Annotated in this window: 239 protein-coding genes, 2 tRNA genes and 45 pseudogenes (1 of these 286 only partly in view); 143 read left to right on the forward strand and 143 right to left on the reverse strand. The window is 45.3% G+C overall.

Annotated elements, in window-relative coordinates:
• The 4 genes and pseudogenes from JCM16161_RS01330 to JCM16161_RS01335 form a co-directional block, all read left to right on the forward strand.
• Window positions 1-258: pseudogene (locus tag JCM16161_RS01330) on the forward strand (acyl-CoA/acyl-ACP dehydrogenase); it begins 957 nt to the left of the window's first position.
• Window positions 259-312: 54 nt separating this feature from the next.
• Window positions 313-465, forward strand: a complete 153-nt coding sequence (locus JCM16161_RS13755) for a hypothetical protein (RefSeq protein ID WP_243668425.1) — start codon at window positions 313-315, stop codon at window positions 463-465.
• A 78-nt stretch (window positions 466-543) separates the two neighbouring features.
• A complete protein-coding gene (locus tag JCM16161_RS13760) occupies window positions 544-729 on the forward strand; it encodes a hypothetical protein (RefSeq protein ID WP_243668428.1) in 186 nt (61 codons plus the stop codon).
• 28 nt (window positions 730-757) lie between these two features.
• Complete coding sequence (locus JCM16161_RS01335; RefSeq protein ID WP_243668429.1) at window positions 758-970, forward strand: hypothetical protein; 213 nt, start codon at window positions 758-760, stop codon at window positions 968-970.
• On the opposite strand, the gene JCM16161_RS13765 is transcribed toward JCM16161_RS01335, so the two are convergent.
• Window positions 959-1,114, reverse strand: coding sequence for a hypothetical protein (locus tag JCM16161_RS13765; RefSeq protein WP_243668431.1), 156 nt, complete (start codon window positions 1,112-1,114; stop codon window positions 959-961). The two genes, JCM16161_RS01335 and JCM16161_RS13765, sit on opposite strands and share 12 nt — an antisense overlap.
• A 76-nt stretch (window positions 1,115-1,190) precedes the next feature.
• Between JCM16161_RS13765 and JCM16161_RS13770 the strand changes: the two genes are divergently transcribed.
• Both JCM16161_RS13770 and JCM16161_RS13775 read left to right on the forward strand, forming a co-directional pair.
• A complete protein-coding gene (locus tag JCM16161_RS13770) occupies window positions 1,191-2,063 on the forward strand; it encodes a M28 family peptidase (RefSeq protein ID WP_243668433.1) in 873 nt (290 codons plus the stop codon).
• Window positions 2,006-2,701, forward strand: coding sequence for a hypothetical protein (locus JCM16161_RS13775; RefSeq protein ID WP_243668435.1), 696 nt, complete (start codon window positions 2,006-2,008; stop codon window positions 2,699-2,701). The genes JCM16161_RS13770 and JCM16161_RS13775 overlap by 58 nt, the downstream gene beginning before the upstream one ends.
• Here the strand turns inward: JCM16161_RS13775 and JCM16161_RS01345 are convergent.
• Window positions 2,690-3,159, reverse strand: a pseudogene (locus JCM16161_RS01345) (pantetheine-phosphate adenylyltransferase). The gene JCM16161_RS13775 and the pseudogene JCM16161_RS01345 overlap by 12 nt on opposite strands.
• Before the next feature lie 174 nt (window positions 3,160-3,333).
• Here JCM16161_RS01345 and JCM16161_RS01350 point away from each other — a divergent pair.
• Both JCM16161_RS01350 and JCM16161_RS01355 read left to right on the forward strand, forming a co-directional pair.
• Complete coding sequence (locus tag JCM16161_RS01350; protein WP_054854756.1) at window positions 3,334-4,323, forward strand: phosphate uptake regulator PhoU; 990 nt, start codon at window positions 3,334-3,336, stop codon at window positions 4,321-4,323.
• Window positions 4,324-4,365: 42 nt separating this feature from the next.
• Window positions 4,366-5,022, forward strand: a complete 657-nt coding sequence (locus tag JCM16161_RS01355; RefSeq protein WP_054854757.1) for an METTL5 family protein — start codon at window positions 4,366-4,368, stop codon at window positions 5,020-5,022.
• 20 nt (window positions 5,023-5,042) lie between these two features.
• Here JCM16161_RS01355 and JCM16161_RS01360 read toward each other — a convergent pair whose 3' ends face one another.
• Both JCM16161_RS01360 and JCM16161_RS01365 read right to left on the reverse strand, forming a co-directional pair.
• Entirely contained in the window at window positions 5,043-5,777 is a 735-nt protein-coding gene (locus JCM16161_RS01360) for a hypothetical protein (RefSeq protein ID WP_054854758.1), read from the reverse strand.
• Window positions 5,778-5,833: 56 nt separating this feature from the next.
• Window positions 5,834-6,217 carry a hypothetical protein gene (locus JCM16161_RS01365; protein WP_054854759.1) on the reverse strand — a complete coding sequence of 128 codons (384 nt, stop codon included), beginning with the start codon at window positions 6,215-6,217 and terminating at the stop codon, window positions 5,834-5,836.
• 142 nt (window positions 6,218-6,359) lie between these two features.
• Between JCM16161_RS01365 and JCM16161_RS01370 the strand changes: the two genes are divergently transcribed.
• The 3 genes from JCM16161_RS01370 to JCM16161_RS13785 all read left to right on the forward strand — a co-directional run bounded on the left by JCM16161_RS01370 (window position 6,360) and on the right by JCM16161_RS13785 (window position 7,452).
• Window positions 6,360-6,468, forward strand: a tRNA-Leu gene (locus JCM16161_RS01370).
• A 163-nt stretch (window positions 6,469-6,631) separates the two neighbouring features.
• Window positions 6,632-6,871 (forward strand): hypothetical protein, encoded by a 240-nt coding sequence (locus JCM16161_RS13780; protein ID WP_243668437.1) that lies wholly within the window; start codon window positions 6,632-6,634, stop codon window positions 6,869-6,871.
• Between the two features lie 65 nt (window positions 6,872-6,936).
• Window positions 6,937-7,452 (forward strand): hypothetical protein, encoded by a 516-nt coding sequence (locus JCM16161_RS13785; RefSeq protein WP_243668439.1) that lies wholly within the window; start codon window positions 6,937-6,939, stop codon window positions 7,450-7,452.
• A 24-nt stretch (window positions 7,453-7,476) separates the two neighbouring features.
• On the opposite strand, the gene JCM16161_RS13790 is transcribed toward JCM16161_RS13785, so the two are convergent.
• From JCM16161_RS13790 to argF, 6 genes are all read right to left on the reverse strand, one after another.
• Window positions 7,477-7,620 (reverse strand): hypothetical protein, encoded by a 144-nt coding sequence (locus tag JCM16161_RS13790; protein WP_243668442.1) that lies wholly within the window; start codon window positions 7,618-7,620, stop codon window positions 7,477-7,479.
• A complete protein-coding gene (locus tag JCM16161_RS01380; protein WP_054854760.1) occupies window positions 7,611-7,817 on the reverse strand; it encodes a hypothetical protein in 207 nt (68 codons plus the stop codon). Before JCM16161_RS01380 ends, JCM16161_RS13790 begins: the two co-directional genes overlap by 10 nt.
• Window positions 7,805-8,092, reverse strand: a complete 288-nt coding sequence (locus JCM16161_RS01385) for a hypothetical protein (RefSeq protein ID WP_054854761.1) — start codon at window positions 8,090-8,092, stop codon at window positions 7,805-7,807. The genes JCM16161_RS01380 and JCM16161_RS01385 overlap by 13 nt, the downstream gene beginning before the upstream one ends.
• 4 nt (window positions 8,093-8,096) lie before the next feature.
• Window positions 8,097-9,383, reverse strand: coding sequence for a hypothetical protein (locus tag JCM16161_RS01390; protein ID WP_243668444.1), 1,287 nt, complete (start codon window positions 9,381-9,383; stop codon window positions 8,097-8,099).
• Between the two features lie 8 nt (window positions 9,384-9,391).
• On the reverse strand, window positions 9,392-10,021 hold the full coding sequence (locus JCM16161_RS13795) for a hypothetical protein (protein ID WP_243668446.1): 630 nt from the start codon (window positions 10,019-10,021) through the stop codon (window positions 9,392-9,394).
• A 79-nt stretch (window positions 10,022-10,100) separates the two neighbouring features.
• Window positions 10,101-10,997: an ornithine carbamoyltransferase gene (argF, locus tag JCM16161_RS01395; RefSeq protein WP_054854762.1), complete on the reverse strand. Its 897-nt coding sequence runs from the start codon at window positions 10,995-10,997 to the stop codon at window positions 10,101-10,103.
• A 123-nt stretch (window positions 10,998-11,120) separates the two neighbouring features.
• Here argF and JCM16161_RS01400 point away from each other — a divergent pair.
• From JCM16161_RS01400 to JCM16161_RS01405, 3 genes and pseudogenes are all read left to right on the forward strand, one after another.
• Window positions 11,121-12,229 (forward strand): annotated as a pseudogene (locus tag JCM16161_RS01400) (DNA topoisomerase IV subunit A).
• 56 nt (window positions 12,230-12,285) lie between these two features.
• Window positions 12,286-12,459 carry a hypothetical protein gene (locus JCM16161_RS13800; protein ID WP_243668448.1) on the forward strand — a complete coding sequence of 58 codons (174 nt, stop codon included), beginning with the start codon at window positions 12,286-12,288 and terminating at the stop codon, window positions 12,457-12,459.
• Window positions 12,460-12,490: 31 nt separating this feature from the next.
• Window positions 12,491-13,255, forward strand: a complete 765-nt coding sequence (locus JCM16161_RS01405; protein WP_243668450.1) for a radical SAM protein — start codon at window positions 12,491-12,493, stop codon at window positions 13,253-13,255.
• Here the strand turns inward: JCM16161_RS01405 and JCM16161_RS01410 are convergent.
• The 3 genes and pseudogenes from JCM16161_RS01410 to JCM16161_RS01420 form a co-directional block, all read right to left on the reverse strand.
• On the reverse strand, window positions 13,245-13,577 hold the full coding sequence (locus JCM16161_RS01410; protein WP_054854763.1) for a hypothetical protein: 333 nt from the start codon (window positions 13,575-13,577) through the stop codon (window positions 13,245-13,247). The genes JCM16161_RS01405 and JCM16161_RS01410 overlap by 11 nt on opposite strands.
• On the reverse strand, window positions 13,577-14,092 hold the full coding sequence (locus JCM16161_RS01415) for a hypothetical protein (RefSeq protein ID WP_054854764.1): 516 nt from the start codon (window positions 14,090-14,092) through the stop codon (window positions 13,577-13,579). The genes JCM16161_RS01410 and JCM16161_RS01415 overlap by 1 nt, the downstream gene beginning before the upstream one ends.
• Before the next feature lie 36 nt (window positions 14,093-14,128).
• Window positions 14,129-14,995: pseudogene (locus JCM16161_RS01420) on the reverse strand (NAD+ synthase).
• Window positions 14,996-15,082: 87 nt separating this feature from the next.
• Here JCM16161_RS01420 and JCM16161_RS01425 point away from each other — a divergent pair.
• The gene (locus JCM16161_RS01425) at window positions 15,083-15,982 is read left to right on the forward strand and encodes a carbon-nitrogen hydrolase family protein (RefSeq protein ID WP_054854765.1); all 900 of its coding nucleotides are present in this window, start codon (window positions 15,083-15,085) and stop codon (window positions 15,980-15,982) included.
• A 56-nt stretch (window positions 15,983-16,038) separates the two neighbouring features.
• On the opposite strand, the pseudogene JCM16161_RS01430 reads toward JCM16161_RS01425, so the two are convergent.
• Window positions 16,039-17,284, reverse strand: a pseudogene (locus JCM16161_RS01430) (NADP-dependent isocitrate dehydrogenase).
• Window positions 17,285-17,338: 54 nt separating this feature from the next.
• Here JCM16161_RS01430 and JCM16161_RS01435 point away from each other — a divergent pair.
• Both JCM16161_RS01435 and JCM16161_RS01440 read left to right on the forward strand, forming a co-directional pair.
• Window positions 17,339-17,809, forward strand: a complete 471-nt coding sequence (locus tag JCM16161_RS01435; protein WP_054854766.1) for an SAM-dependent methyltransferase — start codon at window positions 17,339-17,341, stop codon at window positions 17,807-17,809.
• 65 nt (window positions 17,810-17,874) lie between these two features.
• Entirely contained in the window at window positions 17,875-18,174 is a 300-nt protein-coding gene (locus tag JCM16161_RS01440) for a hypothetical protein (RefSeq protein WP_054854767.1), read from the forward strand.
• Between the two features lie 10 nt (window positions 18,175-18,184).
• On the opposite strand, the gene JCM16161_RS01445 is transcribed toward JCM16161_RS01440, so the two are convergent.
• Complete coding sequence (locus JCM16161_RS01445; RefSeq protein ID WP_243668452.1) at window positions 18,185-18,439, reverse strand: RNA repair domain-containing protein; 255 nt, start codon at window positions 18,437-18,439, stop codon at window positions 18,185-18,187.
• A 211-nt stretch (window positions 18,440-18,650) separates the two neighbouring features.
• On the opposite strand from JCM16161_RS01445, the pseudogene JCM16161_RS01450 reads away from it, so the two are divergent.
• Window positions 18,651-19,569 (forward strand): annotated as a pseudogene (locus JCM16161_RS01450) (D-glycerate dehydrogenase).
• 56 nt (window positions 19,570-19,625) lie between these two features.
• The gene (locus JCM16161_RS01455) at window positions 19,626-20,216 is read left to right on the forward strand and encodes a CoA pyrophosphatase (protein WP_054854769.1); all 591 of its coding nucleotides are present in this window, start codon (window positions 19,626-19,628) and stop codon (window positions 20,214-20,216) included.
• Here the strand turns inward: JCM16161_RS01455 and JCM16161_RS13805 are convergent.
• Together JCM16161_RS13805 and JCM16161_RS13810 are read right to left on the reverse strand one after the other, a co-directional pair.
• Window positions 20,213-20,452 carry a hypothetical protein gene (locus JCM16161_RS13805; protein WP_243668716.1) on the reverse strand — a complete coding sequence of 80 codons (240 nt, stop codon included), beginning with the start codon at window positions 20,450-20,452 and terminating at the stop codon, window positions 20,213-20,215. The two genes, JCM16161_RS01455 and JCM16161_RS13805, sit on opposite strands and share 4 nt — an antisense overlap.
• Window positions 20,356-20,849 (reverse strand): annotated as a pseudogene (locus JCM16161_RS13810) (cyclase family protein). The gene JCM16161_RS13805 and the pseudogene JCM16161_RS13810 overlap by 97 nt, the downstream one beginning before the upstream one ends.
• A gap of 285 nt (window positions 20,850-21,134) precedes the next feature.
• Between JCM16161_RS13810 and JCM16161_RS01465 the strand changes: the two are divergent.
• Complete coding sequence (locus tag JCM16161_RS01465) at window positions 21,135-22,190, forward strand: alcohol dehydrogenase catalytic domain-containing protein (RefSeq protein WP_054854770.1); 1,056 nt, start codon at window positions 21,135-21,137, stop codon at window positions 22,188-22,190.
• Window positions 22,191-22,195: 5 nt separating this feature from the next.
• Here JCM16161_RS01465 and JCM16161_RS01470 read toward each other — a convergent pair.
• A pseudogene (locus tag JCM16161_RS01470) lies at window positions 22,196-22,685 on the reverse strand (nucleoside-diphosphate kinase).
• Window positions 22,686-22,819: 134 nt separating this feature from the next.
• On the opposite strand from JCM16161_RS01470, the pseudogene hemL reads away from it, so the two are divergent.
• Window positions 22,820-24,099: pseudogene (hemL, locus tag JCM16161_RS01475) on the forward strand (glutamate-1-semialdehyde 2,1-aminomutase).
• On the opposite strand, the gene JCM16161_RS01480 reads toward hemL, so the two are convergent.
• On the reverse strand, window positions 24,096-25,280 hold the full coding sequence (locus JCM16161_RS01480; RefSeq protein WP_054854771.1) for a saccharopine dehydrogenase NADP-binding domain-containing protein: 1,185 nt from the start codon (window positions 25,278-25,280) through the stop codon (window positions 24,096-24,098). The pseudogene hemL and the gene JCM16161_RS01480 sit on opposite strands and share 4 nt — an antisense overlap.
• A gap of 121 nt (window positions 25,281-25,401) precedes the next feature.
• On the opposite strand from JCM16161_RS01480, the gene JCM16161_RS13815 reads away from it, so the two are divergent.
• From JCM16161_RS13815 to JCM16161_RS13820, 8 genes and pseudogenes are all read left to right on the forward strand, one after another.
• Entirely contained in the window at window positions 25,402-25,647 is a 246-nt protein-coding gene (locus tag JCM16161_RS13815) for a hypothetical protein (protein WP_243668454.1), read from the forward strand.
• A gap of 44 nt (window positions 25,648-25,691) precedes the next feature.
• On the forward strand, window positions 25,692-26,645 hold the full coding sequence (locus JCM16161_RS01485; RefSeq protein WP_243668456.1) for a M20 family metallo-hydrolase: 954 nt from the start codon (window positions 25,692-25,694) through the stop codon (window positions 26,643-26,645).
• A gap of 158 nt (window positions 26,646-26,803) precedes the next feature.
• Window positions 26,804-27,643 (forward strand): THUMP domain-containing protein, encoded by an 840-nt coding sequence (locus JCM16161_RS01490; RefSeq protein WP_243668687.1) that lies wholly within the window; start codon window positions 26,804-26,806, stop codon window positions 27,641-27,643.
• A complete protein-coding gene (locus tag JCM16161_RS01495; RefSeq protein WP_243668458.1) occupies window positions 27,643-28,092 on the forward strand; it encodes a hypothetical protein in 450 nt (149 codons plus the stop codon). Before JCM16161_RS01490 ends, JCM16161_RS01495 begins: the two co-directional genes overlap by 1 nt.
• Window positions 28,093-28,209: 117 nt before the next feature.
• Window positions 28,210-28,786 (forward strand): annotated as a pseudogene (locus JCM16161_RS01500) (50S ribosomal protein L15e).
• A gap of 10 nt (window positions 28,787-28,796) precedes the next feature.
• On the forward strand, window positions 28,797-29,204 hold the full coding sequence (locus JCM16161_RS01505) for an exosome protein (protein ID WP_054854772.1): 408 nt from the start codon (window positions 28,797-28,799) through the stop codon (window positions 29,202-29,204).
• Between the two features lie 9 nt (window positions 29,205-29,213).
• On the forward strand, window positions 29,214-29,825 hold the full coding sequence (locus tag JCM16161_RS01510; protein ID WP_243668460.1) for an RNase P subunit p30 family protein: 612 nt from the start codon (window positions 29,214-29,216) through the stop codon (window positions 29,823-29,825).
• Window positions 29,815-29,991: a hypothetical protein gene (locus JCM16161_RS13820; protein WP_243668462.1), complete on the forward strand. Its 177-nt coding sequence runs from the start codon at window positions 29,815-29,817 to the stop codon at window positions 29,989-29,991. Before JCM16161_RS01510 ends, JCM16161_RS13820 begins: the two co-directional genes overlap by 11 nt.
• Before the next feature lie 305 nt (window positions 29,992-30,296).
• Here the strand turns inward: JCM16161_RS13820 and JCM16161_RS01520 are convergent, their stop codons facing one another.
• The 15 genes and pseudogenes from JCM16161_RS01520 to JCM16161_RS01565 all read right to left on the reverse strand — a co-directional run bounded on the left by JCM16161_RS01520 (window position 30,297) and on the right by JCM16161_RS01565 (window position 39,776).
• Window positions 30,297-30,764: a flavin reductase family protein gene (locus JCM16161_RS01520; protein ID WP_243668464.1), complete on the reverse strand. Its 468-nt coding sequence runs from the start codon at window positions 30,762-30,764 to the stop codon at window positions 30,297-30,299.
• Window positions 30,764-31,123 carry a hypothetical protein gene (locus JCM16161_RS13825; protein ID WP_243668466.1) on the reverse strand — a complete coding sequence of 120 codons (360 nt, stop codon included), beginning with the start codon at window positions 31,121-31,123 and terminating at the stop codon, window positions 30,764-30,766. The genes JCM16161_RS01520 and JCM16161_RS13825 overlap by 1 nt, the downstream gene beginning before the upstream one ends.
• Window positions 31,124-31,155: 32 nt before the next feature.
• On the reverse strand, window positions 31,156-31,278 hold the full coding sequence (locus tag JCM16161_RS13830; protein ID WP_243668468.1) for an ATP-binding cassette domain-containing protein: 123 nt from the start codon (window positions 31,276-31,278) through the stop codon (window positions 31,156-31,158).
• Between the two features lie 35 nt (window positions 31,279-31,313).
• A complete protein-coding gene (locus tag JCM16161_RS13835) occupies window positions 31,314-31,697 on the reverse strand; it encodes an ATP-binding cassette domain-containing protein (protein WP_243668689.1) in 384 nt (127 codons plus the stop codon).
• Between the two features lie 156 nt (window positions 31,698-31,853).
• Window positions 31,854-32,833 (reverse strand): annotated as a pseudogene (locus JCM16161_RS01530) (ABC transporter ATP-binding protein).
• A 5-nt stretch (window positions 32,834-32,838) separates the two neighbouring features.
• Window positions 32,839-33,753: an ABC transporter permease gene (locus tag JCM16161_RS13840; protein ID WP_243668470.1), complete on the reverse strand. Its 915-nt coding sequence runs from the start codon at window positions 33,751-33,753 to the stop codon at window positions 32,839-32,841.
• 44 nt (window positions 33,754-33,797) lie between these two features.
• Entirely contained in the window at window positions 33,798-34,253 is a 456-nt protein-coding gene (locus JCM16161_RS13845; protein ID WP_243668471.1) for a hypothetical protein, read from the reverse strand.
• A gap of 10 nt (window positions 34,254-34,263) precedes the next feature.
• The gene (locus JCM16161_RS01540) at window positions 34,264-35,373 is read right to left on the reverse strand and encodes an ABC transporter permease (protein WP_054854773.1); all 1,110 of its coding nucleotides are present in this window, start codon (window positions 35,371-35,373) and stop codon (window positions 34,264-34,266) included.
• Window positions 35,374-35,485: 112 nt separating this feature from the next.
• Complete coding sequence (locus JCM16161_RS13850) at window positions 35,486-36,244, reverse strand: hypothetical protein (protein WP_243668473.1); 759 nt, start codon at window positions 36,242-36,244, stop codon at window positions 35,486-35,488.
• A 113-nt stretch (window positions 36,245-36,357) separates the two neighbouring features.
• Window positions 36,358-37,110, reverse strand: a complete 753-nt coding sequence (locus tag JCM16161_RS13855; RefSeq protein WP_243668474.1) for a hypothetical protein — start codon at window positions 37,108-37,110, stop codon at window positions 36,358-36,360.
• A gap of 273 nt (window positions 37,111-37,383) precedes the next feature.
• On the reverse strand, window positions 37,384-38,163 hold the full coding sequence (locus JCM16161_RS13860) for a hypothetical protein (RefSeq protein ID WP_243668476.1): 780 nt from the start codon (window positions 38,161-38,163) through the stop codon (window positions 37,384-37,386).
• A gap of 24 nt (window positions 38,164-38,187) precedes the next feature.
• Window positions 38,188-38,676, reverse strand: coding sequence for a hypothetical protein (locus JCM16161_RS01550; protein ID WP_054854774.1), 489 nt, complete (start codon window positions 38,674-38,676; stop codon window positions 38,188-38,190).
• A 23-nt stretch (window positions 38,677-38,699) separates the two neighbouring features.
• Window positions 38,700-38,855 (reverse strand): 50S ribosomal protein L39e, encoded by a 156-nt coding sequence (locus JCM16161_RS01555; protein WP_013337149.1) that lies wholly within the window; start codon window positions 38,853-38,855, stop codon window positions 38,700-38,702.
• Window positions 38,856-38,860: 5 nt separating this feature from the next.
• Entirely contained in the window at window positions 38,861-39,229 is a 369-nt protein-coding gene (locus JCM16161_RS01560; RefSeq protein WP_054854775.1) for a DNA-binding protein, read from the reverse strand.
• Window positions 39,230-39,293: 64 nt separating this feature from the next.
• The gene (locus JCM16161_RS01565; protein WP_054854776.1) at window positions 39,294-39,776 is read right to left on the reverse strand and encodes a 30S ribosomal protein S19e; all 483 of its coding nucleotides are present in this window, start codon (window positions 39,774-39,776) and stop codon (window positions 39,294-39,296) included.
• Between the two features lie 122 nt (window positions 39,777-39,898).
• On the opposite strand from JCM16161_RS01565, the pseudogene JCM16161_RS13865 reads away from it, so the two are divergent.
• The 10 genes and pseudogenes from JCM16161_RS13865 to JCM16161_RS13875 form a co-directional block, all read left to right on the forward strand.
• Window positions 39,899-40,418, forward strand: a pseudogene (locus JCM16161_RS13865) (DUF1028 domain-containing protein); the annotation flags it as partial.
• Between the two features lie 117 nt (window positions 40,419-40,535).
• Entirely contained in the window at window positions 40,536-40,784 is a 249-nt protein-coding gene (locus JCM16161_RS13870; RefSeq protein WP_243668691.1) for a hypothetical protein, read from the forward strand.
• Between the two features lie 21 nt (window positions 40,785-40,805).
• Window positions 40,806-41,142, forward strand: a pseudogene (locus JCM16161_RS01575) (transcription factor S).
• 74 nt (window positions 41,143-41,216) lie between these two features.
• Window positions 41,217-41,972: a proliferating cell nuclear antigen (pcna) gene (gene pcn, locus JCM16161_RS01580; protein WP_054854777.1), complete on the forward strand. Its 756-nt coding sequence runs from the start codon at window positions 41,217-41,219 to the stop codon at window positions 41,970-41,972.
• A gap of 50 nt (window positions 41,973-42,022) precedes the next feature.
• Window positions 42,023-43,066: a DNA primase catalytic subunit PriS gene (gene priS, locus JCM16161_RS01585; RefSeq protein ID WP_243668478.1), complete on the forward strand. Its 1,044-nt coding sequence runs from the start codon at window positions 42,023-42,025 to the stop codon at window positions 43,064-43,066.
• Window positions 43,067-43,072: 6 nt separating this feature from the next.
• Window positions 43,073-43,591, forward strand: coding sequence for a hypothetical protein (locus JCM16161_RS01590; RefSeq protein WP_243668480.1), 519 nt, complete (start codon window positions 43,073-43,075; stop codon window positions 43,589-43,591).
• A gap of 48 nt (window positions 43,592-43,639) precedes the next feature.
• Window positions 43,640-43,924, forward strand: coding sequence for a 50S ribosomal protein L44e (locus JCM16161_RS01595; protein WP_054854778.1), 285 nt, complete (start codon window positions 43,640-43,642; stop codon window positions 43,922-43,924).
• Window positions 43,925-43,934: 10 nt separating this feature from the next.
• On the forward strand, window positions 43,935-44,141 hold the full coding sequence (locus JCM16161_RS01600) for a 30S ribosomal protein S27e (RefSeq protein ID WP_054854874.1): 207 nt from the start codon (window positions 43,935-43,937) through the stop codon (window positions 44,139-44,141).
• A gap of 47 nt (window positions 44,142-44,188) precedes the next feature.
• Window positions 44,189-45,040, forward strand: a complete 852-nt coding sequence (locus JCM16161_RS01605) for a translation initiation factor IF-2 subunit alpha (RefSeq protein WP_054854779.1) — start codon at window positions 44,189-44,191, stop codon at window positions 45,038-45,040.
• A gap of 22 nt (window positions 45,041-45,062) precedes the next feature.
• Window positions 45,063-45,284 carry an RNA-protein complex protein Nop10 gene (locus JCM16161_RS13875; protein WP_243668692.1) on the forward strand — a complete coding sequence of 74 codons (222 nt, stop codon included), beginning with the start codon at window positions 45,063-45,065 and terminating at the stop codon, window positions 45,282-45,284.
• Here JCM16161_RS13875 and JCM16161_RS13880 read toward each other — a convergent pair.
• Together JCM16161_RS13880 and JCM16161_RS13885 are read right to left on the reverse strand one after the other, a co-directional pair.
• On the reverse strand, window positions 45,278-46,753 hold the full coding sequence (locus tag JCM16161_RS13880; RefSeq protein WP_243668482.1) for a hypothetical protein: 1,476 nt from the start codon (window positions 46,751-46,753) through the stop codon (window positions 45,278-45,280). The genes JCM16161_RS13875 and JCM16161_RS13880 overlap by 7 nt on opposite strands.
• The gene (locus JCM16161_RS13885) at window positions 46,744-47,607 is read right to left on the reverse strand and encodes a hypothetical protein (protein ID WP_243668484.1); all 864 of its coding nucleotides are present in this window, start codon (window positions 47,605-47,607) and stop codon (window positions 46,744-46,746) included. Before JCM16161_RS13885 ends, JCM16161_RS13880 begins: the two co-directional genes overlap by 10 nt.
• Before the next feature lie 87 nt (window positions 47,608-47,694).
• Between JCM16161_RS13885 and JCM16161_RS01620 the strand changes: the two genes are divergently transcribed.
• A complete protein-coding gene (locus JCM16161_RS01620) occupies window positions 47,695-48,501 on the forward strand; it encodes an aldose 1-epimerase (protein ID WP_054854875.1) in 807 nt (268 codons plus the stop codon).
• Between the two features lie 41 nt (window positions 48,502-48,542).
• Window positions 48,543-48,617: transfer RNA gene (locus JCM16161_RS01625), tRNA-Arg, on the forward strand.
• A 203-nt stretch (window positions 48,618-48,820) separates the two neighbouring features.
• On the opposite strand, the gene JCM16161_RS01630 is transcribed toward JCM16161_RS01625, so the two are convergent.
• The 4 genes and pseudogenes from JCM16161_RS01630 to JCM16161_RS01640 form a co-directional block, all read right to left on the reverse strand.
• Complete coding sequence (locus JCM16161_RS01630) at window positions 48,821-49,258, reverse strand: PaREP1 family protein (RefSeq protein ID WP_054854876.1); 438 nt, start codon at window positions 49,256-49,258, stop codon at window positions 48,821-48,823.
• 65 nt (window positions 49,259-49,323) lie between these two features.
• Window positions 49,324-49,470, reverse strand: coding sequence for a hypothetical protein (locus tag JCM16161_RS13890; RefSeq protein ID WP_243668486.1), 147 nt, complete (start codon window positions 49,468-49,470; stop codon window positions 49,324-49,326).
• A 254-nt stretch (window positions 49,471-49,724) separates the two neighbouring features.
• Window positions 49,725-50,121 (reverse strand): annotated as a pseudogene (locus tag JCM16161_RS13895) (PaREP1 family protein).
• A gap of 100 nt (window positions 50,122-50,221) precedes the next feature.
• Window positions 50,222-50,815, reverse strand: coding sequence for a sulfite exporter TauE/SafE family protein (locus JCM16161_RS01640; RefSeq protein ID WP_054854781.1), 594 nt, complete (start codon window positions 50,813-50,815; stop codon window positions 50,222-50,224).
• Window positions 50,816-50,832: 17 nt separating this feature from the next.
• On the opposite strand from JCM16161_RS01640, the pseudogene dsrB reads away from it, so the two are divergent.
• The 4 genes and pseudogenes from dsrB (at window position 50,833) to JCM16161_RS01660 (ending at window position 53,337) form a co-directional block, all read left to right on the forward strand.
• Window positions 50,833-51,907, forward strand: a pseudogene (gene dsrB / locus JCM16161_RS01645) (dissimilatory-type sulfite reductase subunit beta).
• 88 nt (window positions 51,908-51,995) lie between these two features.
• Entirely contained in the window at window positions 51,996-52,298 is a 303-nt protein-coding gene (locus tag JCM16161_RS01650) for a hypothetical protein (RefSeq protein WP_243668488.1), read from the forward strand.
• Between the two features lie 124 nt (window positions 52,299-52,422).
• The gene (locus tag JCM16161_RS01655) at window positions 52,423-52,920 is read left to right on the forward strand and encodes a hypothetical protein (RefSeq protein ID WP_054854783.1); all 498 of its coding nucleotides are present in this window, start codon (window positions 52,423-52,425) and stop codon (window positions 52,918-52,920) included.
• Between the two features lie 81 nt (window positions 52,921-53,001).
• A pseudogene (locus JCM16161_RS01660) lies at window positions 53,002-53,337 on the forward strand (TusE/DsrC/DsvC family sulfur relay protein).
• 39 nt (window positions 53,338-53,376) lie between these two features.
• Here the strand turns inward: JCM16161_RS01660 and JCM16161_RS01665 are convergent.
• The 4 genes from JCM16161_RS01665 to JCM16161_RS01675 form a co-directional block, all read right to left on the reverse strand.
• Window positions 53,377-53,709, reverse strand: coding sequence for a HEPN domain-containing protein (locus tag JCM16161_RS01665; protein WP_243668490.1), 333 nt, complete (start codon window positions 53,707-53,709; stop codon window positions 53,377-53,379).
• Window positions 53,710-53,796: 87 nt separating this feature from the next.
• The gene (locus tag JCM16161_RS13900) at window positions 53,797-53,973 is read right to left on the reverse strand and encodes a hypothetical protein (RefSeq protein WP_243668492.1); all 177 of its coding nucleotides are present in this window, start codon (window positions 53,971-53,973) and stop codon (window positions 53,797-53,799) included.
• Window positions 53,974-54,020: 47 nt separating this feature from the next.
• Window positions 54,021-54,209, reverse strand: coding sequence for a nucleotidyltransferase domain-containing protein (locus tag JCM16161_RS13905; RefSeq protein WP_243668494.1), 189 nt, complete (start codon window positions 54,207-54,209; stop codon window positions 54,021-54,023).
• Window positions 54,210-54,379: 170 nt separating this feature from the next.
• On the reverse strand, window positions 54,380-54,634 hold the full coding sequence (locus JCM16161_RS01675) for a hypothetical protein (RefSeq protein WP_054854784.1): 255 nt from the start codon (window positions 54,632-54,634) through the stop codon (window positions 54,380-54,382).
• Between the two features lie 178 nt (window positions 54,635-54,812).
• Here JCM16161_RS01675 and JCM16161_RS01680 point away from each other — a divergent pair, with 178 nt between their 5' ends.
• The 3 genes from JCM16161_RS01680 to JCM16161_RS13910 are packed head-to-tail and all read left to right on the forward strand — an operon-like array spanning window position 54,813 to window position 56,577.
• A complete protein-coding gene (locus JCM16161_RS01680) occupies window positions 54,813-55,652 on the forward strand; it encodes an aldo/keto reductase (protein WP_054854877.1) in 840 nt (279 codons plus the stop codon).
• A gap of 2 nt (window positions 55,653-55,654) precedes the next feature.
• Window positions 55,655-56,392: a hypothetical protein gene (locus JCM16161_RS01685; RefSeq protein ID WP_243668496.1), complete on the forward strand. Its 738-nt coding sequence runs from the start codon at window positions 55,655-55,657 to the stop codon at window positions 56,390-56,392.
• Window positions 56,393-56,439: 47 nt separating this feature from the next.
• Window positions 56,440-56,577, forward strand: a complete 138-nt coding sequence (locus JCM16161_RS13910) for a hypothetical protein (RefSeq protein WP_243668498.1) — start codon at window positions 56,440-56,442, stop codon at window positions 56,575-56,577.
• Here JCM16161_RS13910 and JCM16161_RS01690 read toward each other — a convergent pair.
• The 3 genes from JCM16161_RS01690 to JCM16161_RS01700 are packed head-to-tail and all read right to left on the reverse strand — an operon-like array spanning window position 56,570 to window position 57,962.
• Window positions 56,570-56,782, reverse strand: a complete 213-nt coding sequence (locus JCM16161_RS01690) for a hypothetical protein (protein WP_054854785.1) — start codon at window positions 56,780-56,782, stop codon at window positions 56,570-56,572. The two genes, JCM16161_RS13910 and JCM16161_RS01690, sit on opposite strands and share 8 nt — an antisense overlap.
• A 41-nt stretch (window positions 56,783-56,823) precedes the next feature.
• The gene (locus JCM16161_RS01695) at window positions 56,824-57,639 is read right to left on the reverse strand and encodes a V-type ATPase subunit (RefSeq protein WP_054854786.1); all 816 of its coding nucleotides are present in this window, start codon (window positions 57,637-57,639) and stop codon (window positions 56,824-56,826) included.
• A gap of 5 nt (window positions 57,640-57,644) precedes the next feature.
• A complete protein-coding gene (locus JCM16161_RS01700) occupies window positions 57,645-57,962 on the reverse strand; it encodes a hypothetical protein (RefSeq protein ID WP_054854787.1) in 318 nt (105 codons plus the stop codon).
• A gap of 135 nt (window positions 57,963-58,097) precedes the next feature.
• On the opposite strand from JCM16161_RS01700, the gene JCM16161_RS01705 reads away from it, so the two are divergent.
• Window positions 58,098-58,523, forward strand: coding sequence for a phosphate-starvation-inducible PsiE family protein (locus JCM16161_RS01705; protein ID WP_054854788.1), 426 nt, complete (start codon window positions 58,098-58,100; stop codon window positions 58,521-58,523).
• On the opposite strand, the pseudogene JCM16161_RS01710 reads toward JCM16161_RS01705, so the two are convergent.
• Window positions 58,509-59,483, reverse strand: a pseudogene (locus tag JCM16161_RS01710) (Lrp/AsnC family transcriptional regulator). The gene JCM16161_RS01705 and the pseudogene JCM16161_RS01710 overlap by 15 nt on opposite strands.
• A gap of 92 nt (window positions 59,484-59,575) precedes the next feature.
• Between JCM16161_RS01710 and JCM16161_RS01715 the strand changes: the two are divergent.
• Genes JCM16161_RS01715 through JCM16161_RS01720 form a run of 3 tightly spaced genes read left to right on the forward strand, consistent with a single transcriptional unit; the run spans window position 59,576 to window position 61,148 of the window.
• On the forward strand, window positions 59,576-59,878 hold the full coding sequence (locus JCM16161_RS01715) for a hypothetical protein (RefSeq protein WP_054854789.1): 303 nt from the start codon (window positions 59,576-59,578) through the stop codon (window positions 59,876-59,878).
• Window positions 59,879-59,928: 50 nt separating this feature from the next.
• A complete protein-coding gene (locus JCM16161_RS13915; protein WP_243668500.1) occupies window positions 59,929-60,300 on the forward strand; it encodes a hypothetical protein in 372 nt (123 codons plus the stop codon).
• Window positions 60,267-61,148 (forward strand): RNA methyltransferase, encoded by an 882-nt coding sequence (locus JCM16161_RS01720; RefSeq protein ID WP_243668502.1) that lies wholly within the window; start codon window positions 60,267-60,269, stop codon window positions 61,146-61,148. Before JCM16161_RS13915 ends, JCM16161_RS01720 begins: the two co-directional genes overlap by 34 nt.
• A gap of 45 nt (window positions 61,149-61,193) precedes the next feature.
• Here JCM16161_RS01720 and JCM16161_RS01725 read toward each other — a convergent pair whose 3' ends face one another.
• Window positions 61,194-61,580, reverse strand: coding sequence for a YbaK/EbsC family protein (locus JCM16161_RS01725; RefSeq protein ID WP_054854790.1), 387 nt, complete (start codon window positions 61,578-61,580; stop codon window positions 61,194-61,196).
• Between the two features lie 69 nt (window positions 61,581-61,649).
• Here JCM16161_RS01725 and JCM16161_RS01730 point away from each other — a divergent pair, with 69 nt between their 5' ends.
• The 6 genes and pseudogenes from JCM16161_RS01730 to JCM16161_RS13925 all read left to right on the forward strand — a co-directional run bounded on the left by JCM16161_RS01730 (window position 61,650) and on the right by JCM16161_RS13925 (window position 65,854).
• A complete protein-coding gene (locus JCM16161_RS01730; RefSeq protein WP_243668504.1) occupies window positions 61,650-62,705 on the forward strand; it encodes a GHMP kinase in 1,056 nt (351 codons plus the stop codon).
• On the forward strand, window positions 62,696-62,905 hold the full coding sequence (locus JCM16161_RS13920) for a hypothetical protein (RefSeq protein WP_243668506.1): 210 nt from the start codon (window positions 62,696-62,698) through the stop codon (window positions 62,903-62,905). Before JCM16161_RS01730 ends, JCM16161_RS13920 begins: the two co-directional genes overlap by 10 nt.
• Window positions 62,898-63,876, forward strand: a pseudogene (gene galT / locus JCM16161_RS01735) (galactose-1-phosphate uridylyltransferase). Before JCM16161_RS13920 ends, galT begins: the two are co-directional and overlap by 8 nt.
• A 155-nt stretch (window positions 63,877-64,031) precedes the next feature.
• A pseudogene (locus JCM16161_RS01740) lies at window positions 64,032-64,932 on the forward strand (FAD-dependent oxidoreductase).
• Between the two features lie 50 nt (window positions 64,933-64,982).
• Window positions 64,983-65,654 (forward strand): hypothetical protein, encoded by a 672-nt coding sequence (locus JCM16161_RS01745; RefSeq protein WP_243668507.1) that lies wholly within the window; start codon window positions 64,983-64,985, stop codon window positions 65,652-65,654.
• Window positions 65,648-65,854 (forward strand): hypothetical protein, encoded by a 207-nt coding sequence (locus JCM16161_RS13925; RefSeq protein ID WP_243668509.1) that lies wholly within the window; start codon window positions 65,648-65,650, stop codon window positions 65,852-65,854. The genes JCM16161_RS01745 and JCM16161_RS13925 overlap by 7 nt, the downstream gene beginning before the upstream one ends.
• Here the strand turns inward: JCM16161_RS13925 and JCM16161_RS13930 are convergent, their stop codons facing one another.
• The 9 genes from JCM16161_RS13930 to JCM16161_RS01775 all read right to left on the reverse strand — a co-directional run bounded on the left by JCM16161_RS13930 (window position 65,855) and on the right by JCM16161_RS01775 (window position 69,303).
• Window positions 65,855-66,031 carry a DUF1641 domain-containing protein gene (locus JCM16161_RS13930; protein ID WP_243668510.1) on the reverse strand — a complete coding sequence of 59 codons (177 nt, stop codon included), beginning with the start codon at window positions 66,029-66,031 and terminating at the stop codon, window positions 65,855-65,857.
• On the reverse strand, window positions 66,016-66,246 hold the full coding sequence (locus tag JCM16161_RS13935) for a hypothetical protein (protein WP_243668512.1): 231 nt from the start codon (window positions 66,244-66,246) through the stop codon (window positions 66,016-66,018). The genes JCM16161_RS13930 and JCM16161_RS13935 overlap by 16 nt, the downstream gene beginning before the upstream one ends.
• Before the next feature lie 50 nt (window positions 66,247-66,296).
• Window positions 66,297-66,479 (reverse strand): hypothetical protein, encoded by a 183-nt coding sequence (locus JCM16161_RS13940; RefSeq protein ID WP_243668514.1) that lies wholly within the window; start codon window positions 66,477-66,479, stop codon window positions 66,297-66,299.
• 283 nt (window positions 66,480-66,762) lie between these two features.
• Complete coding sequence (locus JCM16161_RS13945; RefSeq protein WP_243668516.1) at window positions 66,763-67,131, reverse strand: hypothetical protein; 369 nt, start codon at window positions 67,129-67,131, stop codon at window positions 66,763-66,765.
• 53 nt (window positions 67,132-67,184) lie between these two features.
• Window positions 67,185-67,676, reverse strand: coding sequence for an FAD-dependent oxidoreductase (locus JCM16161_RS13950; RefSeq protein WP_243668518.1), 492 nt, complete (start codon window positions 67,674-67,676; stop codon window positions 67,185-67,187).
• 15 nt (window positions 67,677-67,691) lie between these two features.
• Entirely contained in the window at window positions 67,692-67,940 is a 249-nt protein-coding gene (locus JCM16161_RS01760) for a sulfurtransferase TusA family protein (protein WP_054854879.1), read from the reverse strand.
• 4 nt (window positions 67,941-67,944) lie between these two features.
• Entirely contained in the window at window positions 67,945-68,334 is a 390-nt protein-coding gene (locus JCM16161_RS01765) for a DsrE/DsrF/DrsH-like family protein (RefSeq protein ID WP_054854791.1), read from the reverse strand.
• A 212-nt stretch (window positions 68,335-68,546) separates the two neighbouring features.
• Window positions 68,547-68,912 (reverse strand): DUF86 domain-containing protein, encoded by a 366-nt coding sequence (locus tag JCM16161_RS01770; RefSeq protein ID WP_243668520.1) that lies wholly within the window; start codon window positions 68,910-68,912, stop codon window positions 68,547-68,549.
• Complete coding sequence (locus JCM16161_RS01775; RefSeq protein ID WP_054854792.1) at window positions 68,896-69,303, reverse strand: hypothetical protein; 408 nt, start codon at window positions 69,301-69,303, stop codon at window positions 68,896-68,898. Before JCM16161_RS01775 ends, JCM16161_RS01770 begins: the two co-directional genes overlap by 17 nt.
• Before the next feature lie 139 nt (window positions 69,304-69,442).
• On the opposite strand from JCM16161_RS01775, the gene JCM16161_RS13955 reads away from it, so the two are divergent.
• Window positions 69,443-69,592 (forward strand): hypothetical protein, encoded by a 150-nt coding sequence (locus JCM16161_RS13955; RefSeq protein WP_243668522.1) that lies wholly within the window; start codon window positions 69,443-69,445, stop codon window positions 69,590-69,592.
• Between the two features lie 357 nt (window positions 69,593-69,949).
• Here the strand turns inward: JCM16161_RS13955 and JCM16161_RS01785 are convergent, their stop codons facing one another.
• The 4 genes and pseudogenes from JCM16161_RS01785 to JCM16161_RS01800 all read right to left on the reverse strand — a co-directional run bounded on the left by JCM16161_RS01785 (window position 69,950) and on the right by JCM16161_RS01800 (window position 74,067).
• On the reverse strand, window positions 69,950-70,399 hold the full coding sequence (locus JCM16161_RS01785; RefSeq protein ID WP_054854793.1) for a hypothetical protein: 450 nt from the start codon (window positions 70,397-70,399) through the stop codon (window positions 69,950-69,952).
• Window positions 70,400-70,472: 73 nt separating this feature from the next.
• Window positions 70,473-71,480 (reverse strand): hypothetical protein, encoded by a 1,008-nt coding sequence (locus tag JCM16161_RS01790; protein ID WP_054854794.1) that lies wholly within the window; start codon window positions 71,478-71,480, stop codon window positions 70,473-70,475.
• 158 nt (window positions 71,481-71,638) lie between these two features.
• Window positions 71,639-73,054: pseudogene (locus JCM16161_RS01795) on the reverse strand (NAD(P)/FAD-dependent oxidoreductase).
• Complete coding sequence (locus JCM16161_RS01800) at window positions 73,051-74,067, reverse strand: adenylosuccinate synthetase (RefSeq protein ID WP_054854795.1); 1,017 nt, start codon at window positions 74,065-74,067, stop codon at window positions 73,051-73,053. Before JCM16161_RS01800 ends, JCM16161_RS01795 begins: the two are co-directional and overlap by 4 nt.
• Before the next feature lie 110 nt (window positions 74,068-74,177).
• On the opposite strand from JCM16161_RS01800, the gene purB reads away from it, so the two are divergent.
• Window positions 74,178-75,599, forward strand: coding sequence for an adenylosuccinate lyase (gene purB / locus JCM16161_RS01805; protein WP_054854796.1), 1,422 nt, complete (start codon window positions 74,178-74,180; stop codon window positions 75,597-75,599).
• A 15-nt stretch (window positions 75,600-75,614) separates the two neighbouring features.
• The gene (locus JCM16161_RS01810; RefSeq protein ID WP_243668523.1) at window positions 75,615-75,899 is read left to right on the forward strand and encodes a hypothetical protein; all 285 of its coding nucleotides are present in this window, start codon (window positions 75,615-75,617) and stop codon (window positions 75,897-75,899) included.
• On the opposite strand, the gene JCM16161_RS01815 is transcribed toward JCM16161_RS01810, so the two are convergent.
• Entirely contained in the window at window positions 75,896-76,144 is a 249-nt protein-coding gene (locus tag JCM16161_RS01815; RefSeq protein WP_054854797.1) for a hypothetical protein, read from the reverse strand. The genes JCM16161_RS01810 and JCM16161_RS01815 overlap by 4 nt on opposite strands.
• Window positions 76,145-76,312: 168 nt before the next feature.
• Here JCM16161_RS01815 and JCM16161_RS01820 point away from each other — a divergent pair, with 168 nt between their 5' ends.
• Together JCM16161_RS01820 and JCM16161_RS01825 are read left to right on the forward strand one after the other, a co-directional pair.
• Window positions 76,313-76,543: an AbrB/MazE/SpoVT family DNA-binding domain-containing protein gene (locus JCM16161_RS01820; RefSeq protein WP_054854798.1), complete on the forward strand. Its 231-nt coding sequence runs from the start codon at window positions 76,313-76,315 to the stop codon at window positions 76,541-76,543.
• 1 nt (window position 76,544) lies between these two features.
• Complete coding sequence (locus JCM16161_RS01825; RefSeq protein WP_054854799.1) at window positions 76,545-76,922, forward strand: type II toxin-antitoxin system VapC family toxin; 378 nt, start codon at window positions 76,545-76,547, stop codon at window positions 76,920-76,922.
• 58 nt (window positions 76,923-76,980) lie between these two features.
• Here JCM16161_RS01825 and JCM16161_RS13960 read toward each other — a convergent pair whose 3' ends face one another.
• Together JCM16161_RS13960 and JCM16161_RS13965 are read right to left on the reverse strand one after the other, a co-directional pair.
• Window positions 76,981-77,349, reverse strand: a complete 369-nt coding sequence (locus tag JCM16161_RS13960) for an acetoacetate decarboxylase family protein (protein ID WP_243668694.1) — start codon at window positions 77,347-77,349, stop codon at window positions 76,981-76,983.
• Window positions 77,345-77,680, reverse strand: a complete 336-nt coding sequence (locus JCM16161_RS13965; protein WP_243668525.1) for an acetoacetate decarboxylase family protein — start codon at window positions 77,678-77,680, stop codon at window positions 77,345-77,347. Before JCM16161_RS13965 ends, JCM16161_RS13960 begins: the two co-directional genes overlap by 5 nt.
• A gap of 108 nt (window positions 77,681-77,788) precedes the next feature.
• On the opposite strand from JCM16161_RS13965, the gene JCM16161_RS01835 reads away from it, so the two are divergent.
• The 5 genes and pseudogenes from JCM16161_RS01835 (at window position 77,789) to JCM16161_RS13980 (ending at window position 80,483) form a co-directional block, all read left to right on the forward strand.
• The gene (locus JCM16161_RS01835) at window positions 77,789-78,739 is read left to right on the forward strand and encodes a (Fe-S)-binding protein (RefSeq protein ID WP_054854800.1); all 951 of its coding nucleotides are present in this window, start codon (window positions 77,789-77,791) and stop codon (window positions 78,737-78,739) included.
• Window positions 78,740-78,781: 42 nt separating this feature from the next.
• A pseudogene (locus tag JCM16161_RS01840) lies at window positions 78,782-79,053 on the forward strand ((Fe-S)-binding protein).
• Window positions 79,054-79,074: 21 nt separating this feature from the next.
• Window positions 79,075-79,221 (forward strand): hypothetical protein, encoded by a 147-nt coding sequence (locus JCM16161_RS13970; protein ID WP_243668527.1) that lies wholly within the window; start codon window positions 79,075-79,077, stop codon window positions 79,219-79,221.
• Window positions 79,200-79,861, forward strand: a pseudogene (locus tag JCM16161_RS13975) (FAD-binding oxidoreductase). The gene JCM16161_RS13970 and the pseudogene JCM16161_RS13975 overlap by 22 nt, the downstream one beginning before the upstream one ends.
• Window positions 79,862-80,006: 145 nt before the next feature.
• Window positions 80,007-80,483 carry a hypothetical protein gene (locus JCM16161_RS13980; RefSeq protein ID WP_243668696.1) on the forward strand — a complete coding sequence of 159 codons (477 nt, stop codon included), beginning with the start codon at window positions 80,007-80,009 and terminating at the stop codon, window positions 80,481-80,483.
• 3 nt (window positions 80,484-80,486) lie between these two features.
• Here JCM16161_RS13980 and JCM16161_RS01850 read toward each other — a convergent pair whose 3' ends face one another.
• The gene (locus JCM16161_RS01850) at window positions 80,487-80,852 is read right to left on the reverse strand and encodes an AbrB/MazE/SpoVT family DNA-binding domain-containing protein (RefSeq protein WP_054854801.1); all 366 of its coding nucleotides are present in this window, start codon (window positions 80,850-80,852) and stop codon (window positions 80,487-80,489) included.
• 156 nt (window positions 80,853-81,008) lie between these two features.
• Here JCM16161_RS01850 and JCM16161_RS13985 point away from each other — a divergent pair, with 156 nt between their 5' ends.
• Window positions 81,009-81,185, forward strand: coding sequence for a hypothetical protein (locus JCM16161_RS13985; protein WP_243668529.1), 177 nt, complete (start codon window positions 81,009-81,011; stop codon window positions 81,183-81,185).
• Between the two features lie 311 nt (window positions 81,186-81,496).
• Here JCM16161_RS13985 and JCM16161_RS13990 read toward each other — a convergent pair whose 3' ends face one another.
• Entirely contained in the window at window positions 81,497-81,901 is a 405-nt protein-coding gene (locus JCM16161_RS13990) for a hypothetical protein (protein ID WP_243668531.1), read from the reverse strand.
• A 460-nt stretch (window positions 81,902-82,361) separates the two neighbouring features.
• On the opposite strand from JCM16161_RS13990, the gene JCM16161_RS01855 reads away from it, so the two are divergent.
• Window positions 82,362-82,790 carry a CBS domain-containing protein gene (locus tag JCM16161_RS01855; protein WP_054854802.1) on the forward strand — a complete coding sequence of 143 codons (429 nt, stop codon included), beginning with the start codon at window positions 82,362-82,364 and terminating at the stop codon, window positions 82,788-82,790.
• Here the strand turns inward: JCM16161_RS01855 and JCM16161_RS01860 are convergent.
• The 4 genes from JCM16161_RS01860 to JCM16161_RS01870 all read right to left on the reverse strand — a co-directional run bounded on the left by JCM16161_RS01860 (window position 82,780) and on the right by JCM16161_RS01870 (window position 86,151).
• On the reverse strand, window positions 82,780-83,913 hold the full coding sequence (locus JCM16161_RS01860; RefSeq protein ID WP_054854803.1) for a hypothetical protein: 1,134 nt from the start codon (window positions 83,911-83,913) through the stop codon (window positions 82,780-82,782). The two genes, JCM16161_RS01855 and JCM16161_RS01860, sit on opposite strands and share 11 nt — an antisense overlap.
• Window positions 83,914-83,985: 72 nt before the next feature.
• Entirely contained in the window at window positions 83,986-84,459 is a 474-nt protein-coding gene (locus JCM16161_RS13995; RefSeq protein ID WP_243668533.1) for a hypothetical protein, read from the reverse strand.
• Entirely contained in the window at window positions 84,441-85,637 is a 1,197-nt protein-coding gene (locus tag JCM16161_RS01865) for a radical SAM protein (RefSeq protein WP_243668535.1), read from the reverse strand. Before JCM16161_RS01865 ends, JCM16161_RS13995 begins: the two co-directional genes overlap by 19 nt.
• An 88-nt stretch (window positions 85,638-85,725) precedes the next feature.
• Complete coding sequence (locus tag JCM16161_RS01870) at window positions 85,726-86,151, reverse strand: translation initiation factor IF-2 subunit beta (protein ID WP_054854804.1); 426 nt, start codon at window positions 86,149-86,151, stop codon at window positions 85,726-85,728.
• A gap of 117 nt (window positions 86,152-86,268) precedes the next feature.
• Between JCM16161_RS01870 and JCM16161_RS01875 the strand changes: the two genes are divergently transcribed.
• From JCM16161_RS01875 to JCM16161_RS01895, 8 genes are all read left to right on the forward strand, one after another.
• The gene (locus JCM16161_RS01875) at window positions 86,269-86,766 is read left to right on the forward strand and encodes a hypothetical protein (protein WP_243668537.1); all 498 of its coding nucleotides are present in this window, start codon (window positions 86,269-86,271) and stop codon (window positions 86,764-86,766) included.
• Window positions 86,753-86,920, forward strand: coding sequence for a hypothetical protein (locus JCM16161_RS14000; RefSeq protein WP_243668539.1), 168 nt, complete (start codon window positions 86,753-86,755; stop codon window positions 86,918-86,920). The genes JCM16161_RS01875 and JCM16161_RS14000 overlap by 14 nt, the downstream gene beginning before the upstream one ends.
• Window positions 86,921-87,015: 95 nt before the next feature.
• The gene (locus JCM16161_RS14005; RefSeq protein WP_243668541.1) at window positions 87,016-87,345 is read left to right on the forward strand and encodes a hypothetical protein; all 330 of its coding nucleotides are present in this window, start codon (window positions 87,016-87,018) and stop codon (window positions 87,343-87,345) included.
• 187 nt (window positions 87,346-87,532) lie between these two features.
• A complete protein-coding gene (locus tag JCM16161_RS14010; RefSeq protein ID WP_243668543.1) occupies window positions 87,533-87,946 on the forward strand; it encodes a (Fe-S)-binding protein in 414 nt (137 codons plus the stop codon).
• A gap of 131 nt (window positions 87,947-88,077) precedes the next feature.
• Window positions 88,078-88,524, forward strand: a complete 447-nt coding sequence (locus tag JCM16161_RS01885; protein ID WP_054854805.1) for a hypothetical protein — start codon at window positions 88,078-88,080, stop codon at window positions 88,522-88,524.
• Window positions 88,525-88,568: 44 nt separating this feature from the next.
• Entirely contained in the window at window positions 88,569-89,213 is a 645-nt protein-coding gene (locus JCM16161_RS14015) for an aminopeptidase P family N-terminal domain-containing protein (protein WP_243668545.1), read from the forward strand.
• A gap of 66 nt (window positions 89,214-89,279) precedes the next feature.
• Window positions 89,280-89,759, forward strand: coding sequence for a M24 family metallopeptidase (locus JCM16161_RS14020; RefSeq protein WP_243668547.1), 480 nt, complete (start codon window positions 89,280-89,282; stop codon window positions 89,757-89,759).
• 46 nt (window positions 89,760-89,805) lie between these two features.
• Window positions 89,806-90,372, forward strand: a complete 567-nt coding sequence (locus JCM16161_RS01895; protein WP_054854806.1) for a DUF998 domain-containing protein — start codon at window positions 89,806-89,808, stop codon at window positions 90,370-90,372.
• A gap of 50 nt (window positions 90,373-90,422) precedes the next feature.
• On the opposite strand, the pseudogene JCM16161_RS14025 reads toward JCM16161_RS01895, so the two are convergent.
• The 4 genes and pseudogenes from JCM16161_RS14025 to JCM16161_RS01915 all read right to left on the reverse strand — a co-directional run bounded on the left by JCM16161_RS14025 (window position 90,423) and on the right by JCM16161_RS01915 (window position 92,718).
• Window positions 90,423-90,811: pseudogene (locus JCM16161_RS14025) on the reverse strand (inosine/xanthosine triphosphatase).
• A complete protein-coding gene (locus JCM16161_RS14030; RefSeq protein WP_243668549.1) occupies window positions 90,760-90,990 on the reverse strand; it encodes a hypothetical protein in 231 nt (76 codons plus the stop codon). The pseudogene JCM16161_RS14025 and the gene JCM16161_RS14030 overlap by 52 nt, the downstream one beginning before the upstream one ends.
• 142 nt (window positions 90,991-91,132) lie before the next feature.
• On the reverse strand, window positions 91,133-91,594 hold the full coding sequence (gene ribH, locus JCM16161_RS01910; RefSeq protein ID WP_054854809.1) for a 6,7-dimethyl-8-ribityllumazine synthase: 462 nt from the start codon (window positions 91,592-91,594) through the stop codon (window positions 91,133-91,135).
• Between the two features lie 26 nt (window positions 91,595-91,620).
• Entirely contained in the window at window positions 91,621-92,718 is a 1,098-nt protein-coding gene (locus JCM16161_RS01915; protein WP_054854810.1) for an ATP-binding protein, read from the reverse strand.
• An 85-nt stretch (window positions 92,719-92,803) separates the two neighbouring features.
• On the opposite strand from JCM16161_RS01915, the gene JCM16161_RS01920 reads away from it, so the two are divergent.
• From JCM16161_RS01920 to JCM16161_RS01925, 3 genes are all read left to right on the forward strand, one after another.
• Window positions 92,804-93,454, forward strand: a complete 651-nt coding sequence (locus tag JCM16161_RS01920) for a hypothetical protein (protein ID WP_054854811.1) — start codon at window positions 92,804-92,806, stop codon at window positions 93,452-93,454.
• A gap of 37 nt (window positions 93,455-93,491) precedes the next feature.
• Window positions 93,492-93,668, forward strand: a complete 177-nt coding sequence (locus tag JCM16161_RS14035) for a hypothetical protein (RefSeq protein WP_243668551.1) — start codon at window positions 93,492-93,494, stop codon at window positions 93,666-93,668.
• A 463-nt stretch (window positions 93,669-94,131) separates the two neighbouring features.
• A complete protein-coding gene (locus tag JCM16161_RS01925) occupies window positions 94,132-94,917 on the forward strand; it encodes a hypothetical protein (RefSeq protein WP_054854812.1) in 786 nt (261 codons plus the stop codon).
• Between the two features lie 65 nt (window positions 94,918-94,982).
• Here JCM16161_RS01925 and JCM16161_RS14040 read toward each other — a convergent pair whose 3' ends face one another.
• The 3 genes from JCM16161_RS14040 to JCM16161_RS01935 all read right to left on the reverse strand — a co-directional run bounded on the left by JCM16161_RS14040 (window position 94,983) and on the right by JCM16161_RS01935 (window position 97,422).
• A complete protein-coding gene (locus tag JCM16161_RS14040; RefSeq protein WP_243668553.1) occupies window positions 94,983-95,219 on the reverse strand; it encodes a hypothetical protein in 237 nt (78 codons plus the stop codon).
• On the reverse strand, window positions 95,216-95,767 hold the full coding sequence (locus JCM16161_RS01930; protein WP_054854813.1) for a hypothetical protein: 552 nt from the start codon (window positions 95,765-95,767) through the stop codon (window positions 95,216-95,218). The genes JCM16161_RS14040 and JCM16161_RS01930 overlap by 4 nt, the downstream gene beginning before the upstream one ends.
• 410 nt (window positions 95,768-96,177) lie before the next feature.
• The gene (locus JCM16161_RS01935) at window positions 96,178-97,422 is read right to left on the reverse strand and encodes a hypothetical protein (RefSeq protein WP_243668555.1); all 1,245 of its coding nucleotides are present in this window, start codon (window positions 97,420-97,422) and stop codon (window positions 96,178-96,180) included.
• 394 nt (window positions 97,423-97,816) lie between these two features.
• On the opposite strand from JCM16161_RS01935, the gene JCM16161_RS01940 reads away from it, so the two are divergent.
• Window positions 97,817-98,206, forward strand: a complete 390-nt coding sequence (locus JCM16161_RS01940) for a hypothetical protein (protein ID WP_054854815.1) — start codon at window positions 97,817-97,819, stop codon at window positions 98,204-98,206.
• Between the two features lie 26 nt (window positions 98,207-98,232).
• On the opposite strand, the gene JCM16161_RS01945 is transcribed toward JCM16161_RS01940, so the two are convergent.
• The 6 genes and pseudogenes from JCM16161_RS01945 to JCM16161_RS14050 form a co-directional block, all read right to left on the reverse strand.
• Window positions 98,233-98,589, reverse strand: a complete 357-nt coding sequence (locus JCM16161_RS01945) for an aspartyl protease family protein (protein WP_054854881.1) — start codon at window positions 98,587-98,589, stop codon at window positions 98,233-98,235.
• Between the two features lie 87 nt (window positions 98,590-98,676).
• Window positions 98,677-99,608 (reverse strand): annotated as a pseudogene (gene radA / locus JCM16161_RS01950) (DNA repair and recombination protein RadA).
• Between the two features lie 206 nt (window positions 99,609-99,814).
• Window positions 99,815-100,429 carry a GNAT family N-acetyltransferase gene (locus tag JCM16161_RS01955; RefSeq protein ID WP_243668557.1) on the reverse strand — a complete coding sequence of 205 codons (615 nt, stop codon included), beginning with the start codon at window positions 100,427-100,429 and terminating at the stop codon, window positions 99,815-99,817.
• A gap of 73 nt (window positions 100,430-100,502) precedes the next feature.
• On the reverse strand, window positions 100,503-101,012 hold the full coding sequence (locus JCM16161_RS01960) for a 30S ribosomal protein S11 (protein ID WP_243668559.1): 510 nt from the start codon (window positions 101,010-101,012) through the stop codon (window positions 100,503-100,505).
• A 47-nt stretch (window positions 101,013-101,059) separates the two neighbouring features.
• On the reverse strand, window positions 101,060-101,503 hold the full coding sequence (locus tag JCM16161_RS14045; protein WP_243668698.1) for a hypothetical protein: 444 nt from the start codon (window positions 101,501-101,503) through the stop codon (window positions 101,060-101,062).
• Between the two features lie 53 nt (window positions 101,504-101,556).
• Window positions 101,557-101,796 carry a hypothetical protein gene (locus tag JCM16161_RS14050; RefSeq protein WP_243668562.1) on the reverse strand — a complete coding sequence of 80 codons (240 nt, stop codon included), beginning with the start codon at window positions 101,794-101,796 and terminating at the stop codon, window positions 101,557-101,559.
• 75 nt (window positions 101,797-101,871) lie between these two features.
• Between JCM16161_RS14050 and JCM16161_RS14055 the strand changes: the two genes are divergently transcribed.
• The 4 genes from JCM16161_RS14055 (at window position 101,872) to JCM16161_RS14070 (ending at window position 103,071) form a co-directional block, all read left to right on the forward strand.
• Entirely contained in the window at window positions 101,872-102,012 is a 141-nt protein-coding gene (locus JCM16161_RS14055) for a hypothetical protein (protein WP_243668564.1), read from the forward strand.
• Window positions 101,979-102,152: a hypothetical protein gene (locus JCM16161_RS14060; protein ID WP_243668566.1), complete on the forward strand. Its 174-nt coding sequence runs from the start codon at window positions 101,979-101,981 to the stop codon at window positions 102,150-102,152. Before JCM16161_RS14055 ends, JCM16161_RS14060 begins: the two co-directional genes overlap by 34 nt.
• 128 nt (window positions 102,153-102,280) lie before the next feature.
• Window positions 102,281-102,937 carry a mandelate racemase/muconate lactonizing enzyme family protein gene (locus JCM16161_RS14065; RefSeq protein ID WP_243668568.1) on the forward strand — a complete coding sequence of 219 codons (657 nt, stop codon included), beginning with the start codon at window positions 102,281-102,283 and terminating at the stop codon, window positions 102,935-102,937.
• Window positions 102,919-103,071 (forward strand): hypothetical protein, encoded by a 153-nt coding sequence (locus JCM16161_RS14070; RefSeq protein ID WP_243668570.1) that lies wholly within the window; start codon window positions 102,919-102,921, stop codon window positions 103,069-103,071. Before JCM16161_RS14065 ends, JCM16161_RS14070 begins: the two co-directional genes overlap by 19 nt.
• 76 nt (window positions 103,072-103,147) lie before the next feature.
• Here JCM16161_RS14070 and JCM16161_RS01975 read toward each other — a convergent pair whose 3' ends face one another.
• Window positions 103,148-103,453 carry a 50S ribosomal protein L14e gene (locus JCM16161_RS01975; protein WP_054854817.1) on the reverse strand — a complete coding sequence of 102 codons (306 nt, stop codon included), beginning with the start codon at window positions 103,451-103,453 and terminating at the stop codon, window positions 103,148-103,150.
• A gap of 171 nt (window positions 103,454-103,624) precedes the next feature.
• On the opposite strand from JCM16161_RS01975, the pseudogene JCM16161_RS14075 reads away from it, so the two are divergent.
• From JCM16161_RS14075 to JCM16161_RS14090, 8 genes and pseudogenes are all read left to right on the forward strand, one after another.
• A pseudogene (locus JCM16161_RS14075) lies at window positions 103,625-104,433 on the forward strand (DUF169 domain-containing protein).
• Window positions 104,414-104,899 (forward strand): C-GCAxxG-C-C family protein, encoded by a 486-nt coding sequence (locus tag JCM16161_RS01990; protein ID WP_243668572.1) that lies wholly within the window; start codon window positions 104,414-104,416, stop codon window positions 104,897-104,899. Before JCM16161_RS14075 ends, JCM16161_RS01990 begins: the two are co-directional and overlap by 20 nt.
• Window positions 104,896-105,138 (forward strand): FAD-dependent oxidoreductase, encoded by a 243-nt coding sequence (locus tag JCM16161_RS01995; protein ID WP_054854821.1) that lies wholly within the window; start codon window positions 104,896-104,898, stop codon window positions 105,136-105,138. Before JCM16161_RS01990 ends, JCM16161_RS01995 begins: the two co-directional genes overlap by 4 nt.
• 28 nt (window positions 105,139-105,166) lie before the next feature.
• Window positions 105,167-105,316, forward strand: a complete 150-nt coding sequence (locus tag JCM16161_RS14080; protein ID WP_243668573.1) for a hypothetical protein — start codon at window positions 105,167-105,169, stop codon at window positions 105,314-105,316.
• A gap of 17 nt (window positions 105,317-105,333) precedes the next feature.
• Window positions 105,334-106,185 carry an NAD(P)/FAD-dependent oxidoreductase gene (locus JCM16161_RS02000; protein WP_054854822.1) on the forward strand — a complete coding sequence of 284 codons (852 nt, stop codon included), beginning with the start codon at window positions 105,334-105,336 and terminating at the stop codon, window positions 106,183-106,185.
• Entirely contained in the window at window positions 106,152-106,313 is a 162-nt protein-coding gene (locus JCM16161_RS14085) for a hypothetical protein (RefSeq protein ID WP_243668575.1), read from the forward strand. Before JCM16161_RS02000 ends, JCM16161_RS14085 begins: the two co-directional genes overlap by 34 nt.
• 64 nt (window positions 106,314-106,377) lie before the next feature.
• Window positions 106,378-107,680, forward strand: a pseudogene (locus JCM16161_RS02005) (AMP-binding protein); the annotation flags it as partial.
• Window positions 107,681-107,815: 135 nt separating this feature from the next.
• The gene (locus JCM16161_RS14090) at window positions 107,816-108,067 is read left to right on the forward strand and encodes a hypothetical protein (RefSeq protein ID WP_243668700.1); all 252 of its coding nucleotides are present in this window, start codon (window positions 107,816-107,818) and stop codon (window positions 108,065-108,067) included.
• Between the two features lie 98 nt (window positions 108,068-108,165).
• Here the strand turns inward: JCM16161_RS14090 and JCM16161_RS02010 are convergent, their stop codons facing one another.
• Both JCM16161_RS02010 and JCM16161_RS02015 read right to left on the reverse strand, forming a co-directional pair.
• On the reverse strand, window positions 108,166-108,672 hold the full coding sequence (locus JCM16161_RS02010; RefSeq protein ID WP_243668577.1) for an amino acid-binding protein: 507 nt from the start codon (window positions 108,670-108,672) through the stop codon (window positions 108,166-108,168).
• 78 nt (window positions 108,673-108,750) lie between these two features.
• Window positions 108,751-109,347: a hypothetical protein gene (locus tag JCM16161_RS02015; RefSeq protein ID WP_054854823.1), complete on the reverse strand. Its 597-nt coding sequence runs from the start codon at window positions 109,345-109,347 to the stop codon at window positions 108,751-108,753.
• A 38-nt stretch (window positions 109,348-109,385) separates the two neighbouring features.
• On the opposite strand from JCM16161_RS02015, the gene JCM16161_RS02020 reads away from it, so the two are divergent.
• Complete coding sequence (locus tag JCM16161_RS02020) at window positions 109,386-109,805, forward strand: acyl-CoA thioesterase (RefSeq protein WP_054854824.1); 420 nt, start codon at window positions 109,386-109,388, stop codon at window positions 109,803-109,805.
• On the opposite strand, the pseudogene JCM16161_RS02025 reads toward JCM16161_RS02020, so the two are convergent.
• Window positions 109,786-110,886, reverse strand: a pseudogene (locus JCM16161_RS02025) (CoA transferase). The gene JCM16161_RS02020 and the pseudogene JCM16161_RS02025 overlap by 20 nt on opposite strands.
• Before the next feature lie 236 nt (window positions 110,887-111,122).
• Here JCM16161_RS02025 and JCM16161_RS02030 point away from each other — a divergent pair.
• Complete coding sequence (locus JCM16161_RS02030) at window positions 111,123-111,311, forward strand: 50S ribosomal protein L37e (RefSeq protein WP_054854825.1); 189 nt, start codon at window positions 111,123-111,125, stop codon at window positions 111,309-111,311.
• On the opposite strand, the gene JCM16161_RS02035 is transcribed toward JCM16161_RS02030, so the two are convergent.
• Window positions 111,308-112,261, reverse strand: a complete 954-nt coding sequence (locus tag JCM16161_RS02035; protein ID WP_054854826.1) for a hypothetical protein — start codon at window positions 112,259-112,261, stop codon at window positions 111,308-111,310. The two genes, JCM16161_RS02030 and JCM16161_RS02035, sit on opposite strands and share 4 nt — an antisense overlap.
• A 53-nt stretch (window positions 112,262-112,314) precedes the next feature.
• On the opposite strand from JCM16161_RS02035, the gene JCM16161_RS02040 reads away from it, so the two are divergent.
• The 5 genes and pseudogenes from JCM16161_RS02040 (at window position 112,315) to JCM16161_RS02055 (ending at window position 116,209) form a co-directional block, all read left to right on the forward strand.
• Window positions 112,315-112,914 (forward strand): hypothetical protein, encoded by a 600-nt coding sequence (locus JCM16161_RS02040; RefSeq protein ID WP_054854827.1) that lies wholly within the window; start codon window positions 112,315-112,317, stop codon window positions 112,912-112,914.
• A gap of 407 nt (window positions 112,915-113,321) precedes the next feature.
• The gene (locus JCM16161_RS14095; RefSeq protein WP_243668579.1) at window positions 113,322-113,459 is read left to right on the forward strand and encodes a DUF354 domain-containing protein; all 138 of its coding nucleotides are present in this window, start codon (window positions 113,322-113,324) and stop codon (window positions 113,457-113,459) included.
• Between the two features lie 32 nt (window positions 113,460-113,491).
• A pseudogene (locus JCM16161_RS02045) lies at window positions 113,492-114,324 on the forward strand (DUF354 domain-containing protein).
• Between the two features lie 312 nt (window positions 114,325-114,636).
• Window positions 114,637-115,250: pseudogene (locus tag JCM16161_RS02050) on the forward strand (GDP-mannose 4,6-dehydratase).
• Complete coding sequence (locus JCM16161_RS02055) at window positions 115,247-116,209, forward strand: glycosyl hydrolase family 4 (protein WP_054854828.1); 963 nt, start codon at window positions 115,247-115,249, stop codon at window positions 116,207-116,209. Before JCM16161_RS02050 ends, JCM16161_RS02055 begins: the two are co-directional and overlap by 4 nt.
• Window positions 116,210-116,290: 81 nt before the next feature.
• On the opposite strand, the gene JCM16161_RS02060 is transcribed toward JCM16161_RS02055, so the two are convergent.
• Together JCM16161_RS02060 and hutI are read right to left on the reverse strand one after the other, a co-directional pair.
• Window positions 116,291-116,635 (reverse strand): hypothetical protein, encoded by a 345-nt coding sequence (locus tag JCM16161_RS02060; protein ID WP_243668581.1) that lies wholly within the window; start codon window positions 116,633-116,635, stop codon window positions 116,291-116,293.
• Between the two features lie 41 nt (window positions 116,636-116,676).
• Window positions 116,677-117,924 (reverse strand): annotated as a pseudogene (gene hutI / locus JCM16161_RS02065) (imidazolonepropionase).
• Window positions 117,925-117,975: 51 nt separating this feature from the next.
• On the opposite strand from hutI, the pseudogene JCM16161_RS02070 reads away from it, so the two are divergent.
• The 5 genes and pseudogenes from JCM16161_RS02070 (at window position 117,976) to JCM16161_RS02085 (ending at window position 123,693) form a co-directional block, all read left to right on the forward strand.
• Window positions 117,976-119,740, forward strand: a pseudogene (locus JCM16161_RS02070) (glutamate--tRNA ligase).
• 64 nt (window positions 119,741-119,804) lie between these two features.
• On the forward strand, window positions 119,805-120,011 hold the full coding sequence (locus tag JCM16161_RS14100) for a hypothetical protein (RefSeq protein WP_243668584.1): 207 nt from the start codon (window positions 119,805-119,807) through the stop codon (window positions 120,009-120,011).
• A gap of 44 nt (window positions 120,012-120,055) precedes the next feature.
• Window positions 120,056-120,892, forward strand: a pseudogene (locus JCM16161_RS02075) (pyridoxal-phosphate dependent enzyme); the annotation flags it as partial.
• Window positions 120,893-121,139: 247 nt separating this feature from the next.
• Window positions 121,140-122,059, forward strand: a pseudogene (locus JCM16161_RS02080) (pyridoxal phosphate-dependent aminotransferase).
• A 138-nt stretch (window positions 122,060-122,197) separates the two neighbouring features.
• Window positions 122,198-123,693, forward strand: a pseudogene (locus JCM16161_RS02085) (aromatic amino acid ammonia-lyase).
• Here JCM16161_RS02085 and rpiA read toward each other — a convergent pair.
• Window positions 123,680-124,381, reverse strand: coding sequence for a ribose-5-phosphate isomerase RpiA (gene rpiA, locus JCM16161_RS02090; protein ID WP_054854829.1), 702 nt, complete (start codon window positions 124,379-124,381; stop codon window positions 123,680-123,682). The pseudogene JCM16161_RS02085 and the gene rpiA sit on opposite strands and share 14 nt — an antisense overlap.
• Window positions 124,382-124,405: 24 nt before the next feature.
• Window positions 124,406-125,377: pseudogene (locus tag JCM16161_RS02095) on the reverse strand (dihydropteroate synthase).
• Window positions 125,378-125,429: 52 nt separating this feature from the next.
• Between JCM16161_RS02095 and JCM16161_RS02100 the strand changes: the two are divergent.
• Window positions 125,430-125,855 (forward strand): phage replisome organizer N-terminal domain-containing protein, encoded by a 426-nt coding sequence (locus tag JCM16161_RS02100; protein ID WP_054854882.1) that lies wholly within the window; start codon window positions 125,430-125,432, stop codon window positions 125,853-125,855.
• Here the strand turns inward: JCM16161_RS02100 and JCM16161_RS02105 are convergent.
• The gene (locus JCM16161_RS02105; protein ID WP_054854883.1) at window positions 125,852-126,847 is read right to left on the reverse strand and encodes a sodium:proton exchanger; all 996 of its coding nucleotides are present in this window, start codon (window positions 126,845-126,847) and stop codon (window positions 125,852-125,854) included. The genes JCM16161_RS02100 and JCM16161_RS02105 overlap by 4 nt on opposite strands.
• 72 nt (window positions 126,848-126,919) lie before the next feature.
• On the opposite strand from JCM16161_RS02105, the pseudogene JCM16161_RS02110 reads away from it, so the two are divergent.
• Window positions 126,920-127,548 (forward strand): annotated as a pseudogene (locus JCM16161_RS02110) (superoxide dismutase).
• A 71-nt stretch (window positions 127,549-127,619) separates the two neighbouring features.
• Here JCM16161_RS02110 and JCM16161_RS14105 read toward each other — a convergent pair.
• The 4 genes and pseudogenes from JCM16161_RS14105 to JCM16161_RS02125 form a co-directional block, all read right to left on the reverse strand.
• Window positions 127,620-127,724 (reverse strand): hypothetical protein, encoded by a 105-nt coding sequence (locus JCM16161_RS14105; RefSeq protein WP_243666032.1) that lies wholly within the window; start codon window positions 127,722-127,724, stop codon window positions 127,620-127,622.
• A 20-nt stretch (window positions 127,725-127,744) separates the two neighbouring features.
• Window positions 127,745-128,493 (reverse strand): annotated as a pseudogene (locus tag JCM16161_RS02115) (arginase family protein).
• Between the two features lie 60 nt (window positions 128,494-128,553).
• Entirely contained in the window at window positions 128,554-128,967 is a 414-nt protein-coding gene (locus JCM16161_RS02120) for a type II toxin-antitoxin system VapC family toxin (protein WP_054854830.1), read from the reverse strand.
• The gene (locus tag JCM16161_RS02125) at window positions 128,948-129,187 is read right to left on the reverse strand and encodes an AbrB/MazE/SpoVT family DNA-binding domain-containing protein (protein WP_054854831.1); all 240 of its coding nucleotides are present in this window, start codon (window positions 129,185-129,187) and stop codon (window positions 128,948-128,950) included. Before JCM16161_RS02125 ends, JCM16161_RS02120 begins: the two co-directional genes overlap by 20 nt.
• 242 nt (window positions 129,188-129,429) lie before the next feature.
• On the opposite strand from JCM16161_RS02125, the gene JCM16161_RS14110 reads away from it, so the two are divergent.
• The 6 genes from JCM16161_RS14110 to JCM16161_RS14130 all read left to right on the forward strand — a co-directional run bounded on the left by JCM16161_RS14110 (window position 129,430) and on the right by JCM16161_RS14130 (window position 131,991).
• Window positions 129,430-130,053: a hypothetical protein gene (locus JCM16161_RS14110; protein WP_243668586.1), complete on the forward strand. Its 624-nt coding sequence runs from the start codon at window positions 129,430-129,432 to the stop codon at window positions 130,051-130,053.
• The gene (locus JCM16161_RS14115; RefSeq protein WP_243668587.1) at window positions 129,981-130,412 is read left to right on the forward strand and encodes a YeiH family protein; all 432 of its coding nucleotides are present in this window, start codon (window positions 129,981-129,983) and stop codon (window positions 130,410-130,412) included. Before JCM16161_RS14110 ends, JCM16161_RS14115 begins: the two co-directional genes overlap by 73 nt.
• Window positions 130,361-130,630 carry a hypothetical protein gene (locus tag JCM16161_RS14120; RefSeq protein WP_243668589.1) on the forward strand — a complete coding sequence of 90 codons (270 nt, stop codon included), beginning with the start codon at window positions 130,361-130,363 and terminating at the stop codon, window positions 130,628-130,630. Before JCM16161_RS14115 ends, JCM16161_RS14120 begins: the two co-directional genes overlap by 52 nt.
• Window positions 130,594-130,908: a hypothetical protein gene (locus JCM16161_RS14125; RefSeq protein ID WP_243668590.1), complete on the forward strand. Its 315-nt coding sequence runs from the start codon at window positions 130,594-130,596 to the stop codon at window positions 130,906-130,908. The genes JCM16161_RS14120 and JCM16161_RS14125 overlap by 37 nt, the downstream gene beginning before the upstream one ends.
• 122 nt (window positions 130,909-131,030) lie before the next feature.
• Window positions 131,031-131,795, forward strand: a complete 765-nt coding sequence (locus tag JCM16161_RS02135; protein ID WP_243668702.1) for a radical SAM protein — start codon at window positions 131,031-131,033, stop codon at window positions 131,793-131,795.
• A gap of 52 nt (window positions 131,796-131,847) precedes the next feature.
• The gene (locus JCM16161_RS14130) at window positions 131,848-131,991 is read left to right on the forward strand and encodes a hypothetical protein (protein WP_243668593.1); all 144 of its coding nucleotides are present in this window, start codon (window positions 131,848-131,850) and stop codon (window positions 131,989-131,991) included.
• A gap of 4 nt (window positions 131,992-131,995) precedes the next feature.
• Here JCM16161_RS14130 and JCM16161_RS02140 read toward each other — a convergent pair whose 3' ends face one another.
• Complete coding sequence (locus tag JCM16161_RS02140; protein ID WP_243668595.1) at window positions 131,996-132,421, reverse strand: hypothetical protein; 426 nt, start codon at window positions 132,419-132,421, stop codon at window positions 131,996-131,998.
• Window positions 132,357-132,530: a hypothetical protein gene (locus JCM16161_RS14135; RefSeq protein ID WP_243668597.1), complete on the reverse strand. Its 174-nt coding sequence runs from the start codon at window positions 132,528-132,530 to the stop codon at window positions 132,357-132,359. The genes JCM16161_RS02140 and JCM16161_RS14135 overlap by 65 nt, the downstream gene beginning before the upstream one ends.
• Before the next feature lie 66 nt (window positions 132,531-132,596).
• Here JCM16161_RS14135 and JCM16161_RS14140 point away from each other — a divergent pair, with 66 nt between their 5' ends.
• From JCM16161_RS14140 to JCM16161_RS02150, 4 genes and pseudogenes are all read left to right on the forward strand, one after another.
• Window positions 132,597-133,091, forward strand: coding sequence for a hypothetical protein (locus tag JCM16161_RS14140; RefSeq protein WP_243668599.1), 495 nt, complete (start codon window positions 132,597-132,599; stop codon window positions 133,089-133,091).
• A 106-nt stretch (window positions 133,092-133,197) separates the two neighbouring features.
• Window positions 133,198-133,521 (forward strand): hypothetical protein, encoded by a 324-nt coding sequence (locus JCM16161_RS14145; protein WP_243668602.1) that lies wholly within the window; start codon window positions 133,198-133,200, stop codon window positions 133,519-133,521.
• Between the two features lie 430 nt (window positions 133,522-133,951).
• A pseudogene (locus JCM16161_RS14150) lies at window positions 133,952-134,205 on the forward strand (urocanate hydratase); the annotation flags it as partial.
• Complete coding sequence (locus JCM16161_RS02150; RefSeq protein WP_243668704.1) at window positions 134,203-135,663, forward strand: urocanate hydratase; 1,461 nt, start codon at window positions 134,203-134,205, stop codon at window positions 135,661-135,663. The pseudogene JCM16161_RS14150 and the gene JCM16161_RS02150, both read left to right, overlap by 3 nt.
• Before the next feature lie 29 nt (window positions 135,664-135,692).
• Here JCM16161_RS02150 and JCM16161_RS02155 read toward each other — a convergent pair whose 3' ends face one another.
• Complete coding sequence (locus JCM16161_RS02155) at window positions 135,693-136,025, reverse strand: ATP-binding protein (RefSeq protein WP_054854833.1); 333 nt, start codon at window positions 136,023-136,025, stop codon at window positions 135,693-135,695.
• Window positions 136,026-136,148: 123 nt separating this feature from the next.
• Window positions 136,149-136,697 carry an ATP-binding protein gene (locus JCM16161_RS14155; RefSeq protein ID WP_243668706.1) on the reverse strand — a complete coding sequence of 183 codons (549 nt, stop codon included), beginning with the start codon at window positions 136,695-136,697 and terminating at the stop codon, window positions 136,149-136,151.
• A gap of 183 nt (window positions 136,698-136,880) precedes the next feature.
• Here JCM16161_RS14155 and JCM16161_RS14160 point away from each other — a divergent pair, with 183 nt between their 5' ends.
• The gene (locus tag JCM16161_RS14160) at window positions 136,881-137,033 is read left to right on the forward strand and encodes a hypothetical protein (protein ID WP_243668604.1); all 153 of its coding nucleotides are present in this window, start codon (window positions 136,881-136,883) and stop codon (window positions 137,031-137,033) included.
• A complete protein-coding gene (locus tag JCM16161_RS02165; RefSeq protein WP_054854835.1) occupies window positions 137,017-137,409 on the forward strand; it encodes a hypothetical protein in 393 nt (130 codons plus the stop codon). The genes JCM16161_RS14160 and JCM16161_RS02165 overlap by 17 nt, the downstream gene beginning before the upstream one ends.
• Here JCM16161_RS02165 and JCM16161_RS14165 read toward each other — a convergent pair.
• Both JCM16161_RS14165 and JCM16161_RS14170 read right to left on the reverse strand, forming a co-directional pair.
• On the reverse strand, window positions 137,406-137,933 hold the full coding sequence (locus tag JCM16161_RS14165) for a VIT1/CCC1 transporter family protein (RefSeq protein WP_243668606.1): 528 nt from the start codon (window positions 137,931-137,933) through the stop codon (window positions 137,406-137,408). The genes JCM16161_RS02165 and JCM16161_RS14165 overlap by 4 nt on opposite strands.
• Window positions 137,882-138,535, reverse strand: a complete 654-nt coding sequence (locus JCM16161_RS14170; protein WP_243668608.1) for a VIT1/CCC1 family protein — start codon at window positions 138,533-138,535, stop codon at window positions 137,882-137,884. The genes JCM16161_RS14165 and JCM16161_RS14170 overlap by 52 nt, the downstream gene beginning before the upstream one ends.
• A gap of 77 nt (window positions 138,536-138,612) precedes the next feature.
• Between JCM16161_RS14170 and JCM16161_RS02175 the strand changes: the two are divergent.
• Window positions 138,613-139,841, forward strand: a pseudogene (locus JCM16161_RS02175) (acyl-CoA dehydrogenase family protein).
• Here JCM16161_RS02175 and JCM16161_RS02180 read toward each other — a convergent pair.
• From JCM16161_RS02180 to JCM16161_RS02185, 3 genes and pseudogenes are all read right to left on the reverse strand, one after another.
• Window positions 139,838-140,419, reverse strand: a complete 582-nt coding sequence (locus tag JCM16161_RS02180) for a carbon-nitrogen hydrolase family protein (protein ID WP_243668610.1) — start codon at window positions 140,417-140,419, stop codon at window positions 139,838-139,840. The pseudogene JCM16161_RS02175 and the gene JCM16161_RS02180 sit on opposite strands and share 4 nt — an antisense overlap.
• A complete protein-coding gene (locus JCM16161_RS14175; RefSeq protein WP_243668612.1) occupies window positions 140,416-140,628 on the reverse strand; it encodes a hypothetical protein in 213 nt (70 codons plus the stop codon). Before JCM16161_RS14175 ends, JCM16161_RS02180 begins: the two co-directional genes overlap by 4 nt.
• Window position 140,629: 1 nt before the next feature.
• Window positions 140,630-142,152: pseudogene (locus JCM16161_RS02185) on the reverse strand (tRNA uridine(34) 5-carboxymethylaminomethyl modification radical SAM/GNAT enzyme Elp3).
• A gap of 113 nt (window positions 142,153-142,265) precedes the next feature.
• Here JCM16161_RS02185 and JCM16161_RS02190 point away from each other — a divergent pair.
• A complete protein-coding gene (locus JCM16161_RS02190; protein ID WP_054854836.1) occupies window positions 142,266-144,143 on the forward strand; it encodes an ATP-dependent DNA helicase in 1,878 nt (625 codons plus the stop codon).
• Here JCM16161_RS02190 and JCM16161_RS02195 read toward each other — a convergent pair.
• Entirely contained in the window at window positions 144,130-144,834 is a 705-nt protein-coding gene (locus JCM16161_RS02195) for a hypothetical protein (RefSeq protein WP_054854837.1), read from the reverse strand. The two genes, JCM16161_RS02190 and JCM16161_RS02195, sit on opposite strands and share 14 nt — an antisense overlap.
• Before the next feature lie 76 nt (window positions 144,835-144,910).
• Between JCM16161_RS02195 and JCM16161_RS14180 the strand changes: the two genes are divergently transcribed.
• The 4 genes and pseudogenes from JCM16161_RS14180 to JCM16161_RS14185 all read left to right on the forward strand — a co-directional run bounded on the left by JCM16161_RS14180 (window position 144,911) and on the right by JCM16161_RS14185 (window position 147,466).
• On the forward strand, window positions 144,911-145,267 hold the full coding sequence (locus tag JCM16161_RS14180) for a toprim domain-containing protein (RefSeq protein WP_243668614.1): 357 nt from the start codon (window positions 144,911-144,913) through the stop codon (window positions 145,265-145,267).
• An 11-nt stretch (window positions 145,268-145,278) separates the two neighbouring features.
• A complete protein-coding gene (locus tag JCM16161_RS02200) occupies window positions 145,279-146,766 on the forward strand; it encodes a DNA topoisomerase (RefSeq protein ID WP_243668616.1) in 1,488 nt (495 codons plus the stop codon).
• A gap of 33 nt (window positions 146,767-146,799) precedes the next feature.
• A pseudogene (locus tag JCM16161_RS02205) lies at window positions 146,800-147,365 on the forward strand (thiaminase II).
• Entirely contained in the window at window positions 147,281-147,466 is a 186-nt protein-coding gene (locus tag JCM16161_RS14185; RefSeq protein WP_243668718.1) for a hypothetical protein, read from the forward strand. The pseudogene JCM16161_RS02205 and the gene JCM16161_RS14185 overlap by 85 nt, the downstream one beginning before the upstream one ends.
• 16 nt (window positions 147,467-147,482) lie before the next feature.
• On the opposite strand, the gene JCM16161_RS02210 is transcribed toward JCM16161_RS14185, so the two are convergent.
• Complete coding sequence (locus tag JCM16161_RS02210) at window positions 147,483-148,205, reverse strand: SDR family oxidoreductase (protein WP_243668618.1); 723 nt, start codon at window positions 148,203-148,205, stop codon at window positions 147,483-147,485.
• A 152-nt stretch (window positions 148,206-148,357) separates the two neighbouring features.
• Entirely contained in the window at window positions 148,358-149,422 is a 1,065-nt protein-coding gene (locus JCM16161_RS02215) for a radical SAM protein (protein WP_054854838.1), read from the reverse strand.
• Window positions 149,423-149,511: 89 nt separating this feature from the next.
• Between JCM16161_RS02215 and JCM16161_RS02220 the strand changes: the two genes are divergently transcribed.
• Window positions 149,512-150,189 (forward strand): winged helix-turn-helix domain-containing protein, encoded by a 678-nt coding sequence (locus tag JCM16161_RS02220; protein WP_054854839.1) that lies wholly within the window; start codon window positions 149,512-149,514, stop codon window positions 150,187-150,189.
• Here the strand turns inward: JCM16161_RS02220 and JCM16161_RS02225 are convergent.
• Window positions 150,172-150,501, reverse strand: a complete 330-nt coding sequence (locus JCM16161_RS02225; RefSeq protein WP_054854840.1) for a hypothetical protein — start codon at window positions 150,499-150,501, stop codon at window positions 150,172-150,174. The genes JCM16161_RS02220 and JCM16161_RS02225 overlap by 18 nt on opposite strands.
• Entirely contained in the window at window positions 150,498-150,911 is a 414-nt protein-coding gene (locus JCM16161_RS02230; RefSeq protein WP_054854841.1) for a hypothetical protein, read from the reverse strand. Before JCM16161_RS02230 ends, JCM16161_RS02225 begins: the two co-directional genes overlap by 4 nt.
• A gap of 60 nt (window positions 150,912-150,971) precedes the next feature.
• On the opposite strand from JCM16161_RS02230, the gene JCM16161_RS02235 reads away from it, so the two are divergent.
• Window positions 150,972-151,634 (forward strand): MBL fold metallo-hydrolase, encoded by a 663-nt coding sequence (locus JCM16161_RS02235; protein WP_243668620.1) that lies wholly within the window; start codon window positions 150,972-150,974, stop codon window positions 151,632-151,634.
• Window positions 151,635-151,654: 20 nt separating this feature from the next.
• Window positions 151,655-151,894, forward strand: a complete 240-nt coding sequence (locus JCM16161_RS14190) for a hypothetical protein (RefSeq protein WP_243668622.1) — start codon at window positions 151,655-151,657, stop codon at window positions 151,892-151,894.
• A gap of 22 nt (window positions 151,895-151,916) precedes the next feature.
• On the opposite strand, the gene JCM16161_RS14195 is transcribed toward JCM16161_RS14190, so the two are convergent.
• Window positions 151,917-152,255, reverse strand: coding sequence for a hypothetical protein (locus tag JCM16161_RS14195; protein WP_243668708.1), 339 nt, complete (start codon window positions 152,253-152,255; stop codon window positions 151,917-151,919).
• A gap of 5 nt (window positions 152,256-152,260) precedes the next feature.
• Window positions 152,261-152,773, reverse strand: a complete 513-nt coding sequence (locus JCM16161_RS14200) for a methyltransferase domain-containing protein (RefSeq protein ID WP_243668624.1) — start codon at window positions 152,771-152,773, stop codon at window positions 152,261-152,263.
• 36 nt (window positions 152,774-152,809) lie between these two features.
• Between JCM16161_RS14200 and JCM16161_RS14205 the strand changes: the two genes are divergently transcribed.
• On the forward strand, window positions 152,810-152,950 hold the full coding sequence (locus tag JCM16161_RS14205; protein WP_243668720.1) for a hypothetical protein: 141 nt from the start codon (window positions 152,810-152,812) through the stop codon (window positions 152,948-152,950).
• The gene (locus JCM16161_RS02245) at window positions 152,941-153,447 is read left to right on the forward strand and encodes an HD domain-containing protein (protein WP_243668711.1); all 507 of its coding nucleotides are present in this window, start codon (window positions 152,941-152,943) and stop codon (window positions 153,445-153,447) included. Before JCM16161_RS14205 ends, JCM16161_RS02245 begins: the two co-directional genes overlap by 10 nt.
• Before the next feature lie 91 nt (window positions 153,448-153,538).
• On the opposite strand, the gene JCM16161_RS14210 is transcribed toward JCM16161_RS02245, so the two are convergent.
• Genes JCM16161_RS14210 through JCM16161_RS02260 form a run of 4 tightly spaced genes read right to left on the reverse strand, consistent with a single transcriptional unit; the run spans window position 153,539 to window position 154,818 of the window.
• A complete protein-coding gene (locus JCM16161_RS14210; protein ID WP_243668626.1) occupies window positions 153,539-153,715 on the reverse strand; it encodes a hypothetical protein in 177 nt (58 codons plus the stop codon).
• Window positions 153,712-154,038, reverse strand: a complete 327-nt coding sequence (locus JCM16161_RS02250) for a hypothetical protein (RefSeq protein ID WP_054854843.1) — start codon at window positions 154,036-154,038, stop codon at window positions 153,712-153,714. Before JCM16161_RS02250 ends, JCM16161_RS14210 begins: the two co-directional genes overlap by 4 nt.
• Window positions 154,039-154,064: 26 nt before the next feature.
• A complete protein-coding gene (locus JCM16161_RS02255) occupies window positions 154,065-154,583 on the reverse strand; it encodes a hypothetical protein (protein WP_054854844.1) in 519 nt (172 codons plus the stop codon).
• A gap of 52 nt (window positions 154,584-154,635) precedes the next feature.
• Window positions 154,636-154,818 (reverse strand): chromatin protein Cren7, encoded by a 183-nt coding sequence (locus JCM16161_RS02260; RefSeq protein ID WP_054854845.1) that lies wholly within the window; start codon window positions 154,816-154,818, stop codon window positions 154,636-154,638.
• A 349-nt stretch (window positions 154,819-155,167) separates the two neighbouring features.
• Here JCM16161_RS02260 and JCM16161_RS14215 point away from each other — a divergent pair, with 349 nt between their 5' ends.
• The 3 genes and pseudogenes from JCM16161_RS14215 to JCM16161_RS14225 all read left to right on the forward strand — a co-directional run bounded on the left by JCM16161_RS14215 (window position 155,168) and on the right by JCM16161_RS14225 (window position 156,154).
• On the forward strand, window positions 155,168-155,551 hold the full coding sequence (locus JCM16161_RS14215; protein WP_243668628.1) for a hypothetical protein: 384 nt from the start codon (window positions 155,168-155,170) through the stop codon (window positions 155,549-155,551).
• Window positions 155,548-155,751 carry a hypothetical protein gene (locus JCM16161_RS14220; protein WP_243668630.1) on the forward strand — a complete coding sequence of 68 codons (204 nt, stop codon included), beginning with the start codon at window positions 155,548-155,550 and terminating at the stop codon, window positions 155,749-155,751. The genes JCM16161_RS14215 and JCM16161_RS14220 overlap by 4 nt, the downstream gene beginning before the upstream one ends.
• Window positions 155,752-155,759: 8 nt before the next feature.
• A pseudogene (locus JCM16161_RS14225) lies at window positions 155,760-156,154 on the forward strand (hypothetical protein).
• A 74-nt stretch (window positions 156,155-156,228) separates the two neighbouring features.
• Here the strand turns inward: JCM16161_RS14225 and JCM16161_RS02270 are convergent.
• The 9 genes and pseudogenes from JCM16161_RS02270 to JCM16161_RS02290 form a co-directional block, all read right to left on the reverse strand.
• Window positions 156,229-157,137, reverse strand: coding sequence for a DUF1616 domain-containing protein (locus tag JCM16161_RS02270; protein WP_054854846.1), 909 nt, complete (start codon window positions 157,135-157,137; stop codon window positions 156,229-156,231).
• 28 nt (window positions 157,138-157,165) lie between these two features.
• Window positions 157,166-158,629: a hypothetical protein gene (locus JCM16161_RS02275; RefSeq protein ID WP_054854847.1), complete on the reverse strand. Its 1,464-nt coding sequence runs from the start codon at window positions 158,627-158,629 to the stop codon at window positions 157,166-157,168.
• Window positions 158,630-158,707: 78 nt separating this feature from the next.
• Entirely contained in the window at window positions 158,708-158,881 is a 174-nt protein-coding gene (locus JCM16161_RS14230) for a hypothetical protein (RefSeq protein WP_243668632.1), read from the reverse strand.
• Window positions 158,882-158,906: 25 nt separating this feature from the next.
• Window positions 158,907-159,206, reverse strand: coding sequence for a hypothetical protein (locus JCM16161_RS14235; RefSeq protein ID WP_243668713.1), 300 nt, complete (start codon window positions 159,204-159,206; stop codon window positions 158,907-158,909).
• A 357-nt stretch (window positions 159,207-159,563) separates the two neighbouring features.
• Window positions 159,564-160,645 (reverse strand): annotated as a pseudogene (locus JCM16161_RS14240) (molybdopterin-dependent oxidoreductase); the annotation flags it as partial.
• A gap of 61 nt (window positions 160,646-160,706) precedes the next feature.
• Window positions 160,707-161,597 carry a 2Fe-2S iron-sulfur cluster-binding protein gene (locus JCM16161_RS14245; RefSeq protein ID WP_243668634.1) on the reverse strand — a complete coding sequence of 297 codons (891 nt, stop codon included), beginning with the start codon at window positions 161,595-161,597 and terminating at the stop codon, window positions 160,707-160,709.
• Entirely contained in the window at window positions 161,597-161,752 is a 156-nt protein-coding gene (locus JCM16161_RS14250; protein ID WP_243668635.1) for a hypothetical protein, read from the reverse strand. The genes JCM16161_RS14245 and JCM16161_RS14250 overlap by 1 nt, the downstream gene beginning before the upstream one ends.
• Entirely contained in the window at window positions 161,725-162,549 is an 825-nt protein-coding gene (locus JCM16161_RS02285; RefSeq protein WP_054854848.1) for a hypothetical protein, read from the reverse strand. The genes JCM16161_RS14250 and JCM16161_RS02285 overlap by 28 nt, the downstream gene beginning before the upstream one ends.
• Before the next feature lie 2 nt (window positions 162,550-162,551).
• Window positions 162,552-163,145, reverse strand: coding sequence for an NAD(P)H-dependent oxidoreductase subunit E (locus JCM16161_RS02290; RefSeq protein ID WP_054854849.1), 594 nt, complete (start codon window positions 163,143-163,145; stop codon window positions 162,552-162,554).
• A 119-nt stretch (window positions 163,146-163,264) separates the two neighbouring features.
• On the opposite strand from JCM16161_RS02290, the gene JCM16161_RS02295 reads away from it, so the two are divergent.
• Window positions 163,265-163,600: a hypothetical protein gene (locus tag JCM16161_RS02295; RefSeq protein ID WP_243668637.1), complete on the forward strand. Its 336-nt coding sequence runs from the start codon at window positions 163,265-163,267 to the stop codon at window positions 163,598-163,600.
• A 2-nt stretch (window positions 163,601-163,602) separates the two neighbouring features.
• Here the strand turns inward: JCM16161_RS02295 and JCM16161_RS02300 are convergent, their stop codons facing one another.
• The 3 genes from JCM16161_RS02300 to JCM16161_RS14260 all read right to left on the reverse strand — a co-directional run bounded on the left by JCM16161_RS02300 (window position 163,603) and on the right by JCM16161_RS14260 (window position 165,830).
• Window positions 163,603-163,797: a type II toxin-antitoxin system VapC family toxin gene (locus tag JCM16161_RS02300; protein WP_243668639.1), complete on the reverse strand. Its 195-nt coding sequence runs from the start codon at window positions 163,795-163,797 to the stop codon at window positions 163,603-163,605.
• A 52-nt stretch (window positions 163,798-163,849) separates the two neighbouring features.
• A complete protein-coding gene (locus tag JCM16161_RS14255) occupies window positions 163,850-164,743 on the reverse strand; it encodes a molybdopterin-dependent oxidoreductase (protein ID WP_243668641.1) in 894 nt (297 codons plus the stop codon).
• Between the two features lie 154 nt (window positions 164,744-164,897).
• On the reverse strand, window positions 164,898-165,830 hold the full coding sequence (locus JCM16161_RS14260) for a molybdopterin-dependent oxidoreductase (RefSeq protein ID WP_243668643.1): 933 nt from the start codon (window positions 165,828-165,830) through the stop codon (window positions 164,898-164,900).
• Window positions 165,831-165,937: 107 nt separating this feature from the next.
• Between JCM16161_RS14260 and JCM16161_RS02310 the strand changes: the two genes are divergently transcribed.
• Together JCM16161_RS02310 and gatD are read left to right on the forward strand one after the other, a co-directional pair.
• Complete coding sequence (locus tag JCM16161_RS02310; RefSeq protein ID WP_054854851.1) at window positions 165,938-166,513, forward strand: hypothetical protein; 576 nt, start codon at window positions 165,938-165,940, stop codon at window positions 166,511-166,513.
• Window positions 166,514-166,631: 118 nt separating this feature from the next.
• A pseudogene (gatD, locus tag JCM16161_RS02315) lies at window positions 166,632-167,959 on the forward strand (Glu-tRNA(Gln) amidotransferase subunit GatD).
• On the opposite strand, the gene sfsA reads toward gatD, so the two are convergent.
• The 11 genes and pseudogenes from sfsA to JCM16161_RS02355 form a co-directional block, all read right to left on the reverse strand.
• Window positions 167,900-168,709, reverse strand: coding sequence for a DNA/RNA nuclease SfsA (gene sfsA, locus JCM16161_RS02320; RefSeq protein ID WP_243668645.1), 810 nt, complete (start codon window positions 168,707-168,709; stop codon window positions 167,900-167,902). The pseudogene gatD and the gene sfsA overlap by 60 nt on opposite strands.
• Window positions 168,710-168,740: 31 nt before the next feature.
• Window positions 168,741-168,989, reverse strand: a complete 249-nt coding sequence (locus tag JCM16161_RS02325) for a hypothetical protein (protein ID WP_243668648.1) — start codon at window positions 168,987-168,989, stop codon at window positions 168,741-168,743.
• Window positions 168,990-169,051: 62 nt separating this feature from the next.
• A pseudogene (locus JCM16161_RS14265) lies at window positions 169,052-170,631 on the reverse strand (DUF2079 domain-containing protein).
• Between the two features lie 391 nt (window positions 170,632-171,022).
• Window positions 171,023-171,898 (reverse strand): MFS transporter, encoded by an 876-nt coding sequence (locus tag JCM16161_RS02340; RefSeq protein ID WP_243668650.1) that lies wholly within the window; start codon window positions 171,896-171,898, stop codon window positions 171,023-171,025.
• Between the two features lie 4 nt (window positions 171,899-171,902).
• Window positions 171,903-172,091, reverse strand: a complete 189-nt coding sequence (locus JCM16161_RS14270; RefSeq protein ID WP_243668652.1) for a hypothetical protein — start codon at window positions 172,089-172,091, stop codon at window positions 171,903-171,905.
• A 28-nt stretch (window positions 172,092-172,119) separates the two neighbouring features.
• Window positions 172,120-172,455, reverse strand: coding sequence for a DUF3834 domain-containing protein (locus tag JCM16161_RS14275; protein WP_243668715.1), 336 nt, complete (start codon window positions 172,453-172,455; stop codon window positions 172,120-172,122).
• On the reverse strand, window positions 172,416-172,754 hold the full coding sequence (locus JCM16161_RS14280; protein ID WP_243668653.1) for a DUF3834 domain-containing protein: 339 nt from the start codon (window positions 172,752-172,754) through the stop codon (window positions 172,416-172,418). The genes JCM16161_RS14275 and JCM16161_RS14280 overlap by 40 nt, the downstream gene beginning before the upstream one ends.
• Window positions 172,755-172,845: 91 nt before the next feature.
• Window positions 172,846-174,006 carry an anion permease gene (locus tag JCM16161_RS02350; RefSeq protein WP_243668656.1) on the reverse strand — a complete coding sequence of 387 codons (1,161 nt, stop codon included), beginning with the start codon at window positions 174,004-174,006 and terminating at the stop codon, window positions 172,846-172,848.
• A 44-nt stretch (window positions 174,007-174,050) separates the two neighbouring features.
• The gene (locus JCM16161_RS14285) at window positions 174,051-174,419 is read right to left on the reverse strand and encodes an anion permease (protein ID WP_243668658.1); all 369 of its coding nucleotides are present in this window, start codon (window positions 174,417-174,419) and stop codon (window positions 174,051-174,053) included.
• Window positions 174,403-174,546 carry a hypothetical protein gene (locus JCM16161_RS14290; RefSeq protein ID WP_243668660.1) on the reverse strand — a complete coding sequence of 48 codons (144 nt, stop codon included), beginning with the start codon at window positions 174,544-174,546 and terminating at the stop codon, window positions 174,403-174,405. Before JCM16161_RS14290 ends, JCM16161_RS14285 begins: the two co-directional genes overlap by 17 nt.
• A gap of 43 nt (window positions 174,547-174,589) precedes the next feature.
• Window positions 174,590-175,351 carry a glucose 1-dehydrogenase gene (locus JCM16161_RS02355; protein ID WP_054854855.1) on the reverse strand — a complete coding sequence of 254 codons (762 nt, stop codon included), beginning with the start codon at window positions 175,349-175,351 and terminating at the stop codon, window positions 174,590-174,592.
• A 57-nt stretch (window positions 175,352-175,408) separates the two neighbouring features.
• Between JCM16161_RS02355 and JCM16161_RS02360 the strand changes: the two genes are divergently transcribed.
• Genes JCM16161_RS02360 through JCM16161_RS02370 form a run of 3 tightly spaced genes read left to right on the forward strand, consistent with a single transcriptional unit; the run spans window position 175,409 to window position 177,982 of the window.
• A complete protein-coding gene (locus tag JCM16161_RS02360; protein ID WP_054854856.1) occupies window positions 175,409-176,134 on the forward strand; it encodes a hypothetical protein in 726 nt (241 codons plus the stop codon).
• Between the two features lie 49 nt (window positions 176,135-176,183).
• Window positions 176,184-176,573 (forward strand): hypothetical protein, encoded by a 390-nt coding sequence (locus tag JCM16161_RS02365; protein WP_243668662.1) that lies wholly within the window; start codon window positions 176,184-176,186, stop codon window positions 176,571-176,573.
• 50 nt (window positions 176,574-176,623) lie between these two features.
• On the forward strand, window positions 176,624-177,982 hold the full coding sequence (locus tag JCM16161_RS02370; RefSeq protein ID WP_054854857.1) for an aspartate aminotransferase family protein: 1,359 nt from the start codon (window positions 176,624-176,626) through the stop codon (window positions 177,980-177,982).
• Between the two features lie 36 nt (window positions 177,983-178,018).
• Here JCM16161_RS02370 and JCM16161_RS02375 read toward each other — a convergent pair whose 3' ends face one another.
• Entirely contained in the window at window positions 178,019-178,369 is a 351-nt protein-coding gene (locus tag JCM16161_RS02375; protein ID WP_243668664.1) for a cysteine hydrolase, read from the reverse strand.
• A 192-nt stretch (window positions 178,370-178,561) separates the two neighbouring features.
• Window positions 178,562-178,816 (reverse strand): hypothetical protein, encoded by a 255-nt coding sequence (locus tag JCM16161_RS14295; protein WP_243668666.1) that lies wholly within the window; start codon window positions 178,814-178,816, stop codon window positions 178,562-178,564.
• Window positions 178,817-178,893: 77 nt separating this feature from the next.
• Between JCM16161_RS14295 and JCM16161_RS02380 the strand changes: the two genes are divergently transcribed.
• The 3 genes from JCM16161_RS02380 to JCM16161_RS02390 are packed head-to-tail and all read left to right on the forward strand — an operon-like array spanning window position 178,894 to window position 179,986.
• Window positions 178,894-179,262 (forward strand): hypothetical protein, encoded by a 369-nt coding sequence (locus tag JCM16161_RS02380; protein ID WP_054854858.1) that lies wholly within the window; start codon window positions 178,894-178,896, stop codon window positions 179,260-179,262.
• Complete coding sequence (locus tag JCM16161_RS02385; RefSeq protein ID WP_054854859.1) at window positions 179,259-179,636, forward strand: hypothetical protein; 378 nt, start codon at window positions 179,259-179,261, stop codon at window positions 179,634-179,636. The genes JCM16161_RS02380 and JCM16161_RS02385 overlap by 4 nt, the downstream gene beginning before the upstream one ends.
• A complete protein-coding gene (locus tag JCM16161_RS02390; protein ID WP_054854860.1) occupies window positions 179,633-179,986 on the forward strand; it encodes a hypothetical protein in 354 nt (117 codons plus the stop codon). The genes JCM16161_RS02385 and JCM16161_RS02390 overlap by 4 nt, the downstream gene beginning before the upstream one ends.
• The last annotated feature ends 247 nt before the right edge of the window (window positions 179,987-180,233 follow it).

Here is a 180,233-nt window from a genome sequence, read left to right on the forward strand (position 1 = left end):
GTTCTATAGGGTGATTCATCGGTTTCCATACTCGATGTTGCGAATGCGGGGGCCATGGCTAAGATGCTCGCCGTGGAGTTGGCAATAGACGCCGGTTTGGAGGTCATGAAGTGGTTTGGCGGCGTTAGCTACTTCAAGGAGACCCCAATAGCCAGGGCATTCCTGGGAGCATTGAGTTATTACGTTGGTGCCGAGGGAACGCAAAACATAATGAGACTAATAGTGGCAAGAAACCTAATAGGAAGGGAGGTAGAGTAGTCTAAATAGGTGTGAGAATAATTTTTAAAGAATAACACGTGGCTTTTTGTCAGTATGGGCCAACAACCAGGAATGCAGAGTACGACTCCGCACACCGCATACATACTATCGCTAATAGGTAGTATATTAATGCTAATAAGCTCAATAATAGTCCTAGTTGGTGCTGGAATACTCATGACGTTTCCACACCTTTTTTGCGTTTCGTAGATTTGGTTATTACCCGATGATGGCGGTGATGCCATTAGCCCCAATCCTCCTTTTGATTGTGGGCGTAATAGGCTTATAGTGAGTGTATTAGCTCTATATTTCTCCGTGAGGTTGGGCAGGTTAAGTGATGTTAATGCCGTGCATAGCACGGGCATCGTACTCCTTATACTGGCGATAATAGGTTTATTCGTAGCAAATGGCTTCTTCATAGGCTTCATACTACTCCTCATAGGCTCAATACTTGCCATCACGTGGAAGCCATAATAAGGCCTGCAATTACCTAGGGTTAAAAATGGTGAGTAAGGCTGTAATTAGGTATATTGAGGAGTTGATGAATCCATACTCAATCTATTACTCAGATGGTGTATTAAATAGTGAGGGGATGACGCTACTGAGGATAATAGCCAGGGAGGTCCTTAGGGAATACCCCAACCTGAAGCAGAGGTTCGCCAAGGCCAGGCGTAGGAGGGACTATGAATACGTATCGAGCTCCTCAATGAAGTAATTTCCTATCTCTCACGGCGGTCTCAATAAATTTCGCGGATTTCCTGTGGATCTCGCCTATCCTGAAGTTACGGCCCTTAATGATTATTATGGTAATTAGTATGAGCAAGAGTATTGTTGATACTGCACGTTTGTAAATTGCCATGATTTTTCCTAGGTAGTTCATACGCATCTTTACTCTGCTACGCTATACTTATATTTATCTCCACATTTAATTACCCGTGCCTGAATTAACAGCGGCGCTTGACATCGCTAAGAGGTGCTCTTCATACGTAGACTTAATGGGTGGTTCCGTCGCTGAGTACGATTTCATAGAGTGGCTATTAAACCAAATAGATAATCCACTGTTTTCATATGAATTACAACCTGTCAGCGTCCTTGTCTGGAGGGATAGGTTTTCGAGGATTGTGTATGGCAATAACGAGTTTAGGGCATTAAGCATGCCATTAACCTTAGGAGGTTCTGATAGGGGTAGGCTCACCATGGATATTAATGATTCAGAGGGTAAGGTATTGCTTACGGACTTTCCCGAGGACATGGACGATGCCAAGTACGTATACATTAGGGCGATGGAGAAGGGCGCCCTTGCCGTCATTTTTAGGGATAGGTACCCGGGCGTTGTTAGGAGGATCGTGGTGACGGCAACGCCTGACTACTCCTGGGATAGAGCACCGCCGCCCGTGATGCCCGCGCTCACTGTGTCTAAGGAGGTCGGTGATGAATTGAGCCGGCATGTTGGTGAGGAGGTGGAGTTCGTGAGTGACGTAGAGACTAGGTTAGGGACGGGCTATAATCTCATCGTTAATCTTGAGGGTAATAAGGAGGAATCGGTGATTCTGGCCGTTCACCATGATCACTGGTTAACTGGATATGCAGATAATTGCTTAGGCGTTGGTTTAGGGGCCTCGATCCTGCTTGATGCGGTTAGGGAGAGGTCATCAATGAAGAGGGGCTTGTCCTTCATCTCGTTTACCGCCAAGGAGGCTGGTAATCCTGGATTTGCAAGTCTTTACTGGCTTATGGATCAACCAGGTACGTGGAGTACCTCGAAAGGAGGAACCTACTTAATAGCATTTACGCCGTGCTTAACCTAGACGTTGTTGGTAGGCAGTACGTAATACATACGAGTGAGGACCTATCATTGCAACTAAGCCAAATAGTGAGTACCCAGTGGGAATTACCTAAGCCCTACTTTGATTCCCTCAATTTTGAAATGAATGGTATACCATCAATGACGCTATCAAGCCTTGATAATTACTGGGATGTGTACCACACAGATAAGGATATTGAGGATAAGACTAATCAGCAGGACATTGACTCCGCCCTCAGGGTAGCAAGCCAACTGCTTAACTACTTATTAACTAATGATTTAACTCCATCCCCATACATATCAGTGTTGAACAGGGATATAATAAGTGTGGGCCTCGGCATAGAGCTCAGGGAGGATTGGGAGACATATAGGCTGGTTAAGTACTTGCTGTCTAAGTACCTGGTTGAGTATAGGCGTGATGGTTCCGTGAAGACGATATACACAAACTCGATATTATCCTACGTGAGGAGGTTCATAAACATAAATGACCTAAGCCAGGTACCGCTCAGGGTTGAGGAAATGGGTACTGGAAAGGTCATAATGGACACAAGCACCATAAGGAATGTGAGGCAGTTAAGCCAATACATATCTCAGGTGATAGAGTCATTGGCTGAGGACATGAGCATAAACCTAGCCGTTTAACTCCCTAGTGCCCGTCCTATCCCTTATTAACGTACTAGATATCTTATTGCCAAACCCATCCTTAATTATCGGCACGGCAATAATGTACAGTGGACGTAACCCCCTCTCCCTCCTAAGATTGTTGATTTCGATTGCCCTCGGCAGAGTCTCCAGGCTAACCACTATGGCGTCGATTGTTGGGTCGACGATTGTTGGGCCATAGGGGTCATTAATAACGTCGATTATTACGTCACGGTCATTACCACCAAGCTCCTTAATCAAGCTCTTTAGGTTAAGGAACCTGATCTTTAACGCTTTACCTTATACGCCTTATATGCCTGGGCGAACTCATCACTTGTTACGCCAACGAGCACCTTACGTCCATAATTAAGCGCCGTAAATAATAATGCTGTATGCCCAGTATGAAGCGTATCGAACGTTCCACCAACAGCAACCTTCCTGAATTTAAGTCCCTGCATGTTTCAAGTAATGAGTGCATTAGCACTTAATAAATCTTGAACTTATACCTCCCCGATTTTAGGTCTTATTGCTTGGTTAGTTATCGGCTATATATTTAGTGGGCATTGATATATATGGGGTAGAAAAATAATACTTGAGACTTAGGTTTTTATACCCAGTTATACCCTATATACGTGTCGTCAATCTACAGGAGGGTTATTAGGATTGGCGAGAAGAGCATTGGGATTACACTACCCAAGCGGTGGCTTGATGTACTTAGCGTCGGTGTTGGCGATGTTGTTGAGATAAGCCTCGTGGGTAAGGTAATAGTTGTTAAGCCAATAACGCAGGTGGGTGGTGAGACGAATGAGGTCAGTATATCGCTTGGTGGTTCAATTGATGAGACGACTAGGGTAATCATTGCCAGCTACATTGAGGGTTATGACAATGTGGAGGTTATTGGGCAGAAGGACGTTATTAGGAAGGCCTTCTTAAGCGTTGAAAAGAAACTGCCTGGTTCGCTCATGCTTGAGGGTGATGGTAGCGTATTAATTAAGGTAGCGACTAGTGAGACAAACGTTGACCTTAATGAGGTGATTAATAGTATGGCTAATATCCTGAACTCCATGTTTAGTAAATTCATTGATTACCTGGAATCAAATAAGGAGGATTTGTTAAGGGAGGTTCTCGATCTTGACGATCAGATGGACAAGCTATACTTCCTCGCATTAAGGACCATTAAGAAATTGTCCTTCAGGGACCCGAAGAGGGCTATTGACGATACAATAGTTGTTAAGAACCTGGAACACGCGGCGGATGCCCTGGATAGGCTATCCAACGCCTTCATGAGGGTACAAGCAACTCAGTGCAGGCGTGAGATTAGCGAGAAGCTTAAGGATGTTTGGACCTACATAATGAGGGCCGTGTACTCATACTTAGACAACAACATTAATAATGCATTGAAGGTATTACTTGATAGGGAGCGCATGCTAAATAACATGCTAGAACTAGCCAACATGGGGTGTACGGGGCTGAGTGGGTTATTAACGGCTTCGATACATGAAGGGCAGTTAATAGTTGCGCTGGCGGCAGACATTGCTGAGGCAGCCTTTAGTAGACATGTTAGGAGTATTGCGAAGCCCGCCAGGGTCATCACGGGTGAGGAATTAAATAGTGAGGAGTGAAGTTTTATAGGGTTTCATGATGAGCACGTCGGTAGCTGATTAATGAGGATGGTCAGAGGTGCTGACATACGTAGGCTTCGAGACCTAGAGCTACTCATTCAGGGCATACCGGGTTATAAATCGCCGAAAATATACCTTGAGCAGTACATAACTGATGCAAACATAGTTGCCGTGGCCGTGTGGGATGCGTACATGAGGAATTACCTAATGAATGCCAGGGTGCTCGATCTTGGCTGTGGCACCGGCAGGTTTGCAATAGCCGCGGCGCTAATGGGCGCTAAGCAGGTAATATGCGTCGATATAGATCCTGAGGCCATAAGCATAGCCGTGGAATCGGCGGCTATGTACAAATTAGATAATGTTGATTTTATCGTGAGTGATGCCAGGAATATAAGTGTCACGGGCAGGTTCAACGTCACCTTTCAAAACCCACCCTTCGGAATACAGTCAGAGAGGGGTCTCGACATTAAGTTCCTAGCCACAGCAATAAGCCATAGCAACGTAGTGTATACAATACACAAACTGAGCACCCTAGACTACGTAAGCAACAAGGTTAACTCCTGGGGATGCGTAATGAACGTGCTAGACAAGGTAACAATAACAATACCACTAACATATAAACACCACAGAAGAAGAATCTATAAAACCGAGGCATTCCTCGCACGAATAGAATGCCGGAAAAATAACAAAAAAAAGTAAATTCATCATAACCCGCTACCTTACCTCATCCCGGCAACGCTCTTTAACCTATTCCATTTATCGAAGCCTAATACTTCAAGAACGTCAAATAATACAATCATTAAAGATGGTATAGCATTAATAATGATTCTCGCCAATTTAATGGCATTTTTGCCTCTTATTTGTATTTGTATTTCTCCTTTCGCATTAGTCTGTTTCCAGTTTATTTCGAGGTTCTTCAGTCTATTGAGCACGTCACTCCACTCCTTAAACTCATTAATACCAACCGACAACCTAACTATAGGCCTGACATAAACATTACGTCTTTCAAACGTAACATCACCATCACCGAGAAGCACGGTAAGTATGAACCTCAGAAATTGTGTTTTACTCAATTTCTTAACCATATCAAAAATCACGTTTTTATTTGAAGAGTATTCAAGGGCTATTAAGTGCCACATAATTGTCACGTTACCCTTATTAATATTAATGGCATCAATACGTAAATAATGTTCACCAGGATATAATAAACACCAAAGCACTAACTGCCAAATACGTGACGTGCTCATGCTCGGTTTACCATTGTGAATACCCTCATCAGTTATTGAAAACCCCAGCCTTAATGGTTCTAAGACATCTTCTCTAAGCACCTTATATTCTTCTTCATTTATAAATTCTCTAAATACGTCAGGTATAACTTCCCTGAAGCCTCTTAATCCTTTAAGTACTAACTGTACTATAATTTTATTTTTCTCACCAATTTTATTGGCCTTCAACTCTATATGCTCTTTATAGATATATGTCGATAATGTGTTCTTTCCATTACTTATTATTACTTCACCTTGCCGTTTTCTAAATCCTCAATTAATTCCCTAACTTCTTTACCGACGGTGGCCCAATATACCTTTAATCCCTTACTTATATGATTTAATAGTACGTTGAGAATTCTCCTAACTATCTCAATCAATTCTTTAGGATATTTACCTTCGAGTTGTTTTAATTCCTCATTGGTAGTCTCTATAGTTTTTATGTAAGTATTATCGATCCACCAGATATCCCAAATTCTTTGGTAAATCAATCGTCTAAGTACTTCATTCAATATTTCAATAACTTCATGCCTAATGTTCTCATCAGTTACACGTTCTCTTAACAAACACCTCTTACCTCGCCTACACTTACCCCAATATATCTCAATTTCCTCTGAAACTCTAGCCATGTGTTCTCAATACTTATTTTATCTATTTAACTAATAAATTACTTTCAAAGCCAGGGTAGAAAGCACTAATAAACCAGGCCATGTAAAATAGATGAATCATTAACGAATAAAAGCTTAAAAATCAACAAGATACACTACTCCTGCGGGGGTGCCCGAGCCAGGTCAAAGGGGACGGGCTCAGATGTGCTTTTCGCACGTGAGAATCCCGTTGGCGAAGGCCTGCGTGGGTTCGAATCCCACCCCCCGCACCAGGAATTGAATTAATATCATCATTGTTATTACAGTGTATTATTACATCGATTGTGGCTGTTATTTTTCTTTTGATTTTTACCTAAGGAATATGGTTTTTAATAATATTTCAACTTCGATTTATAATGTAATGCTTAAAAAAAAGTTCTCAAAGAATGATGTGCGATGTCAGGTCTTATGCTTCAGGCAACTACTTCAATATCCAGCGCTTTGTCAAGTATGTTGAGTGAGTTAATACTTGCTATACCATCCATAATACTCTTCATAATAATAGCGTTGATAGGCTATGCAATAGCCGTTATTGTTGCTAGGGTCATCAAGAGGCTCCTACCTGCGTTGGTTAAGCAGGCTGGTTTAAGCCCGAGATTGTCGGTATTATTGCTGGTGCCGTTGAAGCCTTCATAATTCTTATAGCACTTGCCATAGCCTTCTCCGTACTTAGCCTTGGACCCGCCACGGTCTGGGTTGCAATGATCGCCAAGTACCTACCATCATTAGCCGGCGCCATTATACTACTGACTCTAGGCTTATTACTCGTTGACTTATTGGTTGACTACATGCAGAAAAAGATTGGTGTCACTGATGAATTGCTCGCAACGATAATTAATGTGCTCAGGTTTGGTCTTTACGCGGTGATAATAACGATAGCGGCAAACCTAGCTATTTTCTACTGGATACCTAACATAAGTCCATACTTATTCTACGACATAATAATAGCATCGATAATACTACTGTTCAGCTTCAGCATTGTTAATAAGGCAATTAACGACATCAGTAAGGAGCACCCAGAGATGAAGGCAGTACTTGGATATGCAAGATTAATACTCTACGCAATATTTATATTAGTCACGGTAGCGATAATCGTGCAACCCTTCGCCAATATAACGCAGATAATATATGCCATGTCGTGGGGCTTGGCAATAGCCTTCGGCATAATAGTAATACCACTAATCTACGCGCTCGCTAAGAGAATTGTTCAGACATAATATATTTCCTTTTAAAATTAATTATTAAAATTCATCATTTATTTTTGGCAATAAATCAATCCTCTCCTGAAGCCTTACATAGATTCTTATCCAATTAATCCTGAATATAATGAAGGCGAGTACGGTGAATATCACGGCCATGAATACTTGGAACATCGTTATGTCCATGCTTGGTTTGAGGATTCCATATAATGATGAGAATAGGAGGAGTTCGATGGGTATTTCGATGGAGCCTTTATCAACTTACCAACAAGTATGTAGGCATTTAGCTTTAGGGGATTTATTGACGCTGCCCCCGTACCTATGTATAGGTAATCGTCAAGGGGCAACCCAGGCAGTGCCGCTAGAATTATTACCAGCGCCATAGTGGTGCCTTATCGGATAATAGCATTATTAGTTTCACGGCGCTGGTCTTCTTGAGGGGTCTTCTCAATACATAACCTAGGGCGTAGGATACGTTCTTAGATATTGAGGCGCCAATTGCCGTTACGATAATCGCCAGGACTACGTATGGCGTTGATGATTTGACACCTAGCAATGTTAATGATGCATACACAGTGTAGGCTTCGCCGAAGAATGGCAATGCATTGCCTATGAAGCTTATGAAGAAATCCATCACCAATATTGCTATTATATTCATTTAATCAGGGTTTAGGCGAGGTTGTTTTTAGGCTTTTTATTGAGAATACGGCAATACCAGCGGCAAGCGCGATCAATGCAATACCCACGGCCAGGGGCACCGCGTTATAACTCATTGGTTGATTAAATGCCATGTTTAGTGATGCATTGGCAGTATTATTTACATTTATCGGTACTATACTTGATATCGTAAATGCCGCACTGCACGAGTTTGTTGACGAGGCCAGTTCATAAAGGGCCTGCGAGTATGAAGCTGCTAATTCGTAGAGTTGAAGTGCGGCTGCTAGGTCATTTATGTTACCCGTTGATTTATATCTAGCCAGGTAGTAGTTGCCGAAGTCTATGTACGAGATTGCAAGCATTGGGAATAGGTTACACCTGTTCTCCGCCTCGTACGTATTAAACACGGCTAACCTTCTCACGTAATTCGTGATGTTAACTAGGTATTGAGTGCTTACTTGGCCATTTATTATTGGCGTAAATAATAGGTGTAGCATTGCATCATTACTTGATATTACATCGAGACTCTGCGCGAGCGCCAGCGGATAAAGCCCGTTCTGGTAGTTATTCTGGGCCTCCTGAACCTCCTGCGTTACTGAGCTCATGCCTTGGAGCATGCTTGATACACCCACCGCATTTGATAGGGAGAGTGTATACTCAGTTATTGACTGCGCATATACTAGGTACATACTCGTTAATTCCTCGAGGTATTCCTTAGATATTGGCGCGCCACCCTTTATGGCATTTAACACGGCCAACCAATCGCCAAGGGTCTCTATCCTAGCCTTTGCATAGGCTAGATTACTAATTGCGTCGCTAATGTCGTTACTCTCGAGGTCCTGCGACGCCGCACTTAATGATTGTTGAGCATCAAAGACTCTATCGTAAATACCGATTATTATATCTATGTTGGCGGTTGTTACGTTATAATGCTGCAGCGCATTCTCATAGCGCTGCAACTCACTATTTAGTTGATTGAGTAGGTCCTCTAATTGTGGTACCGTGTAATTCTGCAACTCGTCCTGGTAATAATTAATTAGTCCCTGGAATCCAAGGCTTGCGGCTGTGTAATACATACCCTGGTTAGCGTAGTTTATTGCCTCATCAACGTATTTAGATACGTTGGGGTCTGTGGAATTTATTGCGCCGGTGCTTACTAACCTATTATATATCCTCATCCATAGGAACCTTGTGACATTAATATAGGCCTGGTTCTTAAGCGCCTGCGCTGATATTGTCGGTATTGATAGGTTCACACCGGTGAAGTAGTAAATGGCCTGCCTAACATCCATTACGGGTATTACATCAACACCGAGCTCCTCCCATAACTTATTAAGTTGATTACCTGACCACTACTGGTCTGATATATTTGTTGGCCATATGGTATTAACACGACTTCATAGCCCTCCTCAGCGGCTGCCTTAATCTTAGCAGGTAAACCGCCGACAGGTCCTATCGAGCCGTCCGGTAATATCATACCTGTCATTGCAACATCGGGGTTTAACGTGTGATTTGTTATCAATGCCCACATCGCAACAGTCATATAACCACTCGCCGATGGTCCACCTATCTCAAGGGTTGTTGGTTCAACGTTTATTAGGAAATTATACTCATTGAATGGTTGATTGGCTAGGTACGTAGCGACCAATGCGGCTATCTGAGATGATGAGAGAAACGTACCACTTTCAGCGGTTGGTAGTGGGCTTGATGCAACGTATACGTAGCCTGAGCCTGGCCTCATCGCCGTTATTGTTATGTTAATTACCGCACCACTATTATTTGATGAGACGGCCAGCGCATGTATTGTTATTGACCTAGTATATATTATTACTTGTTGCCACTCATCCGCTAATGCAAATGTAAATACACCCAGTGCTAGGACCAATGCAATTAATACTGCTGTGATTAGTAACTTATTGTGTCTCGCCATACAAGGTGACGGCGACTCCTTAATTAATAAAGCTTACACACTCCACAGGGTTTAATTTAAATGAGGGACTATTGCCGCGTCACGCCAATAACGATATTAACACCGCCTTAGCGGTATGTAACCTATTTTCTGCCTGGTCCCAAACAATACTTTGTGGTCCATCAATGACGTCATCCGTAACCTCCTCACCCCTATGAGCAGGTAGGCAGTGCATGAACACGGCCTGGGGACCCGCCCTCCTCATAACCTCGGCATTGACTTGGTAAGGCCTGAATATTTTCTTCCTCTCCTCGGCCTCGGCCTCCATGCCCATGCTAACCCATACATCGGTATACACGGCATCCACACCCCTCACATCCTCAATATTGTCACTAATTACTATGTTAGCGCCTGTCCTCCTCGCATCCTCAGTAAGTGATTCAGCGAACTTGCTTGGCCAGTACTTCTTCGGCGATATTATCCTGACCTCCCAACCGAGCTTAGCCCCTATTATCATTAGTGAGTGTGCCATGTTGTTATCACCATCACCGACAAACGCCAACTTAATACCATCGAGTCTGCCTCTCACCTCCCATAAAGTTAATGCATCAGCCAATACCTGCAGTGGGTGCTCCTTATCACTCAGGGCATTTATTACAGGTACTACTGCGTACTTAGCCATTTCAATCAATGACTCATGCCTATACACCCTAGCCGCGATGGCATCCACGAACCTATCCACAACCCTAGCCGTGTCAGCAATGGTCTCGCCACGGCCTAACTGAAGCTCCTGCGGGTTTGAGTAAATCACATGCATTCCTAATTGTGTAGCCGCCACGTCAAGGCTTACCCTAGTCCTCGTACTGGGCTTCTCAAATATCATGAGCAAGGTCTTACCCCTCAATATATCGCTGTACCGCTCACCCTGGTAGTACCGGGATTTAAGGTCCCTGGATAGGCTCAGTAGGTACTTTATTTCATCCGTTGTGTAGTCCATGAGCGTTATGAAGTCCCTACCCTGAGTGCCTTTACGTTAGTCACGTAATTAACCATAGGATTAGAGTATTAAAGCATGACCTCACGGCGTTAAGTTTTTATAGTGAGCGCACTTTCATGAGCCGTGGCTAGGAATAGGAATGAAGTGCTTAAGGTTCTTGAGGATTGGGGAAATTCTGTAACGAATATGATAATTAATAATGAGGAGCCAGTCCTGGAAATACCATCAAGGACCCTAAGCAACACTATTTGGGATCCGAAGAAAAAGATGCTTATCCTCGGACCTGAGAAGTTGAGGAGGAGGTTTCTTGACCTTAAGGAGTCCAAGAGGTTTATGCAGACAATGCTAATGCTTAGGTTGATAGTTCAGGCAATTAGGGAGGGTGTTTACCCAACAATAAGGGATCTTTACTACAATGGTAAGCACACCATGGAGTTCAAGGTAGACATAGTCAATAAGGTCATTAGGGAGAATACGTGGGATGAGCAATCTGAATCTAACGCGGTTATTGAGGACATCGAGGTGGCCACGGGAATACTTAGGGAGGAGATGGGGCTTTCAGCCGATGTTAAGGGTAAGGTGGTGGGCCCAATAATCGTTAGGTCTAAGGGCTTTGAGATAGATGCGACGAAACTCGGCGATACTGCGTTAAGTCTTCCGCCAAATCCTGACGACCTTGATATCGTCAAGGTTGAGGCTAATTACGTACTCGTTATTGAGAAGGATGCAATATTCCAGAGACTCAATAGGGAGGGCTTTTGGAATAAGGAGAGTTGTTTATTAATCACGCTAAGGGAATGCCCGATAGAGCCACGAGGAGGTTCGTTAGAAGGCTTAATGAGGAGTATGGATTACCTGTCTATGTACTAACCGATGGCGATCCATACGGGTGGTACATATACAGTGTGTATAAGAGTGGGTCGATAAAGCTGAGTTACGAGAGCGATAGGTTAGCAACCCCAGAGGCTAAGTTCGTGGGTGTGACGGCAACGGATATACGCGCCTACAAGATTAGTGATGAGTACGTGATAAAGGCTACGGATAGAGATCTAAAGAGGGCCCAGGAATTACTTAGGTATCCCTGGTTCCAGAGCGATCATTGGAAGAAGGAAATTGAGCTATTCCTAAGGGCTAAGAAGAAAGTCGAAATCGAGGCCTTATCGACCCACGGCCTAAAGTTCCTCCATGATTACCTAATTGATAAGATCCATGGTAATAAATTCATTGATTAAGCCTGTTTAATCCAGGAATAATCATTTTAAATGCGCAATTAGACTACGTCACTATAATGCTAATTGATAATTACGGAAGGCCCTGGCTAAAGCTTAGGATTGTGGTGAATAGTGTATGTAACTATAGATGCATTTTCTGTCATTTCGAGGGTCAGGGAAAGTTCCTGAGTAGGGAATTAAGTGCCGAGGATATAGGTTTCGTGGCTTCCGTAGCTAAGGAACTCGGTTGATGACTTCAAGATAACAGGTGGTGAACCCTTATTGCGTAAGGACATAGTTAAGGTGGTCGATGAGGTTAATAGGGTTGGTCCCAAGGACCTATCGCTAACAACCAATGGTTACCTACTTGATTTATATGCCGAGGATTTGCTTATGCATGGATTACGTAGATTAAACATATCACTTCACTCGCTAGATCGTAGGAAGTACAGATTCATAACGGGGGTTGACGCCCTGGATAAGGTCCTTGAGAATATCGATTACGTGAGCAGATTGGGCTTTAAGCAGATTAAGCTTAATGTGGTTGTCCTAAGGGGGTTAAATACTGATGAGATACCAATGATGATTAGGTTCGCCGCTAAGTATGGCTTTGTGCTTCAATTAATAGAGTTAATGCCGATGGGCGACGGCTTCCCAGTGTTTGCCAGGTACTACGATGATTTAAGCGATATAATAAGTTGGTTAAATAAGCATGGCAAGCTATTGGGGACTAGAAAGGACCTCCACAATAGGCCTATTTACGAAGTCGATGGAGTCAAGGTGGAGATAGTGAAGAATTATAACAACCCAACATTCTGCGCGGGGTGCACCACGATGAGGTTAACAAGTGATGGTAGGTTAAAGACCTGCCTATATAAGGAACCTGTGGTTGACCTATGGCCATACATAAGGGCTAGGGATAGGGAGGGCCTGATGAAGGCTATGATATACGCAAATTCATTAAGGAAGCCCAACTTCGTAGAGGGCGCATCGGGTGATTTAAGTAGGATAAGGATTAGGGTGCGTGTTGGCAGTCTCATTTATTAATGCCACGCTTTATCACGTATTTAATACCCCTGTAATTACTTATGAGCGTTACTGTTATCTCAACCGGGTTTAGAGCTTCCATAAACCTGCTTATTAACTCATTGATTAGGTCTTCATGGTAAATAATCCTATCCCTAAACCCGTCTAGGTACTCCCTGAGGCTGTTCAATTCTATATAGATACAACCATCATTACCGCATGTTGGTTTATAGTCTATCTCAACTATGTAATTATCAATACTATGGTCTACCGGGCATATCGCCGTGAAGGAGGCTTCAAGGTGTACTTGATCAACGGGTCCTGCCTTTATCGTTCTTATCATTAGATAGGTACCGCGTTTTCAATGCTTATACATATTAACCTCTCATTGCATAACTTCCTAATTACTGCCCTTAATCTATCGAGTTCATTCTCATTAATCCACACCTTAACGATTTCCTTATCACCGGAGATGAAGGTGACAGACCAAGTACTAAGTCTCGGTATTGAGGGTATTGGAATTAGTCTCATGTTGATTACCCTAACGGTATTAATCACAGGCCTTATCCTAACCCGGGTTATTTCATATATTGGTAATTCAATTCTCTCGGAACCCCTTAACGCCACAAACCTGTCGCTATACATTATGACCTCGTTTTTCTTAATAACCCTCTTGACCATAATCATTATTAGTGCTATGAAAATTGGCGGTAATGACGTGAGCACGGCATCGATTATCGACTGTGTTATTACATAAATGACCACGGCGCCTATGAGCATAAGCGTTATGATAATACCTGCATATATGTTAATTATGTATACCGGGTCCTCAACAACGTGCCAGAGAGGTCTACTCATTGTTTTGAGTATTTAGATCACCAGAGGATTTAAGGGTTATTCCATGAACTCACTCACGCCAGTCTTGTTCACGGGCATTCTCCAATCAATACCCAGGGTCCTCATGGACACCCTAGGCACTATTGGTGGTTTCCTCTTATGCTCGGTATTCAACACCCTACGCCACACGGTCTGCACAAGCTCAATGGGTTTACCCGTCGCCTCAGCCGCCTGCTCGACACTCATCCTATAATCCACAAGTGCGTGTAGGATCACGTCAACATCCTCGTACTTAACGCCAAGTTCACCTCGCTGTTTGCCCCTCCCAAAGCCTCGGGCTCGAGGGCTTAAAGGCTATGTTATCGGGCAAGCCAGGTACTTACCCAAATACCTAACCTGCGTCTTATATAGGTCACCTATTGGTAGTATGTCGACACCACCATCGCCATACTTCGTGAAATACCCAATCAATAACTCACTCTTATCCCCAGTACCCGCCACCACCTTGTTGAACCTATTGGCGAAGTAGTAAAGCAGTGTCATCCTGATTCTAGGGAGGAGGTTACCAGTCGCGATCTTATCACTCTCGTCAAACACAGGTATCGACTCAGCAAAGGCATTCCTAATCCCGCCAATGTCTATGTAGTAATACTTAATCCCAAGGGTCTCTGCGACGTACTTGGCATCCCTAATGTCCTCAGGGGGCGTGGTTTTATACGGCAATATTAACCCAATAACGTTATCCCTACCCAATGCCTTAACGAGTAGGTATGCCGTAACGCTGGAGTCAACACCACCACTAAGTCCAATAACTGCGCCGGTTGCCCCCGCGTCTTTGACGTATGACCTAATGAAATCTGTGATTCTCTGGGTTATATATTCATAGTCAATGCGTATTAAGTTCTCAAGGGTTATCTTAGGCACATGTGATTAGTAATTAACGACTTTTATTGCTTACTCATTTGCAAAATGGGGTCTGTATTTTAATTCCCCTACATACACCAATAATTAATGCTTAGGATACACCTACTACAGTACAGCAGCAAGCTGGGCGATGTGGAGTTCAACCTAAATAGGTTGATTAAGGCCATGGAAAACCTTTGTGTGGGTGATGGAGCCGACCTAGTGGTAACCCCGGAGCTTTACCTACCGGGTTACATGTCAAGGGACATGTTTTTCCAAATCGCAGAGCCAATAAATGGTAAGACCATTAGTAAACTAGCCATGGAGGCCAGGAGGAGGAATTGCCACGTGATTGTCGGATTTGCGGAAAGGAATGAGGATACCCACGTACTTTACAACACGGCGGTTGCCGTGGGACCTGATGGCGTATTGGCTGTTTATAGAAAAAGGCATTTACCCTCTTATGGCGTGTTCGATGAGTATAGGTACTTCGGTATTGGTAAGGGCGATATACCAGTAATCAACATTAATGGTCATAAGGTGGGCATTGCGATATGCTATGACGCCTTTTACCCAGAGGTTTCGAGGACTATGATGCTGAAGGGCGCCGAGGTGCATGTATACATAAGCGCCGCACCCGACATGTCAAGGCTTCATTTCGAGACCTTCATGGTAGCAAGGGCCCTTGAGAATGTGGCGTATACCGTCTATGTAAATACCGTGGGGCAATACGATGGGCTTGGGTTCTTTGGAGGTAGTCATGTAGTTAATCCTTTGGGTAACGTACTTGTTAAGGCTAAGTACTATGAGGAGGATGTGAAGACTGTTGAGATAGATCCGAGCGATATCGTTAACTATAGAAGCCATAGACCAATACTTAAGGACCTTGACCCGAGTGATGTCGATCTCGTGGTGAAGGCACTTAATGAATACCTAAATCCAAAGCCACCAATCATCAAGCTTAAGGAGAAGGAAATCCAGCAATTGGCGATCACAGATAATCAATGATTCTGTGTTGAACTAATGTTAAATTGAATTTGAACTGATTTGTTCCGTTAATTAATTTATTTCAGTTGATCAATTATCTCTACTAACGCATCACCAAACTCCTTAGTGCCAAGTGGCTGAACACCCATATACCTAGCCAGGTCCTGCGTAACCTTCTTTTGGTTGATGGCCTCGGTTATCGCCCTATCAATTAGGTCAGCAGCCTCCCTCCAACCCATGAACCTAAGCATTAACTCACCAGCCCTAATTATGCCCGTTGGGTTAGCCACATTCTTACCTGCGTACTTAGGCGCTGTGCCATGCACAGCCTCAAACATGCCACCGGTATCACCAACATTTGCGCCGCCGAGCACTCCAATATCGCCTATTAGGCTCCAGCGGCATCACTTATGTAATCGCCATTTAGGTTAGGCGCGAGTATTACATCGTAGTTCTCGGGCCTTGTAATTATCTGCTGGAACATGTTGTCGGCGATCCTATCATTAACGAGTATCTTGCCTGGCGGTACCTTACCGCCATATAGCTTATTCACCTCCTCCTCCGTGACTATGTACTCCCTGAACTCCTTAAGTGCAACCTCATAGGCCCACTCCCTGAAGGCGCCCTCTGTATACTTCATTATGTTGCCCTTGTGCATAATCGTTACTGACCTCCTCTTATTCTCAATCGCAAACTTGAAGGCGAATCTTGCGACCCTCTGTGTCTTATACTTACTAATTGGTTTAATGCCTATCCCGGTATCGTCCTCAAGGTCCACTTTCAACTCCTCCTTAAGGAACTTCCTCAACTTGGCTGCCTCTGGGCTGTCCCAGCTCCACTCAATGCCTCTGTACAGGTCGTCCGTATTCTCCCTAATGATCACCATGTCAACCCTCTCGGGTGCTTAAGTGGTGATTCAAGACCTGGCATGTACTTAACGGGTCTAACATTGGCATAGGCGTCCAGGAGCATCCTAATGGCTACGTTTATCGACCTCCAACCACCGCCGACGGGCGTCTCCAACGGGCCCTTCAGGACAACCCTATACTTACTGATTAGGTTTATCGTCTCCTCAGGGAATCTATTACCATAAACCTTCTCAGCCTCCTCACCTGCGTAAACCTTGACCCACTTGATCTCCCTTGAACTTCCGTAGGCCTTCTCAACGGCCTTATTAATTACCTTAATGGCCACATTCGTTATCTCAGGACCTATACCATCACCCTCAATGTAGAGTATTATCGGTTTATTGGGTACATTCCATACACCACCCTGAACAATTATTGGTTCGCCATCCTCCGGTATTTTCACCCTCGAGGACATCTATATCTACGTAATTACTACGTTTTTAAATTTTTCAATAATCGGAAAAATAATGTGGGTCAGGAGACACCTACGTTATATATAGTCGGTCTTGGACTAAGCCCTAGCAATATTACGGCAGAGGCGCTGAGGGTCATACGTTCAGTAGATGCGGTGTTTCTGGAGACGTATACGTCGAAGGGACCTACAGAGTTCATGGATTACCTAAAGAGCGTTAGAGGAGACCTTATTCAGGTTTCAAGGAATGATTTGGAGGATAGAAATGGCGAGGTGATAATGAGGAAGTTAGAGGGTGGACGTAACGTCGCCCTTCTCGTTATTGGGGATCCGATGATAGCCACGACACATGCAGCCATAGCCGTTATTGCCAGGAGACGGGGCTTTAATGTTAGGATTATTAACTCCGTGAGTATAGTCTGCGCAGTACTTAGTCAACTTGGCCTATCTCCATATAAGCTAGGTCCCGTGGCAACCATAACATACCCAAGAATGGGCATACTAAGCATGAGGCCTATGAGGTACTAAGCGATAATCTTAGTCGTGGACTACATACAATACTACTCCTTGATATTAGGGATAATGGCGACTTCATGAATGTGAATGAGGCTGTGGAGCTCCTTAAGAGGATGGAGAGCGTTGGTAGGCTAGGCATCATAAGCAGTGAGTTAATGGTCATATACACCGCCAGGATTGGTTGGGGTAATCAAAGCATTAGGGTATCAACTATAGACGATGTGCCTGACATGGGCGATACACCGCATACGATAGTCATACCAGGCCAGTTAAATCCTGTGGAGGAGGATTACCTAGTTAACGTCCTAGGCGCCAGCGAGGAATTGGTGCGTAGACATGTAGCATTTATTAATAAAATCATTAGGAAGTCTTCCTAAATGGATATGGTTAATGCGGTACATTCCTCCGAAATATCACTGTACCATCCTTATGCCTAATCTCCACAACCCTATGGTATGGTATGTACGTCTCCCTACCGTTACTACTGATGTACGTAAACCCATCCCTACTTATCGAGACAACCCTTGACAAGTCAATAACCTCCTCATTATTTGGTGATCCCCTTGATACGAACACGAGGACATAATCATTGATTTGATTCGTCCACTTAAGCTTATTCAGTATGTCCCTAATAGTCACCATTAATCTCACAATCTCATCACAGCCAATTATTTAATACTGACACTATGATGGTACTACTAACCTACTAAAAAAATTAATTAATAAGTTACCTATCTGCATTGCGATGGTTGGACCGTGCATATTCGTGAGCAGGAGCAACCTGCCCTCCATAATATACTCAGAACTCAATAAGTTGCCCGTGGAGATCAGGATGTGGAAGGAGACGGGGCCCATGTGGGGTAGACAGGCATCACCGCCGAGGGAGGTTTGGATTGACGTATTTAAGAACTGCACGGGGGCTATCGTAACTCTAGGCGACATTATTGATAAGTCGCTCATAAACGAGGCTGATAGGTTATTCATAATTAGTACGTATAGTGTTGGTGTTGATCACATAGACGTTAAGGCAGCCACCGAGAAGGGTATCTACGTAACCCACACGCCTGAGGTTCTTGTTGAGGCTGTGGCTGACTTAGCCATGGGCTTATTAATAGCCATTGCCCGTAAGATAGTGCTTGGCGATAAGCTCATCAGGATGGGTGGTATATACGATAAGTGGGGTTGGCTTCTCGGTAGTGAGGTTCATGGCGCCACCCTGGGAATAATAGGCCTGGGTAACATAGGTACAGCGTTGGCAAGGAGGGCTAAGGCCTTTGATATGAAGGTGATTTATTGGTCAAGGACTAGGAAGCCCCACATAGAGTTTGCCCTTGGAATTGAGTATAGGCCACTGGAGTCTGTACTCACTGAGTCTGACTTTGTCGTAATAACGGTAGCCGCAACCCCTGAGACTAGGCATCTAATTAATGAGGAGCGGTTGAGGCTTATGAAAAAAGACCGCGTACCTAATAAACGTGGCTAGGGGTGATATTGTGGATACCAATGCGTTGGTAAAGGCACTTAAGGAGGGCTGGATAGCGGGCGCGGCGTTGGACGTGTATGAGGAGGAGCCATTGCCCAGCACTCATGAATTAACGAAGTTCGACAACGTCGTACTAACTCCACATATAGGCTCTGCTACATACGAGACTAGGGAGAGGATGGCGGAGGTCGCCGTTAGGAACTTAATAAACATATTAATGGGTAAGAGACCGTTGTATCTGGCTAATCCTGAGGTCCTTTCAATTAGGCCGCTACAGGCCTTAATATGATCTATGGCGAATAGCATTTATTAATTGGGTATAAATAATTAGAGGTATAATGTATTATGGAGTCGTATAATGTGGCAAAATTAAGGAGGATTGTAAAGAATAATAGGCCAATACCAGATAATGAACACCTATGGGCCGCCGTTGCAGTCATTTATAACCCATGCCTAAACGCGTTCCTCATAGGTAAAAGGACGGAAAACCCTGAAGACCCCTGGAGTGGGGATGCCGCATTTCCTGGCGGTAGGTTTAAACCCGCTAAGGATAGGGATTTGGTGGAGACAGCAATTAGGGAGGCTAGGGAAGAGGTTGGTCTCGACCTCACGAAGGATGCGGAATTACTTGGTGTTTTAGATCCATTTTCACCAAGTAATGCGCCTAACATTAATGTGATTCCGGTAATATTTTCGTTAAGGGATTGTAATCCTCAATTAACAGTGAATAAGGCTGAATTATCAAAGGTGTTTTGGCTAGGTGTTGGTGATGTTGTGAAGTATGTTAAGTTGAACATTAATGTAAAGGGTAAAACGAGGCCTGCAATAATTATGGGGGATGTAACGATATGGGGCATGACGTATAGGATATTGCGTAGATTATTAAGGGAGGCCTTCGGCATAGACCTACCGAAGGACCCGAGGGATACTGATTAGCCCGGCTTTGGTTCGCATAGCATTACTAATCGTAGTGGCGAACCCTCGGCACCCCTAATCTTGAGTGGCATGAATATGAATAATCCCTCGCCATCCCTGCACGTATTTAACGCAATGTCTAGGTTGGTAACGCCTTCTATTATGTATATGCCGCTCGACAGTAATTTATAGTGAACGTAAGTGACATCATCCCTGGAGACCCTGGGTGGGTATGGATAGCCCTCCTTACCTGCCAACCAGCTATGCTAAGGGCCTCAATACCAACAACCCTAATACCCTTACCCACTAGGTAATCAGCGCCTGACCTATCCAAGTACGGCCAATTATAGAGGAATTCCTCCGTGCCCCAGGTCTTTGAGAAGCCCGTGTAAAGCATAACCGCGTAGTTACGCTGTATCCTATTATCAAATCTTCTCAGGTCTTCTGCAGTAATTGCCTCACCATGCCTCTTATAACTCAGGTCTAGTATTACTCCGTAGGCCATGAAGTCCGTTAATGGTAATGACTCTGCTGTTAAGCCACTCGGTACAAAGTGCTCGGTAGGTCTATGTGCGTGCCACTGTGCAGTCCTGCGGATATTTTTGATAGTGTTGATTCGCCGTAGCTCCTCCCAACCTTGACATACTCATGCATGAAGGGTGGGTCGCCAGGGTATGTGGGCATTCCATTGTATAGTTCATGGGTTAGGTCTATTATTACGAGTCTTTTATTCATTAGTTGATTAATTAATTCCTTCAATGTCTGTGACATACAGTGCCTATTTACGTGGGTATAATTAATATGCATTTCCCTTAATGACTACATAACCTATATAGTGGTTAAACCCCTTAGAACATTTAAGCGCGATCTAATGAATATTAATGAATTGAAAACACTACACATATCTGATTTATTAAGGGGGCACACTCATGGCTCTTGATGAAGGCGGTTACGGTAATACCATTGGTAAAGGACTCATTGGCGTTAAGGGATATGCCCAAGCCATTACCAAAGCGGGGTCAGGTCCTACTAAGCCCAATTGAGGTGGGTGTTTGTGGCACTGATAAGGACATTATTGAGGGTAAATACGGCGCACCACCACCCGGCGAGGAATATCTTATCCTTGGTCATGAGGCGGTTGCCGAGGTTGTTGAGCTTGGTGATGGTGTGGATAATGTGGGTGTTGGTGACGTAGTCGTACCAACAGTGAGGAGACCAACAACATGCACCCTACCAATAACAGAACTGGACTACTGCCCAAGGGGTACCTATGCGGAGCACGGCATATGGTATCTGCATGGATTCGCCGCGGAGTTCGCAGTAACGGACTCTCAATATCTCGTTAAGGTCCCCAAGGAGGCCATAGACGTTGCCGTGCTCACGGAGCCATTAAGCATTGTTGAGAAGGGCATAGACCTGGCATTGAGACTTGGTAGGGCTAGGTTTGAGTCCTGGAGCCCAAGGAGAGTTCTAATAATGGGCGCTGGGCCCATAGGCATGCTGGCGTTGATGGTCATGAGGCTTAGGGGCTTCACCGACATAACCGTAACAGCCACGAGACCCTACGATAGCCTTAAGGCAAAGCTCGTTAGGGAGATAGGCGCGACATACGTTAATACGAATGTCGATCAAATAAGTGGTGATTTCGACATAGTGATTGAGGCGACAGGATCAACAAGCGCTGCATACGAGGCACTAAGGCACCTAGGGGCTGACGGCGTGGCGGTATTGCTGGGAATATACCTAGATAGTAAGAACGTCAACATTGGTCCATTACTAGATGATTGGAGAAGGAACAAGCTAATAATTGGCGCAACAAACGCTAGCATTAAAGCCTTTGAAATGGGTGTCTCAGACCTCGTTAAGGCTAAGTTCGAGTTTGGTGGCTGGGTCAGAAAGTTAATAACAAAGGAGGTAACGCTTGACGAGTATGAGTACGCATATAACTGGGGTCATGATGATATAAAATCCGTAATTCAAATAAGGAGTTTATGAGTAATCTACGAATCATCCTCACGGAAGAAGAATTTGATCTCCCTCTCGGCTTCCTTAGGGCTGTCGCTGGCATGCACCAGGTTGAATAATGCCCTCTTCTCTAGGTTTGCCAGGTCTGGGCTGTCCACGGAGTAATCACCTTATTGTGCCTGGTGGTGATGAGTATGGGGTCGTTGAGCCAACGATCTTCCTAACAACCTCAACAGCCCTATTACCCTCGAGGACCATTACGACTATTGGCCCCATTGACAGGTAATCAGCTAGCCAACCCCTAATTATCTTCCCAATCTCCACAGGGTCGTCGGTACCCAGGTCAATCTTTGGGTCCTTCCCAATCTCCGAGTAGGACTTTAGGGATTTACTACCCACTGACCTAAGCCAATTCTCATCGCTTGGGTAGAACTTTGCGGCCTCCTCCTTACTAAGCCTAATCATCTTCATTGCGACAATCCTTAAGCCCGCCCTCTCGAACCTGCTTATGATCTCTCCAATCAACCCCCTTTTAACGGCGTCGGCTTAATTATCACTAAGGTTCTCTCAATCATGCTGTGGTTCGTAATGCTAATTCCCTTTAAAGTTTTATGACTATGGAGGTAAAGCTTAATGATATAGCACCTTTTTAGGCCTTAATGAGTGAGTCCAGTAAATTGTATGAGGAGGCGCAGGGCGTACTCGTTGGTGGTGTTAACAGCCCTGTTAGGGCAGCGATTAAGCCATACCCATTCTTCGTAAGGGAGGGTAAGGGTCCGTACATATTCACGGTGGATGGTCAGCGATTAATAGATTACGTACTTGGCTATGGGCCGTTAATCCTCGGCCATGCGCCTGAGCCCGTCGTTAAACGAATCGTGGATTACGTAGGTAGGGGTTGGCTTTATGGAGCACCAACAGAAATTGAGGTTGCCCTGGCCAAGAAGATCGTGAGTCACTTCCCAAGTATTAAGAAGGTTAGGTTTGTTAATAGTGGCGGTGAGGCTGTGGCCACCGCGATTAGGCTCGCCCGCGGCTACACTAAGCGCAGGAAGATATTGAAGTTTGAGGGGTGCTACCACGGCGCTGTTGACTACGTATTAGTCAAGGCGGGTAGTGCGGCTGCGCACTTCGGCGCGCATCATCTGCTGGCGTCCCTGAGGATGTGGCTAAACTAACGCTTGTGGCTAGGTATAATGACCTTGATAGTGTGGAGAGAATTATGAGGAGTGAGGGTGATGATGTTGCGGCGATAATAGTTGAACCAGTAATGGCTAATTACGGAGTAATACCGCCTAAGGAGGGCTTCCTGAAGGGGCTTAGGGAGATTGCGGATAGGTATGGTGCCTTGCTCATTCTTGATGAAGTGGTTACGGGATATAGGCTTGGTCTTGGCGGTGCCCAGAGGTATTATGGCGTTAGTGCGGACATAACCACGCTGGGGAAGATAATTGGTGGTGGATTCCCAGTAGGTGCCGTGGGTGCCCGTGATGAAATAATGGACCTACTGTCGCCAAGGGGTCCCGTATTTAATGCCGGCACGTTTAACGGGCATCCAATATCCATGATCGCTGGGTTAGCCACTATAGAGGTTCTCGAAACCACGAATGCGTATGACATAGCCATAAGCGCATCACGTAGGTTAGCGGAGGGTCTTAGCGACGTACTCGGCAGGTTAGGCATTGACCACGTCGTTAATTGGGCGCCAACGATGCTCCAGGTATTCTTCACAAAGGGTGAGGTCATTGATCACGAAACAGCCAGTAAATCAGACACTAAACTATACTTAAGGCTCCATGAGGAGTTGCTAAGGCGCGGAGTCTTCATAGCCCCTAGTCAATTTGAGGCGGTGTTCACAAGCTCAAGCCACACCAATGATATTATTGAGGAGACCCTTAGGCAGGTTGAGGACTCCGCCAAGGTCCTAAGGCAGATTTAGTTCTCATTTCTCCTGAGCACCTCCATTAAATAAGCCCTCAACATCCTTACGGCATCCCCATTACCTACCTCCGCAAGTCTCCTCATGTTCTCCAGGTAATTATGCATAATCTTCTTAATCAATGACCTGCTCATGGCATCAATCACGGCCTCCGCATCCTCACCATTCCTCAACGCATTCAAAGCCTCCTTAACCTCCTCCTCCCTAATCTCCTCGATAAACCTCATTACATCCTTAATAGCCTCATCGGCATCACTACGCATGATAAGTCTCATTATTCTCTCGGCCTCATAATCAATCTCCGATAATTCGTTCATCACCTTACTCTTACCATTCACGTAATTCGTGTATGGCTCCCTTAAATCCTCAAGCCTAGTAACCTTGATATGCCCATTACCCTGAACACTAACTGCACTTGGTGTTGAAACATCAATTATTAGCCTTGGTAATGAATCGTTTATGGAACCATCAAGGTTAATTAGGGGCGACTGCACCGATATCGCTACGATTAAGGCATCATACTTACCACTCGTTAATTCGCTCATTAATGATTCAAGACCCAACAGCCTTATTGAATTACCAAATTCGTACTTAAGCTTATCTGTTGTCCTATTTATTACCGTTATATTCCTATAACCATTCCGGAGAAGCTCCCTAACCACACCCCTTGCAACCTCGCCGCCGCCAATAACGAGTACATTACTATCCTTATCAACATCCCTCATTACATAATCCGCCAGGAACTTCACGAATGAGATGTCGTAGAGGTTATGCCTACGCCTAAAGTCCTCCCCAAACCTAATTGCGGACTCAAACAATACCCTCAACCTTGGTGATGGCTTACCCGCACTATATGCCCTCTTGACCTGGGACAAAATCTCCCTTTCTCCCAGAAACATTGAGTCAAGCCCAGCTACAACCAGTAGTAGGTGCTTGACGGCATCTAAGTCATAAAGTACCCTAGGCCTTACCCCAGCCTTCACGTTGATTAACTCAATTAACTCATCCTCATTCTCATCACCATCTAGGTAAAACTCAACCCTATTACAGGTCTCCAATGCAATTAGCGAGTCGTATAATTTATATAACTTCGTTAATTCATCATTCGTGAAATAGGCCTTAGACAATGTATTTAGGTCGTAATCCCGGTAAGTCATTACTAACGACTTAATCCTGCTCATTCAATAATCATTAAGTATCGAATGTAGGCTTATTTTAAGCATTGTTTCAGGTGCTAATGTAAAATAACTATACTGTGGGCAGCATAAAGCTAAATAACTAATTATTCCCGATGTACTACTCGTGGGGTCAAAGGTAAGCCTAGATGATGTGCTTAAGTACGTTGATGGACAAAGGGATTTTGTAATTGAATTGTATAGGGGCTTCATACCAATAAAGGCTCTGGCTCCCGAGAACGGCGGCGACGGAGAGTGGGATAGGGCTAATTACCTATTGGGCGTGGTTAGGAGGTACTTTGATGAGGTTAGGGTGATAGAGGCCCCTGATAATAGGGTTAGTAGGGGTTCAAGGCCGAACATAGTAGCCTGATAAAGGGACTTGACAAATCAAGGACCTATTGGGTCATCGCCCATATGGACACCGTACCCGAGGGTGATAGGTCGTTGTGGAGTTATGAGCCTTTTAATGCCACGGTAATCGGTGACGTCATCTATGGTAGGGGTGTTGAGGATAATGGGCAGGGCATCGTCATGGGAATAACGGTGGGTAAGGTGTTGAGGGAGCTTGGCATAACCCCACCGGTTAATTACGGCGTAATACTGGCTAGTGATGAGGAAGTCGGTAGTAAGTACGGTATTCAATACGTAATTAATAAAGAGCCAAACTTAATAGGCAGTAAGGACCTCGTGCTGGTCCCCGACGCAGGTAATGCTGAAGGCTCGATGATAGAGATTGCCGAGAAGGGGATACTCTGGGTTAAGGTGACGGTTTACGGGAAGCAGGCGCACGCATCATTACCCGAACTAGGCCTTAATGCCTACAGGCTTGGTAGTGAGTTAACCCTTGAGATAGATAGAAGGCTGCATGAGGTGTTTAGCTATGAGGACCCGCTGTTCATACCGCCCAGGTCAACCTTCGAACCAACGAAGGTAGAGCCAAACGTTGGTAATGTGAATACAATACCTGGCAAGCACGTATTCTACATAGACTGTAGAATACTACCTAAGTACGGCATTGATGAGGTTCTCAGGGTAATTAAGGACACGGCGAATAATTACTGCAACACCCACGGTTGTAGGGTTGATATTGAAGTCGTTAGTAGGGAGGACCCAGTACAACCAACAAGTGCGGATAGTGAAATCGTTAGGAGATTGGCTAAGGCAATAAGGATTGTGAAGGGCCTAGAGCCTAAGTTACTAGGTATTGGTGGTGGCACATACGCCCGCTACCTGAGGGCTAGGGGCATACCCGTGGCTGTTTGGATGACGTCTAAGGAAACGGCCCACGCACCTGATGAGCACGTACTCCTCAGTGACGTAATTAGCGATGTAAAGACCGTAGTCGCATCATTACTCACGGAGCCATAGCAACTTATGCCTTAAATTCATAAGCTCTCATATGGATCATAGGTAAGAATGAGGGTTTTAGTAACATTTGAGCCATACGCAAGGAGTATAAGCCATATGACCTACTATCTAGGATAAGTTGTGGTCAAGTCGTTGAGTGGGGTCGTAATAAGTGCGTAATTGACCTAAGCAATTGCGGTTCAAATGCCCTGACACTCCTTAGGGATATTAATTATGTGGCGCATGTATCAATAATTGACCAAGTAATTAACAGGGACTTAAGCACGTTATTTACGGTAGCCAAGGAGGTGCTCCTAAACCTTATTAGTAATAGGGATGGTACGTTTAAAGTCATTGTTAAGAGAATGGATAAGAAATACCCAATGACGAGTATTGAACTTGCGAAGAAGCTTGGTGAGTACTTAGCCCAATTCGCTAAGGCTGACCTGGAGAATCCCGATTACGTAATATATATTGAGGTTAGGGAGGACTCCTTCATCGTAGCCCACTCAACGAGAGACTTATTCCGTAAGAGGAGGGAGGCAATACCGATGGATTGGGTAGATAAAGTGATTGGTATTGTTGAGGGTCCTAAGGAGGTTTATGAGACCATGGACTTGATACAGCTTAGTCACGCACTTGGTGTTGAGGTTAGGTTAATAACAAGTCAGTTACTCGTTGATAGGGCGTTGAGGGCTTTGAAGCTTAATTCCCTGCCTAGGGTTAGGGTTGTGAACGTTGAGGAGGCATTGAGTGGTGTTGACATACCCATCGTGTTGTCAATGCATGCTAATTATAATGAGAGGAAGTTAATTGAGGTGAGTAGGGAGGCATTTAGCAGGGGGTTGAGGATTGGCCTGATACTTGGTAATGAGTACGAGGATGTTAGTCTAGCCCTGAGGAGTAGGGCTATGTATGAGGTCAGGCTTGGCCCCATGACAGGTCATCCAATGAGGACTACGATTGCGTTGGCCTATGCCATTAGTGTTATATATACAACGTGGTTAATTAATCAGTGATGCTTCCTGAGGTTAATATTGGGCGTGGTAGGTTTAAGGCATTACCTAGTAGGTACGCATTATTATTCATGGTTTGGTACTCAAGGGGTTCATCGACGAATCTTTACAGATTATTGTTAATGACTTACCTTGCGTCGCATGTTGTTAGGTACGTGTTTGAGAACCCACCAATTATTAGTAGGTCCGTCCTTAAGGACTTGGATGAGTTGGTTAATGAGGACTTAATTGAGTTAGGTACTGTGGGTGGTAGGGCAGTTGTTAGGGTTACGGATAGGGGTAGGAGGTTAATCGGTGAGTTGTATGGTTTAGGGAATGAGTATGTATTGTTTGGTGACTACTTAATAGTTAGGTTGAGGGATTTGTTTAATGAGTTAGCCAGGCTCGTTAATGCCTACCAGGACATGGATACTGCCGTTCTACTCTCAATAGCGCTTAGGGAGCATCGCTAAGGGAGGGTGGGGTTGAGGGTAATGTGCTGAGAGACCTAGCCTTTGACTTAAGGAGACCTTGCGAGAATGTGCTTGGTTAGCATAATGTTTTTAATACCCACCCACAACCTGGTCTTGATGGCGAAGGGGCTTTACCACTATTTAGCCGAGGCGTGGGCTGGGGCTAGGAATAACTGGGTTTGGGACGTGGTAATGAAGCAGAGGTTGATAGAGTGGCGTAGGGAGCCATCCATTGTTAGTTGATAAGCCGACTAGGATTAACAAGGCTAGGCAGTATGGATATAAGGCTAAGCAGGGAATAATAGTTGTTAGGGTTAGGCTTAGGAGGGGTCCATTCAATAGGAGGAGACCGAACAGTGGTAGGAGACCAAAGAGAATGGGCGTCTACGGAATAACCACAAGCAAGAGCCTTCAGTTAATTGCTGAGGAGAGGGCCGCCAGGAAGCACCCAAACATGGAGGTTCTCGGTTCGTACTGGGTTGGTGAGGATGGGACCTATGTATGGTATGAAGTCATCTTAGTGGACCCGAATCACCCAGCCATTAGGAGTGACCCAGACTTTGCCTGGCTTGTTGGTAAGGAGGATAAGGAGGGACGTAGGAGGAGAAGGTTGAGGGAGAGGCAGAAGAAGTTGCTTGAGAGGTTAAGGAAGAGGGCTGAGCAGATCCAGCAGTCTCAATCTCAGCAGTCATAAGCCTACTTTTATGTCCATTAATCAATTAGATCTTGAGGTTAATATACATGCAACCGAGGACTTGGACAGGATCATTAATTACCTGGTTAAGTTATTAACGGATAAGGCGCCGATGGTTATTGAGGTGGTTTATGGGCATTATGGCAACCCAATATATAGGGTTCAATCATCCATTAGGGATAGGGAATTGGCAATGAGTATTGTTAAGTCGATATGCTCATCACTCGTGAATAGGGACTACCTATTAAGGACTATTGAGAGTAGGGTTGATGGTTCTGGGAGTGTCTTCCTCAGGCTTGATAAGCAGGAGTTTGTGAAAGGCCGTATCGTGCTTAATGATGGGGATGACGTAGTCAGGGTTAGGATCAGGGTTACGGGCATTAACGTCATACAGTTTATTAATGAGGTTTGTAAGTGAGCGTAGGTAATGTTTGTGGAGTTACACCTTAGTTCTACGGATAGGAGGTTAATTAGGCTACTCAAGGCGCTTGGCTATGGCTTGGTGGCGTTGGTGATCGGCGGTGGTAATGACATTGAGGAGATGCCCACCTTCAGGAAGCTCGTGATTACGCAGGGAAGCGCCTGGAAGATAAGGATGTATAAAAGCTTTGACCTGGTGTCTGTGATTCCGTGGAGTAGGTTCGTGCTTAATAAGTTAATAAGTGATGATAGGGTTGATGTAATAACGATTAACGAGGTTAATAGGAATATCCTGCCATCGAAGGATCAGGCCAGGGTTATGGCTAGGGAGGGTAAGGCATTGGAGATAGTCATAAACCCTATAGTGAGTAATGGTGAGGGTGGGCTGGCATTTTTAAGGAGTATTATTAATGAGTACTCAGCAATTGATGGCCTTAGGATAGTGGTGTCGCAGGGCATAGGTAAGGTGTCAGATGTTAGAAATCCTAGGGATGTTGCGAAGTTAATAGAGGTGCTGGCTGATGTCAACGCCAAGCCCTTGATCAGCGATAATCCGTATGAGGTAGTTGTAGATGCCTGTATAGGAGGGGTGTTTGTTTATGAGGTATGTGATAATTGATATTTACCCGAGAGAGTCCATGGACAGGGTAATCCCTGAGTTAAATAATTGGTTTAGGTCCTTCGCCGGCAAGGATGCCATCGGTGTTGAACCGAGAATTATTGCGAAGTATGAGGGCAGGGGTAGTTGGTCCTTCAAGTACCTAACAATTTACTTAAGTACTTAAGATCCGCCGTTGTAATGACTGGTAGAGGAGGCAATGCCGCAGTCGTTACCGTTAAGGTTACGGGCACCGTTAGAAAGGCCTTGGCAATAGCGTCCTCTGTGCCCTACCTATTCAATGAGTTTTCTGAGCAGGGATGATCAGCTCGTCGTGAGGTCCTCACGGCTCAGTTTTGATACCCATCATCACGCACGATATGCGCAATTCACAGGCTTAAATGGCTTTGTCTCCTATTCACGGTAATGGTGTTGCCTGCTTAATACTATAATAACCCCTGTTATAGTATATTAACGGTAGTTTATTACTCATTATCTGGCATCTACGACCTCGCCTATGAATATTGTGTGGTCACCACCTGGATATTTTGCAGTTACTCTACAATCTAGATAGGCTATTGTACCCTCAATTATTGGTGAGCCCGTCTTAGCAGTCCTAACTCTTAATCCCTTAAACCTCTCCTCCCTTGGTGCTGTGGCGAATTTAATGGCTAGGTCCTTCATGTCATCAGGCAGTATATTAACTGCATACACGTTTGACCTATCAATGGCCTCATGACTAGCCAGCCTCTTGTCAATGGCTATAAGCACCAGCGGCGGGTCGAGTGATAAGGACGTGAAGGAATTAACGGTGAGTCCATAGTACTCATTATTATAGACCGTGGTGACTATTGTTACGCCGGTTGGGTAATTTCTCATTATTGCCTTAAGTAATTCGCCGGATATGGACATTACGGCATTAAATACGTTGGTGTTAAAATGCTTTGTGTTCCTAATCATTACCTTTTAACGTATAGCCAGCACTTAACAAAGACGCCGGGCCTTGCCTCGACTACGGGTGGTTCCTGCCTCTTACAGATATCCATTGCGAATGGGCATCTTGGGTGGAATCTACAGCCAGGTGGTGGATTGGCCAGGTTGGGCGGTTCACCAGGGGCAACCTTCCTCTCCCTCAACCTATTGCTTGGGTCTGGATCTGGTATTGCCTCAATGAGTGATTGAGCGTAAGGATGAAGCGGGTTCTTAACCACGTCCCTGAAGGGGCCGTACTCCGCGAACTGGCCTGCGTACATTATCAGTATGTAATCGCTGAAATACTTCGCGGTTGAGATGTCATGGGTTATGTACATGAAGGCCATCTTATGCTTCTGTTGGATATCCTTAAGTATTGTCAGTATTTCAACCTTATTGACGCATCAAGCATCGAGACGGGCTCGTCAGCGACTATGAAGTCTGGGTTCGTTATTATGGCCCTGGCAATTGCAATCCTCTGTCTTTGACCACCGCTAAGCATGTGTGGGTATTTATTGATGAAGTCCTCCGGCGGTGTTAACTTAACCTCCTCAAGAGCCTGTAAATCCTCTCCTCCCTTTCCTCCCTGGGTACTCCCTGGACCATGAGTGGCTCCTCAAGTATGAAGTGAATACTATGGAATGGGTTTAGGCTTGAATATGGGTCCTGAAATACCATACTGACTCTCCTTCTAAATCCAATTTTCTTTAGGTCATCCTCTTTCATGTGCGTTATATCATTACCATCAAAGTATATCTCGCCAGATATCGGCTCAAGGAGTCTAATGAGTGTCCTACCTAGCGTAGTCTTACCACTACCAGACTCACCAACGATGGCCAATGTAATGCCCCTATCAATGCTTAGGCTAATATCATCAACGGCCTTGACATACCTGGGCCTTGCGAATAAGCCAGGCTTTATTGTATAGTATGTCCTTAATCTATGGGCAACAATAAGACTGTCCTTCCTAACCCATGGCGTATCCTCAAAGACCTCAGGCATATAGCAATTACGCCTTTCAAGGGATTGTTTAAAAATCTAACCTATATTTGCATTTATAATTTATTTGCATATAAATTACTTATATAACCAACAGGCCACGAGATGCTTCCTACTAGCCTTACCCTCAAGTTCCACCATTGGCGGTTCCTTAGCATCGCAAAGACCCTTCAAATAATCCCTATCCCTATAGAATGGGCATCTTGGGTGGAATCTACAGCCAGGCGGTGGGTTGATTAAACTTGGTACCTCGCCAGGTATGAATGATAAAGTCTTATCAACCCTTAGCGTTGGCACACTAGATATTAAGCCCTGGGTATATGGATGGCTTGGGTTTCCGTAAATATCCTCAGCGCCGCCTATCTCCACCATTTTCCCAGCATACATTATGGCAACGGAGTCAGCAAGTTCGCTTGCCAGTGCTAGGTCGTGGGTTATGAATATGTATGAAAGTTTATACTCCCACTTAAGCTTCTTAAGTAGGTTCATTATGTTTGCTTGGGTTATTACGTCAAGGGCTGATGTTGGTTCATCAAGAATAACTAGCTTAGGGTGAGCCATTATCGCCATGGCTATTATGACCCTCTGCTTCATACCACCGCTAAGTTGGTGTGGGTATCTACTCACGGTGTCCCTGGGCAATCCAACGGACTCCAGAGCGTCCATCGCCATTTTCAAGGCCTCATCCTTATTAGTTCCCTGCAATAGTAGTGGTTCAATCATTTGGTCACCAATCCTTATTACCGGGTTTAGGGCATTCATTGATGCTTGGGGCACCATGCAATCTTCCTCCACCTAATCTCCCTTCTAAACTCCTCCTCAGGTATGTGTAGGATCTCCTTACCATCAAGGTAAACCTCACCATCAACAAGCGACACATTCCTCTCCCAAACCCTAATAAGTAACTTAGCCAGTGTTGATTTTCCACTACCAGACTCACCAACAACGGCTAGGGTCTCCCCCTCGCTTAACTCGAAGGATACATCATCCACAGCCTTAACGATGCCCTTCGTGGTTGTGTAATAAAGCCTTGCATGCCTAACTTCAAGTAGTGCCATGTTTATCACCCATACCTAAGCCTTGGATTGACCACGGGCTCCGAGGCCATTGCGGTTAATATAAACACTACTGCCACGAATGCCACGAGAAGGCCTGGTGGTACGACCCACCACCAATAACCAGACGTCAATGCGCCAAACTCATCGGCGTAGTACAGGAGCATGCCCCATGTTGGATATTCGGAACCGGCAAGACCTAGGAAGTTTATTGATGCTAGTGTCAGTATTGCGCCGGGCACATTCGTGACGAGTAGATACAGTATGTACGGAATTATCTGGGGCAGTATGTGATTCCTCAATATCCACATCCTGCTTGCCCCTGCAATCATTGCCGATTCTATGTATTGGGCGCTCCTTATTTGCATGATCATCGCCCTAATAATCCTAGCCGATGCGCCCCAGGACACAATCGCCAGGAACATCACGGCATCCCAAATACTCCAACCAAACAGGACTGAGAAGACTATTAACAGCGGGAATGCGGGTAGAAGTATCACGAAGTCCGTAAGCCTCATTAATGCCTCATCAACAAGCCCGCCATAGAACCCAGCCACGATGCCTATTACCACCGCTATAACCACTATTATTAATGCGGAAAGAAGGCCAACAGCGAGGTCTATTGGGAAGCCGGCAAGTAAGCCGAGCCATAGGTCATGGCCTTCATTATCGGTACCCATTAGGCCATAGATCTGTCCCTGAAGCACTATCTCAAGGTCCTTCCTATTAATTACTGTGGAGTTTTGTGAAAATACGTAAAACACCATAACGAACTTATACGGCCCCTTCAACGGCACAAGCTTACCATCATCAACGGTATAGAATAGGTACGGCGTTGCTGATGACCCTGTGGGCACGACGCTACTTATGTGGTATTCCTCGTTATAGAATAGGTTTACCTGGCTCACAATCTCTGGAGTCACGCCGAGTGCTGTTACTCTTGTGTTAATGGGTAATGGGCCAAGTGTTATTTTGCTTCCATCAGTCTATAAATAGTTATTGACAATACTGGGGGCTGAGACATGCTATATATGGCTGGGTTGTTAATTACGATGAATAATTCATTCCACGGCTTATCATACTTATAATTAACACTGAACGTGACCGTAATATAGGTAACCCCATTCTGTTGCTGAACTGTGAATGTGTAATCATTTACGTAAACCTGCGGTGAATATACTGGGCCTATTATTGAGTCAATCCAGGCAGGTGGCGCGTACTGCGGGTTTAACTGCCAATACTTCGGATTATTCCATATGTTTGCGAAGTTTGGTGGCAGTACTATGAGTGCGTATATTGATACTACGATTAGGATTAGGAATAATGCAGCAGCCACTTTACCAGTGCTTGATGAAAAGAACGCCTTAGCGATCTCGCTGGGCGTCATTCCAAGGATCCTAAACTCACGCTGTTTCTTAGCCATACTCACCACCTTATTCCCTTAGCCTTGGGTCAAGCATTATATAAACAATTTCCATTATGAATATTATCACGATGTATAGCAGTGTTGATGCGTAAGTCAGCGCAACCACGACGGGTAGATCAGGCGTTGGAGAACCAACAATTGCTATATTATACACGTAGCCCAACCCCCACCAATGGAACACCATCTCTGTGACTAAGAAACCGCCGAATATTATGAATGGTATTGTTATGAAAATGCTCGTTAGTATTGATGGCGCTGCAGGTCTGAGTATGTATCTATTTACCACGTGGCTCTCGGGTAGTCCCTTAATCTTTGCGAAGGTCACGAAATCTTCCTGGGAAACGTTTAGCACGACGGTTCTTGCGAAGTATGCCCAACCACCGATGTTGATTATTAGCACGGTAATGAGGGGTAGTGTGAAGTGCCACAGTAAGTCGAGGACTGCCTGTGGTATTGTGAATACCTTAGCTGGGTCCGTTAGCCACAGTTCATAGTACTTGGGGCTTATAATACCGCCTGTTGGGAAGTAAATAGGTGAGTGAATCTGCGCTAGGTAGAATGAGAATATTAGTAGCATGACAATGCCTAGCCACCACTGAGGTATGCCATTAGCCAATGCTGCGTAGTACATTACGGCCCTATCGGTCTTAGAACCATACTTAAGGGCTGACCTAAGCCCTATCTCAATACCTATGAAGGCACTCAGTAATATTCCGAAGGTGTCGAGGAGTATCGTCCCAGGTAGTGCCGATAATATTATATCGACGACCTTACCACCACCAATATTACCATACTCACTTGGAAAGTATGAGTAGCCCCAGTTAAAGACAATCATGTTATACATGATGTAAAGTGTCCTAATTACAGGTGGCTTATTAAGCCCATAGGCATTCTCTAACTCAGTCATTATCTGGGTCTGTAACTGCTGTATCTGCGTTGAGTTGTAATGACCGTGAAGCATTAGATTCATTATTATTGACTTTGTCTCCATCATTATCTCATCCTTGAGAATCTTCGACGCAGGTCCTGCCAGGGCAAAGGATATTACGAAGAGCACTATGAATAGCAGGACAACGAGTGTTGCAGCCCTAACAGCCAGCGTCCTCGCAAGACCCATCGAACTTGAAGAGAATCCTCGCGTTATTTAAGCCTTACTAACGTTATGTAGGTCAATCTAGAATAAATATAAGAAAATAAATTTTAAGGAAAATTAATTTTACCTGGTTAATTTATCTTCTCCTTCTAATAGCTAGCCATGCGCCTATTGCAATTATTATTACAACTATAATTACTATTATGGCTATTAATAATGTCGTACTTACTGTTGGTGGCTTTGGTACCTTGGGCGGTGGCGGTGGAGGTGGTGGAGGTGGAGGTGGTGGTGATACGGTTAGTGATGTTACGTACTGAACAGGTATCTTAACGACGTTGGTGAACGCGTAGAGTAGTAATTCGTAGGTCCCTGGCGTTAGCGTTGCAGTTACATTGCTCGGTATTGTTATTGTTAATGTTCCTGGTGTTGTTGATGATGCGAAGGTCTCATAGATAATCTGCCCAGTGGCTGGGTTAATTAGGTATACATAAGCCTCGGGATTGCCAACAGCGCTCACACTGACCGTTAATGATGCGGTGGTGTTCACGGTTATAGTTGTTGGAGATACCGAGGTTATACTCGGTATTAGGTTAGTGGGTACTGAGGTTACGCCTAACCTAACAAAGACTTGGTTGAACCAGTAAGTGTAGTTATATGGATAGCCACTCCATCTAACGAGTATTGCGGACTGCGGTGTCACCGTGGTTATGCTCTTGAGTATGTATGGCCCATTACTGATCCAGAAGTTGCCATAGGTGTTGTAGAAGTTGAGGGCATCCTCATAGTCCTGGATGGCCGTTGCGGTTGCGTTTGGACCTAAGAAGTTATAGCCGTTGATTATAGCCCATGATCCATTATCCCATATGTAGCCCGTATTAATCCAGTTCTGAAGCACGCTAGCCAGGTACTGGTTGAACTTTGGTGACCTGAAGTCGGCCTGCGGTATACTTAATGATTGAGCCTCACCACTCGTGAATGCGTACTTACCCTGCTGATAGGCATAGAACTCTAGGGCAAGTACAACCCATGGATTGGCAAATGTTGGGAAGCCAGGTGCGTAGTACGCAGCACGAAGTTGGGGTCTGGGAACCAGTAGTTACCGTAAATAACCACTGTACCGTTCGGGAAGAACTGCATGCCAACAATAGTACTCACGGTTGGCGCTATTGTACTACCAACGTCGCTAGCAGTCGCCTGGTTAGGTCCTAGGTCTGGCGCCCCTGTCGTCGTTGTTGCCGCCAGGTCAAACCATGTGTAGTAGTAGAATATTATGTCGGCCATGCTTATTGGCTGGCCATCCTGCCAGTACTGGCCGAGCCAGGTGCCGTTGAAGTATAGGTAGACTATGGACTTGGCGTAGTGTCCAGGGCCAACATCCTGCCACTTCTCGGCGGTTGCATTCCAAATAACGGCATTGGGCGGTACTGGGAATATTGCTGAGCCATTCGGGCTAATTATTGCGTTCCAGGCACCCCTGATCGGCATTGGTTCGCCGGTGAATGGGTTGTAGAAGGCGAATGGGTCACTCGTGAATTCCTGAATGACATCATATGAGTAGGTGTCTATTGAGATGAACCACCCGAAGTTGTTCCATGGGAATTCACTGACGTGGAACATACCGACATTGAGCACATTGGGGTGAGTTGTTGAGTACGCGAACTTAATGCCTAGAGGCCACTCGAGACCGAATATGCTGGGCATCCAGTTGGTTAGGTTCTGTATTGGGTATGGGAATGTGGCTGCTACTAGCCAAACCCTCACGGCCTGCTGGAAGCAATCATAGAGGGCAGTCTTTGAGTAGCTCTCGAATTGTTGAAGTGATGTGAAGTTACCCGTGGCAACCCACGTGTTAATGTGTCAATCGTTGAGTTACTGTACTGCCAATAGCCAGTTACACCCCAACCAGGCATGTCGCCAGTCCATGAAGCACAGAAGTAGGCACCGGCATACGTGTCCCAGGCTCTGGGTATATCGTCCAGGCCTCAGTGTATATCTGCCACTCCATCTGTGCTGGGTTCGAGCCATAAACAATTGTTAAAGCCTCCGATAAGTCGCCGTATATTGGCTTGACAGTGAAGCTAGGCTCTCGAGCTCTGACATAAACATTTGACCAATGGCGTACCTGAATGGGTCATCCTTCCTAATGAAGAATATTATCGTGACCGGCTGCGGTGTTGTACTGTTTGGCGGTATGTAGTACCACTGATGATTAATGTATAGTATTCTACCGACCCATGGGTTGTACATGCCGTCGAAGTTTGGTGTCGTGTTTATTGCCTGGAATAGTGCGAAGATTGATTGGTTAACGTATGTTGGGTCATAGTGAATGTTAGCCTGGACAATCATTGGCTGAATCAGGAGTTGGCTATCTATTGCGAAGGGCCCTGGCCAATCATATACGGGTGTTGCGTAGCCTGAGAAGACCTGGGTTATTATTGCATGCCTATCAACTAGGTAGTTCATTAGGAACCTGAACTGCCAGTAGGCGAACGGGTTAAACGTGGTGTTGCTTGGGTATGGGTTGAAGAGTAGGTCGTAACCCGACGTTATTGCTGGACTAACCATCTGTATGCCAGGCGTTGTGCTTAACTGCGACAATACATTGGGCGGCAACGCGAATGGGTTCAGGTAAATATCTATCCTACCCGATGTGAAGTATTGAACAGCCTCTGTCGGCGTGACCTCATATAGATTTACCGTCGATGGCATTGTTTGTTGTGCATTAACAACAAGGCCCACTATCAGGAGTGCCGTTATTAGGGCAGCCACCGTTAGTGCAGGTATTTTGTTATTCGTCCTCCCTTGTTTAGGCATATCAAGCAATCCTGAATTAAGCTTTTAAATTTTTCCATGTATATTAATTATTGATTCTGTAAATCCAATTATTAATAATGCTATTACTATTATAAATAATATTGTGAGGATAATTGTTAATGCATTAATCATCTCAGGCCTATAAATACTGATTATCGTAACCTCCCCATCACCAACTGACGTTAGGTTAAGCCTAGTTATTGTTGTAAAGTTTAATTCCTTCAATTGATAGGGGCCTAAACTAGTCGTGTAATAGAGTGTTAATGTTATGTTGGTTTCAGGTATCCACTTAATTACTGTTAAGTTAACATTGAGATTGCTATTATTTGTTTCTAAAATGATAAAGGTGATTCCCGACGGATTTACAGCAAATGAGCCGTTGATTGGAGGCCCTTTATAATAATAATTAATACTAAATGGATTTAATATTATGTACACAGCGAGAATAACAGTAACTGCGCCAATAATATAGGCGGCAATTACAAATCTATTTCTAAGGATTTCACGAAGCATTACAAAACACGCACTTTTAACCTTTACACCTTTAGCTTTGTCCTTCTCCAGAACCTCCTTGCCGGATTCGTTAACACCCTCCTATCAGTCTTGGCAGTTACCCAAATCGGTGGCGCCCTATTTGACTTACCCGCCGCCGCAAGCCTTAACTTCCTACCCAACGGCTTATTCCTGGCCATTTCCCTCACCTATACCTTATCCTGAACTCCCTATGGGTCTGTTTATAAATTGTTTCTAGTATCTTCTTGAGGTCTTCATCTGTGATGGGCACCTTAATCCTGCCAGACTGGGCCAACGCGATTAATTGCTGCTCAAGGGCCTCAACGAGCTCCGGCTTAACAACCCTGAGGTTGTCAAGCCTCTCCCTGGCCTCGGGCGTTAGTATTACCCTAAGCACAGCCCTCCTCTGGGCAGCTAATTCCTGCTTCTTCCTCTCCTCCTCAATCTGCTTCTGAAGCTCCTGGAGCTTCCTCTGCCTAATGGCTTCAAGCTCATCCTCGCCCATTTCCTGATCACCACCCGTCTCATCTCCGTAATTCTCATCGATAGACATGTCATAACAAAGGTAATGAACCTATTTATTAACCTTAAACCCTCGTGAACTAACGGATTTAATCCTACTCAGTGGTTGTCTTTGGCGTTAAGTACTTAACTAGCTCAGGCCTTTGCTTAACTAATTCCTTAAATATGTTTAGGGCGACCTTATCGAGTAGCGACCTGCCCTGAGGCGTTATTACCCTGCCCTCCTTAGTCTTCATCACGAGACCCGCGGCCTCGAGTTGATGAAGTATATTCCTAATTATTGCACCACCAGCCTTCCTAGTCCTCTCACTCCTAACAGCACTACCGACCTTAGCCCTATAACTGAACGCCATCCTCAGGCTTCCAAGGCCCACGGGGCCATTTAAGTAAATCTTCCTTAGGATAGCCGCAGCCCTTACGTACCACCAATCCTCCTGCATCGGGGGTCGGTCCTTATTCGGCCCTGTCTTAACAAAAATAGCCCAGTCCGGCGGCTTTACCTGAGGCACATTCTCCTTTAAGTACTTAGCTAATTCCTTAATCAATAGGTCCGCGGGCACGTCCTTAACGCTTACCAAGGCCGATCAGGAATACGGGGTAGTTAGGGTTAATAAGCATTTACTTTATGCGGCCATTTATTACTGAATGATTATTAATCCTAGGTAAAGAATTTAATATGGGTTCCCGTGATTAAAAATTCATGACCTTCTCCATAGTGGCGACCGACGGTGTCGACGTAGGCGTCGCAGTCGCATCTAAATTCATTGCGGTGGGTGCAATAGTACCTCAGGCTAAGGCCGGTATTGGTGCCGTGGCGACTCAGTGCTATGCAAACCCGAGGCTTGGTTCGTTGATACTAAGGCTGCTTGAATCAGGGATCAATGCCAGTGATGCATTAACTAGGGCGCTCGGTGAGGACCAGGGCAGGGATGAGAGGCAGCTTGGTGTCGTATCTATAAAAGGTGATGCGGCTGCATACACGGGTTCTAAATGCTGAGTACGCGGGGCATATAGTGGGTAGTGGTTACACTGTCCAAGGTAACATACTCGTGGGTCCTGAGGTTCTTGAGAATATGGCTAAGGCCTTTGAGACTAAGCGAGGCGAGTTAGTGGATAAATTGCTCGAGGCTCTATCCGCCGGTGATGCAGCTGGCGGGGATAGAAGGGGCAGTCAGTCAGCGGCTATTATAGTGCTTAGGCCGGGTGGTGGTTACCTGGGCCTAACCGATACGTATGTTGATCTTAGGGTTGATGATCATCCAGACCCCGTTTCCGAATTACGTAGGTTATTCAGTATTTGGGAGTTAACGCTGTTGAGTAGGGAGGATCCTAATGACGTGGTTCTGAAGTCTGACGTTGCATTAACGGTTCAAAAGGTATTGAAGGTGCTTGGGTTCTATAACGGTGATGTCCATGGTAATTGGGATAAGGCCACTGAGGAGGCCTTTAGGGCGTGGGCTGGTTTTGAGAATTTTGAGAATAAGGTTAGGGATGATGATAAGATCTGGGGTTCGGTTTATCGCTACTTAATTAATGAGGCTAGGCGTAGGGCTTATTGGTTAACGATTAGAAGGATTAATAAATAGGTTGTTCTGTGGGTTTGTGCAATGGCCATTAAATTCTGCCCGAGATGTAAAAGCATAATGGTTTTAACAAAGAAGGACGGGAGAACTGTTTGGAGATGCCCGAAGTGCGGTTATGAGGAGGAGGCCAACACCAGTAATGCAAAGCTTGTTGAAAGGACGACCCTGGCTAGGAGATGATAAGCCAATAGTACTTACTAAGTCCGGTGAGGAGGCTCTGCCCAAGGTTAGGAAGACATGCCCGAGGTGCGGTTATGAGGAGGCTTACTTCTGGGTTCAGCAGACCAGGGCTGCTGATGAGCCGCCAACCAGGTTCTATAAATGCGTTAGGTGTGGGTATGTTTGGCGTGAGTATGAGTAAAACCGTAATTACTAAGTAATACTGTTTCTGCTGAGGATGTAGAGTTTATATTTAAGTGGCGGTTAGGTAATTTGATGTCTGAGGTAAAGATAACATACCCAGATGCGAAGGAGTTTTCGCAAATAATAGACGCGGTATCTGCGTTGATTGAGGAGGCGAACTTCACATTGGCTGGTGATGGACTTAAGCTAAGGGCGTTGGATCCTTCGAGGACCGCAATGATTGACCTATTAATACCCAGGGAGGCCTTTGAGGAGTTCCCTGAGAACCTTAGTGAGGAGGTTAGAATTGGCGTGAACTTTGACGACTTCAAGAAGCTGCTTAGGAGGATTAAGAAGGGCGATAAGTTGGGCATGGAGGTTAGTGAGGGTAAGCTCAGGGTTAAGCTTGTTGGTAAGGCCTCAAGGATAATGACGCTGCCGCTGATCGACATTGGCGCTGAGGAATTACCAACACCAAAGGTTGTGTATACAGTACTTGCTAAGGTATCCAGTGACGCGCTAAATGAGGCGCTTAAGGATGCCGATGTAATCGCCGATGCGGTTAAGTTCGATGCCAAGGATGACGGCTTATACGTATCTGCAAGTAGTGATAAGGGTGATGTCGAGGTTAAGTTTGAGAAGGAGGGTGAGGTGATGTTTGAGTATGACCTTAAGGAGCCGGCAACGGCTAAGTATAGCCTTGATTACTTGGTGGACACAGTATCAAAGGCGTATAGGATTAGTGATATAGTTACGATTGAGTTCGCCACGCAAAAGCCCATTGCGCTTACGTTCGAGATACCAATGGGTGGTAAGTTAACGTACTACATAGCCCCAATGATTGAGTAATTCCATACCATAATTAAATATTATGCTTTTACACTGTAAAAATGATTTTAATGCAGGAATTAGTGATATCAGTGTTTGGCATGTCAGGCTTCATTAATTTGGTAAAGGTGCTGTTTAGGAATTATTATAGAGGGGTTGACCTGTCTGAAATTAGTGATTTGGAGAGGAGGGAGTTTGGTTTTCAATTCTTCGATAAGGAGGGGATGATTAGGCACATTGCCTTTAGGAATGGCGATGAATTGAGACATTACCTGATAAGTAATGTTCCATCCCACGTATACTACTCATCAGCCCTTTATAACGACCCTGCTAACCAGGACATGGATGCCAAGGGTTGGTTGGGCGCTGACCTAATTTTCGATATTGATGGTGATCACCTACCGACGCAGAACTGCCAGGGCGTTGAATTAATGACGCTTGAGTGCCTCAATGACGCCACTGAGGAGGTAAATAAGCTCATTGATTTCCTAATTGAGGATTTTGGTTTTTCCGACTCATCAATTAAGATATTTTTCAGCGGGCATAGGGGTTATCACGTACATATTGAGCTACCCGATGTACGAGGCCTAACAGATGAGGAGAGGAGGGAGATAGTTGATTACCTGCTTCTGCGGGGTTTTGATATTGAGCGTTTAATTAGGGGTAATACCGTCCTCATAGATGCTGGGTTAAGGGGTATTGGTGGCAGGCTGGCGTCACTAATCCATGAGTTAGACCCTGACCTACTCAGCACCCTTAGTAATGATAGGAGGAGATTGAGCAAGTATGTAATTCGAAAACTTAAGTCCTTAAACCCCATAGTTAGTGAACGCCTGTCTACGCATGTCGATGAGGTGGTGACCATGGACGTGCATAGACTAATTAGGATGCCCAACTCACTTCATGGTAAGACTGGGCTCAGGGTTGTTAGGATTAGCCCAAGTGATTTGGAGAGGGGTGTTGAGTTTGTAATTGATAAGGCAGTACAGTTTAGGAAGGGGTCGTTAACGTTGAGACTGATTAAGAAATTGCCCGTGAGGAGGGTCTTGGGTGAGGATGTTAGTGGTGATGAGGGTAGTATTGTTAAAGTACCTACTTACCTGGCATATACCTAGTAATGAGTGGTTGGGGTGAGCCAGTTGATTAGTGATGTACTTAGGAGATTGATGGATTTCACAAAGCTTGAGGTAAGTACCGAGGAGATTCAAAGACCGCCATTTGAATCATACGCCCAATTAGTGCAGGAGTTGAATAGTAAATTATCAATGAGTGGTAATGTACTTGATAAGGAGTTGGTCGAATCCACGATGGGCATGGTTAGAGAAACAATAGCGATACTCGTTAGGAAGAGGATTGAGAAGATAATGAGGTATTACCAAGCCGGTAAGGAAGTACCTCAGGATGCATTACTCCCTGAGGAGAGGAGGTTCCTCATGCCATTGCTAGAGCTTAAGGTTACTGAAGCGCTAAGGAGTGAGGCTCAGGGATTGGCGATTGTGTCGTTTAAGAAGGGGTTCCCCGTACTTTATAGTGTTCGTCTAGTAACCATAGGTCCATTCTCTCAATTCGATATCGCGGTAATACCAAGGAGTGATGCCGAGGAACTTCTTCGTAGAGGGGTTATTGAAATTATTCGCTGACTCAACGGAGGTAAAAATATAAAAGGGGTTTCATCCTGTGGTTACTTCGTGAAGTTTCCCAAGGTTGTGAGGGTTTATTGCCCAAGGTGTAATGCGTATACGGAGCATACAGTGACTATTTACAGCCATGGAAAGAGGAGGAACCTGGCCGAGGGGCAGAGGAGGTATTTGAGGAAGCTTAAGGGTTATGGTTCGAGTAGGAAGCCTAAGCAGAAGAGGTTTGCAAAGACTACGAAGAAGATAGTTGTTAAGCTTCAATGTAGGCAGTGTGGTTATGTGCTAATGAGGACTGTCGGTAGGTTAAAGAAGCTTGAGTTAGCGGAGGCCAAGTGAGGTGGTGGTCATGCCCGCTAATTGGCGTTCAGTACTTGTTCCAAGGCCAAGGTCAAGGTTTCTAAGGGTTAGGTGTAATAATTGTGGTAATGAGCAGGTGGTCTTCGATAGGCCAGCCATGGTCATTAGATGCTTGGTCTGTGGTAACGTGCTCATAGAGCCAACGGGTGGTAAGGGTAGGATTGTTGGAGCAACGGTGGTTGCCGTCTATGAGTGAGACAATGAGTGAAAAAGTATAAATTACATAACACCCCCTCATAATCGATGAGTAAGAAGGAGGAGAAGATAGATGAAATTAAGAGGAATGTGCTATCAGTGAGGATTGCCAGGAAGGAGCTACCCGACATTGGCGAGCTAGTTATTGGGACCGTATATAGGATATTGGAGCACGGTGCGTATGTCCTTCTCGATGAGTATGGAGGTATTGAGGCCTATGCGCCAATTAACGAGGTTGTTCAGTCCTGGTTCCATGATATTAAGGATTACCTGAGGCCTGGCCAGAAGACCGTGTTTAGGGTTATTAGGGTTGATGCGCGTAGAAAATTGATTGATGTCTCGCTTAGGAAGGTTAAAGAGGAGGAGAAGAGGGAGAAGTTAACGAAGTGGAAGAGGACGCTTAGAGGCGTGAAGCTTCTTGAGCTTGTTGCTAAGAAACTAAATATGTCACTTGATAAGGCGTTGCAAGACTTTGGGTGGAAACTCGAGGATTACTATGGAGACTTCCTATCAATATTTGAGAACGTGGCTAAGTACGGGCCGGATGACCTCAGGAAGTTGGGCCTTAACGACGACGTTATTAACGCCATTATGGAAATAGCTAAGGAGAGGGTTGAGGTAGAGCCCGTGGAGATTTCGGGCATAATTAGGATGATTAGTATTAAGCCCGATGGCGTTAGACATGTTAGGGACGTACTGCTTAAGGCCATGGAATTGGCTAAGAAGGAGGGTGCTGAGAGCGTTAAAATATACACAATCGGTCCTCCCAGGTATAGGATAGACATCGTGGGTAAGGATCCAAAGAAACTGGAGCAGGTACTTAAGGACGTGGTTAACCTAGTCACCACAGAGATTAAGAAGAGGGGTGGCGAGGCCAGCTTCACGAGGATAGGCGAGTGAGGTAGGTGGTGATTATGGATCAATACTGAGGAGGTGCAAGAACTGCGGTAGGTACACCCTAAGGAAGGATAGATGCCCATACTGCGGTGGTGAACTTGAGGTACCGCACCCACCTAAGTACTCACCCGATGATAAGTACGGTAGGTATAGGTTGATCATGAAGATAATGAGCGGGAAGATAAGGCTTAGCCCGGAAGTAATGAATATGATTATTTCAGGGTCCCCCCAAACCAAGTCTCAGTGAGCTCGGGTTAATGTCTGATTACGCGCTAATGCCTCTAGGACACTGTAATTGATCTTATAAATTATCACCCAACCATACGGCCTAGACACATAGACCAACTGGGCCCAGGGTGGTGGTTGCAGTAGGTAGTACCAAGGCGTTATTGGCCCATTATAACCGGGTATGCCCACGTAAGTCAACTTAAGCGATGTGGCGTTTACGCCAGGCATTATCGTTGGTACGCCCTCAAATACCCAGTAAGTTGGCATGCCATTTATGGTGCACGTTGACCACACGACATACGAGGCATCAATAACCTCTGAGTTAAACATTAGGCTATAGAGTGTTACGTTATAGGCCGCATAGAATGTATTGTTGGCGTATGGGACGTAAATCGTTGACGAACCGACCTGGGCAGGCGATATGAATGTGTTCAGTATGTAGTTATTTGTGTAACCCGCTATCCTAGCCATCCAATAACTCTTGGCGAAATCACCACCTGCTGGGTACTCGGGTATGAGCACGCATATGGATCCAAGGCCGTAATTCGTTAGATTCACTGGAAATACCGTGTATGGTTCAAAGATCAATATGTACTGCGGGTCATGTAATTCATTCAGTTTTTCTAGAACGCCCGTATAATTATACGGATTAGACATGAAGAAGCTACCTATCAACGCTATTTGTGTGCTATTCACGGTTGAGTTATCCGCTAGGCTAGTCCTATTCCCTATGACCGCAATCCAATAGCCGTAATCCCACCAGGAAAGCACAGTGGCGTTTGGTGGTGTGTTGTAGGACAACCACTGGAGCGCGTCTAACCAATCAGGTGTTGGTATTGGTGGCGTCACAGTACTAACTATTTGCTGAGGCATTATGGACATTGAGAGAGCGGGCTGTATGTTTACGACAAACGCAATGGCCAGTACAATACCAAGTAATGCGGCTATGGATAAGCCAACAAGGATGCGCCTATCCAATGCAAGTTCCACAAGCTTCACGAAGCCATACGCAGTGGCGGGAACCCAAAATAGGCCAAGTAACATGAAGAGCCAGACCTCTGAGGATGCGAAGTAGGCCGCGGCCAGTGATCCAAGGCTGATCAGTATTGCTGGGAGTGATAATGACATTACGGAGAAAAGCATTGTGTATACTACAAATGGTATTGTTATTGAGACATTATACATGCTCTGTTGAAGTGTTGATGGGGAGTGCTCTGCAACACTTTGCACAATTGCACTCCTAGCAAGCGGTAATAATGCGCCTAGGAACTTACCACCCACTGAGGTGAAGCTTAATCCAATAACGGCGACCACAAGCACGACTACGGCCACAAGGAAGTACCTGACCACGGGAACCACGATCCTCGGATACCTTGGATACAACTTGATTAAGGCATAAGCTATTATCGAGAATATTAACGCGGCATTAGCCACCCCACCCATTCCTGAAACCAACGTGTGGAAGCCGTACCTCGGGGTTATCGCCACAAAGGCTGAGAACCTAGGTCAGTGAGTATGTAGGTTATGACTAACTTATCGATAGTGAATGGTAGGCTTTGTCTCCTGGCAATCCTAATGAGTAGGTAGAGTAGTACTATTATTGTGAATAGGCCGTAGAAGTTCCATAGGAATACGTAGGAACCCCACACCCAAGTCGTTATTCCGTTAATTATTGCCGAGAGTACGGCAAAGAGTATCCAGTAATTGTCTTTTCTGATCAATGACTCGATGTAAAAGGCAATGCCTAAGGTGGCTATGAATTGAAATATCGGCTCAGCGGCAAACCAACCAGCCGTACCCCTCTGCAGAAACATTGTGGTGAACACGGACCACAAAGCCGCTAGTAAGCCAACGTACTTACCGCCAAGTCTATAACCAAGGTAGAACATTGCCGGTACAACGGCCGCGTTCGCTATTGCGGGTAGTAGTATGACCGACTGCAGTAGGTCAAAGCCTAAATGCGATAGCACCTTATATGCGAGTACCCCAAGCCAGGAAACACCTGGTGATAATATTATGGTCCAGTTGGCGCCCCATGGATACCAGAAGTGCGTGAATATTGCGCCATAACCCTTATGAAGCCACCAGAGGAGTCCCTTGATCGTTCCGTACTTAAGCATTTGCTCGGTCATGAAGAGCCTTATGTATGGGTCAAACTCATTTATGTACCAGCCATAGAGTAGCACGGGGTATAACCTAAGGTAATAGGCGAGTAATGTGAATGAGACTATGGCCGAGAGCATCGCAATCCACTGCGTGATCTTAATATCAGGAGGAATTGTAATTACTGCCTGGGTTATGGTCTCCACCCTAGCCTTACTAATGGTCTTCGCCCTACTCATTACGGCTTGATTAGATAGTCGATTTAAAAGTATTTTTCACAGGCAAGGATACGAAAAATAAATTAACATACCGGCTAAACATTGGCCGTGGAATGCGTTGAATTAATAAGTGATGCTTCCCACGCCGTAATATGTAGAAGAGGTGCGTATTTGCTTAAGTGGTCGGTCTCTGGTAAGGACGTGGTATTGCCAGGTGATCTTAGTAGACCAACGTGGAGTGGTATGGCCATAATGATACCATTTGCGAATAGGGTGAGGGGTGGTGAGTATGAATTTGAGGGTGTAAGATATTACCTGCCTAGGAATGAGGAGGGTCATGCAATCCACGGGCTTGTGCTGAGCGAGGATTGGGATATTACGTCCCTCGGTAGTGCTAATGCAACATTTAAGTACGTCCTTAACCACCCTGGTTACCCAACCGAGTTGACGTCAACGATTAAGTACACGTTAGATGATAATAGTCTCAGTGTTGAGATCGTCATACGGAATACGGGGTTTAGAAACGCACCACTGGTCGTTGGTGCCCACCCATACTTCATAGTCAGAAATGATTGGAGGATTCATGTTCAGGGGGATGCGCTAATGTGCGAGACTATCGATAAAATACCAACCGGTAAATTAATACCGTTTAACCTGAATAATACAATAAGGAGGGAGTTTGACGACTGCTTCTTAATAAATAGTGACATAATGCTAGAATCCCAATACTCATCTATAAAAATAATAAGGCATAACATGCCTTACGTCCAAATATTCACGGGAGTACCCAATGCCATTGCCATAGAACCAATGAGCGGTGCACCGGATGCATATCATAATGGCATGGGACTAACCATAATAAGGCCAGGTGAGGAGAGGAGGTATGGCTTCACGATGAGTGCCCTGAGGATTTAAACGAGAAAAACTAAAAAAATCAATAAATATACACCATACTCGGCCCCGTAGCTCAGCATGGATAGAGCGGCGGCCTTCTAAGCCGTAGGTCGTGGGTTCAAATCCCACCGGGGCCGCTAGTTTTTGCTTTATTCTCATTACTTCATTTACATGCCATAACGGGCTCCTCGTAACCGAATTAATTTTAATTACCCTGCATTACATATGAGATAATGGATGATTGAGGTTTCTGGTCGCTGATTAATGACGAAACCCTGCCCATCATGATAAAGAATCAGGATATTACATTACTACAGGGGTTAGATTTTATTTAGGTTCTTCAAAATTCTCTCAATTTTCCTATTAACTCCAACACAGCCTCCCTATGTGCTTCGAAGTTTTCCCTGCTCATGAAGTTGTGGTAGAAATTTGCGTGCAGTCTCTCTGCCATGCTAAAATCAACTAGTATTGACTTATCATTAATTTCTTTATATAATCTCTCGACTACTTCGTCGTAGTCCCTGCGGCTGTGGTGCTCCCAGCCCCTTGACTCGGCTATTGCGTTGAGCAGTGCCGTAACCGCGCCCCAGTACTTCTCACCAGCCTGAGCAAGGTCGCCCCTAGCATAAAGCTCCTCAGCACTCCTCAAATAATCCTCACTGAGCCTCATATAGACCTCAACCCTACGTGAAGGATCAAGCCCCTCGGCCACTAAATCAACCATGAAATCCTCAATACCCCTACCACCAGCTAACTCCTTAAGCAGTTCCGCAATCATTGGCGATAACACTAATGCCGCAGGGATAAAATCGCTATGTTTATTTAATCCCTTTCTACATGATTTTACGGGCTCAGAATGAGCTCTCTCACCTCATCTATCATTTCCCTGACCTTATCAAGCTCCCTCCTCACAAAGTCTTCATCGCATAAGCCATCATAGAAGCAATCAATGTGTAGGAACTTCTCCCTAGCCGCATATCTATCCCTCAAGTGGTCAAGGCCGAGCCTACTTAATGCATCCCTCCTCTCCCTATAAGTCCTGGCTTCAATACCCTTAGCCTTAGTAACGCATCAATGGCCTTACTAACGGCTAACCAACTTCTCCGCGGCATCCCTTAATAACATGGGATCCCTAGATTTTACGTACTCATTCAATTCAACAAGGGCCGCCTCAAGGGCCTTAACAGCCTCATTTAAAGCCTCGCTCATGTTTATATACGATGTATAAGTAATAACCCATGAATTTAAACATTTATTTTTAAGCACGTCCTTAACTTCATGATTAACTTAATGGCATCCTCCCTATGGGCGTTAAAGGAGGTTCTGCCCAGGAAATTATGGTAGAAATTAGCATGAACGCCTCAACGCTTGAGAATAACCTGGTATATTCGGGGTCATTAGTTATTTCCGTTAGTTAAGACGCTATCTCCTTGAGGTCTCTATGGCCGTAATGATACTTGTTCAACCTCTCACCGACGATATTAAGCAAAGCCGCCACGGCCCCCCAGTATTTTTCACCGGCCTGAACAAGATCACCCTTGTTATAAAGCTCCTCAGCAGCCTTGAGGTAATCTTCGTGAAGCTTTAGGTATACTCAGTACTGTGTGGAGGATTAAGTTCCTCGGCTATTAAATCAACTATGAACTCCTCAGTCTTTACTCCTCGCTGATGTACTTACGTAGTGCGAATAATATTCCTAGTGTTATTAATAATACCATGAATGACGTTATGTACTCAATATTCATTGGCAGTACGAAAATACCACCCTCCTTAACCCTGATAGTAACATCCTATACGCTAAGTACGAGAATATCGAGAGCAGGAGTATTTTTATTGTCGATCCCCTGGCCCTTGGTAGTATGCGTGTTGATACGTTAGCGCCAATCACAATACCTATTACTGACGCCATTGCCATGAATGGCTGTATATAACCAAAGAACCAATAAAGTGTCCCGCTTGTCGCCGCAGTTACGCCAACTATTAGGTTGCTGGTTGCCGAGGCTACTTTAATGGGTAATTCCGCAGCCCAGTAAAGGGCAAGCATATTTATTGGTCCGCCACCAATTCCAAGAAGGCCCGATATTAATCCACCGAAGAGCATTATTCCCCGTGCCCTCACTAAGTTATCTCTTCTTACTCCATAATTAACGTATACCTTCAACGCCTGGTCAAGATAGGAGCCGGTGATTACGTAGGAATCCCTTACACTTATTGGTAATGCCGTCATTACGTGCCGTCTAGGCTTGGCTACGAGAGCCATGGCCATGTACATGACGCCGCTAAATATTAGGTAAAGTATCCAATTATAGCCGGAGCTGATTATGTGATATGCCATTAACGACCCTATTATGACTGCCGGTGCCCTTCTCTGCCCAATTACCTGAGGTGATTAGGAGTAACTATGGTAAGTGTTGATAGGAAGTTCCATGGTAATGGAATTATTGAGCACATATCAGAAACGGGCGATAGGGTATTCACGGTAAAGGTCGGTTTACCACCAAATAGTAGGGTTAGTATTGATACTCTTGAGAAGTTCATAGACATTGCCGATAAATACGGCTTGGTGTTGTTAGGGCTACCAGGGGCATGAACCTCGAATTCGTAACTGACAGCCTTGATAAGGCCTTGAAGATTAAGGAGGAGGTCGAGAAGCTAGGCTTCCCAGTAGGAGGGTGGGGAGCGTCATTGTGGCACATAACGTCATGCACAGCCTATCTAACATGCACGACAGCGTAGTAGACGCACCATCAATAACCCAAGTCCTCTACAACCACCTAAAGCCCTTCTTCACTAGTGAGGAGAAGTTACCGGCCAAATTAATGATTTTTGTGGCAGGTTGCCCAAACATATGCGGCGGCACGCTTGCCGGTGACATCGTGATTGTTGGTCATTATGGCCAAGCACCCAAGCCCGACCCAGAGAGGATAAAGTTCTGCTTACCAGCCAGTGCGGAGGCTCTTAAGAAGGCGGTACCTGACGTAGCCGCTGTTTGCCCCGTTGGTGCAATTAAGGTCTTCGGCAACCAGACGGTTCGGTGGTTATCGAGGTTGATGAGAGGAAGTGCATAGCATGCAGTAGGTGTAAGAATGTATGTGACTACTTTGATTGGGACCCAGCCAAGATAGGTGTTGCGATATTTGTAGGTGGTAAGACGAGTAACACAGGTACAGGGCCAAGACTGCCCTATAAGGTCGTTCCATGGCTACCGGTCAACCCGCCTGAGTACAGGGAAATTGTGGCGGCCGTGAGAAAGATAATAGACGTGTGGCGCTAAGACGCTAAACCGGGTGAGAGACTTGGTGACTTTATTGATAGGATCGGCATTGATGAGTTCATGAACAGACTGGGTGTTCCGAGGACTAGGCATAATAGGTGTGAGGAGGCTTCCTGGAACTTTGGTGTTAGGCAGTTCATAACATACATGTAATTAATAGATGTCTTATTAAAATTTGTTAAAAATGATTAAACTGTTTTATCTTTAAGCATTTAACATTTAATGAGTTTAGGTGTTTAAGATGATAAGCATAGTTTTAACTCCATCAGGAATTGAATATATTAAATACCTAAGGGAGATTGCGCATCACTATGATACTTTTATTGCCGAGATTCCCAATGTCGATGGTGTTAGACGGTATCTAAATGGTGAGATTGATCTTGATCAATTACTTTATGAAATTGAGTATTTTGATGCTAATTACACCAGGGAGTTCTATGGGATGTTAAGGGGGCTTATTAATAATGGCGTTGATGTAGTGCCTATTGATCCATACGGCTCAATTAGTATGAGGATTAGGGTTAGGGCATACTTAATGATTTAAATTACGAATTATTAAGTAATGAGGAGAGGTATATAGCCTTCATAGAATTGAAGATAGCCGAAGCTATAGAGGCTATAATTCAGCATTACTTAGGGGTAGCTTTGAGGATGCGGTAAGGTATGTTTTGAGGTATGCAAGGCTCGATGCCGAGAGGATTAAGTTTAGCTCTGAATTAAGGACTAGGGAAATAGTGAAGCTATTGCGTAGTTTGGGTGGGCATCGTGATGTGCTGGTGCACGCGGATCATTATAGTGAGGTTCTTGCGTATTACCTAGGCAGTAAATTAATGTGTAAGCCAAGTATCATAAAGCTTAGTGACGTGGTGAGTAAGAGGTTGGGAATAAGGTCCTGGGTTCACCCAGGAGTTAAGCTAACTAATAATTACGTTTATGAGGTGCCCATGGATAAAAACGAGGAGTATTTACTTGCGTCCCGGGCATTAGTATATGCATTGTTAAAGGCGAGGGTTTTTGGAAAGGTTGATAGGAGGGTGCTCGGTGATAGGGCTATATTAATTGATAATTCGTTAGCGAGGTTAGCATATAGATTGAGCATTGACGATGCTAGGGGCATTTTTAGGAAGTTAGTGATGCCGAGGAATATGTTTAGGATAAGAGTGTAAAGAGTTTATCGTCATGCAATTACACATATCACGTGAAATAACCCTTTTACAACATGTCACGTTTATGGTCTTGGTGATAACATGCCAGTAACCTGCCCAGGCGAGTATGAGGTAAATGGAAAGAAGATAGTACTTGATGAGGATTGTTTTTTTGCAGAATCCTGAGGTTTGGGATGAGAGGGTTGCCGAGTGAATGGCTAGGAATCTTGAGGGTGTTCAGCAGATGACTGAGAGGCATTGGAGGGTTGTTAGGTATCTTAGGCAGTACTGGGAAACCTACGGCGTGTGCCCACCAATAAAGATGCTCCTAAAGGAAACAGGAGAAACACTAGAGGAATATACGAACTATTCCCAGACGGACCAGCTCACGGAGCATGCAAAGTAGCAGGAGCACCAAAACCAACAGGATGCGTATGAAAAATAAAATCTACCTCGCCTTACTTAAAAATTTCAATTTCACAACCTACTCACTTCACTAAACAGCTTGCTAACTAACGATAAAACCCTCTCAGCATCATTAAGGGCTTTCTCGGCATCTATCCTAGTATACAATTCCTCGGGAGGTATCCCGCTCTCCTCATCACCATACATTGAGAACTCCCTCTCCTTCCTTAGGCTTCTTGATATTGACGCCAACTCATCAATATACTCCTGAAACCACACGGGGAATTTATTACGTTCCCTCCTAAGCACCGGACCAACATCATGCCACCTCGGTGGTTCCACGCCGACGATCCTCAACGCCGCCTTAAGTAATAACTCGACAGCCTCCTGACACTGCCTAACCACGTATGGTAATTACCACCATTTATGGCCTCCCTTGCATGCTTTATTCTCTCAATCGCCTGGTTAATATGGGACTTCGCCATTTCGAGGTTATTCAATTTCAATCACCTCACCGAATTTATAGTCCTTCTTTAAAACCCAGTACCAGGCCTTATCACTAACCCAGACCCTTGTTGCGCCCAATTCCCTTAGCCTATTAATTATTCTTGTAAGAACCCCCTCAAAGAATCCATCCTTATCATAGACAATTACTGCATCCTCAGTCATGTCCAGGTAAAGCGGCGAGAACCTCCCAGCCTCCTCCCTAGTCTTTATTAATGGGGATAGGGTAATGGCATAGCTCTATCCATTAACTCGTCAAGCAATGGCTGAATCTCGTCCTCAGCCCTCTCAAACATTTTAATCCTGTCATACATGGGCTTCGGTAATTCCTCGAAAACCACCAGCATATCAATATCACTATCCATACGTGGATTACCCCTTGCAACACTACCATAAACCACAAGTGAGACTAAGTTATCACCGTATAACCTAATTAATGAATTAAGTAGGTTCTGAACAACGGCCCTATAGGCTCCCTAATGAAATCAAGGCCCTTCTTAAACATGATAATTAAACCCATATAATTCATTTAATGAAATAATTTAATCTTAACGCCCTAACCAGGCAGGAGCTATAGGGATCTGTAAACATCCCTACCCTTATCCGTAATACGTATTATTGTTGAGTAACCAACTATCTCAAGCCTAATTAAGCCCAGGTCCTCAAGTCTATATAGTACATCCATGACATCATTAATATTAAAACCAGCGATCTTAAAGCGTTCAGAAACCTCCTCGAGCTTAACACTATCCTGACCCTTCCTATCACAGGCATCACCGATAATCCTCAAGACCGTTCTCTCCCTATCGCCCAACTCTGTAGACATCATTTTACTTATTATACAACTTGTTAATAAGGATTTTTATATTTAGATTAATTTAATTCAATATATATGTTTAATGGTGAATAATATTAAATTAATGCGGTAATTCAGTATAAGGACTAATTCATTAGGTCTTCGGCATAACCCTTATAAGCTTCATGGATATGCTTTCATGATACTCATGCCATTAAATCGGGATACTAAGTACGTAAAATCAATAAACGGCAGGGTTTCCGTAATTGGAATGGGCACGTGGGGCATCGGTGGAGGTTTCTGGTCACCTGATTACTCAAATGACGAGGGTTGGGTCAGGGCATTAAGAAGGGGTATTGAGTTGGGCATGACGCTTATTGATACGGCCGAGATGTATGGTGGTGGGCATTCGGAGGAACTCGTTGGTAGAGCAATAAGGGGCTTTCCAAGGGAGGAGCTCTTCATAATCACTAAGGTTTGGCCGAACCATGCCCGTTATGATGATGTTCTCAAGTCTGCCAGGGCGAGTAGGGAGAGGCTAGGCACGTACATAGATTTATACCTGCTTCACTGGCCTGCCACTGATGTGCCGATTTGCGAGACCATGAGGGCCTTTGAGAGGTTAATTGATGATGGCGTGGTCAGGTTCGTCGGCTTGAGTAATTTTGATGTTGATGGTATTGAGAGGGCTAGGCAGTGCTTTAGTAAGTATGACATTGCCGCGGTGGAGAATAGGTATAGCCTTCTTCATAGGATTGATGAGGCGTCTGTGATACCATACGCGCAGAGGAATGGCATGCTCTACCTGGCGTATACACCGCTTGAGAAGGGCGAGTTCGCCAGTAATGAGTTCTTAAGGAGTATTGGTAGGAAGTACGGTAAGACTGCAATACAGGTTGTGCTTAATTGGTACATAGGCATTGATAACCTCGTGCCAATACCAAAGGCCGGTAGGATTGAGCATGTTGAGGAGAATGCTGGCGCGATGGGTTGGAGGTTAAGTAAGGAGGATTGGGATGCAATAAGTAATCACTTCCGTAGGGCTTGATAATGAGAAACCTAAAAATTACTAGATACTTAGGAGTAGTATCATTGTTACTACTAACCGTAGGTTTAATACTGCTGGTGATACCGCCAGGTCAGGGAGAATTCATCACCTACACATGCATGAACGGTGAGTTAAGGGGTAACACGACCTGCGTATTTCCCCAGGCAGTTAGGATTAACAATTACGTGGTTGGTGATGCCCTAGTGTCGGTAAATTATGGACAACCTGAGAGGTTAATTAACGGTTCGATAATTGCTCATGAAGTCATGTTTATACCGGTAATAAATTACGTTAAGGTTTTTAATCAAACGCAGGTCATGTTCAATATCTATAACCCAACGAGTAAGTGGGTTAACATTACGTTACCCGGTTCATGCATTCTCACGGTAAATGCAACGATACTCGGTAGTGGGTATGTGTCAATTACGGTGGTGAGTGACGGAAGGGTAATTGCTTATACACCATATACGTACTCACTGTTCACATCTACATATGCCAATGACAGTATTGACCTACTGATAAAGCCCGCAGTCCCATTATCATGCCCCTGCATAAACACGATAGTTAACGTGGTATTAAATGGTACATGCATTGAACGTAGTAACGCATTCATAACATCAACAGCACGTGTCAGCGTCAGTAATACCATTAATACCCCCTACAGGACCTATGCATTGATGCTTCTGCTAATCTCTCTGGTTATAATCGCAATTTCAATAGTCCCTGGAATTAGGCGGTAAATTCATGGGGCATAAAGCATTTATAATTTTACTAATAGGCAAGGTTGATGCCGGGAATTAACGAGATCGTCCAGGAGGAGGCAAAGAAGATTGTGAATAAGTACCTTGAGCAGGTAAATGAGAGAATAAATAAGGCTAGGGAGGAGTTGCTGAAGAAGGTTGAGGAGATAAAGAACCTTAAATAACTGGGCCATATAGCTTAACCACAAAATCCCTCGGTATACCCTCCAGGAAAGCATTCAGTAACGCAATGACTAAGTCACTCTCAACAAACTTAAAGTGTACCGCAGCCAAGGCAGCACCTGGTGAAAACTCTGTAAATAGCGATATCATTGATTCCTCAAGATCCTTAGCAAACCTGTAACTGAATGGACCGAGGTATTGAACCAATAACCTAAGGTCCGATGAACCCGCGACCTTAATTAATTGATCTACCGATGGGAATACGGAGCTACCTCCTCAAGAATTCTCGTGGGTGACTCACCATATATCTTCACAGCAGTGCTGAATACAGCACCTGAACGTATTGCCAATTCATTAATTAATTCCTGCGACACACCCCACAACCTGCCTCTTAATATAACGTTAAGGTTGTAAAAGTCAACAAGCTCCTTAATGAACTTATTAACCGAATAATCAATCCTAGCCAAACGCATTAGATATTCTATAAATGCCTTATCAATGAGTGTGTCGATGAGCATCACGTTGTATTGAGGATATTGCTTACTAATCTTTAGGAAGCTATCAAGTGCTGAACCGGCTGGGTGTTGGATCTCCATCAACTTATTACGTAAATCCTCAACATCCCTAACACTCATCATTGCGGCCAAAACATGCCTCCTACCAAGCTCCTCCTCAATTGTCACATTAACCAAACCCTCTATTGATCCGCCACCCTCCAACCCCCTCACTAGTGACTTGGCGATTACCTTAACATTCTCGAGCTCGAACCTCATTAGGTATGACTTAAGGACAGTGGATGCCGGTGATGGAACTGACGACGCCAACGAACTTATAGACCTAATAACGTGGGACCTAACCTCATTAGTTACTTGAGCCTCATCAATAATCTTGCCCAACCTCTCAAGGACCTCTCCATACTCAGTACCCTTCAGTACGTTAACGGCATCATCAATGGTCTGGGCCAGTATTAAGGCGTTTAACTTATCCTTACTTAGGTATCGAGCCCTCAATCCCCTAACCCTAGGGCCAAGCGCGGTTAATTTAATTACGTAATTACTCGACATTCCCCTTACTCACCAATTAATGCCCTAATGACTTCGTCAACGGTTTTATCAATAGCGTTATTAACCCTCCTCCTAAACTCCTCAACCTCCTTACGTAACTGCTCCGAGTACTTACTCACCTCATTCTCAACCTCCCTAGACCTGTTCTCCCTATACTCATTAATAATCCTCTTTATGTACTCCTCAACCTCACTCTGCACCTTAACCCTAACCTCATTTATCAACCTAGCAATCTCAGCATCACTACTATCTCTCAACTTATACACCTCATCAACCTTACTATCAACCTTCCTAAGAATCTCATAAAGTCGTTCTAGGGACACGATAAGGGTATTATGATGTAGACTTAAAAATATTATTGCATCATGACCGATAGGCACCACGGCTCGATAGGCGATTCGCCATAATGATAAATAATGATAAATACCTTAAAAAAATACTCACTGGAATTCGGCTCGATGGACACTAAGGATGTTGTGAAGGCCTTTAGGCTGGTGAGCATTGTGCTATATGTAGTGATCATAATCATAACCGTAGTCCTGGGTGGTGTGGCGTTATACCTCGCGGTCAGGGATATCGCGTCATTAATGCCCTTAACATCGATATCCGACGTAAAAATACTGAGCGCCTTATCCGCGGTATTCCTGGTGGTTATAGCCCTGGAGTTCGTGGATATGTTTCTCGAGTACATAAGGACAGGTACGGTGGTTGTCGACTTGGTGCTTGCCGTAGTACTTACGGCAATCTCAAGGGAATTACTACTCTATATTGCCTCGCCAGGGGCTTCCTTCAACTATGGAATATTACTGGTTGCAAGTATATTGGTCCTCGCATTGGCGTATTGGTTGGTCAGTAAGGCGAAGGTAGCGTCACATGTTGGTTAGTTCCAGCCTCCTCGACATTTCAGGCAATAAATTTCTAGTACTATATAGTATCTCGTACCCATTAATGCCTAGTCTCCTCATTATGCCGCTTATGGCATTCTCAAGCACGTCCTTATTAATACCGTGTATCATGAAGTAGCAGTTATACGGCCATGAGCCAGGGTGACCTCCCTAAGCACCACATGCGTTGTTTCCTCAATTAAAGCAGCCCTCTCGCAAATTTCAGGTGTTGCCTTAAAGACTACCATGGCATTCTCCCTAAACCCCACCTTCTCCGAGTCCAGCGTTGCGTAAAAGTCCCTAATTATGCCGGCCCTCATCAAGTTACTAATTAGGTTTCCCAACTCATCAACGCCAACACCTGCCAAATTAGCTATTTCATTAAAGGGCTCCTTCTCAATACTTATTGATCTCAATTTCCTGAAAAACTCCATTGGAAGTCCCGTTGATTCTATGGATGGAACACTAAGTGGTAATATCATTGATTTCGTTCGGGATATCCCATTAATTAGGTCGAACTTAACATCTATCTTGTAGGTCCTCAATGCCGTTAAGATTACGAAGTCGTTAATGCCAAACCTAGACAGTGTACTGGAGACCTTCATTACTAACTCCTCCTTACTCCTGTCCTTAGTGACAAACCATATATTATACCGAGAATGCTCCCTGAGAAAATTATGCGAGACCTGTGGGTCGGAGTTATTGCCTTAGCAACGTCATTAATCAACTCACTCGGTGTATTAACACCAATCAATGCCGAGACTAACCCCCTCGATCTATAGTTCACGAGGCGCCGATTCTCTTAATCACGCCATTACCCACCAGGTTCCTCGTCTCTCTCAGCACCCAATCCTCATCCTCACCGAGTCTCCTGCCTATATCCAGAAACGGCCTTCTGGTTATTGGAAAATTATACTGAAGTTCCATCAACAATGCCTTCCTCTTATCATCAAGCTCCACAGGAAGCATCAATGATTCTACTTAAAAAGGGATTCGCGTTTAATCCTCAGTGAATAACTGTTATAAAGCTTTATATTTAAAATGCGCATTGTATGGAGGAGTATGATTTACGCATCATAAGGGCACTTGTCGATTTAGTAAGTAAGAGCAGGGGTAAGAGGGTTACGATTAAGGCAAGGTCATTACTGAAGTTTGCAGGACTTAATGATAAGCACTCGGACATCCTAAAGACGGCCAAGGTCCTTGGTAAATTGGCGAGCAATGGTTACGTTAGGGTTGAGAGCACGAAACCGGTTAAGACAAGGTCCAGGGTTCTTAGGTACATAATTACTGAGAGCATGGAATTATGGAAGATGGCTAAGGAGAATCCCAATGACGCGTTAACATCTTGCTGAAGAGGTTAAGGGATTTAAGTAATTACGGTGAGACCCAGGCTTAGGCTTGAATGGCGAGCAGCACGACCGTGAGGAAGGAGGTAGAAATCGTTAAGGGGCATAGGCTTGATTATCAATTATACAAGTACCTCCTACAATACTTCTCAGAAGGTGAGTTGGAAAGATTCTTTGAAAGCATTAGGAAACCACCGAGTAGGTATTACGTAAGGGTCAACACACTAAGGGTAAGCCCTGAGGAATTAATGAGGTCGTTACGTGAGAGGTCCATAGATGTCTACCCAGATGAGTACTTACCTGAGGCGTTATGGTTCCCCGTTAAAGGACCTAATAGGGTACCATCAGCACGTAAGTACGTACTTGCTGATAAGAGGCTGCCGAGAGCGTTTACGTGGGCGCCAACCTATACATACCTGGTGTGGTAAGGATGGATGAGGAGGTTAGGAAGGGTGATGAGGTTAATGTCATAGCTCCAAACGGCGAGGTTATGGCATTTGGTATATCCGAGGTTGATAGTGATGAAATCAGAAGTACTAGGCGCGGCATTGCCGTTAAAACCCTAGTCAGTGTGTATGAGATGCCCAAGGTCAGGGAAATGAGGGAGTACGAACAAGGCCTCTTCTACGACCAGAGCCTGCCAGCCCAGTGGGTTGGCCGCGTGATTGACCCGAGGCCTAATGAGGTTATTGTTGACATGAATGCGGCACCCGGCGGTAAGACAAGCCACATTATACAGTTAAGTGAGGGTAAGGCGGTCGTTCACGCATTTGATAGGAGTGAGGGTAAGGTTAGGGAGTTAATTGAGGTATTGAGTAGGCTTGGCATGGATGGTCTCTATAGGGTTGAGGTTAGGGATACGAGGTACCTAGATGTTGATAGGCCCGACCTCGTTAATTCCGTTGATAAAGTTCTCATAGACCCACCCTGTACGGATATGGGTGTTAGGCCTAGGCTTTTTGATGTAAAGACTATGGATCTCGTAATTTCTATGTCGAATTACCAGAGACAGTTCATTAAGGTCGCGTGGAAACTATTAAAGCCCGGCGGTGTCTTAGTTTACTCAACATGTACAATACCGCCGCTTGAGAATGAGGATAACATAGCCTACGCTGAGAGCCTCGGCTTCGAGGTTGTTAATATAAGTGTTCCCAATGCCTCTGGTGGATTGATTAGTAAGTACAGGGATTCGGTCGTTAGATTTTACCCTCATATACATGACACGCCAGGTTTCTTCATAGCCAAACTTAGGAAGCCCGATCAAAGGCGTCAATGAATACAGGCCTTAATAGGTTTACAAGGTCCTTAGTGTTGACCCTTATTAGTGTGTTCCTAGACCCACCACCGCATAGTACGTAGTCATTCTCCAGTATTGATGGTCCATAATAACCCTAAGCGACAAGACCTTACTGTTAAGCGGAGTCACAGCACCAACATCAACACCCAATACCTGCCTAACCTCCCTAACCTTAGCCATCATGACGGGCTTACCCAACGCCTTAGACAACCTGTCAAAGTTAATGACCTTATCGCCCCTAACAATCGCAACCAAGTACTCGTCATTGGCCTTAAGTAATAACGTCTTCACAATCCTACCCATGGGTTCACCACTCTCCCTAGACGCCGCCTCCACGGTCTCAACTCCACGGTCAAACTCCAGAACATCCACGGTCAAACCCATAATGGTCTCTCTACGTACCTTAACCACAGTACTTAATCAATTATTTGCCTTATTAATCCTTTAATATAAAGGATTGTATAAGGCGCCTTAATAATCATGGCCGTAGATATAGTCACTAGGGAGTTTAGGGAATTCTTTAATGAAGAACCGACCCTGGTAACCTCAGCACCAGGTAGGTTAGACTTCCTGAATACGCACCAGGACTATAAAGGGCTGCCGGTGGTTGCCGTGGGTATAAACCTAAGGACCTATGTCGCCATTTCCAGGTCTGAGAATGAATTCGTGGTAGCCTCGGGTAATTTAAGAGATGATAATGCGAAGTATGTCGATAAGTTCCCATTAAGTGGGTTAAGGCTGGTTGGTGGTAAGTGGTTTGGTGATTACATTAGGGCTCTTGTAATGGCGTTCATGAGACACGGCTATGCAGTAAGTCCCTTTAAGGCATGGATACGTAGTAATGTGCCAATAGCCTCGGGGCTTGGGAGCAGTGGGACGCTATTGGTAGCAATGGCGTCGGCGATTAGCGTTATTAATGGGCTTAACCTCGATAGGAAGACCATAGCGGAGCTTGCCTATGAGGCTGAGCATGACATCATGGGTATACCCTGTGGTAGGCTTGATCAATATGCGGCTGCCTTCGGCGACATAGTCGTCATAGAGACCAAGCCTCCTTATAATGTTGAGGTTCTGCCACGACTTAATGGGGTATTCCTAGTCGTGGATACGGGCATTAGGCATAGTACTGCGGATATACATCCTAAGCGACAGCAGGAGATTGATGAGGGGCTTAGTAAATTACTTAATATGAACATACCAGAGAGCCTAAGGAGTAAGCTTGGCATTCATTATTGGGAGGTTCATTGGGATGAGATAAGGGAGGACGAAATAGGGCGATTTATTGAGGGATTAGATGATACGTCTAGAAGGAGGATATTATATACGTTAAGGGCTAATGAAAGCACGAAACTGGCGTTGAGGATTATTAAGGGAAAGAGCATTGATATTAGGGATTTAACGAGAATACTTAACCTAAGTCGTGCTGAGGTGGATAGCTTAATTTCCCGTTATGACTGGAAAGAGGCCTTAATTGGTAGGGTCATGACCATCAACATAAGTTGCTCAGTGAGTATTATGATGTTAGTTTGCCCATAATAGATGAGTTGGTTAATTTTCTGATAAGTGAGGGTGCTTATGGAGCTAAATTGTCCGGGGCAGGTTTAGGTGGTTCGGTCATCGCGCTCGTTAGGGATGAGACTACGGCCAAGGAAATATTGAGTAAGGTCTTAAGCAGGGGTTTGGCCCCAAGGGGTTGGGTCGTTAGTATAGATAGAGGGGTGATGGTACATGGTTAACAGACCCGTCATGGAGCTCAGGTGGGACCCAACACTTAGGGAGTGGGTTTTAGTGTCAAACGTTAGGCGTTTTAGGCCATGGCAACCAAGTAATTACTGCCCATTCTGCCCCGGAAACCCAGAGACCGGCTATGGGTGGAGCCCTAATACTTGAGAATAGGTACCCAATGCTCATGGAGAACCCACCCGAACCCACTAATCACTGGTTTTATAGGACGGGCAAATCGGTGGGTAAGTGCTACGTTGTTATTGAAACCCCCGAGCATAGTATTGACGATATTAGTGACCTACCCATTGATCAAATTGAGTATGTGCTGAGCATGATAATTAATAAGGTGAGGGAGGAGTTGAGTAAGGATTATGCGCATTACTTCCTTTGGTTTAGGAATAAGGGTAGGGAAATAGGGGTATCGTTAACGCACCCCCACAGTCAAATATATGTGTTACCATTCACGCCAAGTAGAGTAGAAAGGGAACTCAATAGCGCCAGGGAGTACTTCAACGACTATGGCAGGTGCTTGTTTTGCGACATATTGAGTGCTGAGCTCAGGGATGGCGTAAGGTTAATCCACGGTAATGATTATTGGGTCTCATTCATGCCCTTCTACTCGCATTGGCCCTTTGAGGTTCACATATACCCAAGGAGGCATGTACAGTTAATTACGGAGCTTACTAAGGAGGAGGTTAGGGGCTTGGCCGAGATCCTTAGGGTATCCCTATGCGGATTAAAGCATGTGTTTAGTAAACCAATGCCATACATATTGGTGATGCACCAGGCGCCATTAAGGGGTAGTTACCCATATTATCACCTGCACATTGAGGTCTATGGCATATTGAGGGAGGAGGATAAGGTTAAGTACGCGGCTGGTATGGAGACTGGTGGTGGTAATTTCACGTATGACTCGGTACCCGAGGAAAATGCGCAAAGGATTAGGGATTCGGTGATGAGGAATTGTATTCATAATGGTTAGTAATTAGCTGCGTTAGGTTTTTATTGAATTCCATCTTCTACGGTTCAATGAGCAGTGCATTCAAGATATCAGTTACTAAGATGGATTTTGGAGTTAGTGAGGAATTGACGGGTAAGGTCTACGATGCAATAATAATTGGTGGAGGACCTGCGGGTATGTCGGCAGCCATATACGCGGCTAGGTATGGCATGAGCACAATAATAATTACTGAGGAAATAGGTGGGCAGGTGGCTAAGGCTGGTTGGGTTGAGAATTACCTGGGCTACACAAGGATAATGGGTCCTGACCTAGTGACTAAGTTTGAGGAACACGTTAAGTATTATAACGTGCCAATAATAATCGATTCCGTCGAGAATGTGGAGAGGGATGGCGACCTATTCAAGGTTTACACCATAAATGGCGATGAATACACAGCCAGAACCATAATACTCACGGTTGGCGAGAAAAAAGAGGAAACTTAATGTGCCTGGTGAGGACACATTCAATGGTAGGGGAGTGAGCTACTGCGCACCCTGCGATGCGCCATTATTTAAGGGTAAGGTCGTAGCAGTGGTCGGCGGCGGCGACTCAGCGGCATCAGCCGCATTACTACTTACAGAGTACGCCAGTAAGGTTTACATAATACATAGAAGGAATCAATTAAGGGCTCAGAAGTATTACCAAGACTTACTGCTTAAGAATCCGAAGATAGAGATCATCTGGAACACCGTGGTTAAAGAATTACAGGGCGATAAATTGCTTAGGAAGGCAATACTACAGAGGGTTGACACGAAGGAGGTCTTTGAATTACCCCTTGATGGCTTATTCGTAGAGATAGGTGCCGAACCCCCCGTTGACCTATTCAAGAGGATCGGCCTTGAGTTATCACAGGATGGCTACATAAAGGTTAATCACCTAATGGAGACGAGTATACCAGGTATTTACGCAGCTGGCGACTGCGTTGACTTAACGCCGAGGGACTTCAGACAGATAGTGGTGGCTGCTGGGCAGGGCGCGCTTGCCGCGTACTCAGCCTATAACTACATAATAAAGAAGTACGGCTTTAACAGACGTTAATTTAAATAAAGAAAGCTTATTTATTTGATTTCATGGAATTATATTTCGAAATGGCTAGTAAACGTAGTGAGGAAGAGGAGGAGACTGTAGGTGCGCTCGAGGAATTACCCCTCTCGGCTAGGTTAGTCCTTAATTACCTGGAGTTTGAGCATTTGATAAACAATAAGACTTACGTCACATTTAAGGAGATAATAGATGGCACTGGGCTTGGGACAAGGACCGCCAGGAACGCCATTAATCTATTACGCAAGAGGGGCTTAGTTGAGACCTACCTAGACGTGAAGGAGAGAAGGAGGTACATGTATAGGCTTAACTTCAGGAATTTAGTTCAGGATAGGGTTGACGTAACGCCTGGGCTCTACGTAATAGATGTTGGGCTTGGCACAATACCAAGCATGACATTTAGAATTTACAAAGTATTAAGGGCTACGACAGTGGCGTTTTACACAGACAATGTTCCAACGAGTTATCTCGAATTCACTAAATGTACCTGCGCAATGCAGAGGCTAATCAATTATGAACCACAGGGCTTTGAGGAAATAGTACATACAGTAACGAGTAATGGGGGTTCTGTGGCGTTAGTTATGGATGCACTGCTTGATTCCCAGGTTGTAAAGCCGTATATAGACGCTGTGTATGGATCCGCAGATCATAATCACGTAATGATATATACAGGGTTGTTGGTGTCTCACCAATCCAGGTCGCCCTTGAATTATTGCTAATGGGTAGGGAGGATAGAGTATCGTATAAGAGGGGGAGCACTATTATTCGAATAATAACAACCAGGGAAAGGCTTCAATTAAAGGATTATATTAAGGCATATGTCCTGATTATGAGCAATGATGGAATAGTGCTTAGGGAGTATAACCAGGACGGTGATTTTAATGGGATGAGAGCCTACATTATTTATTCAAAGGCATAATCACCTAATCTCACTCTCAGCCAATTGCCTACCAAGGTACTTAGCCGCCAACAATAGGAACCTTAACCCTCTCCTGGCATCATTATCCCTCAATAACTCATTTATTGTTTCAACGACAGACCTACCATCGGCAGTGGCATCCCTAGCAGCGTTTAGGGAAGCTACATAGCACAGCACCTAATGCGCGCCATAAACTCTAATAATGTACCTAAGTTCGTCATTAAATACGTACTATTCTCATTGATGAGGGTATGCATTAACTCACTTAATACTTCAGGGTCTCCGAGCATGTCCTTTAACGTATCCAGAAGACCGACATTACCCATTGCACCTATGAGGTCAAGGGTCTTTTCAACACCATCCCTCACATTGGGTTCTGTGAGCTTTACCATTATTGATAGTAATTTGTCATATTCATTAAGTAATTTAATGGCGTTTGTAGTTAGTAGGTTTTTTTCACTAGATCCTCAACGACTTCATTGTTTAGTAAGTCATTTAGTGAATCGAGTATCCCAAGCTCATCTAATCTCTTTATAACCTTAAGGAATTTAATAAGCGGCTCTAGGTATTCGGGCGTTAATACCTCAAGGAGCTTACTCTCAAACTCTAGCTGGTTCCCAACCACGTCACTCACCTATATAGGTAACGTAGTTTTGCGGGTTCCGTAGCCTCGAAGTAAGCCTCGAATATTGGATCCCAAAGCTCTGGGTATAGTATCATGTCCCAGTAGGTTGCCGCAAAGGCAACCTTAAACAAGTGGTTAATCCTGTTTATTGGGTATTTAATTGTTGGGTTATTGTAGTCGCTTATTACGAATGTGCCAAGGCCATAACCAACATCAAATGGGCAGTTGGTACGGCCCGTGTTGCGGGCATCCTCACCCTGAAGAATCCTGCGACAACGCCGGCCTATAGGTGAGCCGTGACGCCAGTCTTGGCAACGGGAAGTGCTGAGGCGTCGCCAATCACAAATGCGTCGTCAAACCCCTTAACCCTATTCGTAAACTTATCCGCCTGAACAAACCTATCACTATCAAGAACGTCCTCCGGCACGTACTTAATATCAACACCAACGTGCGGCGGTATGACTATTGCAGCATCAAACTTAAGCCCCTCACCCTCCATGGAGTAGCCAACCCTCTTCTCAGGGTCTATATGGTCAAGTGTATAGAAGGTTACGTACTCAATACCCCTCTCCTTAAGCAACGGCTCTATTAACTCGTTCATGGGCTCCGCAGGGTATGGCCTTGGGTAGAAGGTCGCGAAGATAATCCTCACCTTATCCCTCAAACCCCTCCTCCTGAAGAATTCCTCAGCAAGGAACGTACCCTCTAGCGGGCTTGGCGGGCATCTGTATGCCCCTGGACAAGTATTATCGCTAATGTACCCTCCCTCATGCTATTTAGCGTTTGCCAAACCCTCCAGGCATTCTCCTCATTGCTATGGTAATTACCAAACATCTCGGTCACCTTATCGAGCCCTGGAACCCTCGAGTAATCAACGGTGGCTCCTGTGGCTATCACCACGTAGTCATACCCAAGTCTCTTACCGTCCTCAAGTTCCACATACCTATCCTGAAGATTAACAACCCTTACACCGGACTGTATGAAGTTTACCCAGGGCTTAAGCACTGAGCGTATCTCACGCTTAATGGGCCTCCTGGAGCCCCTGAAGGCTATGTAGAGTAGCCAGGGCCAGAAGTAATTATAGGGTTGTTTATCTATAACCGTAACCTCAAACTCATCCCTTGGAAGCCTATTGGCGAGCATCGCGCCGCTCGTGCCACCTCCAATAATAATTACCCTCTTTTTAACCGTGGACATGGCAAACCGCCTTAATCACTTCTTGGCGGTCACCTTAATCACAGCGACTATTTTATCAGGCTCCTTCCTGAGTTCCAGGAGTTGGTTTCCGGTCCTCTGTATCCAAGCCTTTATGTCAGGCTCAAAGCCTGGGTCTGTGGCCCAGACCTCGATTAAGTCACCATTCCTTGCATTCTTATATGCCTTAACAACCTCTGTAATAGGCCCTGGGCAGGCAATGCCCCTGGCATTCACGAGAATCCTATTGCCCTGGCTCATGGCCATCACCTCATATGAAGAGTACCTGCCCTCCCTTGGCCATTTCCAGGAATGTCGTTACGCCAACGACATCATCAACCAGCGAAGGGTCAAAGTCCTCCTTCTTAAGGCCGGCTGCTGACGCCATCATCGAGCATACATAGACCTTGGCACCCATTTTCTTAGCCTCCCTGAGCATGTCTAGCCATGTCGGCGCCTTTATTTTTGCCATACCCTCCTGAAGCCTGGGGACGAATTGCTCAAACTCCTTAGGCCAAACAGGCGGTGTTGGGTTCTTTAACAACTTAAACATTGCCCATCCAGTGAAGAAGATATTCACCTCATAACCAAGTGCCGCGGCTGCCTGCGATATCACACCAACCGGTATTAACCTGTCCTCAGTCCCTGAGAACACGATCATACTTATCTTATCCTACCTGAGCTCATACGGAACATGAGGTATTCAAATGAATAAAAATAATAAAATCGGATGCAATTTATGCACCTGAAAAATAATCTTATAAAATCAAACAAAATGACTAGTAAAGAATAGATATAAAAATAAAACTATACAAAAATCATGGATCAATAATGCCCATACCCCGCAACTTACCGTGAAGATCCCTAATAATATTAAGGCAATGCCATAAACCGCGATTCAACAATACCCCTCACACGTTCGATGTCTATCGCGCCATACTCATGAACCACAATATTTCTAAACCTTACGATTCTCCTCAATAGATCTGCATTGTCGTTGCTTATCAAACCAGTCCTGCTTAATTCGTCTATACAGTGTATTGGGGTCTCCGAGGATATACCCATTAATGCGCAGGTATATAGAAGGTAATCGATTATTGCCTGGGCATGTACCTGTAATGCATGTAATACGGCATAGAGGTTGATTATATCGTCATAGTTAATACCCTGGTTTCTCATCCTATCGAGTAGCTCCACATGTAATGCGATTACTTCCAGAAGCCTATTGTGAAGCACCACCAACCACCCTATTCACGAGAGTCTCCGTATAGTTCAACTTAATACGCGATAGCATAAAATCATAGCAAACATTTATGGTCCTAACAAGTAATTCCCTGCCAACTTCGTCTTGGTAAATAATCCTACCATGCCTAAGGGCCTCCCACACAAGGAAGCAATTGGCACTTGAGGGATCACTTACCGGGTAAACATCAGCCTCCAAACCAACCCTCCTCTCGACGATTTCCATTATCCTCAGTACGGCATCGTCAATACCCGCATTACTACTCACGAACACCACCAAATCCACATCATTAGGCTTCCTACTCCATAAGGCGGACCCATGAATAATGACTAGGTTAATCCCAAGACCAGCCCAATCAATGTCCTTAAGGACCTCGGCAATATCCATGGCAATAATTTAAGTAAGGCGCCATAATATAAGTAATTAGGTCAAGAATGACCAAGAGCCCTTTATTAAGGCGTTCATTAATCAATTTGCATAAGGTGGGCGAGGGCTAGTACCTCAGGTCAAGGACCTACAGGGCTATGTGATTCTCAGACTTGAGAAGGCAATAGTCGAGCTCAACCTAGCCATCGAGCTCCTTAAGAGTGATTACAGCAGAATAGCCAAGCTGGGCAGGGAGAATGAGACCAATGAAATCCTAGAGAAAATAGAGGACCTAACCCATGGCCAATAAATTAAGGCACAACCCAACCAAGGATCTAACTCAACAACCCAAGACCAATCACCACCCATAAACAAAGCTATCATAAACCCAGTAATTAATGCACACGAACACAAAGAACCAAAACCAAAAGAACCAACAAGACAACCAAGGACCAAGCCACCAACAAGCCCACGGACCCAAAACAAACAAAACGCAAACATAATCAACCTGCATGGAGCCCCGGCCGGATTCGAACCCGGGAAGATGGGTGTCTGCATTAGAAACTGAACGCTGCAGCCCAACGCCTTAGCCTCTCGGCCACCGGGGCATTTTTATGTTCTTGTACGGGAGATTTAAGCCTTTCGGTAGGTTTGGTTTGAATATTTTTTATCCTTTATAATTCGGATCAAGTTCCGTCAATGCCCTGATTATTTGTTCTTTCTTTTTCTCATTCTTTGTCCTATTTAACATTTCATAAAGCTTAGGAATGACCGACATTTTAATATCTTCACGTGCCTTAACCTCATCCCAGGGAATTACAACCTTTACGCACTTCCCAGCCCTCCTCTTCCTAACATCAAAATTCTCACCGTATATTTGTTTTAATTGCTTAATAATTTTATGCACGTCAACCTCGTTGCACCTCACAACTCTTAGTTCGACGCCCCTCTTAAGAACATCTATAGAGAACCTTATACCAGCTATCTTAATTTGAGAGGTGCCCCTTATTGGCATTAAATTAATCATTCGTTTCAATTTATTCCACTTATCAATATTAAGAACATCAAATAACACCCTTATTACTGGTGGTATAGTGTCAAATATTTTCCTTGCCAAGTTAATGGCATTGTTACCTCTAATAAATATTGGAACCTCACCTTTCGCGCTGTTGAATATCTCATAGTCAATGTCATGATTTTTTTAACATGCTAAGAATCGGTTCCCATTCATTAAACTTAACCTGGCCAATGGATATTTTAATCACGGGCTTTAGCCTGGCTTTACTATTACTATGTTTTAGTAAGGTTACATTACCATCGCCAAGTATTACCGTACTCATAAACCTCAGTAAATTCTCATAATTAAATCCTCTAAGTATATCAATAGCCTTGTCTTTTAGCGAGACATAATCATTAGCCACTAAGTACCATTTGATTTTTACGTCGTTTTTGTTTATGTCGATGGCGTTGATGCTTATGTAGATTTTTCCTGGGTATAGTAGCATCCATAGTATGGCTTGCCATAGGTGTGCTGTTATCATTACTGGTTTGCCGTTTCTTGTTGTTTCGTCGGTTATTGCGAAGCCTAGTTTTAGTGGTGTGAGTGTTTCTTTTTCGAGTTTTTCGTACTCTTCTTTATCCAGTATTTCCTCGAATATGTTGGGTATTTCGATATTGATTCCCCTTAGCCCTTTGATCCTTAATTGTGTGGTTATTCCACTGTTATTTCGTATTTTGTTTATGTCCAGCGTTATGTGGTTTCTATAGACGTGGACCGCCAGGGTCTTGCTCGTCCTGTTTATTATTACTTGGGCCTTCCCGCTTATTATGTCTTGGATTAATTCAGCAACCTCATTTCCCAGCTTGCTTACCCAGTAGTTTCTTAGGTCGTTGTCTACCCTGTTTAATAGTGATTTGAGTATTTCTTTAATTGAGTTGATTATTAGCTTATGATATTCGTTCAGTTCTTCGTAGCTCCCAAGCCCATCGATTACCTCCTTAGCCTCATTTACGTAATTACTAATCCATTGATCCTCATAGAGCCCCCACTTCTCAATCTTGTCTATGGTCTCCTCAAGTAATTCAATTACTTCATCCCTAGTTGCCCTATCTGTCACGGACTCCCTTGCCACGCACTTCCTGCCTGGCCTGCAATTGCCATAGTAAATCCCTATATTGCCAGGGACCTTAGAAGCCATTGAGCATTCATATGTTTAATTAACCGTCTGCTTAATAAATTACTTTCAGTGCCTGGGTAGAAAGTACCCTTTTACGTGGTGGTTTGTCAATAAATGCCTGTTTCAGCCAAGGCTGAATTCATCACTTATCAGGCAGGGGTTTCACCATCAGTAATTTATTACTTGATTTTGTTAATTAATTCATTTCTTATTTCCTTACCGAGCTTCGTTAGTATTCCCCATGCAGCCAGCACTCCCGTGGCCGCAGCCACGTTAATGCCCCTGGAAAGCCCGGCGCCGTCTCCTGCTGCGAAGATACCGTCCACCGTGGTCTCCATGAACTTATTAACTACGGCTCTCATGCTGTAGTACTTAATCTCCGGCGCGTAGAGTAGGGTGTATTTTGAGGCTAGTCCAGGTATTACGTTGTCCACCTTATGGAGAAACTCCATTAAATTATCGAGGACCCTATGCGGTAGCGCCATCCCAATGTCACCCGGCGTCACGAATTTCAGGGTTGGCTCAATCACATTCCTCCTAATCCTATCCCAAGTCGATCTCCTACCGTCCTCAAGATCACCAAGTCTCTGAATTATCGGTCTACCACCGCCAAGCTTTGTGGCTAATCTCGCGATTGATTTACCATACTCTATTGTATCCTCCATCGGTCCGTGAGCCTTATCGAGGTTAATAATGCAAAGTTCGTATTTCCACTCCTCCTATCCACGTACGTCTCCCCATTAACGCCTACCGTGCCGTCATCATACCTCTCCATGACTACGAAACCCCCTGGATTAACACAGAATGTCCTGACCTTGTCGTCGTGGGACTTCGTGTACATGATGATCTTCGGGTCCATGTATAGGTTGGTCACGGGATCCATGACGTACTTAGGAACCTCAACCCTAACGCCAACATCGAGTGGATTAGGCATTAACTCAACGCCCAACCTCCTCGCCTCATCCCTAAACCACTCAGCCCCGGCCCTACCCGGCGCTATTAGTACCGTCCTCGCCTCAATAACGCCCCTCCTGGTCTTCAACGAGAAGTGGCCATCGCCCCTCTCAATACGCTCAACCGCAGTGCCAATGGCAAACTTAACACCTGCCTCCGTGAGGTATGAGACGAAGTTCTCAATGACCCTCGTAGAGCCGTCAGTACCAATGTGCCTCTGCCTAATGGGCACTAGTTGAGCGCCAACCCGAGCCAACGCCCTCTGATACTCCTCAAAGGCTGGTCCCTTGGCTCAAAGACCCTGTCCCGAGGCGCCCCGAACTTCAGGAAGACACTATCGATATAATCAATGAGTAGGTTAGCGGCGTCCCAACTATTGAGGATTTCCTGAAGATCACCACCAATGTCAGGCCTTAAATTAATGATGCCACTACTGAATAGCCCGGCACCGCCGATGCCATGCGTTATGTGGCATGGCACGCACACGCACTTACCAATCTTAGCCAACGGGCAATGCCTCTGCCTAGCATGTAGCCTTTATCGATCAATACGATGCTTACATCCCTCGTATTCTCAACGATTTCATACGCGGCAAACAGTCCTGCCGGGCCACCACCTATTATTGCCACGTCATAGATCATGGGCCCATCACCTCACGGCGCATGTCGATCATGTCCATGGAATCCTCCCCAGTCCCTATCAACGTGATTGGGACCCTCAACGCCTCACTAATATTCTCAAGCCACCTCCTCGCCTCAACAGGTAGGTCATCCCACCTCTTCTTACCATGTGCGTCCGGGAATAAAGCATCGAACTTGGTAATGGCTATTTGAGTCGGCCTATTAAGCATGACAGCCCTCCTAGCGAGGTCCATGTTAAATGGTGCGGCGCGCCTGGGCCTGCCCGTGACCGTGCCCCTCTCGGCCCAACCCCTCGCAATGACCTCCTCCATACTCAACTCACCAGGTAATTCACCAGCCCCAACCCTAGTTACGTAAGCCTTGAACACGAGGATAACGTCACTAACGAGCCTCGGGCTAACCCCAACCTCACTAATTACGCCAGCGGCCGTGGTGTCCCTGGAGGTTACGAACGGGTATGTGCCGTGGTAAAGACTTAGGAATGTGCCCTGTGTGCCCTCAATAATTACCTCGCCACCCCTATCTAACTCCTCATTGACCTCCTTACTAACGTCAGTTATTAATTCCCTGAGCTCGGGGAATTCCTTAGCAGTCTTCAAGACCCTCAATACCCTATCAACCATCGCGGCACCCACGCCCTGGCCTGTCGAACCAATAACCTTCATTAAGTACTCATTGCTCCTCTCACTCTCCACATGCCTATCCTCAATAACGCCAGTATTAGCGTCAACCCAAACCCTACCCCTACTACCTGTCTCCTCGATCTCCCTGAATAATACGTCAACCTTGAGCAATGCGCCAGGCGCTATCATGAGCCTCGTGGTTTCATTAACAAAGCATGATGGTAATATCCTAAGCTTCCAAGTCCTCCCATTATAATTAACCGTGTGCCCAGCATTTATGGAGCCGGTCCTGACGCATATGCTTGGTTTATCCACAAGTCCTAGGTAGGACACTACCTTGCCCTTACCCTCATCGCCAAACCAACCACCGACAACAACAATTAACGGCACTTTTTAATTAATGGCATTAACACTTATTTAAACATTGCTTCAGCAAATGCGCATAATACATGAGTCATCATTATTAATTAAGTTTTTAAATAACGACGTGGATAAGAACTGTGGATTCCATATCACCACTTGATGATAGGTATTACGAGGAATTGAGAGATTACGCAGCGGCTGTATCCGAGAGGGCATTCACGAAGTATAGGCTAAGGATTGAGGTTCTATACCTCAACTTCTTGATTAATCTGTTAAGCAGAACTGGCCTGGCGAAGCCATTGACCGATGGTGAGAGGGAGAGATTACTTTCGCTAAGATTTAACGATGATGATTATGGGAGGTTTAAGGAGATTGAAGGTAAGCTCGGCCATGATGTTAAGGCGATTGAGTACCTACTCAGGGAGAAACTGGGCAATGCTGGCCTTGGTAGGATAGCCCATTTAACACACCTTGGCCTGACCTCCGAAGACGTAAATAACCTGGCCCTTGGAATCCTCGTCAGGATAGCCGTATATAATTACCTAATGCCTGAACTAACCGAGTTGTTAAGTGTCATGGTAACCCTAATGGATAGGTACGCCGGCTTACCAATGCTTGGGAGAACCCATGGACAGCCAGCAACACCAACAACCCTCGGTAAGGAAATTGCGTACCACGCCTGCAGGTTAACCCACTGGCTCAGCGTGATCACAGACATTAAGTTGCAGGGTAAGGTTTCAGGGGCCACTGGCTCAATGGCGAGTTTCTCAATGATTAGTAGGGACATTGATTGGATTGAAGAGTTGAGTAGGTTTGTTAGGGATCTTGGTTTCGAACCTGCGATAGTCACGACCCAAATATTACCGCCTGACTCACTGACTCACTTATTAACATCCATTGGACTAATGTCCCAGGCACTCATTAACCTAGCCCAGGACCTGTGGATGTACAACATGCTTGGTTACGTACGCATCGGCGGTAAACCAATAGGCTCGTCCACAATGCCCCATAAGGTAAACCCAGTGGATCTGGAGAATGCCGAGGGTAATCTAAAGCTTGGTTCCTCAATACTCATGGAGATAAGTAGGCATATCCAGGTAAGTAGGCTTCAGAGGGATTTAAGTGATTCAACGATTAAGAGGAATGTTGGGCTTGGCATTGGTCACGTAATACTCGGTGTGAGGAGGTTAAGTGCCGTATTGAGAAGTATCAACGTTGATGAGGATGCCATAAATAGGGACTTGAACAATCATTGGGAGGTGCTCAGCGAGGCTGTCCAGGTTAGGCTCAGGGCATTGGGAATGGCTGACGCCTATGAAAAGGCATTAACAATATTCAGGGGGTCCAGAATGGGTGCGGAGGATTATGGAAGGGCACTGGGTGAATTAGGTGTTAATGATGAGGCCCTACGTGCGTTAAGCCCAGGTAAATACATTGGTTATGCCAGGGAGTTAACCATGAACTGCGTAAGCCATTGTAAATACGTGCTGGAGATAGTTAAGTCTAGGGTTAATTATGAGATTAATACCATGAAATCCCTCGGATTCCTTGAGCAGTAATACTGCTTAACGTGTTTGATTAAAATAACTCATGCAGTAATTAAAGCCGTTAATGAGCATAGTTATGTGCAGAGCAATAAGTATGAACTAAGGAGGATGTTGATGGGAATTACCGTGAAGGAATTAGACATGGTAATAGTGGATAATGAGCATACATATAGATTAATGATTAGGGGAGTTGATGACTGCGTGCGATTAATCCTATTGAGTGATGATTATGAAATAATAGAGAGTAAATGCCTGCATGAAGTTAAATTAGGTACAATAATAAGTTTCCTAAGGAAGGCACTACCGCATTAAACGAACCACCTCATTATTAGTGTCAGGATAAAGCCAATGACCAAGGCAACGATCATTGACGGTAAAGCCTCAGCAACCCTCTTTAACCTAACCCAAAACCTCCTAACAGCACTCGGTCTCCTATAGATAATGAACTCAATACTCAACGAACTAAGGCTACCCCTGACATAATAAGCCCTAACCACACCCCTAAACCCTGAGTCACGCAAATCCTCCACAAGCCTAGTCAAAGCCCTACTAGGCACTATGATAAAGTAATAATAACTAATTAATATAAGTTATTTCTATGAACAATTATGAGTCGAATATGATTAAAAGGCCTAACACGTTCATACCGCTACAAGACCTAACTGCTTATTAATAATAAAATTAAAATTTAAAAATCCATAATAAATCTAGTTACTAGCCCTACTATGATTGAGGAAACAAAGATTACTAGGAATTATCAAATAACGATACCAGCATCCATTAGGAGGAAACTTGGATTAAAAGTTGGTGACACACTCATAGTTAGGCTCGAGGGTGATCGAATAATTCTCGAACCAAAGAGGGGGAGCATCACAGAGATAAAGATTAGACTGGGAAGAAGGATAGATTGGAGGTATGTTGAGGAGACCATAAGGGAAGTAATCGAGAAGAGGTAGTATGAGTTTCGTAGTTGATACGAACGTAATTATTGCCGTAATTTTAGAGGATGATGTAAACCACGATAAAGCGGTAAATACTTGGAATTCCCTAAGTGAAGCCTACGTACCAACAATCTCACTCATAGAATTAGGTTACTTCTTTATTAGGCATAAAATCAACCTAAGTATTATAGGCGAGGTTTTACGAGATCCTAAGATTAAGGTCGTTGAAAATAACGCGCAGGACATATACTTCGCCATTAATTATAGGGATTACATTAGGCATTACGATGACTTCAACGACTTATTAATACTGAGTACGGCATTAAGGTTAAACCTGCCGTTAATTACGTTCGACGATGAATTACTAAATCTATACCGTAAACTTAAGTCGTAAGCATGTAAAATAAAACATTGTTTTTAACATTTATTTTCAATTACTAAAACATTAGACATCACTGCTTACCGTAGTCCTTAACAACCCTGCCAAAATCAAGTATATAATCAAAAGTCCCATATACGCACTTAATGATTCTCCTCGGCCCCAACCTATAGAGAGGGTCAATATCACTCCTATTATTAAACACCAAGGTGCAGGGACCAGTCCAAACACTCTTCGGAGTCAACCTATGCCTATACCTATCAACCAATTGGATTAGCGGCTCAGCACCATCACCAGCCGGTGGAATAACCTTAAGGGCAAGCCTAGTGATTGGCAGTGGCTCAATCTTAGCAGGCTCCTCGGGCCTAATAACAGCAGTGACAAGTCTCAATCCCTCAGGTCTCTCCAGGAATCCATAGACCAAGTCAAAACTCCTCTTAATATCGAGGACCGCAAATTTTTTTAGGTACGCCCCATATCTCCCTGCCTGCGGCTAAACCAACGTCACTATTAACATAGTTATAAGCCGTATAGTACTTCTCCTGGCCGTCAAGAAGTACCTTAATGTCAACCGCAAACTCATTATAAGGCCCCAGAGTACTAAATGGGAATTTAAAGAACGTGATAATGGCCTCAGTAGGTACTGGAAGTTCTAGATCCTCAGGAATAACTTCAGAAGCACCATCTGGATCAGCCTCAAAGAACACCTGGAGAACCTCAGCATCAGGGAAATATTGCGGCAATTTCGCAAAAAGTGGCGTATTACCCGGCATTGACCATAACGATTTTACAGGAAGTTTACCTCTGATTCTTTGAGTAGTCATATTGAATTAAAATATGATGGGGTCATTATTTAAATAATTCAGTGGGGTCTTAATACCGTGTCTCTTGATTGGTTTAGGGCTTTGAGGGATGTGGTTGTCTCTAGCCTTAGGGATTCGTGGCTTCCGTTTCCTGTTGATAGGTCTATCTGCACGAGGTGGAGGGAGGGCTTATCCTTCGATAGTGATAGTAATACCATACTCTATACCTCATGCCTTTACCAACTGGCTTCTGTCATTGAGAGGGCTGTGGCTGAGCTTGAGAGGTTTGGCGTTACTAAGGGTGGTGCCTTGGCTAGGTTTACGGCCATTGGCGCGAAGATCCTCGGTAAAGCATTGCTTAGGCCCAGTGATGAGGAGCTTGATAGGGCTAATAGGGTGGTTAGGGGTATTTACGGCATGCTCAGGGCATTGGGGATCAGGTTCAGGGTACTCGATAATGAACCCTACAGCGGTGCGCTACTTTACGAGCTTGGCTTTGTGAATGAATTCGCGGATTATGCGAAAAGCGTTTACAAGGTCTTTAGGGATAATAATGTTAAGGAGGTAATAACAATTGACCCGCACACCCAGTACACGCTTGAGAGACTCTACCCAAGGTATGTGCCTGAATTCAATATTAAGGTTAGAAGCTACCTGGACTACCTGGACCCAGGTAGGGTTAGGGTAAAGCTCGGTGAGTTCACGATCCATGACTCATGCCTATACGCAAGGTACCTAAATAAGTACGACTTGATTAGGGGCCTGTTTAGGGGTAAGGCCGATGTTAGGGAGGACCCGGTAATAACTGGTAAGGACACCTCGCACTGCTGTGGTGGGCCTATTGAATCGACGTATCCCGAGGTTGCGGGTAAGGTGGCTAGTAATAGGGTTAGGGAGTTGGCTAGGCTCTCTAAGAACGTGGTTGTCCAATGCCCGATCTGCTACGTGAACCTGAGAAGAGGCGTTAAGCTCAGTGGTGTTGAGGTTAATCTCTACGATATTGCCGAGGTCATCGAGGTGATTGGGTGATGATGAGTATTAAGGAGATCTACGAGGAAGTTAAAAAAATGTATGTATTGCGGCTTTTGTGAGTTTCCATGCCCAACATTCAACGCCCTACGTAGTAGGCTTATGGGCCTAGGGGCAGGGTTAACCTAATCAAGGCCTTAATTGAGGGTGGTTTTGGGCAGGGCAAGGACGTGGGGCTTAATAGTGACGTTGTTAACCCAATAATGACTTGCCTACACTGCGCGGCCTGCGATACCCAGTGCCCAGCGGGTATTAGGATTGCTGATGTAATACATAGTTTCAAGGCAATTATCCTGGAGACAATACTTAAGTAGTGGTGATTCGAAATGAAGGGCATGTCCCAGGGTAGGGGTGACGTGATTAGGGAGCTTGAGGCCGTGTTTAAGGATAGGCTATTCACCGAGCCCCATGTACTAGCCTATACAGCCATGATGCGTCCTCGGAGGTTGGTGTTAAGCCGATGGCTGTTGTTCAGCCTGTGAGTGTTGATGAGGTTGTTAAGGTCGTGAAGCTCGCCATTGATTACGGCTTCAAAATAGTACCAGTTGGCTCATCAACAAGCCTATCTGGTAACGCGACGCCAAAGCTTGAGAATACGGTGATAGTCTCCCTGGAGAGGATGAACTCGATAATCGAGGTCTCAGACATTGACTGGTACGCGAGGTTCAGCCCGGGATTAAGGTTGACGAGTTAAACCTAGAGTTAATGGGTTATGGCCTTCAATGGCCTGTTGACCCTGCATCATCTAAGACGGCTACCGTGGGCGGCGTTATTAGTAATGGTGGTGGTGGAATGCGTGGTGCTAAGTATGGACCTGCCTCCCACTGGGTTCTCGGTCTTGAGGCCGTGATTGGGACCGGCGATATTATTAGGGTTGGTTGTAGGACTGTTAAGTGCAGGGAGGGCTACAACCTGGTCCAGGTGTTCATTGGTTCCGAGGGGACCCTGGGCATAGTAACCGAGGCAACGCTCAGGTTAGCGCCATTACCGGAGTCCTTCGTGGGCGTTATGGCTAGGTTCAGGGATGCGGAGTCCCTGGTCAATGCGGTGATTAGGGTTAGGAGGGATAGGCTGTGGCCCATGGTCACGGAATTCATCGACGACATAACAGCCAGATACTAAACCTTGAGCCAGTTACTACCTGTGGATTGGTGTCGACACATACACGGGCAGTGAGCAGCAAGTACTGACTAAGCTCGGCAATGATATTTCCCTAAGCGGTGGTGAAATAGTTAATAGGGCATCCACCTGGCAGGAATTCTCAAAGATACTAGAACCAAGGAGGATGCTCTACTCAGCCACGCTCAAGGCCGCATTCAATGACTATGGCACCGACGTCTTCGTGGCATTCGAGGATATCGCAGTACCAATGAGCAAACTACCGGAGGCCGTTAGGGAGGTCCAGGCATTGGGTAGGAAGTACAACGTTAGGATGAATCTGGGCGGGCACATTGGTGATGGAAACCTACACCCAGCAGTTTGGGCTAGGCGCTCGGACAGAGATGAGATGGATAGGGTCATGAGGTTCTTCGATGATGTTGGTAAACTTGCCGTAAGGCTTAATGGCACGGTTAGTGCCGAGCACGGTATCGGGACTCAGAAGAAGGGGTTGTTGAGGGAGGCAATTGGTAGTAAGAATGATGGTAATAGTGATACGGTCATTGGGTTAATGAGGAGCATTAAGAAAATCTTCGACCTTACGGAATATTCAACCCAGGAAAAATCTTCGACTAAAACCAAATGATTTTTAATTCATTACCATAATAATTTTTGAATTACTCATGGTCAGAACTGGAGGCCTTATTGATAGTATCTTGACAATATCGCCGGGTCCAATACCGTACAACTCCCTAACGCCTCTCGGTATCGTGAACTGCCTAGAGTCGGTGTGCCTAGTCCTCAACAACCTAACACCCTTTAGCTCAATTATGAAGCCCTTATACTCAAGCTCGACATCCGCGAACCTCAGGTGAGTAATGCCCAACGCCCTAACCAGGCTGGCCGGTAGCAGGACTTGGTTGTTTATGTATACCCTAACAGTGAAGGGTAGTGTGGTCACGTTGAACCTCTCCAACCTCCTACGTACAGTCACCCTAACAACCACGTCTACCACCGATCAGTTCCTCAACACTACCACACTTAAGTAATACTCCGTGGAAAACACGTGAAACCAAATTGAAAAAGCACCAACATGCACAGTGGTAAATAAAGGTTTCACGTAAGATAAAGAACAGAAAGAGATTTAAAGAAGGGATTGAACACAAACCAAATGCCCAGCAGAGCAATAGGCATGGGCATGTGCCCAAGATGCGGAAAACCAGGAACCGTAGTAATAAAGGCAGGAAATTACGTATACATAAAGCACGGAAACACCTGGCACTACATAGGAACAATAGACAAAGTAAACCTAAACAAAATACTAATAAAAGACGAAAAAAAATACTAGAAAAAAAATAAAAGAAAATGACGTAAAATATAATTATAAATACATTAGAAATAGAAAAATGAAAATGTCACTAATTATCTTAGCAATATTTTTAATTATAACTTTTAATTTAATATATTATTTTATAGTGCATAATAATGGTAAAAATAATCCCAATACAAATATTGCCTTAACAGACTGTCACTATATTAAATCAGTTAATAATACTGCATTCTTTATTTTATGTAACAACATAAATATAAGCATGCCCAGCAGTTTCAATATTAAATATATAAATAATTTAACTAATTATAATATTTCGATTGATACTTTTAACTATTCAAAATAAATATATACACTGTTGTTACAGTAACGGTATATGAATTTACGTTATAAATGAGAACATACCAAGTTCCAGGGCCGGGATTAAATACTACAAATGCAGAACCTCCGCTTACTATATAGCCATATCCTGACCATGTATTCGAATTTACTACACCTACAAGTAATGATGCTGATGACGGAGTCCATTGCACATACACTGCTAATTCTTGACCTGAACTTAATGTTACTGGTCCAAGTAATACACCAGAATTAGGTGGTAGTGTAAATGGGTCAGCTTTATGTTTTAATGGTAGTGTCTTTAGTTTTAGTGTTGTTACTTCCTTGATTATTGTTACGCCTGGTGTGTCTGGCTTTATCTTTGTTACCTGCATTGCCATTGTTGTTCCTGCCATTAGTGCTACTACGAGTAGTAGCGCGGGTAGTACTAGTGCTAGGCTTTCCTCGTCATAGGTAATGCCAGTATTTAATATTTTTAAAGATTACTCCTGTAATACTTTCGGTGTACTTTGTTCTTTATTTCTATTTCATTATTTCAATTTGTAAAGAAAATCCTTTAGAAATAGAAAACGAGGAGTAGATCGGAATTAACAGGTTGAATGAAACCTACGACTCAGCACTCGGCAAACTCGTCACTCCTCTGGCAGGCGAGGTCCCTACTCATCACCCATGGCAATATCACTGAAGCCCCCTTATAAGCCTTGGGCCTCTACATTAACTACATAATTATTCATATAAGTATTTATTAATCCCATATAGAATTATATATGTAATTTTACATATATAATGGGTAATATACATGGATTATGTAATAATGCTTATTAATTAGTTAATTTAGTTACTCTTGGTGGTTGTATGAAGGCGATAGACCTCGTTAAAAGGAGGCCCCTGGTTATTACTGAGGATAGGCCGTTTATTGAGGCTGTGGATTTGATGGCTAAGGAGAATACTGGCTCTGTGGTTGTTGTTGAGGATTTAAATAGTATGAAGTTGCGTGGTATAATTACTGAGCGTGATGTGATTAGGGCCTTGGCCAATAGGCTTCCGCTTGATACGCCGGTTGGTAAGGTTGGGACTATGGGTCCCAGGGTTGTTAGGGCCAGGGTTGATGATACCGTGGGCACCGTCGCCTCCTTAATGGTTAATTACAGGGTTAGGCATGTGATCGTTGTTGATGAGGAGGATAGGGTCGTGGGCGTAATATCCATTAGGGACCTACTCGGTGACCTAGACGCGGTTAGGGAGATTTCGAGACTTGAGAGGTACCCAAAGGTTAGAGAGTGATCTTCAGTATCCTATAGATGAGTGATGATATAATAATTAAAACCCCAGTTACTACCCAACCAAGCACTCCGAAGTACTGCACTACGTAGCCCATAACGACGCCCATTATTGAACCTATTATTGATGATACCGTGAATAGGTAACTGGTGGATTGAGCAATTAGTATTGGGCTCACGAGCTCATGCACTAGGTATAGCGTTAGGAGTAGAATTAGTGTGAATGCAAAGCCTATTGCCACGGGGATGAATAGCTGAGCCCTGGCCAACCCCATCGGCATTATCACAGCGCCAAGGGCCATGGTTAGGTAGAATAGTACCTTACGCCTCTCCACCTTTAACGAGTGCCTAAACCTATACAGTAGTGGCGTCAGGGCTAGTGGTGCCGTTAGTTCTGCAACACCTAGGTAATTACCCATGCTCATAACCAGTGGGAGTAGGCTTAGGTATGCTCCCCAGGGTATTGAGAAGGCTATGGATATCATCAACACGTCTGGGTTATTCATGACTGCCATTAGCGATACACTCTTTATTATCACGGCATCCTTCATCGTAAGTAGCACAAGCACTGCAAGCGCCAATGAAGCTACGCCAAGGTATAGCGCGGTATCCTGCGTGATGCCTATTACCACGAGCGATGAGGTGAGCATTAATATGGCTATTGATGATAGGTAGGTAACCTGAACCCACCTGGTTAATCCCCTAATACTCCACCAACCAAGTATCAACAGAAGTGATGGCATTAGGTATAGCCCAAGCCCCATACCGGCAAGGAACCTAAGTAGTAATGCCATGTGATAACTACTGGTCGTTGAGAAGATGAGGGATAAGCCATTGAGTATCAGGCCTAGGAACATGGAGACCCTATTACCAAGCCTACTGAATAGGAATGTTGCCGGTAACTGCGTTGCCGCGAAGCCCATCATCGCGGTTGCCATGGGTATTACGTAATAAATAGCGCTGAGCATGACCTTCCTTATTGTCATTACGTCGAACATTATGGTTGATACGCCCAGCCAATTAATCATTATTAATGATAGGCCTGCTATGCTAATGCCAAGCACGTAGTAGGCTTTCCTAACGACTAAAGCGTCCAATTCCTCAATAGGCCTATTATTAATCCCCACATGAAACCTGCATTAAAGCCCCTTATCAAGGTTTCTAACTATTGACAGTTAAGATAAAGAGGGTGGGTAGGTTCATGTCGAGTTATCACTTACCTGCTCGTCAGAGTCCTTGTCAATCCTCACGGTTATTACGGCCCTACTCACCTCCTCCTTAAGCTTCTCCCTGAACTCCCCATACTGCTCAACCAATGAACCTAATTTCTCCTTATACCTCTTAAGCACCAGGTTGAAACTGCCAATGGCTATGTACTTAATGAGTCTCTTAACAATGAAGTTCTCAACCTTCCTAACTATTAAGTCACTAAATGCTATGGCCTCCTCAAAGGACTTAATCAAAGCCTTGAGTATGAATTCCCGCCTCAGTGGGTCATCAAGCATTTTATCAAGCACTGTGAAGTCCCTCTTCCTAAGTGCGCCCATTGGTATGAAGGGTAGTGGGAACGTGAGAACCCTGAGCTTCTTAAGCCTATCGAGAAGTTCGAGGCTCTTAATGACGTCGTCATCAGTCTCACCGGGTAAGTTGAGAATCATCGTGCCAACAACCACCCAGTGATTATCATTGAGTATTCCAATGGCTTCCTCAACAACGTCCGGGTACTGCTCAGGCTTGTATGGCAGTGCCTTACCTGCATTAGCAGCCTCAATAACCTGGGGGAGCCAGTCTCAATACCCATCTCGATGAAGTGCCAGGTACCGCCCTCATTCATGTACTCTGAAACCTCCTTAACCATCTTAGGGGCGTACTTAACAACAGCGGCCGTTGTGAAGTCGGTCGTTATTTCGTAATCATCCCCATAGGACTTAACCAGTTTATACGCCTTGACGGTTAGGTCCAGGACCTTGTCCGGGTTAGGCTCAATACCCCTCGCGCCGTACCTGAAGAACTCCTCGCTATGCAGCGTTATTTCCTTAAAACCACCAACCTCGATGTTCAGCTTAATCTCCTTATCAATATGTCCCTCAAATGGGAATGACCTAATCATACCACTCAAAGTCGGTGTGCAGAATTGACAACCCCTACCGCAGCCTCTCGTAACCTCAACCATACCGCCAATTGATGGGGTCACAATCGTCGGTACCACGTCAATAGGCACAGGCCTATGGGCGACAACCCTACCCGGCACTGGCTCACCCTTCATGATTTTATCGAACAAATGCGGCCCATCCTCCTCAAACTCACCCTCATAAACAACGTCAATGCCGAGTTCACCCTGCCTACCCGTATCGATAATCTGCCAACCAGCGGGACCGCCAATTACAATCTTTATGTGATTCCTATGCCTCTTAATTGCTGGATGATTAATGACCTGGAGGAATGACTTAGCTATGTACGGTAAGCCCCTATATGGCAGGTCCGCCAACTTTAATATCCAGTAGAGTATTCCCGAGCCATAGCTTAGCCCCAATGGGTCCATTACGTATATACCGACTATTCGTGTATTTGGTCCAATTACTTTATCGAGCTTATAAGGATCGGCGATTATCACGTCGTTCCTCGTATAACCATGGGCAAGTAATGCAGCCTCAACCTTAGCCAAGCCATAGGGAGCCCTTAAAACCCTACCGCTCTTATCACTCCTAATACTGAAGAATCTACGGGCAACCCAATCCCTAAAGTAGTTCTCCGGTATTGCGCTCGCGAATCCAACAACGGATGACCCGTGCGTATCGCTCATTGTTGCGATCTCGCCCGTTAAAACGATTGGATAACCGCCGAATGACACAGACCCATTATATACCTGTAGTAAATAAAAACCCTTCTTCATTAATATAAATTACTGGCTTCGCAAACTTTAACCAAGAAATTGAAAGTTAGCTAATGCCCTTCCTAGGAGTCCTTGCACCGCAGGCGGTGCACACAAGCACGTATATCCTACCCTCCCTCTCAAGGTAGGTATCTATTGAGTGGCAAACGGGGCACTCAACGTAGAACTTAATGTACCTCTCATAAACAGCCTCAAGGGTCCTCGGGCTCCTCTCGGCATATAGAACAAGGGCATTACCCTCAATACTACCCGGAAGTGCCAGCTCCTTAAGGAAGAACCTAGCTATGTGCGTTGGATCCCTATTGAGCCTTTGGGCTACATCCCTGAAGTTTTGAATAATTGTCTTCTTAGGCTGGACTTGAATGCTTAACCTAGGTATTTCCTGCCTCCTCTGGATCTTAGGCGTTATCAATGTGTAGGCCTTATCCAATAACTTCATGTAAAGCTCATCATAATTAACATCACTCGACATATCAACGCTGGAAAAACTAATTACTTAATAAATTCTTACCTCCCGTAATCATTGTTAATAATTTATTGAAACCACGGTCAGTCTGGTTTAAAGTCTCTGCGTTTTAATAAATCATTAATGACCTTACTCGTAATTAAGACCGCCAATAGGCGCGGGATGCTTCACGAAATAACCGGCGTCATTAAGGATTATGCAAGTATTGAGTGGGTCTTCGTATCCATACCCTCGGAGACCGAGAGAGTCATCGCCATGAGACTCAGCGACTCACTGCCAATAAGCGCCCTTGATAAATTGAGGAGTATTAATGGCGTTCATGACATTTGGGCGAGCCATGAGGCGCCGATGGAGTTGGTGGGCTTCGATAAGGAGATTCTTAGGAGCATATTAATGCATATGGTTCAAAGTGGTGGTGAGGTTCATGCGTTCCTAACGAAGCTTGGTTATGAAATGGGCCTCTCCATGGCAAGTACAATGCTTAGGACTAAGTATGAGATCCCATCAAATGCGGCAATGAGTAAGGTTCTCGAGACTGCCATTAACATGCTCGTGGTTATGAACCTAACGAGGAGCGTCGAGAATATAAGCATTAGTATGGATAAGGGTGCATATCGTTAACGTATCATTACTGGAGCCCTTTGACCTTGATGCCGGTCTACCATTTACGAGGGGTTACCTACTGGGGCTGTTGAAGGTTCTCCTTAAGTGTGATTGCAGTCTTGATGCAGTAATAAATAAGTCCAGGGTTACCTTCTACCTCAAGGGTAAGTAAGCTCACCATTGACATTTTTTAATCATTATAAAACAAAACAGATTGTAATTAATACTTAAATAGACGTGGCAGGGACATAGGGCTGGTGGGCTCCTTTGGAGAGTTGGGTTAGGTCCTTAATTGACATAATGAGAAGAAGCCTTGATTCTAATGGTTTGCCAATACCAATGGACAAGTCCTACTGTAGTGAGTGGGCGAAGGACTTGAACATACCCAGGGGTGGCGACACGATAATCTACACATCATGCCTGTATCAAATGGCCCCAATGATAAACCAACTAGTGCCCTGGATTGAAAAGATAAGGGGGACACCACTGAGCGGCTTGGCCGGTGTCCTATCTAGGTTTGCTGGTTTTGTAATAAAGCCTAATAGGGCAGATATTGATAGGGCTAATGGAATAATTAGGAACATAGCCAAGGCTTGATAAAGGCTGGTGTAAACTTCGGTTTTCTTTACGATGACGAGCCTACAGTGGCGCATTACTTCATGAAATTGGGGCCGAGGATATCTTCCTGGAGTACTTTGAAAATACAGTCCTTAAAACCTTTAGGAAGTATGGGGTTAGGAGGGTCATAACCATCGACCCACATACCCATAATGTATTAACAAATGTGGCACCGAACTACTTTAAGCTTGACTTCGAGGTTGTGAATTACCTAGACCTAATCAAGGGCATTAAGGTAAGGCCTAAAATAAGTGGTGATGTGGTTATTCATGACTCATGCCTATACGCAAGATACCTGGGTAAGTATGACGTTTATAGGTCAATACTTGATAATGCAGGTATTAAGCACGTTGAAGACCCGTTAATAACTGGTAAGGATACATCGACATGCTGCGGAGGACCACTTGAGTCTCTTAGTCCTGAACTCTCGAGGAAGATTGCCAAGATTAGGATTGAGAACCTGGCCAAGCTTTCGAAAACCGTAATGACGGTATGCCCAATATGCCTGGCAAACCTTGGTAGGAATGCTGAGGGCGTAGTCCAGGTCCTAGACATAAATGAGGTTATTGAGGTGGAGTAGGTTTAAATAACGACTTTTATCATTAATTATTAATGATGACGCGATGGCTGTCCAGACCAATGACGAGTAAGGTGTTAGCTGATTACCGTCTAAGAAAGTGTTTTTATTCTGGCTTCACTACGTAGTTTTTAATGAGCTTCACACCCGTGTATGAGAGGGACCTGGAAGTACCAATAAAAATAAGTAAGTCAGCAAACGAGGACGCGAGGAGAAAGAGACTTGAGAGGTGGCCTAGGGAGGCTGGCCTATCCGTGCCTCTTGACGATTCAGGTACGAGCTTCATGCAGCTTGTTAAGTCCTTCTCTACCGACTATGGCCTAACGCCGGGTGAGAGGACCTGGGATGTTAAGGATGTCGGTGGTAAGTATAGCATTAACATGGTTTGGAAGTTAATGAGGGGTAATGAGGAGAAGGGTTATGCCAGGGTTACTGGTGAGATACCGTTAACGCCAACAGGTGAGGAGGGTAACAATGTTGTTTATACTGCGAGGCTTAAGTACGTGATTGAAATTAGTAATGACGTGCTTAGTGAGAAGGCCACTGCAGAGAACGTGCCTGAGGTCAACCTATTCGGTTAGGCATGGGTAATCCATTAAAATAATCTGGGTCATCAATAAGATAAATGTATACGGTACCAACTAGGGAATTCGAGAGGAGGTTAGACCTGCTATATAGGGTTATGGATGAGAAGAGACTGGATGCTGCGTACATAATTAATCCAATAAACATTGCCTACTTCACAGGATTTTATTACCTTCAGACGGAGAGACCTGCCGCCGTCGTCATACGTAGGAATGGCGATATTTACTTCTTCGGACCGCTCCTTGAGAGGGACCATGTATTGAGCCAGACAAAGCTCGTGAGTAAGGTATACACATATAGGGACTACCCAGGTGAGGTACATCCAATGCGATTATTTGCCGATTGGCTCAGGGAACTGCACCTGGATAGTTCAGCCATTGGTTATGACTCAACACCAGGTTACACAAGTTACTGGGGCTATAAGGGGCCAAACTTAGCGGAACTACTTCCAAGCGCTAAATTCGTGAGTATATCAGACGATATTTACTCCATGAGGTTAATAAAGAGCGATGTGGAGATCGATCTACTCAGGGAGAGCGCCAAGTGGGCGAATCTCGCCCACTCACTGCTTCAGGATTACACGGCGCCTGGCATGTATGACTACGAGATCTCACTAAGGGCCTCCCTTGATGCTTCCATAATGATGAAGAAGGCCTTGGGACCTGGGTATAAGCTTGAGGTCTGAGTACCCTGCTACGCGGGTTTTAGGGGCCAGGTTGGTGAGCATGGCGCTTACCCACACTCAATAAGTGTGGAGAGACCTATTAAAATTGGTGATGTTCTGGTGACTGGCGCGACCGCAGATGTTGGCGGTTACATGGCTGAACTTGAGAGGAATCTCTTCGTTGGTAAGCCTGGCAGTGACGTGATTAAGTACCACGAAATGGTGCTCAAGCTTCAGGACGCAGCGTTAAATGCGCTGAAACCTGGGGTTAAGGCTTCCGATGTTGATAGGGCAGTTATAAAGACCGCCAAGGAGCTCGGAGTGGCCGAACACCTACTGCACCATAGTGGACACGGCCTGGGGTTGGAGGGTCATGAGGCGCCATTCCTCGATATTGGTGATGAAACCGTACTTAAGCCGGGCATGGTAATTACGGTTGAGCCAGGCATATACATAAATGGCCTTGGCGGGTTTAGGCATTCGGATACGGTAGTTATTCATGAGGATTACATTGAGGTGATAACGTATTACCCAAGGGATACCGAGTCATTAGTGGTCGAGATTTAACCCAATTAAGCATATAAGTAAGTCAGTATTATTAATTACATTTTTCGTGAACGTTAAGCAACTCTTAACATATACAGGGATAATCGCTGCAGTGCTTGCCTGGCTATTCATAGCCATTAGCATAATTGTTAATCCCTGGTTCGTATTCACCAAAAACGCCTTCAGCGATTTAGGTGGGCCATACGCTACCGACCCCTGGATTTACAATTATGGATTAATAATAACGTCAATGTTCGTAGACCTATACTCAATAAACCTATTGTTAATATCGAGGAATAAGGTCGAGGACTTTGCCTCAGCCTTCGTGCTCATTGCAGGGCTATTCCTGGCATTAATAGGTATTTACCATGAGGGAACCAGGCCTCATGTTTTCGTATCAACCTGGTTCTTCACCCAAATGGATCTGGCATTAATCACGTGGGGCATCGGCTCATTAATGGCCAAGGATAAAAGGCTTGGGCTATTCTCGTTACTTCTCGGAATCATAGCGCCATCAATAGCGTTGATAATTCCATGGCCATCAGCAGCTACCGAGGAGGCCTACGGAATAGCGGTGATAGACCTATGGGTAGCTGTGATGACGTACCTCGAGATTAAGCACATGATTAAATAATAACATTGTCTGTCAAAGCCTGGACTGGGAGAGTGGAGGTAAGACTATTCTTACCTCCACTCTGCCTGGCCACGACGTTCAGTCTCAAATAATTCCGTGTTCCACGGCATCCTGGGTATTAATGCCATGTATACGGCCTCTGTATTAAGTACAACCCTGTCTATGAACCTCCTTGTTAATGCTCCAATTAATCCATATTTCCTACCTATATTGGGCTCTCCGTAATACTTACTAACGACCTCATTCAACTCAACTCCCCGTAGCACTTCCTTCATGAATTTCCTAGGCACCATGAACCCAGGCTTATGCCAAGGGTTACCCTGCCATCCTTATCCATTACCACGGCAATCGTAATATCAATACCCTCATCAAAACCCTCAACCTTGATTATCCCAGCCTCAATACCAACGCCGAACTCGGCATTTCGTACCGCATTAATCGCGTATTTCGCCCTCCTAATAGCCCCGTGAATGGTTTCGTCAAAACCAATGGCTCGGGAGATAAGTCGCCAGGTGGTTCAATAGGAACCACGCTAACCCTAAAGCCCGCAAGTCTAAACGCCAATTCCGTACCCCTAACCTTATTTGGGTTCCTTGAACCAAGGGCTACGAGTATCACGGCAAGTAAAGATAAATCTAGGGGTTATAAGGGTTCTAACATGTGATGATGCTTAGTCGCCTACCGATGAGTGAGGAGTGACTCCAATGCTGAATCGAAACTTCATAATGAATTAATTCAATAAATTTAACGCAACCATGGCTTACTCTATGAATACCGTGGTACCCGTGTACTTACTACCCCTCAGTAACTCAAGTCTCCTTGCAAGCTTAACCGCGGCCTCCACAGCCCTCCTCGCATATTCCTCAGCCCTCTCCAGCGCCTGCATCCTATTGGCCCCAGGACCGATTATCCCCATGCCAACAGGCTTCTTATGCTCCACGGACAAGTCCATTAATTTCCTAGCTGCTTGGTGAGCCACGACCTCGTCATGCTTTGTCTCGCCTTGAATAACAGCGCCTATCGCCGCCACGGCATCCACATCATCCCTCCTAAGCAATTCGTCAACCACTATGGGCATGTCGTATGTACCCGGCACCTTAGCCACGTAGGTAACCTCAGCACCTAAAAACCTCGCATGCTCAAGGGCCTTCTGAAGCATTAGGTATGTAATGTCGTAGTTAAACTCCGCAACCACAATCGCAAGCCTAACCCTATCCGCCATACAACCGGGGATAGGGCAGGTCCAAATTAAAGCTTATCCCGACACCTAACCCTATCACTAATCCTCCTAAGTATTGGATCAGCGATCACGTACTGATTATCAACCTTCATTATAAATCCATTATCCACAAGTCTCCTTAGGAGCTTCGTAACCTCGCTATCACTTATTGGCCTACCCTCCCTCAACTCAAGATACCTCTTAACCTCAGACCATGTGGCACCTTGCTTAAGAGCGTTAATTACGAGCACGTACCTCCTAGAGCCCATGGCCCTAACGAAATTACAAAACTCCTCCTCAACAATACCCGAGGCTATGCTTATAGTTCTATTAAGAGCCTCAGGCCCTGGATTACTGATGTATGTGAGACCAAATAGTGATAACCAACCAACAACGCCATCTAATTCATCCACAGCCCTATCAATTATATTCTCACTAACGGCGATACCCGCCTTATCGAACCCACGCCTTAGAAAGTCCAGCGACTGCTCACGTGTAAAGGGCCTTAACTCTATTACCTCCATGTATCTACCATACAACGGTGAATCTGGATTATTAAGTCTCAGGTAATTATAGAGCATGCCAACCTTAGACCCAGCAAAGATGAAGGATATATTCCTCAAATTATCATATACATAGGCAAATACTGGAAGTAAATTGAAACCTCTCATTCTGCTCAATTCCTGAACCTCATCAATTATCACGACAAGGTGCTTACCCTCCGATAGTGCCCAATCATTAAGAGCATCAAATAATGATGGTATTGATATATCCCTGGCTGACCCACTAAACTCGATAGTAAGGCCCATTATTGATAAACCCCTAACCCTACTTAGAAAATCGATTAGCCTTCGGCTAAATGGCAATAATTGACTTAAGGATTTTGCGAATTCATTTAGGAAGTCTCTGACAGTCATGTAGGCCATGCCCTCAAACCTCCTTGCATCAATATATACCCTAACTATATCCTTTGTGGCGGCTTTAACAAGTGATGTTTTACCAACACGCCTAAAGCCAACCACCAATGTGACCGCCCTATTCAATGCTGAAAATCTTAATTGCTTGATCTCGGCCTCCCTATCATATAGCTCGCTTGGGTCCTCAGCAGGTCTATCAAGAAACGCCATACCTATGTAGTAACTACATACCTATGTAGTTATTAAACTTTGCCACGTTGTAAGCGTTTTAAAGTCTTAATAATGCATAACCTCAGTGCTTAATTTCTCAAGGTTATGGATTTGGAAGTACATTAGGGATAAACTGCCCTGGTACTATGAAGTAGCCATTAACAGGAAGCCAGCCAAGTACTTAATAGCCGCGCGAATACCTGTTAACGAGAAAGTAACCGAGTTAAGTGAGGGTGAGTTGTGGAGGGAGTTTGATAGGGCCCTAAAGGACTTCCTCGAGTTATGGCGAAGGGTCAGAAATAATGAGGTGGATATTAGGAGCATGCCTAAGGCATCACCATCACTGCTAGACCTGATCGCCGAAATCACTAGAAGGATGATTAGGCATTGCGAATTTTGTGAGTGGCGTTGTAGGGTTGATAGGACGGGTGGTAAGAGGCTTGGTGTCTGCATGCTTGACTCCACAAGTAGGGTATCCACGTACTTCCACCACCTTGGTGAGGAATTACCACTTCGTGGCGTGATGGGTTCTGGGACTATATTCTTCACATCCTGTAACTTCCGCTGTGCCTTCTGCCAAAATGCTGACATAAGTAGGGATAGGTTCAACGGCATTACCATGAACCCAAGGCAGATAGCCTCGTCAGCCATAATACTCAGGCTTGAGGGCGTCCACAACATCAATTGGTCGGTGGCGAACCAACGCCGCACCTACACAATATCGCTGAGGCGATAAGGCTTATTGCCAGGGATGGCATTAAAGTCTTGATGAATTGAGTGAGGAGGAGTACGATGCCGTGCTCTCGGTTAAGGCGGACTTCATACCCTACAACTTCTCCAGGGATTGGGCGTTCTACGGCAATGAGCTTAACGTGCCCATGCTATGGAATAGCAACTTCTACATGACCGTAGAAACCACGAAACTGCTTAGGGTCTTGATGGACATTTAGACTACATTAAGACTTACGCACTGAACAATAACGCCTATGCCTTATGCGCCGAAAAATTATATTCACGTGCTCCCGTATTACCGCATCGCCTATGGTAAGAACACTATTTCTTTTTCATGGAGTTTAATTTATGTTAAATTTTACAAATAATCCCGAGTAAGTTGGAAATTAATACACTGCGCCTGGAGTTAGAAGAATATTATTCACGTTGTACATCCTTGCTTGAATCGGCAATTATCGTTCGTTTAGTTATTCTAATCGTGCTTGTTGAGTTGGTGCTGTGCCTATTAATGCAATTGAAGAATACGTCCACTAGCTTGGTAATCCTCGCGTAGAGTGGTTTTACGCCCTAGGTGCATTGTCTTCAGCCGTTTAATCACCATGATGGGTAGGTCGAGCATAGATGGGATATTATGGCTAAAATCATATATGTTAATGTGAAGCTAAATAACCCTTCACAGTCGTGAATACCGGCACTGAGCAGTTCTTCGTTAAGCAGGTGCTCCTGGCCAACGGCCAGGTAATAAGCGTTAAATCCCCAACCCTCTTCCACAACCAGTGGTGGAACGCAATATACCCAGCAAAGCCCTCGATGGTGGTGGTATGCTATGTTGAAAAACCCAAGCATTTGCGAGCCAGTGAAGGTCAGCGGGTACTCAATGGCGATTATGCAGGGCCAGTAACGATAACCGTAAACGACCCACTAGGCGCCGCGTGGCTGATCACTTGGCCGAATGGCACAGCAAACGGCTACTCAACAACCACATTCAATATCTACGTAGCAGGGCCAACAACGATAAACGCATACATAACCGAAGTCCCGCCGGGCTTTCAGCAGTGCAGCATAACGCCAAGCCAAACAATGGCAAGCCCAGGGCAATCAGTGGTATTCCAAGTAACATGCAACAACGGAAATAACAACGGCGATGGCGGAGGCGGCAGAGGAGGCGGAGGTGGAGGAGTCCAACAAACAACGACATCAATGACCCAACAAACCACAACCAGTAACAATGACTTAGGACCCACCGGAATGACTGGGCGCTATTTAGATGGAACTCAGCTTCCAGCTAGGTCACCAGGAAATCTCCAAGCATATGGCGGCTTCACCGCTACTCATACAAACGTAGATGGCTTGCCATACACCATAATAACCTATAACGGCCAGCCAAACAGTGGAGGTACTGGATCGCTCAATAGTGGTGGGACGAGTAGCACATACAGACCTCCTCACTATGTCATGCCTCTGTGATGCAGTTCAAAATAATGTTTAGTTTTTAATTTTTTTTAAAATATCGTTTTTACCCTCTTTTTGTATTATGAGCTAGAGCTAGATAGGAGCTGCCACAGTAAATCGACTTCGTGTACAAAGGTATAGTTAGTGCTGTTCACGCCTGCGATCATCCTATACCACTGCCATAGTGGCAATGGCAGTAACTGCTGCTCAGCCTCACTAGGCGTGAATGGCCCAAGTACTCCGATACTGCATGGCCCGGTCATGGTTATTGTGCCATTCGGTGTATAGGTAAAGTAGGCAATAAGCAATGAATTCACGTATGTCCAAACCCCATTCTGAAATACCTCCATTCCATTCTTACTGTTGTATGTCCCGCCCAATATGTATAGGAAGCTGTCATGTAGTAGCCGTTAACCTCCCTAAGCGGTAATGCGGCCGTAAACATGTACGTGCCGTTTATGACTTCAGCCGCGTAATCCATATCATTGTTCTGAGATGGAGGCCATCCCACGGATATGTCTATGCCTGGATAGCACCAAGTAGTACCGTTGGCAACAACAGCCGGGGTACCTGGCGGGCAGAGCACGGCCGTTGCGTTATTCCCAAAGCCCTCATACGGAGCCAAGACTTGCGCTACGTATTGCGGTATCATTATTGCACCTGCGAGCCACGCCGTACCATTATTCAGCACTACCATCTTCCCAAAGCACAGTGCACTATCATTCATCGGATCCACAGAGCCACTCGCATTGCTAGGCACGTAAACGTAGACGGTCCTGTTTATGTATACCGGCACTGTCTTGTTCACGTACTTAACTATTGTCTTGTTCACGTACACGGTGTGGTTCACGTAAATCGCCTCCACCTGCGTCCTTACCTAGACCAACCCAAGGGACTTAGCTACCGGCTGTAGGGGCTTCACATGCGGGCTCGCAACCACCACAACCAAGAGGACTATTGCCACTATGCCTATTACTACGAGGGCCCTTAACCACGTTGGCGCGCCCAGCTCACCTAGACCACCAATACATTAGTGTTGGCTGGGTTTAAAAATATCTTCTATAGATTAATTAGGGCACAGTAATATAGGCGAGGGCTCTAAAAGTGTCTTCAGGCTCAAGCAATTCGAGGCAATAAGGGAGACTAAACACATTGCCAAACCACGACAACCTAATCAATAATTCCTAAATTCAGCTCATGAGCTTTTAACTTTTCTTTAATTCTACTCATAAATTTATTACATGAACGAGAATTAGTACAAACGAAGCACGGCAACTATATACTAATTCCCAAGCTCTCTGAATAGAAATGGTATGGGTTTCCATATTCTTTAATGTAATTTAAGTATTCCAATAATTCATTTCTTATTGCAAAGCGTTGAAAAACCTCATACGCCTTATAGCTAATATTATTTACTGTATTAATCGTGCTTATGAGCTTATTAGATTGAGGCGTAATTGAAAAGTTCGCAATGCCTAAAAATGCAGGAAGTACGCCTTTGGGTACGGTGATCATGGCGCCTCTACTGTAAAGGTAATAATTTAAATTTGAACCAACATTAAATTCTTTAAGAATCGCATTTATGTGTTCCACGAATTGCTTTGTCTCTTCAGCAAATGATACACCGATATTGAACCTATACGTGCTACGATATTCAGTATGCAATTTAACGCTCTTTGCACCATTACTCAGAGGTATTTTTATGTCAATAGATGCTAACGCCTTGCCTTTATATGACAGTGCGACATGATTAATTAAATCATGAATTCTGTAAAACAATGTAAGCGGTAACCTAATTGCTGTATTATTAATTTCTGAAAGTTCACGTAGAATTAACCAAGCGAAAACACGCGCATTTTCTTCGTCAAAGCGTATTTGATCATCATAAATATATTTAACAGGTAAACTAGTTATTACTTCGATTCTTTTTGCAAGCCATTTAGGGGCTGGTATATTATTTATCTTATATGCATCTGAGACTGCGTAACCGACATGAATGCCACTATCATAGTTTCCTAGACCATCCGTGGCGTATGCAAAGAGTAAACCTGTATTCGTAGCTATCATTTTCATAAAGGTTTCTTTTGTGTAAGAATTCAAGCCATTAATTGGCGGCGACATTAAGGCATAACTTGGATGCAATTTACCATCTACGGTCAGCGTAGCACCACGCACTTGGAAATTCAGGTGCGTCGGCTTACCATTAAATATATTTATGAAATCTGAAAATATTGGCATGGCTGAAGCAATAAGTTCTGGACTATTAGATGTATATACAAGCTTTCCCCTGACTATTGAACCATCAAGTAATAAGCCAGCCACCGCCTGAATAACCTTAAACGTCGATAACCCTGAATTACCGATTATCTTTACGTCTGTGTAAATATTTTTAGTGATTATTAATACTGGTTTAACTGAGGTAACAAGAATATATGCGTCCTTAAGGTCATTATCGCTCGCTCGAGGTATTATTTTAATGCCACTATCCAGCATTTCAATATTATACTGCCCCACCTCCAACGCATTTAATAGTAAATGCGCTAAGTTATTTATGTAACTAGGTTATGATGATGAATTAACATCGCATATCGCAAATTTTCAAAGTTATCCAAATTAATTTCATATACCCTGCTAAGAAGTTCTCGTTTAAGAAAATATTTACTTTCATTGAATTCTACATCATTAAACTGAGTAAGGCTTGTAGCCATTTTTAGCCTATCCTTTATTATTAATACTATTTTTTTCTACATCATCACGCTCCGTAAATGCACGTGCACCCATCACTAAACATTAACTCTCACTAAAGCTTATAAATACGTCACGCACGTACTTCACGTTCAGAGCTAGCCACAATCTATAATAGTTTCCCGATTTTAAGTATGGCAATGATAAGTGCGCCTTTAGGATTTCCAGGGTGCCGAAGTACTTCGAGGTTGTCTCGAGGAATCACAAGCTCATTTATGACTGGGGTGAGGACATGATAATTAGGCACTTGGTAATGCCGGGCCACATCGAGGATGATACTAAGCCCGTGCTTAGGTGGATTGCTGATAACATGCCCGGGGTTCTAGTTAACATTATGGATCAGTACAGGCCGGAGAATGAGACGGACCCGAATTCACCAAGGTTTAACCCGGAGTTTAGGGAGTTGGCTAGGAGACCGAGTAGGGAGGAGTTGATGGAGGTTTATAGGTATGCAAGGGATTTGGGCCTTAATTTTGAGTTGATTAGTTTTGAGAAGAGGATTGACATTAGGTATTTGGGTGATGAGGATTCGTTAATCGAAAGGCTCAACAACGTATAAATTAGGTTTGGTCGTGGACTAGGGAGTTAAAGCAGGAGTAATTCAGCCTCCTTAAGCGTTCCCCTGACCGGATCCACCTCAAGCCCAAAAATCTCGAGTGCGGTTACGCCAATTACCACCGTATCCTCAGTCTCACCAAATATTACAGGTACAACCCTCCTTTCACCCATGAGTATTAAGCCTGCTTCCCCAACATCACGCTCCACATAACCACCAAATGCCTTAAACCTCCTTCTCCTACTTGGTTTTATTCCAAGCTCCTCAAGTATGTCCCTACGTATAACGGTATAAATAGCACCAGTATCTACAATACCATCAACCTCCACAGTCCTCTCTGGCGCTGATGGATTGAATATGCCAGCCCTAACCTTAACAAAACCCATTAAAGCATTCATAAATTACCTTAATTAAATAGTTTTAATCATGAAGTATAACATACACGCCTAAATTGGTGTTTGATGGTGATTGTTTTAATCAACAACGCCCTCCTCAGTAATCCTAAACGTAACCTCCCTCTCGGGGTGGTATGGCGAGTCGAAGATCTTGGCAATCCTGACATTCTCCTTACCCTTCCTCAACCAAACCCTATACGTGGCTCCATGAGCAATCACATTACCGCCAGCAGGCTTGAGCGGGTTTCCAAAGAATACGTCTGGCTGTGCAACCACTTGGTTTGTGACTACCACCGCCACGTTATAAATATCCGCAATCCTAAGTAACTGGGCAATGTGGTGATTAAGCTTCTGCTGCCTCTCAGCCAGGTTCTCCCTACCTGGGTACTCACTCCTGAAGTGGGCCACTAATGAGTCAATGACTATTAAGCCGATGTTCTCCTTCTCAATGATCTTCTTACTCTCCTCAATAATCATCATTTGGTGATCACTGTTGTAAGCCCTGGCATAGAGAATATTCTTGAGAGCCTCCTGTGGATCTAAACCCCTGTACTTAGCCATCTGCATTATCCTCTCAGGCCTGAAGGTGTTCTCCGTATCGACATACAGGGCCTTAGCCTTAAGCCCACCCTTATCCTCGGGCAATTGAACCATTACGCTCAATTGATGGCAAAGCTGAGTCTTGCCGCTGCCGAACTCACCGACAAGCTCCGTAATGGCCTTGGTCTCAATGCCACCACCAAGTAACTCATCAAGTGACTTAACGCCAGTGCTAATCCTCCTAATGCCCCTCCTCTTCTCGTAAAGCTCGTAGGCTGTTATGAATGGCGTCAAGCCAATGAGCTTCTGGGCAGCGGCGATGATCTGCTTAGCCCTATCCTCACTACCAAGTATCTCGCTAACTCCTTAACGCTTGCAAAGGCCACGTCCCTAGCTGTGTTGTAGCCGGCCTCCCTAAGCTTCTGAGCCGTGACCCTACCAACACCCTCAATTTCCTCAACGTCAATCATGGGATAACCGCCACTAACCGTTGCAGTAACGACGGTACTCTTCTCACCGCTCTCCTCGCCCGTGTCCTCAACCTCCTCGACCGGTTCCTCCTCCTTCTCTTCCTCAACTTCCTGTTCCTGCACCTTTCTCCTCCCCTTTGGCATATTCTCCACTAAAAATAAATGGTTATTACTTAAAAAAACTAAGCAGTGATGATGCAGGGAGTTCATCGAAGGCCAGCCCTAATCCTAAGCCAAACACCCAGGCATGTCTCGCGCCAAAGCCTATCAACGTCATTACCCTCGCCCTCGACAATACGCCTAAGAATGCTCAGTACATCATTACTCACCATTACGGGCTTTACATAGGCTATGTCATCATCATAACCACAGGTGGCCTTAAGTAACCTATCAACAGCCCTCTTACCAATTAACCTCCTTAACTCATCCCAGGTATAACCAACGTAGCCCAACGACTTATAAAGCCTATCGGCAGGTTCATTACCGAACCACGTGGTTGCAACATAAGCATCAGAATCGGCGCAAACCTCCTCAATACTACTCATTAAAATCTTACCAATACCCAAGCCCCTGCATTCCTCAATAACAGCTATGTAGTAAATAACGCATAACTTAACAGAGCCGACGTTAATACCGTAATAAACGGCGGCGCCAACACTCGAACTATTAATAACGGCCAATGCCACAGAGCCGACTCCATAATCAACGACTGCCCTTGCGTACCTATAGGCCGAGCCAAAGAAATCCCTCAATATAGGCTCTGCATGGCCCATCAACTCCCTACCACCTATGAGGACGGTGATTGGCCCATCACAATTCACGAAAAACACCCAGGCTAGTGGTACTTAACTAGGTTAAGTTAAAGGGAATAGATATAGGTAGTAATAAATTGACTTATACCCTCCTACCACGCCTACCTCCAGGTGGTCTAATGGTATCCGTCGGTATTGGTGTCACATCCTCTATACGGCCAATTATTAAGCCAGCCCTGGCCAAGGCCCTAATGGCGGCAGCTGCACCGGGGCCCGGGGTCTTTGGGCCGTAACCACCTGGCGCCTTAACCTTTATGTGCACTGCATTAATGCCCCTACTCATGGCTATTTGGGCGGCCTTGTAGGCAGCCATCATTGCGGCGTATGGGCTGGGTTTATCCCTATCGGCCTTAACCACCTGTCCGCCGCTGACCCTGGCCACGGTCTCGGCGCCTGTTAAGTCCGTGATTATTATTATTGTATTATTATAGCTGGAGTAAACGTACGCGACGCCCCACCTAAGCTTCCTAGCCCCGCTAACCTGCGTTGGTTTTATCTCGGGTAGCTGCGTTGGTTGTGGCGGTACTGGCTGGGCTGGCTGTGCCTCTCCCTGAACCTCCTCAGTAGCCTTTTCCGTGTTTCTCTCTGACATTCGGTGGTTGGCATTTTAACTCATTTTATAAATTTTCTCGCTATTGACTAATGACTGCCTCTCATGCTCTCGATAATGCTCATCATGTGGCTAGTGCCAACCCTAAACCTCATGGGGTCAGGTTCCCTCTCAGAAACGCGTAGCAGGTCAAGAACCTGCTGATAAGTCCTTATACCGCCAGCAACCTTAATCCCGATCTTTGGGTTGTACTTCCTGGAGAGTTCGGCCATTAACTTGACATTCTCGATTTGGGCTCCGGTTTTATTGCCGATTCTTTCCGCGTACTCCTTCTCCTCAAACCCGGTGCTCGTCTTTATGAAGTCAGCCCCAGACTGCATCACGATCCTATACAACTCAAGCTTCTCCTCCCTAGTCGTGTAGGCATCCTCCACAATAACCTTTATGACCCTACCCTCCCCATGCGCCGCCTCAACCACGGTATTTATATCATGCTCAACCTCACCCCAAAGCCCAGACTTAACAAGGCCCATTGGAGCCACGATATCAAGCTCATCAGCATACTGCGAGTAACGTTTAATGGCGTCTACCCTAGCTCAGTGGTGCCGGCGCCAAATGGGAAGTCGACCACGGCAACAACCTTGAAATTATAACCCTTACGAGCCATGTACTCCCTGGCGTACCGAAGAAATACTGGGTTTATCGTTATTGAATACGCGCCGTACCTAGCCGTATCCTCAATCAAAGCCTCAATCTCCCTCGTTGAACCGTACGGCCTAAGGTACGTATTATCTATTAAACCGATGATGTTTACCTCCATACCCACCTAAGAACGCATTAAACTATTAATGCTTTATCCACCTGAAATACTTATTAATGATTAGTACATCGGTAGCTAAGTATGAGTGAACCAACCATTAAATCAATTAGGGTTTTAACCGTTATGGGGAATTTCGAGTGGCCCATTGTGAAGGTTGAGCTTAGTAATGGCCTTGTTGGTTATGGGGAGTGCCACAGGGGCCCGGTATTAAGGAGGTCTTGAAGAGAGCTGAGGAGTTGATTAAGGGTAGGGAGGTCAATGTTGAGTATCTGTTGAGACTCATTAGGAAGCACATACCAAACTCCGAGTGGGGTGTTGTTAATAATGCAATTAGTGGCTTAGAAACAGCCTCTGGGACTTAAAGGGTAAGTTAACGGGTCTTCCTGTCTATGAACTACTTGGTGGTAAGGTTAGGGATAGGGTCGCGGTTTACGCGGACCTACACGCTGGCGCGGGTATCATTGAGACAGGTGGTAAGAGGTGGGTCGAGTTGGCCAGTACTGAGGTTGCCTACAACGTTGAGAATTACATAAAGAGGGCCAGGGAGGCAATGAGCATGGGGTTTAGGTACATTAAGTTCGATGTTGATGTGCCGGAGGGCATGATGGAGACCGAGTTTGATAGGACCTTTAGCATGAGGATTGTTAAGTTCGTGACTTCATTCATAGGTGGGGTTAGGGATGCCGTTAAGTACGATGTTGATATAATGATTGATGGGCATTGGGCATTTAGTGTGCCCACAGCCATAGCCATAGCCAGGGAGTTGGCTAAGTACGACGTGTTTTGGTTTGAGGATCCGGTACCGCCTGAGAACATCGATGCCATGAGGAAGGTTAGGCTTAAGTCGCCGGTGCCCATAGCCACTGGCGAGAAGCTGTATAGGCTTTCGCAGTTTAGGGAATTGATTGAGAAAGGAGCCACAGACATCATACACCCTGATGTGCAGAGGCTCGGCGGACTACTCGAGATGAAGAAGATAGCCTACTTAGCCGAGGAGTACTACGTGCCAGTCGCAATACATAATATCTCAAGCCCAATAGGAACCATGGCCAACGCCCACGTGGCAGCCACAATAGGGGATTTCATAGCCATTGAGTGGCATGCCATTGACCTGCCTGGTGGCCTGACATGGTTAAGGAGGGCATGATAATAAAGGATGGCTACATAACACCGCAGAAGAGACCAGGCCTTGGGGTTGAGCTGAACGAGAGAGTTGCCGTAGAGCATGCGAAGGATCCAACGAGGTTAAGGAGTTCCTTTAAGAAATTAAAAATTAAATGAGGAATACTGCGCCTTAGCCTAGGTGATGAGTGAGCCCCAAGCGTGAAATTGATGAAGAAAACGAACCAACTGATTATTACTGCTGTGTTGGTATCATGCTTAATTTAGGCTTAACAACCTGCTTCATGTAGTCAACTAGGTTAGCCTCCTCAAGCGCCTTGAGGACCTCCTCATCACTGGCCCCCTTCTTAATGTTTATCTTATACTCCGTTGGTTCGATGTGCTTCACATTGACGGCCCTCCTCTTAACGCCTGTTAAGGATTTTGGCCCCGTTATTATTACGAAATTCTCATCCTTAATATCCACAATAACGCATTTCCTACCAGCCTCCCTACCGGCAACCTTCACGCATACCCTACCAATGTCGAATACCCTAGGCATCAAGCACGGGTAGTGTGAGGCTTTATAAGCATTTCATGGATTACTTCACTAATCATAATAATATATAGATTATGTACATACGCTACTTATAAATTATTAAGTAATTAATTATTAATGGCCGTAGGTTCTCAGGAAGTTCTTGAGAGATATAGACGTTATTCAAATGATTTAATGGAGATACTTAGGCTTAGAACAAAGCCTGTTGGTGTTGCATTATTGGATAGGGATCCTGACGAGGCCGGTATTAGTGCATTTCGCCCTCTTAGGCATTTCCGTAGAAAGCTAACGTTTTGCCAAATGACAGCTGCGGCTAGGTATTATGGCATGGGTATGGCGGCTACGTTGGAGGATATGGCGTGCCCCGGTGAAATAATAATATTTGGATTTGCCGAACCACCTGATTACTTCCTTGATGGTAGCCTTAGCCATGGTCTTTACACGAGGACGAAGGAGGCCGGTAAGGCGCTTGATAATAGTTTACCAAGGCTGCCAGTGTAGGTATAAGGCATTGTTGACAATGCCTCTGGATAATGTTTTTTTACGAACCACAGGTCGTGATGATATATGGAACGCCAGGTCAAATGGTGAAGTTAGTCACTGCGTACGTATATATTAGTGGTGAGAAGGTTACGCTGAGCGCCAGTGGTAAGGCTGGGTCTGACACGGCGGTTGCTGAGGTTTTACTTACTGGCAAACCGAGACTCGCATTACCTGGTTATGGTGATAGGATTGTTGGGCATGTGGAGGACTATGAAATGCTCTTTGTTACTCCAGCAAGTCTGCTGGGCGATCTTATTGATGCTCTTAAGGAACAGAACAAGACAAACTTCATTGTTTACCCACCAATGCCGAGCATATTTTATAGGGTTGACTTTAGCGCCATACCAGTTATTGGGCATTTATATGACAGGTTCCTTAAGGAGGTCGATGAGAGGGTGAGGAAGGAAAGGGGTGGTGCTGGTGAGGAGCGAGGAGGTTGAGCAAGTAATTAAAAATGCTAAGGAGAGGGCCACGCAATTACTCATTGAGACCGAGAACTGCGCGTACTCACCATTCGTGGCCCTACTTGAGGCCTTAAACATTAAGGCATCGCCAGAGTTACTGGCGGTATCGATAGGCTTTGCCGGTGGCTTAAGCGGTTCTGGACACCTCTGTGGTGCCCTATGGGCTTCAGTAGCTGCCGTTAGCATTTACATGAAAAAGAAGATAGATATGGAGAAGGGTAATAAGCAAGCGAGCGAGCCCTTCATAGCATATCATCTCGAGCTTCACAACAAGGTCGCGGATGTCTATAGGCAATTCATAAATATGTTTGGGTCGCCGAATTGTAAGGATCTAAATCCTAAGTTTGACTTAGTATCACCTGAGCAGAGGAAAAAGTGCACCGTCATTGTTAGGAAGTCCGTTGAGATAACCCTGAGGTCATTACTGGGTGATTCTAAATGAGCGTTGAGATCACCGGCAAAGAGGCTGAAGGCGTGAGGTGGGACCTCGTAGTCATAGGCTCTGGAACAGCCGGCGCCGACGCCGCCGTGCGTGCCGCGCAATTAGGGCTTAAGGTACTGCTCATAGAGAAGAATAGGGATAGGTTGGGCGGGACCTGTGTAAATGTTGGTTGCGTACCAACGAAGAAGTTGTTGTACATAGCCGATCACTATCATGAATTAATTAAGTACCTGCAGTGAGGGTTTAGTCGCCAACGCCAAGCTTGACGTGAAGGCCATGTTTAAGGCTAAGGATCAATTAATTAACCAGATAATTGCGTGGTACGTATTCAGGGTATTTCCGAGTTGGGGTATTAGGGTATTGATTGGTGAGGCTAGGTTGAGGTCCCCGACTCCGTTAGGGTTGGCGATTCAATAATAGAGGCTAGGAGTATATTGATAGCGACGGGCTCCAGACCCAAAATACCACCGATAAGAGGAATCGAAGAGGGATTAAGGAGTGGCTTTGCCATAACTAGCGATGACTTCTTTTCTCTTGACGCAATTCCCGAAAGTATACTAATTATTGGCGGTGGAGCAATAGGCGTTGAACTAGGGACACTACTTCATAAGCTTGGGTCTAAGGTCATAATTGCCGAGATCATGGATAGATTACTACCAACATTTACGGACCCTGAATTAGGTAATTACTTAGCCAATAGGGTAATGAGGGAAATCTACGGAATCGATGTTAAAGTTAACACGTCTGTAACGGAGGTGGATCCAAGCAATAAGGTTGTACGTTTATCCAATGGCGAGTCAATTAAGGTTGATAAGGTCTTGGTTGCGGTTGGTAGGGTGCCGAATACTGAGGGTCTTAATCTCGAGGGTGTTGGTGTTGAGGTTAGGAACGGCGCCATTGTGGTTGATGAACATTCAAGAACAAACATACCGAACATCTACGCAGCAGGCGATGTAACGGGCAGGTACATGCTAGCCAGCGTGGCTAAGGTTCAGGGTATCGTAGCTGCAGAGAACGCGGCAGGTTTAAATTCGAGGATTGACTATGACTTGGTACCCATGGTCGTGTTTTCAGACCCAGAGGTGGCTTCTGTAGGGGTTGTGGCAGGTAAGGATGACCCAAGGTACGTGGTTACCAAGATGCCGAATGCCATAAATTACAGGGCAATAGCGTATAATAAGCCTTATGGCTGGACGAAGATCGTGGCTGATAAGGTTAGTAAGAGAATCGTTGGCTTTCACATGATTGGCCCGTGGGCTCGGAGATCGTTAATATGGCAGCAATAGCCATTAGGAAGGGGCTAACACTCAATGAGGTGAAGGAATGGGTATTCTCGCACCCTGTCTTCACAGAGCTCTTTATAGATGCCGTGGAATTATCCACGGGAAGTAATGTGTACTTACCCAAGAGGTAGTCTTACTAAATATATATTTTATTTAGTGCTAAAACTTTAAAGTAAAATTTACAAAGATAAAATTATGACGGAACAGAAAGAATTCCTCGGTGGATTTAGAGATTACCCATTAACAGTTGATAAAATACTTACCTGGGCCTCATACGCCTTTCCCAATAATGAGGTTGTTTATTGGCCCCCTGGCGGTTCCAGGACATCCGTAACCTTCGCGCAATTTGCCGATAGGGTTCGTAGGATAGCTGCAGCGCTAATGGACCTAGGTCTACAATCAGGTAAGCCGTGGGAATTCGGCTCTAAGGTTGCGGTCATGGAATGGGATACTCTTAGGTATGTTGATTTATTCTATGCAATACCGTCAATAGGCGCTACGTTATTTACGGTAAACATTAGGTTGGCACCGCACGAAATAATGTACATAATGAACATTGCAAAGCCGGATGTTTTAATGATAAATATTGACGACTTCGAATTATTCATAAAACCAATTCTCGACAATATTAAGACAATAAAGCTTGTAATCTACATGAGTGATAAGAATAAGCAGCCTAGTCAGAATTATGGGGTTAAGATGATACCGTACGAGGAGCTCCTCAGGCACGAACCACTAAGGAATTCCAGAAATTGATGAGAGGACACCAGCGACAATGCTATTCACATCAGGCACAACAGGACCACCAAAGGGTGTTTACTTCACGCATAGGCAGTTAGTGCTTCATGCAATGTCCTTAACAATAGCATTGAGTTACCCACCATATAATGTCGGTATTAAGGATGTTGCCATGCCCTTAATACCATTATTCCACGTACATGGTTGGGGCACACCATACGTAGTGATGCTTTCAGGCACTAGGAAGTACGTATTACCAGGCAGGTATGACTGGGGTCACATCCTTAAGCTAATACATGAGGAGGGGGTCACGTACACGGGTGGTGTCCCAACAATACTATACTTACTCCTTACCCACCCTGACTCGCCTAAGTACGATCTTAGTAAGTTAAGGTTTGGTAATGGTGGTTCGGCAATGCCTGAGGGTCTCTATAACGCAGCGAAGGCTAGGGGCGTTGTGGTGGCCTCTGGTTATGGAATGACGGAGACCGCGCCCGTATTAACAATGGCATATTTAAGACCGGAACACCTTGATCTCCCCGAGAATGAGAGGAAGCAGATCGTGCTTAGGACCGGCTTACCAATACCCCTCGTTCAGTTGCGCGTTGTTGATGAGTATGACAGGGATGTGCCTAGGGATGGCAGGACTATGGGTGAGTTGGTGGTTTGGTCTCCATGGGTAGCTAAGGAGTACATTGGTGATCCTGAGAAGACGAGGAATGCTTGGCGCAACGGCTGGTTCCACACGGGAGATGTAGCGGTTTGGTTACCTGATGGTTATGTAGTAATAGTCGATAGGCTTAAGGACGTTATTAAGAGCGGTGGTGAGTGGATATCAAGCGTCAAATTAGAAAGTCTCATTAGTACTCACCCGGCGGTTGGTGAGGTTGCCGTAATCGGGGCTCCTCATCCAAAATGGGGCGAGAGACCAATAGCCATAGTCGTGCCCAAACTCGGACAGAGGGTTACTGAGGACGAGATAAGGAACTACCTGATGCAGTTCGTTGAAAGGGGTGAGATACCGAAGTGGTGGATACCAGACAAGGTAATAATAGTTGAGGCTGAATTACCGAAGACAAGCACGGGCAAGATAGACAAGAAGATACTTAGGGATAGATTCAAGGATGAGTTTACATCAGTTACATGAGGACCTTAATCACGTGATTACTATGTCGCGATAAAAATCCCTCTTCTCGATCTTTACGTAATGCTTAACATTGCCTAGGGCCTCAAATAATCCCCTGATTATTCCTTCGTCATTGGCATTCCGACATCCTCATCAAAGGATTTCGCAATGGAAATCACGGTTCTATTGGGCATGAACTGCACATTGACTAGGGCTATAACCCCAAGTGCCGTGAGCATCCTTAATGAGAAATAGAGAGCATCCCTAAAGTCCCTCATAGAATTTAACACATACCTCATTAATTCCTTACCATATTCATAACCAAGGCGCTCAATCAGCTCAGGCTCCCTCTCCATAACATAGAAAACAAGCGCCCTCATGAAGTTCTCCTGAACAAAGCCAAGTATTGCGAATGATAAATTTATCGCATTAACCGTATTCACCCCATCAATATTACCAATATTATTTATCAATTCATTACCTACTTCACCCTCAATTTCAATGAGTATCGCGTAGTTATTGCCCACGATATTTCTTATGTTTAAATTCCGAGACCTAATTACATTAGTAACGTCATTAAGCAAGCCAGGCCTGTCTCTTGAAATACTCACTAATAACCAAACCATGAGATAATACTAAAATTCCGACTTAAAGGTATTACTAATCCGATGGTATAGTTATAATAAATAATAAAGATTGAACAGTCATAATCCATAACCTTGCCTAATAATCCTAAGTTCCTGGACCACCCTATCAAGCACTGGCTCACCGACGCTCCTAAGTATGTCAATACCCGGTGGATTCAGGCAATGCTTAAACTCAATAGGTACATTTACGCCAAGACCGCTTAGGCACCTAACCATCCTATACCAATTACTTGATTCATGAATCCCGCACTTAATTGCAGCAAGGAGAAATAGTAACTCCTTGAGGGATTTACACACGACAACCTCATCATCACTATTAAGGAAGAGGAACTCCCTCTCATCGATCATCCCCAACTCATTCCTAATGGCTAAGTTTACATCAATGTCCAGGGGATTACCATAGATTAATCGACCAGTCTTAATCACATAAACGAAAAATAGGGTATTACGAGGATTCTTAAAGACTTGTAAATCCACGTTATCCCCGATCTTGGGTATCTCCTTGGGGATTTCTTCCATGAATACTGCAATATCAATGTCACCACCGCTACAGTCGAGCGACCCACCATACACGTATATTGCATGTGCACCTCTAAACCTATTAATTACTTCATTAATTACGTCCTTGGGTATACAATCCGCATTGGCGCTCATGAGCTAATGCTTAATAAGTATGGCAATTAATAAGGGAGATGCCATTTAGGGCTAGGTACTATGTTTATTGGGTTGACACTGACGCTGCTGGAATTGCGCACTTCACATCATTTCTAAGGCTCATTGAACGTGCAGAGGAGGACTTCTATAGGGAGAATGGGATACTTCATTATCACTCAATTGCACCACGTAGGGAACTCTTCATAACGTACACGGCACCGTTGAGGAGAGGCGACGTCGCTATTGTTGAGTTGTGGCTTGATGAGGCGAGGACCAGGGCAATTAGGTATAGGTTTAGGATAATTAATGAGACCACGGGTAAAAACGCCGCTGAGGGCTACTTGGTGTTTACCTGCGTTAGTAATGAGGGTAGTGAGTTGAGGGCTGTCCCATGCCCTGAGGAACTCGTTAATGCTTGGAAGAGGACTCTCAACACGGTTAATACTCAAGGAGCCTAACATCGAGGGATTCATCGTTGAATCTAATGGGGTTCCTAACGAGCCTTACCGCACCCAACTCGTGGTGCTTTACCTCAGTCAGTACGTACTTATTCACGTAGGGGTCTCTCGCTATATCCGCCATGTCGTAGACGGGGCCAGCCGGTATTCCATTACTTAGGAATAGATTTACCCAGTAGTCTCTGTCCCTTGTCAGGAATATTTCCTGAAGTATCTTCTCAAGTTCGTCCTGGTTCCTAACCCTATCAGGGTTAGTCCTAAACCTAGGGTCATTAACCAACTCAGGCCTACCAATGACCTCACAGAACCTCCTCCAAATCCTGTCATTACCAACCGCAAGTATGAACATCTTACCATCCTAGCCCTGAAGTTGGTAAGGAGCCACAACACTCATGTACTTAGTGCCCAGTGGCCTTGGTACATTACCAGTGAAGAGGTGGTAAAGTATGTGTATACCCATTATGTATAGGGCGGAGTCCAGCATTGGTACGGTAATCCTAACGCCCCTACCCTCCCTATCCCTAACCCTGAGCGCAGATAGTATTGCTATTACCGAGAAGAAGCCTGTCACCATGTCGGTTATCGGAACACCGACCTTAACAAAGGTCCCATCCTCACAACCCGTGACACTCATTAAACCACTCATACCCTGTATTACAACATCAAAGGCCGGGTAATCCTCATACTCACTACCTGGCATGAAGCCCTTAATAGATACGTAAATAATCCTCGGGTTTATCCTACTTACCGAGCCGTAATCAACACCTAGTCTCTCAGCAACACCAGGCCTGTAATTCTCAATGAGTACGTCAGCGTCCTTAATCATATCATAGAGTTTATCTCTATCAACCTCATTCTTCAGGTCAAGCCTAATAACATGCTTATTCCTATTCATTGCAAGATAATACGTACTAACATTATCCCTAATCACGTGACCCCACGTCCTAGTCATATCACCCTCAGGAGACTCGACTTTGATTACCTTAGCACCTAAATCACCGAGTATTGATGTTGCGAAGGGACCCGCCGCAGAGTGCGTTAGGTCAATTACCTTAATACCCTCAAGCGGAAGTTTACCCATACCGAGGAAATTACCAATTAACTTCTTTATTAGTATTTAAATGCGGGTTTAGCGCATAGTAATGCGCGTACTTACCTCATTCCTTACCATCTTACTACCATGGAACCCGCTCCCAACCTCCTACGTTCAATTAAATCCTCCCCTTACTTAGTAAATACTGCAAATTCGTATTGATCACTAACGTGCTATTCGAAGGCAACAAAAGTTAAAAATCACTGAAATTAGCATGACCCGATATGGTAAAGGGCACGCCAAGCTTCGGTAAAATGAATAGGGGTTGGACGCACATTAGATGCCCGAGGTGCGGTAGACATGCCTATAATCCAGTAAAGGGTTACTGTGCAGCCTGTGGTTGGGGCAGGTCAAAGAGGATTAGGCGTTACTCATGGCAGAATAAAAAGGTTAATAAGGTCAGGATTCGCTAATCCTCACCCTCATCCCTGATCCTCCTAAATTGCTCAAGATAATCCCGGGGTGGCGGTTCCTTCGCATATAGATCCCTCCTCATTGCCTCAAGTAATTCATCCTCACGATTAAGCAATCCCGCGTATGTCATGATTGAAACCCCGTACTTACTCGCTTCCTCGAATAACTCCTTTAGTGCATTCCTCCAATTCAAGTCCCTTAATGTATGATGGGCTATTACTAATTTATTGAGAAAACCAGCCCTTATTATTGCCATAAGGTTCCTTAGGGCATTATCGAAATACTCCGCGCTAAACCCCCTCCTCGATAGGTATATAGGTGGTCCACCGACTATTAACGTACGTGGTTTTACACCCATTATGTAATTAACAGCCAACTGTGAGACTGGCCCCTCAACATCGGGCATGAACGTTAATGACCCATCACCATCTACTATCGTAATCGCTATCACCCTGCCGGTCTTCGCATTATCCTCACCATGTGGTAATGACTGCGATACTATAAGTCTCGTAGAACCTATCGTGAATTCCTTACCATCAGCAAACACCAAATCCTTAGTAATACCCTCAATGGCCTTCCTCAACCCGTAATAACGCCTTCTCTGGCTCCAGTTCTCATCATTAGGTGACTTCATAAGCAGTACTTTACCACTGTATATCCTCCGGTAACTCTCGTTGGTAGTCCCCATGTAAATACTTGCATATGGCACTGTGAAGTGGTCTCTATGGTAATGGCTAATGAATACGTAATTAGCCTCCTCGGCATATCTTTCAAGGACATTCCTCAATACTCTAACCCTCTCTATTTCACGAGGGTGAGGTGGTAAACCGTACCTATTCGGCGACAGGCTAATTCCTGGGTCTAGGAGTATTGATAAGTCCTTCGTCTTCACGAACATGGCCATTGACCTGACGCCAAGGCTCTCCTCGGCAATTGGTATCACTTCCATACACCTATTACCACATGTAAGATTTATAATGTCTTTAGTTTCACATTAACTTAGTGGATGGCATTAAACTCGGCTTTGCTGGTAGGTCATCCACCTGGAACCTACTTAGAAAACTGGTCTTTCCTGAGCATGTGGCCTTAAGGTACGTGAGTAATGAGGACGACTGCCTAGGGCTTAACTTCATAATTGTTGAGAGGTACATGGCAGATTTAGTTAATTGCTCCAGGGTATTGATATTAAGTGATCCGAGTATTGATGGTATAATCGAGACCATAGTTGATGGGTTAGGCCTTAATGAATTGAATGTTGGAATTGACATCGGAAACTCCAGGTGCGGTGCTATCATACTCGCTAATGATACGCCATTAATTCACGTAACACTCAGTTTCGTAAAACTCATTAGGATGATAAGGAGATTAGCTAAACGGGCAATTATTAACTTAGTAATTGGTACAAGCCCTGGCGTTTCAGATCTCGTTAGGGATTTCATGGAATCAATAAATGACGCAAATATTAAGGTTAGGGTAATTAATGAGGATACAGCCTATGGAAAGAAGAATGTATTTAGGTCCAGGTATCCATATTTGACATTGGACGAACTTGATGGGCTTGTTTATGCATATACCGGCCTTACGATGGGCGCTCATGAATAATTGCTCAATTAGACTTAATGATGGAATATTCTATACATATTACCTATGTAATACTCGTAGAATATTGGTAATACAATGCGTATAATGATGGTAATTCTTATAAAATAATCACTATGGGGACTTATGATGCCGATAATAATTAAGTGCTATTCATGCGGCTTTGTATTTTATAGTGATCAACAGCTCAAGAGTGTTGATGAGGTACTTAGGCAATGGGTTATAAATGCCCTGTCTGCCTAAGTCCATTGAGTAAGACACCAATTACCATGCGTGTTAAAGGATAAGTTATCAAAGTAATCTGCACTAAAATTAAAATAAACCTATTAACTGCATCTTTAGGTCATGACTGTTAAGGCATGGTTCGACGCATTAACGGCTAAGCAGCTAGGATTGCCGCGGTATTAAGTATGGAGGGTAGGAGGAATAATATAGATTTCATAATAACGTGTAGGAAGTATGATTATGTTGAGGAGGTTCTGGACATGTTTAATCTGCACTATGAGTGTGTTGGTTATCATGGTGAGAGCCTAGGGAGAAACTGCTAAGAGGTATTGAAAGGCAACTTGCATTGCTAGACGTGGTTAGGGACTTCGACGTTCATATATCGTTAACATCGCCGGACGCAATAAGGGTCGCCTTTGGTCTTGGTAAGCCAATAATAGCGCTGACCGATACAGCCCACTCATACTTTGTTAATAAATTAACGCTGCCGTTGGCGAATACGGTGATTGCGCCGTCAGCAATACCAATGAGTGAGTGGGGCCGTTACATACCCAGTGCGGAGATTGATAAGGTTAGGACATTTGACGGAGTTTTCGAACTCATGTGGATTAACAGGTTTAAACCAACCGGCAACTCCATTAATAGGTTAGGGCTCAAGAGTAGGGAGTTTATCGTCATTAGGTTTGAGGAGTCCAGGGCTTCGTATTACGGCTATGGCGATAGATCGCAGCTATTAATTAGGATGGCAAGGAGGGCGCTTGAGAATGGTTATTACGTGGTTATATTCCCGAGATACCCATACCAGGAGGAATTGATAAAATCCGAACTCAACCTCTTCCTTAAGCTTGGTAAGTTAATAATACCAAGGAACATGAGGTTGGATGGTCTTGACCTATCGTGCATGCCAGAGCCGTGATCACCGGCGGCTCAACAATGGCTCACGAAGCGGCGTTGCTAGGTACGCCAGCCATTAGTTACTTTCCACAGCATTACTACATAGATGATTATTTAATGAATAAGGGGTTACCACTCTATAGATGTGTAGATGAGGATTGCCTCACAGTACTTGACTCAATCCTGAAATCAGACATTGCCCATGTCGATACGAGCTCAGTACTGAATAGGATGGAGGACCCAACAGAGCTCATCATTAATGAGATAAAGAGACTTGCGGACAGCGGTAAATAGACCTTAGTGGGTAATTATTATTAAGGTAATCCTATAATCGATGAAATTGATGAAAATATTAGTGACTGGTTCCTCAGGATTCCTAGGAAGAAACATAGTTAATTGCATGAGCTAAAGGCCACGATGCGAGGGGCCTCGATATTGTTAAGGCGGAGACCACGGATTACATAGTCGATATAACAAGGAGGGATGATGTGACTAGTCTCTCTAGGGAGGGCTTTGACGCTATTATTCACCTTGCGGCATTCCCAAACCCAAGGTCATTCACGAACGCGGGCGCTTAAGGGCCTTGATGTTAATGTTGTTGGAACGATAAATATGCTGGAACTTGCAAGGATTCTAAATGCTAAGTTCCTGCTTTACTCAACATCAAATGTTTATGGTAAACCCACTAAATTACCCGTTGCGGAGGATGATCCATTAAGGCCCTTTGAGGGTTATGGCTGGAGTAAGGTCGCCGCTGAGGCCGCTGCAATGTCTTACCATGTTGTTCATAATGTCCCAGTAATAATATTCAGGCTGTGGAAGCCCTATGGCCCTTACGACAATGGTGTTGTTGGTATATTCATAACTAGGGCATTAAAGAATGAGACTTGGTGGTCAATAACGGTGGTGTCGACACCACGGACTTCCTCTACGTTGAGGATTTATGCGACGCCACAGAGCTAGCACTTAAGAGGGAGGAGGCGGTTGGTCAAGCCTTCAATATTGGGCTTGGTGTTGAAACATCAATACTGGACCTGGCTAAGATAGTGGTTAAGTTAGTTGGTTCAAGTTCTAAGATTAATGTTCAACCGAGGACCTCCGAGCCATTTAGGAGTTACCCAGACGTCAGTAAGGCCATGAGGATCCTCGGCTTTAAACCTAGATACGACCTAGTAAGCGGTTTGAGGGCTACGATTGACTGGTTTAGGCGAAATCTATGAGCATCGCCATGAATTATGCGCTAATCGCCATTACGTCTTTCGTAATCTCATTAATCGCGGTATACGCAATATCCAGGTTGAGGAATCCAAGATTATTGGCGCCGGATGTTCATAAGCCGTATAAGGTACTTGTACCTAAGATAGGCGGCGTCTCTGTATTAATCGCCATGGGCGTTGTCACGTTAATGGCTTACTTAATCAATGATGCGAGGCTTCTCGCGCTTGGTCTCGTTACTTTAACCGTGGGCCTAATAGGACTTGCTGATGACCTCTGGGGACTACCCGTCAGTGTCAGGGTATTCCTACCACTAGTACCGTCATTAATAATACCCGTGGTTGTCCATGGCTACATATACATACTCCTGATTGGTCACGTACATAACTTCTTCGTGGTAGCCTTTCTCTCGATGCTTGCAGTAACCGTTATGGCTAATGCCGTTAATATGCTTGACGTGATGAATGGGATAGTCCCAGTATCGACATTGATGATCTTGACCGTTAGTGGAGTCATTTCCTACATGGCTGGCTTTAGCTATGCCTTGCCAGCGACATTAATACTCGTACTCACGGTATTACCACTTGCCGTATTTAACTGGTACCCTGCCAAGGTCTTTAATGGTAACGTTGGTAGTTACGCACTTGGTGCAATGATGGGCGCATTCATGGTTTTGTACAATGCAGGGACACAGGGTGTGATATCGGCACTGCCATACATAATAAATGGCTTCCTAATAGTCATAACCGCTAGGGGCTTCAAGCCTAGGGAGACCTTGAAGAGACCTGTGATTGTGAATGATGGAGTAATCCATGCAAATAAAGTCCCTGGATCACCAACTACCTTAGTTAAGCTAATGGTGATGAGAAGGTCGAAAACCGAGAGGGAGGTTGTTCACGATATATTACTACTATTCCTAATAACTAGCCTCGCCTCACTCTCACTGCTGGCATTTATTACTTAACCACAATAGCCTCCTTAATACTTATATTCGAACCACTCGTAATATAGACACTCTTCATATTACTCAATTCCCTAAGCACACCTAAATAGAACGTTGCCTCCATGAAATCAGTCTGCTCCTCAAGCTCCTTGGCTTTCTCCTTTTAATCATGTTCACGAAATCCTCAATGCCCATTCCATATTTACGCTCTAAATCCTTAATCATGACCTTAAACGTCTCGGGCCTATACTCACCATAATCATTAATACATGGTGGTGGGCTTAGCCCAACCTGTCTCGTTAGGTTGACTATGTATGGACATGTGGCTGGGTCCCTACCAGCTGGGCAATGTTCCTGGCAAACTACCATCGCATACCTCAAAATCCTCTCGAGGATGCTTAATGGCATTACTACGTATTCCTCCTCGGGATCGAGTCTAATCTCCATTGATGGTCATTAATAAGCCCTGGAATTACTAAATAAAGTTTTCAAGCACATTCTTTACTAATGGCGCTACCCATCGGCGTTGACTCAAGAACTGCACCCCTCTTTACAACAGCTAAGACCTTATTCCTACCCAACTCATAACTTAACCACCTATAGTTAGGCACATCCCAAATGACGATATCAGCCAAGTAACCAGGCTGTATGATGCCCCTATCCCTAAAGCCTAAACTGTACGCTGCATTTACTGTGGATGCCATTAGGACCTCGATAGGGGTCATACCGAGCAGGTATGTGGCTAACTCCATCGCATACTGCATGTTTAGGGACCAGGAATTTGGGCTGAAGTCTGTACCAAGCGCGATGGGTATACCCGCACTCCTCAATGCTCTAACGGGTGGTCTCTTATTAGTCATTAATGAAAGTATTGTCACAGGTAACAAAGTCGCCACTGAACCCCTCTCAGCGATTAACCCAATGTTGTGCTCGGGCAAATTAAGCAGGTGATCGAGTGATGTAACGTTAAACTCCTTAACTAAGCCGCTACACCCAATGTAGCTATCTCATCGGCATGAAGCCTAAGTCCAAGGCCCCTCCCCGAAGCCTCCCTAAGTATGGACCTGGTCTCCTCAACCGTAAATGCACCTTCATCACAGAACACATCAACAAACCTTGCTAAGTCTCTCACCTTATCAAGCGTGTTTATCACGGCATTAACGTAATCCCCCCTATCCATGTTCCTTGGTGGTACGTGAACTAAGTACGTCGCACAACATCAATGGGCGCTTTGGTCGATACCTCATTAATTATCCTTAGAAGTCTAATTTCCTGGCCTGGGTCAATCCCATAACCACTCTTGACCTCTATCGTTGTCGTGCCATACCTCACAACCTCAAATAATCTCTTAAGGAGTGTCTCCCTAGCTCGTTATCCGTTGCGCTAACTGTGGCGTTAACAGTCCTGTAAATACCGCCACCCCTCCTGAGTATCTCCTCATATGGAACACCCTCGAGCTTAAGCTCAAGTTCATCCTCCCTAGAACCGGCAAAGAGTAGGTGCGTGTGTGGGTCCACGAGTCCAGCCGTTACCAGGGATTCCTCGGCGGGGATTCTGCACTTACCCTCATACTTCCTACTTATAGAGCTCCATGAACCAACGTCTACTATCTTATCGTCATTAACCGCTATACCTGCATCTTCAATAATTAATACTGGGTCTCCATACCTCCAGGGCATTGACTTAGCAGTAACTAACTGCTTAATTGGACCAATGAGTAGGGAGACCCTGCTCATAATGTGATTGTTTAGCGTATGTTTAAAAAGATTCCATTTTAACTAACTAACGTGTCCGTGGATAAGGATAGGGTTAGGGATATTGCCCTAAAGCATGCATTAATCAATGCCGTAAAGTTTAATGGAAAGGCAAATATGAACGCGGTCATTTCCAAGGTATTCGCCGAAGACCCATCACTTAGGTCCGTGGCCAAGGAGGTCGCTCAAATAGTCAAGGAGGTTATTGATTACGTGAATTCCCTGAACATTGATGAACAAAGAAACCTGCTAATGAGTAGGTGGCCTGAGGCCCTTGGGGAGAGGAGGGTTGAGTCCTATAGGAAGGGTATTGAGGACTTACCGCCATTACCCAATGATAGTAAGTACGAGGTAATAACACTCAGGTTCGCGCCAAACCCGGACTTCGTACTCCACCTAGGCAGTGCTAGGCCTGCCATTATTAATTACGCATACAAGCTGAAGTACGAGGGTCTAGGTAGGAGGGCTAAGTTCATACTTAGGTTTGAGGATACCGACCCAAGAACAAAGAGACCACTTCCCGAGGCCTATGATGCGATAAGGGAGGACTTAAAGTGGCTTGGTATTAAGTGGGATGAGGAGTACATACAGTCGGATAGGTTGGAGATTTACTACGACATTGCCAGGAAAATCATTGAGAAGGGTGGCGCCTACGTCGCTGCGAAGGACACCGAGTGCACGCCAGATGATTGGAAGAAGTCTAAGGTAACCGGTAAGCCATGTAGGAATAGGGATGCTGACCCAAGTATTAATCTTGAGCTTTTTGATAGGATGCTTGAGGGCCGCTATGGGAGGGTGAGGCGATCATGGTGATAAAGACTGACCTACAGCACCCGGACCCGAGCGTTAGGGATTGGGTCGCCATGAGGATCATAGACACGACCAAGCACCCGCACCCTAGGGTTGGTTCTAAGTACATTGTTTGGCCCACGTATAACTTCTCCGTATCAATTGACGACCACCTAATGGCATAACACACATACTCAGGGCTCAGGAACATTCCGTAAATACCGTTAAACAATCCTTTATTTACGCATACATGGGTTGGGAACAACCTGAGGCTATACATTTCGGTAGGCTTAAGATAGTTGGCATGACACTGAGCAAGACGAAACTAAAGGCATTGGGGATTAAGTGGGACGACATTAGATTACCGACACTAGCAGGCCTTAGAAACAGGGGTATTCAGCCAGAGGCCATTTGGAACATAATGCTCCAGGTAGGTGTTAAGCCCACGGATGCCACGATATCCTCAGCGAACCTATTCGCTGAGAATAGGAAGATAATTGAGCCAAGGGCTAATAGGTACATGGCCGTGATAGACCCCGTTAAGGTAGTAATTGAGGGCGTTACGGAGGAGTTGACGGCCAGGTTACCAATGCACCCATCATTCCCAGAACGTGGATTTAGAACAATAACCCTAAAGCCAGTCGATGATAAGGTAACGGTATTCATAAGCAAACCTGACCATGACAAGGCGGGCCCAGGTTCCGTAATTCGCCTGATGGAGCTCGTTAACATAGAGGTGATGAGTAAGGGTGAAGGCGCACTGGTTGCACGAATACATAGTAAGGACCTTGAGAGTGCCAGGAAGGTTAATGCGCCAATAATCCAGTGGGTACCGCCTGATGGATTACCAATAAGGGTTATAAGGCCTGACGACCTAAAGCTTATTGAGGATACGGGGCTTGCGGAACCAGCCGTGGAGCAGGTAAGTAATGGCGAGATCATACAGTTCATGAGGTATGGCTTTGTAAAGAAGGTTGGGCACGATAAGTTTATCTACGTTCATGATTGAGACGACACGATAAATTTGCGCAAAATAAATTTAATTCGTTTCGTGAAAATACTAAGCCAGGTGTATGAGGGTATGGTATAGGTGTTCGAGGTGTGGCTATACAGTAGAGGCATCTTCATGGCTTTGGCGATGCCCAAGGTGCGGTAATCCACTTGATTTAGTTATTGATGGTTTAAAACTTACGTTAAGTGAACGTAGAGGTCTATGGAGGTTCTCCAGTGTAATACCCGCAAAACCCCTGATTAGCTTAGGCGAGGCTTCACGCCATTAGTTAATGCTGACTTTCTCGGCAGGAACGTTTATCTAAAGCTTGAGTACTTGAATCCGACGGGCTCATTTAAGGATAGGGGCTCGGCCGTCGCCGTGTCGAGGGCTCTAGAGCTTGGCGTCAAGGCCGTGGTTGAGGACTCGAGCGGTAATGCGGGAATATCCGTAGCAGCCTACGCAGCTGCTGCTGGGGTTAAGGCTAGGATCTACGTACCTAAGGACGCGCCTGAGGGTAAGAAGAACCTCATAAGGTCGTTGGGGGCTGAGTTGATTGAGGTTCAGTCCAGGGATGAGGCGAGTAGGATGGCGATAGAATCCGTGGGACCTGGCGAGGCCTACATTGGCCATGCATGGAATCCCTGGTTTTTACAGGGCACAAAGACTCTGGCCTATGAATTACTTGATCAGTTAGGGCATGTTCCTGATGCCGTGGTTCTCCCAGTATCGGCAGGTACGTTACTCCTTGGTCTATGGATTGGTTTCAATGAATTATTGAACCTGGGCCTCATTAATAGGGTACCGCGGCTTTACGCAGTTCAGGCGCAGGGATTTGCCAGCCTCTACGAAAGGATGCACGGCAATTATATAAGGGAGCCAACAAAGCTCGCGGATGCGCTCAGGGTATATAATCCACCTAGGATTGAGCAGATGGTTAATGCAATTAGGGAAAGCAATGGCGATGCCCTGGTAATAACGGACGACGAGCTCCTGCAATCATGGAAGTCACTGCTAAGGAGGGGGTTCATTATTGAACCAAGCAGTGCAATAGCTCTCTCTGGTTACATGAAATTGCTTAGCAATAATCATATTGATAAGGATGAGGAGACCGTGATAGTTCTAACGGGCAGTGGCTTAAAGTATATAGATATAATGAGTAAAATATAATGAAATATATTTAGCAAGAGAAACCTTTATAAACACGTACTATTCCCTACGTATCGTGAGGGTCTCGACAAGGAGCAACGCATTTCCTGGGTCGGCCATTAGGGGTGTTAATGAGGAGGTTGTTAGGCTTGAGAAATCTGGCGTTAAGGTTTATGGCTTCCACATAGGCCAGCCTGGTCTTCCGCCTAGTAGGGAGTTGCTTCTTGAGTTTACGAAGGAGCTTCTCGAGAGACCCTTTGAGTACAGCATGTACACGCCAAGCAGTGGTATTGAGGAATTGAGAGAAGCGATAGCCGAAGACTACACGAAATACTCGGGGGTTAAGGTGGGTGCTGATAATGTTTCTGTAACCGCAGGCTCTGCTGAGGCAATTTTGGCGGCTTTCATGGCCATAATCGACGAGGGCGATTACGTAATCCTCTTCGACCCAACCTACCTAATGTATGAACCGGTCATTAATTACCTGGGCGGTAGGGTCATTAAGGTTAGGGCTAGGGAGGAGCTTGGTTGGGAGCCAGGTGAGGAGGATGTTAAGGCCGTGATGAGTAGAAGAGTTAAGGCGATAATAGCCGTTAACCCAGACAATCCAACCGGCAGGGTTCTCGGTGAATCGATGATTAAGTTATTGGTTGATCTAGCCCATGACTATGACGCATTCCTAATCTATGACGAGGCCTATAGACACCTTTACTACGAGGCTCCCACACATACGCCGTTAGGTATGGTCTTGAGAACGTCATCGCCCTGAACACATTCTCCAAGGATCCGGCAATGCCTGGGTGGAGACTTGGCTATGTGATCGCCCACGACGACTTCATGAAGGTGTTTAATAGGGTTAAGCAGTATACGAACCTAAACCCACCAACACCCGCCCAGTACGCTGGATTACTATACCTGAGGAAGTATAAGGAGAAGTACATAGGTGAGACCTTGCCGATTTATAAGTCGAGGATGGAGGCCATGTACAAAGCCATTAAGGAGTACCTACCAGAGGCCACGGTCATAAAGCCAAGGGCCGGCCTATTCATGTTCCCAAACCTAAAACCATACCTAGACAAACTTAGCATTGATGATTACGCATTTGCCATGAGACTCGTTAAGGAGACACATGTTGCGGTAGTGCCTGGGTCGGCCTTTGGTGAGGCAGGTAACTGCATGTTAGGATGACCTTCGCGAGAGAGAATGAGAAGGATATCGAGACTGGCATTAAGATAATGGCCGATTATATATTAAGGCTCTAGGGGCGTCTAAATGACTATATTGAGGAAAATAAATTAATAATTTACATAGCATTCTTAGGACCGTATGGTTGTGAAAATCGGCGTAAGCGCACACCTGACCCTGGAAGATATCGTTAACGTTTCAAGGAATTATGAGGAGACTAAGTTGAGCGATGATGCCTTAAATGCAATGGAGCGGTCTCGTAAAGTCCTTGAGGAGCTTATTCATGGCAATGTGAGGATATACGGTGTCAACACCGGGCTTGGCGATTTATACAACGTGACCGTTAACCCCGAGGATGTGGCTAAGTACTCACTTGAAATGCTTATCGATCACTCAACCGGCGTTGGCGATTACGCACCCGATGATTGGGTTCGGGCAACAATGCTCATTAGGGCGCATCAATTATCACAGGGATACAGTGGTATTAGGGGTATCATCGTGGAGAGACTGATCGATTTCCTAAATATGAGAATAATACCATTAATCCCGAGGTACGGTTCAGTGGGTGCGTCAGGGGACCTGGCGCCGCTGGCTCACATGGCATTAACCCTATTGGGTAAGGGATTTGTTAAGTACCAGGCAGGGTAATGCCGAGCGCTGAGGCCCTTAGGTTGGCCGGTCTCGATGAATTAAGGCTTAGTTATAAGGAGGCATTATCACTGATTAACGGAACCAGTTATAGCACAGCCATAGCCTCACTGGGCATTTGGGATTCCTATCGGTTATTGAGGGCTGCTGTGGCGGTCATGGCGCTTATGATTGAGGCTTCACGGGCAGGTACGGCACCATTGAGTACTGAGGCAAATTCCATTAAGTTGCATAAGGGTGAGCTTGAGGTTGCAAGGGTAATTAGTGAATTAATAGTTGATAGTAGGAACGTGAACACCAGCGGTAGAACCCAGGACCCATACTCAATAAGGTGCATACCCCAGGTACTCGGCTCAGTACTTGACGCGCTTAATTGGGCATTACGTAATGTATTAAACGAGGCCAATTCCGTGAGTGATAACCCAGTAATAATTAATAATGGCGTTTACTCGACCTGCCACTTCCACGGACAATACATAGCCCTTTCGACAGACCTTCTCAACACGTCATTGGCGGTACTTGGTAACTTAATTGAGAGGCAAATCGCTCAATTGCTCAGGAAGGAAATAAATAACGTTAGTAACTACCTAGCCGGTGGTCCTTGGCGCGTTGGTTTAATGCTGACTCAATACACGGCCGCCGCATTATCCGCGAGGCTTAGGGAGTTGGCGACGCCATCCACGGTGCAGAACATACCAACCAGTGGTTTTCAGGAGGATGTTAACTCAATGAGCGCAAACTCTGCGATAAAGCTTCACGAGGTAAATTCATTAATTGCGCAGTTAATAGCTATACTCGCCTACGACGCCTACGTAGTGGCTAACTCCAATAATGCATGCAAGAACTGCGGTAAAGTGACTACCCGCGTATATTACGTTGTTAGTAAGTATGTGGCGGATGCGCAATCACACAATGAGGCAATAACGAGGTTGGTGGATGCAATTGATGAGCTTTCAAGCCTTGCTGACTTAAGGATTAATCCATGGTAATTACGGACCCATCAGCCCTACCAATTATCACCCTGGAAACCCTCCTACCACTAAACACCCCAACCTCAACGACACCCGGCATCTCCTTAATCACCCTCTCTAAATCCTCGATATTCGTTACAGTCCCTGGCATGTAATCAATTATGTAATTACCATTGTCAGTAACTATAGGGCCCCTCTTACCACCACCAAACCTGAGCTCGGCCGTGCCACCAAGCTCCTTAAGTCTTGCCTTGATTATGGACCAGGCAAAGGGAATAACCTCAATCGGTATTGGGTGCTTGCTCGGTATTGAGTCAAACACCTTAGACTCATCAACGATTACCACGAACTCCCTAGCCCAATAATCAATTACCTTCTCCCTGGTCAAGGCAGCGCCACCACCCTTAATGAGGTTCTTTTTCCTGTCAACCTCGTCAGCGCCGTCGATGGCGATATCGATGTGATCAACTTGCCAGGGATAACGCAATAGATCGGCAAGACCCAGTCTCACGATCTCGATCTCCGTTTCCGTGGATGTCGGCACTAAGAGTACATTACTTATGGCGCCGTTAATAATCGATCTATGAAGTTCCCTTAGAAAGACCATTGCCGTAGACCCAGTACCAACACCAACAACATAACCATCCCTAACGTACCTAAGGGCCTCCCTAGCCACGGACTCCCTCGCAATGTCTATGCTACTCACGTCATCCTTAATTAACCGATAAATTTAACGATTACCCGTATTGACAAGCCTAACCAACTCCTCGTTGCACTTAATCGGGTCCTTATTAAGGCATAGCCTAAGGACTTCGGCGACCCTAACAGCATCCCTACTCTCACCAACATTATGCGTCCTAACCGCATCCGCGCCCATGACCACGGCTATTGCCTCAGCAGACACTGAGGCAAACAGCCTATCCTCAGGCGGCGCCTTCCTACGCATTAACCTCTCAAGGAATGACTTCCTAGAAATACCAACGAGAACCGGCCTATTTAATTCACTCCTTATCCTTCCAATACTCATTATGATTATTGAGTCCCAGGAATACCACGGATAAGCACTATCGCCACGTATGTAATCACCCCTCAATGGCTCACCACCCGTGAGTATTGTCCATGCTTAATGGAGGCCACGCGCCAATGCCTGGATCAACAACGATATTACCCTCATCAACACCACTATTCAACGCAATTTCAATACTCTCCCTTAAGGCTCTTATAGTTTTACTAACTGGGTCACCGCCCTGGCTAGGTGTCCTCTCCCTAGCCATAACGATTACGGATGCCCCATAATCAGCACCACGCGAGCCATGCCAGCGTCACCCTTTAACCCAGTTACGTCATTAACGACATCAGCGCCGGCACGCAATGCCTCCTCAGCAACCCTAGGCCTGATGGTGTCTATCGATACCACCAGGTCGGGGAAAACACCCTTTAATGCTTTAATCGCTGGCACAACCCTTCTTATCTCCTCATCGGTACTTATCACGGTCTTGTTGTAAGGCGCTGTGGACATACCGCCAATATCAATAATATCAACACCATTAGAAACCATTAACTCGGCAGCCTTAATAACCTCATCAGTGGTCCTCCTAACCGAGCCCTTAAAGAAGGACTCAGGGCTAACATTAATGACGCCAACCAACCTAACGGGCTCGCCATCCCCAACCCAAACACGGCCAAGCCTAGCCCTCGGCATGAACAACCCCTTTGTGAGCAAGGCTTATTACGCTATATTTAAGGTTAATGCAATGGATATATCGCTGGGTGATCAAATACTCATTTTGATTAGGGAGAAGGGCCCATTAACTGCGGAGGAAATAGCCTATTACTTAAGGAGGGATGTTAAGGAGATCGCTGAGGAGCTTCAGTACCTAGAACACGATAAGTTGGTAACTAGGGTTAAGAGGGGCTTAATATTTAAGAAGGAGGCGTTTGACCTGACCCCGACAGGGCTTGAGGAGGCTCAAAGGGCGTATGAGAGGTTGAGGAGTATTTCGGAAAGAATAATTAGTAAGATGAATTCAATAAGTAATGAGGAACTTGAGGAATTACTTAATCAATACATGTCGTTGATACCGCTGATGCTTATCCTAAACCTAATACCGCTTGAGTTATTAATACTTGCTGGCCTAGACGTATTACTGATGGGGCCCGTGATAATTCACGGGCATTAAACGCAGTGTATTAATGTGAGGATGTAGACCACATAGCCCATAAGCCCTATCACCGCAACATCCCAGGTAAGCCTCCCCTTAACCACGTGATAGAGCATTACGGAGGATACTGCCTCAACCACCATAACACTGACCAATGCCTCAATACTTAAGGACCACCTGGTGACGATTAAGGCTATGGCTGGATACACCGTTGAATAAAGCACCTTTTCACCAATTAGTGAGGCGACGGCCATCGTGTCACGTTCCCTCAAGGTCCATATAATCGCGGTTATTGACTCGGGTAGCACCGTGGCCGTAGGCACAATCACTATTGATAAACCCATTACATTAAGCATGAGACTTCCTGATAAGTCAATTATCCCCTCAACCATAGCCCTAGAACCCAAGAATAGCAGGGCTACGGAAAGGACCAGCTGAACCGTAAGTAATAACCATTCCCCAAACCCCGACGCCTTAACGACCTTAAGTGCGTAAAGCCCCTCATAATCCTCAATCGCCAACCCCTGCCTAACCCTCATCACATAAATATATAATAAATAGGTAATTAGTAGGAGGGCGGCTATTAAGGCCCTAATCGGGAATGAATTAATGAGGGCGGGTAGAAGAACCGTGGGGAATAATGCCGTAACCACAATAAACGGTATCATCAATACCTTGTCAACCTCAAGAACCACGTCACTCCTGTACCGTAAGTAGAACCCAAGAGCAGCAACGATAAAGATTATCGGGTATATGATTGTGGATACCACAAAGGGTTCGCCAATCACAGTGCCCACGGCAACATCCTCACCAGGCGCACCGCCGTAAATTAGGAGGGCCACCAGGAACACCACCAACTCAGGAAGTGATGTGAGGATTGGCGATAATACGGCGCCAACGAATGAGGCGCCAATCCTGTATTTATAACTTATGTATTCCATTACATTGGTAAAGAACCAACCACCAATAAGCACTAGGAAGAATCCAATAATCATACTTAGAATAATCATTGGCACTTTATCAACCCCAGTCAAAATACTAAAAGGTCAATATTTAATAAGTCCAACCCGCGTAAGGGCTTGATGAGTCTCCCAGCAACACTCTTCAAAAGGTATGAACTACCGCCACTACCATATTCAATAAATGCCCTTGAGCCGCACATAAGCGGCCAGGTAATTGATGTACACTATAATGGGCATCATAAGGCTACGTAAATGGGGCCAACGCGACCATAGAGAGACTCGAGAAGATAATCAAAGGTGAGGTAACGAGCTATGACATACAGGGACTACTAAGGAACCTATTCTTCAACGTCAACGGCCACAAACTCCACACACTATACTGGTACTCAATGGCACCACCAGGCAAGGGAGGAGGAACACCAGGCGGTTACCTTGGCGACCTAATAAATAAGCAATTCGGAAGCTTCGAAAAGTTCAAGGCGCTCTTCACAGAGGTCATGAGGTCACTGCCGGGCTGTGGATGGACCGTGCTATATTACGACCCAGAAACCGGAAACCTAGAATTCACAACCTTCGAAAACCACTACAACCAACACATCGCCGAGTTACCAGTCCTCCTAATAGTCGATGAATTCGAACATGCCTACTACCTCCAATATAAGAATAACAGGAATGGCTACATAGATGCCATTTGGAATGTGCTGAATTGGGAGGAGGCCGAAAATAGACTTAGGAAGTACATGAAGTAATACACAACAGAAGAGTAAGGATCATCAAAATGAACCTTATTTTATCATCTATTTCCCTAATTACCATAAAATCATGCCTTATGAACCCACACTGCATTAATTATTATTGCTGATGCGAGCATGCTCGTTACATCATTGATGTCAAATGGTGGCGTGACCTCGACGACGTCGAAAATCCTAGGCGTTAATCTAGTGCTTAGCTCACGGATGAGCTTATTGCTTCTCTTGATGTGAAGCCTCCAGGTGATGGGCTATTAACGCCTGGTGCGAAGGCTGGGTCAACAACGTCGAGATTGATGCTTAGGTGAACCATCCTATTAACAACGTTATTCATGACCTCGTTAACCACGGCATCAATGCCCATGGAATCAACCTGGTCAATGGTATACACATTAACACCCAATTTCTTAGCCTCATTAAACAGGTAGGGCGCGTTTGAGTGGGGCCTAACACCTATTATGGCTATGTAAGCGTCAGGGTCAACACCCCTAATCCACCTAATAACCTGTCCGCTCGTCAAGCCCTCAGTAACAACCTAACATCGGGGTGAGCATCAAGCAGGACATAGGCTAAGCCACCGCTAACAGCCTTCCTCAAGCCCCTAAAGGCCGCGTAGGACGTCGTACTATCACCACCAATCACGATTAACTCCCTAACGAGGCCTAGGGCCTCGCTAACCGTCTCCTCAACCCTACGCCAGGTCTCATTATGATCACCAACAACCACATCAACATCACCAAGATCAACAATAGAAACATTACTGAAGACGTATGGTGAGGAGTATAGCCAGGACCTAATCCTGGAGGGGGCAAGCCTAGAGCCGGGCCTTGTACCAACAGCCCCATCCCAGGGAACACCGAGAATACCAACATCACCACCGACCCAACCTCTCCTAACAACCTCGCCAATCCTGATATCACCAGGATCCTTAATGAACTTATACATGGACTCCCTAACAAACCGCATACAAAGGCGGTGATCACGACGCAATTAAAAAGCACTACATCAGGAATTAAACCTCGAGAACCCTAACACCAACCTCCTAGCCCTTTTCCTGAGTTCCTCATCAAACGTGAGCAGTGGCTTGCCCAACTCATACGCGGTTCCTAATATCACTAGGTCATTAAAACTACCAAGGCCCCAACCAGCATTCCGCATTATACGTAGCACCCATTTAATAACGTCATCATCACACACCAGAATCACCTTCCTATAATTTATTAAGTCACTTAGGATATCTACGGCACGATCCCTCGGCAAATTAATAGACCTAAAGAACCAAGCTAGCTCATAAATAACAACATGAGGCAAAAACCACCTATCTAAATCATTCAAAGCCCTAACAGCCCTAGCGTGTTCCCTGGAATCCTCAACAATATAAAATATTAACGCATTAGTATCAATCACCGCCTCTGGCATTCCTCATCAAACCCTCCTCAATAAGCCTATCAATATCATCAACTGTTAACTCCCTACCTAACTTAATCATTGGCAATTCCTGAACAACCTTCCTAAGGACAATGCGATCGCCATCAACCTCAACACTCAGCAAATCCCCAACCCTGATCCCGAGCCTCTCCCTAACGCTCGCCGGTATCGTAACCTGGTAATTCCTAGTAACCTTAACCAGGATTTTCACAATAAACTAAAATATTACTTCTATAAAAATATTTCTACTAGGTTAAAATAACCCTAAAGAATATTTCTGAATATACTTAATTTATTTAGAATTAATCTATACTTATTATTATAATATTGAGAATTTATAGCGATACTTTTTAATACTCTAATTAAAAATTTTTAAATATTACTTCACATCGAAACACCCAGGCAAATGCAGCAAGTCTTATTTTTGACATTCACGAAGATATCTCGATAAATATGGCGACCCAAACAACAGCAAAAATTGACTGGTCATCACTATGGAAGAGGGAGGATTGGTGGGCGCTTTGGATAGGTCTCCTTATATTCTTCCTATCACTACCCGGTTATTATGGTATCTACCTCCTCGGTTGGGTACCCAGGGTCTCAGCACCGTGGTTAAACCCATCAAAGAGCATCATAATTGTTGGGCAAGCATTAACAATGACCAAGGCATACCTGGGCCTAAACCCATTACTTAGCGTTCTCTTTCTCTATTTATTCCTATTGGCGATTTTAACATTAGCGGCACGGTTAATGGGCCACAGTGTTAGGAGGTTTATGGCCGGCTTCACGATAATGTTTATATTGACCTTCGGCTTCTGGTGGCTCTTTGGCTACGCATACTTCAACGCCACACCTGATCAATACGCCAAGCTACACATTACCTGGTCAATACCCGTTGGAGCAGACGGCATATTAATATACCTACTACTCGTGGGCCTATTCATATCTAACGTAGTATTTTACAGGAAGTTACCGGCGGTCCTAGAGACCGGGGCCAGGACTGAGTGGTACATAAAAACTGCCATAGTCCTCCTCGGAGCCCTAGTCGCGCCTCATCCCTTAAGTACATATCACTAGCCGTAGGCCTCGTTGAGAGGTCATTAATAGCAATAGTAGCCGCCTACCTAATCTACTGGCCAATCTCCTATCTAATATCTTACAGGGTATTTAAACTCGACATCAAATGGTCAGCAACACTTGCGTCAGGCGTCAGCATATGCGGCGTGTCTGCGGCCATAGCCACAGCCGCCGCAATAGGAGCTCCATCTATAGTACCGGCCACCGTAGCATCAATAATAGTGCTGTTCGCGGCCGTAGAGCTGGTAATACTACCCTTCATAGCCGCGACATTCCTTAAGTGGGCGCCGTATGCCGCCGGCGCTGGATGGGCTTATCCGTTAAGACCAATGGCGCGGCCGCGGCAAGCGGCGCCTTGACTGACGCCCTAATCAGTGCCCAACCAGGTCTCGCCGTTTATAAGACTTGGGTATTGACGATGGCGGTTATGAACAAAGTATTCATTGACATATGGATCGGGCTATGGGCATTCATACTAGCCGTAATATGGGTGACCAGGGTCGAGAGAAGGCTTGGAGAGAGGATTCCCGTAATACAGATTTGGTTAGGTTCCCAAAGTTTGTACTTGGCTACTTAGCCACATGGTTAATACTGTGGGGCGTAGGTTTTGCCGTAGGCGCAGCCGTGGCGTCGAAGTTCATGATAGGCGGCATAACGCCACAGACCGAATTATTTAGGTACTTCTTCTTCGCCCTAACCTTCATGTCGATAGGGTTAACGACCAGGTTTAAGACCCTTGCCGAGATAAGGGCTGGACGCATGGTTGCCGCGTACGTAGTTTCATTAATAATCATAATACTGATAGCCCTGGGTTTATCAATAGCATTCTTCACAGGCTTACCACCACCTGGATGAGGTGATGAGTAATAACAAACCTTAAAATTAAAATTAATGATAATTTCAATTCTACTCCACGAATAGCGCAAGTCGAGATATCCACATCATGTAATGCATCATGCATTTACTGTCCAAGGACGATATTAAGGAGTGAGTGGATTTCCAAATTTATGGATTTGAGGCTATATCGTCAGATAATAAGGGAGTTGCTAGGTATAAAGTCAGTAGGTTATGTGCATCTGCAGGGGTGGGGTGAACCACTCTTACACCCAAACCTTATGGATATTATCAACGAGGTTCAGGGCAGGGTAGATTTCGGCCTCACAACGAATGGATTATTATTGAACGAGCACTATGTGAATAGGCTAGTTTCTTCAGGGATTAATGTTATAGCGATAACCTTCGCGGGGGCTAACCCATCAACGCACAATGCCATAAGGATTGGCTGCGACTTCAATACTTTAATTAAGAATGTAAGGGAGCTCATTAAGGTTAAGGAGAGATTAAGGAGTAATACCAGGGTAATTACGAGTTACATCGCATTATCAATGAATATTCATGAATTGCCTGACTTCGTCGAGTTATGCCATAAACTGGGAATTGAGGAGGTGGTTATTGATAACTTATCGTACATATTGAGCAGGGGTATGCTCATTTGGAAAGCCTTTACGGATCCCATGGAACAAGAACCTAAGGTCTTTAAACGCATAATAAATATCGCACTAGGGAAAGCCAAGGAATTAGGCGTTAAGGCATTCGCCTACTCATTAAGTTGCTGGGAACTTACCGAATGCCCAGAGAGACCCACTGAGAGCGTATTCATAAACGTAAATGGCGACGTCTCTCCATGCGTATTCCTAAACCTACCAGTTAGGGGCAGTGATATACCGCGATGCTTCATGTAGATGCTTCAAGGTGAGGAAAACGGTCTTTGGAAATATAGGAAGTAGTGATATCATGAGTATATGGAGTAACGAGGATTATAAGGAATTTAGGCTTAAATTCATAAAAAGGAGGTCTCAAGGATATAACGAGGAGTATAGCATTAACTTTATGCCACCTAGTCAGTGCATTACGTGTTATAGGCTATACGGTATTTAACGCATTACCAATACTGCGGTTTATAACTCCTCCTGGCCTTACCGTTGGGATCACCACTAATCCTCCAAATACCATTTCTAAAATCCTCAACTATGATGCCCAGGGAACCGGTAAGGTAATCGCTTATTAAAACCTCACGCTCAACGTCGGAAATAACAGCATCAGAGAGTACGGGTGGCGTTTCATAGTCATCCTCAAGTATTGATACGTAAATCGATGAAGGCAGTATATACAGCCTCGTTGGGCCGGCCACAGTACCGAATAATTGAATTCTACCCTCAACTAGGACCTTATCCCACAACTCAAGGCGCCTGGCTAAATTCATTGGCAATAATATCTGCGGTGTATCACTTTCAAAACCACTATTAACCAGGGCTATCGTAACCTCCTCCCTCCCCTCCCTTGTTCTTAGCCTTACTCGAATCCTCACTGCCAAGTTCGATCACCCATGGATGCTTATAGGCGGGGTAAAGCCTACCAATCCTACCCCTAACCTCCACACTCCCATCAATCCTATACAGCCTACCAATCCTACCCACAGGTAGTTATTTAATTCGAGTTTATAAAAACTTATTTACATTATAAAGTAATATTAAAGGAGTTTAATGGGTAAATGCAGGGTCTGCGGTAGGGATTGGCTCGTTTCGGAGGCATTGGGTGTTTGCGTTGATTGCATCAGAAGTAGGCGTGATGAGGCCCTTAGTATGGTTAGGAGTAATAGGCAATTATGGAGAATAAGGCTAGGTTTAGAGCCTGAGCCTCCAGGGAATGGCTTAATTAGTTGCCGCCTATGCGTTAATGAGTGCCGCATACCTAAGGGTTCGAGGGGCTTCTGTGGTATATGGATTAATAATGATGCGCTAAGGCCGTTGGGTGGTATGGGAAGGCTTGTCTTAATGACATACCTAGACCCATTACCCACTAACTGCGTCGCAACACCTGTCTGTCCGGCCATAGGTAGGGGTTACCCTAAGTACTCGTTGTCGAAAGACGGTGAATATGGCTATTTCAATCTAGCGGTATTTATGGGGGCTGTGAACTTGACTGCGTATTCTGTTAGAATTATGAACATAAGATTTGGATATCACATGGGAAAGTAAAGGGCTTATTAAGGCCAGTTAACATTAACGAGTTAGTTAAGGAAGCCTAAACCCAAGGGTTACCTGTGTATGTTATTTTGGAGGTGACCTGACACCACAATCACCATTGCTGGTATTAGCTTCAAGGAGAATACTCGACGAAGCCATAAAACAAGGACTATGGCCGAAGAGGATCTGTTGGGAGACGAACGGTCTCGTGAATCCACTCGTCATGAGGGAGATGGCTAGACTAAGCCTTGTCTCTGGCGGTATTGTTAAGATTGATTGGAAGGCGTGGAATCCAAGCTTCTATGAAGCGTTAACAGGAGTTAATGGTGAAAGGGCGACTAAGAGACTTATGAAAAATACCGATTTAGTGGCGAAGATGGCCCGTGAAAGACCTGACCCACCACTGCTCGTTATAAGTATATTACTGGTCCAGGGTATGTAGATGCTGAGGAGGTGAGGGGTATAGCTAATCATGTTTCGTCACTCTCCAGTAAGTATGATGTTAATATACCCATATATTATTAGCATTTCACCCAGATCACCTAATGAGGGACTTGCCACCAACGAGTCCACGGCACATGGATGAGGCAATAAAAATCGTTAAGAAGGCGGGTATTAAAGAGGTTTATATAGGTAATGAGTGGTTGCTGGGTGCGTATTACTGATCCATTTCCATTATAGGAAAAACAAAAATACAACAACACGTTCCTACTAATTTTAGTATGTCCGTTCCTCAGAAGTACAGGGGTAGGCCTATTGAGGAGTTAATCTCGGCTGGTTACTATGACCCTGAGACTAGGACAGTCCGCGTAATCACCGGCACGGAACTTCACGTGCATAGTCGTGACTGGCAGCTTGAGGGTCCGCTGCGGATGCTCTTTCACGTGCTTGATCCCGCGGTTGCTAAGGACCCGAAGAACCTAATTGTTTATGGTGGTACGGGTAAGGCTGCCCGCTCATGGGATGACTTCGAGGCTATTGTGGATTCCCTACTCACGATGGATAGTGAGGACACGCTGGTGATACAGAGTGGGCAGCCCGTGGCCATTTGGAGACTTGGTAAGCACGCACCGAGGTCCTAATGAGCAATGCGATGCTCGTCCCCAAGTGGGCTGATTGGAAGATATTCTGGGAGCTTGAGGCTAAGGGGTTGATAAGCTTTCACCAGATGACGGCTGGCTGCTGGGCGTACATTGGTACCCAGGGTATTCTCCAGGGTACCTACGAAACAATTGGAGCAGCCGCAGATAGGCACTTCGGCGGCTCACTCGAGGGTAGGTTAGTGGTTAGTGCCGGGCTTGGCAACATGGGTGGTGCACAGCCACTGGCCATTAAGATGCTCGGTGGTGTGGCTTTGATAGCGGATGTTGATAGGAGGATGATACAGAAGATGATAGACACCGGCTACCTCGACACGTGGACGGACAACCTGGACAAGGCCATAGACATGGCACTCGACGCCAAGGAGAGGAGGCAGGCAACAAGTATTGGTGTTCTCGCTAATGCCGTGGATCTCCTCGAGAAGTTGGTTAAGGAGAACATAGTCCCCGACATACTCACAGACCAGACGCCCGCTCACGATCCATTGTCCTATGTACCCCAGGGATTTACCGTGGAACAGGCAGAACAATTAAGGAAGAGTGATCCTGAGAAGTACATACTATTGGCTAAGGAGACTATGAAGAAGCACGTGCAGTTAATGCTCCAGTTACAGGCTAGGGGCGCCGTAACCTTCGAGTACGGCAACAACCTCAGGAAGCAGGCATACGATGCAGGCGTTGAGGATGCATTCAAGATACCAGGGCAGATGGAGTACATGAGACCGTTGTTTGAGGAGGGTCGTGGGCCATTCAGGTGGACGAGCCTGGTCGGTGATCCAAACGACATATATAAACTGGACGACGTATTAATAACGCTCTTCGAGAAGAAGAATCCAAGGCTGGTAAGGTGGATTAAGAATGCCCACCAGTACGTGAAGTTCCAGGGACTACCGGCCAGAGTCGTTTACCTGGGCTATGGAGAGAGGGCATTGTTCGGCAAGATCGTTAGCGAGATGGTTAGGAAGGGCGAGCTGAGCGGGCCAATATGGTTTGGCAGGGATCACCTGGATAGCGGCTCCGTGGCCTCACCATTTAGGGAAACTGAGGGTATGCTAGATGGTTCTGATGCTATTGGTGATTGGCCAGTACTTAACTACGCACTTAACACGGCAGCCGGCGCCACCTGGACCTGCTTCCATCACGGCGGTGGTGTCGGTATTGGCTACGCCATCCATGCTGGTTTTGGCATGGTTGTTGATGGTACCGAGCTTGCTGAGGAGAAGGCTCTCAGGGTCTTCACTGTCGATCCTGGCTCTGGCATTGTTAGGCATGCCCACGCAGGCTACCCGAAGTCCCTAATGGTTGCTAGGGAGAAGGGTGTTAGGATACCAATCATTGATAAGCTTGAGGAGAAGAGTAAGCGCGTGATTGAGGAGGCATATAGGGAGGGTAGGATTAGCAAGTTCACATATGAGAGGGTTAAGAAGGACCTTGAGGAGTATGAGGCGAGGAAGCAAAATTATAAAACACCATTTAATACGTAATTACGGCTCCATGGCGAGGCATTTAGCGGTTAAACCTGGCTGAATTTCATCCTTACTATTGGGTCAGCTATCTCGTATTCGCCGTGAGAGACCCTACTTATTATGCTCATTTTCATGAGGTTGTTTAGTACTCTCTCGACTTCGCCTGGTGCCACATACTTATTGAGCCTTAATGCTATGTATTCCCTAATTTCGTTAAATCGCCTCTTACCCCTGGCTATTGCCTCAAGTACTAATCCATAGTACGTGGACCTACCCAATAATGACCTTAGTTCATCATTAACGAGTTCCATGGCCCTCCTATATATTTCGTTGATGTTGGTTATCCCGCGTACCCTGGCATTGCGTAGTATGTTAACCACCCCACGATACCATCGAGCTTATCAACAGCATCGAGTACTTCGCCCATTGTTATTTCGATTCCGTATTGCCTAAAGCCTGTTATTAGGAATTGATTGATGCGTCTTTATTGAATGGGGCTATTGTTAGTTCCTCGATGAATCTCCCGTAAGTGGTGACTTGGGGTTTTCGAGCCCTAGGAAGTCGTGCAGTAGTCCAACTTCGGAGCCTGTTAATATCACCTTAATATTGCCTAGGTTATCATATGTGTAGGCAAGTATTTGCGTGAGGTCAACCTTGCCAAATCCCTTTAACATCCTAAGTACTTGGGCCTCGTCTATCGCTATTACTACTTGGTCCAGGTTTTTGGATAAGGCATTTAGTAAGTCTGTCAAGTAAACGCTCCTCCAATCAACCTCAATATTAAGTTCAATGCCACTACCGAATACGTTTATGCCTCGAATAATCTTCGCGATATTCCTAATGGCATTTTCAAGACGCCACCTAATGGATAACTCAGTTAGGCAATTCGATATTAATTGGTAGAATCTCCTTTTCGTGAAGTCATTCTCAAGAGCCCTAGCGTCAATGTAGCAATACGGTATGTTTGCTTCATTTAGGGCGACCCTAAGTACCGATGTCTTGCCGACACGCCTAATTCCGTATATTGCGAGGAACCTTGACCTACCCCTTATGAAATTTAGGATACTATTTACCTCGTTATCTCTTCCGAAGAGGTCCTCCCTCCTCGTTTTTGGCTCTATATCGAATAACGTGGAATACCCACCCTTGTGTATTATACACAGAGGTGCTTAAATCCCTGACCTAAATGGATCAGTTTTAAATATCCTCATCCAGTAGTACCTTGGTGCAGGTAGATGAGCGGTAAGAGGGAGCTTCCCAAGCTTGAGGTTAAGGGCTTCGTTGGTTATATTAGGTACATTGCTTATTTAGGGACTTATGATGAGTATGTCAAGGGCTTGAGGAGGAATGACCACCTGGTTAAGGATCGTAATGAGAAGGGAGAATAACGAAGTCATCACCTGCGCCCTAGCCAATACTGGGTTTGAAGGTTTAGGACCTGACATACTAATGCCTATCAACGTTGCCCAGAGGCTTGGGCTTAACCTATTGGGTGGTACTGAGGTTTATGCCATACGTACGGCCTCAGGAGTTGCCCCAATATATCGTTTTAGGGAGAGTGTCAGTGTTAGGGTGTTGGTTAACGATAGAGATACGCCCATCGTTAGGTTAATACCCATTGCTTCTGAGTCTGTGGATTACGTAATCCTTAGTGATAAGGCTTTAACGGAGTTAGGCATAGTGATTATTGACGCGAGTAACGGCATTTGGTACTTTAGGGATGAGTTAGGAAGGGTCTTTAGGACCTCATGCACGCCTGATTAGGTTATTGCTATGTGCAGTAGTTGGTGGGCTATTGTGCCTATCGTGTATGTGGCTGCGGCTGCGCCTAGGGATAGTGCTATGTTCATGGCCATCGTATGGGCTATACGGCCACTTCCCGATATTGCCGTTAATAGGCCGCTTATGGCCTGTGCTAGGGCCACAAGCACTATCGATATGTATAGTGAGCCTACGTTACCAATTACGTAGCCAAGCAGTGGGAATGGCGCAATGACGAGGAGCGCGCCTACTAGGTAGAAGATGCCCGTGTATAGGGCTGACCTTCCAGGGCTTTCAAGGGCCTCCTCCGACAGACCCACCTCGCTCACCTCGGTTATCTTCTTACTAATGCTTACGTCAGTCGATAGGGTGGGGGCTATTTCACTGGCTGTCTTCTCGTCAATACCCATCTTACTTAGGGCGTCCTTAACCCTCCTCGTCCTATCCTCCATACCCAGGCTCTCAAGCTCTATGTCTATCTTCGAAAGCATTGTTTCCCTAATATCCCTCTGGGCCTTCGTCGACATGTAGCGCCCACGGCCATTGATAGGGTGCCCGCCGTACCAACTATTAGGCCGGCCAATGTTATGAGCATGGGGTTAGTGACTACGGGGGCCAAGCCAGCCACTGCAGCCAATACCTCCACTAGTCCGTCACTCATTCCGTACATGGCATCCCTGATGTTATCAATAAATGCCTCGAACTTCGACTCCTCCTCCTTAAATACCTCCTCATGGGAAACCTCGTCAAGTAGTATCTCCCTAAGTCTATCGGTATATGGACTGAGCGCCTTCTTCCTAACCATCTCACCATACCTCTTGATAGCCTCAACCTCGGCACTCTCCCTTAGCTTGACGAGAAAGCCAAGGCCAAGTAGTCTCCTAATTAGTACTGAGAACGATACCGAGAACCTCGACGGCCTCACCCCACTGACATCAATGCCTGCTTGGTTAGCAATAAACCTCCAGAATTCGGCATGACTAACTTCGTACTGTGACAACTTCAGTAACTCCTTCCTAAGCTTATCATCGCTCTCTACTTTAGCGAGCGCTGCGTAGATCTCCGCATCCGTTAACTCATCTCTATAATTCTCAATGATTTCATCCTTACTAAGCTTGAGTTCCATCATAACTTACATATGTAGCCTGACTTATTAAATCTATATTCTAGGATAACTTATAAAGTAAGGCCAGGGCTATTATTCGTATGGTGTTCCCACTCGATAGTCTCCAGGATTACCAATTAATATTCAAGCCCGAGCATGAAATGCTGAGGAAAAGCATCAGGGAGTTTCTCGAGAGGGAGGTCGCCCCATACGCACTTGAGTTTGATGATAAGGATGAGGTTCCCAGGGACGTCCTAAGGAAACTTGGGGAGCAGGGTTTATGGGGTATCGGCATTGATGAGAGCCTTGGTGGGCAGGGTGGTGACACAATATCGGCTGTAATACTAATGGAGGAGTTGAGCAGGGTAGCACCACCCTCGCAGTCATTCGTGGCACCAATGACCTATTCACAATACCGCTCCTCTTATTTGGCAGTGATGAATTGAGGAGGAAGTACATACCACCGATAGCCAGGGGTGAGGCCTTTGGTGCTCATGCTATGACGGAGCCATGCTGTGGTAGTGACGTTGCGGGGATTCAAACGAGGGCCGTTAAGAGGGGCGATAGGTGGGTTATTAATGGTAGGAAGATCTTCATTAGTAATGCCGACATTGCTGATTACATAATGGTCTTCGCAAGAACCAGTGAGCCGCAACCAAATAGGCGTTGGTTTGGGATAACAGCCTTCATAGTTGAGAAGGGTACACCAGGTCTCAAGATCGGCGCCAAGTTTGAGAAGAGGGGTTTGAGGGGTAGCCATGCGATGGAGGTCATACTAGATGATGTGGAGGTTCCTGATGAGAATAGGGTTGGTGAGGTCGGAATGGGCTTCATAATAGCCATGGAGACCTATGATAGGACCAGGGTTGGGGTTGCGGCCCAGGCACTTGGAATGGCCCAGGCAGCCTTTGAGAAGGCCTTTCAATACTCGCTTCAGCGCACCGCCTTTGGCCAGTACCTAGCCAGCTTTGAGGCCATTCAATTTAGCCTTGCCGAGATGATGGCTGAGTTAATGACCGCCAGGTACCTAACGTACCTAGCAGCCTACTTGGCTGACCAGGGTAGGGAGGAGTTTAAGTACGTGGCTAGTCTGGCGAAGTTCTATGCGACGGAAACCGCCGAGAGGATAATTTCCAGGGCTATTGATGTTCATGGAGGCATCGGCGTCATCCATGAGACCGGTATTGAGAGGTTCCTTAGGGATGTTAAGATAACGGAGATCTATGAGGGTGCCAATAACATTCAGAGGCTTGTGGCCTTTAGGCAGTTGATAAGGACGCTGGCTAAGAAGGGTGTTGTAAGTCAGGATGTTGCTAAGGCGGTGACTTAGGCATTAGTAATGCTCACTAAAATATTACTTAAGGAATTATTTCTGAGATCATCAACGTACCCCCTTCTGGAACGTGCATACTCTATTTCGTTATAATCAATAATCGCCGTGAATAATCCCTCATTGCCGAGGTCGACCGTTAAAATGAACTCACCGTTGGGTGAGGCTACGAAGCTGCCGCCGAGCACGTCACGACCGTCTGGGTACTTATACCCCGTGCCCATGGCTGATGCAAAGTATGCCGAGTTCTCAAAGGCCCTGATTAGGCCTAGGCTTCTCCATAGGGGCACCCTATCAACGCTTATACTGCTGGGGTTAATTATTATGTCCACACCGTGCCTCGCCAACAACCTGGGTAATTCTGGGTACATCGCATCAACGCATATGATGCAGCCAACGCGCCAGCCATTAACATCAACAATCCCAAGTCTATTACCACTGCTTATCCCCATTCTCTCACCAGTTGCTCTTGACGGGTATATCTTCTCTGAGTAATTGATTAAGCCCTTCTCACTGACCATCGGACATACACTAACGTTTTTGCCATTAATATTCACATAGACAGCACCACCAATCACCAGGCATTAACGCCCTCAGCGATGACCCTAAGCATTTCTACAAACTCATTAAACTCCTCATTACTGAGTACTCTCGTCCCAACCCAATTTTCAGGTAACACTATTAAGTCTGTGTCAAGGCCTCTGACCTGAGTCCTCAACCACGTAATACCATCACTATAATTGCTAAACCTCCTGGTTTGGGCCAGTGATAGCCTAATTTTGTCCATATTAACCCGTTATCAGTTTTTCATCGCTCAAGAATGCCTCGTTTATGTCATTCTCGGTTAGTACTGATTTCCTAAGGTCCTTAAACATGTAGAAGCTACCTGGGTACTTCCTATAACCAAGCATCCTATAGTACTCCCTAACACCGACACCTGATATAACGAACATCCTATAGGCATTGAACTCCTCAAGCGCTATGTGCTCAGCCCTAGCCATTAATGCCCTACCAATACCGCGATGCTGCCACCAAAATAGGTCTGTCGCTCTACTACCAATCGGTAGTTCAGGTCCATAAACATGCAACTCCCTAATTAATGCAGCCCTCCCAATCCTAATCTCGGGCCTATGGGCATTATCACTTGGTATCCTAAGCCTTAGTATCCCATAGAGTGTATCATCCTCATCAATCACCTCCAGGAAAACCTCATGACCGCCGGATGCATCGTAATCAATCCTATTAATCATTAACTTCCTGGGTGTTGGTACTAAACCCCTCTTTATGTACTTATGGCCAACCTCACGACACCTAATCTCCACACACTTAAGGCCTAGCCCCTCCATGTCCCTAAGCACCACCTCCCTCATGTTACCTATCCTTGGCCCATCAACAACCCAGTGAAGCGGTATGTCCCTACCAAACCTCATGACCCTGACCCACCTGGGTATTGACGCCATGATATTAGCCAAAAGCCAATGCCAGGTCTCCTCATCATAGCTCCTATATAGGCCCTTCAACCACTCCTCGTATAATTCCGTGCCCTTAACAACAAAGGTTGGGTAAACCTTAACACAGTCAGGCATGAAGCTTGAGTCGCTAAATATCGTCTTTACCATCTCGAGATCCCTATCCGGCGTCGAGCAGGGAGCCCAGGCATTATGTGGTAACAAACCTTATATGCCGCGTCCTTCAGGTACTGCGTCGCCTCAATCACCTCCTTAACACCGTGGCCTCTCCTGACCCTCCTTAAAACATCGTCGTATATAGATTGAACACCGACCTCAACCCTAGTAAAGCCAAGCTTAAGCATTAGGTCTATGTGTCTCGGCCTTGCAAAGTCAGGTCTCGTCTCCAGTTCAAGGGCTACAACCCTAATCTTAGCCTTCTCATTACGCCTATGCTCATACTCAACGTCTGGATTATCTATGGATCCCGAATTAATGAATGGGTAATCATTAATGGCTTTGAATGCATTACCGATAAACCACGTTAAGTATGACTCTGGTAATGACGTCACTGTACCACCCATTACTATTAACTCAACCTTAGATACCGGGTGATGAAGGGCTTCGTACTGCCTTATCCTAGCCACTACCTGCCTATACGGATCATACGCAAGTGGCGCGGCACGGAGAACCACAGGCGAGTCAGGGAGGTAGCTCTTCGGAGTATTCGTGCTTTTCCCACCGGGACAGTATGTGCAGTTGAATGGGCATGCCACAGGTTCAACCATTATCGCGATTGGGACTACCCCGGATATCGTCCTAGTTGGTTTTAACCTATTTAGTAATGCGTTGGCGCTATTCATTATTCAGAGTTATGATCCTTTATGGGTCTTTAAAACGCTTTAGTGAGTAATTCAGTGGGTGGTCACATCATAGGTTTTTAAATCAAGAGGCGCCTTAAATTATTGATACACTAGTGTCGGGAATTGAGGCATTAATTAGGAGGTACTTCCCGTATGACACGTTTAGGAGGTATCAATGGGAGATAGCCAAGAGCATATACGATGCATTATCGAGCGGTAAGGTAGCGCTTATCGAGGCACCAACAGGCGTAGGCAAGACTGCAAGCGCGCTGGCGGCATCGTTGGCTTATGCTGAGGAGAGTAATGTTAAGGTTTTGTTCCTAATTAGAACGAAGAACGAGGCCCAGGCACCGATTAGGGAGTTACGTAGGTTGAGGGATAGGGGTGTTGATGTTAATTTCGCAGTAATTAGGAATAGACCAGATATGTGTTGCATGACCAGCACGCGTAAGTTGCCGTATGAGGAATTTCTTGAGGAGTGCAAATTCCTGAGGTCTAGTGGTGAGTGCCCATATTACTCCAACATTAGGAGGGTTAATCTTAATGACTTAATGCTTCACGTAATTGATGAGGCAGGTAATGTGAATGAGTATGTATCAACCCTATGCGCACTCAATGTCTGTCCCTACGAGATTTCTAGAATGTACCTGGAGAGGGCTAGGGTAGGCATAATGACTTATTACTACATATTCAGTATTAATAGGCCTGAAACTATAAATCTTGATATTAGGAATTCCGTACTAATAATAGATGAGGCGCACAACCTGCCGGATGCGATAAGTGGTTTAAATAGTATTGACCTACCCCTAACCTCGGTTATTGCATCAATTAGTGAAGTTAAGAAGTTGATTGATGAGGAGGAGCTGAGGAATAGGGCGATCAAGATATTGAGGGGCCTTCAAACATACATGGTTAAGCTGGGTAAGGTCCTCGAGGAGGAGACGATGGTATCCCTGGAGTTGGGAGACGTGCTTCAATTCTTCGAGGACTTTCAAGCAATAACGGATTCCTACTACGAAATAATCAGGAAAAAGAGGAGCGCCGGTTTACCAATACCATACACACCGCTCTCCCGATTACTGGATTTTCATAGAGCAATATTGAATAAGGTGAGCGGATTCAGCGTATTCCTAGCTAGGGATGAGCAGGGCGTATCCCTAGTTTATAAGTGCGTTGATCCGTCAGTGGTGAGTAGTTCCGTGATTAATGAGGCAAATGGTGTGGTTCTCATGAGTGGTACATTACCGCCGAGGGATTACGTAACAAGCATGCTCGGCATAAGTAGGGGTATTGTGGAGTACAGGATTAGCTTTAGGGATTATGTGAGGCCTGAGAACTACGGCGTATTAGTTTATGATGGGGTAACCACGAGGTACGTGGAGAGGGATGAGGAGGAGTACGCTAAAATCGCCGATATACTGAGCAGGATTTATCAAGCATATGCGCTTGATAAGGCAATACTATCGATATTCCCGTCATACACCGTACTTAAGTCCGTTAGGAAGTACCTAAATCCAGGCGTTAAGTACATAATGGAACTTGGCAGTACATCAATTGACGATTTAATTAAGGATTTAAGGAATGACCGTAAAAAGCTCATAATGGCTGTGGCAGGCGGGAAACTTGTTGAGGGTGTTGAGTATAGGCTCGGGTCTGAGAACCTACTCGGTCTCATAATAATTGTTGGCGTTCCATACCCAGAACCGAATGATTATCTCGATGATGTCATGGAAATACTGGCGGCTAGGTTAAACGACAGGAGACTGGCCTGGGAGTTGACATATCAATGGCCCGCCATTGTTAGGATTAAGCAGGCGGTTGGTAGGGCCTTTAGGTCGGAGAGCGATAAGGCCTTGGTAATACTCATGGATCGTAGATTTAGGGAGGCTAGGTTGGCGAAGATCTTTGAGGATTACTTTGGTAAGTACCAAGTTGTTGACGAGAATGAATTAATTAATGAGATTTCAAACTTTAACCTCATTCCTCACTAAGGCCCTCCTCAGTGCCCTCCTGCTGTTGCTGTTCCTCACCGATGCCCTCCTCCTGCGCGGTCTGTTGTTGAGGTTGCTGGACCTGCTGCGGCTTTACCTGCGGTGGTCTCGGTGCAGGCGCCAGTATCCTTTCAGGGCCCTGCTGCGGCTGAGGTAAGTATTGCGGAGTTGTTGGTGTGGCTGTCGCTACTGCCTGGGTCGTAGATGATTGCTGCCTCATCATCCTTACCAGGTATTCGAACCTTCTATCGAGGCCCATGGCTATTTGGTACATGGCTATGAAGCTTATGATTAATGCGGCGGCTACAGTTATTAAGGATGCCATGAATGCTATTGAGGAGTATGGGACATAAGCGTCACTTGTGGTTGGGAATAGGGCAATAGCCGTTATTACGAAAACTATGGCTATTAATGCCAATGGTATGCCTAGGTAAAGCACGAGTCTACTCAAGCTTGGCGTTAACTCCTCAATCCTTGGTTGCTGAACTGCAGGCCTAGTAACCGGCACCTGCCTTGGGGGTGGCTGTGGTGGGGGTTGGTATGGCTGTGAGTATGGCAGTGGTGGAGGAGGCCTGTATTGGGGTGGAGGTGGGGGCGGCATTTGTGGTGGTGGCGGTGGAGGTGGGTATGTTGGGTATTGCTGGTAGGGTGGTCTCCTGGCTTGTTTCTCTTCCGGTTTCTTCTCGCTCATTCACAACACCATTTGTTGCTATGCTTATTAATTAATAAGTTAATAAATGTTTCGAAAAAGAGTTGGTGTAGGGTTAATGACTATTGATTCACTGGTGGTTGCTGAGAAGGACTCGGTGGCTAGGGCAATCGCTAAGTACTTAGCTCAGGGTAGCATAAGTATTAGGAAGGTTTATGGTATTAAGACGTACTGGTTCACGAGAGGTGATGAGCAGTGGGCTAGTATTGGTCTTAAGGGCCACATAATGGATGTGGACTTTCCCGAGGAATTAAATAATTGGCACTCGGTTGAGCCGTCGAAGTTATTCGATGTAGAGCCAATGCTCGTGATTAGGGAGGATACCATAAACTATGCGAGGGCGTTATTGCGTTTAGGGGCAGGTGCAAACATTGTTTATTTAGCCTTGATGCCGATTCTGAGGGTGAGGCCATAGCCTATGAGGCCATGTTTGTGATAAGGAATGTAAACCCAAGGGCAATATTCAGAAGGGTTTTGTTTTCAGCAGTAACTAGGAGCGACATTATCGAGGCCTTTAACTCACCAATGAGCCTAAACCCAGGATTGGCTAAGAGGGTCTTCACTAGGATGATGCTGGACTTAACGTTGGGTGCTGTATTCACGAGGGCGTTGACGCTGAGTGTCGAGAGGGCTGATAGGAATGCACTGGCTAGAGGTAGCTTCCTTAGTTATGGTCCATGTCAAACACCCGTACTTAACCTAGTTGTGCAGAGAGCAATTGAGAGGGAGAATTTCAAACCTGAAAAGTACTATATGCTTCGCATAATGGTTGATGTTGATGGAACAAAGGTAACACTCAATCATGAGGGCACCTTTAAGGATAGGCAGGAGGCGGAGAAGGTGCTAGGCCTAGTGAGGAGTGGGGTCAAGGCTAGGGTAATTATTGCTAATTATAGGGAGGATTTCATGGAACCGCCAATTCCATTAGATACGATAGAACTTGAGAGGAGAGCCAGTAGGTTCCTTAATATCAGGCCTAAGGCGACCCTTGACATTGCCGAGGAGCTCTATAGGCACGGGTACATCTCATACCCGAGAACCGAGACCACGATTTACCCACCAACACTAAGCCTTAGGCAGGTACTCCTTGAGCTAACGCATGGAGAACATGGCGATTACGCAAAGGCCTTGCTGGGCATGAACATTAAACCAACACGTGGCGACAGTAATGACGGCGCACACCCACCAATATACCCAACAAGAGGCGCCATAAGGCAGGAGATACTCAGGTATTTTAAGAACGAGAAGTATTGGAAGATCTACGACTTAGTAGTCAGGCACTTCCTGGCAACGTTGAGTCTGCCCGCACGTGTTGAGAGACAGAAAATAGTTGTTGACATATCAGGACATAGGTTCAGTGCAGATGGCTTGAAAATACTTGATAAGGGCTACCTAGCAATATATCCATTTGAAAGCCCAAGCGAGAAGGTATTACCAAGGGTAAGGACCGGTGATGAATTAAACATTATTAAGGCCTGGATTGAGGAAAGGGAAACCGAGCCGCCACCCTACCTCTCCGAGTCAGAGCTACTTAGGTTAATGAAGAAGTACGGCATTGGTACTGACGCAACAATGCAGGACCACATACATACCAACGTTATTCGCGGATACTTCAGGATCAGGAATAGACAGTGCATACCAACACCATTGGGTAGAGCTGTGATAAGCGTACTCAGTAAGACCGGCAATGAGCTCATCGATCCATGGTTTAGATCACGCATGGAGAAGGCCTTAATGGAGATAACGAGTGGTTCATTAAAGCCTGGTGATGTATTATTCACATTCAAGAGTGAGGCTAGGAAGATTTATGAGAAGTTCGTGAATAGGCAGAGTGAGGTTGCTATGGAACTTATAAAGGCGTTGAGGAACTCATTAAACAGGACTAGGAGGGGCGCGGGCGGTAAGGCCTCATAACGCTTTAATCTAGGTACTGTAATATGTGAAATAATGGGTAGCATTACCGAACTTCTCAGGAATCAATCAGACGATGTTTGGCGTAAAATAATAAATCACCCATTCGTTACCGAACTATTTAGTGGTTCATTACCGCTTGAGAAATTTAGGTTCTACATTACTCAGGACTATAATTACCTAATAACACTAACGAGGTGCCAAGCATTAATAGCATCTAAGTTTGAGAATCCCACAGTCATGAGGAGGGTACTTGAGCTGGCACTGGCCGATGTGACCACTGAGCTTGAGAATTACAATAAATTGCTTAATGCCCTTGGACTAAGCATTAGTGACGTCATTAAGGTGAGGCCCAGCCCCACAAACACTGCGTACATGAACTTCCTACTAACACGTGTGCCCTAGGTAATCCATACGAGGGCCTAGTGGCGATACTGCCGTGTTACTGGACGTACCTAGAGATTGCGAGATATCATGCCAATAAGTTGAATAGTAACCCCGTTAAGGTTTACAGGGATTGGGCCTTGGTTTACCTAACCCTGAATACGCGGGTATTGTTGATGGGCTTAGGGCTATCATTGATGAAGCCAGTGATTACCTAATGAGGGACTTCGATAGGTTGTTGAGCATATTTAGACAGGCCAGCGTTTACGAGTACCTATTCTGGGACATGGCATATAGGCAGGAGCAATGGGTATTATGATTAGTTTTTAATAAGTTCACTCCCTGGGCATATTTGATAGGTGCCTCGCCGCTGGTAGTATTGTTGTTCCTGCGTCTATTATGAAGACTTGCCCAGTTATGTTCTTTGCCGAGTCACTCACTAGGAACGCCACTAGTTCCGCAACCTCCTCAGGCTCGATAATCCTCCCCGTGAGCGTCCCCGTCTTTACCCAATCCTCCTCCCTAACATTAAGTACTTGGAGTAGGCTCATACCCATCTTAGTCCTAACAAGGCCAGGGGCTATTGCGTTGACGGTTATTCCATAAGGCGCCAGCTCCGCGGCCAGGGCCTTCGTGAATCCTATCAAGGCGGCCTTCGCCGTTGCATAGGGCACATTGTAGGCTGCGCCCATTATGCCCTCGATGGAGCTCATGTTTATGACCCTACCCCAATTATTCCTAATCATGTATGGCACGGCGAATTTAGTCAATAGGTAGGCCGACTTAAGGTTCGTGTTTATTATCTTGTCCCACAAACCCTCATCAATATCCACAAAGGGCCTCATTATGCCGAGGCCGGCATTATTAACGACAACATCAACAGAGCCCCACTGCCTAACAGCCTCATCAACGATTGCCTTAGCGCCCTCCGCAGTCGCCACATCAGCCTTAACCATAATAGCCTCACCACCAACACCCTTAATCAACCTCATGGTCTCCTCACCCTCCTCATCATGCCTCTTATAATTAACAACAACACGAAAACCATCCCTAGCCAACCTAACGGCAATAGCCTACCAATACCACGACCAGAACCACTAACAACAGCAACCCTACCCATACCAAACAAGACAAAGTATAAGGTGAATTAAGTATTACTCAAATTGTCTCAATTTATAAATATATAATTAAATATAGTAATAAATAATTCTTAAATGAGCCTACCAATATATATGTTATCGTCATTCTCAATTATTTTAACCCTAACCTGATTCCCAACGAGTATACTCTCCATACGGGGATCCGCAATTACCGTGATGACCCTATCATATATAGCCGTATTTCTCAGGGGCAATATAACGCCCAAGAACTCACCCCTAATTATCCCCCTGCCAATTATCTTAACCCTAACCTCCTCATTGGTATTGTAGGGCTTCGGCAATTTAGGAGCCCTATGTATATTTAATTCCTCATTAGTCGCCGTTAATTTAACTCCCAACTCGCCCTCAAGCTTCTTAATTCTATCCCAAAATTCCTGCCAGGTCATAACCCTAACCCTGACCTTCCTACCCCTCTTATGCGGTATATACTTCTGAATAAGAACCGGTGGTAATTCACCCCTGCCCAGCCCAACCTCCTTAGCCCACTTAACGATCTCGACCATATCATTATCATTAATACCAGGTAACCAGACGGGGGATGCTATCACGTTAATCCCAAGTTCAAGTGCCTGTACTACTAATTCCTTAACATGGTCTACATCGTACCACGGCGCACCACTTATCTTCCTAGCCAATTCAGGGTTTAATGTATCAATGCTCAGGTTTATCCTATCCAAACCGGCCTGGGCTAGTTCCTTAAGCTCCTCCTTAGTAAACATGTATAGCCGGGTCTGCATTGATACTGTTGAAACACCGTCAATCGCCTTAATACCGCGAATAAGGTTAACTAGGTAGGGATAAACGCCAGGCTCGCCCATGCCGTCAATATGAACCTCAATATCCTTCATACCCTTAAACCTAACGACTTCCTCCAATGCCATGAGCAATGCCTCTGGATCGTCGATGAACTCCGCCCACCTATTCGTTGACCTTGGACCAGCATTAACGGAGCAGTATATGCAGGATAATGGGCATAGCGTTGTTGGCCTGACCTCGATTATGTTCGTACCCCTATCAACCACGCCGAAGGCTAGTGCACCGATTTGCGGCGTGTCCCTCCCTATTCTAATTATTTTCCTAATCCTCTCAATCTCATTAATACTCCCCCTCCACATATCACCTCAACGTAATCAGTGCTTGCTAACCCCTATGATTTACCAAAATAGGGTTTTAAACTCAGAGGTTACATTCTTGTGCACATAAAATGATTAGAATAAATGCAGTGAACATGGGATTGGACATGTTTAGGATTAACGTAAAGTCAGTAGCTGTTTTGCCCATTGAGTCCTTTGAAGCATTACTGAGTAATAACGTCAGAATAAGTATAATGGATATGCTCAGTAAAGGCCCCATGACTGTTACGTCATTAGCCCAGGAATTAGGCATGCTTAAGGGTGTTATTCATAGGCATGTAAAGGCACTTGAGGACTTTGGTTGGATTAGGCAGTTGAGCAATGATGAGGCTAAAATCATGGGGTTGAGTAGGGAGGCAAATAGGATTTACTACGTACCAACAGCCATGGTTTACCTAGGGTTTAAGCTTGAGGCAAACGAACACGGTATGAAGATAATAATACCCACAAACTACGGCGCATTCATAGACATTAGGGGCCATAAGTTCATTGTATTAACACCAACGTTCTCAAACCATGACTGCAGAAATTCATGCCCATCCCATGACGCATGCCTTGACTGGATTAAGAGGGTTGGGAAACAATTCCACATAAGTATTGATTATGATGAGGCGAGCAGGGCATTAATGTACCTCTATACGCAGTTAATACTTAAGGAGTTCAGGATAAACATGGTAAATAATATAATAATGCTTGACAGCCCACGCCTAAACTCTATCTTCATGAAACATTCAAACCTCGCTCTTTAATATAACGAGGTAATTATTGAAACCCGAGACCTTACCTAGCTCATACCACTTATTGAGCGATGGAAAATAACGACTAATTACGATGGAATTAACGCCAATTATGAGCAATGTAATGGTATCACGATCATTAACGACCTCGGTCACAAAACCGCACTTATTAAAGGTCAGTCTCCATTGCTTAATGGAAAAATCATTTACACAAGTACTTAGGGATAGAGATTGCAGAGTTAACGCCTTACCTATGCCGAATACCTGAATCTCATGATTGGCGCTGGAATATAGAAACTTACCTGAAAGGTTCAATATCCTCATAATCCTAGCGGCATAACTATTGGGCTTAGTTTTACGGGCCTCAGTCTCATCAGCCTTACGATCACGATCAACGACTCACTAGGCTTTACATGAATTTTCGTGCTTAAGCCCTCCTCGTGCCACGAAACACCTATATCGCACTCAGTATCAATAATTACCAGGTATAGTCCCTCAACGTAATCGCCGTTCTGTATTAGATACCTACCATACACGGCACCACTGCATGGTAGGTGAAGTATGACCTTTGTGCCGTATAATTGAACATCCTCATTATTAAAGGGGTAAGATAAACCACTGGTTAGTGGTACTGCATTTTCCTTTGGTATTACGTATATCGTCAAGCCGGCCTTATCGAAGCTTACCCTAAAGTTCTTGGTTAATTCTTCAACATTGATGTCTCGGTTGTTCATCTCAACTTACTGATTCAGGAGGATTCTTATTTAAATAAACCTAAGTTAATCAGGGATGAGATGCTGATAAGGATTACGTTTTTAGGGACTGGCGCTGGGACGCCAGGTAAGGATCGATATTTACCGGCAATACTTATTGAGGATGGATTACGAAAAATACTGCTTGATGCTGGTGAGGGCGTTCAATATAGGCTTTTCGAGATTGGCGTAAGCCCGTTAAAAATAACCCACATATTCATCACACACCTGCATGGGGATCACGTCTTTGGACTGCCTGGATTACTGGCAACAATGGCCATGCTTGGTAGGAGGGAGGACCTGGTCATAAGCGGTCCTACTGGTATTGTGAACTTCGTGAAGAATAGCATGGAAATCGTTGGTGATCCGCCCTTTCATGTACGGATTTACGAGGTCGAGCCCTCCATTAACATTAAGGACGTAATCAATGAGGAGAACTTTAGCCTACAATGCGTATTGGCGAAGCACACAGTACCCGACTGTGCATACTCCCTTAATTGGAGGACGTACGTAGGCAGGTTTAACCCAGAACGAGCTAAGGAGTTGGGCGTGCCTGTAACGCTTTGGAAGAGACTCCATATGGGCGAGACCGTCGTACTCGACGATGGTAGGGTCATAAAACCTGAGGATGTGGTTGAGGTTAGGGGTAGTGGTTTTATGAGGATCGTTTATACGGGGGATACGCACCGACAGACTCTGTCATAGACATATCACGGGGCGCGCAGGTGCTTATTCATGATTCCACGTTCTCGGCAATCGAGGATGGAAACCTTGTTTGGAATCAGGGACACTCAAGGTCCGTGGATGCGGCTAGGGTAGCTAGGGAAGCCGGCGTTGAGAGACTGGTATTAACTCACATTAGTAATAGGTACTCTGATCCAGAGCTCCTGGCTACTGAGGCTTCGGAGATCTTCATGAATGTTATAGCCGCAAGGGACTTAATGAGTCTAGTAATTACTTCATAGTGGTGGAGCGAGAATGAGCTAGTTAATGATTGCCGTAATGATTAATGAAGGGCCTTAGGGAATCGGCTATCCTAACTAACTCATTAATTCCCAACTGCCTAACACGGGCATTAACATCAATGCCTGCATTAATTACTGCATTAACAGCATTAGGCCCAAGATACTTACTGAGGACCCACCTTAAAACCCTATTCCTATGCCTAAAGAGTAGGTTAGTCACGGACTCCAGAATCCTCATGTCACGGTAGCAGGGCTCCTTCTTAGTCATAATCACCAATGATGAGTAAACCTCAGGACTTGGGTAGAAGGAGTCGGGCGCGTACGTGCTTAGGATACCCACCGAGTAATTACATTGGGTAATTATGCTTAACCTGCCATAATCATCACCACCAGGCTCACTGGCAAGTCTATTGGCAACTCGCGCTGTATCGTTAATAAAGCCCTCGGAACACCCTCCTTAATTATCCTCATTATTAATGGTGACGTTATTGAATACGGCACATTAGAGACCACGACATCGGTATTAGGCCACGGAACCCTCAGAGCGTCGCCTTGAATCACCGATACATTACTTAAACCACCTAATACGTGCTCAGCAATCCTCACGAGCCTTCCATCAATCTCTATAGTAATTACCTGGGAGGCAACCCTAGCTAGGTAATACGTTAGTATGCCAATACCGGTACCCACCTCAAGAACCCTTGAACCACTTGGTACATGCTCAACTATGTCCCTTATTACCGCTGGATCAACAACGAAGTGTTGACTCAACCTCTTCACTGGCTTTAACCTATACCTAGTAATTAGCCTCATTAGGTCATCCCTAGTTACCACGTCAATGTCAGGTAGCATTACCCATAGCCCTCTATGGAGCAACACTAAAAACCTTTTAAGTGGGTCCTTGTGAGATTCGATGTGTCGTCATTAATAAATATAATTAATGTCGTAAATACAATACTTAACACACCGAGAATTGGTTGGCTACAGCGTGGAGTTCCCCAGGCTATTGCGAGAGTGTTGGAGATCATGTATTACTCACTAGCTATATCGCGATGATTCTTTGCAATAATGTACAAAGGATCGATGGTAGTATTGATGCCGATAAGTGCGTGTCAATGGCGCTCATTCATGACGCTCACGAGGCCCTAATAGGCAATGTGGGTAATAGTGTTCGTTCATTGATTAGCGATTGGAAGGATATAGAGGTTAGGTTATTCGATGAACTTCAATTCCCCGAGGAATTGCGCAATTACTTCCGTGAGTATAGGTATGGATTAAGCACCGAGGGTAAAATCGTGAATCTCTCGGATAAATTAGCAACATTAATTAGGGCGTGCGTTTACGCAAGGGCTGGTTATGACACGAGGGAATTAATTATTAATTATAAGGAATTGGTGGAAAAAAAATGCTGGGTGAATTCACAGGTGTTGTTGGGCAGGTCATTAATAACGTCGTCAAACCCGTCCTTTCATGGTGTGATAACCGTGCCATCACTAACACCCTCGGTAATGAGCCTCCTCAGTGAGCCTAACTTACCGCAACCAACCACGTAAATCGTGATACCACTCCTCTGGGCTATGCTTAATGCCCATGGATCGAGCAGATCATAAGTACCGGCTATCGTCCTTGACCTAAGCATGCTCATCAACTCACCAATACTAACCCTATCGAGCCTCTTGGCGTTGGATCTACCCTCGGATCGCTTGTGTAGACGGCATCTATGTTTGCACAATCAATCAATCTCTTAATGCCAAGGGACTCACTCACGAGTAGCGCCACCGTGGCTGTTGATTGACCGGGTTGAAAACCACCCGTAATCACCAGCTACCTGTGGACCAAGCCCTAAAAACCTCATCAATATTAGTGGGTATTGGCAGGTAGGCAATATCACTGAGCGCAGCAGCCAATAACTGGGCATTTAACCTGCTAGCCAATATTCCGAGCATGTCTAGTAACGATTCGTTTATACCCATCTTCCTACCAATCTCTATGTACTTACGCGCCAGGGACCCACCACCGGTCACCACAGCCATTTTATAACCATTGCCCCAAAACTCACGAATTAAGTCCACGTACTTAGGCAGTAAATCCTCACTGTCAAATAAATGCCCACTTAACTTAAGCGTGAAGGGCTCCCGCATCATTCACTAAGCCATTGACTAGTGAATTCTTAAGTTTTCTTAACCAGCTCGTTTATTGCCCTGGTAATGCCATTAGACACATATATCGGTAAATCACCGAGGTCAAGGCTTGGCACTTTATCGTCACATGCGTACTGCAGCTTCTCAAGGTTTTTCGTAAGGAATTCCTTAATTGCATCGTAATGATCAGCACCTATTAATGGCTGCATGTACGAGTCTATTGAACAGTCATTATCATACCACTCCTTAAAGAACTTGGCAGATGCGATTAACCTATTGAAAGATTCAATAGTCATCTCCTCATTGTTAAGCATAATAATTACCTGCGTATTAAGAAACCTTTTAACAATCTTAACCTTAACGAACCCCAAGTCACAGGGTTTCTTCTGCCGAACGCACTCAATAACATTATCGCTAACGCTCAGTACCTTCATCAACTCCCTATTCCTCTCATACTCACCCTTACACCTACAAATTTGTTGAATAACCCTAATGAAACGTGATTTATACTCCTCAGTTAGCGCCTCAATAGCATCGTAATTACGCATTTTAGGTTTGAAAAATAAGTGATTTTAAAAGGTATTCTCATCAGGTGCTCGGTCACTCAGCCTTACCAATAGCCTTTCTAACAACCTTACCGCCAGGGCATTTAAAGAGCCCTATTATCACGCCCCTCCTACCCTTTGGTGCAAGCATCCATACCTTAACCGGCTTTAACTTCACCACCTGACCATCACACTCAACCTCATACTCCTTCTCCATGTAACTTGATAGTTCTGCCATTGCATTACAGTAATTATTCTATCCTTAATAAATAATCATAACCATGAACAATTCATAAATCAATATTTATAATGCTCTTTCTACACAGGTAATTACAAGGGCGATACGCAAAAAAACATGCTATAGTTGCATATTAATAATTGTATTTCCCACGGTAATTAATATGGAGTTAATGCGTATAGGCATTACCGTAAGAGTATAGCGAAATACTTTAAGGAAGGATTTTAAGGTGGGATTACGTTATGCGACTTAGCTGATGGGGGATGATGGGATCCAAGCGCTGACTAGGGATGAGGCATTACTGTAAAAAGGATAATCATTATAAATTGTGGCTCCGTCTCATTAGTTAATGACTATTAGGGTTGTGGTTTACGGCGTGGGCCCAATTGGTCAATTAATAGCCAGGGTCGCATTTGATAGGGGGTTTGATGTTGTTGGTGCGATCGATATCGACCCGCAGAAGGTTGGTAAGGACCTCGGCGAGATTATTGGGCTTGGCAAAACCCTGGGCATTAGGGTTGAGAGCGATGCCGATAAGGTACTTAGGGATGCAAAACCTGATATCGTCCTTCACTCAACGGGTAGTTTCTTCGATAGGGTTTACCCACAGATAATGAAGGCAATTAGAGTTGATGCAGATGTTATATCAACGTGCGAAACATTGGCGTGGCCTGGTATAGGTATCCAGACCTCGCCGAGCTTATTGATAACTACGCAAGGAATCACGATGTGACAGTGCTTGGTGCCGGTGTTAATCCAGGCTTCGTATTTGATGCATTACCCGCGGTACTATCTGTGGTATTAACGAAACTCGATAAAATCACCGTGATAAGGTCCCTGGATGCTTCGAAGAGGAGATACTCCTTCCAGAAGAAGATTGGGCTTGGCATGACCCGAGCCAATTCACGGATGCGCTTGGTAGGGGCGAGATAACGGCTCATGTGGGCTTCGCCGAGTCCGTACTGCTATTAGCCAATATCATTGGGCTTAGGCTGGACAGGGTTGAGGAGGGTCAGGAGGCGTTAATTGCGGAGAGGAATTACGAAACGCAGTACTTCAAGATTGAGCTGGGCAGGTAAAGGGTGTCGTTGGTCATGGGAGCGGCTTTATTAACGGTAAGGAGGTTGTCAGGGTTGAGTTAAGGGCCTGTGTTGGTTGTGAGGACTTTGAGGAGGTTAGGCTTGAAGGTGAACCATCAATCACCTGGAGAAGCACCGGAACACCTGGTGACCCGGCCACGGCCGCGGTAATCGTTAACTTAATCCCGAGAGTCCTGAATGCAAGGTCAGGTTTAATAACGCTCAAAGACCTAATAAATTACTCATATACTGGGTAATGAATACCGTAATATTAATGAGAGTTCCTCATTTACACCCTCCATCAAAAACACGTGGTATATTCATTGCCGCATTAACCAGTGACATTAAGTGTGAGGTATGTATAGGTGTCCAGGTATTTGAGTTCCAGGTTGTTTGGGTCGTACATCCACAGTGTGGCGAATACCCTGTAATCTCCGGTGCCGTTTATGCTCAGGGTTATTCCCTGAACCCAGGTCTCATTATTCAGGAGAATTCTCTGCATGGTCAATACTGGTGTCGTATTTAACGGCGGTTCCGTGAGGTTTGCGTTCGCGATGTAAATATTAACGATAAACCATATTGGTTTACCCATGCCATTGTAGACATAAACACTCACATTAATGGGCTCACCCGGATAAACAGTGCTTGGGTAGCCCATTATCGTACCGTTAGGCCCTAGATACGCTATCACCGCGTATGGCTCAATTGCATACCTACTTATTGCTGGGTAAAGGGAGAAGAATACTAGGAATACCACGACTATTGCGGCGATTATGGCTAGCACCTCCTCGTTGAAGAGCATCGTCTTCGACTTACCACTCCCCCTTACAACCCTATAATGGCTCCTAAACTTAATCATTAACTTACCAATTATCCTCTCCCTCCTAAGATACGTAATTACCAAGGCCGCGATAACCACGGCCGATACAATGCCAGGAAGCGCCATGTATAGTATGCCCAGGTATAATGACGACCTCAACGCCTCCGAATCCCTAATAACCTCCTCAGCCAGCAGCTGGGCACCTGTGTAATTACCCCTCTCCATTAACGCTATTGCCTCATTAAGCAGATACACGTCCCTAGTCACATTAACGCCATTAGCGCCTAGGTACGAAACATCCCTATAGGCAATTAAAACCGTGCCTTGCTGCGAATATGAAACAACGCCTATAATAACCAGTAACAACGCTACCAATACAGGGCATATCCACCTAATTCCTAATCTCACAGCATTACTCAAGCCGAACCCCCTAATAACAAATTCTCACTTAAGCAGTCGGCATCCACGCCCAATTAGGCGGTTGTAAGTATGTCATCGTTATTGAATCACCAGGATCCAACACAAGGCATTCACCATTTATTGATTGTGGAGTGGAGGATTGAAATGCCGTAATTAGTCGCCCACCCTTAGTAATTACCACTTGACTCACCGAGCCACCGTATATGCACACGGTCACCGGTACTGGGTACGTGTTGGTGACTGGCGTGCCTGAGCTGGGTACTAATGGTGTGGTTATTGAGGGTGCCCAGCCAATGTTCCTAATGGCGTACATCAACGAAACATTATTGTAATTGACAGGCGCTAAAACATTATTGAAGTAATTATCGTATAGATACACAGAACCACAGCTACTGACACCTATACCAGTTGAGTAGCCGGTGATGGTGTTGCCCCTGAGTATTAGGTATTTGGTGTTGCTTATGCTTGGTCTGTTTGCACTACTTGTTTGTCCGCCGAATTGGAATGCGCTGTTTATTATTTCGACACTGTCAACCCCACTTATGGTGTATGGGCTTGAGCCAGCCGTGGTCAACTGGTCCCTGAAGTTGGCGCCGATTATAACTAACCCGGCCCCGGAGCCCGGCGTTGATGACACGCTCAGTGTGCTTTTTGACCCAGCCATTACTGAGGAGTTCTGTATCGCGAGCCTACCCTGGATGTTTATCACCGCATTAATGGCATTAGCCACACTACCCGTGATTGCGGTGTTTGATATAATGATTTCACGACCAGCCGTGCTTATGGTGGCGTTGACACCGTATTCACCACTGACATTAATAAACGTTATTGTGCTTCCATCAATCAATACATCACCATCATTGATGAGCACACCGCTGCCCGCATCTATTATTGATGTCCCGTGAATGACGGTATTCGTTGATAACGAGACCTCAACACCGTAATTAACGCTCCTCCTGAGTGATGAGTAGCCGATGAGCACGGTGTCCGAGCCACCCACGTAAGCCCCTATCGAGTCGCCCTCACTAACCACGTTACTCACGACCACGCCACTTGAGTTAAGCACACCAACTGCGCCTGGTCCATTCGTGCTGTATATTGAGTCAAGCCACACGAACTTGGCGCTACTCACGGCGATGTTGAATTGATTACCAACACTGTACGTGTTATTACCCGCATTACCATTAAGCCCAATCCTCCTAAGCCACACGAATGAACCACTAACCACGAACAAGCCCAGGCCCGAGGAATTAACCACCCCATTACCCACCGTGAATACTGTGCCGGTTGGGTCCTCACCCTCAATAATGATTAAACCGGGCGTTCCACTACTCGATGCGTTATTGATTGTGACGCAGGGGTAGGTGGTGCACGCATAAACACCACGCATTATGAGCACCCTACCGCCCTTACCACTTAATTGACTAATTACATAATTAATGGCATTGCCTGGGCTATTTGATTGATAGACGGTGTAACCACTTGAGTTCATAACGTAGTAATTGCCATTGCTTGTGAAGATTATGTAGTCATAACCCTGAGGAATAGATGGGGAGTGGCAGGTGGGGCATTAGCATTGAGTGGCAGTTGTCGATTGTGGGTATGACGGGCATTGCGGACATTTAATGAGCTCCCTACCAAGCTCGTAACCAAGTACACCGGCGTCGACGGCTACGGCACTAGCGACTATAGCCTCTAGAAACCTACGCCTAGACCTGCTAATATCTTCATTACCATTAGCCATTCTTTATTATCTAAGGATTTTTATTTTAAGCATTAACCTTCTCAATACGAACCCTCGTATCCTTATATGCCGGCGTTTTCGTAATTGGATTAAGCACGGCTGGAACCAGCGTATTCGCTAAAAGCTCTGGGTAATGGAATGTCGTGAATAACACGCCCCTTGGAACTCTATTTGACGCTCTAACCCTAACCAACACCTCACCAACAGGCGAAACTAGCTTAACGACCTCACCATCCTTAACGCCCTCAACACCCATATCCTCAGGATTCATCTCAACAATAGGCCCCCTCCAAATGACCTTAAGTACTGGCGACCTAGACGTCATAGTCGCGGTATGGTACTGGGCCCTCTCCCTACCAATGATTAACGAATACGGGTAAAGCCTTTCCATGACCACATCAAAGCCTCTCCAACCAACCACCCTAAACCTAGCCCTACCCCTCGGGAATCCATCGGCGTATAATATCGGAGTACCTGGACTAGACTCACTCGGCACTGGCCATTGAAGCCCACCCTCGCGCTCAAGCCTCTCATGACTTAAGCCACCAAATATCGGCGCCACCCTTGCCATCTCCCTAATTATTTCAGAACTATTACTAAAGCCCATGTCATAACCAAGCCTCCTAGCCAACTCAGTAAAAACCCACCAATCAGGCCTTGCGTCACCCGGCGAATCGACGACCTTCCTTGTTAACTGCAATCTCCTTTCCGTATTTGTGAACGTTCCGTAATCCTCAAGGGCTGCAGAGGCAGCCGGTATCACCACATCGGCATATTCCGCGGTCTCCGTCATGAATATGTCCTGGACAACCAAGAACTCCAGCTTGCTCAATGCCTCAGCGACGGCCTTACTGTCTGGGTGCGACCTAACACTATTCTCACCAACTATGTAGAGCATCTTAATCAAGCCCCTCTTAGCCATATCGATCATTTCCGTACTCCTAAAACCAACAAAGGACGGCAATCTACATCTCCAAACCTCCTCAAAGCGCCTCCTAACCTCCGGATCCATCAATGGTTGATATCCAGGCAACCTACCTGGTGCGCACCCAACATCGGCACCGCCCTGAACGTTATTCTGGCCCCTAAGCGGCATAAGGCCTGCGCCTGGCTTACCAACGTTGCCCGTTAGCAATGCCAGGTTTATCAGTGCTGATACGTTTTCCGTACCATTCTCATGCTCAGTAATGCCGAGGGTCCACATAATCATTGACGGCTTCTCAAGCGCATAAAGCTTAGCAACCTCCTTAATAACGTCCTTAGGTATTCCGGTCACATTCTCAGCAAATTCGAGGGTAAATGCGCCAAGACTCCTTACCCAATCCTCGAAGCCCTCAGTATACTTATCAATGAAGTCCTTATCATACCAACCCATGTCAATTATGTACTTGGCCATTGCGGAGAATAGTACGACATCCGTACCAGGCTAATGAGGAGCTCATACTCGGCGTACCTTGCTAACTCGGTATGTATTGGGTTAACGATTATTAAGTGGGCACCCTGCTTAGCAGCCCTCTTGACGTAGGCCGCGATGACTGGGTGCGTTTCATTCATGTTGGAGCCAACCACGATTATTGTTCTTGAGTTCAGCACGTCCTTAATTGGGTTGGTCGCGGCGCCAAAACCAAGTTGTGTGGCTAGTGACCATGCCGAGGGTTCATGGCATAGTGTTGCTGATTGATCAATACTGTCAGTACCAATGGCGCACCTCATAAACTTCTGGAATGCATAAATGCTCTCGTTGGTACTCCTGTCACTCATTATACCGCCAATCGCGGCTGGTCCATACTTGTTGAGGACCTCCCTAATCTTACTGGCTATGAGTCTAGGGCCTCATCCACGTGGCCTCCCTAAATACCTCATGAATAGGCCTACCGTTGAGTGGACCCTTAGGAACATTGGGTCTCCTGATTAATGGTTTGGTAAGTCTCTCAGGGCTATTAACGTAGTGATACCCGAACTTACCCTTAACACAGAGCTTACCTTCATTTGCAGGCCCGTAAGCGCCCCTAGCCCAGATAACCCTGCCATCCTTAACCCCATACTCGACCTGGCAACCAGTGCCGCAGTATGGACATGTGGTCTCAACAACCTTATCAGCTGGTACCCAACCCTTCTCCATCAAGGCACCGGTTGGGCATGCATCAACACACGCGCCGCAACTAACACAGCTTGACATGCCCATTGAAGTATCGAGGTCGAAGCCGACCCTGGTGCCTGAGCCCCTACCTATTACCGCGATGACATCGTTATTCTGATCAATATCACAGGCAATCACGCATTTCCTACACATTACACAGGCGGATGGATTAAATACTATTGCTGGGTGCGTATCATCAACCTTAACATCAGGTATCACAGGCGCTGGTTCAAGGCCGTACTTAACCGCGTACTCGCACACCCTACACCTCATTTGCTCCTCCTTACTCCTGTGGGTATGATTCTTCAGTAAGAGCCTTAGTAAGGTCTTCCTGGCTTCAGTAACTCTCGCACTCTCGGTCTCGATCTTCATACCCTCCGATACCTTGGTTATGCATGACGGCATTAACCTACCATTAACCTCAACAACGCATATCCTGCAGGAACCATTTGCGAAGCCCTCGTAGTAGCACAGTGTCGGTATTTCAATGCCATACCTCCTGGCCAGGTTTAGTATTGTCTCTCCCTCGAGGGCCTCAACCTCCTTACCGTTTAGGACCACCTTGACCATACCCATCACCTGAAGTGAACGCCGGCCCTACAGACACCCTTTACGTGCTCCTCAAACTCATCCCTAAACTGAGTAAGTGCATCAAGAAACACCTTGCCGGCAGACATGCCGAGGCCACATAGTGATGTCTCCATCATAGTCCTCGCCACCGACTCAGCCACTTAAGGTCTTCCTCACTCGCCTTACCTGCACTAATCCTCTCAAGGACCTCAACCAACTCCTTAGTACCCAACCTACATGGCTCACACCTACCGCATGACTCATGGGAGAAGAACCTCTCAACCTCAAGCATTATGTCAACAATACACCTATTGTTGGATAAGGCAATAATTACTCCAGGACCGAGGAAAACCCCGAGCTTCCTCGTCTCCTCAGGCGTAAGCCTTACCCTAATCTTTGATGAGTGGACAAGGCCTGAGGAAACTCCACCAACAAAGGCGGCCTTAACATTCTCCTCCTTAGCCCCTGCCTTCGCCAATAACTCGTTGAGACTTACTGTCAATCTCTCCCTGTAAAGGCCTGGCTTATCCACATCGCCTGTGACGCAGAAGTACTTCTCAATAGTTATCTCCTTACCCTCATAGTAATTGCTCAGGAGCACGGGCACTGCCGCAACAACCTCTACATTAATTACTGCAGTGGGCTTACCGAATAGGCCGGCCTCCGTTGGGTCAGGAGGCCTTAATCTGGGTTCGCCCCTATTTCCCTCGAGTGAGTTTATCAATGCCGTTTCCTCGCCAACTATGTAGGGAGAACCAACAAGCGAGACTGTAATGGGAGGTAACCTATTAAGTAAGCCACTACTCTCTAGGAATGGCTTTAACTCATTGAGCGCCTTATCAAGCATCATCTTAGCATTCCTAAATCTCTCATTAACTGCTATGATTACCTCATCAACATTAAGGGCGAGCGAAAGCAGTAATGCACCCTCGAGCAATTGATGAGTATTCCCCTCCATTATCAGCTATCCTTAAAACCGCCAGGCTCACCCTCATGACCATTAACAACCAGGTACTTAGGCCTATTGGCACTACTTGCCAAAGCCTTAAACCTACTTAGGGCACCACCGCCAAGTAGACCAACCTTAACGAGTAATTCAAGTATGAAGAGCTTATTATCTTCATTAAGGAATTTCTCAAAGTACTTATAGCCACCCCTCGCTATGTACTTATCGAGGGGTTCATATTGAGATTGAACGTAATCAATCCTTGATTCCTCGATTTCCCTGAACTCTCCATTAATGAACGTGTAATACTTATCACCCATCCTAACCACTGGACCCTTATCGCAATAACCAAGGCAGTAAGTAATGGAGTATTTAATGCCACGCCTCTCCAACTCTTTAGCGACCTCCCTGGCGCCCTTCAATAGGCATGGAAGGCCCATGCATACCTGGACCTCTGAGTAATCATGAAAGTAGAATGTTGATAACGTCTTAACTGTTGATAGGGGTAGGCCATACTTATCGGCTATTTTCTTAAGCTCATCATCGGATGTAATTCTCCTTTCAATTATCTCCTTACTTGCCTCACGTAGTCTTGCCCTATAATCCATGTTGGAAAAGCATGTTAAGGATTTAAAGGTATTTCGGGCCGTAATGTGTAGTGGGTTATTAGGCTTAGTTATTTTGAGTAATTGGGTGTTAAATGCTGGGTTCATGGGTTATTAATGATATGGTCAGGATAGTTAGGATCAATAATTATGCAGATCTCAATAAGGTACTCATTGATTTAGGGCCGGGCGAGTGCGCATTATTACTTACTAAGCAGTTTGATGAATCGTTAAGGTACGTGGATGGCGTTGCCACGGTATTACTGAGGAGCATTAGGGATAAAACCGAGGTGGACTACCTACTCGCCGCCGGTAACAAGGTCCTATGCATATCCATGGATGGATTCGGCCTACTAAGTGAATACGCATTGTCAAGGCTTAAATACGTAATAATAACACGCCAACCTTCAGAAGCAGATACCAAACTCTTCAAGATACTATTAAACATAACTCAATAAACTTACTTATTACCGAGCCATACCCTCTTCACCGTACCTACTCTGTCAAAGTCCTTATCCTCACTTACGATTACGTTAATCCCATTATTTAGCATCACCGCAACATGAATTGCATCGGATGGCTTCAACGCACCTATGTACTTCTTGGCGGTTTCATACTCATTTAAACTAATGCCAAGAAATTTTACGTAGGGCAATACCATATCATCAAGAAATACCTGATATCATACTTCCAATTTTTATTTTTATTTAAATTGGTAATATATCTACTGGAGTTACTTTATACCTTGGTGTCTTTACGTATGGATCAAACTCTGTGCAAACCACGTAATTTATCCTTGAGTCATGCATATAAGCAAAGATCACACCCCTGGGCACGTCATTACTTATTAATGCCTTGAAAACGCCCTCGCCGCAATTGGATACTAACCTCACTAATTGGCCATTGCTTATACCTAATGTCATTGCGTCCTCAGGATTTATGACTACGCTCGTCTCGAATTTACCACTGATTCTCCTAATCTCATTATCAGTGTTGTACCTAAGCACGCTCCTACCTGTAACCAGTATGAACCTTTTACCGCCGGTATTTACTGGCCTATACTCAACGCCAAAGAATCTCGCCTTACCACTCGGTGTTAGGAATTTCTCAGAGTATAGGTGTGGCGTATTTTCCGGTACCCTCGAATCCTTCGTTGGATCCATAACATCCTCAAGCGTCACACTCCTCATTATAGGCACCACCTGACGCATTTCATTAAATATTACCTTCGGGTCATTACTGAATCCCTTAAGCCCAAAGGCATTGGCTAGCTCGAATATTATTTCCAAGTCCGGCTTAGCCTCACCAGGCGGATCCCTAACCTTATGTCTCCACTTAACCAGCCTATCCAAGCTTAGTACAGAGCCCTCCCTCTCAATCCAAAGCGCTGCCGGAAGTACGTAGTGCGCAAACTCCGCAGTCTCACTCATGGCTATGTCCTGAACCACGAGAAGGTCTAAATTACTTAGGAATTCCTCAACCCTGCGCCTATTGGGTAGTGAAGCCACTATGTTAAAGCCCATTAGGTACATCCCCCTAATGCCGCTGTCCTCATTATAAACAGCATCTATTAATGAAATACCTGGCTTAATTGGAGGCATGAATCCCCACACCTCAGCAAGCTTTCTGGCACTCTCTTCATTAATAGGTAAGCCGCCAGGGAATACGTCAGGCTTTAGGAAGTCGCCGGAGCCTGTACATTCGTTTGGCCCCTGTACACTATTACACCGCCACCCTCAATACCCATGTTACCCGTTAATAAGGCAAGGCTATGTAGGACTTTATCCCATCAACTCCCGATGACTCTGACATACCGAGACCCCACGTGAATAATACTGGCTTAGTGGCTATTGATTGAGCAAACCTGAGTATTAAGCCCTTAGGCACGCCAGTAATCTTCTCAGCGTCCTCAATGGTGTATTTGCTGACCACCCTTGCATACTCCTCGAAGTTCTCAGTCCTATTAATTATGAAATCCCTGTCAATAAGCTCATTATTGATTAAGTAATTAGCTACAGCATTGAATAGGTAAACCTCGGTGGATGGTATTGGCCTTAAGTGAAGATCTGCCATCTTAGCTGTTGCCGTTGTCCTCGGATCTATGACGATTATCTTCGTGCCATTCCTCTTAGCCTCGATTAAGTACTGCGAAAGTACTGGGTGGCTATCCGTTATTGATTCGCCAGTTATGACAACCACCCTGGCCTTGGGTATTTCATTAACGGAATTCGCACTACCGCCATAACCAAGCATGTCTTTGAGCGCCTTAGCTGATGGGTCATGACAAAGCCTTGCGCATGAGTCTACGTTATTCGTACCAAGCGCCCTAGCCAACTTCTGAAATAGGTAAACCTCCTCAAGTGTGTTTCTACAGCCACCGTAAAACGCCAGGGCTTCTGGACCGTACTTTTCTCTAATCTCCTTCATCTTATGAACTATTTCACTAATTGCCTCGTTCCACGATATCCTGATAAACTCGCCATTAACCCTCTTCATTGGGTATAACAATCTATCAGTTGTGTCAAGTAGCTTTATCGATGAAGCACCCTTACCACATAAATGCCCGTGGGAAACAGGGTGACCTTTAAAACCCTCAAATCCAATTATTTTTCCGGCATCATCAATAGTCACCTCAATGCCACATCCAACACCGCAGTATGGACATATCGTAATCACAGACCTAGACATGCTGGTCAGGCATTTCATTCGTAGGATATTTAAAATGACTATATTTGCATTCATTAGTTTGTATTTGCTCAGAAAAGTATATAAATGCTGTTAAAATCGTAAACACCGTGGCAAGTATACTACCGCCAGTTGCTGTGGGGTTCTTTGGCTTAGGTATTGGTTACTTAATATATGGTGGTATGGGCTTGTTCTATCCCAAAAGCACTGATGAACCAACTAATAAGACCCTAGCAATATGGGGCCTTTGGATGCCGGGTTTCATGCAGTTCTTGACTGGTATTTACATATTAATTACTATTTCTATTTCTGTGTATAGGGAACTACCGTCAGTATTTTATATGGCTGGTGTCGCATTTACGGCATACGGAGTTCACTGGTTTGCCCTTGGTTGGAAAAGGTATATTGGTTCGAGTAATCTCCCTGATGCCTTCATGGCGCTGGGATTTCTCGTACTAAGCATACTTGGCGCTTTTGTGTTTGGTTACGTACATGATTATCCCGTAATGGTATTATTTATAATATTAATCCTTGTTTATGCCACTGAGGCACCAGCGAGGTTCCTTAATTCACCAACATTAAGCAGGTTAGTTTCTCTGTGGCAGTTTATAGGTGGTTGGTGGTTAATGTACCTGACGATTGCTGCCGTGGTTGACCTAGCCCTGGGTCTGTCATTACCTGTATGAAGGATTAAATTGTAATTGCAGAGATTAAAAATTAAAAATTCCAAGAGGTTTGTACTTTAGTTGTTTAGTTAACGCTTATAATGCAGAGGTACACACGATACTTGTGCTAAGTGAATTAATGAATAGGTGGGGCATTAAGGAATTTGACTTAATACGTATTCACCTTAGGGATGGGACGACATTGGATGGCGTGGTATTGCCTAGGCCTGGTGTTGGTGATCCTAATGTATTGATTTTGAAGCTTGATAATGGCTATAACGTGGGTATTCACGTTAGTAATATTGAGAAGGTGGATGTTGAGGGCCATGTTGAGTCGAAGGGCGCGGTGTCCATACCTATTGGCCAGTTCGTTAAGGCTGAGTCCACGGGCTTGCCTAGGGTTAGGCTCGTGGCCACTGGCGGCACAATAATGTCTAAGGTGGATTACAGGACTGGCGCTGTGTACCCGAGCTTTAGCCTTGAGGACCTATACGCCATGTACCCAGAGGTCAGGGGCATAGCGGATATCGAGCTCCTAAACCTAATGGCCATATTTAGTGAGGACATGACGCCGGGAAGGTGGGCCGAAATTGCTGAGGCTGCTTACAGGGCATTCCTCGACGGTGTTTCAGGGGTTGTCGTGCTTCACGGCACGGACACCATGCATTACACAGCCGCTGCATTATCCTTCGCCATCAGGAACCCCCCAGGCCCAATAGCCCTTGTTGGCTCACAGAGGAGTAGTGATAGGCCGTCCAGTGACGCCTTCGAAAATATGTTGGCTGCGGTACTCGTTGGCGCCAGGGCGCCATTTGCTGGGTCCTACGTGGTGATGCACGCATCGACCAATGACGGGTTAATAGCAGTCCATAGGGGGACTAGGGTTAGGAAGATGCATACGTCCAGGAGGGACACATTCATTAGTATTAATGATAGGCCCGTGGCTACGTAGACATTAATAAACTCGAAATAATACTAAACACAAACAACTACATCTCCAGGTCTAAGGTGGAGGATACCATATTAATGAATAAGTTTGATGATAAGACAGCCCTAATCAAGTTCTACCCAGGCATGGACCCTGAGATACTGCACTTCCTAATTGACAGGGGCTATCACGGCATTGTTATTGAGGGCACGGGATTCGGCCACGTTAGGGAGGAGCTGCTCGATCCAATAAGGAGGGCTATCGACAGTGGCATACCTGTGGTGATCACGAGCCAGACAATATTTGGTAGGGTCAACCTGAATGTCTATAGGAGGGGCGTGGAGTTACTTAAGCTTGGTGTTATACCCGCGGAGGACATGATACCGGAGGTCGCCTTCGTGAAACTCTCCTGGGTATTAGGGCAGACCAGGGATATGAATGAGGTAAGGAGGTTAATGCTAACGCCAATAGCTGGTGAACTAAACCCAAGGAGTGATGTGGGCACGTACATACTGGGTCCCGAATTGCCCAGGAAGTGACCTCATGATGAATACTTCGGTGGATGACCAATGATTGAAATCACCCTCGCTGACCTTACTCAATCCTAATTTCAAGTCGGCCCACTGGATTATTGCCCAATCTCTTGTAAGCATTAGTTTGTAGGCCAGCGCCTTAACTCCATGATTAAGGGCATACTTAAGGGATTCCGCGAACTTGGGATCAAGCGATGCATTGGGCATGAATAACTTCGCCTTGGATCTGAAGACTAGAAATAATACGTAGGCCTCGTAACCAAGCTCCGCAGCCCTAGCCAATTCAAGCATGTGCCTTGCACCTCGTGACGTGGGTGCATCTGGGAATTTAGCGATTTCATTTTCCTCAAGGGTTACGCCCTTAACCTCGACAAAGGCGTAACCACCACTGGGCGATTTAAGTAATAGGTCAAACCTACCATTGCCGAAGCCGGGTTCCTTCCTAATAACCTCATAACCATTCAATACGTACCCATTATTAATCAGCCAGGCTGCGATGTCGTTATGTATCGCGGAATTAACCAGAACCAATTCATCACCTAGGTCGACAGCCACCAGGTAAAACCTGGTCTTGCCCGTGGACTTCGAATACGCAAAGAACCTCGTGCCAGGTCTCAATAGCTCCATCAATCTACCAGGGTCATGAATATGTATGAACTCCTCCTTACCGTTAACAATGCCAATACCGACAAATCTATTTAACCTCCTAACGAAGACTCCCTCAGCATCCGGCTTCTTAATTATGTATTCACTCATTTAATCACTTAATTGGCATTTTGATGAACTTTTAACTCATTAATTTTTTTAACTCATATTGACCTATCTGATTAATAACAACGCCACTAAAATATACGCCGGTTATCCCCGTCATATTTATGCACCTTAGAATTATTGGGTCCTCAGAGGAATCGTTCACAATCAACGTTAATGTTACGCCAACCCACTCATTAGGTCTTTTAAAGTATGAACAAACTATTGGTGTTGATGCGTATATACGTGAACCAACCATGTTGGTTGCTTGAAATATACCTACCACGCCATTGCAAGGTCTCGTAATCATGAAATAGGCAGTCACATTATAAATACCTGGCAATAACGTTAAGTAAAACGGCCCAACCCAGAAAGTCCCGGAGTAACCCCTTGGCCAATAATATATTGTGCCTGAGCATAATTAATAGCCTCAGTAAATGTTTCAGACCATAGCTGAAACTCACCTGCGGGTATTGTGTAGTTAATAACTGGTTCATACATAATAGGTTTCCCATAATAATTCTTTTCAAATAAGTAAAAACCATCAGCGGCAGCTAGCAATCCATAACCCTGAGCTTCGGCCTTTAATAATCCAGCCATAGAACCTCTACTGCTAATTGACATTAATATATATGTTACGTTCATATTAAGTACATACCCATTATAATTAGGTATCGACATTGGAAATACATACGCATCAATTCTATTCGCAATATGAGGGAAAATGCTGTTAGTTGTTAATACGGATGCATTATTAGGTATTAACTTAATGATTGAATTAATTGTCTTAACCCTCACCGAATTAAGATGCCATATAAATACGTATAAGTTTTGTGAGGCAATGGGACTTAATGGATTATATAATATGAATAATAATATACTAATGATTAATGATGAAGTTAATACATACTTAACATATCTCTTAAATTGCTTAATACGATTAATACCCATTACATGCGCTACAAATAATTGAGGCACTACGTACATCGTGTATTGAAGACCCAGTGAATAGTAGGGGGTGTACGTTGATAGGAATGAGAATGCTGCGTATGGCATGGCAGGCAGTAACCATAGTGGTGATAGTAATGATGAGAATAGTGGCGCCCCAAGTATTACGTAGTACATAATCTTCTGCTGAATATTTGTGATTATCGACTGCTTAACAAATACCCAATACTTCATGCGTACTGAATAAAGCCAATAGGATTCCCAGAATAACCCGCTATGGTGGATGGATTGTAAGTAGCCAATGATGCTTTATGCGGATTTAATACGCCCATTATGTTTGGCACCATTATTGCGTATAGAATAACTATTATGCCCATTAGAGCCACGTGCACTACGTACTTACTCAATTCCCTATTTTTAATGAGCATGCATATTATTGGTATAATCATTGTTAAGGCTATTATTGGCGTATACTCAATAATCGTGAGAAACAGCGCCATCGATATCATGGCTAGCGTCCACCTCCTCATTAGTATTAACAATACTGTAATGACATAGAGTAACGGTATGAAGACCTCAACATGGAAATCAAAGTAAAGAGGACTGGCTATGCCCGGACTAAGTAAATATATTAATGAAGTTACGAATGCAACACCTCTATCGCGAGTTAATTGCATGACCATAATGTATAGTGGAATAACAGGTATGTAAAGTAGGACTGCTTGCAACACTAGTAATGTTATTGCGTGTGGACTTAAATAGTATATTGGTGTTAGTGTGAAGAGTATTGGTGAGAAGTGTGTTCCTAGGAAGCTTCCGCTTGGGTTTGCGTAGAGCTCAACGGTGTAGTAAAGGAGCCTATGATAAAAGGCAGCACTAAACAAGGCCTGCTCAAAGATACCCAAATCCCAAGCAGTAGCATTATACGTCAGGTATTTAATATATGATAATGACAAACCCAATGCTATGAATATAGTCATTATGAGGATTACGGATAGAAAATACGCATCAATGCGTGCCAACCTAATTATTTTGTACATAATTGGTCCTAGCGCTATTGTTATGCCTATGATAAATGCTATTGAGAATATCTTCTCAAGAAATAGATAAATGCCTAATGATACGACATTAAGGTATCCTAGAATCCAAACTAGATAGAAGGGTATTATTAAAAATGCGCTCATTAATGCGTGGGCTTTATTGTTCAATTTCACGATAAAGTAAAACTGAATGAAATACTTAAGCTTAACGCATCAAATAAGGCTTCCCGCTATTCATGGGGTTTATCAACTGATTTAACGTACCTCCTAAGGAGAACCAACGCCACTATTACTGGTGGTATTAGCACAATGAATGTATTCCTAATTCCTATTATGTCGCTATGTAGCCCGTTATTGTCGGTGTTATTATGCCAATGAGCATCATGAACGAGAAGAATAGGCTATTTGCGGCATTCCTATACTGCGGCTTAAAGGCCCTCGATATGGATACCACGGAGAGAGGGTAAGTGGTACCGTGTGGTATACCCAGTATTAGTAAAGCCACGGCGTAAATCAATGGATTATTCGTAAGCACAATCAGTAATATGCCGGCCACGGTCATGGTCACGGCACTGGCCATGTACGGCCACAACCTCTCCGCAGGCCTAATTGATAGGTATAATCTGCCCAGGAAAGATGTAACGAAGAATAGTGAGAAGAGTATCTCAACCATTGAATAACTGATGCCAAAGGAGTCCCTGGCGTAGATGCCGCCGAATGCCATTAAGAAGGAGAAGACAACGTTGTAAGTGGCTATATTTAGGACCGCCGCTATGAAGCCTGGGTTTGATATTACCGTAGATGTGCTCACTGCGGCGATATCCTCAGCGCTCTCCTCAGGGAATCTAACGAATGGGGCTATTGTAAGGGCCAGTATTGGAAATACCGTGAAGAATAGGAAGGACTCCCTAAGCCCGTAGTACTTCAGTATCAATGACTCAATGGCTGGGCCCAGGATTAAGCTAATGCTTAGGGACAACGTATATATGTTGAGCAACCTCTCCCTGGCCCTCCTGTCCGGTAATAGACTTGCCGATGTTATTACATTGGGCATTAGAAAGCCTAAGACGAAACCAGCCACGGCAGATAGTATCCATATTGTGAGTGGTGATGACAACCAAAATAGTGGAAATACAATGGCGTAAAGAGCTGACGACGCTATGAAGACGGTCTTCCTACGACATGCCCTCAACCTTGAATTTAACATTCCACTACTCAGGAAGGTCATTAATGAGGTTAGCTGATAAGACGCCAACCAGCGTATTACTAAAGTGGAAGTTGTACCTGGCAATCAGTGGTATCGTCGTCATTAGCATGTTGTTTGATGCCCTAATGGCTATAGTGAGCGGCACTATTATTGATATCGCCTGTACTAAACTCAGGTATTGCCCCCTCGTCATTTCCCACCACCGTACCTTTTAACGATCTCTACGAACTCCCTATAATCACCTGGCTATAAATACCATACCTCACCCTAGTAAGTATGTTCCTTATGAAATCCCTCGGCAACCTAATCGGTAGTTTATTAGCCACATAATCAATAGCATCGCTAAGGTTCCTTCTGGCTATTTCAATTCCAGCCTTATAAACATCGATGAAGTACTGCGGATTACCATTAATTTGAGCACCACATGCACCAGGTGCACCAACGAGGTCTTCCAGAAATTCACCAACATGCTCAAGAACCCCAAGATTAAGAACAGCGCTTTGGGCACTGCCCGTATTTAGGAGGTTAAGAACTGAGGGCCAGTCATCGGCATAGATAAGTTCAGCCTTAAGCCAACCCTATCCAACAATGCCTTAATAAGCACATCAGCTGCGCTACCACGTCTCCAAACGGCGATCCTAGGACCCCTCAATTCAGGATACACAAACATTAATTGCTTAACCGTCACCACATCAATCCTTAAACCACTCCTTATTAGCGACGTTAATGAGTCAGCAATTGCGTATGCGCCAGGTTCATCACCACCCTTACCGAAGACTAAGTCGAGGTCCCTGTATTCCCTAGTAGCTAGTATTAGTGGGTATGAGACCGGGCCTGGCGCAGTCACGATTTTCATAATCGATATCGGAGAAGATATCTAATTTATAAAACCTACCCGCAGGTTCTAATTTCATTATTCCTTACCTAACCCTAATTATGAATTCCGTTTAAAGTGCATGGGCGAATAATAGCGTTATTACTAATACTAAGGTTAGTAGCAGTGCGCCCATTGTTAGGTAATCCCTTGGTCTGTAGTTCCCTGGATTATAAACGAGGAGGTTTGCTGGATGACTGAAGGGTGTTAGGAATGTGGTCGTCGAGGCCATGGCGACCACAGTTACGGCTAACAATGGGTTTGGGTATGTGAGGGCTATGGGCGTCATTATTGTTGCTGCGCTTACATTATTTACGAAGTTCGCAATAAGCGCAGTTATCAGGAATAAGACAATAAGCGATTTAGGGAGTATACCAGCTATTACTGTTGACAATCCACTGCTGCTCATTGCATAGCCCAGGGATAGGAATGAGGCTATGAATATGAGGACTGACCAATCAATGTATTGGTAAATCCTCCTGTAATTAACCGCGCCACTAAGCATGAGCGCAATTACCCCCGTGAGAAATGCCAGGGCAATGTTTACCCCCATCAATGACGCTATTGTTGCCCCTGCTAATACGGCAATTGATACCACACCCTTCTTAACATCAAAGAGCTTAGCACCCCTAGTCCTGAGCGGTACCAAGCCGTAATCACTCATGAACCTCGCGATACTCTCCTCACTACCTATTAGGAGAAGCGCATCGCCAGGTCTGAGCACCACATGTGAAATTCTACCGTATATTCTCCTATCCCCTGCAGAGATCCCCACGATCCTAACGCCGTACTTATTCAGCACGTCTAGATCTGATATCGTATAGTTAATGAGGGTTGATGCGCTCGTTATTAACGCCTCGATAACCTCCTTACCCTCAATCTGCGCGGACTGGGGTGCTAGGGTTAATCCCTTTATTGATGATATTATTGGTAACTTATCCACGGGTACCTCCATTATTAATGTTGCCCCGCTATGAATTCTACCTGACCTGGAGAGCCTTCTCGGTAATATTGACCTTATCTTAACGCCATACTCCCTCTCAACCTCACGCCTAGTCTTACCAATTAATTCACAATCCTCACTAACCTGGGCCTCCACTACGTATTCGCCAATCTTTAAATCATCAACACTCGTGACCACACTCTCCCTATTTGGCAGTAATAGGTATATGAGTAGTAGTGTGGGTATGCTCGTAAAGACTATTACCAAGCCTATACTTAGAAATTGAAACACAGGCAAATACCTACCAAACCTCTCATACCAAAGCTGGTCAATTATTAAATTCGTGCTTGTACCAAATATTGTGTACCTAATATTGTGTACCTACCACCAATGATCGCGGCATAGGAGAGGGGTAGTAAGTACTTGGACAACTTCTTGTTGTGGCTCCTCGACATAGCGTACATGAACGGTATGAATATCGAGACCAACGCCACATCGCTCATGAAACCTGATAGTAACGAAACTATCAACATAACTATAACCAGGAGCGCATACTCATTCCCAAACACCTTATCCAGTTCCTCGGCTAGCTTATCGAGAAACCCTGACTCCTCCAGGGCCTTACTAATCACCATGACACTGCCAAGAACCACAACTGTGGTAGAACCAATGAATGCTAGGGCCTTCTCAGCTGATGATGCCACCGATGATTAGTAGGACCATGACTATGAGACCGACAACATCATACCTAACAATGCGTATCAATAATAGTGTTATTGCTAGAACGAGTATTGCTAATACGTAATACTCCATAAATGAGAGACCTATCATTAATTTAAGGAATGATTAAGGGAGGATTTAAGCAGTGGGTTTATCAAATTCCGTGGGTTAGATAGTCAATTCTGCCGCCATCAGCCACGATTGTCTGCCCAGTGATGTACCTAGCCCTGTCACTGGCTAGGAAGAGCACTACGTTGGCTATGTCCTCGGGCACGCCTGTCGTGTTCAGCATCGTCCTAGACCTAACCAGGGCCTTCGTCTTCTCAACCTCCTCCGGAGTCCTATTAGCCGTGGTCATGTCCGTCTCAACCCAGCCAGGCGCAACCGCGTTAACCCTAATACCGTACCTCCCAAGCTCAAATGCCATACGCTTCGTGAGTATTATCACGGCAGCCTTCGTTATTGCGTAGTACGTCGTACCCTCGAAGGCCGTGCCTATACCCGCGTTTGATGCTATGTTTATTATAACACCCTTCGTCCTCTTTAACTGCGGCAGGAATTCAAGGGTCATGTATATGATGCCCTTGACGTTGACGCCCATCATCCTATCAAACAACTCCTCATTATAGGACTCAAACGGCATTAGGTACATAACGCCAGCGTTGTTTATGAGTACATTAACGTCACCAAGCCTATTACTAACGATTTCCGCAGTTCTCCTAACCTCATCCCTATTAGCCACATCGCACTTAATAGCCAATATACCCATCCTCTCGAGTTCCCTGGCCTTATCATCACTCCTGGCGTATGTCACGGCAACCCTAGCGCCCTCCCTCAGGAATGCCTCAGCAATAGCCCTACCAATGCCTCGGGTACCACCCGTGACCAGAACCACCTTATTGCTAAACTCGCCCATACGAACATGGGCATTGCCCAAGTGCTTATAAGGATTAAATCAACCATGTAATAATAAATGGAGTTCCTAGCACCGCTTAACTCAGTTAATGTTGGAGGTAGATTATTAAGTAACGCTAAGGTTTCAATAAGTGATAAGTACGTATTCATAATAGGTATTGGGCCAGACGGTAGTTATGAGGAGAGGTTACTGGAGATTAATAGTGATGAAGCTAAGCAAATAATTAATAGCAATAGGGATTACCTTAGCGAACTTCTCGATATACTTGACGAACTTATCATTAGTATTGGGCGTGAGGTGAACATTAATATTAATAAGAGAAATATCGAAACAGGAGACCCAGTTCAATACTTGGTGAAAAGGCTCAATAATCATGATGAGTACCTCAAACTCATCGGCGATGGGTGGAGGAGGATCCTCGACTCCGTGAGACTCGGTAAGGTGAGTATCAGCCTTACAGGTGGTGATAGAATCTACGTAACGCACAGTGGTAATAACGTAACACTAAACCTGGTGGCGGAGCCCATAGAGGGCGGTATTATTGAGGTCATAACCTATACCGAGGGTAAGGTAACGGGGATCGTCAGGGTTAGGGTTGGTGAGGACGTAGTTGTTAAGGTCGACATTAGATCCCCATCATCCCTAATAATACTGTCCCAGGCAAGAGATTCTGATAGGCTGGGCAGTCCATTCATTAACCTAATGCCTAGGGTTAGGGATCACGTCATTAAATACGTTAATGAAATATTGGGCGTGATGAGGAGGTACGGAGCGATTCAGTGATTTCCCCATAAAGTAATGCTTAAAGCCCCATTTTAATGGGTATGTAGCCGTGACGAGCGAGCAGGCGGAGATCCTGGGCCTTAGGAGGAGCGCTGAGATTAAGGGTAAGTACGCGGATTTAGTCGTGTATGTGGCCAGGAGTAGTAAGAAGACATTCCTAAGTGGTGTGATTAGGTGCCCATTCACGAGCAAGGAGTTTAGGCTCTACGTGACGCCACACACGGACCAGGTAAAGCTAGGCTTCATACAGCACTTCAGCGGCTTTAATGAGCATATAGTCAGGACTAAGGAGTATGGGCAGTGGCTAGTTGTTAGGGTTGAGTCGTACTCAAGGAATTCATTCCATAGGAGGAGGTACTTCGTGTGCGTGAAGTGCGGTTATAAGTCGGTGAGGCTCGTCGATGCGCTGCTTCACTTAATTAATGTTCACGCTTCCTAACAAGGTTGCCATAACAACACTTAATAACCGAGTCATACACGAATTAATTAATGAGCAGTCTTAGTAATAGGGTTCAGGAGTTGATTGATAAGTACACGAGGATTTACGTGAATAGGACGGGTAAATCAAGGGAGTTATTCGAGAGGGCTAGGAGGGTTTTGCCTGGAGGGACCACGTATCAGATCAGGTATTTTGCACCATACCCAGTCTACATAACTAGGGCCAGCGGGGTCAGGGTTTGGGATGTTGATGGTAATGAGTACGTGGATTACTGGATGGGTCATGGAACGCACATACTCGGTCATTCACCTGACTTCGTTGTTAAGGCAGTTAATGATGCTGCCTACGGAGGCACGCACCCAGGCTATCCAAACACCCTGGAGGTCGAGTACGCAGAATTACTGACTAAGGTTATACCCAATGTAGATATGGTTAGGTTCTCCAACAGTGGTACGGAGGCTAATATGTACGCTGTTAGGCTCGCCAGGGCATACACTGGGCGTAGGTACGTGATTAAGATGGAGGGTGGATGGCATGGTGGCTATGATGGCCTGCATGTCGGTGTTAATCCACCGTTTGAGGGTCCCGAGAGCCTTGGACTGCCTCCCGAGCACATTAAGTACACACTCGTGGTACCATTCAACGACCTAGACGCACTTGAGAGGGCTTTAAAGGGCTTTGACGTTGCCGCGGTGATTATGGAGCCAGTACTAGGCTCAGGTGGTTGCATAGAGCCGCAGCCGGGTTACCTAAAGGGTGTTAGGGAGTTGGTGGATAGGTATGGCGCCCTACTCATATTTGATGAGGTTATTACGGGGTTCAGGCTCGCTCCTGGTGGTGGTCAGGAATTATTTAATGTTAAGGCTGACATAGTGACCCTGGGCAAGATAGTCGGCGGTGGCTACCCAGGCGCCGGCGCAATTGCCTCTAGGTCGGAGATCATGGAGCTGCTCGACCAGGTAAAGAGGCCAAGCGCAAGGTCCAGGAGCTTTCACGGCGGTACATTCACAGGCAATAAGATAACCCTCACGGCAGGCTACACACTAATTAACTACCTCAGCCAGCACAGGTCATTATACGAGGAATTCAACAACCTATGGAATTGGGTGCGCGGAGAAATTAATAAGGCATGCGAAGAGCACGGCAGACTCTGCTGGGCTACGGGTATCGGTAGCATGCTCGGCATACACTTCACGAGGAATAAGCCAATAAATGTTAGGATGGCCTATGTAGATAGGGTTGACGAGAACCTATACCACCTAATGCACCTGTACATGAGGACCAGGGGCATACTATACATGACGGAGCACATGCCCCACCTACTACCATCAATGATACACACGAGAGACCACGCAAACACGCTAATAGAGGAAATGAAAAACTTGCTAAGTGAGATAATACGTAAATAATAATTTTCAATTTCATTTAAATAGGCCAAGGCAGTATCACGACCAGTATTTAGCTAGTTCATCGGCTGTTATTACTGGGAAGAACTTCCTCATGTTGGCGAGGGATCTCTCGTGGGCTTCCTTGTCGTATGATGATACGGCGTCGGATATTATTACTGGTATGAAGCCCAGGGCGTAGGCATGCCTGGCGCTCGTCTCAACACCAATGTCTGTGGCGATGCCCGTGAATACCACGGTGTACCTCCCCGAGTTCCTGAGCAGTAGCTCTACGTTTGTTCCCACGAAGAGTGACCAGGTATTCTTGTTGATGACTATGTCGTTGGGCTTCACGTAGGTGTTAATCCACCGTTTGAGGGTCCCGAGAGCCTTGGACTGCCTCCCGAGCACATTAAGTATACGTTGGTGGTTCCGTTTAACGATCTTGAAGCGCTAGAGAGGCTTTGAAGGCTTCGACTTATTGTATCGCCATTTGTCATCGTATTGATTTTTGTTCTTCGGTGCCTGGGGTTTGGGGAACGAGATTTGAGGAGGTGCGTGGTTTTAACATGTTTGTTTTAAGGCGCTTGTTTCTTCAGGCGGTTATGTCTTTGAATGGGCATTCGTTGGGTGGTTCTTCCCTAACGCGTGCCTTGGGCTTGGTGCCGTCCTCATTGCTTCCCTCCTCGATTGAGTACGTGATTGCCTTGTCGCCGTCTGCCGTGCGTGGTCTGTGGTTCCACGGCCTTGCTGGCTCGATCGCCGACCATCGACAGCTTGACCATATGCCTCATTGCCTTGCTTAGGGCTCTCTCCACGATGTACACGAACTGCACCGGCCTTATCGACACCTTTCAATCAAGTGCCTAAGCCAGTTCAGCACCTCCCCGGCAGTGATTTATTAGTTTGGTTGGGAACCAATCAATGATGTCTCCATGGCTCCCAACGGCTTAAAGATCTGCTGGGGAGTCAAGGTTAATGGCTCGAGGAGGCTAAGGTGTGTTGAGGAAGTTGATGACCCGAGGGTCGTTGAGGAAACCATGAGGCTAATCAACGAGTTCATTAACAGGGTCGAGAGGCATAGAGATGTGCTGCTTAGCGATTCGGCAACGCCGTTTGATGAGCCAATCAATGCACTAAGCAATTTGTTGCGGATGATCGAGACTAAGGTCAAGGAAGGCAATAATGAAAATACAACCAACCTTAGGAGGGCGATACTCGACGTAGGCAGGGCAATGCTGAGGCTAGCCAAGAGGGCACACAAGAAGTGGCTCAAGACTTACAAATCAGACTCGAGGAGTTGATTGAGAAATTAAGGAGTAATGGGGCGAGGGTGGTCATTAGCGGTGAACCGCTCGATAAGGATAAGAGCTTCATGGCGCACCTGTACACGAAACACTTGGCAATTGTGGTAAATAGGGTCGCTAAAGTGGAAAGCTTAACAATACAAATTTCGTTCACCGGCCTTAAGGGTATCCATGTGGTTGTGCCCAAGCTCTTCAGTGGCAATAGGCTTAGGGCTATGCAGTGCGGGCTACTATTGACAGACGGCTCAATTGACAAGAAGGGCTACCCAGAGATGGGCACCCACCAGCTCTGGCAAGCCATTGCATGGCTAATTGCTTGGCCTGGGAAGAATAGCGTGCGTATACATGGCTTAGGCTCAATGATAATGTGAACATTAAGTGGCAATTAAAGGCTGTTGACCATAGGGGCGTGTTTAAGAATAAGCTTGAGGTAGCCGAGGAAACGAGCAAGCTCGGCGATGGGGAATTCCCAACGTTCACGCTGTACGCAGTGCTCAGCGATGGCGATGTAAATGCCAAGAGGAAGAGGGTTAGGCTCTACATGGGTTATTCAAAGCTAGAGCTATGGAGTGGCATAATCGAGAAGCTGAAGAGCCTTGGGTTCGGGATGGACCGTGATAAAGGGCATACTATAGCTACGCAATTAGATCCTCAAAAGCCATTGAGCTGGCTAGGAAAATGCTTGGCGACTCGGCGATTAAGACTTTGGTTGAGGACTTAGCCCAATTGCCGGATGCCGAGAAGCCTAGGCGACTAATCGAGCTGGCGGGCATGGAGCCAAGCACTTGGGCAAGTCATCAATCGAGGTAGTTGATGGTGTTAAAATGACCGTTTGTGTGAGTAATGGCGGATCGGTCGAGCTTAAGGTGCAACGTAAGGACTACAACGATGCCATGAGGATTCAGGAGAGGCTCAAGAGGGCCGGCTACGAGGCTGGGCTGAGGCCCAGCGGCGATTATTTCGAGATC

The sequence above is a fragment of the Vulcanisaeta sp. JCM 16161 genome (genome assembly GCF_001316285.1).

Coding starts and splice junctions, on each gene's coding strand:
- JCM16161_RS01555 (WP_013337149.1), bottom strand. CDS start 38,855: ATGGCCAGGAATAAGCCGTTGGGTAGGAAGTTAAGGCTTGCGGCGGCG.
- priS (WP_243668478.1), top strand. CDS start 42,023: ATGCAGGAATTAGTGATATCAGTGTTTGGCATGTCAGGCTTCATTAAT.
- JCM16161_RS13785 (WP_243668439.1), top strand. CDS start 6,937: ATGATCGCCAAGTACCTACCATCATTAGCCGGCGCCATTATACTACTG.
- JCM16161_RS02275 (WP_054854847.1), bottom strand. CDS start 158,629: ATGAACTCAAGTGGTTACACCGTCTATCAATCAAATAGCCCAGGCAAT.
- JCM16161_RS01765 (WP_054854791.1), bottom strand. CDS start 68,334: ATGATCGTGTTCTCAGGGACTGAGGACAGGTTAATACCGGTTGGTGTG.
- JCM16161_RS14235 (WP_243668713.1), bottom strand. CDS start 159,206: ATGACGTCTAGGTCGCCAGTACTTAAGGTCATTTGGAGGGGGCCTATT.
- JCM16161_RS14140 (WP_243668599.1), top strand. CDS start 132,597: ATGGGTAAATGCAGGGTCTGCGGTAGGGATTGGCTCGTTTCGGAGGCA.
- JCM16161_RS02235 (WP_243668620.1), top strand. CDS start 150,972: ATGCTGATAAGGATTACGTTTTTAGGGACTGGCGCTGGGACGCCAGGT.
- JCM16161_RS01945 (WP_054854881.1), bottom strand. CDS start 98,589: ATGGGTTTTGTTAAGGTTAGGGCTGGCATATTCAATCCATCAGCGCCA.
- JCM16161_RS02100 (WP_054854882.1), top strand. CDS start 125,430: ATGGATATATCGCTGGGTGATCAAATACTCATTTTGATTAGGGAGAAG.
- JCM16161_RS02380 (WP_054854858.1), top strand. CDS start 178,894: ATGGCTCCCAACGGCTTAAAGATCTGCTGGGGAGTCAAGGTTAATGGC.
- JCM16161_RS13990 (WP_243668531.1), bottom strand. CDS start 81,901: ATGGCAGGAACAACAATGGCAATGCAGGTAACAAAGATAAAGCCAGAC.
- JCM16161_RS02010 (WP_243668577.1), bottom strand. CDS start 108,672: ATGGTTTGGTTATTAGTGAGTATTTCAAGAGACAGGCCTGGCTTGCTT.
- JCM16161_RS01365 (WP_054854759.1), bottom strand. CDS start 6,217: ATGGCTAGAGTTTCAGAGGAAATTGAGATATATTGGGGTAAGTGTAGG.
- JCM16161_RS01495 (WP_243668458.1), top strand. CDS start 27,643: ATGCTTCCTGAGGTTAATATTGGGCGTGGTAGGTTTAAGGCATTACCT.
- JCM16161_RS13910 (WP_243668498.1), top strand. CDS start 56,440: ATGCCGGGAATTAACGAGATCGTCCAGGAGGAGGCAAAGAAGATTGTG.
- JCM16161_RS02200 (WP_243668616.1), top strand. CDS start 145,279: ATGTTTGTGATAAGGAATGTAAACCCAAGGGCAATATTCAGAAGGGTT.
- JCM16161_RS02250 (WP_054854843.1), bottom strand. CDS start 154,038: ATGATGCGGGAGCCCTTCACGCTTAAGTTAAGTGGGCATTTATTTGAC.
- JCM16161_RS14175 (WP_243668612.1), bottom strand. CDS start 140,628: ATGGACAAAATTAGGCTATCACTGGCCCAAACCAGGAGGTTTAGCAAT.
- JCM16161_RS01640 (WP_054854781.1), bottom strand. CDS start 50,815: ATGGCATATCACATAATCAGCTCCGGCTATAATTGGATACTTTACCTA.
- JCM16161_RS01675 (WP_054854784.1), bottom strand. CDS start 54,634: ATGTCTACAGAGTTGGGCGATAGGGAGAGAACGGTCTTGAGGATTATC.
- JCM16161_RS14070 (WP_243668570.1), top strand. CDS start 102,919: ATGGTTAAGGAGGGCATGATAATAAAGGATGGCTACATAACACCGCAG.
- JCM16161_RS02355 (WP_054854855.1), bottom strand. CDS start 175,351: ATGGGCGAGTTTAGCAATAAGGTGGTTCTGGTCACGGGTGGTACCCGA.
- JCM16161_RS02230 (WP_054854841.1), bottom strand. CDS start 150,911: ATGAACAACCGAGACATCAATGTTGAAGAATTAACCAAGAACTTTAGG.
- JCM16161_RS01975 (WP_054854817.1), bottom strand. CDS start 103,453: ATGCCTAGGGTATTCGACATTGGTAGGGTATGCGTGAAGGTTGCCGGT.
- JCM16161_RS01680 (WP_054854877.1), top strand. CDS start 54,813: ATGCCATTAAATCGGGATACTAAGTACGTAAAATCAATAAACGGCAGG.
- JCM16161_RS14095 (WP_243668579.1), top strand. CDS start 113,322: ATGGAGGGTAGGAGGAATAATATAGATTTCATAATAACGTGTAGGAAG.
- JCM16161_RS01885 (WP_054854805.1), top strand. CDS start 88,078: ATGAGCTTCACACCCGTGTATGAGAGGGACCTGGAAGTACCAATAAAA.
- JCM16161_RS01915 (WP_054854810.1), bottom strand. CDS start 92,718: ATGGCGTTTCTTGATAGACCTGCTGAGGACCCAAGCGAGCTATATGAT.
- JCM16161_RS02290 (WP_054854849.1), bottom strand. CDS start 163,145: ATGGATTATAGGGCAAGACTACGTGAGGCAAGTAAGGAGATAATTGAA.
- JCM16161_RS01605 (WP_054854779.1), top strand. CDS start 44,189: ATGAGTAAGAAGGAGGAGAAGATAGATGAAATTAAGAGGAATGTGCTA.
- JCM16161_RS14055 (WP_243668564.1), top strand. CDS start 101,872: ATGAGTGAACCAACCATTAAATCAATTAGGGTTTTAACCGTTATGGGG.
- JCM16161_RS14180 (WP_243668614.1), top strand. CDS start 144,911: ATGACTATTGATTCACTGGTGGTTGCTGAGAAGGACTCGGTGGCTAGG.
- JCM16161_RS01715 (WP_054854789.1), top strand. CDS start 59,576: ATGGAGGAGTATGATTTACGCATCATAAGGGCACTTGTCGATTTAGTA.
- JCM16161_RS14045 (WP_243668698.1), bottom strand. CDS start 101,503: ATGGGCCTTGTTAAGTCTGGGCTTTGGGGTGAGGTTGAGCATGATATA.
- JCM16161_RS13900 (WP_243668492.1), bottom strand. CDS start 53,973: ATGACTGAGGATGCAGTAATTGTCTATGATAAGGATGGATTCTTTGAG.
- JCM16161_RS14120 (WP_243668589.1), top strand. CDS start 130,361: ATGGGCTTATCCGTTAAGACCAATGGCGCGGCCGCGGCAAGCGGCGCC.
- JCM16161_RS01820 (WP_054854798.1), top strand. CDS start 76,313: ATGATTGAGGAAACAAAGATTACTAGGAATTATCAAATAACGATACCA.
- JCM16161_RS02020 (WP_054854824.1), top strand. CDS start 109,386: ATGCCATTTAGGGCTAGGTACTATGTTTATTGGGTTGACACTGACGCT.
- JCM16161_RS01505 (WP_054854772.1), top strand. CDS start 28,797: ATGTCCATTAATCAATTAGATCTTGAGGTTAATATACATGCAACCGAG.
- JCM16161_RS01480 (WP_054854771.1), bottom strand. CDS start 25,280: ATGAGCAGGATTAAGTCGTTAGTAATGACTTACCGGGATTACGACCTA.
- JCM16161_RS01485 (WP_243668456.1), top strand. CDS start 25,692: ATGGACACCGTACCCGAGGGTGATAGGTCGTTGTGGAGTTATGAGCCT.
- JCM16161_RS01445 (WP_243668452.1), bottom strand. CDS start 18,439: ATGGTGACTATTAGGGACATACTGAATAAGCTTAAGTGGACGAATCAA.
- JCM16161_RS01415 (WP_054854764.1), bottom strand. CDS start 14,092: ATGAGTAGACCTCTCTGGCACGTTGTTGAGGACCCGGTATACATAATT.
- JCM16161_RS01650 (WP_243668488.1), top strand. CDS start 51,996: ATGATAAGCATAGTTTTAACTCCATCAGGAATTGAATATATTAAATAC.
- JCM16161_RS02055 (WP_054854828.1), top strand. CDS start 115,247: ATGAGCATCGCCATGAATTATGCGCTAATCGCCATTACGTCTTTCGTA.
- JCM16161_RS14170 (WP_243668608.1), bottom strand. CDS start 138,535: ATGATGGAACTCAAGCTTAGTAAGGATGAAATCATTGAGAATTATAGA.
- JCM16161_RS01440 (WP_054854767.1), top strand. CDS start 17,875: ATGAATGTGAATGAGGCTGTGGAGCTCCTTAAGAGGATGGAGAGCGTT.
- JCM16161_RS13795 (WP_243668446.1), bottom strand. CDS start 10,021: ATGGCGAGACACAATAAGTTACTAATCACAGCAGTATTAATTGCATTG.
- JCM16161_RS01410 (WP_054854763.1), bottom strand. CDS start 13,577: ATGATAAGAACGATAAAGGCAGGACCCGTTGATCAAGTACACCTTGAA.
- JCM16161_RS01380 (WP_054854760.1), bottom strand. CDS start 7,817: ATGGCGCTGGTAATAATTCTAGCGGCACTGCCTGGGTTGCCCCTTGAC.
- JCM16161_RS14270 (WP_243668652.1), bottom strand. CDS start 172,091: ATGACGAGGGGGCAATACCTGAGTTTAGTACAGGCGATATCAATAATA.
- JCM16161_RS01390 (WP_243668444.1), bottom strand. CDS start 9,383: ATGGATGTTAGGCAGGCCATTTACTACTTCACCGGTGTGAACCTATCA.
- JCM16161_RS01960 (WP_243668559.1), bottom strand. CDS start 101,012: ATGTCAGAGAGAAACACGGAAAAGGCTACTGAGGAGGTTCAGGGAGAG.
- JCM16161_RS01455 (WP_054854769.1), top strand. CDS start 19,626: ATGGAGTCGTATAATGTGGCAAAATTAAGGAGGATTGTAAAGAATAAT.
- JCM16161_RS01695 (WP_054854786.1), bottom strand. CDS start 57,639: ATGTCGAGTAATTACGTAATTAAATTAACCGCGCTTGGCCCTAGGGTT.
- JCM16161_RS13965 (WP_243668525.1), bottom strand. CDS start 77,680: ATGCCGGGTAATACGCCACTTTTTGCGAAATTGCCGCAATATTTCCCT.
- JCM16161_RS13780 (WP_243668437.1), top strand. CDS start 6,632: ATGTCAGGTCTTATGCTTCAGGCAACTACTTCAATATCCAGCGCTTTG.
- JCM16161_RS14015 (WP_243668545.1), top strand. CDS start 88,569: ATGTATACGGTACCAACTAGGGAATTCGAGAGGAGGTTAGACCTGCTA.
- JCM16161_RS14280 (WP_243668653.1), bottom strand. CDS start 172,754: ATGAAAATCGTGACTGCGCCAGGCCCGGTCTCATACCCACTAATACTA.
- JCM16161_RS01875 (WP_243668537.1), top strand. CDS start 86,269: ATGACCTTACTCGTAATTAAGACCGCCAATAGGCGCGGGATGCTTCAC.
- ribH (WP_054854809.1), bottom strand. CDS start 91,594: ATGGCGGATAGGGTTAGGCTTGCGATTGTGGTTGCGGAGTTTAACTAC.
- JCM16161_RS01855 (WP_054854802.1), top strand. CDS start 82,362: ATGAAGGCGATAGACCTCGTTAAAAGGAGGCCCCTGGTTATTACTGAG.
- JCM16161_RS02285 (WP_054854848.1), bottom strand. CDS start 162,549: ATGGAGGGGAATACTCATCAATTGCTCGAGGGTGCATTACTGCTTTCG.
- JCM16161_RS01510 (WP_243668460.1), top strand. CDS start 29,214: ATGTTTGTGGAGTTACACCTTAGTTCTACGGATAGGAGGTTAATTAGG.
- JCM16161_RS01760 (WP_054854879.1), bottom strand. CDS start 67,940: ATGGCCATGAGCCAGGGCAATAGGATTCTCGTGAATGCCAGGGGCATT.
- JCM16161_RS14130 (WP_243668593.1), top strand. CDS start 131,848: ATGAGTATATGGAGTAACGAGGATTATAAGGAATTTAGGCTTAAATTC.
- JCM16161_RS01550 (WP_054854774.1), bottom strand. CDS start 38,676: ATGCTTCGTGAAATCCTTAGAAATAGATTTGTAATTGCCGCCTATATT.
- JCM16161_RS02105 (WP_054854883.1), bottom strand. CDS start 126,847: ATGATTATTCTAAGTATGATTATTGGATTCTTCCTAGTGCTTATTGGT.
- JCM16161_RS02030 (WP_054854825.1), top strand. CDS start 111,123: ATGGTAAAGGGCACGCCAAGCTTCGGTAAAATGAATAGGGGTTGGACG.
- sfsA (WP_243668645.1), bottom strand. CDS start 168,709: ATGAGTGAATACATAATTAAGAAGCCGGATGCTGAGGGAGTCTTCGTT.
- JCM16161_RS01775 (WP_054854792.1), bottom strand. CDS start 69,303: ATGGATATTGCCGAGGTCCTTAAGGACATTGATTGGGCTGGTCTTGGG.
- JCM16161_RS01745 (WP_243668507.1), top strand. CDS start 64,983: ATGGCTAGTAAACGTAGTGAGGAAGAGGAGGAGACTGTAGGTGCGCTC.
- JCM16161_RS01730 (WP_243668504.1), top strand. CDS start 61,650: ATGGCCGTAGATATAGTCACTAGGGAGTTTAGGGAATTCTTTAATGAA.
- JCM16161_RS01520 (WP_243668464.1), bottom strand. CDS start 30,764: ATGATTAGGAACACAAAGCATTTTAACACCAACGTATTTAATGCCGTA.
- JCM16161_RS14230 (WP_243668632.1), bottom strand. CDS start 158,881: ATGGCTAATGGTAATGAAGATATTAGCAGGTCTAGGCGTAGGTTTCTA.
- JCM16161_RS01995 (WP_054854821.1), top strand. CDS start 104,896: ATGAGCGTTGAGATCACCGGCAAAGAGGCTGAAGGCGTGAGGTGGGAC.
- JCM16161_RS13790 (WP_243668442.1), bottom strand. CDS start 7,620: ATGGACATAACGATGTTCCAAGTATTCATGGCCGTGATATTCACCGTA.
- JCM16161_RS02060 (WP_243668581.1), bottom strand. CDS start 116,635: ATGGAGATTAGACTCGATCCCGAGGAGGAATACGTAGTAATGCCATTA.
- JCM16161_RS02295 (WP_243668637.1), top strand. CDS start 163,265: ATGGTCAGGATAGTTAGGATCAATAATTATGCAGATCTCAATAAGGTA.
- JCM16161_RS02220 (WP_054854839.1), top strand. CDS start 149,512: ATGATTAGAATAAATGCAGTGAACATGGGATTGGACATGTTTAGGATT.
- JCM16161_RS01685 (WP_243668496.1), top strand. CDS start 55,655: ATGAGAAACCTAAAAATTACTAGATACTTAGGAGTAGTATCATTGTTA.
- pcn (WP_054854777.1), top strand. CDS start 41,217: ATGTCTGAGGTAAAGATAACATACCCAGATGCGAAGGAGTTTTCGCAA.
- JCM16161_RS02360 (WP_054854856.1), top strand. CDS start 175,409: ATGGAGTTCCTAGCACCGCTTAACTCAGTTAATGTTGGAGGTAGATTA.
- JCM16161_RS01630 (WP_054854876.1), bottom strand. CDS start 49,258: ATGATTGCGGAACTGCTTAAGGAGTTAGCTGGTGGTAGGGGTATTGAG.
- JCM16161_RS13755 (WP_243668425.1), top strand. CDS start 313: ATGGGCCAACAACCAGGAATGCAGAGTACGACTCCGCACACCGCATAC.
- JCM16161_RS02370 (WP_054854857.1), top strand. CDS start 176,624: ATGAGCAGTCTTAGTAATAGGGTTCAGGAGTTGATTGATAAGTACACG.
- JCM16161_RS14165 (WP_243668606.1), bottom strand. CDS start 137,933: ATGTCGACGAAGGCCCAGAGGGATATTAGGGAAACAATGCTTTCGAAG.
- JCM16161_RS13970 (WP_243668527.1), top strand. CDS start 79,075: ATGTCCCAGGGTAGGGGTGACGTGATTAGGGAGCTTGAGGCCGTGTTT.
- JCM16161_RS13800 (WP_243668448.1), top strand. CDS start 12,286: ATGCTAATTGATAATTACGGAAGGCCCTGGCTAAAGCTTAGGATTGTG.
- JCM16161_RS14255 (WP_243668641.1), bottom strand. CDS start 164,743: ATGCCTCCAATTAAGCCAGGTATTTCATTAATAGATGCTGTTTATAAT.
- JCM16161_RS13915 (WP_243668500.1), top strand. CDS start 59,929: ATGGCGAGCAGCACGACCGTGAGGAAGGAGGTAGAAATCGTTAAGGGG.
- JCM16161_RS01705 (WP_054854788.1), top strand. CDS start 58,098: ATGGACACTAAGGATGTTGTGAAGGCCTTTAGGCTGGTGAGCATTGTG.
- JCM16161_RS14245 (WP_243668634.1), bottom strand. CDS start 161,597: ATGGGTATGGTCAAGGTGGTCCTAAACGGTAAGGAGGTTGAGGCCCTC.
- JCM16161_RS13935 (WP_243668512.1), bottom strand. CDS start 66,246: ATGGTAAAGCTCACAGAACCCAATGTGAGGGATGGTGTTGAAAAGACC.
- JCM16161_RS02260 (WP_054854845.1), bottom strand. CDS start 154,818: ATGGCAGAACTATCAAGTTACATGGAGAAGGAGTATGAGGTTGAGTGT.
- JCM16161_RS02340 (WP_243668650.1), bottom strand. CDS start 171,898: ATGTTAAATTCAAGGTTGAGGGCATGTCGTAGGAAGACCGTCTTCATA.
- JCM16161_RS01600 (WP_054854874.1), top strand. CDS start 43,935: ATGCCCGCTAATTGGCGTTCAGTACTTGTTCCAAGGCCAAGGTCAAGG.
- JCM16161_RS02215 (WP_054854838.1), bottom strand. CDS start 149,422: ATGTGGAGGGGGAGTATTAATGAGATTGAGAGGATTAGGAAAATAATT.
- JCM16161_RS14215 (WP_243668628.1), top strand. CDS start 155,168: ATGACTATTAGGGTTGTGGTTTACGGCGTGGGCCCAATTGGTCAATTA.
- JCM16161_RS02015 (WP_054854823.1), bottom strand. CDS start 109,347: ATGAGCGCCAATGCGGATTGTATACCCAAGGACGTAATTAATGAAGTA.
- JCM16161_RS13830 (WP_243668468.1), bottom strand. CDS start 31,278: ATGCTTAGCGGTGGTCAAAGACAGAGGATTGCAATTGCCAGGGCCATA.
- JCM16161_RS01355 (WP_054854757.1), top strand. CDS start 4,366: ATGAGGATGGTCAGAGGTGCTGACATACGTAGGCTTCGAGACCTAGAG.
- JCM16161_RS02035 (WP_054854826.1), bottom strand. CDS start 112,261: ATGGAAGTGATACCAATTGCCGAGGAGAGCCTTGGCGTCAGGTCAATG.
- JCM16161_RS13885 (WP_243668484.1), bottom strand. CDS start 47,607: ATGAGTAGGGCGAAGACCATTAGTAAGGCTAGGGTGGAGACCATAACC.
- JCM16161_RS14260 (WP_243668643.1), bottom strand. CDS start 165,830: ATGTCTAGGTCTGTGATTACGATATGTCCATACTGCGGTGTTGGATGT.
- JCM16161_RS13950 (WP_243668518.1), bottom strand. CDS start 67,676: ATGTCCACGGTTAAAAAGAGGGTAATTATTATTGGAGGTGGCACGAGC.
- JCM16161_RS01870 (WP_054854804.1), bottom strand. CDS start 86,151: ATGTCGAGTGATGTTAATTATGATGAGCTTTACATGAAGTTATTGGAT.
- JCM16161_RS14110 (WP_243668586.1), top strand. CDS start 129,430: ATGGCGACCCAAACAACAGCAAAAATTGACTGGTCATCACTATGGAAG.
- argF (WP_054854762.1), bottom strand. CDS start 10,997: ATGGACTACACAACGGATGAAATAAAGTACCTACTGAGCCTATCCAGG.
- JCM16161_RS02255 (WP_054854844.1), bottom strand. CDS start 154,583: ATGCGTAATTACGATGCTATTGAGGCGCTAACTGAGGAGTATAAATCA.
- JCM16161_RS14100 (WP_243668584.1), top strand. CDS start 119,805: ATGAGGGTATGGTATAGGTGTTCGAGGTGTGGCTATACAGTAGAGGCA.
- JCM16161_RS01465 (WP_054854770.1), top strand. CDS start 21,135: ATGAAGGCGGTTACGGTAATACCATTGGTAAAGGACTCATTGGCGTTA.
- JCM16161_RS13845 (WP_243668471.1), bottom strand. CDS start 34,253: ATGGCTAAGAAACAGCGTGAGTTTAGGATCCTTGGAATGACGCCCAGC.
- JCM16161_RS13765 (WP_243668431.1), bottom strand. CDS start 1,114: ATGGCAATTTACAAACGTGCAGTATCAACAATACTCTTGCTCATACTA.
- JCM16161_RS01790 (WP_054854794.1), bottom strand. CDS start 71,480: ATGGCTTCTAAGGTCCCTGGCAATATAGGGATTTACTATGGCAATTGC.
- JCM16161_RS13860 (WP_243668476.1), bottom strand. CDS start 38,163: ATGCCTAAACAAGGGAGGACGAATAACAAAATACCTGCACTAACGGTG.
- JCM16161_RS01425 (WP_054854765.1), top strand. CDS start 15,083: ATGCTTAGGATACACCTACTACAGTACAGCAGCAAGCTGGGCGATGTG.
- JCM16161_RS02195 (WP_054854837.1), bottom strand. CDS start 144,834: ATGAGCGAGAAGAAACCGGAAGAGAAACAAGCCAGGAGACCACCCTAC.
- JCM16161_RS01385 (WP_054854761.1), bottom strand. CDS start 8,092: ATGAATATAATAGCAATATTGGTGATGGATTTCTTCATAAGCTTCATA.
- JCM16161_RS02225 (WP_054854840.1), bottom strand. CDS start 150,501: ATGAGGATATTGAACCTTTCAGGTAAGTTTCTATATTCCAGCGCCAAT.
- JCM16161_RS01825 (WP_054854799.1), top strand. CDS start 76,545: ATGAGTTTCGTAGTTGATACGAACGTAATTATTGCCGTAATTTTAGAG.
- JCM16161_RS13825 (WP_243668466.1), bottom strand. CDS start 31,123: ATGGCCTTCATGTACATAACCCATGACATCTCAACCGCGAAGTATTTC.
- JCM16161_RS14160 (WP_243668604.1), top strand. CDS start 136,881: ATGAGCGGTAAGAGGGAGCTTCCCAAGCTTGAGGTTAAGGGCTTCGTT.
- JCM16161_RS14290 (WP_243668660.1), bottom strand. CDS start 174,546: ATGATAGGTCTCTCATTTATGGAGTATTACGTATTAGCAATACTCGTT.
- JCM16161_RS13985 (WP_243668529.1), top strand. CDS start 81,009: ATGCCCAGCAGAGCAATAGGCATGGGCATGTGCCCAAGATGCGGAAAA.
- JCM16161_RS02120 (WP_054854830.1), bottom strand. CDS start 128,967: ATGCCAGAGGCGGTGATTGATACTAATGCGTTAATATTTTATATTGTT.
- JCM16161_RS01540 (WP_054854773.1), bottom strand. CDS start 35,373: ATGGGTCTTGCGAGGACGCTGGCTGTTAGGGCTGCAACACTCGTTGTC.
- JCM16161_RS02165 (WP_054854835.1), top strand. CDS start 137,017: ATGAGAAGGGAGAATAACGAAGTCATCACCTGCGCCCTAGCCAATACT.
- JCM16161_RS01335 (WP_243668429.1), top strand. CDS start 758: ATGGTGAGTAAGGCTGTAATTAGGTATATTGAGGAGTTGATGAATCCA.
- JCM16161_RS01560 (WP_054854775.1), bottom strand. CDS start 39,229: ATGTCTATCGATGAGAATTACGGAGATGAGACGGGTGGTGATCAGGAA.